190 protein-coding genes, 1 tRNA gene, 2 pseudogenes and 1 riboswitch (1 of these 194 cut by a window edge) are annotated in these 230686 nt (G+C 54.2%); of the genes and pseudogenes, 137 read left to right on the top strand and 56 right to left on the bottom strand.

Features of this window, described 5'->3' with window-relative positions; translation table 11 throughout:
• From WMW72_RS10395 to WMW72_RS10380, 4 genes are all read right to left on the bottom strand, one after another.
• Nucleotides 1-1049, bottom strand: partial view of an IlvD/Edd family dehydratase gene (locus WMW72_RS10395; protein ID WP_341415378.1) — the 5' portion only. The gene continues 646 nt to the left of window position 1, outside the view; 1049 of the gene's 1695 nt are visible here — the first part of the coding sequence; the start codon lies at nt 1047-1049; its stop codon lies off the left edge, out of view.
• A gap of 114 nt (nt 1050-1163) precedes the next feature.
• Nucleotides 1164-2426: a nickel pincer cofactor-dependent isomerase, group 22 gene (locus WMW72_RS10390; protein ID WP_479724850.1), complete on the bottom strand. Its 1263-nt coding sequence runs from the start codon at nt 2424-2426 to the stop codon at nt 1164-1166.
• A 3-nt stretch (nt 2427-2429) separates the two neighbouring features.
• Nucleotides 2430-3485, bottom strand: coding sequence for a zinc-dependent alcohol dehydrogenase (locus WMW72_RS10385; protein WP_341415376.1), 1056 nt, complete (start codon nt 3483-3485; stop codon nt 2430-2432).
• A gap of 51 nt (nt 3486-3536) precedes the next feature.
• Complete coding sequence (locus tag WMW72_RS10380) at nt 3537-4721, bottom strand: ROK family protein (protein ID WP_341415375.1); 1185 nt, start codon at nt 4719-4721, stop codon at nt 3537-3539.
• 388 nt (nt 4722-5109) lie between these two features.
• Here WMW72_RS10380 and WMW72_RS10375 point away from each other — a divergent pair, with 388 nt between their 5' ends.
• The 15 genes from WMW72_RS10375 to WMW72_RS10305 all read left to right on the top strand — a co-directional run bounded on the left by WMW72_RS10375 (nt 5110) and on the right by WMW72_RS10305 (nt 20449).
• Nucleotides 5110-5919: an HpcH/HpaI aldolase family protein gene (locus WMW72_RS10375; protein ID WP_341415374.1), complete on the top strand. Its 810-nt coding sequence runs from the start codon at nt 5110-5112 to the stop codon at nt 5917-5919.
• 23 nt (nt 5920-5942) lie between these two features.
• Nucleotides 5943-6902, top strand: coding sequence for a phosphoglycerate dehydrogenase (locus WMW72_RS10370; RefSeq protein WP_341415373.1), 960 nt, complete (start codon nt 5943-5945; stop codon nt 6900-6902).
• Between the two features lie 44 nt (nt 6903-6946).
• Nucleotides 6947-8383 carry an NAD-dependent succinate-semialdehyde dehydrogenase gene (locus WMW72_RS10365; protein WP_341415372.1) on the top strand — a complete coding sequence of 479 codons (1437 nt, stop codon included), beginning with the start codon at nt 6947-6949 and terminating at the stop codon, nt 8381-8383.
• Between the two features lie 40 nt (nt 8384-8423).
• On the top strand, nt 8424-9560 hold the full coding sequence (locus tag WMW72_RS10360) for a Gfo/Idh/MocA family protein (RefSeq protein ID WP_341415371.1): 1137 nt from the start codon (nt 8424-8426) through the stop codon (nt 9558-9560).
• A gap of 40 nt (nt 9561-9600) precedes the next feature.
• Complete coding sequence (locus tag WMW72_RS10355; RefSeq protein ID WP_341415370.1) at nt 9601-10338, top strand: ThuA domain-containing protein; 738 nt, start codon at nt 9601-9603, stop codon at nt 10336-10338.
• A gap of 17 nt (nt 10339-10355) precedes the next feature.
• Entirely contained in the window at nt 10356-11732 is a 1377-nt protein-coding gene (locus WMW72_RS10350; RefSeq protein ID WP_341415368.1) for an ABC transporter substrate-binding protein, read from the top strand.
• A gap of 235 nt (nt 11733-11967) precedes the next feature.
• Entirely contained in the window at nt 11968-12771 is an 804-nt protein-coding gene (locus WMW72_RS10345; RefSeq protein WP_341415367.1) for a carbohydrate ABC transporter permease, read from the top strand.
• A 14-nt stretch (nt 12772-12785) separates the two neighbouring features.
• Entirely contained in the window at nt 12786-13664 is an 879-nt protein-coding gene (locus WMW72_RS10340) for a carbohydrate ABC transporter permease (RefSeq protein WP_341415366.1), read from the top strand.
• Nucleotides 13665-13718: 54 nt separating this feature from the next.
• On the top strand, nt 13719-14492 hold the full coding sequence (locus tag WMW72_RS10335) for a sugar phosphate isomerase/epimerase family protein (RefSeq protein WP_341415365.1): 774 nt from the start codon (nt 13719-13721) through the stop codon (nt 14490-14492).
• Between the two features lie 19 nt (nt 14493-14511).
• Nucleotides 14512-14886 carry a VOC family protein gene (locus WMW72_RS10330; protein WP_341415364.1) on the top strand — a complete coding sequence of 125 codons (375 nt, stop codon included), beginning with the start codon at nt 14512-14514 and terminating at the stop codon, nt 14884-14886.
• Between the two features lie 40 nt (nt 14887-14926).
• Nucleotides 14927-16036 carry a Gfo/Idh/MocA family protein gene (locus tag WMW72_RS10325; protein ID WP_341415363.1) on the top strand — a complete coding sequence of 370 codons (1110 nt, stop codon included), beginning with the start codon at nt 14927-14929 and terminating at the stop codon, nt 16034-16036.
• Between the two features lie 243 nt (nt 16037-16279).
• Nucleotides 16280-17689: an MDR family MFS transporter gene (locus tag WMW72_RS10320; protein WP_341415362.1), complete on the top strand. Its 1410-nt coding sequence runs from the start codon at nt 16280-16282 to the stop codon at nt 17687-17689.
• A 63-nt stretch (nt 17690-17752) separates the two neighbouring features.
• Nucleotides 17753-18913 (top strand): FAD-dependent oxidoreductase, encoded by a 1161-nt coding sequence (locus WMW72_RS10315; RefSeq protein ID WP_341415361.1) that lies wholly within the window; start codon nt 17753-17755, stop codon nt 18911-18913.
• A gap of 81 nt (nt 18914-18994) precedes the next feature.
• Nucleotides 18995-19714 (top strand): MBL fold metallo-hydrolase, encoded by a 720-nt coding sequence (locus tag WMW72_RS10310; protein WP_341415360.1) that lies wholly within the window; start codon nt 18995-18997, stop codon nt 19712-19714.
• 54 nt (nt 19715-19768) lie between these two features.
• Nucleotides 19769-20449 carry a TetR/AcrR family transcriptional regulator gene (locus WMW72_RS10305; RefSeq protein WP_341415359.1) on the top strand — a complete coding sequence of 227 codons (681 nt, stop codon included), beginning with the start codon at nt 19769-19771 and terminating at the stop codon, nt 20447-20449.
• Between the two features lie 26 nt (nt 20450-20475).
• Here WMW72_RS10305 and WMW72_RS10300 read toward each other — a convergent pair whose 3' ends face one another.
• The 5 genes from WMW72_RS10300 to WMW72_RS10280 all read right to left on the bottom strand — a co-directional run bounded on the left by WMW72_RS10300 (nt 20476) and on the right by WMW72_RS10280 (nt 27070).
• Nucleotides 20476-21951 (bottom strand): multicopper oxidase family protein, encoded by a 1476-nt coding sequence (locus WMW72_RS10300; protein WP_341415358.1) that lies wholly within the window; start codon nt 21949-21951, stop codon nt 20476-20478.
• Complete coding sequence (locus WMW72_RS10295) at nt 21944-23416, bottom strand: DHA2 family efflux MFS transporter permease subunit (protein WP_341415357.1); 1473 nt, start codon at nt 23414-23416, stop codon at nt 21944-21946. Before WMW72_RS10295 ends, WMW72_RS10300 begins: the two co-directional genes overlap by 8 nt.
• Nucleotides 23417-23479: 63 nt before the next feature.
• Nucleotides 23480-24445, bottom strand: a complete 966-nt coding sequence (locus WMW72_RS10290) for an SDR family NAD(P)-dependent oxidoreductase (RefSeq protein ID WP_341415356.1) — start codon at nt 24443-24445, stop codon at nt 23480-23482.
• A gap of 218 nt (nt 24446-24663) precedes the next feature.
• Complete coding sequence (locus tag WMW72_RS10285) at nt 24664-26415, bottom strand: glycosyl hydrolase family 95 catalytic domain-containing protein (protein ID WP_341415355.1); 1752 nt, start codon at nt 26413-26415, stop codon at nt 24664-24666.
• Nucleotides 26387-27070, bottom strand: coding sequence for a hypothetical protein (locus WMW72_RS10280; protein WP_341415354.1), 684 nt, complete (start codon nt 27068-27070; stop codon nt 26387-26389). The genes WMW72_RS10285 and WMW72_RS10280 overlap by 29 nt, the downstream gene beginning before the upstream one ends.
• 199 nt (nt 27071-27269) lie before the next feature.
• Here WMW72_RS10280 and WMW72_RS10275 point away from each other — a divergent pair, with 199 nt between their 5' ends.
• The 19 genes from WMW72_RS10275 to WMW72_RS10185 all read left to right on the top strand — a co-directional run bounded on the left by WMW72_RS10275 (nt 27270) and on the right by WMW72_RS10185 (nt 56132).
• The gene (locus WMW72_RS10275) at nt 27270-28130 is read left to right on the top strand and encodes a helix-turn-helix domain-containing protein (RefSeq protein WP_341415353.1); all 861 of its coding nucleotides are present in this window, start codon (nt 27270-27272) and stop codon (nt 28128-28130) included.
• 50 nt (nt 28131-28180) lie between these two features.
• Nucleotides 28181-29032 (top strand): AraC family transcriptional regulator, encoded by an 852-nt coding sequence (locus WMW72_RS10270; RefSeq protein ID WP_341415352.1) that lies wholly within the window; start codon nt 28181-28183, stop codon nt 29030-29032.
• A 115-nt stretch (nt 29033-29147) separates the two neighbouring features.
• The gene (gene mgrA, locus WMW72_RS10265; protein WP_341415351.1) at nt 29148-30137 is read left to right on the top strand and encodes an L-glyceraldehyde 3-phosphate reductase; all 990 of its coding nucleotides are present in this window, start codon (nt 29148-29150) and stop codon (nt 30135-30137) included.
• Between the two features lie 172 nt (nt 30138-30309).
• Complete coding sequence (locus WMW72_RS10260; protein WP_341415350.1) at nt 30310-32139, top strand: sensor histidine kinase; 1830 nt, start codon at nt 30310-30312, stop codon at nt 32137-32139.
• Complete coding sequence (locus WMW72_RS10255; protein WP_341415349.1) at nt 32132-33649, top strand: response regulator; 1518 nt, start codon at nt 32132-32134, stop codon at nt 33647-33649. Before WMW72_RS10260 ends, WMW72_RS10255 begins: the two co-directional genes overlap by 8 nt.
• Nucleotides 33650-33796: 147 nt before the next feature.
• Nucleotides 33797-35275 (top strand): ABC transporter substrate-binding protein, encoded by a 1479-nt coding sequence (locus WMW72_RS10250; protein WP_341415348.1) that lies wholly within the window; start codon nt 33797-33799, stop codon nt 35273-35275.
• A 73-nt stretch (nt 35276-35348) separates the two neighbouring features.
• Complete coding sequence (locus WMW72_RS10245) at nt 35349-36287, top strand: ABC transporter permease (protein ID WP_341415347.1); 939 nt, start codon at nt 35349-35351, stop codon at nt 36285-36287.
• A 27-nt stretch (nt 36288-36314) separates the two neighbouring features.
• Nucleotides 36315-37232 carry a carbohydrate ABC transporter permease gene (locus WMW72_RS10240; RefSeq protein ID WP_341415346.1) on the top strand — a complete coding sequence of 306 codons (918 nt, stop codon included), beginning with the start codon at nt 36315-36317 and terminating at the stop codon, nt 37230-37232.
• 45 nt (nt 37233-37277) lie between these two features.
• Nucleotides 37278-38597, top strand: a complete 1320-nt coding sequence (locus tag WMW72_RS10235; protein ID WP_341415345.1) for a glycoside hydrolase family 125 protein — start codon at nt 37278-37280, stop codon at nt 38595-38597.
• A complete protein-coding gene (locus WMW72_RS10230; RefSeq protein ID WP_341415344.1) occupies nt 38594-41725 on the top strand; it encodes a beta-galactosidase in 3132 nt (1043 codons plus the stop codon). The genes WMW72_RS10235 and WMW72_RS10230 overlap by 4 nt, the downstream gene beginning before the upstream one ends.
• A gap of 4 nt (nt 41726-41729) precedes the next feature.
• Entirely contained in the window at nt 41730-44459 is a 2730-nt protein-coding gene (locus WMW72_RS10225) for an alpha-mannosidase (RefSeq protein WP_341415343.1), read from the top strand.
• A 466-nt stretch (nt 44460-44925) separates the two neighbouring features.
• Entirely contained in the window at nt 44926-45594 is a 669-nt protein-coding gene (locus WMW72_RS10220) for a Crp/Fnr family transcriptional regulator (protein ID WP_341415341.1), read from the top strand.
• Nucleotides 45595-45597: 3 nt separating this feature from the next.
• A complete protein-coding gene (locus tag WMW72_RS10215; protein ID WP_341415340.1) occupies nt 45598-46323 on the top strand; it encodes a nucleoside phosphorylase in 726 nt (241 codons plus the stop codon).
• 5 nt (nt 46324-46328) lie between these two features.
• Nucleotides 46329-47039 (top strand): nicotinamide riboside transporter PnuC, encoded by a 711-nt coding sequence (pnuC, locus tag WMW72_RS10210; protein ID WP_341415339.1) that lies wholly within the window; start codon nt 46329-46331, stop codon nt 47037-47039.
• A gap of 399 nt (nt 47040-47438) precedes the next feature.
• Complete coding sequence (locus tag WMW72_RS10205) at nt 47439-49796, top strand: AraC family transcriptional regulator (RefSeq protein ID WP_341415338.1); 2358 nt, start codon at nt 47439-47441, stop codon at nt 49794-49796.
• A 138-nt stretch (nt 49797-49934) separates the two neighbouring features.
• Nucleotides 49935-50924 (top strand): ABC transporter permease, encoded by a 990-nt coding sequence (locus WMW72_RS10200; RefSeq protein WP_341415337.1) that lies wholly within the window; start codon nt 49935-49937, stop codon nt 50922-50924.
• A 15-nt stretch (nt 50925-50939) separates the two neighbouring features.
• Nucleotides 50940-51827: a carbohydrate ABC transporter permease gene (locus tag WMW72_RS10195; protein WP_341415336.1), complete on the top strand. Its 888-nt coding sequence runs from the start codon at nt 50940-50942 to the stop codon at nt 51825-51827.
• A 78-nt stretch (nt 51828-51905) separates the two neighbouring features.
• Nucleotides 51906-53453 (top strand): ABC transporter substrate-binding protein, encoded by a 1548-nt coding sequence (locus WMW72_RS10190; protein ID WP_341415335.1) that lies wholly within the window; start codon nt 51906-51908, stop codon nt 53451-53453.
• A 27-nt stretch (nt 53454-53480) separates the two neighbouring features.
• Nucleotides 53481-56132 carry a glycoside hydrolase family 38 N-terminal domain-containing protein gene (locus WMW72_RS10185; RefSeq protein ID WP_341415334.1) on the top strand — a complete coding sequence of 884 codons (2652 nt, stop codon included), beginning with the start codon at nt 53481-53483 and terminating at the stop codon, nt 56130-56132.
• A gap of 56 nt (nt 56133-56188) precedes the next feature.
• On the opposite strand, the gene WMW72_RS10180 is transcribed toward WMW72_RS10185, so the two are convergent.
• Entirely contained in the window at nt 56189-57097 is a 909-nt protein-coding gene (locus WMW72_RS10180) for an AraC family transcriptional regulator (protein ID WP_341415333.1), read from the bottom strand.
• Nucleotides 57098-57280: 183 nt separating this feature from the next.
• Here WMW72_RS10180 and WMW72_RS10175 point away from each other — a divergent pair, with 183 nt between their 5' ends.
• From WMW72_RS10175 to WMW72_RS10165, 3 genes are all read left to right on the top strand, one after another.
• Complete coding sequence (locus tag WMW72_RS10175; protein ID WP_341415332.1) at nt 57281-59023, top strand: class I mannose-6-phosphate isomerase; 1743 nt, start codon at nt 57281-57283, stop codon at nt 59021-59023.
• A gap of 33 nt (nt 59024-59056) precedes the next feature.
• On the top strand, nt 59057-60004 hold the full coding sequence (locus WMW72_RS10170) for an ROK family protein (RefSeq protein WP_341415331.1): 948 nt from the start codon (nt 59057-59059) through the stop codon (nt 60002-60004).
• Nucleotides 60005-60427: 423 nt separating this feature from the next.
• Nucleotides 60428-60622: a hypothetical protein gene (locus tag WMW72_RS10165; RefSeq protein ID WP_341415330.1), complete on the top strand. Its 195-nt coding sequence runs from the start codon at nt 60428-60430 to the stop codon at nt 60620-60622.
• 81 nt (nt 60623-60703) lie between these two features.
• On the opposite strand, the gene WMW72_RS10160 is transcribed toward WMW72_RS10165, so the two are convergent.
• Nucleotides 60704-61198, bottom strand: coding sequence for a GAF domain-containing protein (locus tag WMW72_RS10160; RefSeq protein ID WP_341415329.1), 495 nt, complete (start codon nt 61196-61198; stop codon nt 60704-60706).
• 389 nt (nt 61199-61587) lie between these two features.
• On the opposite strand from WMW72_RS10160, the gene WMW72_RS10155 reads away from it, so the two are divergent.
• From WMW72_RS10155 to WMW72_RS10140, 4 genes are all read left to right on the top strand, one after another.
• On the top strand, nt 61588-64872 hold the full coding sequence (locus WMW72_RS10155) for a discoidin domain-containing protein (protein WP_341415328.1): 3285 nt from the start codon (nt 61588-61590) through the stop codon (nt 64870-64872).
• 202 nt (nt 64873-65074) lie between these two features.
• Nucleotides 65075-66184 carry a GntR family transcriptional regulator gene (locus WMW72_RS10150; protein ID WP_341415327.1) on the top strand — a complete coding sequence of 370 codons (1110 nt, stop codon included), beginning with the start codon at nt 65075-65077 and terminating at the stop codon, nt 66182-66184.
• 387 nt (nt 66185-66571) lie between these two features.
• Nucleotides 66572-69856 (top strand): discoidin domain-containing protein, encoded by a 3285-nt coding sequence (locus WMW72_RS10145; RefSeq protein ID WP_341415326.1) that lies wholly within the window; start codon nt 66572-66574, stop codon nt 69854-69856.
• Nucleotides 69857-70653: 797 nt separating this feature from the next.
• Nucleotides 70654-75981, top strand: coding sequence for a discoidin domain-containing protein (locus WMW72_RS10140; protein ID WP_341415325.1), 5328 nt, complete (start codon nt 70654-70656; stop codon nt 75979-75981).
• Nucleotides 75982-76142: 161 nt separating this feature from the next.
• Here WMW72_RS10140 and WMW72_RS10135 read toward each other — a convergent pair whose 3' ends face one another.
• The 5 genes from WMW72_RS10135 to WMW72_RS10115 form a co-directional block, all read right to left on the bottom strand.
• Nucleotides 76143-77192, bottom strand: coding sequence for a sensor histidine kinase (locus WMW72_RS10135; protein ID WP_341415324.1), 1050 nt, complete (start codon nt 77190-77192; stop codon nt 76143-76145).
• Nucleotides 77189-77893: a response regulator transcription factor gene (locus tag WMW72_RS10130; protein ID WP_341415323.1), complete on the bottom strand. Its 705-nt coding sequence runs from the start codon at nt 77891-77893 to the stop codon at nt 77189-77191. The genes WMW72_RS10135 and WMW72_RS10130 overlap by 4 nt, the downstream gene beginning before the upstream one ends.
• Nucleotides 77894-77908: 15 nt before the next feature.
• The gene (locus WMW72_RS10125) at nt 77909-78364 is read right to left on the bottom strand and encodes a DoxX family membrane protein (protein ID WP_341415322.1); all 456 of its coding nucleotides are present in this window, start codon (nt 78362-78364) and stop codon (nt 77909-77911) included.
• Nucleotides 78365-78438: 74 nt separating this feature from the next.
• On the bottom strand, nt 78439-78528 hold the full coding sequence (locus WMW72_RS10120) for a DM13 domain-containing protein (protein ID WP_341415472.1): 90 nt from the start codon (nt 78526-78528) through the stop codon (nt 78439-78441).
• Nucleotides 78510-78917 carry a DM13 domain-containing protein gene (locus tag WMW72_RS10115; RefSeq protein WP_341415321.1) on the bottom strand — a complete coding sequence of 136 codons (408 nt, stop codon included), beginning with the start codon at nt 78915-78917 and terminating at the stop codon, nt 78510-78512. Before WMW72_RS10115 ends, WMW72_RS10120 begins: the two co-directional genes overlap by 19 nt.
• 277 nt (nt 78918-79194) lie before the next feature.
• Here WMW72_RS10115 and WMW72_RS10110 point away from each other — a divergent pair, with 277 nt between their 5' ends.
• Together WMW72_RS10110 and WMW72_RS10105 are read left to right on the top strand one after the other, a co-directional pair.
• Complete coding sequence (locus WMW72_RS10110; RefSeq protein WP_341415471.1) at nt 79195-79917, top strand: 4'-phosphopantetheinyl transferase family protein; 723 nt, start codon at nt 79195-79197, stop codon at nt 79915-79917.
• 337 nt (nt 79918-80254) lie between these two features.
• Entirely contained in the window at nt 80255-80671 is a 417-nt protein-coding gene (locus tag WMW72_RS10105; protein WP_341415320.1) for a VOC family protein, read from the top strand.
• Between the two features lie 205 nt (nt 80672-80876).
• On the opposite strand, the gene WMW72_RS10100 is transcribed toward WMW72_RS10105, so the two are convergent.
• Complete coding sequence (locus WMW72_RS10100; RefSeq protein WP_341415319.1) at nt 80877-81854, bottom strand: aldo/keto reductase; 978 nt, start codon at nt 81852-81854, stop codon at nt 80877-80879.
• 146 nt (nt 81855-82000) lie between these two features.
• The gene (locus WMW72_RS10095) at nt 82001-83635 is read right to left on the bottom strand and encodes a glycoside hydrolase family 13 protein (RefSeq protein ID WP_341415470.1); all 1635 of its coding nucleotides are present in this window, start codon (nt 83633-83635) and stop codon (nt 82001-82003) included.
• A gap of 183 nt (nt 83636-83818) precedes the next feature.
• Between WMW72_RS10095 and WMW72_RS10090 the strand changes: the two genes are divergently transcribed.
• From WMW72_RS10090 to WMW72_RS10055, 8 genes are all read left to right on the top strand, one after another.
• Nucleotides 83819-84826, top strand: coding sequence for a LacI family DNA-binding transcriptional regulator (locus WMW72_RS10090; protein ID WP_341415318.1), 1008 nt, complete (start codon nt 83819-83821; stop codon nt 84824-84826).
• Nucleotides 84827-84946: 120 nt separating this feature from the next.
• Complete coding sequence (locus WMW72_RS10085; RefSeq protein ID WP_341415317.1) at nt 84947-86719, top strand: sensor histidine kinase; 1773 nt, start codon at nt 84947-84949, stop codon at nt 86717-86719.
• Nucleotides 86697-88262 (top strand): response regulator transcription factor, encoded by a 1566-nt coding sequence (locus WMW72_RS10080; protein ID WP_341415316.1) that lies wholly within the window; start codon nt 86697-86699, stop codon nt 88260-88262. The genes WMW72_RS10085 and WMW72_RS10080 overlap by 23 nt, the downstream gene beginning before the upstream one ends.
• Nucleotides 88263-88375: 113 nt before the next feature.
• Nucleotides 88376-89668, top strand: a complete 1293-nt coding sequence (locus tag WMW72_RS10075) for an ABC transporter substrate-binding protein (protein ID WP_341415315.1) — start codon at nt 88376-88378, stop codon at nt 89666-89668.
• Between the two features lie 107 nt (nt 89669-89775).
• Entirely contained in the window at nt 89776-90651 is an 876-nt protein-coding gene (locus tag WMW72_RS10070; RefSeq protein ID WP_341415314.1) for a carbohydrate ABC transporter permease, read from the top strand.
• Entirely contained in the window at nt 90648-91481 is an 834-nt protein-coding gene (locus WMW72_RS10065) for a carbohydrate ABC transporter permease (protein ID WP_423227532.1), read from the top strand. Before WMW72_RS10070 ends, WMW72_RS10065 begins: the two co-directional genes overlap by 4 nt.
• A 21-nt stretch (nt 91482-91502) precedes the next feature.
• Entirely contained in the window at nt 91503-93293 is a 1791-nt protein-coding gene (locus WMW72_RS10060) for a metallophosphoesterase family protein (protein ID WP_341415313.1), read from the top strand.
• An 11-nt stretch (nt 93294-93304) separates the two neighbouring features.
• Nucleotides 93305-94042 (top strand): MgtC/SapB family protein, encoded by a 738-nt coding sequence (locus tag WMW72_RS10055; protein WP_341415312.1) that lies wholly within the window; start codon nt 93305-93307, stop codon nt 94040-94042.
• 294 nt (nt 94043-94336) lie between these two features.
• On the opposite strand, the gene WMW72_RS10050 is transcribed toward WMW72_RS10055, so the two are convergent.
• Nucleotides 94337-94447 (bottom strand): YjcZ family sporulation protein, encoded by a 111-nt coding sequence (locus WMW72_RS10050; RefSeq protein ID WP_341415311.1) that lies wholly within the window; start codon nt 94445-94447, stop codon nt 94337-94339.
• 389 nt (nt 94448-94836) lie between these two features.
• Here WMW72_RS10050 and WMW72_RS10045 point away from each other — a divergent pair, with 389 nt between their 5' ends.
• Entirely contained in the window at nt 94837-95379 is a 543-nt protein-coding gene (locus WMW72_RS10045; protein ID WP_341415310.1) for a CotH kinase family protein, read from the top strand.
• A gap of 31 nt (nt 95380-95410) precedes the next feature.
• Here WMW72_RS10045 and WMW72_RS10040 read toward each other — a convergent pair whose 3' ends face one another.
• Complete coding sequence (locus WMW72_RS10040) at nt 95411-96301, bottom strand: AraC family transcriptional regulator (RefSeq protein WP_341415309.1); 891 nt, start codon at nt 96299-96301, stop codon at nt 95411-95413.
• Nucleotides 96302-96457: 156 nt separating this feature from the next.
• Between WMW72_RS10040 and WMW72_RS10035 the strand changes: the two genes are divergently transcribed.
• Nucleotides 96458-98338 carry an ADP-ribosylglycohydrolase family protein gene (locus WMW72_RS10035; protein ID WP_341415308.1) on the top strand — a complete coding sequence of 627 codons (1881 nt, stop codon included), beginning with the start codon at nt 96458-96460 and terminating at the stop codon, nt 98336-98338.
• Nucleotides 98339-98593: 255 nt separating this feature from the next.
• A complete protein-coding gene (locus tag WMW72_RS10030) occupies nt 98594-99412 on the top strand; it encodes a squalene/phytoene synthase family protein (RefSeq protein ID WP_341415307.1) in 819 nt (272 codons plus the stop codon).
• Nucleotides 99413-99718: 306 nt separating this feature from the next.
• Here WMW72_RS10030 and WMW72_RS10025 read toward each other — a convergent pair whose 3' ends face one another.
• From WMW72_RS10025 to WMW72_RS10015, 3 genes are all read right to left on the bottom strand, one after another.
• Nucleotides 99719-101287, bottom strand: a complete 1569-nt coding sequence (locus WMW72_RS10025) for an extracellular solute-binding protein (RefSeq protein ID WP_341415306.1) — start codon at nt 101285-101287, stop codon at nt 99719-99721.
• An 82-nt stretch (nt 101288-101369) separates the two neighbouring features.
• On the bottom strand, nt 101370-102236 hold the full coding sequence (locus tag WMW72_RS10020; protein ID WP_341415305.1) for a carbohydrate ABC transporter permease: 867 nt from the start codon (nt 102234-102236) through the stop codon (nt 101370-101372).
• A 12-nt stretch (nt 102237-102248) separates the two neighbouring features.
• Nucleotides 102249-103205: an ABC transporter permease gene (locus WMW72_RS10015; RefSeq protein ID WP_341415304.1), complete on the bottom strand. Its 957-nt coding sequence runs from the start codon at nt 103203-103205 to the stop codon at nt 102249-102251.
• 241 nt (nt 103206-103446) lie between these two features.
• On the opposite strand from WMW72_RS10015, the gene WMW72_RS10010 reads away from it, so the two are divergent.
• Nucleotides 103447-105189 (top strand): sensor histidine kinase, encoded by a 1743-nt coding sequence (locus WMW72_RS10010; protein WP_341415303.1) that lies wholly within the window; start codon nt 103447-103449, stop codon nt 105187-105189.
• Between the two features lie 48 nt (nt 105190-105237).
• Nucleotides 105238-106854: a response regulator gene (locus WMW72_RS10005; protein ID WP_341415302.1), complete on the top strand. Its 1617-nt coding sequence runs from the start codon at nt 105238-105240 to the stop codon at nt 106852-106854.
• Nucleotides 106855-106955: 101 nt separating this feature from the next.
• On the opposite strand, the gene WMW72_RS10000 is transcribed toward WMW72_RS10005, so the two are convergent.
• The 3 genes from WMW72_RS10000 to WMW72_RS09990 are packed head-to-tail and all read right to left on the bottom strand — an operon-like array spanning nt 106956 to nt 111710.
• A complete protein-coding gene (locus WMW72_RS10000; RefSeq protein WP_341415301.1) occupies nt 106956-108785 on the bottom strand; it encodes an ABC transporter substrate-binding protein in 1830 nt (609 codons plus the stop codon).
• A gap of 59 nt (nt 108786-108844) precedes the next feature.
• Nucleotides 108845-110317 carry an ABC transporter permease gene (locus WMW72_RS09995; protein WP_341415300.1) on the bottom strand — a complete coding sequence of 491 codons (1473 nt, stop codon included), beginning with the start codon at nt 110315-110317 and terminating at the stop codon, nt 108845-108847.
• Nucleotides 110318-110333: 16 nt separating this feature from the next.
• Nucleotides 110334-111710 (bottom strand): ABC transporter permease, encoded by a 1377-nt coding sequence (locus WMW72_RS09990; protein ID WP_341415299.1) that lies wholly within the window; start codon nt 111708-111710, stop codon nt 110334-110336.
• Nucleotides 111711-111911: 201 nt separating this feature from the next.
• Here WMW72_RS09990 and WMW72_RS09985 point away from each other — a divergent pair, with 201 nt between their 5' ends.
• Nucleotides 111912-113648, top strand: a complete 1737-nt coding sequence (locus WMW72_RS09985) for an ABC transporter ATP-binding protein (RefSeq protein ID WP_341415298.1) — start codon at nt 111912-111914, stop codon at nt 113646-113648.
• A gap of 213 nt (nt 113649-113861) precedes the next feature.
• Here WMW72_RS09985 and WMW72_RS09980 read toward each other — a convergent pair whose 3' ends face one another.
• Complete coding sequence (locus WMW72_RS09980) at nt 113862-115085, bottom strand: helix-turn-helix transcriptional regulator (protein ID WP_341415297.1); 1224 nt, start codon at nt 115083-115085, stop codon at nt 113862-113864.
• Nucleotides 115086-115212: 127 nt separating this feature from the next.
• Between WMW72_RS09980 and WMW72_RS09975 the strand changes: the two genes are divergently transcribed.
• The 3 genes from WMW72_RS09975 to WMW72_RS09965 all read left to right on the top strand — a co-directional run bounded on the left by WMW72_RS09975 (nt 115213) and on the right by WMW72_RS09965 (nt 117488).
• A complete protein-coding gene (locus tag WMW72_RS09975; RefSeq protein ID WP_341415296.1) occupies nt 115213-115401 on the top strand; it encodes a hypothetical protein in 189 nt (62 codons plus the stop codon).
• A gap of 95 nt (nt 115402-115496) precedes the next feature.
• Nucleotides 115497-116357 carry a class I SAM-dependent methyltransferase gene (locus tag WMW72_RS09970; RefSeq protein WP_341415295.1) on the top strand — a complete coding sequence of 287 codons (861 nt, stop codon included), beginning with the start codon at nt 115497-115499 and terminating at the stop codon, nt 116355-116357.
• Between the two features lie 48 nt (nt 116358-116405).
• Nucleotides 116406-117488 (top strand): saccharopine dehydrogenase family protein, encoded by a 1083-nt coding sequence (locus WMW72_RS09965; protein ID WP_341415294.1) that lies wholly within the window; start codon nt 116406-116408, stop codon nt 117486-117488.
• 66 nt (nt 117489-117554) lie between these two features.
• Here WMW72_RS09965 and WMW72_RS09960 read toward each other — a convergent pair.
• A tRNA-Lys gene (locus tag WMW72_RS09960) sits at nt 117555-117626 on the bottom strand.
• Between the two features lie 219 nt (nt 117627-117845).
• On the opposite strand from WMW72_RS09960, the gene WMW72_RS09955 reads away from it, so the two are divergent.
• The 5 genes from WMW72_RS09955 to rbsK all read left to right on the top strand — a co-directional run bounded on the left by WMW72_RS09955 (nt 117846) and on the right by rbsK (nt 121589).
• Nucleotides 117846-118562, top strand: coding sequence for a FadR/GntR family transcriptional regulator (locus tag WMW72_RS09955; protein ID WP_341415293.1), 717 nt, complete (start codon nt 117846-117848; stop codon nt 118560-118562).
• A 151-nt stretch (nt 118563-118713) separates the two neighbouring features.
• Nucleotides 118714-120087: an acyclic terpene utilization AtuA family protein gene (locus WMW72_RS09950; RefSeq protein ID WP_341415292.1), complete on the top strand. Its 1374-nt coding sequence runs from the start codon at nt 118714-118716 to the stop codon at nt 120085-120087.
• Nucleotides 120084-120401: a DUF4387 domain-containing protein gene (locus WMW72_RS09945; protein WP_341415291.1), complete on the top strand. Its 318-nt coding sequence runs from the start codon at nt 120084-120086 to the stop codon at nt 120399-120401. The genes WMW72_RS09950 and WMW72_RS09945 overlap by 4 nt, the downstream gene beginning before the upstream one ends.
• A 13-nt stretch (nt 120402-120414) precedes the next feature.
• Entirely contained in the window at nt 120415-120708 is a 294-nt protein-coding gene (locus WMW72_RS09940; protein ID WP_341415290.1) for a hypothetical protein, read from the top strand.
• A complete protein-coding gene (rbsK, locus tag WMW72_RS09935; RefSeq protein ID WP_341415288.1) occupies nt 120693-121589 on the top strand; it encodes a ribokinase in 897 nt (298 codons plus the stop codon). Before WMW72_RS09940 ends, rbsK begins: the two co-directional genes overlap by 16 nt.
• A gap of 16 nt (nt 121590-121605) precedes the next feature.
• Here the strand turns inward: rbsK and WMW72_RS09930 are convergent, their stop codons facing one another.
• The gene (locus WMW72_RS09930; protein WP_341415287.1) at nt 121606-122103 is read right to left on the bottom strand and encodes a CBO0543 family protein; all 498 of its coding nucleotides are present in this window, start codon (nt 122101-122103) and stop codon (nt 121606-121608) included.
• A gap of 153 nt (nt 122104-122256) precedes the next feature.
• Here WMW72_RS09930 and WMW72_RS09925 point away from each other — a divergent pair, with 153 nt between their 5' ends.
• The 7 genes and pseudogenes from WMW72_RS09925 (at nt 122257) to WMW72_RS09895 (ending at nt 125691) form a co-directional block, all read left to right on the top strand.
• Nucleotides 122257-122376 (top strand): YjcZ family sporulation protein, encoded by a 120-nt coding sequence (locus WMW72_RS09925; protein ID WP_341415286.1) that lies wholly within the window; start codon nt 122257-122259, stop codon nt 122374-122376.
• Between the two features lie 159 nt (nt 122377-122535).
• Nucleotides 122536-122805, top strand: a complete 270-nt coding sequence (gene rpsN, locus WMW72_RS09920; RefSeq protein WP_341415285.1) for a 30S ribosomal protein S14 — start codon at nt 122536-122538, stop codon at nt 122803-122805.
• A 45-nt stretch (nt 122806-122850) separates the two neighbouring features.
• Nucleotides 122851-123201 (top strand): DUF3024 domain-containing protein, encoded by a 351-nt coding sequence (locus WMW72_RS09915; protein ID WP_341415284.1) that lies wholly within the window; start codon nt 122851-122853, stop codon nt 123199-123201.
• A gap of 117 nt (nt 123202-123318) precedes the next feature.
• Entirely contained in the window at nt 123319-124167 is an 849-nt protein-coding gene (locus WMW72_RS09910; RefSeq protein ID WP_341415283.1) for an AAA family ATPase, read from the top strand.
• Between the two features lie 219 nt (nt 124168-124386).
• Entirely contained in the window at nt 124387-124524 is a 138-nt protein-coding gene (locus WMW72_RS09905) for a GTP-binding protein (protein WP_341415473.1), read from the top strand.
• Nucleotides 124497-125159 (top strand): annotated as a pseudogene (locus WMW72_RS09900) (CobW family GTP-binding protein); the annotation flags it as partial. The gene WMW72_RS09905 and the pseudogene WMW72_RS09900, both read left to right, overlap by 28 nt.
• 46 nt (nt 125160-125205) lie before the next feature.
• Nucleotides 125206-125691, top strand: coding sequence for a hypothetical protein (locus WMW72_RS09895; RefSeq protein WP_341415282.1), 486 nt, complete (start codon nt 125206-125208; stop codon nt 125689-125691).
• A 79-nt stretch (nt 125692-125770) separates the two neighbouring features.
• Here WMW72_RS09895 and WMW72_RS09890 read toward each other — a convergent pair whose 3' ends face one another.
• The gene (locus WMW72_RS09890; RefSeq protein ID WP_341415281.1) at nt 125771-126154 is read right to left on the bottom strand and encodes a DoxX family protein; all 384 of its coding nucleotides are present in this window, start codon (nt 126152-126154) and stop codon (nt 125771-125773) included.
• Between the two features lie 217 nt (nt 126155-126371).
• Here WMW72_RS09890 and WMW72_RS09885 point away from each other — a divergent pair, with 217 nt between their 5' ends.
• The 7 genes from WMW72_RS09885 (at nt 126372) to WMW72_RS09855 (ending at nt 133914) form a co-directional block, all read left to right on the top strand.
• A complete protein-coding gene (locus tag WMW72_RS09885) occupies nt 126372-127448 on the top strand; it encodes an NAD(P)-dependent alcohol dehydrogenase (RefSeq protein WP_341415280.1) in 1077 nt (358 codons plus the stop codon).
• A 132-nt stretch (nt 127449-127580) separates the two neighbouring features.
• Nucleotides 127581-128267 (top strand): queuosine precursor transporter, encoded by a 687-nt coding sequence (locus WMW72_RS09880; protein WP_341415279.1) that lies wholly within the window; start codon nt 127581-127583, stop codon nt 128265-128267.
• A gap of 174 nt (nt 128268-128441) precedes the next feature.
• Entirely contained in the window at nt 128442-128933 is a 492-nt protein-coding gene (locus tag WMW72_RS09875; RefSeq protein ID WP_341415278.1) for a GNAT family N-acetyltransferase, read from the top strand.
• Nucleotides 128934-129241: 308 nt separating this feature from the next.
• A complete protein-coding gene (locus WMW72_RS09870; protein ID WP_341415277.1) occupies nt 129242-132001 on the top strand; it encodes a cadherin-like beta sandwich domain-containing protein in 2760 nt (919 codons plus the stop codon).
• 341 nt (nt 132002-132342) lie between these two features.
• A complete protein-coding gene (locus WMW72_RS09865) occupies nt 132343-133554 on the top strand; it encodes a GTP-binding protein (RefSeq protein ID WP_341415276.1) in 1212 nt (403 codons plus the stop codon).
• Between the two features lie 44 nt (nt 133555-133598).
• The gene (gene rpmG, locus WMW72_RS09860) at nt 133599-133748 is read left to right on the top strand and encodes a 50S ribosomal protein L33 (protein ID WP_341415275.1); all 150 of its coding nucleotides are present in this window, start codon (nt 133599-133601) and stop codon (nt 133746-133748) included.
• Nucleotides 133735-133914, top strand: coding sequence for a hypothetical protein (locus WMW72_RS09855; RefSeq protein WP_341415274.1), 180 nt, complete (start codon nt 133735-133737; stop codon nt 133912-133914). The genes rpmG and WMW72_RS09855 overlap by 14 nt, the downstream gene beginning before the upstream one ends.
• 86 nt (nt 133915-134000) lie before the next feature.
• Here the strand turns inward: WMW72_RS09855 and WMW72_RS09850 are convergent, their stop codons facing one another.
• Nucleotides 134001-135173, bottom strand: coding sequence for a cation:proton antiporter (locus WMW72_RS09850; protein WP_341415467.1), 1173 nt, complete (start codon nt 135171-135173; stop codon nt 134001-134003).
• 334 nt (nt 135174-135507) lie between these two features.
• Between WMW72_RS09850 and cysK the strand changes: the two genes are divergently transcribed.
• Nucleotides 135508-136443 carry a cysteine synthase A gene (gene cysK / locus WMW72_RS09845; RefSeq protein WP_341415273.1) on the top strand — a complete coding sequence of 312 codons (936 nt, stop codon included), beginning with the start codon at nt 135508-135510 and terminating at the stop codon, nt 136441-136443.
• A 189-nt stretch (nt 136444-136632) separates the two neighbouring features.
• Here cysK and WMW72_RS09840 read toward each other — a convergent pair whose 3' ends face one another.
• A complete protein-coding gene (locus tag WMW72_RS09840; protein ID WP_341415272.1) occupies nt 136633-137766 on the bottom strand; it encodes a glycoside hydrolase family 88 protein in 1134 nt (377 codons plus the stop codon).
• A 115-nt stretch (nt 137767-137881) separates the two neighbouring features.
• On the opposite strand from WMW72_RS09840, the gene WMW72_RS09835 reads away from it, so the two are divergent.
• Nucleotides 137882-138757, top strand: a complete 876-nt coding sequence (locus tag WMW72_RS09835) for an AraC family transcriptional regulator (RefSeq protein WP_341415271.1) — start codon at nt 137882-137884, stop codon at nt 138755-138757.
• 56 nt (nt 138758-138813) lie between these two features.
• Here WMW72_RS09835 and WMW72_RS09830 read toward each other — a convergent pair whose 3' ends face one another.
• Nucleotides 138814-139728, bottom strand: coding sequence for a LysR substrate-binding domain-containing protein (locus WMW72_RS09830; RefSeq protein WP_341415270.1), 915 nt, complete (start codon nt 139726-139728; stop codon nt 138814-138816).
• A 189-nt stretch (nt 139729-139917) separates the two neighbouring features.
• On the opposite strand from WMW72_RS09830, the gene WMW72_RS09825 reads away from it, so the two are divergent.
• The 9 genes from WMW72_RS09825 (at nt 139918) to WMW72_RS09785 (ending at nt 149832) form a co-directional block, all read left to right on the top strand.
• Entirely contained in the window at nt 139918-141021 is a 1104-nt protein-coding gene (locus tag WMW72_RS09825) for an extracellular solute-binding protein (protein ID WP_341415269.1), read from the top strand.
• Between the two features lie 12 nt (nt 141022-141033).
• Nucleotides 141034-142743: an ABC transporter permease gene (locus tag WMW72_RS09820; protein ID WP_341415268.1), complete on the top strand. Its 1710-nt coding sequence runs from the start codon at nt 141034-141036 to the stop codon at nt 142741-142743.
• Nucleotides 142744-142824: 81 nt separating this feature from the next.
• Entirely contained in the window at nt 142825-143904 is a 1080-nt protein-coding gene (locus WMW72_RS09815) for an ABC transporter ATP-binding protein (protein WP_341415466.1), read from the top strand.
• The gene (locus WMW72_RS09810; RefSeq protein ID WP_341415267.1) at nt 143897-144529 is read left to right on the top strand and encodes a metallophosphoesterase family protein; all 633 of its coding nucleotides are present in this window, start codon (nt 143897-143899) and stop codon (nt 144527-144529) included. The genes WMW72_RS09815 and WMW72_RS09810 overlap by 8 nt, the downstream gene beginning before the upstream one ends.
• Before the next feature lie 168 nt (nt 144530-144697).
• Nucleotides 144698-145450 (top strand): WecB/TagA/CpsF family glycosyltransferase, encoded by a 753-nt coding sequence (locus WMW72_RS09805; RefSeq protein WP_341415266.1) that lies wholly within the window; start codon nt 144698-144700, stop codon nt 145448-145450.
• Between the two features lie 55 nt (nt 145451-145505).
• Nucleotides 145506-146489, top strand: a complete 984-nt coding sequence (locus WMW72_RS09800; RefSeq protein WP_341415265.1) for a hypothetical protein — start codon at nt 145506-145508, stop codon at nt 146487-146489.
• A 142-nt stretch (nt 146490-146631) separates the two neighbouring features.
• Nucleotides 146632-147312: an HAD family hydrolase gene (locus tag WMW72_RS09795; RefSeq protein WP_341415264.1), complete on the top strand. Its 681-nt coding sequence runs from the start codon at nt 146632-146634 to the stop codon at nt 147310-147312.
• A 149-nt stretch (nt 147313-147461) separates the two neighbouring features.
• Nucleotides 147462-148679: an acyltransferase family protein gene (locus tag WMW72_RS09790; RefSeq protein WP_341415263.1), complete on the top strand. Its 1218-nt coding sequence runs from the start codon at nt 147462-147464 to the stop codon at nt 148677-148679.
• 152 nt (nt 148680-148831) lie between these two features.
• Nucleotides 148832-148974: riboswitch (cyclic di-AMP (ydaO/yuaA leader) on the top strand.
• Nucleotides 148975-149832 carry a C40 family peptidase gene (locus WMW72_RS09785; protein ID WP_341415262.1) on the top strand — a complete coding sequence of 286 codons (858 nt, stop codon included), beginning with the start codon at nt 148975-148977 and terminating at the stop codon, nt 149830-149832.
• Nucleotides 149833-149998: 166 nt separating this feature from the next.
• Here the strand turns inward: WMW72_RS09785 and WMW72_RS09780 are convergent, their stop codons facing one another.
• Nucleotides 149999-150895 (bottom strand): helix-turn-helix domain-containing protein, encoded by an 897-nt coding sequence (locus tag WMW72_RS09780; protein WP_341415261.1) that lies wholly within the window; start codon nt 150893-150895, stop codon nt 149999-150001.
• Between the two features lie 160 nt (nt 150896-151055).
• Between WMW72_RS09780 and WMW72_RS09775 the strand changes: the two genes are divergently transcribed.
• Nucleotides 151056-152108: a glycoside hydrolase family 88/105 protein gene (locus WMW72_RS09775; protein WP_341415260.1), complete on the top strand. Its 1053-nt coding sequence runs from the start codon at nt 151056-151058 to the stop codon at nt 152106-152108.
• Between the two features lie 18 nt (nt 152109-152126).
• Here WMW72_RS09775 and WMW72_RS09770 read toward each other — a convergent pair whose 3' ends face one another.
• Nucleotides 152127-153050, bottom strand: a complete 924-nt coding sequence (locus tag WMW72_RS09770) for a LysR family transcriptional regulator (RefSeq protein ID WP_341415259.1) — start codon at nt 153048-153050, stop codon at nt 152127-152129.
• 177 nt (nt 153051-153227) lie between these two features.
• On the opposite strand from WMW72_RS09770, the gene WMW72_RS09765 reads away from it, so the two are divergent.
• Entirely contained in the window at nt 153228-153980 is a 753-nt protein-coding gene (locus WMW72_RS09765) for an SDR family NAD(P)-dependent oxidoreductase (RefSeq protein WP_341415258.1), read from the top strand.
• Between the two features lie 156 nt (nt 153981-154136).
• On the opposite strand, the gene WMW72_RS09760 is transcribed toward WMW72_RS09765, so the two are convergent.
• Genes WMW72_RS09760 through WMW72_RS09735 form a run of 6 tightly spaced genes read right to left on the bottom strand, consistent with a single transcriptional unit; the run spans nt 154137 to nt 160236 of the window.
• Nucleotides 154137-155525 (bottom strand): extracellular solute-binding protein, encoded by a 1389-nt coding sequence (locus WMW72_RS09760; protein WP_341415257.1) that lies wholly within the window; start codon nt 155523-155525, stop codon nt 154137-154139.
• 32 nt (nt 155526-155557) lie between these two features.
• Complete coding sequence (locus tag WMW72_RS09755) at nt 155558-156391, bottom strand: carbohydrate ABC transporter permease (RefSeq protein ID WP_341415256.1); 834 nt, start codon at nt 156389-156391, stop codon at nt 155558-155560.
• Entirely contained in the window at nt 156388-157353 is a 966-nt protein-coding gene (locus WMW72_RS09750; protein WP_341415255.1) for a carbohydrate ABC transporter permease, read from the bottom strand. Before WMW72_RS09750 ends, WMW72_RS09755 begins: the two co-directional genes overlap by 4 nt.
• A gap of 9 nt (nt 157354-157362) precedes the next feature.
• Nucleotides 157363-158868: a bifunctional metallophosphatase/5'-nucleotidase gene (locus WMW72_RS09745; RefSeq protein WP_341415254.1), complete on the bottom strand. Its 1506-nt coding sequence runs from the start codon at nt 158866-158868 to the stop codon at nt 157363-157365.
• Between the two features lie 14 nt (nt 158869-158882).
• On the bottom strand, nt 158883-159431 hold the full coding sequence (thpR, locus tag WMW72_RS09740; RefSeq protein WP_341415253.1) for an RNA 2',3'-cyclic phosphodiesterase: 549 nt from the start codon (nt 159429-159431) through the stop codon (nt 158883-158885).
• Between the two features lie 22 nt (nt 159432-159453).
• Nucleotides 159454-160236: an HAD family hydrolase gene (locus tag WMW72_RS09735; protein ID WP_341415252.1), complete on the bottom strand. Its 783-nt coding sequence runs from the start codon at nt 160234-160236 to the stop codon at nt 159454-159456.
• An 894-nt stretch (nt 160237-161130) separates the two neighbouring features.
• Between WMW72_RS09735 and WMW72_RS09730 the strand changes: the two genes are divergently transcribed.
• A complete protein-coding gene (locus WMW72_RS09730) occupies nt 161131-162480 on the top strand; it encodes a lytic polysaccharide monooxygenase (RefSeq protein ID WP_341415251.1) in 1350 nt (449 codons plus the stop codon).
• Nucleotides 162481-162609: 129 nt separating this feature from the next.
• On the opposite strand, the gene WMW72_RS09725 is transcribed toward WMW72_RS09730, so the two are convergent.
• From WMW72_RS09725 to WMW72_RS09715, 3 genes are all read right to left on the bottom strand, one after another.
• Nucleotides 162610-163137 carry a type 1 glutamine amidotransferase domain-containing protein gene (locus tag WMW72_RS09725; RefSeq protein WP_341415250.1) on the bottom strand — a complete coding sequence of 176 codons (528 nt, stop codon included), beginning with the start codon at nt 163135-163137 and terminating at the stop codon, nt 162610-162612.
• Nucleotides 163138-163221: 84 nt separating this feature from the next.
• Complete coding sequence (locus WMW72_RS09720) at nt 163222-165147, bottom strand: GAF domain-containing protein (protein WP_341415249.1); 1926 nt, start codon at nt 165145-165147, stop codon at nt 163222-163224.
• Nucleotides 165148-165179: 32 nt separating this feature from the next.
• Nucleotides 165180-166754: a DUF342 domain-containing protein gene (locus WMW72_RS09715; RefSeq protein WP_341415248.1), complete on the bottom strand. Its 1575-nt coding sequence runs from the start codon at nt 166752-166754 to the stop codon at nt 165180-165182.
• A 331-nt stretch (nt 166755-167085) separates the two neighbouring features.
• Here WMW72_RS09715 and WMW72_RS09710 point away from each other — a divergent pair, with 331 nt between their 5' ends.
• The 8 genes from WMW72_RS09710 to WMW72_RS09675 all read left to right on the top strand — a co-directional run bounded on the left by WMW72_RS09710 (nt 167086) and on the right by WMW72_RS09675 (nt 175537).
• Complete coding sequence (locus WMW72_RS09710; RefSeq protein WP_341415247.1) at nt 167086-167301, top strand: hypothetical protein; 216 nt, start codon at nt 167086-167088, stop codon at nt 167299-167301.
• A gap of 203 nt (nt 167302-167504) precedes the next feature.
• Nucleotides 167505-169214, top strand: coding sequence for a methyl-accepting chemotaxis protein (locus tag WMW72_RS09705; RefSeq protein WP_341415246.1), 1710 nt, complete (start codon nt 167505-167507; stop codon nt 169212-169214).
• 248 nt (nt 169215-169462) lie between these two features.
• Entirely contained in the window at nt 169463-170506 is a 1044-nt protein-coding gene (locus WMW72_RS09700; RefSeq protein ID WP_341415245.1) for a BMP family ABC transporter substrate-binding protein, read from the top strand.
• Between the two features lie 92 nt (nt 170507-170598).
• A complete protein-coding gene (locus WMW72_RS09695; RefSeq protein WP_341415244.1) occupies nt 170599-172128 on the top strand; it encodes an ABC transporter ATP-binding protein in 1530 nt (509 codons plus the stop codon).
• Nucleotides 172121-173188: an ABC transporter permease gene (locus tag WMW72_RS09690; protein WP_341415243.1), complete on the top strand. Its 1068-nt coding sequence runs from the start codon at nt 172121-172123 to the stop codon at nt 173186-173188. The genes WMW72_RS09695 and WMW72_RS09690 overlap by 8 nt, the downstream gene beginning before the upstream one ends.
• On the top strand, nt 173172-174095 hold the full coding sequence (locus WMW72_RS09685) for an ABC transporter permease (protein ID WP_341415242.1): 924 nt from the start codon (nt 173172-173174) through the stop codon (nt 174093-174095). The genes WMW72_RS09690 and WMW72_RS09685 overlap by 17 nt, the downstream gene beginning before the upstream one ends.
• 16 nt (nt 174096-174111) lie before the next feature.
• Nucleotides 174112-174795: a sulfite oxidase-like oxidoreductase gene (locus WMW72_RS09680; protein ID WP_341415241.1), complete on the top strand. Its 684-nt coding sequence runs from the start codon at nt 174112-174114 to the stop codon at nt 174793-174795.
• A gap of 1 nt (nt 174796) precedes the next feature.
• On the top strand, nt 174797-175537 hold the full coding sequence (locus WMW72_RS09675) for a nucleoside phosphorylase (protein ID WP_341415240.1): 741 nt from the start codon (nt 174797-174799) through the stop codon (nt 175535-175537).
• Between the two features lie 383 nt (nt 175538-175920).
• Here WMW72_RS09675 and WMW72_RS09670 read toward each other — a convergent pair whose 3' ends face one another.
• The 5 genes from WMW72_RS09670 to WMW72_RS09650 form a co-directional block, all read right to left on the bottom strand.
• A complete protein-coding gene (locus tag WMW72_RS09670; RefSeq protein WP_341415239.1) occupies nt 175921-176643 on the bottom strand; it encodes a dihydrofolate reductase family protein in 723 nt (240 codons plus the stop codon).
• A 600-nt stretch (nt 176644-177243) separates the two neighbouring features.
• The gene (locus WMW72_RS09665) at nt 177244-178362 is read right to left on the bottom strand and encodes a YeeE/YedE family protein (protein WP_341415238.1); all 1119 of its coding nucleotides are present in this window, start codon (nt 178360-178362) and stop codon (nt 177244-177246) included.
• Nucleotides 178363-178386: 24 nt separating this feature from the next.
• The gene (locus WMW72_RS09660) at nt 178387-178647 is read right to left on the bottom strand and encodes a sulfurtransferase TusA family protein (RefSeq protein WP_341415237.1); all 261 of its coding nucleotides are present in this window, start codon (nt 178645-178647) and stop codon (nt 178387-178389) included.
• 37 nt (nt 178648-178684) lie between these two features.
• Nucleotides 178685-179077: a rhodanese-like domain-containing protein gene (locus WMW72_RS09655; RefSeq protein ID WP_341415235.1), complete on the bottom strand. Its 393-nt coding sequence runs from the start codon at nt 179075-179077 to the stop codon at nt 178685-178687.
• Nucleotides 179078-179112: 35 nt separating this feature from the next.
• A complete protein-coding gene (locus WMW72_RS09650) occupies nt 179113-180087 on the bottom strand; it encodes a sulfurtransferase (RefSeq protein WP_341415234.1) in 975 nt (324 codons plus the stop codon).
• Between the two features lie 136 nt (nt 180088-180223).
• Between WMW72_RS09650 and WMW72_RS09645 the strand changes: the two genes are divergently transcribed.
• The 3 genes and pseudogenes from WMW72_RS09645 to WMW72_RS09635 all read left to right on the top strand — a co-directional run.
• Entirely contained in the window at nt 180224-181297 is a 1074-nt protein-coding gene (locus WMW72_RS09645) for a YVTN family beta-propeller repeat protein (RefSeq protein WP_341415233.1), read from the top strand.
• A gap of 101 nt (nt 181298-181398) precedes the next feature.
• Nucleotides 181399-181947 (top strand): redoxin domain-containing protein, encoded by a 549-nt coding sequence (locus tag WMW72_RS09640; protein ID WP_341415232.1) that lies wholly within the window; start codon nt 181399-181401, stop codon nt 181945-181947.
• Nucleotides 181948-182013: 66 nt separating this feature from the next.
• A pseudogene (locus WMW72_RS09635) lies at nt 182014-182196 on the top strand (transposase); the annotation flags it as partial.
• Nucleotides 182197-182306: 110 nt separating this feature from the next.
• Here the strand turns inward: WMW72_RS09635 and WMW72_RS35550 are convergent.
• A complete protein-coding gene (locus WMW72_RS35550; protein ID WP_423227535.1) occupies nt 182307-182447 on the bottom strand; it encodes a DUF1684 domain-containing protein in 141 nt (46 codons plus the stop codon).
• A 209-nt stretch (nt 182448-182656) separates the two neighbouring features.
• On the opposite strand from WMW72_RS35550, the gene WMW72_RS09630 reads away from it, so the two are divergent.
• From WMW72_RS09630 to WMW72_RS09590, 9 genes are all read left to right on the top strand, one after another.
• Nucleotides 182657-183322, top strand: coding sequence for a stalk domain-containing protein (locus tag WMW72_RS09630; RefSeq protein ID WP_341415231.1), 666 nt, complete (start codon nt 182657-182659; stop codon nt 183320-183322).
• Between the two features lie 455 nt (nt 183323-183777).
• A complete protein-coding gene (locus WMW72_RS35545; protein WP_423227531.1) occupies nt 183778-184071 on the top strand; it encodes an MFS transporter in 294 nt (97 codons plus the stop codon).
• Nucleotides 184029-184307, top strand: coding sequence for a hypothetical protein (locus tag WMW72_RS09620; RefSeq protein ID WP_341415229.1), 279 nt, complete (start codon nt 184029-184031; stop codon nt 184305-184307). Before WMW72_RS35545 ends, WMW72_RS09620 begins: the two co-directional genes overlap by 43 nt.
• 498 nt (nt 184308-184805) lie before the next feature.
• On the top strand, nt 184806-185534 hold the full coding sequence (locus tag WMW72_RS09615; RefSeq protein WP_341415228.1) for an amino acid ABC transporter ATP-binding protein: 729 nt from the start codon (nt 184806-184808) through the stop codon (nt 185532-185534).
• 44 nt (nt 185535-185578) lie between these two features.
• Nucleotides 185579-186433, top strand: coding sequence for a transporter substrate-binding domain-containing protein (locus tag WMW72_RS09610; protein WP_341415227.1), 855 nt, complete (start codon nt 185579-185581; stop codon nt 186431-186433).
• A gap of 20 nt (nt 186434-186453) precedes the next feature.
• Complete coding sequence (locus tag WMW72_RS09605) at nt 186454-187107, top strand: amino acid ABC transporter permease (protein WP_341415226.1); 654 nt, start codon at nt 186454-186456, stop codon at nt 187105-187107.
• Nucleotides 187108-187125: 18 nt separating this feature from the next.
• On the top strand, nt 187126-187776 hold the full coding sequence (locus WMW72_RS09600; protein ID WP_341415225.1) for an amino acid ABC transporter permease: 651 nt from the start codon (nt 187126-187128) through the stop codon (nt 187774-187776).
• Between the two features lie 104 nt (nt 187777-187880).
• The gene (locus WMW72_RS09595) at nt 187881-189170 is read left to right on the top strand and encodes an ATP-binding protein (protein ID WP_341415224.1); all 1290 of its coding nucleotides are present in this window, start codon (nt 187881-187883) and stop codon (nt 189168-189170) included.
• Nucleotides 189148-190098, top strand: coding sequence for a response regulator (locus WMW72_RS09590; protein ID WP_341415223.1), 951 nt, complete (start codon nt 189148-189150; stop codon nt 190096-190098). The genes WMW72_RS09595 and WMW72_RS09590 overlap by 23 nt, the downstream gene beginning before the upstream one ends.
• 193 nt (nt 190099-190291) lie before the next feature.
• Here the strand turns inward: WMW72_RS09590 and WMW72_RS09585 are convergent, their stop codons facing one another.
• Together WMW72_RS09585 and WMW72_RS09580 are read right to left on the bottom strand one after the other, a co-directional pair.
• A complete protein-coding gene (locus WMW72_RS09585; protein WP_341415222.1) occupies nt 190292-190921 on the bottom strand; it encodes a LysE family transporter in 630 nt (209 codons plus the stop codon).
• A gap of 33 nt (nt 190922-190954) precedes the next feature.
• Entirely contained in the window at nt 190955-192049 is a 1095-nt protein-coding gene (locus tag WMW72_RS09580; RefSeq protein WP_341415221.1) for a nitric oxide synthase oxygenase, read from the bottom strand.
• Nucleotides 192050-192246: 197 nt separating this feature from the next.
• On the opposite strand from WMW72_RS09580, the gene WMW72_RS09575 reads away from it, so the two are divergent.
• The 6 genes from WMW72_RS09575 to WMW72_RS09550 all read left to right on the top strand — a co-directional run bounded on the left by WMW72_RS09575 (nt 192247) and on the right by WMW72_RS09550 (nt 199882).
• A complete protein-coding gene (locus WMW72_RS09575; protein WP_341415220.1) occupies nt 192247-193608 on the top strand; it encodes a PDZ domain-containing protein in 1362 nt (453 codons plus the stop codon).
• A 132-nt stretch (nt 193609-193740) separates the two neighbouring features.
• Complete coding sequence (locus WMW72_RS09570; protein ID WP_341415219.1) at nt 193741-195267, top strand: spore germination protein; 1527 nt, start codon at nt 193741-193743, stop codon at nt 195265-195267.
• A 12-nt stretch (nt 195268-195279) separates the two neighbouring features.
• Complete coding sequence (locus WMW72_RS09565) at nt 195280-196482, top strand: Ger(x)C family spore germination protein (protein ID WP_341415218.1); 1203 nt, start codon at nt 195280-195282, stop codon at nt 196480-196482.
• 11 nt (nt 196483-196493) lie between these two features.
• Nucleotides 196494-196727 (top strand): hypothetical protein, encoded by a 234-nt coding sequence (locus WMW72_RS09560; RefSeq protein ID WP_341415217.1) that lies wholly within the window; start codon nt 196494-196496, stop codon nt 196725-196727.
• A gap of 14 nt (nt 196728-196741) precedes the next feature.
• The gene (locus WMW72_RS09555; RefSeq protein ID WP_341415216.1) at nt 196742-197839 is read left to right on the top strand and encodes a GerAB/ArcD/ProY family transporter; all 1098 of its coding nucleotides are present in this window, start codon (nt 196742-196744) and stop codon (nt 197837-197839) included.
• Between the two features lie 129 nt (nt 197840-197968).
• On the top strand, nt 197969-199882 hold the full coding sequence (locus tag WMW72_RS09550; RefSeq protein ID WP_341415215.1) for an ATP-binding protein: 1914 nt from the start codon (nt 197969-197971) through the stop codon (nt 199880-199882).
• A 185-nt stretch (nt 199883-200067) separates the two neighbouring features.
• On the opposite strand, the gene WMW72_RS09545 is transcribed toward WMW72_RS09550, so the two are convergent.
• The gene (locus WMW72_RS09545) at nt 200068-200310 is read right to left on the bottom strand and encodes an NHLP leader peptide family RiPP precursor (protein ID WP_341415214.1); all 243 of its coding nucleotides are present in this window, start codon (nt 200308-200310) and stop codon (nt 200068-200070) included.
• A gap of 71 nt (nt 200311-200381) precedes the next feature.
• Entirely contained in the window at nt 200382-201317 is a 936-nt protein-coding gene (locus WMW72_RS09540) for a hypothetical protein (RefSeq protein ID WP_341415213.1), read from the bottom strand.
• A gap of 198 nt (nt 201318-201515) precedes the next feature.
• Between WMW72_RS09540 and WMW72_RS09535 the strand changes: the two genes are divergently transcribed.
• The 5 genes from WMW72_RS09535 to WMW72_RS09515 all read left to right on the top strand — a co-directional run bounded on the left by WMW72_RS09535 (nt 201516) and on the right by WMW72_RS09515 (nt 205916).
• Entirely contained in the window at nt 201516-202481 is a 966-nt protein-coding gene (locus WMW72_RS09535; protein WP_341415212.1) for a carbohydrate kinase family protein, read from the top strand.
• A 163-nt stretch (nt 202482-202644) separates the two neighbouring features.
• Nucleotides 202645-203121, top strand: a complete 477-nt coding sequence (locus WMW72_RS09530) for a DUF4362 domain-containing protein (protein WP_341415211.1) — start codon at nt 202645-202647, stop codon at nt 203119-203121.
• Between the two features lie 98 nt (nt 203122-203219).
• On the top strand, nt 203220-204764 hold the full coding sequence (locus WMW72_RS09525) for an FAD-dependent oxidoreductase (protein ID WP_341415210.1): 1545 nt from the start codon (nt 203220-203222) through the stop codon (nt 204762-204764).
• A gap of 239 nt (nt 204765-205003) precedes the next feature.
• A complete protein-coding gene (locus WMW72_RS09520) occupies nt 205004-205135 on the top strand; it encodes a hypothetical protein (RefSeq protein ID WP_341415209.1) in 132 nt (43 codons plus the stop codon).
• 112 nt (nt 205136-205247) lie between these two features.
• Nucleotides 205248-205916 carry a hypothetical protein gene (locus WMW72_RS09515; RefSeq protein ID WP_341415208.1) on the top strand — a complete coding sequence of 223 codons (669 nt, stop codon included), beginning with the start codon at nt 205248-205250 and terminating at the stop codon, nt 205914-205916.
• Nucleotides 205917-206006: 90 nt separating this feature from the next.
• Here WMW72_RS09515 and WMW72_RS09510 read toward each other — a convergent pair whose 3' ends face one another.
• A complete protein-coding gene (locus WMW72_RS09510) occupies nt 206007-206894 on the bottom strand; it encodes a LysR substrate-binding domain-containing protein (protein WP_341415207.1) in 888 nt (295 codons plus the stop codon).
• A 146-nt stretch (nt 206895-207040) separates the two neighbouring features.
• Between WMW72_RS09510 and WMW72_RS09505 the strand changes: the two genes are divergently transcribed.
• The 13 genes from WMW72_RS09505 to WMW72_RS09445 all read left to right on the top strand — a co-directional run bounded on the left by WMW72_RS09505 (nt 207041) and on the right by WMW72_RS09445 (nt 229996).
• Nucleotides 207041-208141, top strand: a complete 1101-nt coding sequence (locus WMW72_RS09505) for a branched-chain amino acid aminotransferase (protein WP_341415206.1) — start codon at nt 207041-207043, stop codon at nt 208139-208141.
• 174 nt (nt 208142-208315) lie between these two features.
• On the top strand, nt 208316-208927 hold the full coding sequence (locus WMW72_RS09500) for a biliverdin-producing heme oxygenase (RefSeq protein ID WP_341415205.1): 612 nt from the start codon (nt 208316-208318) through the stop codon (nt 208925-208927).
• Between the two features lie 311 nt (nt 208928-209238).
• The gene (gene tkt / locus WMW72_RS09495; protein WP_341415204.1) at nt 209239-211263 is read left to right on the top strand and encodes a transketolase; all 2025 of its coding nucleotides are present in this window, start codon (nt 209239-209241) and stop codon (nt 211261-211263) included.
• 60 nt (nt 211264-211323) lie between these two features.
• Nucleotides 211324-211980 (top strand): fructose-6-phosphate aldolase, encoded by a 657-nt coding sequence (fsa, locus tag WMW72_RS09490; RefSeq protein ID WP_341415203.1) that lies wholly within the window; start codon nt 211324-211326, stop codon nt 211978-211980.
• Nucleotides 211981-212671: 691 nt separating this feature from the next.
• A complete protein-coding gene (locus tag WMW72_RS09485) occupies nt 212672-216928 on the top strand; it encodes a PA14 domain-containing protein (protein WP_341415202.1) in 4257 nt (1418 codons plus the stop codon).
• A 196-nt stretch (nt 216929-217124) separates the two neighbouring features.
• Nucleotides 217125-218153, top strand: coding sequence for an ABC transporter substrate-binding protein (locus WMW72_RS09480; protein ID WP_341415201.1), 1029 nt, complete (start codon nt 217125-217127; stop codon nt 218151-218153).
• 107 nt (nt 218154-218260) lie between these two features.
• A complete protein-coding gene (locus WMW72_RS09475; RefSeq protein WP_341415200.1) occupies nt 218261-219793 on the top strand; it encodes a sugar ABC transporter ATP-binding protein in 1533 nt (510 codons plus the stop codon).
• The gene (locus WMW72_RS09470; RefSeq protein ID WP_341415199.1) at nt 219765-220805 is read left to right on the top strand and encodes an ABC transporter permease; all 1041 of its coding nucleotides are present in this window, start codon (nt 219765-219767) and stop codon (nt 220803-220805) included. The genes WMW72_RS09475 and WMW72_RS09470 overlap by 29 nt, the downstream gene beginning before the upstream one ends.
• On the top strand, nt 220789-221814 hold the full coding sequence (yjfF, locus tag WMW72_RS09465; RefSeq protein WP_341415198.1) for a galactofuranose ABC transporter, permease protein YjfF: 1026 nt from the start codon (nt 220789-220791) through the stop codon (nt 221812-221814). Before WMW72_RS09470 ends, yjfF begins: the two co-directional genes overlap by 17 nt.
• Before the next feature lie 43 nt (nt 221815-221857).
• A complete protein-coding gene (locus WMW72_RS09460) occupies nt 221858-223651 on the top strand; it encodes a cache domain-containing sensor histidine kinase (RefSeq protein WP_341415197.1) in 1794 nt (597 codons plus the stop codon).
• Between the two features lie 6 nt (nt 223652-223657).
• Nucleotides 223658-224872: a response regulator transcription factor gene (locus WMW72_RS09455; protein WP_341415196.1), complete on the top strand. Its 1215-nt coding sequence runs from the start codon at nt 223658-223660 to the stop codon at nt 224870-224872.
• Complete coding sequence (locus tag WMW72_RS09450) at nt 224862-226748, top strand: substrate-binding domain-containing protein (RefSeq protein ID WP_341415195.1); 1887 nt, start codon at nt 224862-224864, stop codon at nt 226746-226748. The genes WMW72_RS09455 and WMW72_RS09450 overlap by 11 nt, the downstream gene beginning before the upstream one ends.
• Nucleotides 226749-226969: 221 nt before the next feature.
• The gene (locus WMW72_RS09445) at nt 226970-229996 is read left to right on the top strand and encodes a family 43 glycosylhydrolase (protein ID WP_341415194.1); all 3027 of its coding nucleotides are present in this window, start codon (nt 226970-226972) and stop codon (nt 229994-229996) included.
• 66 nt (nt 229997-230062) lie between these two features.
• Here WMW72_RS09445 and WMW72_RS09440 read toward each other — a convergent pair.
• On the bottom strand, nt 230063-230686 hold a 624-nt coding region (locus WMW72_RS09440), incomplete at its 5' end, for an electron transfer flavoprotein subunit alpha/FixB family protein (RefSeq protein ID WP_341415193.1).

Here is a 230686-nt window from a genome sequence, read left to right as displayed (position 1 = left end):
GTAATATCCTTCAACCACTCGCCAATCGGTTGACCGGTGATCGTCATTTCATTTAGATGTAGGAGGGGGGAGAGCTCCTTAAGAACAGCGGGAGCTCCCCCGGCCCGGAACAGATCTTCCATTTGATATTTTCCCGCAGGTCTCAAGTTGGCGAGGAATGGCGTTGTTCGGCTTAATTCATCAAATAAGCGGAGCGGCAGCTCGATTCCCATGCGCCCGGCTATGGCGATGAGATGGATGACAGCGTTGGAGGAACCACCGACAGCCATAAGAAGCCTGATAGCGTTCTCAAAGCTGCCCAGAGTGAGTATGTTTGACGGCTTAAGATCCCGGTTAACGGCCTCAACAATCTGCTTGCCTGTCTCCTGCGCAGCGGCTAACCTCTGGTTATGTGTGGCAGGTATTGCTGCTGCACCTGGAAGCATCAGGCCTAAAGCTTCTGAGCAGACAGCCATTGTACTTGCGCTGCCCATAACCATGCAATGTCCAGCAGTCGGGGCTAAAGCTGCATTGATTTTAACAAGCTCTTCCTCACTAACTTTGCCGCCACGATATTCCTGCCAAAAAAATCGGCAATCGGAGCAGGCGCCTAAGGTACGACCTTCGTATTCACCGTTGGCCATGGGGCCGCCTGTAAACATGATGGCCGGTATGTCAGCGCTTACAGCACCCATCAGCTGGGCAGGGGTTACTTTATCACAACCGCCTAAGAGAACCACTCCATCAATCGGCTGCGCACGAATCATCTCTTCCGTATCCATAGCGGCCAGGTTACGGTAAAGCATGGTAGTAGGGCTCGTATTGATTTCACCCAGTGAAATGGTGGGGAACTCCAAGGGCACACCACCCGCCATAATCACACCCCGTTTAATCGCTTCGATCAAAGGGCCGAGATGGGAGTGACAACGATTAATTTCGCTAGATGTATTACAAATACCAATAACAGGTTTATCGAAATCTGTTTCGCTATAGCCTAGATGACGATTAAAGGCTCTGCGCAAAAATTGGCTGAATCCCCGGTCCCCATAGGATGTGTAGGACTTGCTCATGATTAGTAGCCTCCATTCAAATGTCAATTTCATAGTCATGCATGAACAGGTTAAGGGAGCCAGGTGATGCCAAACCCACTGTGGAATCATCGTTATTCATCATGATGTTCTTCTTCAAGAACGCGTTATTTTTGAAACGATACAACCTGCAGCATCGAAAGTTAAGCTGCGGGTACCCATGAATTCGAAAGGTACTTTTTGTCGCTTCATCGTCTCCAGAACGGAAGCGGATACAAACATCTTCTCCAGATGCAACGTGTTCGGGATCTGCACCAGTCTCACTTGTGAGGGCTCATGTTTGGGTCCCAAACTGCGCAGTGCAGCTTGTACGGCTTCTTGATCGTTGTCAAAAGTCATCGGCAGCATAGCTCGCTGCAGAAAGGTGCTTGTGATCGTGCTAGTGTACGTAGCGGTCGAATTGATTTTCTGTGTTAGCGCTTTCGTAGTGAAATCGGCCAGCCCGATACCTTGGGCATTGCCGCCGGAGCTATCTGCAAGATCAAGCACGATCAGCCGCTCGACCTTGGGTGCAGCAGGCTCCGGCATACCGGCAATTCTCCACCGGCCGATGATATTCGGATCCATGCCGGAGCCGCTGAATGTTTTTCCCATCTGTTCAACAATTAGCAGATCGATATCGTCAACAGGAAGCCGGGGCATCATCGTCTTAGAGCGGTGCAGCAGCCTGGACTCCTTACTGTGCCATTCGTTCGGTTCAACACCTACGATATCGGCGGTCTCGTCATATCCGTTTTCGAGTATGGCTATGCCTAATGCAACAGGTGCATGCTCCAGCGCATACTTGGAAACCGCCTCGATATTTATAGCCATATCTTGAACCCCCGCGCCGTGGATAAAAGAGGCGCCGATGATTTTACCGAGACCGATTGCGATCATTTTGCTCAGCCCGCTTTCTACGCTTCCACGGAAGGCTGTGTGGGGCTTAATCCGGTTGACCACGATGATCCCGTCGGCAGAACAGGCATGTTGATCCATATAAACCGGAATCGGCGATGGTCCAGGTGTATACCCGAGCAGCTTCACGTCCATCGAAGAGCGAATGGGTGCTCCCACGGCTTGTTCGGTAATGCCCAGATGGCGCAGCACGTCGACTTGCCCTTCCGCCGTAGCTCCTCCGTGACTTCCCATCGCCGGAACGACAAAAGGGTGTATGGAAAGATTGCGAAGTGCGGATGCGATAGCTCGCATGATGACCGGAAAGTTTGTGATGCCCCGGCTTCCCGCTGTAATCGCTACGGTGGCGTTTTCCGGCAAACTGCGGATGCCAGGCGAATGGGTCACGATTCGCCTGACTGTATGCTCAATTTCACTTATCCGCTCAGAAGGAAACGACAACCGAACCTCAAATAAATCCACCGCTTACTCCCCGCTTATCGATGGGGGTCTGACGATCGCTTTGATAATATGCGGATCTCGAGTTTCAATTTGAAGCAACGGGATCTCGAAATCCTTGAGCTCGTATTCGTGGGTAATGATTTCACGCACAGGAATTTTTTGCTGCTCGACCATATGGATGGCCTGTTTCCATACGTTTGGACTTGAAACGGAGCCGTAAACCTCCAAATCTTTGCGGACGATCATATTGGCGTCAATCTCGGCTCTTCGTTCAAAAATGCCCACGAGACAAACTCTTGCTCCCGGTGCGGTAACTTCAAACAAGCTTTCAAAGGCGGATGCACTGCCAGACGCTTCGATGATCACGTTAAAAAGCTCGCCGCCGGTCACTTCCAGCGCTTTGGCCGTCAAATTGTCAGTGGATAAATTGATCGTATGGTCGGCACCCAGTCTTTTGCCGACGTCGAGACGGTTTTGCCGTAAATCGACCAAGGTTACGGAGCATGCGCCGAAGGCTTTTGCTACAGCGGCAGTAAGCAGTCCGATCGGTCCGGCACCAACCACAAGCACATGATCGGCGGGGGTCACTCTTACCTTCTCAATACTGCGGTAAGCTACAGCTGTCGGCTCAATTAAGCATGCTTCCTCGAAAGACAAGCTCGAAGAGAATGGATGAAGTGCGTAGCTTGGCACGACGATGTATTCCGCAGCAGCGCCGTTACGGCCAAACACCCCGTTTTCAACGCGCTTCGGACATATATTATAATTGCCTTTGCGGCAGTTTACGCATTTGCCGCAAGGCATGGTCACTTCACCGACTACCCGCTGGCCGACGGTAAATTCGCTGACGTTCTCCCCGACAGCTTCAACTTCTCCCGACCACTCATGGCCCGGTATAATGGGGAAGGTCACACGATGATTTTGTAAGCCTTGGTATAAATGAAGGTCCGTTCCGCAAACGCCTATACAGCGGACGCGCACCAGCACTTCATAGGGGCTGTATGCCGGCTTTTCGGTGGGGCGTACATGCATGACGCGTTCTTTATCGACCATGACGGCCAGCATTTCATTCGTTGACATGTTTCATTCATCCTTTCACCCCCGAGAGCCTACAGAGATCTGTGCAAGGTTCTACAGTTTTTGCTCGTAGGAATAAAACCAATAGTGGATGACTTCACAGGCTGCACCAATAGAGGCGGCAAGCTCGCCGAAACGGCTCGGAACAATGTCTATGCGGGTTGAAGCATAGAAGTAGCATCGTTCCGACAATGTACGGCGAATTGGATTAAGTATCCATTTATCAGCTTTGGCCATGTCGCCCCGGATGATAATGACTTCCGGATTAAATGTATTGACGACGTTGGCGAGTCCGATTCCCAGATATTCGCCTGTTTCCGTCAAGGCTGTAATCGCTGCATTATCGCCAGCATTGGCAAGCGCAATAATTTCATCCACCTTAGGCGGAGTTTCGATATTTTTGTTTTTCTTAAAATTGCGTATAAGCGCTTGAGGCGAGGAGTACATTTCCCAGCAGCCCCGGTTGCCGCAGTTGCAGCGCGGGCCTTCCATATTGATGGTCATATGTCCCATCTCTCCGGCAAACCCGTCTTGTCCCCGAAATACTTTCCCGTCTATCACAATGCCAACACCAATACCTCGATTGGTGACGCTGAGTAAAATTTGATGATTTCTTCCTTTGCCGGCCCCGAAGGTCGATTCCCCGATTACCGAAGTATTGCAATCGTTATCGACAAAAGTTTGAATCCCCGTGTAGCTTTCCACCAGATGCTTTAACGGCAGGTTTTGCAAGCCTGCGTTAGGCGCAATGACGAGTGTGCCTGTCTCGTGATTGACGATGCCGACGACCCCGATGCCAATACCGATGATGCCAAGAGCGGACTGCGGAACGGCAGTTCGAGCTTCATCGATCGCTTTGAACAATTGATCGACGATTTCTTTTTCGTTATCAGAGATGAGATACGATTTCTTCCAGTGCACGCTGGCATTCAGGTTGACCACGATGACCGTCATGAAACCGACATTCAACTCGATACCAATCACATAACCGGCATCCCCGTTAAAATTTAGAAGGGTAGGCCTGCGGCCGCGTTTCGATTTGACTTCACCGATTTCAACGACATACCTTTTGGCAATAAGCTCTTCGACCATGGAAGAAACCGTTGCTTTATTGAGTTTCGACATTTTGGATATTTCAATTCTGGAAATCGGTCCTTTTTCACGGATCAGGTTCATGACAAGCATGAGATTAATTTGCTTGATGAGGTCCGCATCTCCAGTCATTTCGCGTTTTAGCATGGGATCCCCCTATAGATATGTTAAGTATGATTAAGTTTATTATATAAACTATAGGGCAATAAGTTATTGTTTCTAGTTTAACTAATAAACAAATATAAAACAAATCTGATGAACAAACTGATGGGCAATCAGTTGATTCATTGTCATTATAACCCAATAAATTAGGATTGAAAAGTACATATGTACCAAAAATAAAATTTTTAAATTATTTAAGTAGCTGTATTGACTTGGCAATATTCGTTTGATAATCTGTGTTCGTGGGATTATTTAATTTAACTCTTAAACTAAATAAACTCAAATCTGATTTTGCACTTTTAAGGGCGCACCATAAAAGTAAGCGCTTCCTAGAGTTAGGTGGCTGCTTATCAAAGACAGGAGCGAAAGGACGATGAGGGAAAACACAGTTAAACGGCGGCTGCGCGAAGGGAAACCGAGCGTAGGATCATGGCTGTCCATTCCGAGCCCGTACACCTCGGAGGTGATGGCCCAAGCCGGATACGATTGGCTGGTCATTGACATGGAGCATAATCCCATTTCCATTGAAACAGCAGGACTCATGGTATCTTCAATGTTTAATACGAATACGGTACCGCTTGTACGGGTTCCTTGGAACACAGGGGAAAATATTAAAAGGGTACTGGATATGGGCGCATGGGGCATCGTTGTCCCGATGGTCAATACCAAGGAAGATGCGGAGCTCGCTGTACGCGAAGCCAAGTATTATCCGCTCGGCTGCCGCAGTGTCGGCGGGCGAAGGCATGCGGTTGGGTTCGAAACGGATACCTCAACTTATTTTGAGCAAGGCAACGAACAGATCGCAGTGATTGTTCAAATTGAGCATATCGAGGCCATACGCAATATTGATGACATACTGAGTGTGCCTGGAATTGATGCTTGTTTTATCGGACCCAATGATTTGATGTCCTCCATGGGATTAATGCCGGGGCTGGAGAGCAACGATCCGGCGGTTGTAGCCGCCATAGAGAAAGTGAAACAATCCGCCCATCGTAACGGTGTTCCTACCGGCATTCATGTTGCTGGTCCAGAGGCAGCCAACAAGCGCATGGCCGAAGGCTTCCAATTTATTGCGATTGCCAGTGAACTTGCAGGCATGCTCAGCAAAGCTTTGGCCGATATATCCCAATTGGATGCTTCGGCGCTCGAGAGTAAGGGTGCTATAAAGGAAGTACGGTACTAACGAATGCGAAAGGAGCCCTTTTCATGAGCAACAAAGTGCTTGTCACTCCAGATATGTTTCATCCGGACGCCGTGACTTTGTTAAAGGAGTCAGGATTTGAAGTCGTCTTTACAAAGCCGACCCGCCAGGTAACTGAAGACGAGGTACGACAAAACATCATGGACGCTGTGGCCTATGTGGTCGGCTCCAACCCGTTAACAGCTACCACGATAAGCGAGGGGAAAGGGCTGAAGCTTATCGCCCGCTTCGGGGTCGGTTATGATGCGATCGACTGGCGGTATGCGATGCAAAATGGAATTACGGTTACGGTTACGGCTGGAGCGAATGAACAATCTGTTGCGGATATGGCGCTGGCGCTTATGCTCAGCATATCGAGACAAATTCCTTATTTTGACCGGTCCATCCGGGATGGCCAATGGACGCCGCAAATCATGACTCATGAGATGTGGTCGAAAACCGTTGGTATCATGGGGACCGGGCGAATTGGCAAAGCCGTCGCCAAGCGGGTAGCCGGATTCGATGCAACCATTCTGGCCTATGATGCCTATCCGGATTATTCTTGGGCGGAGCGGGCAAATGTTACTTATGTAAGCAAGGAGCAGTTACTTGCGGAGTCGGATTATATATCGCTTCATTTGCCATTGAATAAGGAAACGGATCGGATCGTCGACGCTTCATTTTTGGAGCAAATGAAACCGACCGCCTTCCTGATTAACACGGCTAGAGGGCAATTGGTCGACGAATCTGCACTCTATGAGGCGTTAGCACGGAAATCCATCGGCGGGGCAGGCTTGGACGTGTACAACAAAGAGCCGTTGTCCAAGGATTCCCCGTTGTACTTGCTGGATAATTGTGTACTTACCCACCATGTTTCATCGCATACGAAGGAAGCGATGCGCCGTATGAGTCTGCAGTGTGCAGAAGAAATTATCCGGATGGGCAAAGGCGAGCCTCCCCAGCATTCGATTCCGGAGAAGCTGTAATTCGTTTATTCATCTAACTTTTTATTCCGAAAGGACTGATTAAGATGAGAGGACTGCTTTATATCAACGGAAAGTGGGAGGAGCCAAGTCGGGGAGCTTATTTTCCTACATACAATCCCGCAACGGGCGAACAAGTCGGGGAGGCTGCGGACGGTTCTCGTGAAGATGTACAGCGCGCGGTCGAAGCGGCATCCCAGGCGTTTCCGGTATGGTCACATATGACAGCGTTGGAACGGGCGGACCTGATGATGGACTGCTACCACCGTATTAACGAGGAGTTCGAGCAGCTGGCGGAAATTTTAACCGTGGAGCAGGGCAAGCCACTGCAGGAAGCAAGAAACGAGCTTGTGTACGCGAACAGCTTCTTCCGCTGGTTTGCCGAGGAGGCGCGCCGGATTTATGGAGATACGGTACCTGCCAACAGCCAGGACAAACGATTACTTGTCATCCGGCAGCCGGTCGGCGTGGTCGGGGCGATCTCTACTTGGAATTTCCCGCAGGCTATGGTAACCCGGAAAATTGCACCGGCGCTGGCGGCAGGCTGCACGATCGTCGTTAAGCCAGCCAAGCATACTCCGCTGAATGCTGTTGCGTTATTCAACATATTCGAGAAGGTTGGATTTCCCCCAGGTGTATTGAACCTGATTACGACATCTACGTCCAGCGAGGTGGGGGATGAATTTTTAACGAATCCGGCTATCCGTAAAATCACCTTTACCGGCTCCACGGAAGTAGGCAAATATTTGATCAAGCGCTCAGCGGATCAGGTAAAAAAAGTATCTATGGAGCTGGGCGGCCATGCACCGTTTATCGTATTCGCTGACGCGGATCTGGAAGACGCGGTTAATGGGGTGATCGGCAGCAAATTCCGCAATGCCGGACAAACCTGCATTTGCGCCAACAGAGTGTATGTCGAGCGTTCCGTCAAGGAAACGTTTGAAGCCCTGTTAGTTGAAAAGGTGAACCAGTTGAAACTGGGCGATGGGTTGGATCCAGGTACATCGATCGGCCCTCTGATTGATGAAGGAGCAGTTGAAAAATCCAAGGAACATGTGGCCGATGCGGTGTCCAAGGGGGCCAAGGTGTTGACCGGCGGCAAGAGAGCAGAGCGGAAGGGACAATTTTTCGAGCCTACTATACTTAGCGACGTTAACGAGAATATGTTAATCTGCCAAGAGGAAACCTTCGGTCCTGTTGCCCCCCTTATGGTTTTCGACTCGGAGGAGGAAGTCATAGCGCGTGCGAACAACGTTCCTTATGGCTTGGCATCGTATTTCTATACGAAGGATTTAAGCCGTGCATTCCGCGTGTCTGAGAAGCTGCAGTACGGCATCGTGGGATTGAACGATCCGTTCCCGTCCGTAGCGCAGGCTCCGTTCGGCGGTGTGAAAGAGTCTGGAATCGGACGCGAAGGGGGTAAGGAAGGGATTGCCGATTTCCTCGAAACGAAATATATTTCAATGAAAATTTATAGCGAATGAGGGGAAAGCCGTGACGCTCAGGCAGGAAGTTCGAATAGGTATGATCGGTTATAACTTTATGGGAAAAGCCCACAGCAACGCCTACAGGCAGCTTCCGTTTTTTTTCGAAAAATCTGCAGTACCTGTGCTGAAGGCCATAGCGGGACGCAACGAGGAAGAGGTCCAGAAAGCGTCCCGGAGAATGGGCTGGGCTTCGTATGAAACCGATTGGCGCAAGCTCGTTGAACGGGATGATATCGATGTCGTCGATATTGCAACGCCCAACCATACGCACGTGGAAATGGCGATCGCCGCTTTGGAAGCAGGGAAGCATGTCATTTGTGAAAAACCGCTTGCCCTTACTTTGGAAGAAGCCAAACGAATGAAGGCTGCCGCCGATCGCTCCGGCAAAGTAAACATGCTGATGCATAATTATCGCTTTGCTCCTGCGGTGCAGTTCGCCAAACAGTTGATCTGTGAAGGGAAATTGGGGAAAATCCGTCATATCCGCGCCGTTTATTTGAACCAAAGCATGATGGACCCGAATCGGCCGTTTAGATGGCGGCTCAGCAAGCAAATTGCCGGTTATGGTGCACTTGGTGATATCGGCAGTCATATGATCGATTTGGCGTCATTTCTTGTAGGGGATTTTAAAAAAGTTTCGGGGATGATGGAAACCTTCGTCAAAAGCCGTCCTGATGCAGGTCCGGATGGACAGCCCAATTATGAAAGAATGATCGAAGTCGACGTAGATGATACATCCGCCTTTTTAGCCAAATTTGAAAACGGCGCCGTAGGGGTGTTTGAAGCAACACGTTATGCGGGCGGCAACAAAAACGGAAATCGCTTTGAAATCAACGGGGAAAAGGGTTCGATCCGCTGGGATTTTGAGCATATGAACGAATTGCAGGTTTATTTTACAGATGAAGACGAAGCGCTAAGAGGATTTCGAACGATCAATTGCACCGAAATGAAGCATCCTTATGCAGGCAACTATTGGCCGCCGGGACATCTTCTCGGCTACGAGCACACGTTTATCAGCTTGATGTACGAATTGATCAATGGAGTTGCAAACGGTTTAAATCCGCAGCCAAATTTTGCGGACGGCGTGTATAATCAAGCAGTTATGGAAGCGGTTTCTGAATCCTCCGAGCTTGGCCGGTGGGTCAACCTATCCGATTTGCTTGACCCGCAATGATGTTCTACATTTATTTCAGTTAGAAAGGAATGACCTGGATTTGAACAACAAGATCAAAGTGACGGTCTGGAATGAGTTTGTACACGAACGGACGATGGAAGAGGTCAAGAACGTATACCCGCAAGGCATTCACACGGTTATAGCGAGCCATTTGAACAAGGTTGGAATGGAAGCGGTTACGGCTACGCTTGACCAGCCCGAGCACGGCTTGACGGAGCAAACCTTAGACAACACAGACGTTTTGATCTGGTGGGGGCATATGCACCATCATGAAGTGGATGATGAGATCGTGGAAAAAGTACGCAGGAAGGTGCTCGCCGGTATGGGATTAATCGTCCTTCATTCCGGACACAACTCCAAAATTTTTAAAAAGCTGCTAGGCTCGGACTGCAGACTGAAATGGCGCGAATCCGGTGATATGGAACGGCTATGGGTCGTGAAGCCCGGACATCCTATCGCGGAGGGCATCGGGGATTATATTGAATTGGAGCACGAAGAAATGTACGGCGAAATCTTCGATATTCCCGATCCGGACGAATTGGTTTTTGTCAGCTGGTTTTCAAGCGGTGAAGTATTCCGCAGCGGATGTACGTTTACCCGGGGGAAAGGTAAAATCTTTTATTTCAGACCCGGTCATGAAACTTACCCTACATTCTACAACGAAAAAGTGCTAAGAGTTATTCAAAACGGGGTAAAGTGGGCTAAGCCGCTTGACATATCTCCTATCGTATTTGGGCATGCAGGAGCTGTAGGGCAGGGTGGCACCTATAACTTATAAAATATGGAGGGATCATTTTGAAAACGCTTAAAAAATCATCGTTTAAGGCGTTGGTCGTATCTCAAGTGCTTGCTCTTGCTTTAGTTGGCTGCAGCTCATCCGCACCGGCAAACACAACAAAGCCGGATACGGCGGCGCCTAAAGCGGAGGAGCCTAAAAAACAAGTGAAATTAACATGGCTTGTCCGTAGCGAACCTTCTGTTGAGCCTTGGTACAACATGATGGTAAAGGGATTTGAAGAAAAAAATCCGCATATCAAAATTGAACTCCAGGTGATTCCCCAATCCGAAATCGATCAGCGGCTGACGACCATGATTGCTGGAAAAAACATTCCCGACGTGTGGTCTCCCAACTGGTCCAACTCCGGATACCCCACCTACAAAAGCATGGACGCCTTGCTGGATTTAACCCCGTACATCACGAAAGACCGCGCTATTTATAAAGGGATTTCCGACGATTTATTCAACATCTACAAGCATGATGGCAAATATTACGGACTGCCGATGTCCAATACGTCGACGTTCCTGTTCTACAACAAAGAATTGTTTGATGAAGCCAAGCTTCCGTATCCGAGTTTGGATTGGAACGATAAGGCATGGGATTGGAATGCGATGGTCGAATCGGCCAAAAAGCTGACGAAAAATGTTGGCGATCCCGCCAAGCAAGTGTTTGGCTTATGGAACGCCCAATCAGCCAACAAGACGGCATGGATGTTCGGCGGCGATTTCTTTACAAAAGAAGCGTATGATTCGGGAGTGATGGGGGAGCCGCAAGCTTCCAAAAACCCCAAAAATATTGCTGCTATTCAGGCGAACTACGATCTGATCAACAAGGATAAAGTTTCTCCTAATCCGGCTCAGCTGAGCGCTGCATCCCAGCTCGGAGATCCGTTTATGACCGGTCGTGTCGCGATGGTCATCCAAGGGGGCTGGGGATTCAGAACGTACAAGGACGCCAAGTTTAAATGGGGAGCCGCCGCAGTACCTTACGCGCCGGGAGGCGGCAAGCAGGTTACGCTGTATGTAGACCCGTGGACCATCGGCAAAACGTCGAAACACCCGGATGAATCTTGGGAATTTATTAAATATCTAACCGATCCGGCTCACGGGGCGAAGGAATATGTGAAAGCTGGCATGTCTTACCCGGCCAACCAGGAACTGGCCCAGGATTGGTATCAGGCGACCACTTCTGTAGCATCCATAAGCATGGACGAAATCAAGAAGGTGTACGAAGGCTCGATCCCGTTCGGCCGACCTTCCGACAACAGCAAAATTGTCAAATTCTCCACGATTTTGACCACGAGCAACCAAACGATCGACGCCATCTATAATGGCAAGATACCCGTTGAAGAAGGATTGAAAACGGTCGATCAAAACTTAAGCAGTCTAAAATAACCGGTGAGCGGCAAAAAGATGACTAAAGCTGCGCTTGGACGCTTTTTGCCGCCTTCCTGTAGTTTTCTCATAAGGAAGATGAGGTGATCTTACATTGATAACAGAGCAGGTATCTGAGCGCAAGGTTATTTCAGTAGCTCGAAAAGTAAGAAGTGAGCGGAGCAGGGAAGAACGGGCCTTTTGGTTGTTCCTGTCCCCTTGGGTTGTTGGATTCATTTGTTTTGTCGGTGGTCCGATGGTTGCATCCCTGTTCATCAGCTTTACTTCCTATAACGTCATCGAATCTGCTCAATGGATCGGATTTGGGAATTATATCAACTTGTTTCAAGATAATTTGTTTTATCAATCGTTGAAGGTTACCGCTTATTATGTACTGCTGGCAGTACCCTTCACGATTGTCGTCAGCCTGCTGCTGGCGGTGCTGTTAAATTTTAAAGTAAAAGGGCAGCCCTTTTTCCGGACGATCTTTTATGCGCCGACGATCGTTTCAGGAGTTTCCATTGCGTTTCTTTGGTCGTGGCTGCTAAATCCGGACTTTGGCGTCGTGAACTCAATTATTTTCCAAGTGTTCGGCGTCAAAGGGCCAGGGTGGTTTACAAGCGCAGATTGGGTGGTCCCATCCTTTGTTTTGATGCGTTTTACGGCACTTGGCAGTACGGTCGTCATTTTTTTGGCGAGCCTGCAGACTTTGCCGGATGAGCTGTACGAGTCGGCATCGATAGATGGAGCAGGGAGGCTGACCCGGTTTTTCAAAATCACCGTACCGCTTATATCTCCGGTTATTTTATTCAACAGCATTGTTACGCTGATTCATTCTTTTCAAGTTTTTACCGAGGCATACGTGATCACCAAAGGCGGTCCGGAGTGGGGTTCCTTCTTCTATATTTTATATTTGTTCGATACGGCGTTTGGGCAATTCCGGATGGGTTATGCATCAGCCCAAGCTTGGATTTTGTTCATCATTATCTTTATCTTAACGATGCTGTCCCTATGGATTTCCAGTAAAGTCGTTCATTACGAGAACGATAGCAAGCAATAGGAGGTGAATTGGATTTGAACAATGGCATCGGCAAATCACGAAACAAAAGAATATATCGAGTAGGCGAGTTGAGCCCTCTGGAGAAGGCGATCGCCTATGTATTTTTGATCGGATTTTTATGCTTGTTTGCTTTTCCGTTAGTTTGGATGGTTTCAACGTCCCTGAAGACGCTAGGAGATATTCATCAAATTCCGCAAACATGGATTCCTTGGCAGCCTCAATGGGGGAACTTTGTGCAAGTATTCCGTGACGCTCCCTTTGATGTATTTTTATGGAATACTTGCTGGTACACGTTGGTGACTGTCTTTACTACCGTTTCTATCTCTTCCTTGGTGGCGTTTGCTTTCGCTCGGTTGCGGGCCAGAGGTAAAACCGGATTGTTTGCAGTCGTGCTGAGTACAATGATGATTCCCCATGAGGTTGTCATGATCCCGCAATATTTGATTTTCAACAAACTGGGTCTGCTTGATTCTTATTTGCCGCTCATTATCCCGACTATTGCGGGCAGTGCGTTTCTGATCTTTTTGCTTCGACAGTTTTATATGGGCATTTCGCGGGAGCTTGACGAGGCTGTAAAAATCGACGGTGGCGGCTATTTCATTTTGTATTTCCGGATTATTCTGCCGTTGTCTCTACCCGCAATGGTTACAGCAGGCATTTTGGAGTTCATGTACCGTTGGAAAGATTTGATGGGGCCGCTGATCTATTTGAACACACGAGATAAATATCCGCTGTCGCTTGGTTTAGCGAACTTTACGGCCGCATTCGGACAGACGCCTTGGCATTTGCTGATGGCTGCGTCATTGATAGCGGTGTTACCACCCTTATTGCTGTTCTTCTTCATGCAAAAGTATTTTATCCGGGGCATCGTCATTTCCGGATCCAAAGGTTAACTCCTAAGATAACCCGTCCAAGTCGAAACGAGCCCAAGAAGGGGGAATACAGGTATGCGAAGCAAATTTGCTGTACAGCTGTACACGTTAAGAGATGAAATCGAGAAGGATTTCCCAGGAGTTTTAAAACAACTTAAGCAGATGGGATGGGCCGGTGTACAAATGCGGGTTCCTTCCCAATACAAGGCGGAGGAAGCGGCACAGATTGCGAAGGAAATCGGGATCGTGACAGCAGGCATGCATGTTCCGATCGAACGGTTTGAGCATGATTTAGAACATATAGTTAAGGAAGCCGGACTTTTTCAAACCAAAGATGTGATTTGTCCGTATCTTACTGAAGACTGGAGAAACGAAGACGGATACCGGAAAGTGAAAAGGATTTTGACGGATGCTGCGAATAAGCTGGCTCCTCTTGGCTTGCGGGTCAGCTATCATAACCACGATTTTGAATTCGCAACTAAGCTGGACGGCCGTAGTGCGCTGGAATATATGCTGGATCCGACGGATGGCAATCCGATCTTGGCTGAGATTGATGTATATTGGGTGAAAAAAGCCGGCAAGGATCCACTCGCATTCATTCAGCCCTACACCGGACGCATGCCCATCATTCATTTGAAGGATATGACGAATGACGAAAGAAAAACGTTTGCCCCCGTAGGAACAGGCACCATTGCTTTTGAACCGATTCTGGATTGGTGCATGAAATCAGGAGTAGAGTGGCTGGTCGTAGAGCAGGATGTTTGTCTTGGCGATCCAATGGACAGCATCAGAACCAGTCTGCACAATCTGAACAAGATGGCCGAACGATACGAAGCGGGTGCCGTCTAAGTGAAAGGAAGATCCCCCCATGTACGCTGGCATTCATCACGTTTCTGTCGCAGTCACCGATTTGGAAAAAGCGACGCAGTTTTATGGCGTAATGCTTGGTTTTAAGGAGACGGTCAGGCCCCCTTTCCCATCGAAAGGGGCCTGGTACGACGTGGGGCCTACACAGCTTCATCTCATTGTCAATCAAGCGAGAACATTAAGAGGAACAACCGTCATTGATGACAAGGATGGTCACTTCGCCCTCCGTGTGGATCGGATGCAGGATGTTTTGGATATGCTCCATGAAGCTTCGATTCCATATATGGATAGGCCGAATAATCTTACGGAGTGGCATCAGGTTTACGTCACGGACCCGGACGGCAATGTCATTGAGTTTAACGTTTCTAGAGCCTGACTGTGAAATTTACATAAAATAGATGGGCGGTGCCTGTTCAATGAGAAAAATGAAAGTAGGCTTGATCGGCTGCGGGGTTATAAGTGAAACTTATTTAAAGTTTTGTACAGAATCATTAGATATTCTAGAAATTGCCGCTTGTGCGGATCTTGTTCCTGAGCTTGCCAAGCAGCACGCAGAGCAGTTCCAAATTCCTAAGGTGTGTACGGTAGAGGAAATGCTCTCTGATCCTGAGATTGAAATGATACTAAATTTGACCGTACCGAAAGCCCATGCGGAGCTGAACCTGAGAGCTCTTGAAGCGGGAAAACATGTGTACACGGAAAAACCTTTCGCTTTATCTCAGGAGGATGCAGACAAAGTGCTCGCCGTTGCGGAGTCAAAAGGGCTTCGTGTCGGCTGCGCGCCGGATACGTTTTTGGGAGGAGGCATCCAGTCCTGCATTAAGCTGATTGATGACGGCTGGATTGGCACTCCATTCGGCGGCAGCGGGCTGATCTTAACGGGCAACGCCTCGGACCGAACACACCGCTCGCCTGAAAATTTTCTGTCCTTAGGAGGAGACCCGCTGTTCGACGTAGGCGTTTATTATATTACCGCTTTTGTCGCCATGCTGGGTCCTGTCCGCAAAGTAAGCGGCACTGCAGGCCAGCTCAGAACGGAATTAAAGCTGCTGAATCCCAAGTCCCCGCGATATGGGGATACCGTTGCCGTTGGAGCGCCCATGAACACATCGGCGGTACTCGATTTTGAATGCGGTGTGATCGCTACATTGACTGCGGCTAAGGAAGGGTTCGGTTATACACCGCGCATGGAGATTTACGGGACGGACGGCATCTTGTATGTACCTGACCCTAATGGCTTCGGGGGTCCTATCCAAGTGAAGCAGCGCAGTGGGGAAATCGTAACCTTCCCATTATCCCATGGCATCACAGAGCAGAGCCGGGGCATCGGCTTAGCCGATATGGCCTACGCTATTCAATCCGGCAGAGCTCATCGGGCGAGTGGCAGCTTGGCCACGCATGTACTCAACGTCATGTTTGGGATTTTCGAATCTTCCCATACGGAGCAGCATGTTCCGATCAAGATGAAGTGCGATCGTCCGGTTCCGTTACCGCTTGGTTTAAGATTCAACCAGCTTGATGAATAATGCTCCTGAGCCCCCATTATTCAGGCAATCCAAGAAACAGCTGACCTGGTTTTATAGCAGCAAACCAATATGTGAAAAGCGGTTGGGCAGGAATAACACCTTGCTCAGCCGCTTTTTTAGTACAAGCTTCATAGGTTTTCTTTAAACGAACATTGTTCTTTACGAACAGTGTTCGTTGTGGTATAACTAAGTTGTCACAGGAAATGAATATCAAGACTTACTTGGATAAGGAGAGTGAAAGGATTGAGCGATAACGCAAGGCCCCTATCATCGGAGTTTTCGATCAGACAGATCCTTCCGACATTGTTGGCCATTGCCAGCGGTATGTTTCTGGTCATATTGGACAGCACAGTCATGAATGTTGCAGTTCCCAAGCTTGTCGAGCATTTCGGTACCACACTTGGTACCATTCAGTGGGTCATTACCGCTTACACACTCGCCCTTGCTGCAGTTATTCCATTGGCTGGATGGTTTTCTGACCGATTCGGGGCGAAAAAAGTATTCTTATCTAGCATCGTGTTGTTTGTGATTAGTTCTATATTATGTACGCTTGCCCAAACTCCTGAGCAGCTAATTATTTATCGGATCATTCAGGGATTGGGCGGAGGAATGGTTGCTCCGATCGGGATCGCGACAACCTTCCGAATAGCTCCGCCAGACAAGCGGGGATCGATCATGGGGATATTAGGCATTCCGATGCTTCTGGCTCCCATCCTGGGTCCCATTTTATCCGGTTCATTGATTGAATATGTCAACTGGCATTGGATCTTCATTATTAACCTGCCAGTCGGTATGCTTGCATTCTTCATGGCGTTCAAATTTCTTCCTTCAACAAGCCCGGGCAAGGAGATGAAGTTGGATGTGAAAGGAGCGCTCCTGGCCCCTGTAGCATTTGCCTCCCTTGTATTCAGTATTCATCAGGGGGGAGAAAAAGGCTGGTCGGATGGACTGGCCCTGGGTACGCTAGTGATTGGCGTCGTAACGCTCCTTCTATTTATCGTCATTGAACTCAGGCAAAAGCAGCCGCTGCTGGAGCTGCGTGTCTTCCGCTCGCTTCCGTTTTTTCACGGAGCGATTCTTGCCTGGCTGAATCAGATTGCCTTGTTCGGAAGCTTGCTTCTCTTCCCGTTGTATCTCCAGCAGGTCAAAGGACTGTCTCCATTTGAAGCGGGCCTGTACGTCATTCCTCAAGCCATTATGTCTACTATAGGGATTAATATTGGCGGCAAATTATTTGACAAGCATGGCGCTCGTCCGGTAGTCATCGCGGGAATCAGTTCATTGTTGGTAGGCTTGCTCGCCCTGACACAGATTTCAGCCCAGACCGGATCCGTGTATCTGTTGATCAGTTTTGGTTTTGTCGGTCTTGGCCAAGGCTTGACATTGATGCAAATCAACTCTCATATCCTGAAGCTGGCACCGCGGGAGCTGGTCAGCCGGGTGACGCCGATCACGACTTCGGCCCAGCAGATTATGTCCTCCTTTGGCATCACGATCACAACAGCGTTCTTGTCTCGGCAGCTTAAGCAACTGTCTACCGATGCGTCTGCAGACCTGGGCCTCGCATTCGGGCATACGTTTTGGATCACAGCCGGAGTAGCCGGACTGGCCTTGCTGGTAAGTTTGTTCATCCAAAAAGAAAAGAAGAGTTGAGTTCCACATGCTTCTGTACGTTATAGGGGAAATAAAACTAATCCACTTTGGGAGTGATAATAAATGAACCATTCATCGAAACGAATTGCTATTATCGGCGCTGGACCCGGAGGGCTTACGCTTGCTCGCGTGCTGCAAACGGCTGGCTACAACCCCGTTGTGTATGAAGGCGAAGCTTCCCGTTATGAGCGCCAGCAGGGAGGGACGCTCGATCTTGAAACAGATTCCGGTCAAAAAGCGCTGCAAGCAGCCGGTCTGCTTGAAGCTTTTCACCAAGTATGCCGGTTTGAAGGACAGAGCGGCAAAATTGTGGACAAAAGCGGTAAGGTCTATCATGAAGACACGGCGGATGAAGTCCCTGATGCCGATCATTATTCGCGGCCCGAGATTGACCGCACCGTCCTCCGCGACTTATTGCTCGATTCACTGCGGCCCGATACTATTCAATGGGGATACAAATGCTCAGAAGCGATCCCTGTCGGCGATCGTCAATTTGAACTTCATTTCGACAATGGAAAGATGGATGTCGTGGATCTGGTTGTGGCGGCAGACGGGGCATTCTCCCGCATTCGGCCGCTCGTGAGCGAGGCAAAGGCCGAATATTCTGGCGTCAGTATGATCGAACTAAACATTTTGGACGCGGCGAATCGATCTCCAGAGCTTGCTGCTTTCAACGGCCCGGGTTCGGTATATGCACTGGATGATCGTAAAGGAATCATGGCGCAGATGAATGGAGACGGCCGGATTCGTGTGTATTTGGGCTTTCAAGCAGAACGCGATTTTTTGGAGAGCGTGGATATCCCCTACGACGATCTGGAGAAAGCAAAGCCTAAACTGTTAGCGTTGTTTGCAGACTGGTCGGATGAGCTGCAAAATTACATTACTTCTGCAAATGGAGTCATCACGCCAAGGCGAATTTATATGCTGCCTGTCCCGCATACATGGGAGAGCAGGTCCGGCGTTACCTTGATCGGAGACGCCGCGCATCTCATGTCGCCGTTTGCCGGAGCCGGTGCGAACTTGGCGATGCTGGACGGCGCTGAGCTTGCGCTATCCATTATTAATAATGAAGATCTAGATACGGCTGTGCGGCAGTATGAGCTGAAGATGTTCGAATACGCCGGAGCCACTGCAGCAGAAACCAAGGCGAATATGGAGCTCTTTTTTTCCGACAACGCCGCGGCTAAGCTGGGTGAGCTGATGAGATCCTATGCAGAGCAATAATCGTTTATCCACTTTATACGAGTAGGAGGGAAGCTGGCAGTATGTCCTGTGGAATAGAGACGGTGCTGCCAGCGAAAACAAATGACCGTGAAAACAAAATTGACGCCGCTCGACTTGAGTCTTTCTGTGCCAGGGATGCCCGGTGGAGGGGTATGGACGATCACGCCAACGTTGATCTCATCAGGAGATACCCATTACCTGGTTGACACGGGAATGCCGGGGATGATGGAGGATTTGACCGCACAGTTGTCGTCTGCGGGCGTATCACTGGAGATGTTGAGTGGCGTTATGATCACCCATCAAGATATCGATCATATCGGCAATCTGCCACAGATACTAGAGATAAATCCGCGAGTAGAAGTATTTGCACACCCTGACGATGCGCCTTATATAGTAGGAAAGCTTCCGCTTCTCAAGCCTCTGCCCAAGATTCTTGAAGCGTTTGGGGCTAACTTTTCAAGAAACGGGATTCGCATCGATCATTTGGTTGCTGACGGTGAAGAATTACAGGTCGGTGGAGGTTTCATCGTTATCCATACGCCGGGACATACTCCCGGTCACATCAGTCTCTATCATCCAGACAGCAAGACGCTGATCGCCGGCGATGCGATGGTCGTTCGGGGCGGGCAGCTGCACGGACCGAATGAAGCTCAAACGCCTGATTTGCCGGAAGCCTACCGTTCACTGGCGAAATTGTCTGCATATGATATCCGGAAGATCATTTGTTATCATGGAGGCGTATTGGATACGGATGCCAACTCATGGATTTCCAGGCTCGCTTCGCGTGAAGAGGAAGACTAACATGCTTGTTGCATGTGATTTTACTAATAAGAGCAAACATGGTATAAGAAAATTATGAACACTACCCATCGAACCATTGTCAGCCGCCGTGCTCGGCCCGCGAAGGAGCCGCTCAGTCAGGAAGTCATTGTCAAACAAGCGTTTCTTTTGTTGAGAGAGGAAGGAATCTCAGGTCTTACCATGCGTAAGGTGGCCAAAACTCTGGACACGGGGGCGTCCTCCCTTTATGTGTATGTGAAGGATTTGCAGGAATTAAGCTCCTACGTGCTGGACTATGCCTTGGCCAGCGTCAAACTACCCGATTCAGATAGCGAAGAATGGAAGAACAACCTGTTTGCAGCACTCATATCGTACCAGCAAGTGCTTTATAAGGACCCTGGTGTAGCCGAGCTTGCCTTGACAACGATGCCTCTGGGCCCCCATTCACTGGCTTTATCGGAGTATTTACTAAAACAGCTAGCGGCTAGTGGCATGCAGGCCGCATCAGCAGCCTGGGGGCTGGATTTGCTATTGATGCATGTTACTTCCTCGGCTTTTGAACATGTTTCGTGGGCCAAAAATGAGAAACGATCGTTTACATTGATGAAAGAAGCTTACTTATCTGCTGACGCTTCGCAGTTCCCGTTCATTCATTCGCATAAAAACGAATTGTTTTCCGGCGATGCTTCGAATAACGAGCGTTTTCTTTGGGGCATGGAGGTTATTTTGCAGGGCATATTAAAGCAGGATCAATGAACAGCAATACATCTGTTTTACTCCCTCTACAAATCAGGAAGGTTGCCGGACTTGGTCCCTACCCGGAATGGCGTCGAGATGCCCTCATAGTTCATCATCATAGTCATCCCCAAGGACGCATGCCCGAGGTTGTGGCAATGCGCCATCCATAAGCCCGGGTTATCGGCCTTCAACTGCACCTCATAGGATTCGCCATTCTTCAATAGAAGTGTGTCCAGATAGATGGGACTGCCCTTCAAGGGAAGACCGTTCCGGCTCATGACTCGGAAGGTATGACCATGAATATGAAACGGGTGATCACCGCCGCCCTCGTGAACAAGGGTGATGCTCACCAACTCTCCTTCCTTCACGCTCATGGGAGGAATCTCATGGAACGCGTGGCCGTTGATCGTCTTCACGAAGAGGGATTGGCCGAGCTTGAGGACGAAATTTCGATCTGGCTTGAGCGTGGGGAGCGGATCGCCCTCCTGTGGGGTGCCGTATTCGGCGAATGAGAACATCGTTCGGGCGTCTGCCCGTTCCGGCATGCTGCCACTGCCGAGCGTCATCGATAGTCCTTCGAACGATTGGTTTCTTACGATGACTTTGCCGGACTCGGGAAGCCGAATAAGCAGATCGTAGCGCCCACCGGCTCCTACCGGAACGGTTACATCCTTCAAGAGACCAGGTTCGTGCAAATCCCGGCCGTCCATGGCGATAATCTGGAAGGGTGCCCCGTCTACGGAGAAGTTCATCGTTTCGTTGTCTCCGTTGGTTAGTCTGAGCCTTACCTGTTCGCCTGCCTGAGCCGGTACATCAAGTCCCTTGGAGCTGCCGTTCAGAAGGAGGCTGGAGTCTAGCCGCTGATAAAGAGCGTTGACCTCCTTGGCGGGTGATAACGTAGCGGCCGATTCCCTGGGCTCGACGATAATTGACCCGAGAAGTCCCTTCTTCGCCTGAACCGAGCTCATCTGATGGGAATGGTACCAGTAAGTGCCTGGAGCCGATGCGATAAAGGTATATGTAAATTGTTCTCCCGGATGTACGGCGTCCTGGGTCACCCCCGCAACGCCATCCTGCGAGCAAGGAACGTTAATCCCATGCCAGTGAAGCGTAATGCCTTCCTTGATGTCCTTGTTGTGGAGCGTAACGACCACCCGGTCGCCTTCGATGACCCGGAGCTCCGGCCCTGGAGCAGAGCCGTTGAAGGTCCAGGCTTCGACCGTCTGCCCGTTATCCAACTGCAGAGTTGTTCGTGCAGCCGTCATATCAAAGCTGCGGGTAGGTCCGCCTGTCTCCTTGGCCGTGATGGCCTCGCAGGAAACACCTGTCGGCGAATGATCGTGTAGGTCGGTATGGGAGACAGAGCCCAAGCCATGCTCATGGTGGGCCATATTAATCTCCACCGGCTTCTGAAGCCGCATTTGCCAGAAATAAACGCTCGCCGCTCCAACAATCAGGATCAGCAGCGGCACCAAAATTCCGTAAAAGATCGGATGCTTAGAGCTTTTCTTCTTAATCAAGACCGTTCACCCGCTTTTTTGTTAGTAATGGATTGATTCCTAACAAACTGGATAGGGAAGTGCGGACAACGGCGAGGACAAGGATTGCGCCTATGACAGCTAATACGCCCGCTCCGATAAATACCCAAGCAAACCCTCCGGTCAGCGCACCGGGCTCAGCCACGCCATGGCTCAGCAGATCCCGGGTTCTGCTTGACGATACGGTCGCCAGTACAGCAAGCCCGATAGCTCCTCCGATTTGCTGGCTCGTGTTGATCAAGCCGCTGGCGACCCCCGCCTCGCTATCCGCCACTCCATGGACGGCCCATTCCGTCCCAGCGACAAAAGCTCCTCCCATCCCGATTCCGATGACGATGCTGGGTCCCAGCAGGTGAATGGCAAAGGAAGCATCGCTCGGGGCAAAAGACAGCCATACCGTGCCTGAGGCAAACACAAGTAAAGATGCTGCAAGAGTCCGCTGCGTGCCAAGCTTCTTGAGCAATGCAGGCATAACTCCCGCGATGGCGACAAGCGCTCCGGCGAGTGGAAGCTGAGTAAGCCCTGCTTTCAGGGCATCATAGTGAAGCACCTGCTGCATATAAACCGACAAGGCGAAGAAAAGTCCCGTGGTCGCTCCACCGATGAGGAACATGGCCAAATTGCCGCCGAGCACCGACTTCTTGCGAAATAGGTTTAATGGCATCAAGGGGCTCTTGGCGAACTTCTCGATGTAGACGAACGCGGTAAGCAGCACGATGGCTGCGCCGCCAAGCGATACTGTCCAGGGGGAAGTCCCGCCTGCTTGTTCCGCTAGAGAAAGGGCCGCTACTAAGCTTACAATGCCGCCGGTAACGGTGACGGCTCCCGGCATATCCAGACTTGTGCGCTTACCTGGCGTATCTCTGGCGATGAGCCATGGAGCTGCCGTGATGACCCCTACACCCACAGGTACATTGACGAAGAACACGGACGGCCAGCCGTAGGCAGAGGTCAAGACTCCTCCGAGCAGCACGCCTGCGACACTGCCGATACCGGCAACCGCCCCCAAGACGCCGAGCGCCTTCGCCCGGTCTTGTGGAACTGTAAATAGCTTGGTGACGAGTGCGAGTGCGGCCGGAGCAAGCAGCGCGGCTGAGGCGCCCTGAATGACCCTCGAGGTCAATAGCCATGCTCCCGACGCAGCGAGTCCTGCCGCGACCGAGGCGACCGCGAATCCGGTGACGCCGGCGATAAATAACCTTCGATGCCCATATCGGTCGCCAAGTCTTCCGCCGAGCAGCAACAAGCCTCCGAACGGCAGGACATAAGCGGTGATGACCCAGCTCAGCGTATTCGTATCCAGATGAAGCTCCGCGCCCAGGGTCGGCAGCGCAATATTGACGATGGAAGCATCCAGGACGACGAGAAATTGAGCAAGCGCCAGGACGATGAGCGCCCACCAGCGGTATGAAACGGCCCTGGCTGCTGCCGATCTGGGTTTAGCCATAGAACTCATTGAACAAGTCACTCCTTCATAGTTTGTTATTGATTAATAAATTACTGAAGCTCGTTAAGATTGAGCACTTTTCTTCTGCAGCGCACGAATCGTAGCCGTAAATCCCTCTTCGAACCTCGTCGCCTTGGCCGGTCCGATCAAGCGCTCATATTTCTCTCCACTCAAGACTAGCGGCTCTTCGGTCAAATAAAGCATTTCCACGACTTCCTTCATGACCGGTACGGACATGCCGAGCAGAGACAACCCTACTTTGCCTAGCGGCAAGACCGGTTTGGCGCTTCCGCTTGCTTGCCGGGCTAGCCGAACGATCTCTTTACCTGAGATTAACCCTGCACCTGGAATATTCCAGTTCTGCCCATAAGCTTCATCCCTGCCCGCCAGCTCTGCAATCATGAACGCCGCGTCCGGCAAGTAAATAAATTCCCGGGGAACATGCATGTTGCCAATGAAAAACGCCATTTTACCAGCGACTATCGACTCGAGCGTAGAGCCGAGATAAGAAGCCTCATTGGCCGTAGGGCCGTAATAATCAGGCAAACGGGTGATCAAAACCTTGGCCCGGCTCCATTTCGCATCGAACAGCATCTTCTCGTAGGCGAGCCTGGTCTTGCCCTTCTTCGTGTGAGGCTGCTTCGGATGCTCTTCGGTTGCCCGTTCCATTTGTCTTCTTCCATAGGGGTAGATGCCATCGATGACGACGACTTTGAGACTTAGCCGATCCGCTGCTTCCATCACCGCTTCACCCAGTGGAATCAGCTTAGTTACCATCTCGTGATACAGTACGTTCGCACAATGGAAGATAACGTCTACGCCATCCGCAGCGGCTACGATGCTATCGGGTTGGAACGCGTCACCTACAGCGATCGCCAGATGCTCAGGGTTACCCAGCCTGTTCCTAAGCAGCTCAAGCTTCTGCTGAGACCGCCCGAAGGCAACCGTCCGTATCCCTCGCTTAACCAGCTCCTCCGTAATGGCGGCGCCAGTGCCTCCCGTTGCTCCCAGTACCAATGCTTTTTTCAAGAGAATCACCTCATATTATTATTTGTTATTGATCAATCACTAACTTGAAATCAATATATCATGTTGTTATTGATTGGTCAATCACTAATTTGGAAAGAATGATTCTTTCCTTAAATACCTCAAAGCCAAGAAGCCGCAACCGGTGACTTCTTGGCGTTACTGGCTCTAAGCATGGTTAAGCCATCGGAGGGGCTGTGAACACCTGTACAGCCTGGGAGTCATGGAACGGTGCTAGTTTGATTTTTCACCAGGGTGATCCTCTCCCCAGGTGTCGTCTGGATTTGCCACATGTGGCCTATAGCCACTTGGGTTTCTCCCGTAGAAGAGGTGCATAGGGCCCCATCCGCCCAGGGCATGTAGAAGGACAAAGTCGAACCGGCTTCACTGATGATTTCGATCCACGTGGCCTCGCCATTCGCGAAGGCTGCACTTACGAGAAAGCCCCCGACAGCCCGAAGCGTGTGGAACTTTGCAGCCTGAGTCTCCGGCCAGTTAGGGAAGAAGCGCAGATGTCCGTTATTGCTCTGCAGCAGACATTCATTGATGACAGCAGGCAGAGCGAAATTCTCGAACCAGATGCCCATCCGTGACATAAAGTCGAAATTATCCGTATCTGCGTAACGGCCTCCGCTCATCAGAACCCGGTCGGTACAAGTGCCGTTCGGGAGCAGGCAGTACCGGATCTGACGCTTGAAGCGTTCCAGATCCAGCACACCGAGGCGGGCGCCGGCCATGTGATAGAACACCAGCTCATTGCCGCCTTCGTTCCGGTGATTCAGGTACGAATTCACTGCCGTCCGGTAATCTTCTTCCGGCGAGTGCAGCCCGTGGTCTTCGCCCGGAAAAACGGTGGTCACCGAAATCGGCACATTGTAGACGACCTCCGGGCTTTCGCCCTCTACGGAGACGAAGACGCTCCCAAGCTTCGACTCTGCGGTAGGGTAGTCTGGGAAGTGATTCAAGATGTTCTCCGCTTCCAGCAGCAGGTCTTGCTCAGCCTCTTCCATGCCCAGCACCACGCATGCTTCCGAAAAGGCGTGGAGCAGAAAGCGGGTCAGCGTCAGATCGATCAGGCAGTCGCTATTCTTCGCGAACCCGGGCGTGATCTCATAAAGCTCTGGCACAACAGTAGGAAAGATGTGATGCTTGTCGTCACCCCAGCGTGCCCCTTGCGCCTCGGGGCGCTTCATATAATCGACCATGAACAGAGCGGCCTCCTTGATCGGCTGGAAGGCCCGGTTCTGCAGAAAATCTTGATCCATGGAGTAAAGATAATGCCACCAGAGGCTTTGCACCGTCCAGGGCGTTTCGCAGATTTCCCAGCCCCAGTGCGGCACCGGGTACGGCATCATGGTCATATCCACCGGGTAGGCGGAGTGGGGGAAATAGGCGCCGCGGAGACCATAATATTCCTTGGCCCAAGAGCGGCTGACGGGAAGCACATGATCGACCATATCGACGTAAGGCAGATGCTTGTCCAGATGATTGCTGGAGAAGGCCAGCCAGAACGGCTGCTGGGTATTGTAGTTCATGTGGTAATCGCCATGCCAGTCGGCCCCGATGGTCCGATAGCTCCAGTTGGCGAAGAGACCCGGGCAAGTGACGCCTTCCTTCACCGCACAATTAAAGAAATACAGATTGTGGTACCAAATCCGCTCCAGAAATTGATCCTCCAGCACAACAGCGGATCGGCTCCAATAGTCAGACCACCAATCGGCCGTTTCTGCCTTAGCGGCCCCGTATCCGTCAAGCTCGGGCGGTACCAGCCGTCCCAATCTCGCTTGAATGTCACTGCTTGGCCCCTCCCACAGCTCGGCGCAGGCCAGTATGCCGGCCTCCGTCGGGAGCAGATCACACTCTACAGGGCCGGATGTCCTTACCGCCAGTCGAAAGGCCTTGTCCTTCTCATGGTGCGTGTACGGGACAGTAGGATGCTCTACATCAGGCAGAATCTGTATGAATGACAGCACACCTGCTGCGTCCTTTGTGACTTCGGCCTGGGGAAATTCCGGAGGTGTCTCGGGATCGGGAATTAATTTGGATGTTGGTGAACAGCGGAACGGCTGCGCCGCTTACCGCGTCCGTGGTTTTCATCCAAATCCGGTCATGCTTCCCCTCTACAAATAGCTCGAAGACTACCGGTCGATCCTCGAACAGGAAGTCCACCGTGCATCTCCCGTCTTCGATATGCACGGTATGTCCCAGCACTTCCGCCATCCGGCGGTCATACCGGAGCAGCAGCGTGCCGCAGGGCATGGGCTTGGGATAGGCTTTGCTGTAATTTTCGCCAGCCATCTTGCAATAGGCTTGATACCATGGATGGTCCGTGAGCGGTGTCAGATCATCGGGGAGGACCGACAGTCGTTCAAACACCTCCTGGAAAGTCATGATCTCATCTCGGTGGTTCTCGGCGATACGAATATCCCAGACATTATTGTGGCCCAGATGCAGAAGCACCGCATCCGGTCGCGTCGTGACGACAACCCCCAGGCCCCCGTTTCCCAGCAGAGCGCCTTCGAAAAAATCCGGCGCCGGCCCGTCAAACTGAATCGGATGTTGTCCCGCTTGTTCGTACCCCCTATTGTTCATAGCTAAATGGTTGGCTTGCTTATCCCGCATTGGCATTGGATTAGCTCCTCTTTTCCCAAAACTAGTTGCTGCTGCCAATGTAACAAAAGGAGGAGGCCTTTGTATTTATCTGGTCGTCCATGAGTTGCACGATCGTCGGATAAGTTCTTCCGATGTACATCTATTGCTTTGCGAACCTTCAAGCCAAGGAGTTACAATAAGGGAAAATAGAGCGGATACGGGAGGGAGCCCGCCAATGGACTTTGCTTCTTTGCATCCCTATGTATATCTCGCGACCCGGTATCCTTTTTACAAAGGACAGTCCAGCGCACCGAGGATCTGCTACACCAGCTCCATTTACTTGATGAGTGAAGGATATGGAATACTGACGACCCGCGAGCGGAGAGAGAGATTGGGCCCAGGCTCGCTGGTGTACATCCCGGCTGGACAGCCTCATGAATGGCTGGCTGATCCCGAGGAGCCGATGGTGCAGGTCTGTTGTTATTTCGACTGGCATTATGTGGAGCGGAAACCGGCATTTGATACGGCATGTCCCGTATGCTATCCGCCCCAGCCGCTCTTAGAGGAGCTGGTGGGGCCGTCTTTTCCATATCCCCTTCCTGAGATATGGAGGGTGGAATCGCTGCGCGTCTGGGAGGACCTGTTTCTGAACTTTTACAAGACGGCGAGCTTCACCCATGAGCAGACCTTCCTGCGCAGTCTAATGACTCAACGAAACTTCCAAACGTTTATCGATTATTTTCTGAACAGTCTGCTGAAGGACCGGCAGATTCCGGACCGGCGAATCAACCGGCTGCTGGAGATGATAGAGCAGGATCTGCTGCATGACGCACCCAAGCCGCTGGAGGTTTACTACAAGAGCTTGAAGATGAGCCGCGGGCATTTCTTCGAGCTGTTTCGCAAATCCACCGGCTGCTCGCCCGTTCAATACATGCATCGGTTTCGCATCGGGCGGGCGAAGGAGGATCTGCTGCACACCACTCTAACGATTACGGAAATCGCGGCCAAGTATCACTTTAGCTCCGTCCATTACTTCTCGCGGCTGTTCCATCAGGTAACAGGCGAGTCCCCGGCTCGTTACCGGTCGCGTTCATAAGAGCAACTGCCAGTGAAGGACCATCTTATGCTGAAAGAGGCTGAACAGTCATGGCTATCCATCACTATAACCCGGAACGACCTTTCCGGAGTGCGCCCGACCTGCATCTTCACTACTGGGGACGCGAGCAATGCGTACCCGGTCATGCATTCGGGCCCGGTGTACGGGACCATTATAAAATCCACTTTATCCATGCGGGCACCGGAGCGGTCGAGGTGGCCGGGTGCCGCCATGTCCTCACCGCCGGACAAGCCTTCCTGGTGTATCCCCATATGGTTACCTACTATGCCGCCGATCAGACCCATCCTTGGTCGTATTCCTGGATCGGCTTTAGCGGGGAGCAGGTGGAGTCGATTTTATCCAAGACCTCATTGTCGCCCGACTGTCCGGTATTCCCGATGGACGGCCAGCTCATGCCGAGTTTATATACACGGCTGACCTCAGCGGTGGATGCGGACGCGGACGGTCTGGGTCTCGCCTTAAAGGCTATCCTGTATGAGTTTTTCTCTCTGCTGCTCCAGACCGTTCCAGCCGCGCCGGACCTGCTGCCTATGCCGCGGCAGAAAAGCGTGTACGTCGAGCAATGCCTGCATTTCCTGCATTCGCATTACTGCGAAAACATGACGATGGAGATGATGTCCGACGCCCTCAAGCTCGACCGCAAATATATGTCTGCGCTGTTCAAGCAAGCCGTCGGACTGCCGCCTCAGCAGTACCTGCTGAACTACCGGATCGCTAAAGCCTGCCAGCTGCTGGCAGAGACGCCCTGCACCATTGCGGAAATCTCGCGTTCCGTCGGCTACCAAGACCCGCTGCTGTTCTCACGCATGTTCAAGAAGGTGAAGGGCTGCTCGCCGCGAGGATACAGGCTGCAGCATCGCGAATCAGACATTGTGCTATAAATTCCTTCCTTGCTGACATACGTTTGGACGTTTCTTTTCGCTACAATGAAGAACGTAAAGGAAATCATGCAGCGCGTCAGCCGTTACGCTTCCGCTAACTTAAGGAGGAACCTACATGTACAACGCCAGCTCCACCCGATACGACAATATGACATATAATCGGACAGGCCGCAGCGGCCTGCGTCTGCCGGCCATCTCGCTCGGTCTGTGGCATAACTTTGGCGGCATCGACACATTAGAGAACGGCAGAGCGATGGTCCGTAGAGCCTTCGATCTGGGCATTACCCACTTCGACCTGGCCAATAACTACGGGCCGCCTGCCGGCTCTGCCGAAGAGACTTTCGGCCAAATCCTGCGCAAGGATTTCGCCCCTTATCGGGACGAGCTTATAATTTCCACCAAAGCCGGCTATTATATGTGGCCGGGCCCATACGGGGAATGGGGCTCCAAGAAAAACCTCGTAGCCAGCCTGGATCAAAGCCTGAAACGGATGGGCCTGGACTACGTGGATATTTACTACCACCACCGCCCGGACCCTAACACGCCGCTGGAAGAAACCATGTCCGCGCTGGATCTCATTGTCCGCCAAGGCAAGGCGCTGTATGTCGGTATCTCCAATTACAAGGCCGAGGATACCCGCAAGGCGTCCCAGATCCTGCGTCAGCTCGGAACTCCGTGCCTGATTCATCAGCCGAACTACTCTATGCTGTCCCGCTGGATCGAAGACGGCTTGCAGGATGTCCTCGACGAAGAAGGCATCGGCAGCATCGTGTTTTCCCCGCTGCAGAAAGGCATCTTGACCGACCGTTACCTGAACGGTATCGCAGCCGATTCCCGCGCTGCCGGACCGAGCGTCTTCCTCTCCGAGAAGGAGATCACGGAGGACGTTATCGGCAAGGTGCGCAAGCTGAACGAGCTGGCTGCCGAGCGCGGCCAGAAAATGTCGCAGCTGGCCCTCTCCTGGGTGCTTCGCGGCGGCCGAGTGACCTCGGCTCTGATCGGCGCCAGCAAGGTGGGCCAGATCGAGGATGCGGTCGCTTCCTTGAATGCGCCGGAGCTTAGCGCCGAGGAGCTGGAGCGGATCGAAGCGATTTTGCGCGGATAAGCAAGAATACGAAAGAAGAGACGGTCAAGGGAGCGTCGCAGCAGCGCCAAGCTGCTCAGGCTCCCCTTGACCGTCTTTCTGTATGTGCGCGTGATGAAAGAGCTGTACTTTTCAAAGGCCGCACCGGTCATGCTATAATGAAATCCGATCAAGAGCGGGAGAGGGTGGTGGAATGAGGTTTGTCTCTATGTATGTAACCTACTTCAGAAAAAACTTATTCATGCGCCTGCTGCTCCTGTTCTCGCTGATCACGGTGATCACGATCATTTCCTTTTCCTACTTCATGTATCACACGATGTCGCAAGCGGCGATCAATCGTGAGCTGGATATTCAGAAGAAAGCCATGACGAACGTGAATAACTACTTGGGAGAGAAATACGAATCGGCGCAAGCCATTCTATTCGGGCTATACCGGGATAGTTCACTTGCCGCGGGAGTCTCCTTTATGCTGCAGAACCCTTTCCAGGAATATATCCAGCATAGTCTCGAACAGTTCAAGAACAGTCCGGGCGGAACTGGAACGTGGCATGACGGCTTGCAGTATTTTCGTAATCGGCTGGAGGACGATGCGGATATACAGAGTTTGATGCTGTACAGCGTGGATCAGCAGTTTTTGTATGTGCTGGGGCGCGAGCGGCAATTGCAGCTGATCCCGGCCCAGGCGACCTATTCCTACGTTCCTGAGGCGATGGCGCTGGATAGCAAGAGTGTAACCTTGCCCAACGTCTGGCTTCGCACGGCAGCCAATCAGTGGAACAATCGTCTGTATTCCATCCGCTCGCCGATCAACGATAAGCAGACGTTGAAAAACATTGGGCAGCAGGTCGTTTTCTTCAGCTCGGACGGCATCTGGAAGGTATTGGCCAATGAGAAGGAGGAGCTAAAAGGGACGATGCTCGTCATTGCTCCCGATGGCGGAGTTATCTTCGACTCCTCCGATCAATACTACGGCAAGCCTTTTCCTTATATGGAGCAATTGGGCTCGCTCTATGAGAACAGCGATTTCAATCAGTCGGCCTATGTCACCAAGCTGACCCAAAGCAAGGGAGATTTCATCGTGCTCGGCATCATCCCGAAGGAGGAGCTGGCAGCCGCGTCGCGGCGAATCGGGACGACGATTTTTACGATCAGCGGGGTCTGTATCCTGCTGCTGATCCTGCTTCCGTCTCTGGTTGTCCTGAACGTAAACAAGCGGACCCAGCAGATTATCCGGTTCACCCGGAAGGTCAAGCAGGGCGATCTGAGCGCGCGGATCCGGGATGTGCGCGAGGACGAGCTGGGCCAAATTTCCCGCAGCTTTAACGAGATGATCGATGAATTGAACCAATATATCGACCGCGTGTACAAGGCCGATATCAAGCAGAAGCATACGGAGCTGTCGGCTTTGCAGGCTCGCGTCAACCCGCATTTTCTGTACAATACGCTGGAAGTGATCCGCATGCGGGCGGTCTCTCAAGGCGCGCATGACGTGGGCGAGATGATCTACAGCTTATCGGCGTTATTCCGCAGCTTTGTCCAGCAGAAGAAACAGTATACGTTGAAGGACGAGCTGGAGGCTTGCCGCTTGTATCTGGAGCTATTCCAGATCCGCTATAAGGATAAATTTACGTATTCCATCGACTGGGACCGCAGGCTGGGCATCTATCGCATCATGAAAATGTCGCTTCAGCCGGTGATCGAGAATTATATCGTGCATGGGCTGCGCGCCGAAAGCCACGACAACAGACTGGAGATCCGAGTGAAACAAACGGACGATTTCCTGCATGTCCAGGTGGAGGACAACGGGAACGGCATGAGCGCCGAGCGGTTGAGCCAAATGAAGAAGTTCCTGCAAACGGAGGAAAAAGAAGGTGAATCCTTCGGTCTGCGCAGCATCAATCAGCGTCTTAAGCTGCTCTACGGCAGCAGGTACGGACTAGACATGCGCAGCGAGCCTGGGCAAGGCACAACGGTGGACATCTGGCTGCCGCTGGATGACGGAAAGGGAGGATACGATGTTTAAGGTTTTTCTGGCCGATGACGAGCCCTTCATCATCGAAGGCTTGTACGATATTATCGATTGGGCGGAGGCGGGGCTGGAGCTGGTAGGACATGCGAGCAACGGGCAGAGGGCACTGGACGCTTTGAAGCACATGCCGGTGGACATCCTGCTAACGGATATCTCGATGCCGGTGATGAACGGTCTCGACTTGATTCGCGGAGCCAGAAGCGTTCACCCTGGATTGCTGGCCATCGTGCTTAGCGGCTTCGATGACTTTGACTATCTCAAAGAGGGCATGGGGCTCGGCATCGAAAACTATTTGCTCAAGCCCGTCAATATCCAGGAGCTGAAGGCGACACTGAAGGCAGCGGTCGAGAAGCTGAACTCCGTTCAAGAAACATTGTCCCTGCAGGCTTACAGCCAGCAAATTCTCAAGGATAATACCCTGCACCGTTGGCTCACGAACCAGATCGCGCCCCTGGAGTTCTCCGAGCGCGCCGAGCTTCTCGGCCTGAGTCTCGACAGCCCCTATATGGCGGTCTCGGTCATTCGGACAGAGGAGGCTGCCGAAGTGATGGACGTTATAGCGGCCAAGGCGGAGTCCAGGGACGGGATGACCGCGTTCTACGATCTGGATGGAGATATCGTGCTGCTGGCCGGGCTGGACGATGCCGACCGAGGGAGGCAGGAGCTGACGGCTTGGCTCCGGGAGCTTCAGGCCGGGCTGCCGAACCGTTCGCTCCGCATCGCGATAGGGAGCGTGGAGGAGTTGGGCGAGCAGGCGGGACAGAGCTATACCACAGCCAAGAAGGCACAGGAATACTTCTGGATTTACCCGGAGCTTTCCATGATCGATGCCCGAGAGCTGGCGGCTCGCCAAGGAAATCCGCAGGCGGATTTCTCCTTAATCGATTGGCCGGCCTATGCCAAGCTGATCGTCGCCAAGGATCAGGCCAAGCTTTGCGAGCAGATTCAATGCGACTTCAAGCGGCTGCAGGCGCTCCCGGGCATCACGCCGCAGGACTTTCAGGACATTGCCTTTGAGATGGTGATTCATTTCAAATTAGAGCTGAAAGCGATCCGCCATACGGAGGAGACGGCTGTTTACAATCAAGCGCTGCAGCAGGTTCGAGCTGCTGTCACGCTGGAGGAGCTGGAGAAGGAGATCCTGGAGATCGCGGAGACGACCGTTGGCTTTTTAATTTCAGATGTGCGAAGTCCGATTGTACAGCAGGTATTGAAATACATCCATCAATCGTATGCGGAAGAGCTGTCTCTTAAGATGCTGGGAGCCCACTACAGTATTCATCCGGTGTATCTGGGACAGCTGTTTACCAAAGAAACGAACGAGTCCTTTACCGAATATATCAACCGCTACAGGATCGAGAAAGCGAAGGAGCTGCTCAAGACGACGCAGGCCAAGGTCCACACGATCGCCAAGGACGTAGGCTATTGGGAAGTGGGTTATTTCTATAAACAATTCAAGAAGTACGTGGGGATCTCGCCTACGGATTATCGAGGACTGCTCTAGGGAAAACTGGAGTGCAGTCCTTTTTTCTTTGATTTGTACATGGATCATTTAATTTATCGTCTATTTGCAAATGCTTTCATGAGTTACTGTAAATGTAGCCCTTCGGGGATTTACAAAAACAAAGCTTTCATCAAGGGAGGATATGTAATGAGCAAGATCAAGAAACGTCTGACGGTAACGCTTGGACTTACCCTTGCCGCTTCGATGGCACTTAGTGCATGTGGCGGCAAAGACGCTGCGGGCAATCCAGCGGCAGGAAAGGCCAACAAGCCGGCTGAGTTAATCTGGTACACGATTGGAACTCCTCAAAAAGATGTCGACCGCGTCATGGAGGAAGTCAGCAAATACACAGCCGAGAAAATCGGCGTAACCGTAAAAATGAACATGGTCGACTGGGGCGACTACTCGCAGAAAATGCAAGTCATGACCGCTTCGGGCACGCCTATGGACATTGTATTTACGTCTTCGTGGGCCTTCGACTATGTGCAGAACGCGCGTAAAGGCGCTTTCAAGCCGATCGACGACCTGCTTCAGTCAAGTGGGCAAGGCATCGTCAAAGCGTTGGACCCGGCCTTCCTGAGCGGCTCCAAGGTGGACGGGCATAACTATGGCGTTCCGGCCAACAAGGAGCTTCCTGCCCAAGAAGTATGGCGGTTCAATAAAAAACTTGTCGACAAATACAACCTGAGCCTGGATCAAGTAGGTACGCTACAAAGCCTGGAGCCGCTGCTCAAAACGATCAAGGAAAAAGAACCGAACGTATACCCGTTTGCCGTAGACAAAAATTTCATGCCGTATGTGCCTTATGACTACGTGATCGAGAAAATGCCGATGGCCGTGAAGATCGACAACCCTGACTATAAGATCGTCAACGTCCTCGACACTCCCGAGATGAAACAAGCTCTGAAGACGGTAAACAGCTACTACAAAGCAGGCTACATTCCGACGGAAGCGGCTACGCTTAACTCGCTCAACGATGTTCAGGTCACGAGCAGATGGTTCACGGACAAAGCTACGAACCAGCCGTTTGCAGACAATCTGTGGTCGGCCAGCTACGGTTACCCGGTCGTCTCGAAGCCGGCGAGCCCTGCCCTTATCTACAACTGGTCGGTGATGGGGTCCATGCAGGCCATCTCCGCCAACTCCAAATATCCGGAGAAAGCGATGGAATTCCTAAACCTGCTCAATACCGATCCGGTGCTTCGCAACATGGTGGACTCCGGTATCGAAGGCGTTCACTACAAAAAAATCGGCGACGACAAGATGGAAAATTTGCCGGAATCCAAAAACTATGACATGCCGACCTTCTCGCTTGGCAACGTGATGCTGACGTACAAAGACACCAAAGACCCCGACAATAAGTGGGAAGAATTCAAGAAGTTCAACGGTTCCGGCGTTCCCGCTCCGCTGCTCGGCTTCAACTTCGATCCTTCCAAGGTGACGACGGAAATTGCAGCGGTACAGAACGTGAAGGAAGAGTTCTGGGCGGTCTTGATGACGGGGACCGTAGATCCGGACAAATTCATTCCGATGGCCAACGAGAAATTCAAGGCAGCCGGATTGGATAAAATCATGGCCGAGGCACAAGCGCAGATTGACGCTTGGAGAGCCGCGAACAAGAAATAAGACAGGAGCTGGATTAGGCGAATGTACCGCATTCGCCTGATCCGTTTCCTACTTGATCCTAAGGAGTGATTCGATGACGAGACTAGGAGCATTCCTCAAAGACGTGAAGCAAAACCGAGTGCTGCTGCTCATGGTCATGCCCGCTACGCTTTGGTTCCTGTTCTTCTCCTACCTGCCGATGGCCGGTATGGTGATTGCTTTTAAGCAGTACCGGTACAGCCGGGACGGCTTCTGGGCGAGCATTGTGCAAAGCAAATGGGTGGGGCTGCAAAACTTCAAGTTCCTCTTCAGCACCAATGACGCTTATATCATTACGCGGAATACGCTGCTGTACAACATTGTCTTTATTATCGCAGGTCTGATCCTCTCGGTGGGACTCGCCATCGTACTGTCCGAAATCGCTAATAAAAAACTGGCCAAGGCCTATCAAACAGGCATGTTCCTCCCTTATTTCCTGTCCTGGGTCATTGTGGGCTACTTCGTATTCAGCTTTCTGAGCTTCGACAAAGGGATGCTCAATCATATTCTCGCCGGCTTCGGCATTGATCCGATTCAGTGGTACAACGACAAAACGTATTGGCCGCTCATCCTGGTTATCGTCTTTCTATGGAAGTCTGTTGGCTATAACAGTGTCATCTATCTGGCGGCGATTATGGGGATTGACAGGTCGCTGTATGAAGCGGCGATGATTGACGGGGCGAATAAATGGCAGCAGATGAAGAATATTACGGTTCCCATGCTGAAGCCGCTGATGACGATTCTGACCTTGCTCGCGATCGGGCGTATTTTCTATGCGGATTTCGGGTTGTTCCTGCAAGTGCCTAGAGACTCCGGAACCCTGTATTCGGTTACGAATGTCATCGATACCTATGTGTATCGCGGTCTCAAAACAACAGGTGAAATCGGCATGAGCACGGCAGCGGGTCTGTATCAGTCAGTTGTAGGCTTCGTGCTGGTACTTACTTCGAACTATATTGTGAGAAAGTTTGACAAGGATAATGCGCTGTTCTAATAACCGCTCGGAAAGGGGGACGTCGTGATGATCACCAAACCGGTGAAAAATCGGGATTTTCATCAATTGCCGCCTGTGTTGAATGTATTGTTTAACTTGATCGCGGGGATTTTTGCACTCGCCTGCGTGTTTCCTTTTGTTTTTGTAACGATTATTTCATTGACCGATGAGAAAACACTGAGCCGCAACGGCTACCGCCTCATCCCGGAGAGCTGGAGCCTGGAGGCCTACAGATACATCTTTAAAGCGGGAGACCAACTGCTCGTTTCGTATGGCGTAACCATCTTGGTGACGGTGGTGGGAACGCTCGTCAGCTTGCTTTTAACGGCGACGTTCGCCTATGCCATCTCGCGGAAAAGCTTTAAATACCGCAATTTTTTTGGATTTTTCGCCTTTTTCACCATGCTGTTTAATGGGGGGCTCGTTCCCACTTATATTGTAGTAACGCAGCTTATGGGACTGAAGGATTCGATATGGGCCTTGATCCTGCCGCTGGCGGGGAATGCCTTCTATATCATGATCATGCGGACGTTCTTCAGCACCTCCGTTCCCGATGCAATCATCGAATCCGGTAAAATCGACGGCGCCGGCGAGCTAGGGATTTTCATCCGGTTGGTGCTGCCGCTGTCGCTGCCGGGACTCGCTACCATCGGGCTATTCAGCACACTGGGGTACTGGAATGATTGGTTCAATGCGCTGCTGTACATCGATACGCCAAATCTCGTGCCTTTGCAATCGATGCTGATGCGGATTGAGAACAGTATGCAGTTTCTGCTGCAGAATACCAGCAACCCGTCCATCGGCATAGGCTTGCTGCAATCGCTGCCGCAGGATACGGCGCGGATGGCGATGGTTGTGCTCGCTACGGGACCTATTGTGTTTGCATACCCGTTTTTCCAACGTTACTTTATTCAAGGCTTGACTGTCGGTGCAGTGAAGGAATAATGCTGCGGCACTGTGCGAGGTCAACATCACTGGGGAGGACTTATCGTGGAACAATTCAGACTGCCTAAAATTCCAATGCCGAAGCTGGAGCTGCCGCAGGCCATTCAGGAGGTGCTTACGGAAGCCGAGGAGAAGCTGGCGCATCGTCCCAAGCTGTTGCAATTATTCAAAAACTGCTTCCCCAACACGCTGGAGACGACAACCAAGCTGATGGACGACGGCACGACCTTCGTCATCACCGGAGATATACCAGCCTCCTGGCTGCGCGACTCGGTCGAGCAGGTGATCCACTACGTGCCGTTCGCGAAGAACGACTCGGAGCTTCAACGTATCATCGGCGGATTAATCAAGCGCCATATTCAGTATATTCATATCGATCCTTATGCGAATGCTTTTAACGAATCGGCCAACGACTGGCATTGGAATAAAGCAGATCAAACCGAGATGTCGCCTTGGGTCTGGGAGCGCAAGTTCGAGATCGATTCGCTGTGCTTCTCCGTACGGCTGGCGTATGCGTATTGGAAGGAGACCGAGCTGACGGATATTTTCGATGCCGGGTTTAAGGCCGCGATGGTCAAGATCTACGAGCTGTTCAAGACGGAGCAGCGTCACCTGGAGCAGTCGCCATACCGATTCACCCGCAATAACGGCATTCCGACCGATTCGCTGCGCAATAACGGGCTGGGGATGCCGGTGAATTATACGGGCATGGTCTGGTCGGGCTTCCGCTCCAGCGACGATGCTTGCGATTTCCACTATAATATTCCGGGCAATATGTTCGCGGTGGTCGCCCTGCGCCAAATGCAGGAATTCGCAGAATGGGTATTCCGGGATACGGATTTCCTGCAGGACTTGAAGGCGCTGGAGGCGGATATCGATCACGGCATTCAATTGTATGGCATCTACCGCCATCCGGAATTCGGACCGATCTATGCCTACGAGACGGACGGCTATGGCAACTACTGTCTGATGGACGATGCAGGAACGCCGGGACTCATGTCTATTCCGTATCTGGGTTATGTCTCCGCAGACGATCCGATCTACCAGAACACCCGGCGTTTTGCGCTCAGCAAGGAGAATCCGTTCTACTTCGAGGGGAAAGTAGCCAAAGGCATCGGAAGTCCCCATACGCCGGCTAAGTACATCTGGCATATGGCCTTGTCGATGCAGGGAATCACGGCCCAGACGGCCGAGGAGAAGCTGGAGATGATCGCGATGCTCGAAGCGACGGACGCGGATACCGGCTTCATGCATGAAGGCTTCCATGCCGACGATCCGACGGTCTTTACGCGCAAATGGTTCGCTTGGTCGAACAGCCTGTTCTCCCAGCTCGTGTATCAAGCGATGAAGGAAGGCTTGCTATGAGCCGTCCTGTCGTTATTTTCTATGAACCTGGCTTCCCGGAGACGGGCTCATCGCTCGAAGCTCTGGCGGCGGCGCTGGCGGCTAAGGGCGCGAGCGTCGTAGGCGCGGACGCGCTGGGCGACGAGCTGCGGAACGCGGATGGAGGCTGCTTCGTCAATCTGCACGCTCCGTATTTCCCGAAGTCCGCGTGGCCGGACATCCTCGGCTACCTGAGAGGCGGCGGCGGCCTGCTCAGCGTGGGCGGCGGCGCCTTTAAGCGGCCGGTTCGCCGGGAAGGAGACGGCTGGCATGCCGAAGCGGAGCAGACGGGATACCACCAGCAATTGTTGATTCATGAGATGCTTCGGGTGGATTCGGCCCCGATCCGCAGCTACGCGGCATCGGAGACGATCCCGCTGCTGCAGGGTCAGGAAGCGATGTTCGCCGTGGCAGATACCTGGAACATGGTGCCGCATACGACGCGCGACATTGACCACCCGCATCAGATGGGCTCGGCCGGTACAATGAGTACACGGATATACCCGCTGCTGACAGGCATCGGCCAAGCAGACCGCGAGGTCGCAGCGCCGGTGGTGCTGTGGGAGAATGTTCGCGGCGAGTTCATCGGCTCACGCTGGATATTCGTCAATGTGCCGCTCAGCGCTTCGTTCTGGAGCGCGGGCGGGGCGGAAGCTCTGCTGGCGTGGGCGGCATATTGCGCCCAAGGCGTGACGGAGCTGTGGATCAAGCCGAACTATGCGAGTTACGAGCGAGGGGAGCGCGCCGTACTGACGCTGCAGGCGCAAGGTCTGGCGCGCGGCGCAGCGGCGGCTGCGAGAAGCTGGAGCTTCGAGCTGACGGTAGATCGCGAAGACGGTAAGCAGACCGGCTGGAGCCATCGTCTGACGGCCGAGGCTGCTGCCGAGTTTCAGATTATCCGCCTGCCGGTGCCGCTTGACATCCATCCGGGCTTATACCGGGTGAATGTCCGGGCCGTGTCCGAGGACGGAGAGGTTCGCTTGCTGCGCCAAGGCTTCTGGGGCCACGACTCTGAGCTGCTCGCTCAAGGCACGCCAATCTCCGCTGGCCGGGATTACTTCGTTAAGGATGGGCGGCCGCTGCCTGTTGTCGGCATGACCTATATGACATCCGATGTCGCCCGCAAGTTCTTGTTTCTGCCGAATGCGGATGTCTGGGACCGCGACATGGCCCAGATGGCCAAGGCGGGCATCAACTGGATTCGCACCGGCATCTGGACCGCGTACCGCAACGTCATGCAGGTGGACGGCCACGCTTCCGAAGAGGTGCTGCGCGCGATCGATGCCTTCCTGTTGACGGCTAAGAAGCATGATCTGCAGGTGACGTTCACGTTCTTCTCGTTCACGCCCGAGACCTGGGAGGGGACTAACCCGTACCTGGACCCGCAAAGCGTGGAGGCGCAGAAGCGGTTTATCCGCTCTATTGTATCGCGTCACCGCGAGTCGAAGCATGTGGACTGGGACTTGATCAATGAGCCGTCGATGTTCGACCCGGCGCAGATCTTCTCTGATGGGCCGCGTTCGTGCCGTGACAAGTACGAGCAGGCCGCGTTCATCGCCTGGCTTCAGGAGCGGCATGGCCGCATCGAGCTGCTGCAGGAGCGGTGGAATATGACCGCGGAGCAGCTGCCTTCCTTTGAAGCGGCGGTTATTCCCGAGGCCGCGGAGATCAACTTCGACGTGCAGGATATGCACCGGGCGAAGAAGGGCACCCGCTGGCTCGACTACTGCCTGTTCTCGATGGAGATGCATAACCGCTGGGCGAGGGAGCTATACAAGACGATCAAGGACTTGAGCCCAAATCAACTGGTCGTCGTCGGCCAGGACGAAGCGCTCGGCGCGCAGCGGCCATCGCCATGGTTCTATGAGGAAGCGGTCGACTATACGACCGTGCATTCGTGGTGGCTGAACGACCAGCTCGTCTGGGACGGGATTTTCGCCAAGACGCTTCATAAGCCTAATGTGATCCAGGAGACCGGGATCATGTACGTCGAGACGCCGGACGGCCGCGCCAAGCGCTCGGAGCATGAGCTGCACAGCCTGCTGGAGCGCAAGTATGCGTATGCCTTTGCGACCGGGGGCGCCGGAGCGATTCACTGGATCTGGAATACGAACTTCTATATGGACAATGCGAATGAATCGCATATCGGGGCTCTTCGGGCAGACGGAACGGAGAAGCCGGAGGCATTGGTATCGTATGAGTTCGGGCGGTTTATGGCGGAGATCCGGGATCTGTTCGCGGGTCGGAAGCTGGAGGAGATCGCGGCGGTCTTCCCGTATTCGAATGACTTCTCCAACCGGAAGCTGGCGTTCGAGGCCACAACGCAGCTCACGCGCGTGCTCGCGTACCAGCTGAATATGCCGTTCCGCTCGGCTTCCGAATACCATCTGGACGCGCTGGAAGAACAGCCGGCCAAGCTGATCCTACTGCCGAGCGCGCATAATCTGGAGGAGCAGGCGTGGAGCAAGCTGCTCGACATCGTGCAGCGCACGGGCTCGACGCTGCTCGTCACAGGTCCTATCGGACTGGATGCTTACTGGAAGCCGGCAGCTCGCTTGCAGGAGGCGCTGGGCGAACCCGAGCTTCTCAATGTACGCCGGGAAGAAAGGCTGCTGCTGCCTGGAGGGGCGGAGCTGCCGGTTTCGTACGGCAAGCGCCGCATCGCCGAAGCCGTGAAGGAGGTACGCTCCGGCCTGTCCGCCGTTGCCTCTGCGGGCCGCGGAAGCGACGCGGTTGTCGACATCCCGCTCGGCAAGGGCCGGCTCATCTGGAGCCCGCTGCCGGTGGAGCTGAACGAGCGGACAGACACGACGGCTGACCTGTATCGTTACGCCATCGAGGCGGCAGGCTGCGACAGCGGCATGCAGTGGAAGCGAGGCGGCGATCTCGCCGGTGTATACGGCCGGAAGCTGTCCTTTAAGGAAGGGTTCCTATACGTCTTCGTCTCCGAATTCGCATGGGACGTTGAGATCGAAGTGCAGGATACGGACAACGAAGCCAACTATACGTTTACGCTTGAGAAGGAGCGTTCGGTGCTCTTTGCGGCGGACGCCACAGGTAAGATTCTCTCGGTATACAGACCGGATGAAGTCCAAGTAGTAAGGAGCTAAAGTGATGAGCAAACCAAGAACAGCCCATATTATTTCCCATACGCACTGGGACCGTGAGTGGTACCTGCCGTATGAGAAGCATCATGTCCGCCTCGTTCAGCTGATGGATGCGCTGCTGGACAAGCTGGATCAGGACCCGCAGTACCGCAGCTTTTATTTGGACGGCCAGACGATTATTTTGGAGGACTATCTGCAGGTCAGACCGGAGCGGAGAGGGAAGCTGGAGAAATATATCCAGGATGGCCGTATTCTGATCGGTCCTTGGTATATCCTGCAGGATGCGTTCCTGACCAGCGGCGAAGCCAACGTACGCAATATGCAGATCGGGCACCAGGATGCGCGAGCATTCGGGTCCGTCGCCAAGGTCGGGTATTTCCCTGATACGTTCGGTCTCGTAGGACAGACTCCGCAGCTGATGCAGCAATCCGGGATTACCAATGCTATCTTCGGCCGGGGAGTAAAGCCGACAGGCTTCAACAATACCGTATCGGACGGCGATTATGAATCCTCGTTCTCCGAGCTGATGTGGGAAGGACCGGACGGGTCCCGGGTACTCGGCATCCTGTTCGCCAACTGGTACTCGAACGGCAATGAAATACCGGCCGATCGGGAAGCGGCGAAGACTTACTGGGAGAAGAAGCTGGCGGATGCGGAGAAATACGCGTCCACAGGCGAGCTGCTGTTCATGAACGGCTGCGACCACCAGCCGATCCAGCTGGATCTGCCGGAAGCGATCCGAACAGCAAGCGAATTGTACCCGGATACGGTTTTTGTTCATTCGAATTTCATCGATTATCTGCAGTCCGTGCAGCGATCCTTGAAGCATGAGCTCTCGACGGTCAAAGGCGAGCTTCGCAGCCAGCGTACCGACGGCTGGTCGACGCTTGTGAACACGGCTTCGGCGCGTGTGTACCTGAAGCAGATGAATCAGCTCGGGCAGGCGATGCTGGAGAAGGTTGCGGAGCCACTGGCTGCGATGGCTCATGTGGCGGGAGCGAATAGCAAGTACCCGCATCATCTGTTCACATACGCCTGGAAAACCTTGATGCAGAACCATCCGCATGACAGCATCTGCGGCTGCAGCGTGGACGAGGTGCACCGGGAGATGGTCACCCGCTTCGACAAAAGCCGGCACGTCGCCGAGGCGATCGTGGAAGAAAGCACCCGCGCGCTCGCCGAGCTGGTTGATACGTCAAGCTTCGCCGGATCAGGCAATGACGCGAAGCCGGTCGTCGTATTCAACACATCCGGCTGGGAACGCTCGGGTGTCGTCACGATCGAAGTGGACGCGCTGCGCTTGTATTTCCGCGATGGCTATAAGCTGGAGGAAGCAAGCCGCCTTGCTCAGGAGGCGAAGGTTACCGGACGTGCGCTGGTGGACGAGCACGGAACGATCATTCCGTATATGCTGGAGGATCTGGGCTTGCAGTTCGGCTACGACCTGCCGGACGATAAGTTCCGCCAGCCGTACATGTGCCGCCGGGTTAAGCTGACGTTCGAAGCGGAGAGCGTCCCGGCCTTGGGCTTCAAGACGTATGCGTGGGTGGAGCGCGACGCGGCTGATGCCGAGGGCACGCTGCTCGCAGGAGACCGTATTCTGGAGAACGCAGCCCTTAGAGTCGAAGTGGCGGATAACGGTTCGTTCACGCTGATCGACAAGCGCAGCGGTCGCACGTACTGCGATCTGGGCATCTACGAGAATACCGGAGATATCGGCAATGAATATATGTACCGTCAGCCGGATGGCGAGGCGGCTCTGACGACCCGCGAGCTGACCCCACGCATCCGTGTGCTTCAGGATACGCCTTATCAGGCTGCTCTGGAAATCGTGCATGACTGGGTGATTCCGGCTTCGGCCGACGACAAGCTGGATCAGGAGCAGCGTGAGCTCGTCTACTATCCGTACCGCCAAGCTCAGCGTTCGGCGAACATGGTGCCGATGCAGATTCGCACGGTGATAAGCCTGAGCCGCAGCGGCGAAGGCGTCGAGCTTGAGTCTACTTTTAACAACCAGGCCAAGGATCACCGGCTGCGGATGCTGTTCCCGACCGATGTGAACACGCAGGTTCACAACGTCGACTCGATGTTCGAAATTCCGCAGCGGGACAACAAGCCGGCTGCGGAGTGGGAGAACCCGAGCAACACGCAGCACCAGCAGGCCTTTGTGGATGTAGGGGATGCCGAAGCCGGGCTTGTCGTAGCGAATCTTGGGCTGAACGAATACGAGGTACTGCAGGACGGACGCAACACGATCGCCGTGACCTTACTCCGTGCAGTCGGCGAGCTGGGCGACTGGGGCTTGTTCCCGACGCCGGAAGCGCAGTGCCTCGGGACGCACACCGCTCGCATGAAAGTCATTCCTTACCGTGAGGCAAGCAGCCAATCGGGCGCTTATGTGGAGGCGTACCAATTCCAGGTTCCATGGACCTTGTGCCAGACAGGTGTACACACGGGAAGTCTCGCTCCAGCCTACTCGCCTATCCGGTGGGAGGGAGGCGACCTGGCCTTCTCTTCCCTGAAGCTGAACGAGGGCACAGGCGATCTGATGCTGCGCTGGTACAACATGAGAACGGAAGCAGCCGAGCTGAAGCTGGCTTCCAGCCTGCCGTTCTCCTATATCTACAAGAGCACAATTCTGGAGGATCACGGTAAGCTGCTGCATGCCGACACCGCAGACTCCTTGTCGCTGCGCGTAGGCCCGTGCGAGATCGTGACGGTCGGGTTACGGTTTTAGGCGAGACGCGAAAGCTTAGTAAGAAGCGTTGCGGCCGTCATTCCTTGAGGAGGGCTGTCCTCAACGTAAGGGGATCTTCTCGGATAATAAAATAAATGCGTTGAATGAAAGAAGGAGCTAGGCAGCTTATATGTCTAGCTTCTTTCTTTTTGGCCTCTTCTTTGGTCGCTATTTGTATGATACTATTCGATTTCCATAAGAGGATGCTCCAACCGCTGATTGCACAATTCCAGTCAGCGGTTTTTATTTTTTCGCAGCCAAGAGGACGGTAGTATGAGCGAAAAAAGTTCAGGGCAAGCTTGGTTAGTGAGCAGGAGATTAAGGAATAATGGAATCGCATTTTTTGGGTTTGAAAAATGTCGCAATTCCTATTAAAAATAAGGCAGAAATACATTCAGATGAAGTCTTTTGTCGTAGCTTTTAGGACATTAGAAATGAGAAAATATAAGCCAAGGAGATAAGAAAAATGCTTACAAGCATCGATGCAATCGCTTCCAGTATTCCTAAGATGCATACGATTTTAAAAGATTGTCCCTTTGAAGTTATACGGGAAATGAAGATTCAAACGTTTAAGAAGAACAAGTTTTATTTACCACAAGGGGAGATGCATGCCTTTGTCTACATTATCGTAAGCGGGAACGTCAAGGTTTATGTCATGAATCAAAGCGCCAAACAGGTAACGTTGGATGTGTATTCTTGCGGTAATTTGATTGGTGAACAAGAAGCTATGATTCGTAAACCATTTAGCGCATCCATATTGGGTATAAGTGAGGTCACTTTGTTAAAGATACCTGATAAGGCATTTTTATATTGGCTCTCCAAGGATGCAAATTTCAATCAGATCGTGATTTCTTCTTTATGCGAACAAATGTATAAGCTTACCAATCGGACGATCAAATACAGCCTGGATAGTGTGCGATCCCAGATCATTTCATCGCTTATAGAGGAGAGTTACGTACAGAAATCAATGATCATCCAGAAGAAAGCCATTTTAGATTCAGTCTCCTCCACCAACCGAAGCGTCTATCGTGTCTTGAATCAGCTGGAAGTGGAGGGGAGTATCGTCATAAGTGGAGATGAGATCAAGATTGTGGATCGTGAGAAACTATGGATGGACCCTGAAAGGAAGAGATAGGTTATGGCAGAGAAACAAGCGCATATTCAATTAGACAGCTCCATACAAGTACAAAAAGCCATTCTGGTTGGCGATCCGGCCCGAGTAGATAAAGTCGGCGCGATGATGGATCATGTGCAACCGCTGGCATACAACAGAGAATTTAAATCAATTAAAGGCAGTTATCGAGGCGAAGAGCTATTAGTCATTTCTACAGGAATAGGGGCCCCGTCTGCTGCCATCGCCATGGAGGAGCTGCACCATATAGGCATCACCACGGTCATCCGGGTAGGGAGCTGCGGGTCGATGCAAAAGAATATTCCGTTAGGGGCGTTAATCATTGCCACGGGTACCGTTCGGGATGATGGTCTTGGCAGTAAATATGTTCCTTCCATCTATCCGGCGATTCCAGATCCAGATTTGCTGCAACGGGCCAAGAAGCATTATCCTGAAGGCTATTTCGGGATTACTCGAGCCCATGATGGTTTCTATATGGATAACAACGAAGCCGTTGAACAAGAATGGTCTCAGTATGGAGTGCTGGGTGGAGATATGGAGACCAGCATTATCTTTGTATTAGGCACATTGCGTAAAATGAAAACACTCTCCATTCTAAATAATGTTGTCTTATACCGTGCCGATCTGTCTGCCGGGGTTAATCACCTGGTTTCAGGTGAGAACACCGTGTCAAAAGGGGAGCGAGCCTCTATTCAATTGGCACTAACCATTTTAAGTGAGCAGGAGGCTTGAGTCATATGGAAAACACGCAACAACAATCATGGCTGTACAACCAATTCTTTAGCGGCTGGAAAAGATTCGAAGTCACTTATGCGATCATATTGATCCTATTACAGGTTGTCGCCTATGTGATCGCCCCGGATTCCATTATCGGTATGGTTAGTGGAGTGGCCGGTGTCATTTGTCTGGTATTCGGGATGAAAGGGAAGAAATTAACGTTTGCGTTCGGATTGGTCCAATGTGTGGCGATGACGATTATTGCTTGGCAAAGCCACGCGTATGGCGCATTTGTGATGAATATATTTTATGTCATTTCCCAGCCGATTGGATGGTTTTTATGGGGGAATGATGAAGCGGTAAATACGATTAGTCCCAAAATGAAACGTCTCATCTTCCTCGCTGCCTTTGTTGCCTGGGCTGTAGGGTGGTTTGTACTCGCAAGAAGTGGCGGTCAATTGCCTTATTTCGATAGTATTAACCTCGTCATTTCGTTTATTGCACAGGTATTGTATATTTGTAAGTACAAAGAAAACTGGTCGTTATGGATTATTGTCAATATCGCAAATTTAGCCTACTGGGCGATTCTAACGTATCAAGTAGCTACGGGTCATAGCGATGTTGGTACAGTGGGCGGATGTTTATCCCAAGTAGCACTTCAAGTGGCATTGCTGTTCAACAGTATTTATGCCAACAAAGTCTGGAAGACCTATGAGCAAAATTTACAGTAACAACATCAGGGCCGCATCAGGCAGTCTCTCTGCATTAGGGAGGCTGCCTTTTACCGTATTAAGGGAACCGTATCGTTGATGCGGTCTTACAAAATTATGATACAATCATGAAAATATAAGAATTAAATTGACACAGATAGTACAATCATTTATCTTTCTCTTAGGGTGAATAGAAAGCATGGAACGTGCCTGAAAGTATCCATTTGAACAGATAACCTAAAATTACTCCTTTAAAATCACTAAAAACATAAATGTAAGCACTTCCAATAAGGGTCATCTAGGCTTGGAATAAGTTATCATTGGACGGAAGCCTAGTGCGGTCTAATGAATTCAAATCATCTGAGTTTAGTACAGGAATGTCAGCAGGTTTCATCCACATTGACTAAGGAGTAAGTACGAATGGACATGATCCCGTTCTTCAAACCTAATAAGTACTTCACTCGTATTTTTATTTGGATCACGTGTATCACCATGATCATCATCTCTTCTTTTTCAGCGCTGATTTATTTTCATGTAGAGAATAAAGTGTTGAATCGAGAGTATGAAAATAGCCAGAAGGTCTTATTGCAGATGAAATATAATATCGACTATCTGGATACGATGATTCGTAATCTGACTCTCTCCACTTACAGTAATAACGATGTCAAGGCGCTCATGTATTTAAACGAAAAAGAAACGTTCGAACATTTGAAAGTGCTCAACAATTTAAACAGTACGCTTGTAGCTAACAATCCATTTATACAATCCATCTATATTTATAATAACCATAAGCATGTGTACTACTCGACATCGGATGGGATCTTTCACAATGATCGGCAGTTGGAACAAACCCTCAAAACCTATAGTAACATACCTTTGTTAAAAGCTATTGTTCGAAATACGGAGGACAACCCGACCTCCACCGACAAGAAAGACAACACCGTACTGAGTTATGTCATGTATGAGAATGTGGACAGTCAACATCATATGGATGGCGCTGTTATTCTCAATATCAAGCTAGACTGGCTGCTAAACAATATCAAAGCCATCAACCAGATGAATGATAGTGTACACAGTCAACTATATGTGCTGGACGGTAACGGCCAGCTTATTGAGGCTGATCCGACCCAGTCGGTGACAGGTACATCGTTTGGCGCATCGTTGAAGGAAGCTTATGAGCAATCGGTTATGAATCAACAAGCAGCCCCCCAAGAAACGCCAGGCTTCTTTACTAAGTCCATCAACCACGAGAAGTACCTGATCTCTTATATTCATATGGGAAATACCGGTTGGACACTGCTGGAGGCCAAGCCCTATGACGAAGTCTATTCCAGCTTGAAGCAGCTTTTAAATACGATCCTGTTCATTACCCTGATCATCCTGATCGTAGCTTTGTTGTTGTCAATGTCTGTTTCAAGAGGTATTTATAAGCCTGTAAAAAGACTTGTTGAAGTGACAGCGTCCATGGATGATGAAGGGGATCGCAGCTTGTTGCCTCGGACTAAGGATGAGTTCTCCTATCTAACCGAGGTTTACCAGAAGTCCAAAGAGCGGATTCATCTAGAAAAAAAGAAGAATCACGGCATCATGAAGCTTTATTTTTTGAGAAAGCTGTTGTTTAACAGCTATAGCTTGAATGCAAATGAATTTGATGATTTACTCCGGGAATTAAACGTTTCTCTGGTGAAAGAGAAGCCATTTCTCCTATGTATTCTGCGCATCGACGATTATAAGCGTTTTTTGAATAGTAAGAGTATGGTCGAGAGGGAATTGCTGCGATTTGCTATCTTGAATATTACGACAGAGTGCATGTCCCAATCCTTTGTCGTGCAAATGGTAGATATGAAGGATGATTCCTTCACCATGCTGCTGAATGTAGAGGACAAGGAGGATGATCAGGAGAAATTAGAACAAGCTCTGCAGGAAGCGCAAAGCTGCATCCAGAGATTTTATAGGCTGTCGGTTTCAACTGCAGTAAGTAATAGGATCGCAAGCTATACCGAAATTACGGCTGAATATAACAAAACCGTAGCTCATTGTGACTACAGATATGTGTACGGGAAAGGCGCCGTGATCACGCAAGCACTGATTGCTGAGCACACGGGAGGCCGTGTGGACATTGAGCAGGTGCTGGAGCTCGAGAGGAAATTTTTTGATGCGGTAAGAAAAAGCGATGTCGGCAAAGCATTGGAAAGATTGGAAACCCTGTTTTCAAACCTAAAAAAGCTGCCATACACTGACGTGATGTATGTCAATATGCATGTGGTGCATCATTTCAAGAAGGTTATCTATGAGATGAATCAGACGAGGGAGGAACCCCTAAGTATACATGTTAACCTGATTTACAGGGAGCTTTATGAGGCTGAGACGCTCGAAGAATTCAAAGAGCATCTGGTGGGCATCTTACAGGCTATCGGCCATGAGGGCAAAGAAGCAGTGGGTAAAGGGAATATCGTTGCTGCGGATACGATCAGAGAGATTGTTGAAACGAATTATTCCGATACCTCGCTGGGCGCTTCGAGTCTGTCCTCTATGCTGAAGTTATCGGCGTATAAGCTGGGGAAAATTTCAAAAGAGCATTTCGGGATGACCATCCCCGAATACATCAATCAAGTCCGGTTAAATAAAGCTGTGGAATGGATGGAAAATTCTAAGCTAAGCATTCAGGAAATTATTCGTAAGGTAGGGATCGAGAACGAAAGCTATTTCTATAAGCTGTTCAAAGCCAAATTTGGGACAACACCCAGAGAGTATATGGCCCAGAGAGGTCATTTATAAGCCCCCAAAAGCCGTCGACACCAGTCGATGGTCTTTTTTTGCTAAAGTACAGTGGATGATTGAGCGAATTTCGTTTTTGTACAGTACTTTTTGGGTGCTTCAAAAATGAGCAGTATACGAGAAGGCGAAGGATTGAGTATGATTCGTTGCAAACAGATACACCTGTTCAAGGGTGATGGTAAGGAAGGAATGAGGATGTTGAGATTCATAAGCCCATTACGTAATGAATGGAACCACTTTTTGAAATCCAGGAGCTTGTTTCTAATCAGTTTGCCTGCGATCCTGTTTGTGATTGTCTTTTGCTATTTACCGATGTTTGGTCTTGTCATCGCCTTTAAGGATATCAACTATGCCAAAGGGATCTGGGGCAGTGATTGGGTAGGCTTCAAAAATTTCGAGTTTTTCTTTAGCTCCCAAGATGCCCTACGGATTACACGCAACACTCTTCTATTGAACGCTTGGTTTATCGCGATAGGGATTGTTGCCTCCGTCATCGTGGGAGTGCTCATGGCTGAACTCGGCAGAGGGATGGTCAAGCTCTTTCAAACCGTTTTGTTTTTCCCTTATTTCTTATCCTGGGTTGTCGTTGGCTTCGTCAGTTATATCTTGCTCAACCCGACCTATGGTGTGATCAATAAAGCTATGGAGATTTTCAATTTGTCCGGTGTTGATTGGTACAGCAAGCCGGAATATTGGCCGCTTATCTTAACCTTAACTTATTTGTGGAAAAATGTGGGGTATACGGCGATTATCTTTTTCACCGGACTCATGTCGATCGATGCTAGTTATTATGAGGCCGCCTCCATCGATGGCGCCTCCAGATTCCAGCAAGTCATGAAAATTTCGATTCCCCTGATTGTTCCGTTGATTATGCTGCTGGTTATTTTGAATATTGGCCGTATTTTTTACTCGGATTTCGGCCTGTTCTATTTCATCCCTCGCAACGCGGGTGCCTTGTATGAAACAACGGATGTGATCGATACTTATGTATTTAGATCCTTGCGTGTGGTCGGAGATTTGGGCATGGCGTCAGCCGCCGGACTTTATCAATCCGTTGTCGGTTTAGTCCTGGTCGTGGCCACCAATCTGATTGTGATGAAAATCGATAAAGATAGCGCATTATTTTAAAGGAGGTCGCAGGCTTTGCAAGCATCTATGGAAAATAAGAGTACCAATAACCTCTTTATCGTCATCCTGTTCTCGGTGATGTCGGCCATTATCATTATTCCGCTGCTGTATGTCGTAGCCGTTTCCTTGTCCTACGATGGGGACATCGCCAAGTATGGCTATCAATTGATTCCCGAGCGAATCACGTTCCTGGCGTATACGTATATTTTCCAGACGCCAACAGCACTGCTGCACTCTTATATGATTACTATCATTGTGACGGCAGTGGGAACTGTGCTTAGTCTGATTCTCACCTCATCACTCGCTTATGTGATGACGCGTAAGGACTATAGATATGCGAGAATCACCACATTTTTCGTATTCTTCACCCTGTTGTTTAATGCAGGTCTGGTGCCTTCCTACATGGTCGTTACCAAGCTGCTGCACATTCAAGATACGATCTGGGCCATGATTCTCCCGTATGGGGTAAGCGCTTGGTTCACCATGCTGATGAGAGGCTTTATGCAGAGCTTGCCTTTTGAAATTATTGAGTCCGCCAAAATCGACGGTTCTTCGGAACTGAGCACATTCGTGCGGATTATTCTGCCCCTTTCCAAGCCAGCACTAGCGACGGTAGGATTGTTCTACGCTCTGGCCTATTGGAACGACTGGTGGCTGGCCCTGTTATATATTAACAGTGAAGACTTGATACCGCTTCAATATTACTTGCAGCGAATTATGTCCAATATCGAATTTTTAACCACAAGTGTTCAAGCAGGGATCAGCATCGATCTCAGTCAGATTCCTGCGGAATCTTCCCGGATGGCCATTGCCATTCTAGCTGCAGGGCCTATGCTATTCGCATTCCCTTTCTTCCAGAAGTATTTAGTCAAAGGCTTGACGGTAGGAGCCGTTAAGGGATGAAGGCGAGCTGAATCAGATTATCGTTCCGAGTATCGGATGATAATAGATGGAACAACAGGCTAAAAGGAGGGTTTTACTATGAAAAGAAAATGGAAAATGACGACACTTGCATTGGCAAGTATGCTGTCCCTAAGCACTATGCTAAGCGGGTGTAGCGAGAAGCCAAATCCGTCACCAGCAGGAGCCGGTGGCGGTACGCCTGAAAGCAGCAACGCAGCAACGGATAACGGCAAGAAGCTCGACCCCTATGTCATCACCTGGTATCTTCCGCAAAATGTATTCCCTGATGCGAGTGCAGTTGCTGCAGAGATGAGCAAGATTACAAAGGAAAAAATCAACGCCACCTTAGATATCCGCTATATAGATTGGGGGACCTACGATCAAAAGATGCAAACGCTGCTTGCTACAGGCGAGAAAGCAGATTTGATTTTCACCTCCAACTGGACGAATGACTATGTGCAAAATGTAAATAAAGGCGCGTTTCTGGATATTACGGAGCTATTGCCTAAATATGGCCCGGATATCATGAAGCAAGTACCGCCGAATGCATGGGATGCAGCGAAAATTAAAGGCAAGCTGTATGCGATCATCAACACGCAGGTTCTTGCGAGAACGCCAGGTGTGCTGCTGAACAAAACGTACGTAGAAAAACACGGCTTTAAAGCGGATCAGTTTAAGAAGCTGGAAGATCTGACGCCGTTCTTTGAGAAAATTGCTCAGAACGAAAAGGATAAATATGCATTTAGCTTGAAAAGCGATACCGATGTGCTGGGTAACTATGGATCGGCGCTTGGGCTGGAATACTTCTCCCAGAAGAATCCGGGTGTAGTCCGGATCGACGACAGTTCCACCAAAGTCGTTAACGTCTATGAAACGCCTGAATATGTGAATTTCCTCAAGCTGATGCATGAATGGAACGCTAAGGGGATTATCCGCAAAGATGCCGGAACCTTGAAGGATGTCAATGCGGATGAGAATGCGGGTAAATATATTTCTTCCACCTTCACGGTTATCAATCCGGATAGTGCAGCGAATGTGGCTCAGAAATTCGGCGGTGGAGATGCGGCCAATGTCCTTCCGGTTGAATTTTCCAAGCCTTATATGAGCACGGGGTCGATCATTGCAACGATGACGGCCGTCTCCCGTACGTCCAAGGATCCGGCAAGAGCCATCATGTTCTATAACTTGCTGTATTCCGACCCGCAATTGTTTAATCTGATGAGCTACGGGATTGAAGGCAAGCATTACACTAAAGTAAGTGATGATTTAATCAAGAAAATAGATAATGCCGGCTATTGGGCGGATTCGGGCTGGGAGTACGGCAACATGTTTAACTCTTACCGCACAAGCCCGACACAACCGAAGTGGTACCCGGCAGGGCCTGACAAGAACGCAGCGGCTATTCCTTCCAAATTGCTCGGATTCTCTTTCGATCCTACGAATGTGAAGAGCGAATTGGCTCAGATCGCCTCTGTCGTCGAAGAGTTCAACGCAGGTCTGATTACGGGCTCCACGGATCCGGATGTATACCTGCCCAAGATGAATGACAAGCTGAAAAAAGCAGGCCTGGATAAATTGCTGGCCGAAATGCAAAAGCAGATCGATGCCTGGAAAACAAGTAAATAACGAATAAACCATAATAGGTGGATGGGTATGTCTAAAATTAAAGAAGTTCTTGTGCTTCATCACAGTCATTTGGATGTCGGTTATACGCATGCACAGCCGATCTTGCTCGAATTGCAAAAGAATTATATCGATCAAGCTTTGGGTCTGTGTGAACAGACGGAAGACTGGTCAGAACCAAATAAATTCCGTTGGACTTGTGAAGCAACGCTTCCCGTTCTGCAATGGCTGGAGACAGCTACATCAAGACAGGTTGAGCGATTCAGACACTATGTACACAACGGGCAGTTGGGGATTGCGGCGAATCTCTTACATGCCACGCCTCTGTGCACGCCAGAGCAGATCGCCAAGATGCTGTATCCGCTACAACGGTTGCGGAAGGAATTCGGCATTGAGGTCAAAACGGCGATTAATCATGATGTGAACGGTCAGCCTTGGCCATATAGCCAGTTATTACTGGATGCCGGTGTGGAATTTTATATGATGGGCATTAATATTCATTTTGGCGGATTTCCTTTGACGCGGCCAAACGCATTTTATTGGCAAACGCCTGATCGAAGGAAGCTGCTCACGTTCAATGGCGAGCATTATTCGCTGTTCAGCCAAATCTGCCATGTAAACGCTAAGGATACGAACTTGATGGCTGAAGGACTGGCCAAGTACTTGCAGAAAATTGAATCCGACCCGGACTATCCATTTGACTTCATCTATTTGACTGCGACGAATTTGCCATTGTACGATAACAACCCGCCGGATCAAGATTTGGCTGAGCTCATCAAGCGATGGAATGAGGAGCAACGGGAACCGTCCATATCGTTCGTAACACCGGAGCAGCTGTACGCCAAAGTTAAACCTTATGAATCGCAATTGCAAGTCCACTCGGGGGACTGGACGGACTACTGGAATTTCGGTTCTGGCAGTGCAGCCAAAGAAACCAAAATGAATCGCAGGACCAAGCAAGGCATGAAGGCTGTCGAGCTCTTGGAAGCGTTTAAACGCGAGGAAGCCCCGTCCTATGTTCAAGTCAAAAAGCAGGCTTGGGAGCAAATTCTTTTATACGATGAGCATACGTGGGGGACGTTCAATTCCATATCTGAGCCGGATCATCTCAATGTTGACATTCAGTGGATGCATAAAGCCCATTACGCTTATTTGGCCAATAGCCTAACAGGCTACTTATTGGGAGTCCAATTGGAGAAGCTGGCCGAAAATCCTCTGCAATCCGAAGAGCCTGAGGGAATTATGCTTGTGAATCCGTCTTCCGTTCCGGTGACTTATGACATTCGGATTCCTTCAAGCTTTAAGGCAGAAGGGAGACATCTTAGCGCAGACAGAATGCGTCAAGTGCTGATGAACAATGAAGCCAATCATGCAGGAACGAGTTATGGGAAGATCGAGCTGCCCGCGTTCAGCTGGCGGAAAATTCCGTTCCGCTCTCTGCAAGAAGCTGAATGTTCATCGCTGCTATCCACCCATTCAGGTGTCATTGGGCGGGTGGAAGAGGGGCTGTGGTCTCGGGATATTTCCATCGAGAAGGGGAGGATTGAAACCCCGTTCCATACATGCAGCTTTGACGCTCTAACAGGGCGTATCACGAGTCTGTACGATAAAAGGCAGGAATGGGAAGTACTCGACTTATCCAGCCCTTGGACATTATTTCAATACGTCCAGGAAACCATAGATTCTGTCCACCATGCCAATCATCGCAGCACGCTTTTCCCAAGGGATGTAGAGAAGGGCAATAACGGGATTAGTGTATGGAATCATGACTGGAAAGCGAAGAGACATACGTATACGCAACTGAAGTCATGCCAGGTCGAACGAAGCGCACATAGTGCTACTTTGATCCTTCAGTTTGAAGCGCCTGGTGTGGATGATCTGGAGCAACGATTTACTTTCTTTGATTATTCGGCTGATATCGAAATGAAGGTTTCCTACAAGAAGCAAGACATCACAACACCTGAAGGCACTTATTTTGCGCTTCCCATCAACATCGGATCATGGCGCTGCCAGTATGATACAGCCGGGCAATTCGTTGAATTGGATGCGCAGCAGTTGCCGGGGGTCTGCAGAGACTATATAACGGTAGATAAGAGTGTTTCCGTCTACGACGGGTCTCATGGAGTTAGTTTAATTTGTCCAGATGCGCCGCTTGTCCAAGTGGGCAACTTTAACTTCGGCAAGGAGCAGAAGAGCATCGACAAGCAGGCGAATCCGCTTCTGCTGGCATGGCCCATGAATAATTACTGGGATACAAACTTTCGGGCGCGCCAGCCGGGGGCCGTGTCATTCACCTACGTATTGTCTACCTTCCAATCCTTCCATCCGGCTGCGGTCATGGAATCTGCTGTCCGGGCCGTATCTCCGGTCTTGATCACTCCGGCTATAGCATGCAAGGAAGAGGAGAGCGGCCAATTTATCGAGGTGAGCGGAGAAGGCATTCAGGTATTCGACGTGAAGCCGTCCGAGGAAGGGACCGGTATCGTAGTGCGTCTTAGCAATTGCACGGATCAACCGGTGAATGCCCAGGTTCGCTTTCCAAATCGCAAGATCCAAGAAGCCTTTACAACCAATGTGCTGGAGGAAATGGCAGCCCAGGTCACGAGTATTCACGATCATACGATCGAGCTGCAAGTCGAAGCGAAACAAATGGTACATTTCCTTGTGAACGTTAAAAGCTAATTCCATACAAGCAGAAGGCAGCCGTCCATAGGGACCGGCTGCCTTCTTGTCGTCAATTAACAAGGTCTTCCTGGAATCAGATTTTCGGAGAACTGAGACTTGCGGAACATCGCAGGTGGAACGCCGATTTTTTGGGTAAATACGCGTGTGAAATAATGAACGGAGTCAAATCCCGCAGCCTTGGCTATTTCTTTGACGGCCATGTCGCTGTTCACCAACATGTCTACGGATTTTTGGACTCTTTTTTCTTGAATATAATGAATGAAGCTTTGGCCGAGGTGGCTTACGAATAACCTAGACAAATGCCTCTCCGAGATATGCAGATACTGGGCAACATGCTGCAGGCTGAGTGAGGACGAAAGATTATCGTCGATGTACAATTTCGCTCTGTGGATCAATCGATTCGCATTCGTGTCCTGATTGTGAGTATCGTTAGAGGCTACGGTTCGGTCGGTAAACATGTACAAGAAGGAGAGCAGCAGCGAGTGGCATAAATGACGGTACATGTCGCCGGTTGCCGAGGCTCCTTGTTCGATCAGTCCCAGCATCGCGTTCCAGATATGGGCGGAAGGGGAGGCTTCGGCGTGGTAAATGACCGCTCTCGCATGTTCGGCCAACTCCTTGAATGGAGTGATGAGATCAGCCGAAGATTTCGCTTCATTGACTTCAAACGCGACAAAGGATAAAGCAAGTCCGGTATCGCTTTGGATCTGGTGCCAGATTCCGGGACGGGAAATAAATAGAGTGCCTGCAGATAAAGGATACGTGATGTCCTGTTCGGTATAGCTTCCTTCTCCTTGCATCACGTAACAAACTTCAAAGAAAGAATGCCGGTGCACCGGATTATCGAAATGCTCAGGCATGATGCCCCAGTAATGAACAAGAAAGGAAACCGCCTCTCCGGATAAGTCAATCGCATGTTGATTCAAAATCGCGTTTGCTTGTTTGTATACGTGATGCTCCATCGGACGGGCCTCCCCTGTAATCTCTTACTATAGAAAGTTTAACATAGATGATGTCCGAATCGTACAAAAAAGGGACGCTTCTATTCAAATACATGAGCTGAGTGAAAGACTAAAATGAATGGTAAGAACCGTGTAAAAGGCACGCGTTGGAATATAGTCAACCTTGATGGAGGGGAATTGATCATGGCAGCATTGTACAATAAAAAACCGGCTATTGAAATCAAGGGCAGGGAAGATGAAATTTGGAGCGGCTACGGACCTATCGCTCAAGAACTGCTTCGATCGACGAACGAAGGACAAAAATTCATCCTGACCATCGAGTGCTATCCTACAGTTCGTGTGGAGGAGATCGTGGAGGGGCTGCGGCTGCGGTTGAACCCGGCGAAGGTTGTTTATGCCGAACTTGCCGCTAAGAATCAGGGGCAGATTGAAGACATGATTGAACGATATGTAACGGATGATCGGGTTTTCGGTTATATGGCTCCGTTTGCAATTGGCGACTTCTACGACCAAGCGAAGCTCGTGCAGCTGCAGAACGAGATTGAAGCGGTCACCGAAGGGCTCATCCTTGTGATCGGAACCGGAGCAACACTGGTCGCAACCGGGGATGTGCTGATCTATGCTGACATGGCACGCTGGGAAATCCAACAGAGATACCGGAGCCGTGAGTTCGGCAATTGGCTCGCAGATAACCATGCTGAAGATATTTTGCGAAAATACAAACGGGGATTTTTTATTGAATGGCGCGCTGCGGACCGATTGAAGCGGGATGTGCTGCCACAGGCGGATTATTATTTGGACACGAATGCTCAAGACGACCCCAAGCTGCTGAGCAAAGACGCATTATTTGAAGGATTTAAGCAAGCGGTCCGCCGTCCCTTTCGATTGGTTCCGTATTTCGACCCCGGCGTCTGGGGAGGACAGTGGCTGGAAGAAAAGATCGGTTTGGACAAACGCGAGCATCCCTACGCGTGGGGATTCGATGGCGTTCCGGAAGAAAATAGCGTGTATCTGCAGTACGGAGCAACACATGTTGAAGTCCCCTCCATCAATCTGGTCTTTTTTGAGCCGAAAGCCTTGCTTGGGGAGAAGGTGTATGCCAGATTCGGAGCAGAGTTCCCCATTCGCTTCGATTTTCTGGATACGATCGGGGGTCAGCCTTTAAGCCTGCAAGTCCATCCGCTTACGGATTATATCCGCAAAAACTTCGGCATGTTCTATACGCAGGATGAAAGTTATTACATGCTGGATGCAGTTCCGGGCGCTACCGTCTATTTGGGAGTGAAAGAGGGGATTGACCCGAACGCGATGCTGGCCGATCTGGAGCGTGCCCAGGCAGGAGACGTCTCCTTTCCGGCTGAACAGTACATCAATGTTTTTCCAGCGAAAAAGCATGATCATTTCATGATCCCTGCAGGAACGGTTCACTGCTCGGGAACGGGCGGCATGGTGCTTGAAATCAGCGCGACCCCTTATATTTTTACGTTTAAGCTGTGGGATTGGGACAGGCTGGGCTTGGATGGCAAGCCGCGCCCGGTGCATCTGGAGCATGGCCGCCAAAATATTCAGTGGGATCGAAGCACATCCTGGGTGGAATCTAATCTGGTGAATCCGATCCTCAAGATCGGGGAAGGAGAAGGCTGGACCGAGGAAAAAACGGGGCTGCACGAGCTTGAGTTTATTGAAACGCGAAGACATTGGTTTTCGGAGGTGGTTCCGCACCATACAGAGGGAGGCGTTCAAATGCTCAATTTAATTGAGGGAGAGGAAGCGGTCGTGGAAAGTCCCTCCAATGCCTTTGAGCCGTTTATCGTCCGCTACGCGGAGACGTTTATCGTGCCTGCTGCTGTTGGAGAATACACGATTCGGCCAACCGAAGGCAACCAAGGAGAACGCTATGGGACGATTAAAGCCTACGTCAGATAACAGGCTGAGGGGGAAAGGTGGGCGGAAGCTTCTATGAACATTGCGATCGACTTTGGAGGGACCAATATCAAGATCGGATTGGTTCAGGAGGGGACGGTCATGGCGAGAACGAGCATCCCGGCCTTCTCCCAAGGCGGGTTGACGGGGCGTCTTCCTGACGTCCTAGCATCCATACACGAATTGCTTGCCCAGAACCGTTATTCGTTATCCGAATGTACCGGAGTCGGTATCGCAACGCCGGGCATTGTGGATGCCGCAGGCCGGACGATTTTATCGATCAATGCTAAATATGCGGATGCGGTCGGGTTCCCTTTCGAGAAGTGGTTGGAAGAAGCGCTCTCCCTGCCGTGTATTCTTGAAAATGACGCCAGAGCGGCGCTCATTGGGGAGACTACCTATGGCGTGGCTAGTGGCGAAACGGATGCCGTCCTGATGACTTTCGGAACCGGCATCGGTACGGCAGCCCTCATCAACGGTCAAATCCTGCGGGGGCGCCATCATCAAGCCGGAATTCTGGGAGGTCATTTGGCCACAGATATTCATGGGCAGGCTTGCAATTGCGGAAACCATGGATGCTTGGAAGCCCAGGCCGGTCATTGGGCACTGAACAACTTGGCAAGAAGGCATCCTGGTTTCGAGCATAGCCGGCTTGCCCGCGCTGATGCGTTGAACTATATGGAGATTCTAGAAGCTGCGAAGTCCTCGGATGCGGTGGCCGACGAGCTTTTGAAAGTGTTGATTTCACATTGGGCAGCCGGCATTGTGAATCTCGTTCATGCCTATGACCCTGATATCGTCATCCTGAGCGGGGGGCTTATGAAATCCAAGCAAAACATCGTACCGCTGCTTCAGGAGTACGTTCATCGTCACGCTTGGACGCCATGGGGGCAGGTACGGTTTGCCGTAGCGGAGGATCCGGACACCTCGGTGCTGCTGGGCGTTTCAAGGCTGCTGATCATGGAGCAGGCCAAGTCGGGTTGATGGGACTGGAAATCATGCCTTTGCGCACGACCTGCCGGGCTGCAACGCCGCGTCATACAGAGACAGACAAAGGAGTGTCGAAGCAGCATCAAGCTGCTCCGGCGCTCCTTGGTTCTTTTCTATCCAAGCAGTGTAAATAAATAGGGGAACATGCGTTCTATGACAAGCATCTGTCGCTTCCATTCTGTATTATTTGGATATAAACGGAAAATGAGGTGCATGAACTCATGTGTTCGAATGAAAATAAACAGACTCTATTAGATATCTGCATCATACTGGAACAATTAGGCATACAGATTTCGATGGAAGAGCTCTATTCCATTTTGTCTGAGAAAGAATAAACGCAAAGAATCAATCGCTATTTTCCCTAGCTTCTCGCCTAAAATGGGCCGAAGTATACGGAGCAAAGGCTGAAGGAGCACGATGAGGAACACTGACTCCTCGGGACGCATGCTCTTACAGGCTGTTTTCCATCATTTCACATCTGGCAGCCTGAGCTGGATAGGCGGCGCCATCGTAGGTGCGGCCTTGCTGCCCATGGCCTTTACGTTCCGGCTGCAGCAGAGAACGGCATCTGTTGTCAACGAACCGCAACAAAAAGCTGTTTCGTCTGATTAAACGAAAATAAAGCAGCCTGCCATCGAGGCAGGCTGCTTGTGCTGCGACAAGCCGAGCATTTCCTGTGAGCTGAAGACCAGGCTAACGCCAACTGGAAGCATGTTTCATGAGTACCTGGCAATACTGCTCCAAGTACGTCTGGTCCACCGCATCGAAGCTGGCTTCGATCGGGCTGTCAATGTCCAGTACTCCGACGATCGTTCCGTCTTGAACTAGAGGGATCACGAGCTCCGAACGGGAAGCGGCGTCACATGCGATGTGACCGGGAAATTGATGGACGTCATCCACACGGAGCGTGCGTGCCTGCTGAACAGCACTCCCACATACGCCTTTCCCGACGGGAATCCGGGTGCAGGCAGGCAAGCCTTGAAAGGGACCAAGCACGAGTTCATCTTGTGCATCTAACAGATAAAAGCCGACCCAATTGATGTTGTTCAGAAATTGGCCCAGCAGGGCAGCCGCATTGGCCAGATTGGCGATACGGGAAGGCTCGTCATGTATCAATGCCTCCAATTGACTTAGCAGCAAGGTATACTGGGCCTCCTGACTGCCTTCGTAAGCTTGAGTTTGAAACATATCGTTCGTTCGACCTCCTCTAATCCCTATCCATATAGTATCAAAAAGAGCGTGACTAAGGAAATCTGAAAGACAATAATTGAAAAATCACTAGTAAATTCCGACATATAAATAAAACCAACACGTATTCTGAAGTTTACCGCTTTCAAAACAATGCCTAATATTTTATGTTTATCTTACCAGTGATGAGCTGGCCCTTGGATTCTGAAAGGTAAGGAGATGATTAGAAGAAATAATGCAAACGCTTACGAAATGAAATCATGAACATTTGCTACGGCAAGAAGTAAATCCACAGAAGAAAGGAGAGTGGCTGCAGGAGGCAGGCTCTGTATCTGTAGTTGGAATGACAGCACGTCCATATCCAATTCGAATGACAAGGAGGCATACCCTTGAAACCGTATAAGAAGATGTTCTCGTCCGTTTCCGCGGTCACCATTGCCTTAAGTTTACTCAATCCCGGGGTTTCTCAGGCAGCAACACCCATTACCGAAGCGAACTCAACGATTTTTGGTCCTAATGTCTATGTGTTCGACCCCTCCATGTCCCCCTCTGACATTCAAAATATTACGGGAACTGTATTCAACAGACAGGAAAGAAATGAGTTCGGCCCTGAGCGGGACGCTTTTCTCTTCAAACCGGGGACTTATGACGTCAACTTCAAAGTAGGCTTCAATACGCATGTCGCCGGACTCGGGCAAAACCCCGGAGATGTCAATATTAACGGCGGCTTGAACATCGATGCCAAGTGGGATAACGGCAACGCCACCCGAAACTTCTGGCGCGCGGTTGAGAATCTGACGATCTCCCCGTCCAGCGGTAAAACGCAAATTGCCGTCTCCCAAGCGGCGCCACTCCGGCGTCTGCACATTAAGGGCGAGCTGCAGTTGTTCGACTTTGACTCTAACTGGAATGCGGGCTGGGCCAGCGGAGGGTTTCTGGCGGATTCCATCGTGGATAACGCCGTTGTTCCAGCGTCTCAGCAGCAATGGTTCTCGAGAAACAGTCAGTGGTCCAACTGGACCAACGGCGTGTGGAACATGGTGTTTGTCGGCGTAACGAACCCGCCGGCCGGCCAATTCCCGGATCAGCCGTACACGGTCGTCGAGAAGACGCCAGTCCTGCGGGAGAAGCCTTATCTCTACATAAACGATGCAGGGCAATATCAGGTTTTCGTTCCGTCTCTGCAGCAGAATACGAAGGGCGTAAGCTGGGCTAACGGATCGACGCCCGGTCAATCCATAAGCATCGATCAGTTCTACATTGCAAAACCGGATACGGCAACGGCGGCAAGCATCAATGCTGCACTGGGCGCAGGCAAGCATTTACTGTTTACGCCGGGTATTTATCGCTTGAATGATACAATTCGTATCAATAACCCGGATACGGTCGTGCTCGGCATCGGGCTTCCGACGTTAATCCCGGATACGGGCAAACCAGTCATGACGGTAGCCGATGTGGATGGCGTGAAGATTGCGGGCATCGTCTATGACGCCGGCCCGGTCAGCTCCAGCGTGCTGCTGGAAGTAGGACCGACGGGCAGCACCGCAGGCCACAAGGCCAATCCGACGTCGCTTCATGATTTGTTCTTCCGGACCGGGGGCTACATCGCCGGGAAAAATGAAGTCGCGATCCAGATCAACAGCAATGATGTGGTCGGCGATCACTTCTGGGTCTGGCGTGCGGATCACGGTACGGGCGCAGCCTGGACGAACAATGTCTCGAAAAACGGACTTGTCGTCAACGGAAATGATGTCACGCTGTATGGCTTGTTTAATGAGCATCATAATGAGTATCAAACGTTGTGGAACGGCAATGGCGGCCGGGTCTACTTCTATCAGTCTGAAATTCCTTACGATGTACCGAATCAGGCAGCCTGGATGAGCCAGGATGGTAAGGTGAACGGATATGCTTCCTACAAGGTAGCAGACTCGGTAACCAGCCATGAAGCATGGGGACTGGGCGTCTACTCCTACTTCCGGGATGCAGCGGTGAAGCTGGAGAGCGCCATTGAGGTACCTAAGGTGGAGGGCGTAAAAATCCATCATGCCACGACGATCTGGCTTAACGGTGTGGCGGGCAGTGAGATCACGCATGTCATCAACAGCACGGGCGGAAGAGTGTACGGGACTTCTCCAAGCGGGGCGATGAGGCAAACGGTCACCGAATTCGTCGGTACGGATGTCGGTGACACCGAGCCGCCTAGCGTTCCGACGAATGTGAAAGCAACAGCGGCGTCGGGCAGCCAAATCGACCTGAGCTGGACCGCTTCGACGGACAATGTGGCCGTGACCGGCTACGATATTTACCGCGATGGCAAGCTCATCGGCTCTGCAGCTTCGGCTTCGTACAGCGACAGAGGCTTGAATGCAGCCACCACCTATAGCTACACGATCAAAGCCAAGGATGCTGCTGGCAATGTGTCAGCTGACAGCGCCGTGGTGAGCGCTACTACGAAGGAAGTTCCTCTTGACCGCACGGGCTGGACAGCTACCTCGACGCCATCCAGCGGAGACGGTCCGGGGAATCTGCTGGACAACAATATGGGCAGCCGCTGGAGTACGGGGGCACCGATGGTTCCGGGTCAATTCTTCACGGTCGATATGAAGGCTTCCCGCACGTTCAACAAAGTGGTGATGGATTCCACTGGCAGCAACAACGATTATGCACGCGGCTATGAAGTGTATGTGTCTAACGATGGCACGGAATGGGGGACTGCGGTTGCTAGCGGAGCCGGTACAGGTCCGGTCGTAACGGCAAGCTTCGCTCCACAAAATGCCCGTTACATCAAAGTCGTTCAGACGGGCAGCGCTTCGAGCTGGTGGTCGATCCGCGAGTTCTTCGTCTATAACACGACGGTACCTTCCGGTGCCAAGCTGGAAGGTCCGGCTTCCGTAGCCGGTGGTCAGCCGTTCGATGTGACCTTGGGACTGCAAGGGATCACGGGCAACATCTATGCGCAAGATATTACGCTGACGTATGATGACAGCAAGCTGGAATTTGTAGCTGCAGACGCGGTCAAGGAAGGCCTGATTATCGTAGATAAAAAGGCAGAGGCCGGTAAAGTGCGTCTGATTACGGCCAATGTAGGCGGCACAGGCATCAATGCCAGCCTGATCAACCTGCACTGGAAGGCGAAAGCTGTTCAGGAAACTTCCAATGCCTCCATCGCACTGTCCAAGCTGATCCTGGCTGACAGCAAAGGGGTAGAGTCTGAAATAAACGGCGGTTCGTATACGGTTCAAATCAAGGCGACCGTAGATGTATCGGCCTTGAATACGCTGATCCAGCAGGCGCAAGCCAAGCATGATGCAGCAGTAGAAGGCTCGCAGGCCGGCCAGTACCCATCTGGCTCCAAGGCTAAGCTGCAAGCGGCCATCGACAAGGCCAAAGCGGTTGCTGCAAATCCACAAGTGACACAGCAGCAAGTTGAACAGGCGGTTAACGAGCTGGGTGCAGCGGTTGAAACGTTCGTGAATTCCGTGATCACTCGTTCGCCTGGAGATACCAACGGCGACGGCAAGTACTCGATCGGCGACCTGGCGATCGTAGCCGCAGCCTTCGGCAAAACGTCGCAAGATCCGGATTGGGATTCTTACAAGCTTGCCGATGTCAACAACGACGGCAAGGTTGATCTGCTCGACTTGGCGATTGTCGCTCAACAAATCTTGCAGTAATGCAGGCAGATAGACTCAGGCACAATTGTGTCTAGGTGGATACAAAATGTATCGATTCGAGAGTGAAACAGGCGGTCATGGCTCTGAGCTTCAGGGCTATGGCCGTCTTTGCTTGTTCAGACTTGGCGGGGTCCATATATTGACACAGATGATACAATTGTTTATAGTCGAACTATTCAGATTTGGAAAAGAAAGGGCGCCTATGTCAACCTATCCCTATCTCAAGATCAAGGAAGATATCAAGAAACGGATTTTGGAAGGCGAGTGGCTAGGCGATACGCGCTTGCCCTCGAGCCGTGATTTTGCCGACAGCTATAGATCTAGTGTGAACACGGTGGAGAAGGCGATCAAGGAGCTGTGCGCGGAGGGATTGCTCAAGCGCGACAGCCGCCGGGGAACCTTTATCGAGACCGGCGTCTTGTCCCTCAAGGGCATGAACCGTTCGGGACTGGTCGCAGCATCGGTAATCGGCATTGACAATCCGCTGTGGGCGACCGCTCTTCGCGGCATCCAGGACGTGCTGAACGTTCACGGCTATCATCTGCTCAGCTACAGCGACGACCGCAGCCTGGACAAGCTGGAGGCGCTGGTCAAGAGCGCCGTGGCGAAACGGATGGACGGTGTCATCCTGAGTCCGATCTTCGACTGGAGCCATGGTGAGCGCAACCAGCAGCTGTACGATCTGCTGCGGAACAACGGGATCAAGGTTGTGTTCCTGGACCGGCACTTTTACAACAGCGACATTCCCTTCGTGACGAGCGACAACGTGGCGGGCGCGTATAAATTGACGAAAATGCTGATTGACAAGGGGCACCGGCGTATTCTGTTTATCCGCAATTCCGATCTCAGCACACTGAACGAGCGCCTGCTTGGGATGAGGCAGGCGTTCTTAGATTCGGGGCTGCCCTTCGACCCCGAGCTGGATGTGCTTATTCCCTCCGAGTTCGAAAACTTCTCCGACGAGTTCGACAGCTTCAGCGACCGGCTGGCAGAGGTCATCCGTAAGCTGCCCTGCACGGCGATCTTCACGGCCAACGACCAGATTGCCGAAGCGGCGATTACGGTACTGGACCGGCTCAATTTGCGCATTCCGGACGATCTGTCGCTTGTGACCTACGATGCGCGGAACTTGAATCTCAAGTACAAGCTGGACGTGACGGGCGTGAACCAGCCTTTTTACGATATGGGGCGTACGGCGGCGCTGCAGCTCATGAATCTGCTGGATTCGAAGGAGCACTTGTACGTATTGGGACAAATCTGCCAGGCGGAAATTAATTATGGGACCTCCATCGGCAAAGCCAGGGAGCTCTAAGCTAAGCTAAATAACTATGAAGCCGAAAATCAGCCGATCAGGCTGATTTTTTTGATGAAAAATCACTATAAATTTCGGACATATAAATAAAACCAACACGTTTTCTAAAGTTTACCGCTTTCAAAACAGTGCCTAATATTCTATGGTTATCTTACCAGTGACGGGCTGGCCCTTGGATTCTGAAAGGTAAGGAGATGATTGATAAGAAATATTGCAAACGCTTACCTAATGAAATCGTGAACATCCGCTACCGCAAGAAGTAAATCCACAGAAGGAAGGAGAGTGGCTGAAGGAGGCTGGATGGAAACAGCAATAGGCTTTGTATCTGTATCTGTAGTCGGAAGACAGCTTGTTCATATCCAATTCGAATGACAAGGAGGCACACCCTTGAAGCCGTATAAGAAGATGCTCTCGTCCGTTTCCGCGGCCGCGATTGCCTTGAGTTTACTCAATCCCGGGCCTTCCCAGGCAGCAACACCCATTACCGAAGCGAACTCAACGATTTTTGGTCCTAATGTTTATGTGTTCGATCCCTCCATGGCCCCCTCCGACATCCAGAACATCACCACTTCCGTCTTTAACCGCCAGGAAAGAAATGAATTTGGTCCCCAGCGGGATGCTTTTCTTTTTAAACCCGGGGCTTACAACGTCAACTTCAGAGTAGGCTTCAATACGCATGTCGCCGGACTCGGGCAAAATCCCGGAGATGTCAATATAAACGGCGGCTTGAATATTGATGCCAAGTGGGATAACGGTAACGCCACCCGAAACTTCTGGCGAGCCGTCGAGAATCTGACGATATCCCCGTCCAGCGGCAAAACGCAGATTGCCGTTTCTCAGGCCGCACCACTCCGACGTCTGCACATTAAGGGAGAGCTGCAGTTGTTCGACCTCACCTCGAGTGGGAATGCGGGCTGGGCGAGTGGAGGGTTTTTGGCGGATTCCATCGTGGATAAGGCTGTTGCTTCAGGGTCTCAGCAGCAATGGTTCTCGCGCAACACCCAGTGGTCGAACTGGGCGAACGGCTCGTGGAACATGGTGTTTGTCGGCGTAACGAATCCGCCGGCTGGCGGATTCCAGGATCAGGGATACACGGTCGTCGAGAAGACTCCGCTTCTGCGGGAGAAGCCTTATCTCTACATAAACGATGCAGGGCAATATCAGGTTTTCGTCCCGTCCCTGCAGCAGGATACGAAGGGCGTCAGCTGGGCTAACGGATCGACCCCCGGCCAGTCGCTGAGCATCGATCAGTTCTACATCGCAAAACCGGATACGGCAACGGCGGCAAGCATCAATGCTGCACTGGGCGCAGGCAAGCATTTGCTGTTTACGCCGGGTATTTATCGCCTAAATGATACAATACGTATCACTAATCCAGACACTGTCGTGCTCGGCATCGGGCTTCCGACGCTGATTCCGGATACAGGCAAGCCAGTCATGACGGTAGCCGATGTGGACGGCGTGAAGATTGCGGGTATCGTCTATGACGCCGGACCTGTAAGCTCCAGCGTACTGCTGGAAGTAGGACCGACGGGCAGCACCGCAGGCCACAAGGCCAATCCGACGTCACTTCATGATGTGTTCTTCCGGACTGGGGGCTACATCGCCGGGAAAAATGAAGTCGCGATTCAGATCAACAGCAATGACGTGATCGGCGATCACTTCTGGGTCTGGCGTGCGGATCACGGTACGGGCGCGGCCTGGACGAACAATGTATCGAAAAACGGACTTGTCGTCAACGGAAACGATGTCACGCTGTATGGTTTGTTTAATGAGCATCATAACGAGTATCAGACGCTGTGGAACGGCAATGGCGGCCGCCTCTACTTCTATCAGTCTGAAATTCCATACGATGTACCGAACCAGGCAGCCTGGATGAGCCAGGACGGTAAGGTGAACGGTTATGCTTCCTACAAGGTAGCAGACTCGGTAACCAGCCATGAAGCATGGGGGCTGGGCGTCTACTCCTACTTCCGGGATGCCGTGGTGAAGCTGGAGAGCGCCATTGAGGTGCCTAAGGTGGCGGGCGTTAAAATCCATCATGCCACGACAATCTGGCTTAACGGTAGAGTGGGCAGTGAGATCACGCATGTCATCAATAGCACGGGCGGAAAAGTGACCGGAACTTCTCCAAGCACGGCGTTTAGACAAACGGTCAACGAATTCGTAGGTACCGATGTCGGTGACACCGAGCCGCCTACCATTCCGACGAATGTAAAAGCAACAGCGGCGTCGGGCAGCCAAATTAACCTGAGCTGGACCGCTTCGACGGACAATGTGGCTGTGACCGGCTACGATATTTACCGCGATGGCGTGCTCGTCGGCTCTGCAGCCTCGACTTCGTACAGCGACAGAGGCTTGAAAGCGGTCACCACCTATAGCTACACGGTTAAAGCCAAGGATGCCACCGGCAATGTGTCAGCTGACAGCGCCGCGGTAAGCGCTACGACGAAGGAAGCTCCTCTTGACCGCACGGGCTGGACAGCTACCTCGACGCCATCCAGCGGAGACGCTCCAAGGAATCTGCTGGACGATAATATAGCCACCCGCTGGAGTGCGGGGGCACCGATGGTTCCGGGTCAATTCTTCACCGTCGATATGAAGGCTTCCCGCACGTTCAACAATTTGGTGATGGATTCCACCGGCAGCAACAGCGATTATGCACGCGGCTATGAAGTGTATGTGTCTAACGATGGCACGGAATGGGGGACTGCGGTTGCCAGCGGAGCCGGTACAGGTCCGGTCGTAACGGCAAGCTTCGCTCCGCAAAATGCCCGTTACATCAAAGTCGTTCAGACGGGCAGCGCTTCGAGCTGGTGGTCGATCCACGAGTTCTACGTCTATAACACGACGGTACCTTCCGGTGCCAAGCTGGAAGGTCCGGCTTCCGTAGCCGGTGGTCAGCCGTTCGATGTGACCTTGGGACTGCAGGGGATCACGGGCAATATCTATGCGCAAGATATCACGCTGACGTATGATGACAGCAAGCTGGAATTTGTAGCTGCAGACGCGGTCAAGGAAGGCCTGATTATCGTAGATAAAAAGGCGGAGGCCGGTAAAGTGCGTCTGATTACGGCCAATGTAGGCGGCGCAGGCATCAATGCCAGCCTGATTAAGCTGCACTGGAAAGCGAAAGCCGTTCAGGAAGCTTCGAGTGCCTCCATCGCGCTGTCCAAGCTGATCCTGGCTGACGGCAAAGGGGTAGAGTCCGAATTAAACGGCGGTTCGTATACGGTTCAAATCAAGGCTACCGTAGACCTGACAGCGCTGAGTACGCTGATCCAGCAGGCGCAAGCCAAGCATGATGCAGCAGTAGAAGGCTCGCAGGCCGGCCAGTACCCATCTGGCTCCAAGGCTAAGCTGCAAGCGGCCATCGACAAGGCCAAAGCGGTAGCTGCGAATCCGCAAGTGACGCAGCAGCAAGTGGCGCAGGCGGTTACAGAGCTGGGTGCAGCGGTTGAAACGTTCGTGAACTCCGTGATCACCCGCTCGCCTGGAGATACCAATGGCGACGGCAAATACTCGATCGGCGACCTGGCGATCGTAGCCGCAGCCTTCGGCAAAACGTCGCAAGATCCGGATTGGGATTCTTACAAGCTTGCGGATGTCAACAACGATGGCAAGGTTGATCTGCTCGACTTGGCGATTGTCGCTCAACAAATCTTGCAGTAATGCAGGCAGATAGACTCAGGCACAATTGTGTCTAAATAGATACAAATTGTATCATTTCGAGAGTTAATAGGCGGTCATGGCTCTGAGCTTCAGGGCTATGGCCGTCTTTGCTTGTTCAGACTTGGCGGGGTCCATATTTGGACACTGTCTCAAGATCAAGGAAAATATCAAGAAACGGATTTTGGAGGGCGAGTGGCTAGGCGATAGGCGCTTGCCCTCGAGCCGTGATTTTGCCGACAGCTACAGGGTTAGCGTGAACACGTGGGAAAGCGATCAAGGAGCTTTGCGCGGAGGAGTTGCTCAAGCGCGACAGCCGCCGGGGCATCTTTATTGAGACCGGCGTCCTGTTCTATCAGCAAAGCGAGGGCGCTTTAAGTCAAGCTAAATAGCTATGAAACCGAAAATCAGCCGATTAAGGCTGATTTTTTGAACTATTGTATCAACTGTATTATATATAACTAAACTAAGTGAATATCGTTGACACAGATAATATTTGATATTATGATGATGATATGATAAATGATACATGATTATGTTGTTTGTATCATTTCATGGATACATATTTGACTAAGGGGGATGAGCCCGCATGCATGCTGGATGCATCAGCACTTAGATGTAAGCGCTATCTTTATTTCGGGTATACCGGGAAGGGCGACTATCCGACTACCGATGAACAGGGGGGAGTAGGGATGCAGGGATGAGACAAGGAAGAGGCTGGAGTTTCGCCCTTTCCTAACTTTTCGTTTGGAAGCGGATTCAGAAATGATATATTCATATTGCAGAAGGAAGGTGACGGAATGAAAACATTTAAGGGCATCAAACGCGTGTCGTCCTTGGCGCTGGCACTCTGCTTGGCTGGAGGGGGAAGCGTGCAGGCGGCTCCCGGCGCACCGGTCTCCGTCAGGCCAGAGGATGAGTGGACCAAGCTGCAAAATGTCATCTCGAAATATTACGGCGAATGGAATGATACGAAGTACGAAGGGCTTTTTGTCACCACGATGCCCAAGACGGCGCTGCTCGGTAACGGCGATATAGGTGTGACCTCCGGCGGGGACGGAAGCTCCAAAACCTTCTACATCTCCAAGGGGGACTTCTGGGCGTATAATGGTTCCCCTATGCCGATTGGGGGACTGACGATTCAGAAAAAAGCCCAGGTGTCTCAGCATCAGGACCCGCAAAAGACCTCGCTCGCTTACCGGAAGCCGGCGACCTCGAGCGCCGATCATTCGGGCTTCTCGGCCTCCCGCGCCGTGAACGGCGAGTGGGCGTCCGGCTACGAGGGCTGGGTATCGCCGGTCGGCAATCCGCAGTGGCTGGCTGTCGATCTAGGCGAGGCCCAGACCTTCAACCGCTTCGTCGTGCGCCATGACGCTGCGGCCCGCCCGAATGAGGTCCCCAATGTGACCCGAAGCTTCAAGCTGCAGACGAGCGCGGACGGCAACGCCTGGACGGATGCGTATACAGTCACGGGCAACCGCGAGACGATCACGGACATCATCCTGCCGGCGCCAGTCACGGCCCGCTATGTGCGCCTGTACGTCATGCAGGGAACTCAGGAGACGAACGACGATTCCAGGCAATATCCGCGGGCGCGCATCGGCCAGTTCGAGCTGTACCTGAACCCGGATCTGGCGCCGCAGCCGCCGGTGACTCCGGCTCCGGGACAATCGCCGGCATCGCTGACGCTGAACCGGCCGGTGACCGCGAGCGGGTCCCACTACACGCTGACGCCGGATCGGGCCGTGAACGGTGCTTGGAGCGCCAACTCCGGCTATGAAGGCTGGACGAGTGGCTATCATGGAGACGGCCAGCCGGGACCGTGGTGGCTAGAGGTCGATCTGGGCCAGACGAAGGCGTTCAACCGCTTCGTCGTGCGTCATGACGGCGCAGCGCGTCCCGGGGAGACGGAGAACAATACGAAGGATTTCCAGCTGCAAGCGAGAAATACGACCGATTCCGTCTGGGAGAACGTCTATACCGTGACGGGCAACAGCGCCTCGACGACGGACGTCAAGCTGGAGCCCGGGGCGGCGGCGCGCTACGTGCGGCTGCATATCACGGCGGGCACGCAGGGCAATACGCAGAATTCCGTAGAGAATCCACGGGCGCGCATCGGTCAGTTCGAGCTGTTCGACGAGGCTGCGCCGGGAGACAACGGCGGCGGACCGGTCGGCGAGGCGGTCAAGCTGTACGATCTCGGACACAGCTCGGAGATCTCCCGCTATGTCGTCCGCTTAACACGCGGACAGGATGTGCTTGTGGAGGCCAGCGAGGACGGGTCCGCCTGGCAGACGGTCGGCCATACGACGGGTAACACAAGTACCGTGGTGGATGTGACGACGGATTCCTTTACGGCACGCTACGTTCGTGTGACGGCGGGCGGCGAGCCGGTGATTGCACAGGCTTCGTTGTTTGGCGTGCCCGGTCTGGTCAAGTCGAAGCCGGAAGGGAAGCTGCATGAAATCCAGGACATCCTGCAGGCGGAAATCCGCACCGAGACGGACCTGGGCCAGCTGCCGCTCGAGATGCGGACTTGGACCTCGGCGGTGAACAATGTAATCGTCACCGAGCTGACCTCGCGCAGCGATGCCCCCGTGCAGCTGCAGGCTCAGGTATGGGCCAAGGCCGGCAATGCGCAGTTTCCGGTGACGGCATCTCGCGAGTCGAACAGCGCCGTGGTGACCCGCCAGACGACGATCGACAGCCGGGATACGAATGACGTGAACGCGCATATCTCCAAGGCGGCGCTGGCTGCCAAGATCATCGGGGCAAATGGCGTAGAGCTCGCGATCGACGGAGAGAAGGGCACCGGCAATCTGGACTTTGCGCTCGCGCCGGGCCAGACGGTCTACGTGGTCACGGGCGTCGGGGGCGGCGGACGCACCTACGATTACCGGGGCACGCTGCTTCAGAGCGCGGAGCCGCAGGTAGAGGCCTTGCGCCTGCTGGACAGTATAAACACGCCGGATGCCGTTCAAGCCTTGCACGGCAAGCATCTGGACTGGTGGAAGCAGTTCTGGCTGGATTCCTATGTGCTGATGGATACGAGCGATCCGAGGCTGGATACATTGACGAAGTATTACTATGCGGCCCAGTACGTTCTCGGCTCCAGCATACGCGAGGGCAAGGTCGCCCCGGGTCTGTACAGCCTGTGGCACACGACGGACGGCTCCCAATGGAGCTCCGATTACCACCTGAACTATAACTTTATCGCGACGTTCTACGGCGTGAACTCCAGCAACCGCACCTGGATGGGCAAGCCGGCCACCGACGCGATTCTGGACTACAAGGAGAACGGCTTGAAGAACGCAGCCTCCACGGAGCATCTCCTGCATATCGGCGAAGGCGCTCATGGGGCGAAGGTACGCGAATTCGTGGAGGCGAAGATCGCCAAGGGCGACTTCGATCCGATCCACGGCATTCCGGACGCGCTGCTTTACCCGGTCAGCATCGGCCCATGGGGCATGAAGCTGGAGCGGAGCTACAGCTACTACGGTCAATTGCTGGATGCGATCTTCAGCTCCTATCCGTTGATCGAATACTACAACTTTACGCAGGACAAGGCGTTTTTGCCGGTCATGTACGATTATCTGAAAAAAAGCATCGCCCTGTACGAGCCTTGGCTGGAGCAGGAGGACGGCAAGTTCGTGCTCTACAGCGCCTATAATGAGGGCTCCTGGGGCACCAATGCGGCCGTCGATCTGGCCTTGCTCAAAAACGCGCTGGCGAGCGCCATCCAGGCCAGCGAAGAGCTGAATGTCGACCCTGACAAGCGGGAGCAGTGGAAGCATATTCTGGAGCATCTCGCTCCGCAGCCGACCGCCCAGTACAAGGGAAGAACGATCTTCTCGCTGGCGGAGAAGCACTGGAACCAGGACAAGTGGGAGGATCTGTCCAGGCCGATCCCGTGGGACGGTAACATCCTGCCCATGGAAAGCGTCATCCCTGGCGAGCAGCTTGGCTATTACTCGTCCGCCCGGGATTTGCAGGTGGCGAAGGACACGATCGACGTATTCGTCGAGGAAGGAATCGGCGGCGGCAAGAACGGGGCGTGGAGCCAGTACAACAACTTCCCGAAAATTTTCGCCAATGCGGTCAATGTCCGGTATCCGGCCGAATCCATCGTCACGAACTTTGCCAAAACGATCGAAGAGCAGATGCAGAAAAACTTGACGATCAAGGACGACTCGGACTTCCACGGCGCGGAGAAGAGCGGCGCCACCGAGGCTATCAACAACATGATGCTGCTGAGCGATCAGGGGATCATGAAGGTATTCCCGAATTGGCTGGAGAACCGGGATGCTTCCTTCGCCCGGCTGCGCGAGAAGGGTGCGTTCGTCGTCAGCTCGGCGTACAGCGGGGCTGAGCGGAAGGTACAGCATGTCGAGATTGTCAGCGAAGCGGGCAAGACGGCTTCCATCGCTTCCCCATGGGCGGAAGGGCTGCATGTGGTCGATGCGAACGGCAAGGCCGTTCCGGCTCGCAAGGGAACGGCGCCTCATCATGAGGCCGAGATCGTCTACACGTTCGACACCGTGGCCGGTATGACGTATCGTCTTCTGCCGGGCGAAGGACCGGACGAGCCGCCTGTCGACACAGAAGCGCCGGCATGGCCCGCGGATAGCACGGTGACGGCTTCGCAGGTTGGAAGCGGCAGCCTGACCTTGAGCTGGACGGATGCGAAGGATGCGAACGCGGTGACGGCCTACCGGGTGTACCGGGGCGACGCTTTGCTCGCTACGGTGCCTGCCGGTGTGAACCGCTACGAGGTGACCGGGCTGTCGTCCGGCACGGCGTATACCTTCAAGATCGAAGCCGGCGATGCGGCCGGCAACTGGAGCACGGCTGGCCCGTCCGTGACGGTGACGACTTCTTCGTCCGGCAGCGGTGGCGAAAGCGACGGCAGCGGAAGCGGACCGGCTGCCCCTGCGGCGCCGGAGAAGCCTGCGCCGGGTCCGGCTCGTCCTGCCGGCACGATCGTCGCTGCCGAGCCGAAGCTTGACGCAGCCACCGGACTGGCGGCAGTCACGATCGGCGGCGAGGCCTGGAAGCAAGCGGCCCAGGCGTCCAAGCGGATCAAGATCGAAGTGCCGGTCCAGCGGGAAGCGGCCGGGTACACGGTCATTCTGCCGGCGGAGGCACTGGCTTCCGGTGAGCCTGCGAGAGACATCGAGCTGGTCACGGGAGCTGGAACGATTCGTGTCAGCTCCCAGATGTGGAGCACGGCAGAAGCAGCCGGCAAGCGGGAGATCGCCCTGTCGCTGCGCAGCCTGAGCGCCGGGAGTCTGGATCAGGCCGCCCGAACGGCTGTGGGCGGACGGCCGGTTCTGGAGCTGACGGCTCTGATCGACGGCAACGCCGTCGCGTGGAGCAATCCGGACCACCCTGTCACTGTGTCCGTACCGTACACGCCGGCTTCCGGAGAACGGGCAAGCCTGGAGCATCTCGCCGTGCGGCTGCTCGGCAAGGCGGGCGAGCTGACGCCTGTGCCGACAGGTAGCTACGATCCAGCCACCGGAACGGTTTTCTGGCAGACGACACAGCTGGGCACCTACGCGGTCGTCCATGTCCATCCGGCCTTCGGCGACCTAGACAGCTACGACTGGGCTAAGCATGCGGTAGAGGTAATGGCGGCCAAGGGCGTCGTCACCGGCACGGCAGACGGCAGCTATGCGCCTGCAGAGCCGGTCAAGCGGGCAGACTTCCTACTGCTGCTGATGCGTGCGCTGGGGCTGAATGCCAAGACCGAAGGGGATAGCGCCTTCTCCGACGTCGGCGCCGACGCTTATTATGCCGAAGCGGTGGCGGCGGCACGCCGGCTGGGCATCGTCTCCGGGACGGATCAAGGCGGCTTCCTGCCGGAGCAGCCGGTCACCCGTCAGGAGATGATGACGATGATGCACCGAGCGCTGACGGCAGCCCAGAAGACGCTGGCCGCAGGCACGGAGGCCGATCTGGCCGGCTACGCGGATGAGTCGAGCTTGTCGTCCTACGCCCGGCCGAGCGTGGCGGCCCTCGTCAAGAGCGGCCTCGTGGAAGGAGACGGCCAGCAGCTGAGTCCGCTCGCAAGCGCGACTAGAGCGGAGGCGGCTGTCCTGATCTACCGCGTGTACAATCACCGGTAAACCTTTATAACGAACGATACCCGGTCCGTTTCGCCCAAGCGACGGATCGGGCCGAACATAGCGGTCACGCCCTGAGGCATCCTGAGGCCCGGGGCGTGACCCTTATTATGTTTGCAAGGACGAGGAGAAGCGGGGAGGAGGGTGACATCTTTCTGGATAGATTATGGATAGTTTAGCTCCAGGCGGCGAGGAATCTGAACAGTAAAGGTGGTTCCGACCGAATACGTGGAAGAAACCGTGAGTTTGCCTTGAATAAACTCCGTCAGTTCCTTGGCAATGGCAAGCCCAAGACCGGAGCCGCCGTACTGAGGATTGCGTGATTTTTCTACCCGATAGAACCGTTCGAAGATTCGGTCTATTTCACGCTGGGGGATTCCGAATCCCTCGTCGATTACGTCTATATACATATAAACTTCATCGCATCGGACATGAAGCTTGAGGCCGGTCCCCGGATTAGAAAACTTGATCGCATTGCCCAGCAAATTATATAAAATACGCTGCATGCAAACCTTATCGGTATAAAGCGATTCGCATGCTTTGCAGATTTGAACGTCGACCGGCCGGTTTTCCCGCAGAATCTGGGCCTCGAAGCTTTGCAGCGTATCGACCAGAAGCTGATCCATCCAGACCATCTCCGGCTTTAAGACGATTTCCTTCTGATCGATGGCCGCAACCGCCAGCAGTTCATTGGCCAAGGAAGCTACGCGCTCTGTTTGCTGCCCGATGCACGACAAATAATTATGAACATCGGCAGGGTCGGTCACCAATTGATCCAGTAAGGCTTCTGAGTATGAACGAATGGAGGCAATAGGCGTTTTAATATCATGGGACAGATTCGCAATCAGCTCGTTGCGGCGGCGTTCTTCCTCCTGCAGCGCGCTGATCTTACTTTGGATCTCCAGGCCCATCTCATGCAGGGACTCGGCAAGCTCATGCAGCTCCAGCACCCGGCTTTCGGTGAGCGGCTGGTCGTACCGGCCCCCGGCAATTTCCCGGCTCTGGTCGTTCAACCGGGAGATGACCCGCGTCATGGGGAAGATGAAGAAGGAATTGATCAGTAAAGACAATGCGCTGGATGAGACGGTAATCATCATAGCCATGGTCAGTCTGTCATAATCGAGGAACATCTGTTTATAGGCCGCATAGAGGAGGAGAGTCACGATCCCTAGACTAATCAGATAGGAGAGCAGGACGACTGTGCGCAGCTTCATGATGGCGTCTCTCCTTCCCTCTTGAACTGATAGCCAAGTCCCCACACGGTTTTTATAAACATCTGCTCCTGTCCGGCCCGCAGCCCTAGCTTCTCGCGTAGATGATGGATATGCACGTTGACGGTATTTGCATCCTCGTAGTATTCATAGCCCCATACCTGCTTGAGTAATTCAGACTTGGAGATGACGCGATGCTTCTCCTGGACGAGGAACCACAGCAGATCGAATTCTTTGTTCGTCAATTCCAGCGGCTCGTCGCGAAGCTTGGCCACTCGTTCCTCACGGTTGAGATACAATTCACCTTCCTTGAGGAAAGCGACAGGGCGAGGATTCGCTTTTTTCGCTCTTTTGATAATATTTTTGATCCGAAAGACCAGCTCGCGAGGACTAAATGGCTTGGTCATATAATCATCGGCCCCGAGAGCCAGGCCGTACAGGGTATCCTTCTCCTGATTCAGGGCGGTCAGATACAAGAAGGGAATGTCGAATCCTTGACTGCGGAGTGACTCTATGAACTCATAGCCGTTTTTCTTAGGCATCATCACATCGATGATCATGAAGTCGAGCGGCACGCTGTTAACAATTTTCTCCGCTTCTTCCCCATTGCTGGCCGTGTATACGGTATAACCTTCATTCTGCAAATACAACTGACAAATATCTACGATCGGCTGCTCATCGTCAATAATCAATATGGAGAGCAAGTAACCTCACATCCTTCAAGTAACAGCTTCCCGGCGTTTCAGCCATTTTGGGAAAAGCCGGCGCTCCAGGCTGACATAGGAAGTAAGCCTCATAGCTGCTAGGAGCAGCGTGGCCACCAGAATATCCGTCGGATACGTAAAGATCATATCGGCTAGGATATAGTTGGCATTCACGAATACGGACATCATTAAGGCAGGCAGGATGAATAAGCCCACGATCAAGCCGAGCCCTATCAGCATCTCACCCCAAGGGATCACCGCGTCAAAGACCGGCGCCAGCGGACTCACCACCTGGGCGAAGAAAGTCTTGTACCAGGCCGGCGTATCCCGGTTGGTCGCGATGACCGGGATCAGGCTTTCTACGCCAAAGCCACCCGACCATTTATCATACCCCGATTTCAGCCACATCCATCCAGATAAAATCCGGGCCGCACTAAACGCATAGCCGGCCCATCGTGCAAATCCTCTCATTATTATAAAGCCCCCTTCATCAAAAGGGTACCATGCTCATACTCACTAACAGAGCGGTACCCTTTGTGCTGAGTTTACATGATGTCGGCAGCGCCGAAGGTGACGTGGGCTTTATCGCAATAAATGATGACGGAATCGTAGTCGCTTAGGTTAGCGCCGGCCAGGTCGAAGGTTTGCTCGGACTTGTCCAGATCGATTTACCCAGTTTTTTGCCCGTCTGCACGTCCTTACCCTTAGTTAAATAAATGTGCAGATCAGGGCCTTTGGCGGTTTTGAAGTTAGTCAGCATGACCTTGCCGTCCTTGATTTCTACATTGCCCTCGGACTTCTCATTGCCGCTGCCGGTCAGCACGCCAACCTTGGCCATCATCCCGGCTGTTCCTTGTTTCATCTCTTGTTCAGCTTTCGCAGTTGGCATTACCGCGGTTTCCGTTTTGGGTGCTTCAGCTTGAGTGGGAGGCTTGCTCCCGGTAGCGGCAGTACCAGCGGCACCGCATCCTGCCAAAGCCGTTGATAGAACCAGAATTCCTGCTGCAGTGGTAAGAAGTTTCATGCTTGGCCATCTCCTCTTTATTCGTGTTTGTGGTTGTCGCTTGCTTACATTTGCATTGTAAAATACGGCTTCGCACATTCACATTAAACATCCGTTATCTATTTCTTAACCAATTATTAATTTTGTGAGGGAAGTGTGAAAAATCACAATAATGGCAGTAAATGTAACAAAACCGATAGCATTCAGCAGATGGAGATGGTAGAATTATCTTAATAATTTACCTAATTTTTAGTAAGTTTTAAGTTGATTATTCTATGATTCCGAGGTATGTCTATTGATGGAGCTATATGCGTTACATGTGGGCGAGCTGTTCTCCGCCGGAGACCTGCCTGAACTTCTGGACTGGGTCGGCCCCGAGAAGCGGCATGAGCTGCTCCGTTTTATGAAAAGGGAAGATATGCTTCGCGGCTTGTTCGGGGAATTAATGGTCCGATGGCAGGCCTGCAGCCGGTTGAAGCTTGCAAACAGCGAGCTGCGATTCAAGAGAACCGCTTACGGTAAGCCTTACTTAACCAACTCTGATGAGTTTCACTTTAATATTTCCCATGCCGGCAAGTGGGTGGTCTGTGCGCTGGATACGGAGCCGATTGGCATCGATGTGGAGCAGATTGCGCCGATCGATTTCAGAGTGGCCCGCAGCTTCTTTTCCAAGCAGGAATATCTGGATTTGCTGGATAAGAGAGAGGAGGAGCAGCTGGCCTACTTCTATGATCTGTGGACGCTGAAAGAAAGCTTCGTGAAAGCGGAAGGGCATGGCTTGCATATTCCGCTCAATCTGTTTACGTTCCGTGTGAATGAAGCCGGGATTTATTTCCAAGCAGAAGGGTTCCACACGGGCTTCCAATGCTTCAGACAATACGAGATCGATGAGGCCTACAAGTGCTCGGTCACGGCCGCCCATGCCGGTTTTCCGGCAAGCGTGCAGCTGGTGTCCTGGACGGATCTGGTAGGGTCGCTCGGAAGCATGCTGGGGGAGCGTCAGTCCCGGCAAGAATGCTGACCGGATATGAATTTCAAGCTATGGATCAAGCTGTCTTGCGGTACGTGCCCGCAGGGCTTTTTGACGTGAGGCCATGCTTTAAAACGCTTTCATTTTAAAAGGACACCTTTACAAAGCTTTGCTAATTTAACAATAAACACGCGTTCACCATATGGAAGCCGCAAGCCGGGGGGGATAGAATTCATGAAAAAATGAGATGGAGGAGAGTCTGCTAGCGTTTACGCATATACAGCCGGATGATTAAGCGGTAAAGTAGAACAGGGAAGGATCATCTTCCATCTTCATGCCAGTCAGGCAAGAGGGTTTCCATGCAGCCAAATCAGAGGAGGACTTGAACATGATTAAAGGGATCGGGCACAGCGCGTATACGGTAAAGGATATGGACAAGTCATTGCATTTTTACTGTGATATTCTGGGCTTTAAGAAAATATTCGAGCTGAGAAAGCCGGATACCAATGAGCCTTGGATCCAGTACCTGAAGGTGTGCGAAGGGCAGTTTATCGAGCTGTTCTACGGCGGCGAGAAGCAGGTGGAGGTGGATGGCAAGACGGTAGGCTACGCTCATCTGTGTCTCGAGGTCTATGACATTCATGAAATCGCTAACCACCTCAAGAGCCAAGGCGTGACCCTCGATGTTGAGCCCAAGCAGGGACTTGATTTCAACTACCAATGCTGGGCCAAAGACCCGGACGGCAACCGTATCGAATTTATGCAGCTGCACCCGGATTGCCCGCAATTAAAGAATTACGAGTAAGCTGAAATCTTTACGATAAAGTGAAAGCCCTTACGTAATCTGCATAGAATCATCGCGAGCGGAGGGCGGCTTCCCCGATATGTGGGCGTCTACCGATGAATGGAACACGGAGTAATCCAATGACTCCTTGTTCCATTAAAATAGCAAATGTAAAAACCGGCCCTGTCCATCCAACGGACAGGGCCGGTTCTCGTAAAGCCTTTCTTTACGGCATCGGAACGCCGCGCGAGCTGACGTACAGCGCGTACCATTCCTCGCGCGTCATCAGCGAAGCCTGGCGCTCGGCGTCCGCGCAAGCACGGATGCGTCCAGGGTTGGCGGTGCCGATCACCGGCTGGATGAGCGCCGGATGTCTCATCAGCCAGCCCAGCACGATCGCTTCCGGCGTCGTTTCCTTGGCTGCAGCCAGCTCCTGGACGAGCTTGGCCGTAGCCAGCACGTTCTCAGGCGCATCCTCCGGCGTTTGACCGGAGAACAGGCCCTTGGCCAGCGGTCCCCACGACTGAATCTGGATATGCTCAGTCTGGCAGAACTCCATCAGGCCTTCGCCGAAGTGCACGGACGTGCCGGCCTTCTGGTTTACGTGCACCGTCTGATCGACCCAGTCCAGCTTGGCCAGACTCATCTCGAGCTGGTTGACGATGAACGGCTCAGGGCTTGCCTGCTGCAGGAAGCGGATCTGCGACACGTTCATGTTGGACACGCCGAACCGGCGGACCTTGCCGGATTCGCGCAGCGTCTGGATCGCCTCGGCGACGACCTCAGGCTCCATCAGCGGATCGGGACGGTGCAGCAGCAGGATGTCGAGGGTATCGATGCCCAGTCGCTGCAGGCTGCCGTCGACGGACGCCAGGATATGCTCCTTGGAGAAGTCGAAGCGGCCAGGCCCGCTGCCGTCAGCGAAGCGGATGCCGCACTTGGACTGGATTACGATCTTCTCGCGCAGCCCCGGATTACGCTTCAGCACTTCGCCGAAGACGGACTCGGCTTTACCGATCCGGTAAATATCGGCATGGTCGAACATGGAGATGCCGATCGAGAGGGCGGCTTCGACCGCTTCCTCGGCTTTTTTCACATCGGCTTCGGTATACGGGTCACGGTTCCATTCCCCGCCGAGCCCCATACATCCGAGCACCAGACGGCTGGTTGAGATGTCCCAATGGGACAGTGGCTGTTGTTTCATTTCATGTCCTCCCTGCGATACGAAATCTTCCTTCTCTATCATAAGCGAAGGGGACAGCGCTTGAAAGAGCTGAAATGTTTTTCAGTTAGTTACGTGGAGGTAAGCAACCTACCCGGCTGCATCGAGCCCACCTGTTTCCGGCGAGCCTAGAAGCGGTAAATCCGTGCTTCATGCGGACGGAGCGCGAGCTGTGCAATACGGTCGTCCCTATGCACATCGTCATAATTGGCAATCACCAGCTCCTGCTTGCCGTCCTCGAAGCCGTCCGGCAGGGTGAAGGCCGTGTCGTGATCCGCGTGATTCAGAATAACCAGCCAGCGTTCTCCTTCCCAGGTGCGCGTATATACATACAGATGCGGGTCGCCTGCGGACAGATCCAGGTAGTCGCCGTACACCATCACCTTATTGGCCTTGCGGAGCGCGATGAGCTGCTGATAATAGCGGTAGATGGAATTCGGCTGCTCCAGATCGCGCTTGACATTGATCTCCTTGTAATTCGGATTGACCTTGATCCACGGCGTTCCCGTCGAAAAGCCAGCGTTAGGGGAATCATCCCATTGCATCGGCGTGCGGGAATTGTCCCGGCTCAGCGGCAGCAGGCTCTCGAAGACGGCCTCTGGATCCCGGCCCTTGCCGACCTCCTCGCGGTAACGGTTCTTCATCGCGATATCGTCGTAGTCGTCGATCGACGGGAAGCGGACGCCGGTCATCCCGATTTCTTCGCCCTGATAAATATACGGCATCCCCGGCAGCGTATGTACCATCGTCGCCAGCAGCTTGGCCGATGGCACACGGTACTTGCCGTCACTGCCGTAGCGCGTGACTTGACGGGTATGGTCGTGATTGTTCAAGAATTGCGAATTCCAGCCCTTGCCCTGCAGCCCCTCGTACCAGCGGGTTTGAATCTCCTTGAACCGCAGCATGTCCCAGCTCGGCATCTCATCGGCTACTTCGAAGTGGAACAGCGTATGTAGCTCCTGACGGTCCTCCCCGACGTACTTCAGGCCTTCCTCCGGGGAAACGAATGCCGCTTCGCCAACCGTCAGGATATCGAAATGACGCAGTACCTGCTCGTTCATTTCCCGGAGATATTCGTGCAGGCCCGGATTATTGGTCAAGTACCGGATATCCTGCGGATCGGACGCGTCAGGATAACCCTCAGGCTTCGCCAGCAGCGCAATCGCGTCCAGGCGGAAGCCGTCGATTCCTTTCTCCAGCCAGTATCGCATCATCGCATAGATCGCCTCGCGCACTTCGGGATTCGCCCAGTTGAGATCCGGCTGCTCCACGGCAAAGGAATGGAAGTAGTACTGTCCGGTCTGCTCATCCCAGGTCCAGGTGGAGGGGGAGAAGTACGAGCGCCAGTTATTCGGCTCCCGGCCGTCCTTCGGGTCCTTCCAGATGTACCAGTCCCGCTTGGCATGATCCCGTGAGGAGCGGGACTCCAGGAACCAGGGATGCTGATCCGAGGTATGATTGACGACGAGGTCCATGATCAGCTTCATGCCCCGCTGGTGAATCTCCGACAGCAGCGTCTCCCAGATCTCCATCGATCCGGCCTTCGGCATCAGGCTATAGTAATCTGAGATATCGTAGCCGTTGTCCTTGTCCGGCGACGTATAGGCCGGGTTGAGCCAGATCACATCGACCCCGAGATCGCGGATATAATCCAGCTTGCCAAGCAGTCCCTGCAGATCGCCGCAGCCGTCTCCGTTCGTATCCATGAAGCTGCGCCAGTACACCTGGTACACGACGGCTTCCTTCCACCAAGTTTGCACCATCATAAACAGCACTCCGTTTCTTGAAAGTGTGAAAAGCTTTTCAGAGGATTTCGATTCCTATTATTGCTTATCCGGCATGCCTTTGCCAAGAGGAATTTGTTTTTTCTTTCACTTTAGTCCGTTGTCCCTTATAATTTTTTCAGGAAACCGGTTACCGGTGATGTACAAGAGAGGAAGTCGACGTTGAACCCCACGATTCACGATGTAGCGAAGAAAGCCATGGTCTCGATCTCGACCGTCTCCCGGGTGGTCAACCATCCGCAGTCCGTCGCCCCGGAGAAGCGAGAGAAGGTGCTGCGGGTCATCCGGGAGCTGGGCTATGAGCCCAATCCGTTCGCTTCCGGACTGCGAGACAGGCGGACCCGGACGATTGCGGCGATTATTCCCGATATTACCAACCCGTTCTATGCCGAGCTGTTCCGGGGGATCGAGGATGTGGCCCGGGCGCAGAAAAATAATGTGATGATCTGTAATACCGATCAGGATGAATCCCGATTTCTTGAATACATGAGCTATTTCCAGAAGAAACGGATCGACGGGCTGATTTTCGTCAGCTCCCCAGTGACAGAGACGTACCGGGAAGCCTTCGAGGATTTGCGCGTGCCAGTCGTACTCGCGGCTACAGACAGCGAAGCGGGCGGCTGGCCGTCCGTCACGGTCGATAACTACCGGGCCGGGTATGATGCAGCGATGTTCCTGATCAAGAACGGCCACGAGGCTATCGGCATGATCAGCGGCCCCCTGGAGGACCCGATCGCCGGAAGCCCCCGGTACGAGGGCTTTCAGGCTGCGCTGCTGGAAGCGGGTCTGACGCTCACGCAGGACCGGGTCGCGCTGGGCGCCTACGACTTCGACAGCGGCTATGAGGCGATGCGCAGCCTGTTCGGGAGAAGCCCCGACCTGACCGCCGTCTTCGCGGCGAGCGATGCGATGGCGGTCGGTGCGTCGGCCTTCCTGCTGCGGCGGGGCATCGACGTGCCCCGGCAGGTTTCGGTGCTCGGCTTCGATAACCTTCAGCTGGCCCGCATGGTCACCCCGGCGCTCACGACTGTCGCCCAGCCTGTGTACCGGATGGGGCATGAAGCGGCCGCTATGCTCTTCCGCACGCTGGATCATCCGCTCATGCCCCAGGAAAGCCTCGTGCTGCCGCATGAGCTCATCGTGAGAGATACGGTCGGCAAGCGGAACTAGCCGTACGGGCGCCGCCAGGCTGTTAGGGCTTGGCGTGCCGTCCGGGAGCGTGATGATTTGTTGCGGACTTATATGAAAAGCTTTTCAAGTATAGAGTCAAACTCCAAGGAGAGTAACCAGATGTGGATCAAACAAAGTCTGTTTGCCAAATTACTGATCGGGATGCTGCTCGCATCCGTCATCCCGTTCTCACTGTCCAATATCGTCTCCTATCACAGCACCTCCCAGGGGATGGAGCAGAAGACGATCGAATTGAATCAGAAGACGATGAGCCTCGGGATGGATCAGGTCAAGCGGTATTTGCAGGAGCTGACGCTAGATTCGGTCGGCTATTACCAGGACAACGAGCTGATGAGCAATCTGCGCAAGACGGAGGTATCGCCGCTGCTGGTGGTGCAAATCCGCGAGCAGCTGAACAAATTGTACGGAAGCCGCTCTGAGATGCGCGCGGTACGCTATATCAATGGCAAGATTAATCAGGCGTTTACCCTCCAGGACAATGTCGAGCTCGGGGCCAAGCTTTCGTTCTCCGATATTGCCGTCCCTGCCGTGAAGTCGCAGTGGGATGAGACCAAGGAGTTCGAGGTCACTCAGATCGGCAAGGAGAAGGTGCTGGCGATGCACCGGATGCTTATCGACTATCCGGCCCCGACCGTACTCGGGGTAACGTCGCTCTATGTGGGACTGGATAAGCTGGCTTCGCTGATGAGGCCGCTGTCCGAGCCGGAGAAGGGCGAGGTCATTTTTTTATATATCCGCGATGAGAACCGTCTGCTGTATACGTCCGGCCTGGAGCAGTCGGTCGTCGATCTGGATCAGCAGGGCTTTACGTCCGCGTCCGGCTCTCTCTCCGGCGAGTTTAACGGTCGGCAGGGCATCTTTATCTACCAGAAGGAGCAGTACAAGGAGCTGCCGCTGCTGATGGTGAAGTTCGTGCCGCGCGAGACGATCAACGAATCCGCGAACCAGATGCTCAATCGCGTCCTGGTCATCCAACTGCTGGCAATTGCCTTCGTCATCGTGCTGGCGGCCACGCTGTCGTTCATTACGATTGCGCCGATTAAGCGTCTGCTGCGCATGATCGGGCAGGTGGAGACAGGCAACTACAAGATGGAGCCGGTTCCCAGGCATACCGACGAGCTCGGGGTGCTGGAGCAGCGCTTCCAGACGATGATCCGCAATCTGGATGAGCTGGTCATCAAGGAATACCGGAGCCGGCTGGAAATCTCGACGGCCCGGCTGAAGATGCTGCAGGCGCAGATCAATCCGCACTTTCTCTACAATACGCTGCAGTCGATCGGCACGCTCGCCCTGCGCAACGGCGTCGTCGAGATCAGTGACCGGTTAACGGAGCTCGGGTCCATTCTGCGATACAGCATGGATCTGAAGACCGAGAATGTGCCTCTGCACCGGGAAATCCGACATGTCGAGGATTACCTGTCCCTGCAGAAGGGCAGATTCAAGCATAAATTATCCTACTCGATCTCTTGCCCGCCTCAGGCGATGGACCTGCTGGTGCCGAAGATGATCCTGCAGCCGCTGGTGGAGAACAGCATCGTTCACGGCATCGAGAAGGGCAAAGGTACAGGCACCCTTCATATCGGCATCGAGCTGGTGGAACAGAAGCTGACGATCCGCGTGATCGACAACGGGAAGGGTGTGGAGCCGGAGGCGATCCTGCAGATGAGGGCGGAATATGCGAGCGCCCAGCCTTATCGCAAGGATGAGGGAATCGGGCTGATGAACGTGCTGTACCGTCTGCGGCTGTATTATGGCAGCGGGTTCGAGTGGGAGCTGGAGAGCACTCCCTATGCATCGACAGTCATATCGCTTGGCATCTCTACAGAACATACGGCAGGAGGCGATCCCGGTGAAAGTGCTGATCGTGGATGACGAGGAGCATGTGCGCGAAGGCATCATGCTGACGGTGGATTGGAAGCAATACGGCGTGGAGGAGGTGCTGTTCGGCGAGGACGGACGCGAGGCGCTGGAGCTGATCGAGCGCCATAATCCGGCCGTTCTGTTCTGCGACATGAATATGCCGGGCATGGACGGGACGGAGCTGCTAGGCCGTCTCCGGCAGCAGCAGAGGAAGACCCAAGTGATCGTGGTGAGCGGCTATGACCACTTCTCGTATACGCATGCCGCCCTGCTGGCCAAGGGCGTGGATTACCTGCTCAAGCCCTTCCGCAAGACAGAGCTGGAGCAGGCGCTGGAGCGGGCAATCGCCGCATGGAATGAACAGTGGAGCCATCTGGAGAAGGAAATCGAAACCGGGGACAAGCTGCGCAGAGCTAATGCGCTGGTGGACGAGCAGAGGCTGACGGGCTATTTTAAGGGCGACACGGCGTTCACCGAGGATATTCGCCGCGTCTTCTCCCGCAGGGGGCTGCCGGACAAGTATCTGAAAGCCGCTCTGCTGCTGCCGGTCAACCGTTCGGAGCTGCTCTACGAAAGGTTTCGTGGAGATATCGAGCTGTTGATGTTCTCGCTCAACAATATTGCCCATGAAATCGTAAGCCGTTACGGCGCCCACTACTTCTGCCGGCTGGACGATGACCAGTGGCTGCTGCTGACGAGTCCCGAGGATCTCAACACGGACAGTGGACGCCACCGTTCCTTTGTGGAGAAGATAGCAGCCTCCTGGCAGCGGACGCTCGGGCTGCGGGTCTTGATCGGCACGGATGAAGGGACGTCCGCTGTAGAGCAGCTGCCTGAGGCGATTGCGCAGGCGCGAACCGCACTGCTCCGGTTTGACCTGCTTCGGGAGGAGGACGGGAGTGACGCGGCCACTGCGGATCTGCCCCATCTGAGCGATCAGAGGCTATTGCTGGAGACCGCTGTGAACCGGAAGGATAAGGGGCTTGCTGCCAGTGCTATCGGCTCCTTTACTCGGAGCGTCAGGGATCGGGGAACGCTCAGACTGAAGGATCTGCAGGCCTTCACCCATGAAGCGAATCTGCTGTTGGAGAAGCTGGGTCGGCCCAGCGCCGGGGAGATGAAGGCGATGAACACGATGATGCCACTGTGGCTCGCCAGCTTCGAGGCATGGGAGCGGCAGCTGTTGGACCTGCTGTCCTCGTTGATCGACGGCAGCGGGGAGGAGGGAAGCATCCGCAGCATTGAGGCGATCCGAGATTATATCGTCGGACATTATCAGGAGGATGTGACCCTCTCCTCACTTGCGGCCCGCTTCAACTTCAATCCGTGGTATATTTCCAGAAAATTCAAGGAAATCTATAAGGTCACCGTCATCACCTATCTGACCGAGCTGCGCATGGACAAGGCCAGAATGCTGCTTGCGAATACGGGGATGACCGTGTCGGAGATGGCCAATACGCTTGGATACGCGGATGAAAATTATTTCAGCAAGGTATTCAAGAAGCATACCGGCCTATCCCCGCTTCAATACCGCAAGGAGCACCGGAATATGTAGCTCACGGCGCCGTCCCGATTTTACCCTTTTAGGTTAAAATATTCTCTTACGATAGTTCCGGATGATCGGTAGACTGAAGCATGTACAGCGATCACAATGTTGGGGGAATGAACATGAAGGGGTACAGAAAACCAATCAGGCAATCCATGCTGCTGTCCATCTCTGCCGCTATGCTGGCCGTCTTGGCCGCAGGCTGCGCAGGAGGCAATGAGCCGGGCGCGAGTCAGGGTGCGGGAGGCACCGCCGGCGGTGACAAAACCACGATTAAAATTCTGCAGAATAAAATCGAAATCACGGATAAGGTCAAAGCCATGGTGGCCGATTATATGGCCCAGAATCCGAATGTCAACGTCGAGGTTCAAGTCGTTAAGGACTACAATACGCTGATCAAAACCCGCTTCGCCGCCGGAGATGCGCCGGATATTTTCACGACGGCGGGCTATAGCGCGATGGCGTCTTGGTCGGAGAATCTTCTGGATCTGTCCAATGAGCCGTGGATGCAGAAGGTTTCTCCAATGACGGTCGAGGGCATGACCTTCAACGGGCAAAAGCTGGGCTTCCCGATGGCCTTCGAGGGCTTCGGCGTCATCTACAACAAGGATCTGTTCGCCAAGGCGGGGGTCGACAAGCTGCCGACCACGTTCAGCGAGCTGCAGCAGACGGCTGAGAAGCTGAAGGCGGCGGGCATCCAGCCTTATAAGGAAGCTTATCAGGAGACGTTCCCGCTCTATCATCTGCTGAATCTGGCGTTCGCGTATGAGAAGGATCCGGCGGCATCCCTCGCCAAGCTGGAGAAGGGCGAAATGAAGCTCAAGGATCTTCCTCATATCAACGAAGTCTTCAATGTTCTGGACCTGGCCATGAAGTACGGAAGCGGGCAGGAATCGATCGGCGTCAGCTATGACAGTCAGGTCTCCGACTTCGCGAGCGGCAAGGTGGCGATGATTCATAACGGCGTCTGGGCAATCGATCCGATCCAGAAGGTGAATCCGAAGGTCAACCTGGGGATGTTCGCGCTTCCGCTGAGCGACAATGCGGCCGAAACGAAAATGCCAATCTCGGTACCGGGATACTACGTCATCAACAAAAATTCCAAGAATATTGAAGAAAGCAAGAAGTTCCTGACCTGGCTGCATACGAACGGCCAAAAGTATCTGGTCGATTCCTTCAAGTTCATTCCGGCCTTCACGGATCTGAAAACAACCCCGGAGCTCGGGCCGCTCGCTACCGACATGGCGCCGTATGCCGAAAGCGGCAAGGGCATTCCTTGGACGCAGAATGCTTGGCCGGTCGGCTATAAGGAAGATTCTCCGAAACGGCTCCAGGCTTACATCGGCGGTCAAACGAACCGGGACCAGGCGATTGCCGAGCTTCAGAAGGATTGGGATAACCGCGTGAAAAAATAGCATCCGTCAGGGCGAGCAGGTTTTCGGCGATTGTAGGGCCGGTCACCTGCTCGCATACTTGGCATGCCTGTAAACAAGCTTAAGCGAGAAGAAAAAGGAGGGCGGGCATGAGGACCACGACCAGACAATTCCTCACTTATACCGCGTTTGTAGCCCCTGCGGTTATTTTTTTTGTCCTGATTATCCTGGTGCCGCTCATCCGGGCGGTTGTGTATTCCTTCCAGGACTGGAACGGGATCAGCAGTCATATCGGCTGGGCGGGACTGAATAATTACAAGCGGCTTTTGCAGGACCAGGATTTTTTCAAATCCTTTTATTTTACCTTTAAGTATGTCATCGTCACGACGCTATTGTTTAACGTAGCGGGCTTTCTGCTCGCGCTGGCGCTCAATACGGCGCTGAAGACCCGCAATGTGCTCCGGACGAGCTTTTTCCTGCCGCATGTGATCGGATCGGTCATCATCGGCTTCATCTGGCAGTTCATCATCGTCCAGCTGTTCGGGGAGATCGGCAAGGCGACGGGCTGGGGGCTGTTCACGAAGAACTGGCTCAGTCTCCAGGACCATGCCTTCTGGTCCCTGGTGATCGTAGCCGTCTGGCACTCCGCGGGGTATTTCATGGTCATTTATCTGGCTGCACTGCAAGGCGTGCCCAAGGATATGCTGGAAGCCGCAGAAATCGACGGCGCGGGCCGCTGGGGCCGGCTCTGGCATGTGACGCTGCCGCTGATCCGTCCGGCGATGACCGTCTGCCTGTTCCTGGCGATCTCGAGCAGCTTCAAGGCGTTCGATCTCAACTACTCTCTGACCCGCGGCGGCCCGTTCGGCAGCACGGAATCACTGGCGCTGCAGATTTACTCCGATGCGTTCGTTAAGAATCTGTTTACGTACGGAGCGGCCAAGGCCGTGATCTTCTTCCTCGTTCTGGCCGGTATTACGCTCGTGCAGGTGGGCGTTATGAAACGCAAGGAGGTGGAGATGTGAACAATCCGTCTTACGGTTTGAGCAAATTAGGATTGGAGCTTATTATGATCGTACTGGGGCTGTTGTTTCTATTCCCCCTATACATTACCGTGATCAACGGCTTCAAGACCTACAACGAAATTATGGGTTCCGCCTGGGCTTTGCCCGAGACCTTCAGCTTCGCCAACTATATCACCGTATGGAATCAGATCAACATTCCCGGGGTATTCATGAACTCGCTGATCATCACGGTGGCTTCCGTCGTGTTCATCCTGCTGATCAGTTCCGCGGCTGCCTATCAGCTCGTCAGAAGGCCGGGCATTGTCAGCAACGTCATCTTTCTGGGCATCTTGTCGTCACTGGTCATTCCGTTTCAGACACTGATGATCCCGCTCGTGAAGATCGCCAAGGAGCTGGGGCTGATCGACTCGCTGTACGGACTTATTTTCATCTATTGCGGCTTCGGCGTCCCGCTCGCACTGTTTCTGTATCACGGCTTTATCAAGGCGATCCCTCGCGAACTGGAGGAGGCCGCGCATATTGACGGCTCCGGCGTGTTCGGCGTGTTCTTCCGCATCCTGCTTCCGCTGATGAAGCCCATTACGTCGACGATCGCTATTCTGCATACCTTGTGGATCTGGAATGACTTCCTGCTGCCGCTGATCATGCTGACCTCGGCCAAGAACAAGACGATTCCGCTCGCATCCTCGATTTATTTCGGGGAGTACAACAATGAATACGGCCTCGCAATGGCGGCGCTGACGTTCGCGATTATTCCGATGGTGATCTTCTTCCTGCTGATGCAGAAGTATATTATCCAAGGGATTACGGCTGGCGCGGTCAAGGGTTAATAGAAAAGGAGTGCGTTCTGGATGAGAATCGTTATACTGGGAGACTTTCATTTGAAGCCGGAGGATTACGGGCTGACGCAAGCGGCTATGGAGGATATAGCGGCCTCTAGGCCTGATCTGATCATTCCACTTGGCGACTTCGGCAGTCAGGGTAAGATCGGCCGGATTGAAGGGCTGGAGGAGGCGGAACGCTTCCTGAGATACCCGGCCGTCCCCCTGCGGCCGATCCTGGGCAATCATGATCTGGAGTGCGAATCGGGGAACGGAGAGCAGCCGAAGGGCACCATCGAGACCCGGTTCCTGGACATGTTCGGCCTTGATAAGCCCTACGGAGTGCTGGAGTACGAGCAGGTACGGTTTTTCTTCGCCTCGACGGAGCCGCAAAGCCCGGATTCCTGCTATGATGTGCAGGAGGTGTTCGCAACCGATGAGCAGTTCGACTGGCTGAAGTCGAAGCTCCAGGAGCGTCCGGGCGTACCGGTCATCTTCTTCACGCATGCTCCTCCGGTCGGAAGCGGTCTGCGCACCGTACCTCGCGTGCATGTACGTTCGACCAATGCCTATCTGGATGAGAATCATGATCCGTACCGCTGGTATGAGCTGTTTAAGCACACCCCGGAGATCGTCATGTGGTTCTCGGCGCATTATCACTTGAGCCATATTCATCCGGATTCCCATACGTACCGGTTCGGTACGCACTTCTTTATTACGGGCGTCCATGGGGCCGGATTTACCCGCGACGGGATGAGACAATCGCGGATTCTGGATATCGGGGAGCAGGGCATACGTGTCCGGACTTTGGACCACATCAAGCGTGAGGTCACGGAGGAGGGCAGCTGGAGCCATGACGGCCCTCCGCCAGCCTTGATCGGGAAGACCGAGGTCGCGCTGTCCCGCAAGTATGCGCTGTCCGTAGGCGAAGCGCCGGCGATGGCAAGGGGCCTTGTTCCCCTGTCGGCAGACCGCTGCCTCGTATCCACGGAGGACGGCTTCACTTGGGAGGCTGAGCCCCGAGTCGAGGCCGTCTTCGGCACCGTCCATATCGGGCCTGCGCTGGCGGGACTCGCCGTAACGGGAGAGCGGATCTGGATGGCCTGGGGGAATCACGTCGGCTGCAGCAGCGCCCGGGACCCTTGGCGGTTTGTCCGGGATGCGAACGGACCTTGGCCGACGGTCTCCTCCGGGCTGACGGAGGAAGTGAGCGCGATCGCCGTGCATCCGGAGGATGGGGTATGGGCCGCTGTCGGCGCGGCCTTGTGGAAGATTCGTGCGGCAGACGAGTCGGGTAAGCTGTCGGCCGAACAGGTCGCGGACCTGCCCGAGCCGAGTCTGGCGCTGATCGCCGATGGGCGCAGCTTATGGTCTTTGTCTGGGACAGGCATTTTGTATGTGTATAGCGAGCAGGAGCGGGCATTTGCCGCTGGAAGAACGGGAATCCTCACCTGGGACGCCTGGAGAGGATATGCGGCAGGGCTGACGCGGGAGAACGGGCAGCTCAAGCTGATCTCGCTGGATGGGCAGCGGGAGTTCAAGCTGCTGCTGCCGGATTTGGCGTCTGGTACGGACGCCGCGGGTCTCCAGGTCGTATGCCTCGGCGGCCACCAGGCGCTCGTCCTGGCGGATGGACAGGTATTCTTCATTGTCGCCAAGGAGCATAGTGTAACCCGGCTGGAGATTGCCGAAGGGCAGGCCGTCTCGATATCGAGAAGTTACCCGGCCCGGGGGGAAGAAGTATGCGGTTCGTTCTACGTTGGACTGAACGCCGCCAATCGGGATTCCCGTCCCAAGCTGGAATTGTGGGAAAAGGAATGAGCGGATAGGCCATGACTGCACACATCTGGTATATCACGCATTGGGAACTGTTTGTCCGCCTGATGCTGTCCGCGCTGCTGGGCGGTCTGATTGGGATGGAACGGGAGTGGAATAATCATGCGGCCGGCCTGCGCACCCATATCCTGGTCTGCCTCGGGTCGACGACGATTATGCTGCTCTCCGTGTACGGATTCTCCGAATTTGTGAATGAGCCCAATGTACGAACGGACCCCGCCCGTCTGGCGGCGCAGGTGATCAGCGGCATCGGATTTCTCGGCGCAGGCGCAATTATGCGGAACGGGAATATGATCAAGGGACTGACGACGGCCGCATCGGTGTGGGTCGTCGCCGCCATTGGATTATGCGTGGGAGCAGGCTTCATCACGGGAGCGCTATTGTGTACGTTATTCGTCCTCATCAGTCTGTATGTATTGAACAAGCTGGAGAAGCTGCATCTCAAGGGACGCCGGAACCGGGAGCTGGAGATCGAACTGGTCGACCAGGCCGGATCGCTGACGAAGATCACAGCCGCCTTCCATGGACACGGCATTCAGATTCTCAATATGAAAATGACCTCCAGTCCGTCCGAGACGCCGTACGGTACCGGCATGTCAGTGATGGTGATACAGCTTACCCTGCAGGTGAAGCATGAGGATAAATATGTGGCCGCGATGGATGAGATAGCCTCCTGGACCCATGTGCTGTCGGTTCAGGCCGGCAGTATCCGTTCTGCTGCTTCGGCCGGATGACCGGGTCTCCAGTCCGAAGAGCAACAGACGTCTCTATGAATGGCTCCGTACACTAAGCTTCTTTAACCCCCGGCCCATTCCTCTGAGTAGGAGCTGCCGGACTATGATGAATGCCTTGAGGCTGTATGGGAAGCGTTGATGAGCGGATTGGCAAGAACATGATCTTGCGCCCGGTAGGGGCAGCAAACGACCTATTCACCCCAGGCAATGGAGAAAGCCTGACTCCATCCATGATTGAACCGTACGGGGGGGCGCCCCGTACGTCATGTTGGGTCAGGCTTTATTTGCCGCTTGTTAGATAAATGTTCTTGTGATGATTACGAGCAGGATAAACAGGACCAGAACGATAGCAGTTGTCGTCCCAAAACCTGCACAACTAGCACCAACGCCACCTACATAACCCATGTTGTCAGCCTCCTTTCAGGTCAGCTTCTGTATGTTATGACCATGGGGGTCCGGAGGATTGGGCTTCGGTAAATCTCTGTAGCGGCTGAGACGGACGCGGACAAGCGCCGAATCAGCTTCGTGAAGTTTGCAAATTCCCGCTGTTATTGCGGCTTCGCATGGTTTCAGGCACCTCTCTCAAGCGGCTTCAGCAGGTGGATCCGCCTAGGCATAAGTTCCGCTAGCGCCTGTATTCAATTCCCCTATTCCATGACGGGAGCCCTGACTTTCAAGGCGCCTGCTGAACTCCTCTCATCAAACATGCAGCGGCTGCCCGGACGTTCATTCCTGTGTGAGTTAGAAGTGCAACGGAAGAAATAGGCACGGTAGGCAAGTCCTTCCGCCGCCCATTGAAGCGGATAGCGCTGTTTGTTAGAAAAGTACAGACTTTGAAAAACTCCGCTAGGCTGGCCTACTTAAAGTCTCATCTGGACATCCCCCAATATTTGCGTTGGCTCGCCGGGGCCGTTTGCACCGGCAATTACGATGGATTCGATCAGAACTATGCGTTATATCGAACCTCGGGAAGCATCAAATACCATATCAGTCCATGGGATTATGAGGGAACCTGGGGGCGGGATTGTTACGGGGAAATTGTGAGTAGCCGTAGCTTGCGTATTGAGGGTTACAACGGGCTGACGGAAAGGCTGCTGTCGTGTCCTTCCATCCGAAGGAAATACAGGAAAGTACTCCAGGGCGTCCTTCAGAAGCATTTTACAAGGGAAGCCCTGGAACCAAAGATCCGCACGTTATACGCACAACTACTGCCCGAGCTGATGGGAGATGGAACCCGCAGGCATTCCGCGTATGACATGATGTCTGACCTTCACGTGTTTCTCCGCTACATCGGGGAACGGAGAGCTTTTATTGAAGAAGAACTATCGAAGCTGTAGGGATTGAAGAGAGAAGGAGGCCGCTTCATCCCTAGGCATCCGATTGTTCCCTGTACTGCTGCGGGGATACGCCTTCCAGACGCTTGAACATCCGGCTGAAGTAGAACGGGTCGTCGTAGCCGGTCTCCTCAGCGATGTCTTTCACGCTCTGGGAGGTGGAACGGAGCAAATATTTGGCCCGTTGCACCCGGAGCTGGTGAATGTATTGGTTGATGGGGGTGCCGGCATATTTCTTGAACACCTGGCACAAGTATTCGTATTTCCGGTCCATCGCCTGCTCCAGTCCCTCGCGGGAAAGCTTGGCGTCATATCCGTTGTTCAGATGATTGACCAACTGCCGGAATGTGATATACGACACGGGGAACCGGGTATCCAGATGGCTGCTCCGGAGGAAGTCATCCGCGATCTGGTGAAGCATCTGCGCCAGCAGCAAGGTGGCTTCGAAGCGGAAGTACCCGGTCGGTTCCTTCATCTTCTCGACCAGCTGCTGGAACAGGCTGAGCAGCTTATACCGGTGCTGCGTCAGATAGCGGCGGGGGATGATGACGGGGTCCTCATGGCGGATATCCACGGTGCGCAGCTCTGTACGCTCCGCATGGACAATCGTAAGCTCGGGGGCCCGGTGCAGGGCGAATTCCTCCATGCCGGGCTCACAGGAGAATTGGGCCCAGAAGAACTTGCCTCTGCCTTCGGGCCCGTCCCAGCCTCCGTGCTGCTCCCAAGGCTTCAGCAGAATGGAGTCGCCGACGGACAGCGTCAGCGGGCTTCCCTCGACAAGGAGATGGACGGAGCCTTCGGCGACGATAATCAGCTCGTAATACGGATTATGATGCCGCTTGTGGAAGGAGGCACTGGCTGATGTGTCGAACAGGTCCGCCCACCGGACATCCAGAACGGACAAGCGTGACATGGAATAATACATGGAGTGAAAGCCCCCTTAAGGCTCGGTAGAAACCGATATATTTAGCCGGAAAATCTTAGCCTTGTTCATGGTCTTGTCTCAGGCTCGCTCTCTATAATCGAAGCATGGTGTAAACGTAACCATTATATCACGGAATGGGAAGATGGAGGCTGCGAGATGACTGTAAGCATATTGAATGAACAGGACTATTACCGGATCGTATATGGAGGCTGGCTCGGTAAAAATATCGGGGGAACGCTGGGCTATGCCGCCGAGGGGAAGAAGGAACTGCTGAATCTAACGTATTACCCGGAGCTGCCAGACGGACCGCTGGAAAATGACGACCTTGATCTGCAGCTCGTCTGGCTGCACGCGCTCGAGCAGTACGGACCCGGCCTGACGGCACGTGAACTGGGACAGGAATGGCTGGAGCATATTTTTTTCCCGTTCGATGAGTACGGCTATGCGCTGACGAATCTTCGCCGAGGTCTGGTGCCGCCGGTAGCCGGTGCCTTCAACAACCCGTTCACCAACTGCATGGGCTCGCCGATCCGCTCAGAAATCTGGGCGATGGCCGCTCCCGGCTTCCCGGGGCAAGCCGCATACTATGCGTATCAGGACGCTATCGTCGATCACGCCGGAGGCGAGGGTGTGTATGGCGAGATGTTCTTCGCCGCGATCGAGAGCGCGATCTTCTATGAGCAGGACCGGGATCGGCTGATTGCGATCGGATTGCAGTATATTCCGGAGGATAGCCGCACGGCGCTGGCGCTCCGGGACCTGCTCCGCTGGCATCGGGACGGTCATAGCTGGACAGAGGCGCGTTCGCTCATCCTGGAGCATCATGGTCGGGATAATTTCACCGATGCCCCGCAAAATATCGCCTTCACGATCCTAGGCTGGCTGTATGGGGAAGACTTCGAGGATGCGATCCTGAAGGCGGTCAACTGCGGTTACGATACCGACTGCACGGCAGCGACGCTAGGAGCTATACTAGGGATGCTGCTGGGACCCGAAGGGCTGCCTGAGCGCTGGGTGAAGCCGGTGGGAGATCGCGTCGTCGTCAGCCCGCCGATCAAGGGCTTTCCGGCACCGACGAGCCTGGATGAGCTGACGCGCCGCACGATTCGCGCAGGTAAGCAGGTGCTCGCTTATGCCGATGCAGGCATTGTGGTGCACCCCGAGCTGGCGACTTCATGGTCCGCGAACCATATCGGATCCGGCGCGTCTGCCGGGATCCGAGAGCTTTGGACCCAGCAAGCTACGGCCAATCGATACCTGCTGCCCGCCGGAACACGCAGGGAGGTGGACCTGGAGCTAAGCATCGACTATGGGAACGAAGGCCCGGCTATCGCTCCTGCGCAGACGAAGAGCCTCGAGATCGTGCTCACCAACCGCTCTCGCGTCGCGCTGACCGGAAAGCTCATGCTATCGGTGCCGGGCGGTTGGAGTGTCCAGGATGCGGCCGACGTCCAGCTGCAGCCGGGAGAGTCGATAGAGTGGACTGCACAACTGACAGCTTCGTCCGATATCGCTCCCTATCAGGAGCTGGCGGTCTGCTGGACACGCAGTCATGACGGATCGGTCTGGGCCGGCCAGAAGATTCCATTCACCCTCGTTGGCGCAGCGCGCTGGACGATATGGGGACCGCACAGCGGCGAAGCCGGCTTGGAAGCCGTAATGGCTGGCAACCGGATCGGCTGGGAGCAGCTGCCGGATGCTTCGGCTGACGGCGTGTACCGGGCTCGGACCCGATTGGTTAATCCGCAGGAGCGCCAATTGCGTCTGATCGCGGCAACGTCTAATCCCGTCAAGCTGAAGCTGAACGGGCAGACGGTGATCGACTGCCCGCATGCCACAGAGTTTATGCCCGCCTACCACCGCGCACACCCTGAGCAGCTGGTCGAGCTTACTCTGGCCGCAGGCAGCCATGAGATCGAGATCGAGACCTTGACGGCCGGGCAGCCCCCGGAGGTATACGTACTTCCGGTGTCGATCCGGGAAACAACCGTGCCTGGACCTTATTATTACTATACGGACATGACCTTTGGCGTATAGAGAAATCCAAGAACAGCGGGTCATCCTCTGCACCAACACGCTTCCTGACCGAGGCGTGTTTTTTGCTATGATGACAGAAACAGGGAATTAGGCAGCAGGTGCAGAGGAAGCCTCAGCAGGATGAAAAAACGCTGAATATAATTAGATTTGCATTGTCAAGCTATTCGTAGGAAAATAGACATAAGAGAAACCACAGTCAGAGCTTTTTGCAGCACAACGCTGGCTCTGAACGACATCATGACATAAATGGAGTGAATGATTATCAAAGCTATGAACGAAGCGCTCAAGATGTTGAAGCAAACGAGCCGAACCTTCTACATCCCCATCTCCCGCCTCAAGCCGGGGTTGAAGGAGGCTGTAACCGCTGCCTATCTGTGCATGCGGGCGATTGACGAGATCGAGGATCGTCCTGAGCTTGACGATCCGACCAAGATCAAGCTGCTGTACGCGATCCGCGACGTTATCCAGAGCGAGGCCGATCGCCCTGAGCTTCGGGTGAAGGAGCTGCTGGCGCCATACCAGGGAGTGCTGCCTGAGGTGACGCTGCAGCTGTACAAATGGATGGAGCTGTGTCCGGCCGGGACCAGCGAACCGGTATACCGTTATACCGCGCTGATGTCCGGGGAGATGGCCGACTGGGTGGGCAAGCAGTGGCGCATTGAAACGGAGCAGGATTTGGATCATTATACTTACAGCGTAGCGGGCATGGTAGGCGAGATGCTGTCCGAGCTGTGGGAGTGGGATGATCCAGAGGTTAAGACCGATCGCGTGAAGGCGGTTGCTTTCGGCCGGGGGCTGCAGGCGGTCAACATCCTGCGCAATCGCAAGGAAGACCGGGAGCGCGGCGTCGACTTCTACCCGCAGGGCTGGGGGCAGGAGGAGATGCTCAGCTACACGTACCACAACCTGAAGCTAGCCGACGAATATGCGGCAGAGCTGAAGCCGGGTCCGGCTCTGCAGTTCTGCAAGCTGCCGCTTGCGTTGGCGCATGCCACGGTCAAGCTGATCAAGGCTGGCGGCAGCAAGCTGAGCCGTGCCGACGTGCTGAGCATTGTAAGCCGCGCGACGGGGTAAGCTGGAAGTCCAGCCCGGTACTGGCTGGGGTTCATCTTGCAGAACTTTGGCTCGTCATACCAAGGCCTCTACAAAGCAAAGAACACGTTCCCGAGGACGTGTTCTTTGCTTTGTCTGGCTATGATCCTTTGTATATGACTATCTGATTCCGTTTAAGGGATGTCTTCCCAATTGAGCGGAATCTTGGTCATGAGGGTTCACCCCTTGCGTTAACTCCCGTTTGCTCCCGGATTTCAGGACCCGGTTCTCCACGGAATCGGCTTCCCTTCAACCGGCGCGAGGCCGAGGCAGCTGAACCTGTTGTCGCTATTGAATGACGCCTGCTTTTTTCAAGTCGTTCAGCATCGCTTCACGCACCTGATTGCCTTTGTACTTCTCGTTATGGGTTTTGACGTAGTCATTCCAGCCGGCATCGTCGGTGGAAACAGAACCGTAGATGAATTTGGCGAGCATTTCCTCGCGGTATTTCTTGATATCGTTCATCAGATCCGGCCGTTCCTTGGCTCCGATGCTGTATACAGGGTTTGCTTTGCCGACGCTTGCGATCATTTGCTGGATCACGTCCAGTTCCTTGGCATCCTTGTATTTGAGCTTGAGAACGTCGGGATCGCTGAATAGGGTAGAGATGCCTCCATTCAGGTTGTAGACAGACAGGTAATCATTTTGCTTGCCGTCGATGATTTCCGAGACTTTGCCGTTCGTTTTCTTATGGTTGACGCCTTCCTCGCCGAACAGCATCAACTCCTGGCCGATGCCGCCATAAGTCCAGTTGACCAACTCCATGATCCGCTTCACCTTCTCGGGATCCTGAGCTGCCTTCAGCGTAATGCCGATCGCGTTCGTGACGCCCGACTTCGGCACGGGAGACACTTTGCCAGCCGGACCCGTCAGGGCAGGGACGTAGACCAGCTCCGCCTTTGGATTCAGCTTCTTCATATTCGCTTCGATGTTGCGCGGGTAATCGCCGGTATACATGAAGATGCCCGCTTGGCCCTGCTCAATTTTTTGGGTTTTGCGGTTGCCGTCATTGGTCGCGATATCCGGATCGAGCACGCCGTCCTTCATCAGCTTGTTCATGTATTGCAGGTACGATCTCAGCTGGGGTGAAGTAAAGCCGCCCTGGATCGTCTTGTCGCCGTCGGCGATAAATTCATTCGGGTTGATGTTGCCAGTGAACGGACCCATCAGTCCCCAGTAATCCTGGCAGGTCATGCAGCCTGACGCGGTAAAGCCGTACGTATCCTTCTTTCCGTTGCGATCCGGGTCTTCGTTGGCGAATGCGGCAGCTACCCGGGCAAAGTCCTCGACGGTCTCCGGCACCTTCAGATTCAGCGTATCCAGCCAGTCCTTGCGGATGAAATAGCCTAGAATCGACGGTGACGGACGCACCGGAATTGCGTAATACTTCCCATTGTCATCGGTCATCGAGTTCAGCATATCGGGAGTGACCCACTTCATGTTGGACGGCATATTCTTATCGTTCAGCAGATCATTCAGCGGGATAATGTATCCTTGAGAGCTGGCCGTCCGGTAATCCGCCATATTGAAGAAATAGATGACGTCCGGCAAGTCATTGGCGGACACTCGCGTCCCGAGCTTGGCCCGCCAGTCGTCGGATTTCCCTGCTGTGACTGTATATTTCAGATCGATGTTCAGGTCCTTCTTCACTTGCTGCAGCACCACATTCTTCTCCGGCGCCGGATATTCCACCGTGGACGGAAACCAACGGTCGATCTCGACCGTCAGCGGCTTCGCGGTATCCGGGCTTGCGCCGGGAGCAGTTGTCTGCCCGGACTGTCCACCGCTGCCGGAACATCCTGCCAGAAGCGCGACCGTTACACTCATTGCGATCCATATCGAACTTGATTTTCTCATAGCTTACGTTCCCCCGCTCATTCTGATTGTCATCATGCGCTTGCCTTCGGGCTAATTTCCTGATACAGACGTTTATTCCATTCTAACCCTTGATGGATCCAAGCAGCACCCCCTTGGTAAAATGCTTTTGCAGGAACGGGTACACCAGCAGAATCGGCAGGATCGAGACGACAACTGCCGCCATCTTCACCGCCTCGCTCGGGACATAATCCTCGATGCTGCCCAGAATTTCAGACGCATCGGGCACCATCAGCATCTTCTGAAGAACCGGCTGGAGCGGATGCTTCGTCGTGTCGCGGACGTACAGCACCGCTTCGAAGAACGAATTCCAGTGGCCGACGGCGTAGAACAACCCGATGGTGGCCATGACCGGACGGGATAGGGGAAGAATGACCTTCCACAGCGTCTGCAGCTCGGAAGCGCCATCGATCAAGGCAGCCTCCTCCAGTCCGTCCGGCAAATTCTCAAAGAACCCCTTCATGACGAACATATTGAAGACCGACAGGGTGCCCGACAAAATCAGCACACTGTACGTATTCAGCAGCCCGAGCCATTTCATCAGCAGGTATTGCGGGATCAGCCCCCCGCTGAAAAACATCGTAAACAGCAGCAGCAGCAGAATCGTCTGACGTCCGGGAAGCGACTTCTTGGCAAGCCCGAAAGCCAGCATCGTCGTGAGCACGAGTCCGAGCGCCGTTGAGGTGACTGTAATGAACACGGAGTTCAGGAAGGCACGCGGAATTTCCGATTCGGTGAGAAGCTGCCGGTAGGCCTCGAACGTAATTTGTCTCGGGATGAGGATGAAGCCGCCGTGGCGGATCACTTCCACATAAGGCGTTACCGATACGGCAACCACATAGAGAAATGGAAACACGGCCAGCAGCCCGCATGCGGATAAGAAGAAATAATTCAATCCATAAAACAGCTTTTCGCCCTTTGTAGCTCTCAAGCAGCAGCCCTCCTACCAGATTTGCGAATCGAATTTTTTGGCGACACGGTTGGCAATGACGACCAGAATTAAGCCGACGACGGACTTGAACAACCCGACTGCGGTCGCCAGGCCGACCCTGTTCTCGATAATGCCCGCCCGGTACACCCATGTATCGATAATATCTACCGAATCGTACACGAGCGGATTGTACATCGCGAAAATTTGCGTGAATCCGGCATCCAGCACATTGCCAAGCCGCAGCGTCAGCATCAGAATGAAGATATTGCGGATGCCGGGAAGCGTAATATGCCACATCTGGCGCGCCTTGTTCGCCCCGTCCATGACGGCCGCTTCATAGAGCTGCGGATCGATCGCCGAGATAGCTGCCAGATAAATGATCGCGCCCCAGCCGAGGTCCTTCCAGATGTCAGACAAGACCAGAATCCAGCGGAACCAGTCGTTCGAGGTGAGGAAGGGAACCGGATCGAAGCCCCAATCCTTCAGTGTGTGGTTGACGAGCCCCGAGCTTGTGGAGAGGAACGCCAGCACCATGCCATAGATAATGATCCACGATAAAAAGTGGGGCATATACGTGAGCGTCTGTACGCTGCGCTTGAACCAGCGCGTGCGGACCTCGTTCAGCAGAATGGCCATCACGATGTCGGGCGCCATGCCGAAGCCGATCTTCATCAGACTGATCATCAGCGTATTGCGCATCAGATGCCAGAAATCCGGACCGTTGAAAAACGTCAGGAACCACTTGAACCCGACCCATTCGCTGCCGGTAATACCCTTGAAGCCGTTATAATCCTGAAAGGCGACGACAATGCCGTACATCGGTCCGTAGCGGAACAGCAAGACGTACAGCAGGCCCGGTGCGATCAATAAATACCGGTAACGATGCTTGAGCAAGATAGCGAGCAGGCCCCGGTGTCTGCCGGCCTTGCTTTTCGCCGCTGTTGGCAGCGAGGAGACATTTCCATCCATCCGATTACTCCTTTTGGTGTTTGAGTTTAGTTGTCCGTAGGTCCAGTGTAGAGGATGGAAGGGCATCGTAGCCTTTGTGTTTTTGCTGAAAACCTTTCTATTTTTGCGATGGTTTCAGGGCAGTCCGGCAGGTTCGGCATGTTCCAAAACATGCAAAGGAACGCCCAAAAAATACGTAACCGCTAGAGCTGGTTACAGGGTATAATGGATCGACTTCATTTGCAGGAGGTGACCAGGAGAGATGCATCTGTTCAAACGGCCGAATCTCGGCGTCCAAATCTTCCTGCTTGCCTTTCTCTCGATCGCCAGCCTGATCCTGCTGCTGGGTTACGGCTCGCAGCAATATGTGTTCCGCCAGTTTACGATGGAGCAGACGCGCTATGTGTCCCATCTGCTGGAGCGTACCGATCTGCTGCTCAACCAGTTCATGAAGGATCTGCAGGCGAATATGCTGGTCTTGTCCAAGGACGAACGGCTGCTGTCGGATCGGACGGACGAAGCGGTCAAGCTGCTGGAGAACTACCGGCTGTTCTGGAATTACGATGTGAAAAATATATATATCGTCACCCCGGACGGGCGGATGACCGGCACCTCGGGTTATCTATGGGAAATCAAGGGCGCTGAGCATGTCAAAGCCTTTCTGGACAATGACCGGACAAGTCCGTCGCCCTCGTATTGGACCGAGCCTTACATGTCCCCGGTCTCCGATTATACGATTTCCTATATTGTGCGGCTGACCGGCCCCAAGGGGGAAAATCGCGGTATCCTGGTGGCGGATCTCGATATTCAGGGCATATTGGCCGCTTACGGGGATTGGACCTATACGTCACGGGAGGATCTGCTAATTCTCAGTGCCAAGAATCGTCCGCTCACGACGAATAACCCTTATGTCGCTTATGACGTGTTCCGCAAGGAATACGACCTTATCGGACTTCCTCCGGACCTGATTGAACAGACCACGGCGGAAGCCCATAAAGTTCTGGATACGGAGGGCAACCCACTCTACGTAACCCGGATGACCAGCAACAAATGGGGCTGGCAGGTGATGGCGGTGCTGAAGGAAGAGAAGCTGCACCAGTCGGTCCGCTGGATCCGGACCTATGCGTTCGTCATCGGCCTGCTGGGCATCCCGTTGTCGCTCATTATTTCCTTTTATTTGTCACGTTCCATCACCCGGCCGCTGAAGCTGTTGACGCGCAAGATGGACAAAGTAAGCGCAGGCGACTTTCAAACGACGGTAGAGAGCAGCTTCCATGATGAATTCGGCCTTCTGGTTAGTACGTTCAACAAGATGGTTGTGCGCATCAAGCAATTGATGGAGGACCTGATCCGCTCGGAGAAGGCCAAGAAGCATTACGAGCTGAAGGTGCTGCAATCGCAGATCCAGCCGCATTTTCTGTACAATACGTTGAATTCGATCAGTTATTTGTCCAGACAAGGCCAGACGGACGAGGTCGATCAGATGATTACGAGCCTGGTGGCGCTGCTGCAGTTTCATCTGGACAAGATCGAGGAGCTGGTTCCGTTATCCCAGGAGATCGAAGGCGTCAGGCATTACGGGTATCTGATGTCGGTCCGCTTCCCGGATATGTTTGTGCTGGAGGTGGATATCGAGGAGGAGGCGCTGCAGGTGCTCGTTCCGAAGTTTTCGGTCCAGCCGCTCGTGGAGAACAGCATCTTCCATGGCATTCTGCCGGGTCTGTCGCTGGGTTCGATTGTCATCACCGGCGAGGAAACGGAGGATGCGGTGCTTATCCGCGTTGCCGATGACGGAGTCGGCATAAGCGTGGAGAAGCTGTCGACCTTGCTGGAGGACGAACGGGGGAGAGGCGCGTCCGGCTATTATCATATGGGTGTGCGGAGCATTCACGACCGATTGGCGCTGTACTACGGCCCGGGCTACGGATTGACCGTTCTTAGCGAGCCGGGTGGAGGAACTGTCGTCGAGATGCGCGTGCCTAAGGGGCAGGGAACTTTTACGTGAATGCGCTACCAACAGTCCTGAACGGCCAACTTGAAAGGAGTGGATCGGATGCTAATATTCCCGAACACGCAGTCCAATCTGAAGGTGATGCTTGTCGATGACGAATATATGGTGCTGGATACCTTGATCTCCAAGGTCCGATGGTCCTTGCTCGGGATGGAGGTGGTCGCTACGGCAGCCAACGGCCAGCAGGCGCTGGAGAAATGCGCGATGCATAAGCCCGACCTCATCCTTACCGACTTGACGATGCCGGTGATGGACGGGCTGGAGCTGATCGCCACGCTCAGGCGGGACTTCACTGACGTGCGCTTCGCCGTGCTAACCGCGCACAAGGAGTTCGACTACGCCCAGCGTGCCGTCGAGCTGAAGGCGCTGAGCTATCTGCTCAAAACACCGATGAACACCGAGGACATCGAGCATACGCTCAGGGCCTGCGCCGAGACGATCCGCTCGGAGCGCAGCCTGCACAGCCGGGCCCGGTACGCGGAGCAGATGATGGCTCAGCATGCGTGGGAGATCCGCCGCCGCGCGCTCGGTGATTTGCTGCGCGGCATGCATATCGGGGACCGGCAGCTTGGCGAGCTATTTCCCTGGATAGGCTCGGCAGGTGCCCGACCGGTCGTCCTCGGCATCTACGTGACGGTGCTGCATCGTCATGAATTCTACGCCCGCTATCCCGAAGCGGATCATGCCTTGCTCGATTATACGATGCTGCAGGTCGCCTACGAGATCGTGCAGGAGCTGGCGGAGGGAACCGTGCTTCCATACCGGCCGGGAGAAGCGATGCTGGTGCTGGGCCTCTCTGCCTATGAGGGCCAAGCGCAGAGCGAGGGGATCGTGCAGCAGCTTCACCAACGGCTGACCCGCTGGCTGCACAAGTATTTCGGCGTGTCGGTCATATTCGGCATCGGCTCTGCCGCTTCTGGCATCTCCTCGCTGCGCAGGACGCTTCAGGAGGCCATGCTGGCCGCTGAAGCGGCCTTCTACGAGCAGGGGCCGATCCACCGCCATCTCGACTTCCGGATCAAGGTGTGGGACCGCATAGACCCGCAGGGGTGGGCCGTGCTGGAGAGTAAGGCACGCGCGGCCTGGAGCTCGCCGGACATCGACGAGCGGCTGGGCGGCTTGCGCGACTTCGCTGCGTCGGTCAAGGCGCACCGGCCTCATCCGGGCACGCTGAAGCAGAGAACGGCCCTGTGGCTCGAGGAAGCGGGGGCCGTTTCCCTGAGCCGCAATGACTGGATCGCGCTGGCCGACAATTCCGCTATGGAGCCATGGCTGGAGACGCTGGAGGCGCTGCTCGTACGGCTGCCGCGCCACGCATCGGGAGGGCGGGAAGGGCTTCACCCGGATATTCAGAAGGCGGTCGAGTTCATTCTGAAGCATCTCGGAGAGAACCTGACCCTGACGCGGGTAGCGGAGCATATACATATGAACCCAAGCTACTTGAGCCATCTGTTCAAGGAGGAGACCGGGGACAACTTTCTCGACTTCGTCACGTTCCAGCGCATCGGGAAGGCCAAGGAATATCTGGCCTCGGCCAAATACAAAAACTATGAGCTGGCTGAGAAAATCGGCTTCGTCAGCTACCCGCATTTCTGTACGGTGTTTAAAAAAATGACCGGCCTGACGCCGAGCGAATATAAAAAAAGCCTGCATGCGTAAGGCATGCAGGCTTGGAGACGAGAGCAGGAGCTGAACCCGAAGGTTAACAGCTCCTGCTTTGCGTCATCAGGTTCGGCAGATGCCGATGAATAAGGCTGTGCTTAGGACTTCGTAGCCCGGAACTTATCCAGGAATTCCTTCGCTTTGGCCTTATCCGCCTTCAGCTCGTTACCGGTTTTCACCAGCGGGCTGACCGTGGAGACGGCTTTGATCTTGTTGTTCTTGTAGAACTGCAGGAACTCGTCCTGGTTGATCGAGTAGAGCACGGCTTTTCTCAGATCGTCGCTCTTGGCTACATCGCGGTTCTTGGTATTGAACAGCAGGTAGGAGACGGCGTTGCTTTCCGTCGTTTGCAGCTTCAGCTTAGCGTCGCTCTTGACGATGTCGAATTTCGTTTCAGGTACTCCGTAGAACAAGTGAATCTCGCCGCTGCGCAGTGCGGACAGGGCACTGTCCGTATCCTTGATGAAGCGGACCTTGACGGTATCGATCTTAGGCTCGTGCTTCGTTCCTTTCAGGTAAGCCGGGTTTTTGAGGAATACACCCTCGTAATCGTTCTTGTAAGACAGGATGTAAGGGCCGCTGGTGTACAGCGTGTTATTGTACTTGGCGCCTTCTGTGACCGTGTTCTGATCGCCGTAAGGAATATCTTTCTTCATATCGAAGGACGCAACATCATACGTGTTGATGGCTTCGACCTGCTTCTTGGACACGATCCCAGCCGATTGGTGAGCCAGGTAGTTCAGCACCTGAGGGAAAGGCTTCGTTGTCGATACCTTGACGATCTGGTAGCTGCCTTCTTTGTTGTTGGCCTGCTTCTTGTCGGCGGTCAGCTGCTTGATTTTGCTGTCCAGTCCTTTTTCCAGCGTTTCACGGATCGATTTGCCGGTACCGGACTGCTTGACTTGATCCAGCGAGCCCAGATCTGTCACGACTTCGGCGGACTTGATGTGCTCATGCAGGGTATAGGTCCGGTGGTTAGGCACCGAGTTCTTGTTCTTCGCCCGGTCGAGGGAGAAGATCACATCGTCCGCGCCTACGCGCTCTCCGGTATCGACGGCCTTCTTGTTGTCAATCTTGGCAAAGTTGATGTCGTCGCGCAGCAGGAAGTAATAGTCCGAGTTGCCTTCAGCGATCGCATTGTTGAGCGACAGGGAGCCTTCGGACGTAATCTGGTCGTCGTCGGTCAAGTTAACCAAACGTACATACAGGTTTGTGTTCAGTTGGTTGATCGAGCCGTCATTGCCCTTGATCGGGTCCAGGGAAGTCAGCGTGGACGCGGTTTGCGTCAGAATCAGCGGATCGGTGCTGCGTTTCGCTGTATTGACGAAATCGATCGGCTCCCAAGGCAGAGCGCGGGATTTGGACAGCCTCACGCTGTCGGCATTCAGCACGTCTTTGTTCAGCGCCTGGCTCTTCAGCGAGATGAACAGCGGAGCGATATAGGCTTTGTCAAAGACGAGGCGCTGCTCGAGCTGCTTGTAGGTGTCCTTGAATTTGTCAGGAGTTTCGCCTGCAGCCTGGTCGATCAGCTTGTCGATCTCGCCATCAGCCAGAATGCTGTAGTCGCCGCCGGTTTTGAACAATGAGCGGACGGCGTAGTCGGGATTGCCTGTAACCGTCGTCCAGCTCGACAGTGCGACGTCGAAGTTGCCGGCATCCTGCTGAGCCTTGAAGCTGCCGTAGTCCGGCTGCAGGTTTAGCTTGACGTTGAAGCCATTCTTGGTGAGCTGGTCGCGTACGATGTTCAGGTCGGATTCGCCGGAGCTCATGCCGAGCAGCTCGATATCGACCGGGGTTTGCGGAGCGGACGAAGCTTCTTTGTCAGGCTTGGCTTTGCCGCCTTCAGTCTCGGATTTGGTTTGTACGGAGCAGCCGCTTGCGACCAGAGCGGTCGTTAGCAGCAGCGCCAGGAATGAACGTTTTTTCATAAAATATATGGCCTCCTAAAGGTAAGTACTTTCTTGATTAGTACATCATTGCCGGACAGTTACCGCAGCTTCGGATCGAGCGCATCCCGCAGGCCGTCGCCCAGGAAATTAAAGGCCAGCACAAGCAGAATGATCGCTAAGCCCGGATAAACCGCCAGATAAGAATTGGATTCGAGGTACGTGCTGCCGAGCTTCAGAATATTGCCCCACTCGGGAATATGCGGCTCGACGCCGAGCCCTAGAAAGCTCAAGCTGCTGGTGGAGATCACGGCGCCGCCGATCGTCAGACTGGCGTGAACGATCATGGGTGCCAGGCAGTTCAGCACGACATGCTTGAACAGGATGGTCGTGTTCCCCACGCCCAGCGCACGGGCCGCCTCCACGTATTCCAGATTGGACACCTGCATGACACTGGCTCTCATCGTCCGTGCATAGGACGGGATGGCGCCGATGCTAAGCGCCAGAATCAGGTTCACCGTATTGGCTCCGAAGGCGGCGATAATGGCGATAGCGAGCAGAATGCCGGGCACCGAGTACAGAATATCCAGCAGACGCATGATGATATTGTCTGTGCGCTTGCCGTAATAGCCGGATAGCGCCCCCAGAATTCCGCCGACGATGACGGGAATCGCTGTCGATATTCCGCCTACGATCAGGGAGATCCGCGCTCCGAATACGATGCGGGAGAACACGCAGCGGCCGAAGTTATCGGTTCCGAACGGATACGCGAGACTCGGAGGCTGCAGAATCGCCCCGTAATTATTTTCCACAGCCAAGCTGTAGTCAAAGGTTAGGAAGCTGCAGACGGAAATCGAAAATAGAAAGACGATAAAAAATAGTCCGGTCATCGCCGTGGAATGGCGGGACAGCTTGTCCCACACATTCGCCCATCCCGATCTGGACGAATGGCCTCCGCTGAACAGCTTGAGCAGCAGGTTGGTGCCGAGCACCAGGGCGAACAGATTCCCCGTGACCGAGGTCAGCAGCAGCAGCCCGGCTACGATGGACATCCAGGGGGAAATGCGGCTCTCCTGGCCGAACTTGGCTACCAGCACAAGCGCGACGAGATGGAACAGGGACACGATGATCAGCGCCAGCATAGCGGGAATAAAATAATCCGCGACGTAGGGCTTGAACAGATTGAGCGCCGAGACGGCGATCACGAACAGCCCGGTCAGCAGCGTATACACCGCCAGCGTGTACTCGGATTTCTTGTACTTCCGGATCAGGTGGAAGGCAGCCGCGGCGGCAAACACATTGCCCACCGCCAGCGAGAGCAGCTGAACGTAGCCGAGTGCCCGGGTCGCTGTCCGGATGTCCCCGTGCCGGACCAGGTCCCTGCGGATGAGCAGGATCACGGCGGATTGCAGCAGCGTGAAGGCGGCGTAAGCTCCGAAGATAGCCCATCGGCCGGTGCTTGGGGCCGCGCCGGCGACATCGTAGACGCTGGCCAGCAAGACGAGTGTCAAGGCTATGGAAGCGATCCAGGCGAATATGGCCTGTCTGTATTCAGATGAAAATTTGTAGTTCAATGGATGAGCACCTGCTTTAGTATTGCTTCATTTTGGTCCGGATCCTCGGATCGAGGAAGGTATACAGAATATCGATCAGAACGTTGACGATCGATATCGTGATCGCCGTATACACGACGCCGCCCAGAATACTCGGAATATCGGGAATAAATTGCTTGTCGACCACATAGCTGCCGATCCCGCTGATGTTGAATACCTTCTCCGTTACGGCAGCTCCGCCGAGCATGCCCCCGAACTGAAGACCGATGACGGTGATGATCGGAATCATGGCGTTGCGGATGGCGTGCCGGATCAAGGCTTGGCGGTAACTCAGTCCTTTGGCTTTGGCTGTCAGCATGTAATCCTCGTGAATAACCTCGAGTGTAGCGGAACGGGTCATCCTGGCTACGGCAGCCGTCAGGCCCGTACCCAGTACGACGACCGGCATGATCAGCGATAGCGCATTCTCCGGACTATAGGTGGCCGGCAGCCAGTGCAGCTTGATCGAGAAGTTCAGGATGAAGACCAGACCTTGCCAGAAGTTCGGGATCGACAGGCCGACCAGCGCAATGAACATAAAGCTGTAGTCCCACAGCGAATCCCGTCTGGCCGCAGAGATGATGCCGACCGGCAGTGCGATGACCAGGGCGAGTAAGAGAGAAAGCAGCGTCAGGGTCAGTGTGATCGGAAACTTGCGCGCGATCGTTGCGGCGACCTCTTCATTGCCCGAGAAGGACTTGCCCAGATCGAAGGTCAGGATCCCGCGGATATTATCCCATAGCTGGATCAGATACGGCTGATCCAGTCCATACAGCTTGTTGAAGCTGGCGATCTGTTCGGCTGTAGCGACCTCGCCGAGAATATTGGCGGCTGGGTCCATCGGAGACAGATGCAGAATCGTGAATACGAGAACGGAAACCCCGAGAATGACAAACAAGCTCATCATCAGCCGTTCAAACATGTATTTCAGATAAGGTTTCCTGTACAGAAACATCAAGGCATACATCAGGACGCCCGGAAGGATAGATATGGAAAAAATTAACCTTTGTTCAATTAAAGATTGAAAAGTGCCTGAATAAGTTAATTTTATTCTTCCGCTAATCAGGAGCTTTCTATCTGCTTCTTCGTGAACCAGCTTCTCAAACTGCTCGCTCGTCCATTTGTCGATCTCACGCTCCATGGCCTGCGGAGAAGTCTGTTTCCCGAAGAACAGCTGCTTCTGCCGAAACTGCTCTTCCATCTCCGTTCTAATCGTGTTCTTGCGGCCTGAATCGAGTAATTCCTGAGCTGTTTCCGCCCAGACGGCCCGGTAAGGGTCCGTTTGTCTCCGCCATAGGTACACGAGCAGTGTCACCAGATTGACGGGTGCCCCCAGAATAAGCAATGCATACTTGTACAATGGGCTCAGCAGCATCTCCGAGTAGGAGCGGCCAAGCTGGTCGGAGAGCCGGGAGCCCGGGACATCGTTTGTGCCCGCTATTGCTGGCTTTCCAATAAAAGATCCCCTCTTTCTAGTAATTGAATTATTCCGATCGATATAGTATATTTTATTCAGCCTTGTTTTAAGTGTCAAGGTTGGATATGAAATTTTTTTTCAGATAGGTAGGTTTTAACGATGGACCCTTTATTGCAAGTCAATCATTTATCGGTATCCTTCCAGACCGGAGATAGGGAATTCGATGCGGTGAAAGGGGTCAGCTTCGAGGTCCGCAAGGGCGAGACCTTCGGCATCGTCGGCGAATCGGGCAGCGGCAAGAGCGTGACTGCCCGATCGATCATGCGGCTGCTTCCTTCACCGCCTTCCCATATGAAGGCGGGAGAGATTGTATTTCAGGGGCGTAATTTGGCCGATTATACAGAAAAAGAAATGGAAGGCATCCGGGGCCGCGAGATGAGCATGATTTTCCAGGACCCGATGACCTCGCTCAATCCGACGATCCGCATCGGCAAGCAAATCACCGAGAGTCTGATCCGGCATCAAAAGCTGTCTGCACCGGAGGCCCGGGCGGCTGCCATCGATATGCTGAAGCTGGTCGGCATCCGTAATAGTGAGGACAGATATGAGCAATATCCCCATGAGCTGTCCGGAGGGATGCGCCAGCGCGTGATGATCGCTATCGCGCTCGCCTGCCAGCCTGCGCTGCTGATTGCCGATGAGCCTACGACGGCGCTTGATGTCACCATCCAGGCGCAAATTCTCGATCTGATGAAAAGCATGCAGGAGCGCTTCGGCACCTCAATTATATTGATCACACATGATCTGGGCGTAGTGGCCGGTATGTGCGACCGCGTTGCGGTAATGAAGGAAGGGGAGATTGTCGAGACGGGCACCGTCGAGGAAATCTTTGAGAATCCGAAGCATCCGTATACGATAAGACTGCTCAATGCCCTGCCCCGTCTGCATGAGAAAAAGAAAACCAAGCCGAAGCCGCTGATCCAGGACTCCAAATATCCCGGCCGGCCGCTGCTGGAGGTCCGATCGCTCCGCAAGCATTTCGATCTGGGCAAGGGGCGGGTGCTGAAGGCTGTAGATAATATCAGCTTCCATATTAATCATGGTGAGACTTTCGGCGTGGTAGGCGAATCCGGCAGCGGGAAATCGACGGCCGGGCGCTCGATTCTGCGTCTCCATGAGCCGAGCGGAGGCGAAGTGCTGTTCCAGGGCGTAGCGGTGAACCGCTTGTCTCCATCCGAGATGAAGATGATGCGGCGCCATATGCAGATGGTGTTCCAGGACCCGTATGCTTCGCTGAACCCCCGGCTGAAGATACTCGACATCATCGGGGAAGCGCTAGATCTGCACAAGCTGACCTCCGGCAAGCAGGAGCGCAAGCGGCGCGTAGAGGAGCTGCTCGATCTGGTGGGGCTTGATCCTGCGCATGCGCTTCGCTACCCCCACGAATTCTCGGGCGGGCAGCGCCAGCGCATTGGTATAGCCCGGGCGCTGGCCGTTGATCCGCGCTTCATCGTCTGTGACGAACCGCTATCGGCTCTCGACGTATCGATCCAGGCGCAGATCGTCAAGCTGATGGAGGAACTCCAGCAGAGGCTTGGACTGACCTATCTGTTTATTGCGCATGATCTGTCTATGGTCAAGCATATCAGCGACCGGATCGCCGTCATGTATATGGGGAAAATCGTCGAGCTCGCCGAGAGTGAGGAGCTGTACGCAAATCCGCAGCACCCTTATACGAAATCGCTGCTGGCTGCGATTCCTGTCCCTGATCCTAAAGTAGAGGCGGCGAAAAAGCGTCTTCCTAAGGAAGAGCGCTCCGAAGCGAATACGTACGGGGTGGAGCATTCCAGTCTGGAGGAAGTATCGCCCGGACATTGGGTTGCGGTGCCGGTGTAGGGGGCTGGAGCGCATATTTATTCCGTTGTGGGCGCTGGTTCGCTGGCACCTTGAGACGAACGTTAACTTGTCCTTATCCATTCGCTCTTCCGCTTAAATGAACCGGGGGACATGCAACAAGCCAAAGCCTGCGATGTGTGTATCGCGGTCTTTGGCTTGTTGGTGTGTTCTCTTACGGCCCCCGGCCTCTCAAGCGCTGTCGGGCGCCTGTACTTAGCAGAGCGGCAGCCTGGAGTCTGTCGCGCCTCGGCCTGCCTCTTCCTCCTGACCGTAGGGCAGGCTGTAGCGCGACAGCAGCGGCCAGACGAGCTCGCGGCGGCTGGCCGTGCCTGTCTTGATAAAGATCGATTTCATATGATCCTGCACGGTATAAGCGGAGATATGCAGCGCTTCGGCCAGCTCCTTGGTAGAAAAGCCCTGCAGCAGCTTGCCCAGAATCTGCTTCTCGCGCGGAGACAAGCCATAAGCCTCCGCCAGCAGCGGTAAAATCTCGCCCGGCTTAGCCTGCTCGACCCAGATGCCGAGCTGCTGCACCTGACCGGAGCCGCCGCTGAGCACACTGGCGCGAATGGATAGAAATTGCCCGTGCGGGGTGCGGATGCACACCCGGGGCGGTGCCGGTGCCACTGCCGTCTCGCTGGGTACGGAGGCAGCCATAGCGGGGGAGGAGGGACTCGTACCGGGAGGCGCCTCAAGCCTCCCTATCCCGTCAGATTGCGGCAGCAGGCCAGATCTGGCACGGGAGGCGACTGCGCGGATCGGGCGGGGCAGCGTGGGAGATGAGATACGCTCCCAGTGCCGCAATTGGCCCAGCCAATAGTCGCCCGCCTCGTTGGACAGCAGCGTGTTGAGGCTGCCCGACAGCACCAACAGACCCGTGTCCATCGTCATCTTCTCCGGCTCCTCGGCCGACAAAGTGAGGCACTGCTTGCGTAGTCCCTGGGCCATGACTGGGACAAGCGAGCAGACGTATTGTCGCTCTTCCTCCCGAAACAATCCGTCCTCCAGCCGGCGAAACAGCGTCAAAAATCCCCAGCAGACTCCGTCGCTGACCAGTGCAGCCCGCAGCTCGTCGCCGAAGCCCTCCGGGCGCAGAATATCCCGGTAACGCAGGCTCCGCTCAGGCAAGCCCTGTGTCGCCCCGCTGAGCGTGGCGGTATGCTCTGGGCTAGCCGCCAATCTGGCATATTTATTGTAGTCTTCCTCTAGGTACTCATTCTCGAACAGCCTGTCGTGCATGGCTTCCACACGGTCCTCGGTCACCGCTCCCGTAGACAGCAGCGTGGCCGGGTCCACCACCGTGCAGCAGGCTGCCTCGATGGGTAGCGCCTGCCGCAGCTGACGGATCAGGGCCGTCCGGTACTCGCGAGACGAAGCGGATCTGGCTCCTGCTGCCTCGATATCGCGTCTCACAATCTCATAGGTAGAAGCGCCCATGATGTCTCCAGCTCCTCTCCGTACTCTATCAAATCTGTACCCTTAGCCCGGAATCCCAATTATGTGGGATTGTTCTTCCCATCCCTATGCTTATAATTGAGAATGATTCTTAACACAAGTGTACTGGATGGATAAGGAGATGGGAAGTCCGCGATGTATTCAACGATTCGAAGGTCTCTATGGATACGTCCGAAGCTATAAGCCGACGGTTCTGCTCGTCACGCATGATGAACAGGATGCTCGGGCGCTGGGTGCTTACCTGCTGCTGCTGGAGGGGAGTCCAGTAAGACAAGCCAGATCTTTTACGGCGACCTGATCGTGAGTGGATAAGGGACATTCTGGCAATGTCGCTGGTACCTGCAAAGAAAAGGTTTGAGTTGTAATACGAGATCAATGGGAGGAGAGAGAACGATGGACGACCGGAATCATCAGATTGGAGACAAGCCCAGGAAGCAGACTGAAGAGCTCAATGTCGGTAGGAATGAGGGTAGGGATGCCAGTAGGAAGGCTGACAGAAATGTCGATAGGGATAGCGATAAGGGCAAAGAAACCGGCAGTCCGAGCCGAATGAGCTGGAACGGACCTCACGCCGATGGCTACGAGCACAGCATTTCCCGTAAAATTCCCGGCTATGAACAATTATATGAACAGATGGACCGGCTGCTTGCGGCTATTCTGGAGGAGCAGGGTGAGACTTCTCCACCCAGGCTGCTGGTGGTCGGGGCCGGAGGCGGGCAGGAGCTAGTCACGCTAGGCACCCGTCATCCGGAGTGGCGCTTGACGGGAATCGACCCGTCAGCCCCGATGCGGGAGATGGCACAGCGCAGAATCGCAGTCCATGGATTGGCTGGACGCATATCGCTGCTGCCGGGAACCGTGGATCATCTGCCTGCGAGTGATCCGTATGATGCAGTCACTTGCATGCTGGTCCTTCATTTTGTGCAGGGAAATCAAGAGAAGCTGGCTCTGCTGAAGAGCATATCGGAGAAGCTGAAGCCGGGAATGCCGCTGTTTCTGGCGTCCATTAACGGTGTGGCGGACAGTCCGCCGTTTGCGCTCCAGATGAAGGCATGGAAACGACATATGCTGGATAATGGCATACCGCTGGAGGATTGGGAGCGGTTCGAGGCTTCCATCGGAGTGGAAACGGACCCCGTCGATTCGGTCGAGCTGGAAGAGCTGTTACTAGAGGCAGGGTTTGAGCAGTTGTCCCGGTTTTTCGGATCGTTCCTGATCGAGGGTTATTTTGCGCTGAAGCGGGTAGAACCCTGAGTTTTGAAGACGGATAGCGAGGCAGGATACAGAGGGGATTGAAGCGATATGAAGGAACAGATTGTCGTAGTGGGAGGTTACGGGCATGTCGGCCAGACGGTGTGCCGGGAGCTGGCGGCCCTCTTTCCAGGGCAGGTCTATGCGGCGGGCCGCAGCCTGGAACGCGCTGAGCAGTTTAGCCGTGAGACTGGCGGAGTGGTCAAGCCGATGCGGCTGGACATTCACGGGACGCCTGAGCCGTCTGCGCTGGCAGACATCAGGCTGCTGGTCATGTGCGTGGACCAGACAGACACGGTTTTCGTACGTGCATGCTTAAGCCAAGGTATCGACTATCTCGATATTACGGCGGATGACCGGTTTTTGTCCCGGGCGGAAGGTCTGCATAGGGATGCGGAGCAGGGCGGGGCTACGGCGGTGCTGAGCATCGGTCTGGCTCCTGGGCTGACGAATCTGCTGGCCGCTTATGCATCCAGGCTGCTGGACCGGACGGATACAATAGATATTTCCATTATGCTGGGACTCGGTGATCAGCATGGCAAGGCCGCGCTCGAATGGACGGTCGATAATCTGAGCACGACATATGCCGTGGTCGAACACGGCAGCAACCGTCGGGTGTCCAGTTTCACAGACGGACGTAGGACGGATTTCGGAGCGAGTCTCGGCCGACGGACCGCTTACCGGTTTAATTTTGCCGATCAGCATGCGCTGGCACGGACGCTGGGGGCGCCATCCGTGGCGACCCGGCTGTGCTTTGATTCAGCGGCCATAACCGGGCTTGTCGCCGGGATGCGGGCGTCGGGTGTATCCCGTCTGCTGCGTCTGCGGCCAGTCCGGGACGCAGCGGTCCGGCTGCTCGGCCATGTGAAGCTGGGCTCCGCCGGGTTTGCCTTGAAGATCGACACAGCAGGAGAAAAGGACGGCCGCCGGCTAACGGTGGAATGCTTCCTGCAAGGAGAACGCGAAGCCGAGCTGACGGGCCGGGTGGCAGTCGTCATCGCTGAAGCGATATACCGTTCCCGGCAGCGTCACGGGATCTACCATGTAGAGCAATTGTTTCAATGGAACCCGGTTGTGTCAGCCCTGGGTCAGGCGGTCACCTGGTCTTACCGGGTGAACGACGGGCCCGAGTAGGCAGGATGTGAGGAGAAAAAGCAAAAAGCATCCGTGATATCACGGATACTTTTTGCTGGTTTTAGATAGGCCCGGTGGGGGTCGAACCCACAACCTACCGGTTAAGAGCCGGTTGCTCTGCCATTGAGCTACGGACCTGCATATTAAGTTTTTATTAACTTGTCTCGTTCGACCTCATTTAATTTATCACATCTTTCGTCATAAAGCAACATCTTTTTTAAATATATTTTTCACCCGCTAAGAAGCAAATCGACAGGCAATTATCTTGACACTGGCGGCAGGATGTCAGTAAGATGTAGATATCAAATTGGATGATCCAATTATCCAGTTAATCTTTCAGGTTGGAAGGTAACCGGTATGACTATCAAGAAGATCAAGTATCACCGAGTGTACGAGGACGTTATCGAGCAGATTGAGAAGCTTATTCTCGATGGGCAGCTGGCTCCCGGTGATGTGCTGCCTACGGAGCGCGAGCTGGCGCAGGGCTTCGGGATCAGCCGCGGCACGTTGCGCGAGGCGTTCCGCATTCTGGAACGGGAGGGGTTAATCGAAACCCGGCCGGGCGGAGGCCGCTTTCTTAGCCGTACCTTGGAGAAGGCTGAAGACCGGAAGCAAATTCTGGAGAATATCGAGAGGGCGACCATTATCGAGCTGCTGGAGGCCCGCGAGCTGTTTGAGACCGGCATTGTGGAGCTTGCTGCGGTAAGGGCCACCGAAGAGGACATAGCAGATATTGACGCAGCCCTGCAGCGCTGGGGGATGGTGGATAGCGAATCCGATGACGACCCCGTCAACCCGGATCAGGCCTTTCATCTCTCGATCGCCAAGGCGACACATAACGTCGTGCTGGTGAATCTGATCGATCTGCATATGGATCTGCTCCGAAAGACGCGGCAGAAAACGGATGAGATTCCGGGGCGCAAGAAGGAAATCTACGAAGAGCATCTGCGCATTGTGGACGCTATCAAGGCTCGTGACCCGGTCCAGGCGAAGGAAGCTATAATCTTTCATCTGCATCAGGTGAGGGGCCATGTGCTGCGGAACACCGCGGTCTTATCAGAAACGGGTGAATAAAGGACCCGGACGATGTAAGGTAGAGGGTTGTTTTCGGAATGGATGTTAGGCATCCATTTCTTTTTAAGTAAATTGGGTGATCCAATTATCCAAATGTTTAAAATCCACATATTTTACCCAAATATATGACGCGACCTAACAGGAGGTACTTATGACCCATCGAGAATTCAAAATCTTGGCCCCATGCGGCATGCTTGGCTATGGTTTCCCCAAAGCTTCGTTCATGAACGGGATGGCCTGCGGACCGGATGCGATCGTTGTTGATGCAGGCTCCACGGATGCGGGACCCCACAAGCTGGGGGCCGGCACGGCGATTGTCAGCAGACAGGCTTGCAAGAAGGATCTTGAGATCATGATCACGGAAGGCACCCGGGCGGGGATTCCCGTTATTATCGGGTCGGCCGGCGGGAGCGGGGCCAAGGTTCATGTGGAGTGGACCCGCGAGATCGTCCGAGAGATTCTGCAGGAGCACGGGATCAGCGGCATGAAAGTGGCGACCATCTGGGCGGACATCCCTCATGAGACGGTAGCTGAGAAATGGAACGGGGGACTCTGTCAGCCGCTCGGACTGTCCGTGAAGCCGCTGACGGATGAGCGGCTTCAGGCTACGACAGGCATTGTTGCCCAGATGGGTCATGAGCCGATCGTCGCGGCTCTGCAGCAGGAGGCGGACATCATCATCTGCGGCCGTGCGTACGATCCGTCCCCCTTCGCCGCCGCTCCCATCCACCGCGGCTTCGACAGCGCGCTATCCTATCATCTGGGCAAGATTCTGGAATGCGCGGCCTTGTCAGCTGAGCCGGGCACGACGAAAGACTGCATGCTGGGCATTGTCAGAGAAGACTCCTTCCTCGTAAAGCCGCTGAATCGTGCGCGTATCTGCACGGCTGTATCTGTAGCTGCCCATACCTTCTATGAGAAGGATCACCCGTATATCCTGCATGGGCCCGGTCTGGTGCTCGATCTCGAGCATTGCCTCTTCACGGAGCTAGGCGACGGCAGCGTCGAGGTACGCGGCAGCCGGATCAGCGCTGCACCTGTGTATCGGATCAAGCTGGAGGGTGCGATGAAGGTCGCTTACCGCACCTTGGTCGTGGCCGGAGTCCGCGATCCACTGCTGATCGCCCGCATCGAAGAGGTGGAGGAGCAGGTGAAGCAGCAGGTAAGTGAATACTACAGCGAGGTTTCGCAAGACGACTACCGGATCAACTTTCTGAATTACGGCTTGAACGGAGTCATGGGCGAGCTGGAGCCGGAGACGAAGGTGGGGCATGAGCTAGGCGTTGTGTTCGAGGTCGTCGCTGTTACGCAGGAGCTGGCGAATATGGTGTGCAGCTCAGTGAGATCTACTTTCCTGCATTATGGCTACGAGGGCCGCAAGTCTACGGCCGGGAATTTGGCATTTCCGTTTGCGCCGAGCGATATTCCCTTCGGTCCGGTCTATGAGTTCTCCGTCTACCACTTGATGGACGTTGCGGACGGCCTGGAGATGTTCTCCACCGAATATGAGGAGGTGAAGGCATGAAGCTGTACGAAGCGGCTGCCGTGCTGCGCAGCAAGAATAGCGGTCCGTTTGAAATTACGGTCGACGTCTTGTTCCCCGAAGAACGAAGAAATCTCTACTACCGGATCAAGGAGAGCGGAATGATCAATAAAGAGCTGGTGTCTAGGCTCTACCGGATTTCTCCGGATCAGATTACCCACCTTGTTTTTTTCGATCAGGCGCTGGGCTTCAAGATTACGTTCGCCCGTCAAGTGTCCTCGGGAACCTGCTTGGACCGGGATGTGTACGGTGCCCAGCAGCATGCCCCGTTGATGAATCTGGAGATCGAGCTGTGAATTGAACCAGGCCGTGAAGGTAGTACGTCAGCAGACGGCTGGCGTTTGGCAGCCTAAAAGCTTCCCACATGCATGCGGCTGGGAATACAGGGTTGCAAGCAATGCGGCTAAGCTATACGATTACGTTAACGCCCGTCGCTGGAAGGGCACAGGGTTCCGTCAGGGGCACGCTCCCGAGGGCTCGTATGGACGAGAAAGGCCAGCCGGAGCTTTCCCGGGATTTGAACGGGTTGGATGCTTCGTGGCTTACAGCCGCATGTGGACGAACGAAGAAGATGGAGGCATGAAGGAATGGCAATTATCGTAATCGGCAGTGCAAATATGGATATGGTGATGCAGACAAGCCGGATTCCGGACCGGGGGGAGACGATGAGAGGGAGCGGATTTTTCCTTTCTCCCGGAGGCAAGGGGGCCAATCAGGCGGTAGCTAGTGCCCGGATGGGAGCCGAAACGTGGTTTCTGGGGAAGGTCGGGGACGATCTGTTCGGCGGGTCGCTGGCCGAGAAGCTGGAGAGCTCTGGCGTCCGCACCGACTACCTCGGCCGCGAGACCGGCGTATCGACGGGAGTAGCCGCGATTACGGTGATGGACGGCAATAACAGCATCATTCTCGACGGAGGGGCCAATGACCGGGTGACGCCGGATTATGTGAGGGGCTTCGAGCGCGAGCTGCTCTCGGCTTCCGCGGTGATGCTGCAGCTTGAAATTCCGATGGAAACGGTCAATGAGACCGTTGCCTTATTGAAAGGCAAGGTGCCCATCTTCCTCAACCCCGCACCGGCGGCTCCGCTGGATGACGCGCTGCTGCAGGGCATCGACTACTTCACGCCCAACGAAATCGAATGCCGGCTGTATACAGGTGTTGAGATTCGTAGTACGGAGGATGCGCTGGTCGCGCTGGAGCGGCTGCGGGAGAAGGGGATCAAGTACCCGCTCATCACTCTGGGGGATAAGGGCATCGTCTATTATAACGGCACGGACAGCCAGTACAAGCCGGCCCGCAAGGTCCAGGCAGTGGATACAACGGCCGCAGGGGATACGTTCTCCGGTACGCTAGCCGCGATGATCACAACAGGACGCAGCATGGACGAGGCGGTGGAGCTCGCACAGCGAGCATCGGCGATTGCCGTTACGCGGCATGGGGCACAGGAATCGATTCCCACGCTGGAAGAGGTTATGCAGGCATAGCAGGGGCAAGGAAGCATTAGGTCTGCGCTTCGTACCAGAGGGTCAGGCCGATGGTAATAAATACGGACAGGAGATAGGCCGCGAGCGGTTTTTTATGATGGAGAATCAGCATCGGAAACATCATCAGGTCGAATAGCACGGAGTGCCAGAATGACCATCCATGGCTGTATTCGATCTTGCCGAGGTATTGCAGCAGCCACTCCGAACAGGAATAGATGGCGACCCAATACAGCACATGCAGCACCGTTCTCCATCTCCCCCGCCGGGGCAGGGTCGACAAAAATATCAAGACATTGAGCGGCATCGTCAACACGGCATACAGGATGACCGTCATCTTCTGATTGCAGACAAGATCCGGATGAAACAGCCAGAGGTTGCGGTCATGGGTAATAAATTCGTACAGCATGCCTCCTGCGGTGATGTACAGCATCGTAGGCTGATACTGCTTCCAATGCTTCCAGTCGCCCCATTTCCAGGTGGCGAATATGCTGAGAACCGCCAAAAATAGATGCATAGCCTGCTCTCCTCGGTGTGAACTTGTTCCCTATTGTTCCAAATACAGGGGAAAATCATGCTTAGGTCTTCACCAAAAAAATAGGGCAAACGCACAGGCGAAGCCGCCCTCAGACTCATAGACTAACGTATACTCACGAAGGAGGTTTTCACTATGGGTTTGGTTGGCGGAGCAGGAGTTGGCGCAAGTTGTGCAGGCGGGTTTACATCGACAGGTGCGATTCTGGTCTTGTTTATCCTTCTTGTGATTATCACTCAGGCGTTCTGGTACTAGTCTTAACCGTTTGAAACCATCGGGGGCTGCCGATCCAGGCGGCCCTTTTTGCTGCGTCCGTTCGGAAGGCCGGACATTCTCTAAAAAGGACGGAGGCTTTTCAAACAGCCATCGATCTGTTATATTAAATAGTAAATATTACTAAAAAAGGTGATGGCATTGGCAAAGAAATCCAAAGTACATAAAGAAAAACTCAGACAAGCCTTGGTGGCCCGGTATGCCGAGCGCAGAAAGCAGTTGAAGGAGCAAGGCGATTACGAGGCGCTAAACAAGCTGCCGCGCGACTCTTCCAGGGCACGGCTGCATAACCGCTGCCAGGTGACAGGCCGTCCGAGAGGCTACCTGCGCAAATTCCACGTATCCCGGATTGTGTTCCGCGAGTTGGCTCATCAGGGACAGATTCCCGGCGTCACCAAATCCAGCTGGTAATGGCGGACGTATGTCCGCGAGACCTTATCGGAGGTGAGCATAGGGATGGATCCGTTTACGATTCGCAGAGTCCGCCAGATTCTGGATGGTTATATTCAATTGAAGGTTCCAGTCTATGTCAGGGACGCGGTGCGTCTGACCTATGAGATGCAGAACGACCTGGTCATCTTGAGCGAGCACCGCCCTTCCAAGACCCGGAGAGGCTGGAGAGGCACAGAAATTGTTCAATTTCGGCTTGAGGGCCAGCAATGGACGGTCTATGTCAGGAAAGACGGCGAAGCGTGGTCGCTGGTAGACAGCATTCCTCCGGCAGGGGATTTCGAGAAGCAGCTGGAGCAAGTCGAGCTGGACCGGGAAGGGCTGATCTGGAATCTGGACCTGCCCGGCGAGCGCTAGTCCGCCGTCCAGGTATGCCGGCCAGAAGCTCGGCCGCAAGAAGATGTATGCCTGGCAGCCGATGCCGGGATTTTCTTGCGGCCGCTTGCATTTTATTGAAGGAGCTAAACCGACAACATGAGTAAAAATAAAAATAACGGCAGCCGTTTTCTGCCCAAATCCAAAGGTATCGACACCGCTACGGTATATGCCCCCGAGGAATGCGCCCTCAAAGTGAAGCGGATCGTGCTGCAGCCGGATAACCGGCAAATGATCGAAGAGTTTGTCACGATCCTCGGGATGAAGGATAGGTTCGCGGAGCATGATGTGCCTGTTCCGAACAAGATCGTGATGTTCGGACCTCCCGGCACCGGCAAGACGCTAACTGCCTTCTATATGGCGCAGCGGCTGGAGCTTCCGCTGATCATCGTCCGTCTGGATGCGGTTATCAACAGCTTCCTCGGCGAGACGGCGAGCAATGTCCGCAAGCTGTTCGACTATGCGAAGGCATCGCCCTGCGTACTGTTCCTAGACGAGTTCGACGCTATCGCCCGGACACGCGAGAATAATGACGAGGTCAAGGAGATGTCCAGGGTCGTGAACACGCTGCTGCAATGTCTCGATGAGTTCGAGGGCGGCAGCGTTCTGATGGCCGCAACCAATCTCGAGGATCAGTTAGATCATGCGGTATGGCGTAGATTCGATACGAGAATGACCTACCGGATGCCAGGTGAAGCGGAAATTATGGCATACATCCGGCTGATGCTGGATGGTTTCGAACACGACGCAGGCATAGCCGGACGTGCCGCAGAACTGCTCAGAGGTGTAAGCTTCGCGGATATGGAGCAGATCTTCCTCAAGGCTAAGCGTAAAGCGATCATCGGGAGCGCTCCGTTGACGTACCGGACGCTGGAGGACGCATACCGGGAGTATCAGCCGCGGAAGCAAGCAGCCGCTCTGGATGAGAAGGTTTTGGCAGGGACCTGATACGGTTCTGATTGCCCGAAAGTGGGAAGAAAGCTCAGACCCAGTCGCACCTCCTTGCACGTAAGCAGGACAGGATAGATGGTTGACATCCGGTTCGTTAAGGATGTATGCTTGTTTTAAATAGTAATAATTACTATTAATTATTACTGGAAACTGCCTATCTCGGTAAGAGGAAGAAGCGAAATCAGGAAGCTCAAGAGAAAGAGGTGCCACAAGCCGATGACGGAGGTACGAATCGTGGAAGAGAACGATATGGCGAGGATTCCGGTGACTGTATTGAGCGGTTACCTGGGTGTGGGGAAAACGACGGTCTTGAACCATGTGCTCCACAGGTCGAGTTCTGCGATGTGCTGGTGATCAACAAATGCGATATGGTCAGTGAGACAGAGCTCGACAGGCTGGAGCAGGCGCTTCGAGGACTCTAACCGAAGGCCAAGGTCATCAGGACGAGCTATGGGCAGATCGATCCCAGGGAGATTCTGAACACGCATCTGTTCAACTTCGAGGAAGCTAGCCAATCCGCCGGATGGATACAGGAGCTGCACAAGGAGCATCATACACCGGAAACGGAAGAGTACGGCATTTCCTCCTTCGTCTATACCCGCAAGCGCCCCTTCCATCCCGAGCGGCTGCTGCAATGGCTGAACCGCTGGCCAGAGAGGGTCGTCCGGTCCAAAGGCATTCTCTGGGTGGCGACCCGCAACCAGTCGGCTCTTTCCTTCAGCCAAGCGGGCGTATCCCGCCAGCTGTCTCCGGCCGGGCTCTGGGTGGCCGCGTTGTCTGAGGAGGAGCGTTACGCATACTTCGGAAACGAGTATCCGAAGTCGCCGGATTGGGATGACGAGTGGGGAGACCGGGTGAATAAGCTTGTATTTATCGGCGTTGAGATGGATCGGAATGAAGTGGAACGCACCCTGGATGAGGCACTGCTGACGCCGGAGGAAATGAACAGCAACTGGCGGTCGTTCCCCGACTCGCTGCCGAAGCTGTAAAGCTCTGTGATCAGGGATCGGGCATGCAGGTAGAGGAGGAGTTTGCATGGGTATGGGCAAAATTCATAGCGTAGATGAGCCGGAGCAGGTCATTAGCATACATACGCCAGAGCAGTGGCGGCGCAGAGAGCGGGAACTGGTCGCATGGGTGCAGCGTCCCAAGCACCGACGCCGCAGCAAGCAGACGGCTATGCTCGGCAATATGCATATCGATGCGGAATTACTTGACGCGCTTGCCCGGCTCAAGCGGCTGGGGATCGAGACAGAATTTTCCTGCGCAGGCGTCAGCCCGCTGGATGAGCCGGAGGACCATTCGCTGTACGCGTATGTGACGCTCATCGCCTCGGAGCGGGCGGACCGTTTCGTTGCCTCGGCGATGGCGCATATGCGTCATCGGCTGCTGGTCACTTGGGAGCCTGGGCGGAGCCGCTACGATCTGTCCTCCTTTTATATCGGACACAACCGGTCCTTCTGCCTGCTGCTGCAGCGCTCCGCCGAATGGTTTCCGGCTTCGGAGGAAACCGGAGGTTAATCGCACAAAGAAGCGCGACCTTTCCATCAGCCGGATGGAAGAGTCGCGCTTCTTTGTGCCCGGCCCCGGGTACGGGGCTTTACCGGGAAGGCAGCTTGCGGCTCGGCGGTCGCAGCGCCCAGGATGCCATGACCAGGGCAAGAAACACGAGCGGCTGGGCGATGACGTCCGCGCTGTGCCCGGAGAAGGCATGGGCCGCTGCGGCGCCCGCCAGATCGAAGAAAAAGCCGGCATAAGCCCATTCCTTGAGCCTTGGGAAACGGGGGATCACAACAGCGATCACTCCCAGCAGCTTGCCGATGCCCAGAATGACGGCCAGGTACGGCGGAAAGCCAAGCTGAACCAGCGTGTCGACCTGCTGCTGGCTCTGCGTGGTAAACAGAAAGCCGCCGATGACAAAGCTGGCTGGCCCCATAATGGTCGTCACCCAATAGGCGATGGACCGGATGCGGTTATTGTTCATAGTCGGTTCTCCTTGTCCTGAGGACATTTGATGGATAAACCCATCTTACCCTATTCCTTGGACGGAGATTTCTTACGAATTGCGGAACTTGAGAAGGTATGTCTCAAGTCAGGAAAAGTAGAAATTATTGCTTATGACGTCACCGTGGAAGTGTTAGAATAGAGGGGCAAGCAGCCGTAGCCCAGCGGCACCCTATACCAAGGAAGGAATGACATAGATGAAAGATCCGGCAATTCCTGCAACGATGAAGGCAGCAGTCATGACGAAGGTAAAAGAAATCGTAATCGAGGAGCGGGAAGTTCCCCGGCCCCAGGACGATGAGGTGCTGGTCAAGGTCATGGCGGTCGGCGTCTGCGGATCGGATGTCCATTATTACGAGCACGGCAAGATCGGCTCGTATGTGGTCGAGAAGCCGATTATTCTCGGGCATGAGTGCGCGGGGCAGGTGGTGGCGGCGGGAGCGAAGGCAACGAAGTTCAAGGCGGGCGACCGGGTAGCGATGGAGCCTGGAGTTACCTGCGGACGCTGCAGCTTTTGTAAGGAAGGACGCTACAATTTATGTCCGGACGTCGTGTTTTTTGCCACGCCGCCTGTTGATGGGGCATTCGCCCAATATATCAAGCTGCGCGAGGATTTCCTTTTCCCGATTCCCGATCATTTGTCGTATGAAGAGGCCTCACTTGTGGAACCGTTCTCAGTCGGTATCCATGCGGCCAAACGGACCGGTCTGCAGCCAGGCTCCAGCGTTGCGATCATGGGGATGGGACCCGTCGGCTTGATGGCGGTTGTGGCGGCCAAGGCGTTCGGCGCTACCCGGATATACGTTAGTGATCTGGAGCCGGTTCGTCTGGAGGCGGCGCTGAAGCTGGGCGCGACCCATGCGATCCATGCACGCGAGCAGGATCCGGTGGCTACGATCCTGGAGCTGACGGACGGTCAGGGTGTGGATACGGCCTGGGAAACGGCAGGAAGCCCTAGAGCGCTGCAATCCGCGCTGCTGTCCTTGCGGCGCGGAGGCAAGCTAGGATTGGTCGGTCTGCCGGCCCAAGCGGAAACGCCGCTGGATGTGCATGTGCTGATCGACCGCGAGATCGAGGTATATGGCGTGTTCCGCTACGCCAATACGTATCCGAGCGGCATCGAGTTCCTGGCCTCCGGGATCGCCGATGTGAGCCCGCTGTTCACAGACCGGTACACGCTGGAGCAAACGCAGGAGGCACTTGAGCGGGCAATGACCAACAAGGCGGGAAGCCTCAAGGTGATCGTGTACCCGAATGGCAATCATTTCTCTTGAAATCGCTGGATATCCCGGTATAATGGTTAAAGTCTGCCTGCAGCCTCCGCTGTAGACAGCCAGCATAGCCCGGCAAACCGGGCCGCGGTTCGAAAACTCCCGCGTCAACAAAACTAGGAGGATTAGAAAGTTATGTTTCATTTGTTATGGGGCGCGTTGTTCGTCCTGGTTCATTTTGGCTGCTTTTTGTTGTGCTACCGGTTTTTTGGCAAGAATGGGCTGTATGCCTGGGTTGGGATTGCAACCATCCTGGCCAATATCCAGGTGACCAAGACGATCGAGATGGTCGGGATTGTGATGACACTCGGCAATACGATGTACGCTTCGATCTATCTGACCAGTGACCTGCTCAATGAAAAGTACGGCGAGAAGGAAGCCCGCAAGGCGGTATGGTTCGGCTTCTTCGTCATGCTGGTGACGATGGTCACGATGAAGATGACGCTGATGTTTACGCCACAGGAGACGGATTTTGCGCAATCCTCGCTGGAGACGATCTTCGGACTTCTGCCCCGGCTGGCGCTGGGTAGTTTGACGGCCTTTTTCGTCAGCCAGTTTCTGGATGTCAAAATCTACTCGTATCTCAAGCGGATATTTCCGAAGCCTAATCAGCTGTGGCTGCGCAATAACGGCAGCACGGCGGTCAGCCAGATGGTCGACACGCTGATTTTCTGCTCCATTGCTTTTATCGGGGAGTATACCCTTGATGTGTGGCTGCAAATTCTGGTTACGACTTATGTGATTAAGTTCGTCGTATCGATGGCCTCAACGCCATTTCTGTATATCGCCCGAGGCTTCAAGTTCAAGGAAGAAGCCGCTTAATAGGTATGTAAATAGCCGCCGGATAAAGTCCGGCGGTTATTGGCGTTCCAGCGTTTGACGCAGGATAGCCTGGGGGATAATTGAATATAAAAAAACTGTCTCTGGCTCTGGACAACCTTCTCTATTAAGATAAGGGAGCGAAATAGGGTCTATAGGACACAAAGGGGTGAGGCCATGACGGTAAGCTTAACAGTCATGAATGAAACGGATTTTCAACAATTCCTCGACATAGCGGCCGTGAATTTTGCGGACGAGAAAGTCAAGAACGGCAGCTGGAAGCCGGAGGCGGCTTTGAGCGAATCTTACGCGGGGTTTAACCGGCTGCTTCCGGACCGGGAGAAGACCGCAGGGCATTATTTGTACAACATCATGCAAGAGGAACGGAATATCGGGTTTCTCTGGTATGAGATCAAGCAGGAGGGCGAGAGCCGGTATGCCTTCTTATTTGAAATTCTGGTCGTGCCCGAAGCAAGAGGACAAGGGTACGGGACCGAGGCGCTGCGGCTGATGATCCGGGAGATCCGGGAACGCGGGATCGAAGACATCGAGCTGCATGTGTTCGGCCATAACCAGGGCGCCGTCAAGCTGTATCAGAGAATCGGCTTCGAAATCACCGATTACAATATGAGGCTGAGTGTGCCGAAGACGGCACAAGCAGGCAAGTAAGCTCGACTTAAGTCTGGTTTGGAAATAACAGGGGAAAGGTCCTTCCTGCATGGGATGCGGAAGGGCTTTTTTTGGCGTTGGTCCGTGCTGATGTTCCCAGCTCTATACCGTTTCAAAGTGCCTTGTCAATCCTATCAAAGTCGCAAGTTTCACAAGTAGGAGATTCAGTTCTATGCTATACTTGGTATATTCTCGAGCCATGCTTGGGACGTTTTTTGATCTTTTAACCGTCATGATAACTTGGTTTACTTGGGTTTGGCCTCTATGCTTCGTGTGCCATCGCCTGAAATCATAAGGAGAGTGAGTTTGTGCGAAATATCAGAGTGTGGCTTGCAGGCCTCGCAGCGGTTCTGCTTGTCTTATGCTTCTCTTGGGAGACGCGGGCGTCAGGTCCTGACTCCGAGGCCGATCTTCAATCTATTTATGCGGGGGCGGGTGTCTTATCCCCGGCATTCGATCCGTCCATCACGGAATATTCGCAACGGATAGACAGCGGGCTTCCAGGTTATTTCACGGCCGCCATCGGCCACAACCCTGCTGCTGCCATCGAATATTCCATGAACAGAGGAGAGTGGAAGCCTATCCCTCACAACACGTCCACAGGTTATTTGGAGACCTACCGGGGAGAGAACGCGTTCCGGCTCAAGGTGACGGCTCCGGATGGGGTCACGGTTAAGCTGTACACCGTGCATGTGTATTTTCCTGAGATGACCGATGCGGATCTGATTGATCTGCAGACGGACAAGGCCGTGCTGAGTCCGGTCTTCTCCCGGGACTATACGGGCTATACGGCGAGCGTCCCTTATGCGACCGGCGCGATCTCGCTAACGGCTACGCTGAGCGATCCCGCCGCTTCTCTTGAGATTGAAGGAGTCCCCGTCGTTAATCGAATTCCACACGGGCCGATTCCTCTGGCCGTAGGTAGCAATACCCTTCAGATAAAGACCGGCTCCAGCGACGGGCTGACAAACCGTATCTACACCGTCACGGTAACCAGGGTGGCTCCGAGCGCCGACGCCAAGCTGAGTGCGCTGGAGGTGCCCGCATATTCGCTAAGCCCGCTATTTACACCCAACCAGCCGACTTACGACTTGCCCGATGTCGGATTTGCCATAAGCGAACTGATCGTCAAGCCGAAGGCCTCCGATTCGGCGGCTACGACAAAAGTCAGAGTGAACGGCGGAAGCTACACGGCGGTTGAAAACGGGGTATCTAGCGCTCCGCTAGCGCTAGACGTCGGCCCTAATACCCTAGAAGTCCAAGTGACTGCCGAGGATGGAACGACTAAGCGTACATACGAGATACATGTAAAGCGGCAGAGCGATAATGCCTGGCTGAGCGACCTTGTCATTCAGCCGGGTGTGCTGAATGAGCCGTTCGCGAGCGACCGGTTCACCTATACGATGTCAGATGTAGGCTATGAGGTAGATACGGTGGCGATTACGCCTAAACTAGAGGATACTACCAGAGCTTATGTTCAAGTGAGGGTTAACGGAGGCAGTTACAGGCCGGTGACAAGCGGCTACCCCATGAGCTTTCAGCTGACCGTCGGCAGCAACATCATCGAAGCTGAAGTATGGGCAGAGGACACAAGCATCAAGAAAAACTATACGGTCGAAGTAACCCGACAGAATAAAAATGCGATGCTGAGCGGTCTGAAAGTGAGTCCGGGAATGCTGAACGAGCCGTTTGCAAGCGACCGGTTTGAATACACGATGGCGGATGTGGGCTACGCAGTAGGCTCCTTGGTGGTTAAGCCTACACTGTCGGATGCGTTACATGCTTCTGTGCGGTTGCGTGTGAACGGCGGGGAATATACGCCGGGGCAAAGCGGAGAGGAAACAGCACTCCCTCTGGCCGTCGGAGAGAATTGGATCGATATTGAAGTAAGTGCACAGGACACATCCTACAGAAAGCTGTATCAAATCAAGCTGCACCGTCAAAGCAACGAGGCGTCGCTGAGCGGTCTGGAGGTCAAGCCCGGGACGTTGAATGAACCGTTTGCGAGTGAACGGCTTGCTTACACGATGGCGGATGTTCCTTACTCTACATCAAGTCTGACGCTCTTGCCTGCGCTGGCTGATCCGGCCGGTGCTTCGGTCGATGTGCAGATTAACGGAAGCGGGTTTGTTAGTTTGAAGGATGCACCTTCTTCGGTTGTGCCGCTGAGCGTGGGGATCAACCGGATCGACCTGCGCGTGCAGGCACAGGATCCGAGCTTTACCAAGCTTTACTCGGTGACTGTGGCTAGAAAGAAGAACAGCGATGCAAGTTTGGCGGGATTAGCGGTGTCTGCAGGAAGTCTGGATTTCTCGTCCCACACGGCGGACTATACCTTAACCGTCAGCAAGGCCACGTACTCGCTCAAGGTAAGACCGACACTGGAGGCCGGTAATATAGCGGCTACGGTCCAGGTTAGAATCAACAACGGCAGCTACGCAGCCGTGCAGAGCGGTCTGGATAGTCCGGAGCTGGTGCTGAATGCCGGGGAACCGAATGTGATCCAGGTGCTGGTAACCGCCCAGGACGGAACGACCCGGATGTATACGATTCTGGTCATTCAATCCGGAACGCCGGTGCTGAATGGGATCGCACTGGAAGGAAACCGGCTCAAGCTCACGTTCTCCGAACCGCTGCTGCGCTCCGTCACAGATACGAGCTACTATAGCATCTATCATGTGACCCGCCAGGCGGCCATGACGGTGACGGAAGTTGTGTATACAGCCGGGTCGGCTGAAGTGAACCTGACTTTGAGCGGACTGCTGCAGCCGGCGGATGAATTGGAAATCAAGATCGGTGCAGGAGCTGTGACCAGCTACATCGGAGAGACCAATGCGGAGATTATCCGTACGGTCTATTACGGAACTCCGCTGGAGCAATTGTATAGAAGGCTGAAGGACCTGGACACGGATCGTACCGGAATTCGGATTAACCACGTGCTGGCTTATCTGAAGTCGCCTTTCGGTCAGACGGATTTGAACGGGGACGGCGTATTTAACCGGGAAGATGTTGCCCTGATGCTAGAATTTCTTGGGACAACCTTAACCTTAGATCCCACGTCCCCGTAGAGGAAAAATTGCACTTATAGGCTAGCTATTCCTTACACATGCAGCCGTTCCAAGATCCGAGTTTTCTAGCTCGGGCTTGGGACGGCTGTTTTTTGTAGTTCGCCTGCTTGCGGCCACGGTTCACGGCTAAGCAGCTGAGGCGGACTATTCAAGTTGACAATTGGATTGTTTACTTGTACAATGTCCATATTAGTAATAATTACTTTTAATAAAGTATTACATCTGATTCTCAGCTTGCAGGTCATTTTCCCGCCAAATGAATACAGGCTTCGACAGAAGCTTCGTTAAGAAGCTTTTCTTTTGTTTTATAATAGTAATAATTACAATTGGAGTGAAGGGGTATGACAACGAAAAAAATTCCGGTGACCGTGCTGAGCGGTTATCTGGGCGCAGGCAAGACGACAATACTCAATCATGTGCTGAACAACCGCCAGGGCTTGAAGGTAGCGGTCATCGTCAATGATTTGAGCGAGGTGAATATCGACGCCGGACTGATTCGCGACGGTGGAGGCTTGTCCCGCACGAACGAAACCCTAGTCGAGATGTCTAACGGCTGTATCTGCTGTACGCTGCGGGAGGACCTTCTACGGGAGGTGGAGAGGCTGGCGAAGACCGACCGATTTGACTATATTCTGATCGAATCCACCGGAGTGGGTGAGCCGGTCCCCGTCGCTCAGACTTTCACGTATATCAATGAAGAAAACGGGATCGATCTATCCCAATTCTGCCGGCTGGATACGATGGTTACGGTGGTGGATGCGTACCGGTTCTGGCATGATTTCTCCTCTGGGGAGACGCTGCTGGAGCGTGAGCAGGCCGTAGGCGACGACGATACGAGAGACGTCGTTGACCTGCTGATCGACCAGATCGAATTCTGCGATGTGCTAGTCCTAAACAAATGCGATCGCGTCGGCGAAGAGGAGCTGGGCGAGCTGGAAGCCGTGCTGCGCAAGCTGCAGCCTCGGGCCCGGGTGATTCGTGCCGAGCATGGGAGAGTTCAGCCATCAGATATCCTGAATACAGGGTTGTTCGATTTCGATGAGGCGAGCACCTCTGCCGGCTGGATCCGGGAGATGGAGAGCGCCGGGCATACGCCGGAAACGGAAGAGTATGGCATCGCCTCCTTCGTCTACGAGCGGGTCAAGCCCTTCCACCCGCAGCGTCTGATGGGCTGGATGGAGCAGTGGCCGGCCGAGATCGTCCGTGCCAAGGGCATGGTCTGGCTGGCGAGCCGCAGCGATATGGGGCAGAGCCTGAGCCAGGCGGGGCCATCCATTCAATTCGGCTCTGCCGGATATTGGGTAGCGGCGCTGCCGGAAGCCGAGCGCGCGAGCACGCTGCAGGAAGACCCGGAGCTGGCCAAGGCCTGGCATCCAGTGCATGGAGATCGGATCAACAAGATCGTGCTGATCGGCATCGATATGGACCGCGAGGCGATACATGCTGAGCTGGACGCCTGTCTGCTGACGGATGAGGAGATGACGCAGGACTGGTCACGCCTCCCGGATCCGTTCCCACAGGCAACGGCCGAGCTGACGGAAGCCTTGCGCTGATCTTGTTTACGATAGAAAGCTGTACCGGAGGAGGTGAACGAGAGATGAGGGTAGTCGTCACATTGGCGTGCACGGAGTCGGGAGATCGTAATTACACGACAAGCAAGAACAAGAGAACGCATCCGGGGCGCATGGAGCTGAAGAAGTATTGTCCTCGCCTGAAGAAAGTAACCTTGCACCGTGAAACCAGATAGTCTAGTCGTGCCATATCCGAGAAAAGCTCAGCCAGCCTCCTTCGACAGAGGCCAGGCTGAGCTTTTTTCACTGGAGGAAAGCGTGTGGCGGACTGCCGACACGCATCCCCCGCGGGAGGCGGCGGCTTCTGCGCTTTGGCCTTCTGCCGACGCCTCCCGCGGATAAGTGATTACTTCGGGATCACTTAGCGCCAGACCCATCATAGAGTTACCGGGACAGAAACTTCAGGCGGATGCAGCCCAGGTACTCGTTCAAGAATGATGCTGCTGTGCAGGGGAGTTAAGCTTCTGGCTATCGCCTGCTTTGCCGAAGAAGAGCTTCATCAGCGGAGGCGTGACCAGTGTTGTGACCAGGACGACAACGACGAGCGCTGCAAACAGCTCCTTGTCCAACAGACCCGCTTCCAATCCGAGGGCTGCGAGGATCAGGGCTACCTCTCCACGGGAGACCATCGCAGCACCGATGCCGAGCGAGCTACGCCAGGCGAATCCAGCGAATTTGGCTCCCAGAGCTGCGCCGACGAGCTTGGTTAAGATAGCGATCACGCTCAGCAGGATGATCAGCCACAATTGATCGAGAATACCGGCAAACTCCGCTGTCACGCCGATCGAGGTAAAAAATACGGGAACAAAGAGCGAATAGCCAATCGTTTCCACTTTGTGGGTTACTGCTTCTCTCTGATTCGTCAGACTAATCGCGACACCTGCGATGTAAGCCCCGATAATAGAAGCTACACCCGCATACTCCGCAGCATATGCATAGACAAAGCACAGGATCAGCGCGGCTGTGATGACGGTTTCCGTCACTCGCAGACGGGAGAAGCTTCTCATTACCCACGGTACGACTTTCCAGGCAACAAGCAGGGCGACTGCAAAGAATAGGACCTTCTTCAGCACGACCATGCCTAGATCGACCTCGCCCCCGGCAAAGCTCATCACGAAAGCCAAAGCAATAATGACCACCACATCATCAATAACGGCGGCCCCGAGGATCGTCGTTCCCTCCCGCGACCGAAGCTTCCCAATCTCCTTCAGCGCTTGAACCGAAATACTGACGCTGGTCGCCGACAGCAGAAGCCCCAGGAAGATGGACTGCAGCAGGGGCAGATTCAGGAGATTTCCCGTTAGCCAGCCGATAGAGAACGGAACGATGATACCCATCAGCCCGACATAAGTAGAGGCTTTGCCCGTCCGCTTGAACTCTTCCGTATCCGTCTCCAGCCCTGCGATGAACATAAGCAGGATGACGCCAAGCTCGCTGAAGGTTTTGAACATCTCAGTGGGTGAGATCCATCCGAGCACAGAAGGACCGAGTACAATCCCGACTAGCAGCTTACCGAGCACGGAAGGTTGGCCCAGCCTCGCGCTGAGGTCCCCGGCCAGTTTGGAGGCTAGCAAGATAATAGCCAGTTGTAAAAGAAACATCATGAATAACTCCACCTTTCTTCACTAATCCTATAGAATGATCCATTTGACGCGGCGACATGCGCAAAAAAGAGCCTGCTCGACAGGCGCTTGCTAAAAAAGACATAGCAAGACCTTGTTGACAGACTCCACCGGGACATGCGGTTATGAAATTTGATATAAAGCTAATACGGGGTAGAACGGAAAACGTTTCATACCTTCTGCTATTGTACGGATTTTCTCGAAAAAGTCAATCCGGCTAAAAGTCGGCGCTCAAATTGAGAAACAAATCTGGCTATGGTACTATTAAAATACCGACTTTACTGGTTGGAATTTATAAACCGGAGTGTTGAAAATGCCCAAGATTGCAAAAAATTTGACAGAGCTGATCGGCCATACACCGCTTGTGGAGCTTGCCAACTATACGAAGAAACAACAAGTGGATATAGAACTTATTGCCAAGCTGGAATATTTCAATCCGGCAGGCAGCGTGAAAGACAGAATCGGCTTTGCGATGATTAAAGATGCCGAAGAACGGGGACTCATCAACAAGCAGACGGTCATTATTGAGCCGACAAGCGGCAATACGGGGGTAGGGCTGGCCTTTGCCGCTGCCGCCCTGGGCTATAAGCTGATCATCACCCTTCCAGAAAACTTCACGGTGGAGCGCAGGAAGCTAATGCTTGCACTCGGTGCTGAACTGGTACTGACTCCGGCGGCGGAAGGGATGGCCGGGGCGATCCAGAAGGCGGAAGAGCTGGCGGAAGCTACGCCGAATTCGTATATCCCGCAGCAATTCAAAAATCCCGCGAATCCGGATATCCACAAAAAAACGACGGCCGAAGAGATTTGGACAGATACGGATGGAGAGGTGGACATCTTCATTGCCGGCGTAGGTACAGGCGGGACGATATCCGGAGTGGGCGAAGTGCTCAAAGCCAAGAAGCCGTCCGTAACCGTCATAGCCGTGGAACCTTACAGTTCCCCTGTCCTGGCGGGAGGCAAGCGGGGCGTTCACAAGATTCAAGGTATCGGGGCCGGGTTTGTGCCCGACAACTTCAATCGCTCTGTTGTCGATGAGATCATTCCGATCAAAAATGAAGAAGCGATCGAAACGGCCCGCGAGCTGGGCCGGCTCGAAGGGCTGCTTGTCGGCATCTCCTCCGGTGCAGCCGTAGCCGCGGCGCTGCAAGTCGGGCGGAGGAAGGAGAACCAGGGCAAGAAAATCGTGGTTCTGCTACCGGATACGGGAGAAAGGTACTTGTCCACGGAGCTCTTTCCCGAGCTGTAAGCGAGCCGGATCCGAAGGGGAGCTGGGACAAACGCAGCGGCAGGAGCCGGACGGATGGCTTGAGCCGAGTTCCGTTACAGGAAGCTGGCTCGAGCTTGAGCGCGCACATGGTCCTGCGATTGTGTATGCCCTGCATAAACGAAGAAGACCGTCAGGACAGCCTGAGGGTCTTCTTCGTTCATGCTGCTATTACCGGTTGCGCTCGTACCAGTAGCCGGGAATACCGCGCTCCAAGCGAATCAGCGCCTCCAGATAGTAGTAGTCGCCCCAGATCGTATAATCATCCGGCGACGCTCCTCCGCGGACGGAGTAGGAGCCGTGATTCAGGAAGCCCTCGGCGTCCCCTTCTCCACGGGTGAAATAATGCTTGTACAGAGCGCTGACCGCATCCGCTGCGGCCTGCCGGAATACAGCCTGGTCCGGATCGCTGTCGGGAAGCAGATCGGCAATCTCCAGCAAGCCAGCTGCCGCGATGGCGGAAGCGGAGCTGTCGCGCTTGGATTCGGGGTTCTGCGGAACATCGAAATCCCAGTACACAACGCCGTCCTCCGGCAGACGGTCCAAGAAGTAGCGGGCCAGTCGCTTGGCGGTATCCAGCAGCTCAGGCTGCTGCAGGTAGCGGTAGGACAGCGCGAAGCCATAGATCCCCCAGGCTTGGCCGCGGGTCCAGGTCGAGCCGTCGCGGAAGCCTTGAGCTGTGCCGCCCCGCAGAGAATCGCCTGTCTCCTGATCGAAGTAGAACGTATGATACGATGAATCGTCGCCGCGCACGAGGAATCGGCGGCTCTTATGCGCATGAATCTCGGCCAGCTCGCGGTAGCGGTTATCGCCGGTCGTTTCCGCCGCCCAGTACAACAGAGGGAGGTTCATCAGGCAGTCGATGATGATCCGGCCGCCGTTATTAGGGTCATCCTTGGCGCCCCACGCTTGCAGAATTTGAGATTTCTCACGCCAGCGCTCCAGCAGCACGTCGGCAGCTTTAATCGTAAGCGCTTTCGCCGATTCGTCGCCTTCAATGATCCATTGCGCCTTGCTCGACAGTGAATACAAGAAGCCGATATCATGATGGTCGAGATTGATTTTATTCTCCAGCCGGTGGTTGAAGTTTTCTACGGTGCGGGCCGCAGCCTCGCGGAATACGTCTTTATTGCTATATTCGTAAGCCAGCCAGAGAATCCCTGACCAGAAGCCATCGGTCCAGTCTGTATTGTCATTGAGCACATAAGTTGTACCGCCGTCGCTTACATGGGGAAACCGTTCCCCGAATTTGCCGATATTCGCCTCTGCAATTCGCAATGCTTCCTCAATCGCCTGTTTCCACATCTTGATTCCTCCCGGGCTTCATTCAATTGGTTGTTTGCTCCTTTATTATAGACGGGTACGGATGGGGCAGGGTTGTGCTAAAATATAGCTATATTGCTTTATTGGAGTGAAAAGGATGAGCTATATTGACCCGATGGATCTCGGGCCTACCGCCTTCCGCGTAGCCCACCGGGCGAAGACGACGGAGTGGCCCTGGATGATGCTGCATGCCCATCATGGCATAGAGCTGCTTTATGTATACGAGGGTGAGGGTGAGGTAACCGTCGAGGGACGAAGCTTCCCGATCAGGCCGGGGATGCTGATGTGCTTTCAGCCGTATCAGCTGCATAAGATCGATGTGCCCGGAGTGCCGGGCGGGGAATATGTCCGTTCGATCCTAACCTTCGATCCCCGGGTGGCCGAGCCTCTGCTGAGTCCGTTTCCCCGGCTGCATGCCTGGTTTCTGCACTTATGGAAGGGGGCGCTCCCTGAGCAGGTGTTCGATCTGGGGACGGATACCCGATTTTCGGCTATACTGGACGACTATTGTCAAGCCATGCAGTCTCCGGAGGCCAATGAGCAGGAAGAACAGGCGCTGCTGTTGACCGTGCTGCTGCGCCATCTGCATCTGCATGTCGTTCCCGAGGGGCGAGTGCCGGAGCTGACAGCAATCACCTCGGTTCATATCGAGAAGATGATGGACTGGCTGGAGGCCCATTATAAGCAGCCTTTCCGGCTGGACCGGATGTCGGAAGATCTGCATCTGTCGACGTACTATGTATCTCACTTGTTCCGCAAATATACGGGGATCAGTCTCAGCGATTATCTGACGGAGAGGCGGCTGCGCGAAGCCTGCGATCAGCTTCTCACGACGAGTAAAAGCATTCAGGAAATTGCGAGGGATGTCGGGGGCTTCAGCTCGTCCCACTTCTGCCAGCTGTTCAAGAAGCGCAAGGGCGTTAGCCCGCATGTATATCGAAGGACGCTGAGCCGCGGTTTCGACCTGATGTGAGCATGCGGACTCGGGTACTGCGGCTAGGCCTGACCTTAGCTCGCTTCCTGAGCAACTCAACCTCCTGACAGGGGTGCAGGGGAACGGAACGCTTCCTCCAGCTTTCGCCAGAATAGGCGCTGGGCCGGGCTGACCAGCTTTTTCTTGTGCATCACGGCGTAGATATACCGCTTGGGCAGCCAATACGGGATCGGCCGGACAACAAGACGGCCAGCCTGCTCTTCCTCCTTCACCGATGATTCCGACACCATGCCGAAGCCGAGTCCGTGGAATACGGCGGCCTTCAGCGCTTCGGAGCCGGATACCTCCATGGCGATATCCAGCGTAATCTCCTGCTGGACCGCCCATTCCTCCACAAGCTTCCTGCTGATCGATCCATCCTCATGGGAGACGCAAGGATAAGCGGCCAGCTTGGCCGGCGTCAGCTCGTCGGTTAGAGCAAGCGGATGCCCCGCGGGAAGGATGATGACCAGATCATCCTTGATCAAGCGTTCGCAGATCAGGTCTGGGTCCTCCATATGGGTATGGGAGATGATCCCGATATCCAGCTCAAAGCTTTTGAGCTGCTCCAGAATATAACTCGCCGGTCTGACGTCCAGAAACAGGCGCAGCTGCGGATATGACTGCTTCCACTCCTGGAGAAGCTGCGGGATCATATAGGTAGCCGGCGTGTGCGTACTGCCGATGGACAATCTGCCGGATTTCATCCCCTTATGCTCATCCATCTGGCTGGCGATTTCCGCCGACAGGATATTCATTTGCAAGGCATAGTGGTACAACGCTTTACCCGCCTCCGTTAGCCGGATGACATGATAGGATTTCGTTTGAAACAAGGATACCCCCAGCTCGTCCTGCAGCTTATTCAAATGAAAGGTAACGGTAGGCTGCGTAATTTGCAGCTTCTCCGCCACCAGGTACAGCTTCTGCAAATCCACGGCGAGGACAAACACTTTCAGTTGCTGTAAATTCACCGCTAAAGCCCCTTTCTCCGCATGGGTTGTTCATATGTAGTACCCAAACATTCATATTATCTATTTTATCATAAATATCATTGATGTTATTTAACTTTATATTAACGCTCAGCAAATCTTCTGATGAACTTGTCCGCTTACACTTGAGGTGAAGGGTCCGGATGGAAACCCAAACTCAAGGAGGTTGTTATGAACAGGAATTGGATGCGTATGGCTCTCGGCATGAGCTTGTCGATGGGCTTGCTATTGGCAGGCTGTGGAACCGGAGGTTCGTCCCAAGGAGGAAGCTCGCAGGCATCGTCCGCAGGAAACGGGGGAGCAGAAGCAAGTACGGCCAAAGCCGAGCCCAAGCCGGCTGAGGACACAGGCAAGACGATTTATTTGTACGGCAATGACTTCGTCGATCTCGTCGCACCCAAGTTTACGAGCGAGACGGGCTTCAAGATGGAAGCTGTCCATTACGGCGGGGGAGAAGCGCTGGCGAAGATCGAGGCGGAGCAGGGCAATCCGCAATGGGATGTATTGATGATGGACGGGCATGGCTCGGTGCGCAGTCTGGCCGACCGGGACTTTCTGATGAAGGACTGGAAGCCTGCGAACTTGACCAAGCTTGGTGAATATGGAGCTTCGCTCGTGCCCAAGGATTACGCCTACTTTCCGATAGGTATTCATGCGTCGGCTGTTATTGCTTACAATACGAAGAAGGTGGACCCATCTAAGGCTCCGAAAACCTGGGAGGAATTCTTTGCCTATGCGGGACCAGTGGGACACGCAGATCCGGCCGTAGCTGCACCTGCGTATCCGCTAGTCTCTGCCTTGTTCCACAAGTGGGGCGTGGACGAAGCGAAGAAGAAGTACCAGCAGCGGTTCAAGGACGGCATGCAGGTCTATCCGAAGAACGGACCTGTCGGCAAGGCGCTGGTCAGCGGAGAGATCCATGTGGCCGCACTGCAGGAGCATAATGCCTATGACCTGAAGCTGTCGGGCGAGCCGATCGAGGTGATCTGGCCGGAGGAGGGTGCTCCCGGCAGTCTCCGTGTCGTGGCGATCAGCAAGAAAACGAAAAATCCCGCTGCCGCCCAGGCCTTCGTCGAGTTTATGATGAAGCCGGAAACACAAGCGATGCTTACTTCGCTGCCATCATCGGAGAGCTTCTTTACTCCACTCGCTCAGGGTGTCGAGATGCGCAAGGAGCGCAGACAGGATGGCCGGTTCCTGCTTCCCCCGGCGGAGTGGGCCGCCCAGCAGGAGGCGCCGATCAAGACCTGGTTCGCGGATCAGCATGTTAAATAAGAGGAACTTTACATGATCACATCGGAAGCTCGCTGGGGAGGGGGGGTTACCCTTCTCCTTTTTATCTTGATTTTTTTGCCGCTGTTGGCGGTACTGGTTAATGTAGCGCTGCCCGGCGTATTCTTCGGGCGGATCGAGCTGCAGGGACTCGGTCTGCTGGGCGATATTTTCGTACGCCCCCTATGGCGCCAGTCCCTGTGGAACTCCGTCTCGCTGGCACTGGGCGTGGCTACGCTAGGCACCATATTCGGCGGCGCTCTGGCGATGATCCGGGCCCAGTGGGATTTTGCCATTGGGCGGCTGCTTGACGCGGCTGCCTGGGTGCTGCTGATCGTGCCTTCCTTCATGCTGGCCCAGGGCTGGGTACTGTTCGCCAGCCGGGACGGCCTGATGAGCCAGTGGCTCGGCTGGGAATGGCTGACCGCCGCCGTCTTCCAGCCGTCGGGTCTAGTGATGATTATGGCGCTCAGCAAATTCCCGCTCGCTTATCTGGCTATTGTGGCAGCGACGGAATGGAATGTCCGCCAGTTCGGCCAAGCCGCGCAGCTCTGCGGAGCGAGTCCCTTCACGGTATGGAGGACAGTGCAGCTGCCGCTGTCCGCGCCTTCCTTCCTGGCGGGCTGGACACTCGTCTTCATGGATACCGTCGGTGATTTCGGCCTGCCTGCGGCTCTATCTACCGTGTACAAATTCCCGACCTTGACCTATTCGATCTATTCGGCGATCTATCAGTCGCCTGTACGGTTCGATATGGCCGGGGTACTGGCGTTCTACCTGGTGCTGATCCTGACGGTGGCGATGGGCTTGCTGATGCTGGCAATGCGCCGCTCACGTTTTGACTTCCTGAATGCCCGGGCGGTGAGAAAGGTGAAAAGCAAACCGCGTCACGCCTGGCTGCTCAATATCGTCATCGGGCTATTCCTGCTGATTTGCCTCGGCATTCCCATCGGCACGAGTGTCCTCGTCTCCTTGATGAAGCAGGCGGGAGAAGGCTTATCCGTGGCCAATCTGACGCTGAGCCATTATGCCGCGCTGTTCGGGCAAAGCGGTGGAGATCACCGGCTGCTGGGCTATAAGGAAGGGCTGCTGCATTCGCTCGCGATTGCCCTGATTGCCGCAGTCCTCAGCATGATTATCGGCTTCATCGTGGCGTATGTGCTGTCATTCACTGAATCCCGCTTCAAGTCGGCGCTTCAGTTGTTTTCCATCGTCTCGCTGGCTGTGCGGGGCGTGGTGCTCGGTATCGGCTATATCTTCATCTGGAATCAGAAATGGCTGGAGCCCTTGGGCCTGCATCTGTACGGTTCGCCATCGCTGCTGGTGCTCGCCGCCGTCGCCGGTGCCATTCCGTATGCGGTGCGGGTACAGCTCGGTTCCTTCTCGTCACTGTCCGCTTCTATGCTGAAGGCGGCGGCGATTCAAGGAGCCGGGGTATTCGACCGGATGAGAGAAATTGTACTGCCGCTCGTCCGCCAGTCGCTGCTGCTCGCGACATTGACGGCTCTGGGTACCAGCGTCTTCGACCTGGCGCTCGCCTCCATGCTGCAGCCCCCGAATTTTGTGCTGATGCCTCTCGTAATCGACCGGGCTTTTGAATTTGGCCGCTACGGGTATGCAACAGCCGCTACGGTGGTCAGTGGGGGCATGGTCGTCGTGCTGATCCTAGCTCTGCAGGCGCTGGTCGGGTGGATCTTCCGCCGGATCGACGGCAGACGCAGCTAGCTTGGCTGCACAGGGCTTTTTCATATCAAAATAAAGACTAAAGCATAGAGATCATTCAGGGAGGTTGTCATCTTGAGTTTTGTGTTGCGGCTGAAGGATATTTCCAAGGCCTTCGGAAATCAGCAGGTGCTCCACCCGATTTCCTTCGACCTGAAGGAAGGCGAGCGGATATGTATTCTCGGCCCGTCAGGCTGCGGCAAATCCACGCTGCTGCAGATCGTCGCGGGGCTGCTGCGGGCCGATGGGGGAGAGGTAGAGATGGCCGGGCGGACGGTAGAGAACGGCGGGCAGTACGTTCCGCCAGAGAAGCGGCCCATCAATATGGTTTTTCAGGATTACGCGCTTTGGCCTCATATGACGGTCCGGGAAAATATCGAATACGGGATGAAACGCCGGAAGACCGCTCCCGGGGAGCGAAAGGAACGTCTGGGCAAGCTGCAGGCGCTGCTCCAGTTGGACGGCCTGCTCGACCGGCTGCCGACTCAATTGTCAGGCGGGCAGCAGCAGCGTGTGGGCATCGCCAGAGCGCTTGCCACAGAGCCGCAGGTGCTGCTGATGGATGAGCCCTTGTCCAATCTGGATGTCAAGCTAAGAACGGATATGCGCAATGAGCTTGCTCATCTTCTGGGCACTTTGTCCATCGCGACGCTCTATGTTACGCATGATACGATGGAGGCCTTTACGCTGGCGGATCGCATTCTGGTGCTTCGGGATGGCAAGATCGACCAGCTCGCACCTCCCCAGGAGCTGTTCGAGCGTCCGGCTACACCTTGGGTGGCCCGGCTGATGGGTTATCACAACCGGCTGGAGGGCAGCCTGATCAGCGGGCAGACAAGTCTGGCGCTGCTGGGGGATACCAGGATCGCCGGGCAATGGATGACGCCCGGGGCGGTCGGACAGACGGCGGTGCTTATGCTGCATCCCGAATCCATTCGGATTCGCGAGCGGACCGCGGATGGAGAAGCCAATCAGCTAGAGGTTACAGTTCGGCAGTCGATTTACGAGGGAGAACGCTGGAGGCTGATCACCGAGACGGCGGACAAGCAAGTGCTGCATGCGTTCGGTGAGAGGAGGGTGGAGCCGGGGGCTTTATTGAGCCTGTATCTTCCTCCAGAGCGGACGATGATCTATGGAGGAAGCACCGGCGCATCGGATGAATAGGGTGCTGGCCGTGACAGACATCCATGGATACGGCCATCTGCTGGAAAAGCTGCTGGAGCATGCGGGCTATGACGCGGGCTGCGACCGTTTGTTTTTACTTGGGGATTATGTCAATAAGGGACCGGACTCACTGGGCACGCTCAAGCTGGTCCGCAAGCTGACGGAAGAAGGAGCGGTCGCGCTCCAGGGCAACAATGAGCGCAAATGGCTGCGTTCTCTTCCTCCGGATGTACAGTCGTGTGCCGAATGGGAAGACGGGGACGGCGAGTTTCTGAGCAAGCTTCCGCTATGGGCGGAGCATGACGGATTTTTGTTCGTTCATGCGGGTGTGCGTCCAGGAGTCCCGATGGACCGGCAGACGCCGGAGGACTTGACGGAGATTCGGGAAGAGTTTCACGGAAGTCCGCCTGAATCGGGGAGGATCGTCATTTTCGGCCACACCTCAACCTTCCGGTTCGGTCTCAGTCCGGAGCGCGTCTGGCTCGGCAATGGCAAGCTTGGCATCGATACCGGAGCCGGGCACGGCTATTATGTGAGTCTCCTCGACCTGACGCATGGGATCCAATGGTACATCTCTGTAAAAGCCCCTCACTCGATCGGAACGGCTAGGCTTGGCCGTGCATAGGCTTGAACAAGGACGAACCGGCTAAAGCTGTGTTCGTCTTTGGGCTGCTGCCCGAACGTGCCTGCAAGTCTGTCTATGAATAGGCTCAGGGCTTTCGTATAGATACAACAGTAGGAATATGGTAATATCTTCGTAATCATGAATTTTTCTGTCGAAAGGTGATTATTGATGACCGAATCCGTCTCTATCCTGGGCATTCCCTTCTCCAAGCTGACGCTAGATCAGACGACGCATCGTCTGGCGGGGCATATCGCTGGACCATCGTCCGGGCTATTCCACCTGATTACAGCTAACCCGGAGATTACGATCGCCAGCCAGTCCGATGAACTGCTGCGGCAAATCGTAAGCGAGGCCGATCTGATTACACCGGACGGGATCGGGATCGTGTTGGCCTCCCGCAGACAAGGCGAACCGGTGCCGGAGCGTGTGACGGGGTACGATCTGCTTCTCCGTCTGCTGGACCAGGGGAACCGGCTCGGCTGGAGCTTCTACTTCCTCGGAACAGATGAAGAGACGAACGCCAGAGCGGCGGGCAGGATTGCGGAGCTGTACCCGAAGGTCAGCATCGCGGGAAGGCATCATGGTTTCTTCGGCGCGGAGGAGGAGAGCGGTATCCTCGCGGAGATCCGGCAAGTCCAGCCGGACATTCTGATCGTAGCGATGGGTGCGCCGTATTCGGATAAATGGATCTACAAGCACAAAGCGGAGCTCGCTTCCGTCCGGGTAGTCTTTGGCGTCGGCGGAAGTCTGGATGTGATCGCCGGCAAGGTTAAGCCGACCCCGGCCATCTGGAAGCGTCTTAACCTGGAATGGCTGCACCGGCTGCTCACCGTTCCTGCGGCCAAAGGGCAAAAATCCCGCTGGCGCCGCCAGTCGGCGCTGCCGAAGTTTGTGTACCGGGCCATCCTGAGACGGGGATGAACGGAAGAGAATGGAATCTGTCTAGGTTGACCATGTCGGAGGAGGTCTTCATTGCATGCTCTCAACGTTAAAATGGCTGGTGATCGCAGCAGCGGTCGTTCACTTTATATCCGTATCGAACGATTCTTCTCAATCGGAGGTTACGTCTATGTCACAGACACAAGAAAGCAAGCAGACGGAGCTGCTGGAATGGACAGACGAACAGAGGGAGCGCGTGAATTTCGGCAAGTACGAGCTGCCTCCAACCTTGCGTAAGCTGAATGATGTGCAGCAGGAGCTAGGCGGTACGGAACAGCTGTATGACGCTCTTCATTTTTACCTCGTGGAGGGAGATTCGAGATATTTCAATACACCCAGCGATGTCGTGGTGTTTGGCACAACCGGCATGGACGGGATTCATTATGGATTCCTGACAGACTACGGGACGGTAGCGGACCTGGAAGAAGCACCGGTCGTCTGCGTATCTCCGATGGACTTTGACCGGCCTGTCTGGCTGGTGGCGCGTAACCTGAGAGAATTTCTACGGTTAAACCTGACGGACGCTGATCTGACCATCAATCATTTCCAGGATGAGCCGTCTTATCTGGAAGCCAAGCGGCAATTCGCAGAGGAGGCGGCCGCCTCGCCTTACCAGCCGTCTGAGGAAGAGCTGCGCAGCAGGCAGGAAGCGGTGAGCCTGCTCTTGAAACGAATCGAGCTGCCTGAGATCGTTCATCCGTTCGGTTATCTGGAGACGGTTCGGGAAGAGCGGCTTGCGAGGATTACGGTTCAGACTCAGGATGGACTGGGCGTAACGGAGCCTTTGGAGGCTGGTCACGAATCTGCTGTTCTGCCGATCCGTAAGGATAAGACGCTGGAGCCGGACGCACTCAAGCGTTATCTGGCAGAGGCCTCTAGAGCATCCAAGCTGGCTTTATTCCGGGATATTCAGATGCATATGGTGTTGTCTGAAGAGCGGGAAGTGCGGACGATGGTTGTCGCCGAGTTGCGAAGGCTGGGACTGGCTGAAGAAGCGGGGCGCATAGAAGCCGAGGGTTGAAGCGCTGCTCCTTGCTTCTGTACTGCTAGGGGCTTTACCCTGAGTGCCATTGTGCTATAATCTTCGAGGACAGCAGACATCCCTCTGGTGGATTGCATTAGACGAGGGCGCAGAGGATTCCCTTGGGCGAGGAGAGATCACGATGAACAACTATTCAGTCATTCTGTTTGACCTGGACGGCACGTTAACGGATTCCAAGCTTGGCATTACGAGGTGTGTCCAGTACGCACTGGACAAGCTGGGCCGGCCGGAGCGGGATTTGGACAAGCTGGAGCCTTTTATCGGGCCCCCGCTTCAGGAAACTTTTTCCTCCATCTATGGGTTTTCCGAGGAAGAAGTTAGCCAGGCCATCGGCTATTATCGGGAGAGATTCAAGTCCGTCGGCATGTTTGAGAATGAGGTGTACCCACAGATTCGTGAGCTGCTGGCGGAGCTCAAGGAGCAGAACAAGCGGCTCATCGTCGCTACCTCCAAGCCTACGCCATTCGCCGAACAAATCCTGCGTTACTTCGAATTGGACCCGTATTTCGAGCTGATCGCAGGCAGCAATCTGGATGGCACACGAGCCTCCAAGACCGAAGTCATTGCCTATGTGCTAGGGCAGCTGAGCGGGGTAGACAAGCAGGATGTAGTGATGGTCGGAGACCGCAAGCATGACATCATCGGGGCCAACAACACAGGTATTCACTCGATCGCCGTTATGTACGGGTACGGGTCTCTGGAGGAACTGCAGCCGGTTGAACCCACCTATATGGTTCACAGTACGGCAGAGCTGAGAGAAGTCCTCAGTGGCAAAGGTGAAGCCTTGGGATCAGGGCGATAACGGTTGTAACTTCAATTAATATGAGTCTTACGGACCCAAGCGACTGAATTCAAGCTGCTTGGGTTTGATTTTTTTCTGACAATTATTGCTATAGACCTATTCGTTGTGATACAATTCGTATCAAAAGATGAAGCTGGAGGTGCGACTTTTTGAAACGCTATGAGGAATTAGACTCATTAAGAGGGTTAGCTGCAATGACTGTTTTTTTTGCTCATTGTTTAGGTATGTTTGTCTTGTACAATAATCCGTCTATCCGGGGGGATTTTGTTTCATATCTGTTGAAATTTACACCACTAAGTATTTTGATATCTGGACACGAAGCGGTGATCTTATTTTTTGTGCTTAGTGGGCTTGTTTTGTCATTTCCATTTGTCACCCCAGGCAAATCACCTTCTACGCCTGTTTTTATTACGAAACGTGTACTTCGATTATACGTGCCTTATGCCGTAGCTATTATCTTTGCCATCCTATTAAGACTGCTGATCCCAACCCATCGTATTGAGGGGTTCAGCAACTGGTTTGCAGCGCACTGGCAGAGTCCAATAAGTATTAAGTTATTAATCAATCATTTACTCTTCTTGCCTAGCTATACATTTGGCGGCGGGAGATATGATATCGCTGCCTTTGATTCTGTTATTTGGACTTTGATTCAAGAGTTGCGAGTTTCCATCATATTTCCGTTGATTATGCTCATCGTTCTCAAATTAAACTGGAAAACAAACGTGTTGATCGGCCTTGGACTCTCTCTCCTATCCCACATCATGGTTATTGTTAGCAAGATAGATACTCTGCCTAAACTGCTCAATTCTTTACTCCCTTATCTGAACACGATAGAGTGGATACCCATGTTTATAATCGGAGCCTTGATAGGTAAACATTTTAAACTCATTCTTGATTTCTTTGAAAACTTGACTTCGACGAAAAAAATAATGATTTCAGTAGGTGGTATTTTATTATATACGTATCCACATTGGTTTTTTAAAGAAGTGGAATGGATACACCTGGATGTGATTAATGATTGGGTAACCCTATTGGGGGCGGGGATATTAATTTGCTTGGCACTGACGGCAAAATCCTTTTCAACCTTTCTAAGGTTAAAGCCAATCCACCACTTAGGCAAAATATCATACAGTTTTTACCTGTATCACATGATTGTATTAGTCGGTTTGTTTTTCTTGTTTCATGAAAAAATGCCGATATGGCTCATATGGGTCGGTACTTTAGTCATTTCGTGGATCATTTCAACCTTGTCTTATCGTTATATTGAAACGTTAAGCATCCATTGGGGAAAAAGGTTGTCGATGTTCCTTTTTAGAGATGGCACGAAGACGAATTTAGAATTGAATAATCGTAAGATATCCTCATAAGCCGTGTACCGATGAGGTTTAGTTGAACTTTTGCAGGAGCTTGCCTATAATAGGACTAGCATGAATAAGCCTTTTGAGCAACCGGGAAAGCATGGGTAATCCATGAGGTGGCACAGCGGATTATTTGCAGGTGTCTGCCTTGCTTGAATGCGACAATACAATGGCCGAATCCAATTCAGCAGAAGAATTGGTACGGGGGATGATTTACCTAGGGGTGAATGTCCGCGCAAGCGGACTAGGGAGCAACCTCTTCCGAATCCGTCAACTAACCTCGAAGGCTACAGGAGGAATACGTTTGAATCGTTTTTGCAAAACGCTTGTTTTTTCATGCGCATTGACAGCTGTCGGCATCGTATCGGGCTTTGGGGCCGATTCAGCCCAAGCCGCTTCTTCGGAAGTCAAGGTGCAGGTGAACGACAGTCTGGTTTCGTTTCCCGATGCGCAGCCCTTTATTGACACCGCCAATACGTTGCAGATTCCCATGCGTCTGCTGGTCGAAAATTTGGGGTACAAGCTGGATTGGAGCAAGGATGCCGATGTCATCAAAGTCACGCTGACCAGTGATCAGCAATCGATCAAGCTGCAGACCGGCAGCAAGCAAGCGGTCGTGAACGGGAAAACGGTGGATATGGATGCGCCGCCCCAGTTCAGCGAAGGCAGAGTCTATCTTCCGTTGAGATTCGTATCCGAGACCTTCGGATACCGTGTCCAGTGGGACCCTAGCAACCGCATCGCGATCATTAACCAGGACGGCCAGTATCATGCACCAGCCTGGTACAAGCCGAAGCCGGTACCGTCTGTCGTACAAACCGCGTATCAGTACCTGGGAACCCCCTACATGTATGGCGGAGAATCGACCAACGGCTTTGACTGCTCGGGGTTTGTGAACTATGTTTTTGAAAAGCAAGGCGTCTCGCTGCCTAGAACGTCCGTCGATATGTACGACAACCTGGGGCAAAGCGTAACGAATCTGCAGGAAGGCGATCTGGTCTTCTTTGCCGAGAAAAATAAAACCTCGCATGTGGGGATTTATTTGGGGAATGGCCAATTTATCTCATCCGCCTCGTCCGTCGGCGTGTCCGTCGCGAGCCTGACCAGCGGCTATTGGGGCAAGCGGTATGTAGGGGCCAAGCGAGTGTCCACCGTCTCTTAAGCCGAAGCAAGCATACGTTTCTGATCGTTTCATGGTTTTCATTCTAAATATAACCATTACGCCCGAATCCGGCTCAAGCAGCCGCAGGGCAACGGGAACCCGCCGTCAGGCGGGTTTCTTTTTACTTATCCAGCGAAGATGCAGGCTCATGACGGGACAGCCGGTATCATCCGGCGCTGCATGATCCATGCACGGCACGATATTGGCTCGGTGTGAGCCCCGCAACCCGCTTGAACGTATGGCAGAAATGCGAAATATCGTTGAAGCCGGATGCTGCCGCCACCTCGATAATAGGCAGCGCGGTCGTCTGCAGCAGCTCCTTGGCTTTGCTTAGGCGGTAGGTCACGACGAATTCGTTGATCGTCGCTCCCGTATGACGCTTGAACAGCAGGAAGAGATAGGAGCGGGACAGGTTGAAATACCTGCACAGCCGCTCGGCTGTGAGCGGCTCCTGGTAGTGCTCCATCAGAAAGCTAAGGATACGCTCGATCAACTGCTTATGGGCCTCAGCATCCGCACTGGTCTGGAGTGGCTCCGCTCGGTTGCGGTTCAGCTCGGCGAACAGCCGCAGCACCAGGCTTTTGACGGCCAGCGGATACCCCGCCTCGCGACGGGCCAGCTCCTGCTCCAGTTGGCTTAACGTCTCCTGAACCGCCAGCAGCTGCTGGGCACCTAAGCGGGAGTACAGCGAGTCCTGTCCGGGCTCGGGGAGCCAAGGCCGCATCCACGCACTCAGTGCTTCGTCGGAAGCTTGCAGCTCGTGCATGTAGCTGTCTTCGACCGCCAGCACGAAGCGGTGGAACGGAAGGTCTGGATCGGGGCGCGAAATATGCAGCGCCTTGGGCCGGACTACGATCAGAGCGCCGGGGCTTAGGTCGTACACCCGGTCGCCGGCTATATAGCTGCCGCTTCCTCGAACGCACACATAGAGCTCGAAGCCGCTATGTGAGTGGAACTGTCTCTGATCCAGCACGCCTGTGCGGAAGGAGCAGTTGACGGGAAAGGCGGACAGGAAACGGTTGGTCCATTCATCCACCCAGGCTGACGGGGGTTCAAGCTCCATATCGGTAACGCCTCCTGCCTCCGAGGTTCGGGCTTCGCCCATGTAGAGAAAGTATAGCAGATTGTAGACGATTCCCCAATGGGTTTGGCGGAAAGACCAAGATTTCGGGAGCGCTTCCATGTATAGTAACCGTACAACGGAATACAAGGAGGATGACTTCATGGTCAAGCTGGAACTAGCCGAGGCGCTGAAGCAGACGGCAGATCGCATCTATGCGTATATGCTGGACGATCACACGGGCAATTGGGGACTGGATATCGGGCATTGGGACTGGGTGCCCGGTGTTGGAGTCATTGCGATTCTGTCTTATTATGAGAAGCTGGAGCAGCCGGAGGTGCTGGATAGACTGGTCCGCTGGACGGCGGACAATCTGCATCAAGCCGAGCGCCAGAAGGTGATCAATTCGATGGCTCCGTTCGCGATCTTTCCCGAGCTGTACCGGCGGACGCAGGACTCTGTCCTGCTGGAAACGGCCAGGCGGATCGCCGACTGGATGCTGCATGAGGCCCCTCGGACGAGGGAGGGCGCTTGGGAGCATACCGTGACGGAGAACGCGAGCTTTCCGGAACAGGTCTGGGCCGATACCGTATTCATGGCGGTGCTGTTCATGGCCCGGATGGGGCGTCTGACAGGGGACATGGCTTATATCTCGGAAGCGCTGCGCCAGTTGGAGCTGCATCTGGAGCTGCTTCAGGAAGAGGCCAGCGGCGTACTGTTCCACGGCTGGAATTGTATCGCGCAGAACCATATGTCCGCGGCGCGATGGACGCGGGCCAATGCCTGGATCGCGGTCGGGACGCCGATGATTCTGGAGGAGCTGGCCGGTACAGCCACGATTCCTGAGGCAATTACCACGAGGTATGTGCGGCTGATGCAGGGGCTCATCGGGTACCAGCGGGCCGACGGCCTGTGGCCGACCGTCCTGGACCGGGAAGATTTCTACCCGGAAACGTCTGGCAGCGCGGGTATCGCCTGCGGCATCCGCAAGGCGGTCAGACTGAATCTGCTGGACCCTGCAAACCTAGAGGCAGCAGACCGCGCGCTGGAGGGCGTTCTCAAGACCGTGCTGCCGACAGGAGAGGTGACCGGTGTATCTGGGGGTACGCCGGTCATGCCGAGCATCGAGGCATATAATGCGATTCCGCAGTATCCGACACTGTACGGGCAAGGTCTCGTCCTGATGCTGCTAGCCGAGGCCATAGAGGTCAAATAGGGGTATGACGAAGGACCGTCAGGGCGATTTTCCCTGACGGTTATTTTGATCTGCAGACCCCGTGCTCTTCACGATCTTCACAAACTCTTCGACCTGTGTCGTTTCATTGCTGCGGAGCCAACAGACCGCGAGATTCATAGCAAACTTCGGCTTGACTAATGGAATGTAAGTGATGTCCTGTTCAAAGAGCTTGTTCATGCAGCCAAGAACGAAGGCGATGCCGATCCCGGCCGCCGCAAGCCCGATGACAGCCTGGTCATTGGCTGCCTCCTGCACGATCGTCGGGCTAAATCCCGCCTGACGGCAGGATAGCACGAAAAGATCGTAGAGAAACGGAGAGTCGGTTCTACTGATGATCACGAAGGGCTCTTCCGCCAGGTCGGACAAGTGAAGCTCCGTATGCATGGACAAACGATGCTGTTTAGGCAGGGCGATGACAATGGATTCCGTGGAGAACGTATGCCAGTTCGTGCTTCTCTCGCTATGCTTGTCATCCATGTTAAGGGTGAAGCCCAAATCGATTTCCCCTTGGTTCAATTTCTGCTCGATCTGCTGGGAGGAGCATTCCTGCAGTACGATTTCTACATCGGGAAATCGTTGGCGGTATTGGCGGATGACGCTCGGCAGGATGCTATACAACAGAATGCCGAAATAACCGATGGTCAACCTGCCTCGATGACCATCCTTGGCTCGTACCGCTTCCTGCACGCCTCGCTGCAAATGTTTGAAGGCTAACTGTACCTCCTCCAGCAGAGCAAGACCGGCCTGCGTCAATTCAACTTTGCGAGTGGTCCGCTTGAACAAATGAACCCCAAGCTCCGCTTCCAATTGCCCGATCTGATGGCTGATGGTTTGTTGGGAGACATGAAGATTCTCGGCGGCACGGCCGAAATGAAGCTGTTTGGCTACCTCGACGAAATAGGTTAGCTGCTGAAGTTCCATGCTGCGCTCTCCTCGGCTGTAGGATATCGGATTCCTGGCTTATCCCTATTTATTATACAAGTATTAGTTGTTAATTCACAATTGAATGCTTCTTTTTCGGGTTAATGGGATCGAATATACTGAACTTGCCATGGAAGCGAAGCCATGCAGCTATTCACTACGTATGAGGTGATGAGGATGAGAAAACTAGAAAATAAGGTAGCGATCATTACAGGTGGAGCGTCAGGTGTCGGAAATGGAATTGCCAAGGCTTTTGTCAAAGAAGGCGCGAAAGTTGTCATCGTGGATTACAATGAAGCGACAGGCCGTCAAGCCCTTGAAGAATTGCAGAGCATCCAGCCCAAATCCCTATTCATTCATGCGGATTTGGCAGATTTCAGTAAACATGCGGCTATAATCAGACAAACGGCAGATACGTTCGGTCAGGTCGATATCCTTGTCAATAACGCTCAGGCCTCGAGAGTCAAACCTTTTCACGAAACCACGCAGGCAGACTTGGAATTGCCATTTAACACGGGCTTTTTTCCAACATTCTACCTTATGCAGCATGCTTTGCCCTATCTCAAAGAAACCAAAGGGCATGTGATTAACTTTGCATCCGGGGCAGGCATTAACGGGGACTTAAATCAGGCAGCTTATGCAGCTGCGAAGGAAGCTGTCCGAGGTCTGTCGCGTGTGGTGGCCAATGAATGGGGTCCTTATGGAATCAAGGTCAATGTGATTTGTCCGTTTGCCAATTCGCCGGGCGTTCAGCAGTGGGCCGAACATATGCCGGATCATTTCCAAGAAACCTTGTCTAAAATCCCAATGCGCCGGGTAGGCGATGTCGAAATGGATATAGGTAGGGCGGTTGTATTCTTCGCCAGCCAGGATTCCGATTATATTACGGGGCAAACGCTGATGGTCGATGGGGGAGGCTGCCGATTGTAGCAAGGGAACGCCCCCTCTGAGCACCGTGCAGACCAAGCGATTAGGCTGGCGAGCCCAGCCAACGAAAACAACGGCAGTCATGGATTAATGTCCTAGACTGCCGCTTGATGTTGAACGATTGTTTCCTCATACGTTCATTACTGCTCGAACCACAGACTATTTCACCTTGGTGACGGCCGTTTTCAGCTGCTGATTGATATCTCCGCCGCCGATCATGTCCGCTTCCCACATCTCACCTACCGCTTGCGCCAGCTTGTTCGACAGTGGAATAACCTTGTTAAAGCTCAGCTTACCGGTCGCCAGTACAGCATGGACCCCGATGGCCCGATAATAAGCAGGATCGCTGCTCGGCTTAGACGCCAGAAATTGTTTGTACGCCGGCTCGTCCAGCATGGCCTGGCTGATGGGCAGATTGCCCGTCGAGATGAGCCAATCGGTATTTTGCTTCGCATCGGTCAGGAAAGCAATCAGCAGCCAGGCGGCGACCCGTTGTTCTTCCGTGGCATTGGAGAAGATGACATAATCCTCTCCCTTGGAGAAGCTCACGGGTTGGGTAGGGTCCTTCTGCGGCACGGGCGCAACGCCCACCTCAAAGCCCTGCTGCCCGGCAGCCGGCTTGGGCACCGCAAACTGGACGCCTGCGGAGGCTCCGATAAACATATACGTTTCCTTCTTCATAAATGCGTTGCTGCTATACTTCTTGCCCCCTGTAGCCGGCAGCAAGGCTGGCATCGTAAAATACCCCTTGTCCATATTTTGCTTGTAAAAGGCTAATGCCGATCGGCTTGCGTCGTTATCGATATCGATCGTTCCGTCCGCCTTGATGTAAGGGCTGCCCCATTGCTGGGAGAGCAGCTTGAAGGGCGCGTCGCCATAAGCATTGTCAAAGCTGAAGCCGGGCTGGCCCGTCTCCTCCTTGATGCTCTTAGCGTAGTTTACGACTTCATCCCATGTTTTTGGAGCCTGCCAGCCTTTACTGTCGAAGTACGTTTTGTTGTAAATGAGTACATCCGACGACTTCTTGTTGGTTGGGAACCCATACATCGTTCCACTCGGTCCATAGCTCTTCACTTCATCCATGTAAGATGAAAACGGATTGTTGCTGCTGTTTGCGAGTCCGATGTCCTTATGCTGATAATACGGCATCAGGTCCACGATGGCCTGGCTGCTGATATACTCGGGAAAGGTAGTGGCGTCAATATTGGACAAAGTGGGCGTCGACTTGGACACGATATTTTGGGTCAGCTTGGTTGTCAGTTCACCGACTGCCCCCTGGTTGGAGAAATCCACCTTGATGTTCGGATATTGGGCCTGGAAAGCGTCAACCATCTTCTGAAGCGCGGGCAGATTCGCTGCACCGGTTCCCGTCCAGAATGAAATCTCCACTTTCTTCTTATCATTCAGTACGCTTTGAACGGCCGCCTCCAGCGCTTTGGGAGTTACCGAGGCGGTTGCACCGCTGCTCTCGGATGTTTGATTGCCACTGCAAGCTGCGAGCAAGAACAAGGAAAGGGCAACGGGGACGGACACTACTGTTTTTCTCATGATGGATCTCTCCCTTATCAACATTTTGTGAATCATCCTTTGATGCCGCCATGGATCATCCCTGTAAAAATCTGTTTGCGCAGCAGCAGGAACATGATCACCAAGGGCAGCGTTACCATGGTTGCAGCAGACATCTGCAATTCGTACGCGACGGTCCCGACGCTGCTGGTATAGGCATTCTGTAGACCGTTGGAGACCAGCCTCAGGCTATCCTTGGTTGTGACCAGATTAGGCCACGCGTAGGACTGCCAGATGAGAATCATGGAAAAGATCAGCGTCGACGTCACGGCAGAACGGGACAGCGGCAACATGACTCTACTCAAAAAGCCGAAATTACTTAATCCATCCACCTTGGCCGCCTGATACAGCTCATCCGGAACCTGCAAGAAGTTTTGCCGCAGCAAATAAATATTGAACGGATTGACCCAATACGGCACGATAAGCGCCTGCCACGTATTCATCCAGCCCCAATGCGCGATCGTCTGAAAGTTGGTGATGATCAGCATCTCCTGCGGAATCATCATGGTTGCAAGCACAATGAAAAACAGCGCATTTTTCCCTCGGAAGCGGAGCCGGGCAAAGGCGAAAGCCGCTAAGATGGAAATGACCGCATTGACGGCCACCACCGCGACTCCGACCAGCAGGTTGTTCAGCAAATAAGTGAGCAGAGGCGCTTGAACAACGGCATCCATGTAGTTATGAAAGCGCCATTCCGACGGAATCAGCGTAGGAGGAACCTGCTCGACCTCAGCCGACGATTTCAGAGAAGTGATGATCATCCAATAGAAGGGTACCAGCACCAGCAAGGACGAAGCGGTTAGGACCAGATTGATTAGAGCCTGACGGAGTCTCGATGTCGTCCTCACTGATAGAACACCCTTTTCTTCGTCCATTTTAATTGCAAATATACGACGACCATGACCATGAGCACGAGGATGACCGCTGCCGCGCTCGCGCTGCTTACCGCCCCTGGCCTCAAGTAATTGCCGAGCGCGTCCATGATATAACCGACCAGCGTGATCATCATCTTGGAGTTGTCTCCCGGAGGTCCGTACGAGGAGCCAAACAAAGCGATGACGCTCGCGTACGCCCGGAAAGCGAAAATGACGGAAGTGACGAATACGAAGATCGTCGTAGGTGACAACAGAGGCAGCGTGATTTTGCGAACAATGGTCCACTTGGATGCACCGTCCAGATTTGCAGCCTCGTAATAGGAACGGTCAATGTTCTGCAGCCCAACCAGAAAGAGAAGGATATGCAGAGACAGCCCATCCCATAGGCTATAGGTAAAGAGAACGAACAGGCACCGCATGTAGGCTTCATTGTATAATTGCGGCGAGCCGAGAATGCCTTCACCGCTGATCCAGGAGACGGGATCCATCCCGAACCACCCGAGAACGACGTTCATCAATCCGTAATGGGTGTTGAAAATATAGGCGAAAACCATCCCCGCGGCGATCACGTTCGTAACCTGGGGAAGATAGAAGATCGTCAGGTACAAGCCTTTCAGCCGCTTGATCGAATGGAGGCCAAGCGCCAGTAACAGAGAAACGAGCATCGAGCAGGGAACGCACACGAAGGCGATAAACAGCGTGTTGACTAGCGCTCTGCCGAAGATCGGATCTTGGATAACGTCCCCATAATTCGTGAGGCTCCATCCCGCGTAGTCACCCGTCAGAAACCGGTAGTCGAGCTTGAACGAAGTGACGAGCGTATTGACGACGGGATAAACGGTGAAGACTCCCAATAACAGAAACACCGGAAGAAGGTAGAGATACGCCGAATGGTCATATCGCACTTTCGCTGGATTCCACTTGCGTTTCATCATGGTGCAGGGTTATCTCCTTTTATTTTTGACTTGGATCGTTCCCGGAAGCTCGTTGGCAAGTCCTCCGCATAGCTTAATGGTCTGAATCACGCTGTCGCGCAGAAACTGGCCGGTATGCTTTCGGTCGATTCCTGCTGAGAAATCATATCCCAGCTTGCTGGAAGCGAGAAATTCATCGACAGCTATTTCGTAGTATTGATCGGGCTCTAGGGGCTCTCCGTTATCCAGCACGATTGATTCGATCCGGCTTCCGTACGGCTTGCCGTAGTCGGCCGTAACTTGCAGCCCGTGAGCCGCAATGGGCGAGGCCCTTTCGACGCTTAAGGTACTGATCCCGTTTTCCACGTTGCGGATCAGGTCCGCTCCCTTCAGCTTCATCGTGATAATCTCGTCGTTGAAGTAGAATAGCTTGCGGAGCTGGTATACCGTCAATGCTCCCGGCAGGAGACCCGGACCCAGACGGCCCGAATACATGAGGGTAATCCGACAGCTTGTCGCTTCGCACATCACATGGGTCGAGAGTTTCGTCAGCGGCGTGCCCTCCAGATCAACCTCGGCCGTAATCGGAGATTTATGAATGATCTCTTCCTCTATCCGCCCGATCACGGCGTCAAGCGTGTGCATCGTTCGCTGCTTGTAATCGTCCAGCTTGCCCTGCATGCTGGGGTCCGGAGGAACTTGGGAGACGATGCTGCTGGCATCAACAAAGCCAGGCGTTACCTTCAGCATCCGATTGTCCGACGTGAGTTCGATCGTCAGCGTGGCGAATCCCCGGCCATGGCTTCCCCCTTGAACGACGGGCACCTGATGGAGCTCCGCGCTAATAAACTGGTGCCAATGCGCGGTGAATACGCCTGCCAGCTCCGGGACCTGTCGGCACAGCTCCATCGCTTCTTCCCCGACAAGGGCAGTACGGTCGGCTGAATATTTCAGGCCGAAGTGCGTCAGAGCCACGATCACATCCGGTTTACCGCGCGGATCTGCGCCACTGTTCAGGTAATCGACCCATGTCCTCGCTGCAACGGCGCCATCCGTAATTTCCAGGAAACGATCATCCGGCGAGAGGCCGGGATGACCGCTCAGATCCTCCATCGTGGACAAGCCGATAAACGCAATGTTCGCCCCGGCTGCCGCCAGGATGACGTAAGGCTGAAAGCCGTCGGCTATACGGCCGCTTCGCCGATCGCGTACATTCGCCGCTACAAAGGTAAACTCCCCCTTCTGCGACCAATCCCTCATTGTATCTAGCCCGTAATCGAACTCATGGTTTCCTACCGCGGAAACCTTCGCTCCCAGCTGCTTCATCAATTCTGTAACTGGCTCGCCCGACAGTTCTTCCGACACGGGATCCCCTCTATAATTATCTCCGCCGAACACGACGATCGTATCGGGTGTCCCCGATCTCCATTCCTCTACCAGCGTGCAAAGCTTAGCGCTGCCCAGCGCATAGCCGGTCTCGAAGAGCTCCGCGTGGAAGTCATTAATCCCGATAATCAAGATGGTTTTGGTGCTCAAGGCGCTATCTCTCCTCACGTCAGTTTGAATGCTCTTACTTTACGAAAGCGAGGACCATCCGGAGAATGATCAACCGCATATAGATGAAAGCTCGATACTTCAAAAGGCAACGGCGCGACAGGGCAGGTAGAGAATTCGTCCGAGATGCCGGGACGGCCATAGTATGCCAGTGAGATGTGAGGATTGAACGGATAGAGCTCGATCCGGTCGCCTGCATCCGTCAGCATGCGGTCAATCTTATCCTTCAAGGCTAGCAAACAAGGCTCCTCTCTGACATTCACCCACACCACGTTCCAGTCGGCATTCTCGAATATTCCCAGCTCCTGGAGGGTTAACCGGAACCTCTCGCCACGGATCCGCTCCAAGCGTTGGACGATCGATTCATCATCCGACGCTTCTCCGATGTAGCGCAGGGTCAGATGATAATTGTCGGCCGGTTCGTAATGGGCCGACGGGTCGAGCAGACGCAGCATTCGTTGAACGCGTTCTAGCTCATGAATGACTTCAGGCGGAAAATCTAATCCGACAAACAGCTCCATCGTGCAACATTCCAATCGATTCATTTTATTGAAAGTAAGAAGAAAATCAGATGATGCCGTAAAACTCCAGCGCCTGCCGGATCCCATCCTCGTCCGCTCTTCCGGTTACATGCTCGGCCACCTGCTTCAGCTCGTCCAAAGCGTTGCCCATCGCGATGCCATGACCCACGGATACTAGCATGTCCTGATCGTTAAAGCCGTCCCCGAACGCAAACGAATGTTCTTTCGGAATGTCGAGTTCCCCTAGAAACCAGCGGACAGCCTGGGATTTTCCCGCTTCCTTGGAGATCAGATTGACCATGTATTCGTGAGACCAGTTCGTCCAATAATCGTCCAGATGCTCCTTGACGTGTTCCGCTTCCTCCTTGGTGATATACAGATGAGCCTGATACAACGGATAGCTGCTCTCAAATCGCTCCATCACCGGCGGCGGCGTGCAAAGGAAATCGTTCCAGACAACGGAGACCCGCTCGTTGACGTGATCCACCATCTCACCATGGGCCGAGTATCCGCCGTAGGCGAAGCCATGGGCCCGCATTTTCTCCAAGATGAAGTGAATAGAAGGAAGCGTGATGAAACGCTCGAACACTTTTTGACCCTTGCGAAAAATAAGCTGACCGTTGAGGAAGACCATCATATCGCACGGAACTGCCACTTGCTGTTGAATAAACGACATCGAATCCGGCCCTCTGCCCGTCGAGATCACCAGGGTGTGGCCATGAGCACGCAGCTTATTCAAGGCGTATTGTGTGCTCTTGGGTACACTTTTGGTTGTGTGGCTGTAGAGAGTATCATCGAAATCGAAGAAGAAGATCTGCTTGCTCTGCAAATGGATAGCTCCTTTCATTAATGAAATTTAATTAATAATACTTATATACCTTTTTTTAACAATATAGATAAGGCCATGCCGGCATGTTTTGTATCCTGCCCGCTTCACATCATGAGGAAGGAGCAGAAACAAATTACACCATCATACAACGCTCGCATGCGAGAATAAACAGAATTTCGTAAATTTTAAGTTAATTTCATGTAAAGATATTTTCCCGGCGTTAAGCATTGCACAGGACCCTAGAGCAGCTTGCTCTGCAAGTGGAAAATCAAGACAAAACCATGTCGACATGTTTTGTTTCCTGCCTCGCTTCCTGAGAAGTGGCGGATACACCATCATATATGGCATCCATGCGAGTTTAAACAGAATTTCGTCAATTTTATGTTAAACCAATGTAAAAAAATCGCCCCTTTGTTAAGATTCACACAAGGATCCATTCAATTGTCCTATAGCTTGCGTAGAGGAGCGGGGATAGGTCCGCGGTCTATCGTTATTCACCGTTGGTCTTATTTAGCTTGACAATTCCCGGTGTTTTTCGATCTTGTTGGAGAAATCCCTACCGTAGGATGTAAGATTTATTTGTCAATTTTTTGAATTTAGTCTTGAGCAATTTTCATAAACCATGTATGATAAAGGAGTTAATTCTAAAATTTAGGAAATATAAATGATTTTTAGAAATCGTTGCGCTTGGAAGCGAAGTTGTCCGGGTATAGACTCCTTGGGAGTTTATATACATGATCCGAAGGCAGGGAAAGGAGGCAGATCGGGCTGTGGAGGACTGCAGCAAGGCAATTTCGTGAATCGGGAAAAGGAGGAGATGCTCGCTTCGTCGTCGTGAAGCCAGTCGTGACCGAGGTCTTTATTTATTTCATTCCATGAGGAGGTAATGATAAGATGAATGTTTTTTTACCCGTACGCATGACACGCGGGAGGCTGCTTGCAGCCGGAGGTATGATACTGCTGATGGTCCTGTGCATGCTGCTCGTTGCAGGTAAGGCCTGGGGGCATGGCTACGTCGACTCCCCAGGGAGCCGGGCGATTCTATGTAAGCAAGGGCAGAATACGGATTGCGGCGCTATCATCTACGAGCCGCAAAGTCTGGAAGCACCCAAGGGCTTCCCGGCAGCAGGACCGGCTGACGGCAAGATTGCAAGCGCAGCAGGGGCTTTCCCTAAGCTCGATGAGCAGTCCGCCAGCCGCTGGAGCAAAGTGAATATTTCGGCGGGGACCAACACCTTCACTTGGAAGCTGACCGCGAACCATTCGACGGCAAGCTGGAAGTATTATATCACGAACCAAAACTGGAACCCGAACGCTCCGCTGAGCCGGGCTTCCTTCGATCTGACGCCGTTCTGCTCCGTCCCGTTTAACGGAGTGAAGCCGCCTACGACCTATTCCGATACATGCCAGGTTCCAGCCAGAACCGGATATCAGGTCATTCTGGCGGTCTGGGAAGTCGCAGATACCGCTAATGCGTTCTATAATGTCATTGATGTAAACTTTGGCGGCGGCAGCGGCCCGGATCAAACGCCTCCTACCGCTCCATCCGGTTTGGCGGCGTCCAATATCACCTCAACAACAGCCACGCTGTCCTGGGGCGCTTCCACCGATAACGTCGGGGTGACGGGCTACCGGATTTTTAACGGCTCGACGCTGTTTGCTACCGTATCCGGCTCGACCTTGACGTACCAGGTAAGTGGTCTGGCAGCGAGCACTTCCTACACATTCCGTGTCTATGCTGTGGATGCCGCTGGCAATACGTCGCCAGCTAGCAATGTGGTAACGTTCACGACATCCGGCTCGACGCCAGACACGACACCACCTACGGCTCCAACTGGGCTGCATGTGATGGGAACGCCGACTTCCTCGTCCGTTTCCCTGATGTGGAGCGCTTCGACGGATAACGTCGGCGTAGCTGGCTACCGCGTATACCGCGGCTCCACGCTCGTCACGACGGTGTCCGGCTCCACGCTGGACTATGTAGTAACGGGTCTGACGGCCAATACGACGTACACGTTCACGGTTCGTGCCTTCGATGCCGCAGGCAACGTATCCGGCGACAGCAATGCGGTCTCGGCAACAACGGCAGCCGCATCCTCCGCACAGCCTTGGGCAGCAGGCACCTCGTATGCGGTAGGAGCGCTTGTCTCCTACAATGGCGACACGTATGAATGCCGCCAGGCCCACACCGCTATTGCAGGCTGGGAGCCTTCCAACGTGCCGGCTCTGTGGCTGAAGAAGTAAAGAATGGAAATAAAGAATGGCAAGAAGGCCAAGGGCAGGAAATTTGCCCTTGGCCTTTTTTTATTTCTCTTCCTCGGACCGGAGTATTCCGTGTGATGCGTTCCTGCCCGTGGACAGGACGCATAGCGATTAGCGCTGTCCGACGGGTGTACCGAGCTTGTTCAGGGTCTCCCGGATGAAGGCGGGCTCATCGGAAGGCATGCGCGATGTAATAAGGTTCCCATCGACTACGACCTCCTGGTCGATGAAGGTCGCTCCGGCGTTGGTCAAGTCATCCTGTAGCGCCGGAAAGCTGGTGACAGTCCTGCCTTGGACGATGCCTGCGCTGATCAAGATCTGCGGTCCGTGACAGATGGCCGAGATCGGCTTGTCCTGCTTGTTCAGGTGCTGTACGAACTGCTGGATCCCGTTGTTCAGCCGGAGCCCCTCTGGAGAGGAACCTCCGGGGATGACGGCCGCGTCGAACTGGTCGGCTTGAACTTCATCGATAGAGGCATCTGTCCGGTAGGTAGCCTGCTTTTGCTTGCCCGTCAGCTCTTCACCCTTCTTCAGCCCGATGATCACGGCTTCATGACCGGCCGCCTTGATCGCTTCATATGGCTTCTGCATCTCCGAATCCTCGAATTGGGCGGCTAGCAGGAACGCGACTTTTTTCATTAGAATCCACTCCTTCGGTTTCTAGAGTATGGGAATACGGGTTAACCATACTTTACCTTACCCCAAGGAGGCGGATCGTAATCCCTAACAGTGAGGATAGGGATAGGCCAGGAACTCGTCCAACCTGTGCTTGGCGGGTATCTCAGTCCAAGAGCCGTCGAGTACTGGTGCATAGGTGATGGCGAACAGATGCCCGTCGAAGGCATACAACTCCGGCATTCTGCCGCCTCTTGCGAAGTTGTCTTCGCCAGCCTGCTGGCCCAGCATAGAGAGCTCGTGCTCCACCGGGCTGGTCTGGGCAAAAGGCGACTGGCGATAGGGCTTGTAGAACACGTAATAATCCAGTTGATACGAGCTCCATTCCACTATTCGCTGCTCCAACGCCTCCAGGAGCGCAGCCTGATCATCTCGCTTGAGCCGCTTTTGTGCGGCTTGCACGGTCAGCATCTGATGCAGGATAGGCGAGATGTTTTTGGCTACGGTATCGAGCAGCAGCGTCTCCTCCTCGAGCAGGCTGCCTTCGGTTTCCAGTACGATCAGAAACCCCAACGGGTAAGGGTCTTCCCGGCGGATACGCTCGCTCGAGACGGCCAGCGGAGCGATCACACAGCAGTTGGCGGAGCCGGCATCGAGCCAATCGGTTGTATGCAGGGGCAAGATACGCTCCGCTCCCCGGCTCGTGTAGTCGCACAGGAGCTGCCGGTCGAGTAGGGAGGGATGGAGCTCATCCAGCCGCATGACGAGACGTCCCTTTGCTTCGCCGGGAGCGGAGCTGCCGATGGGCGGGGTATCGGGCCTACAAGAGAGGCCGATCTGCTCCGCTACGAGGTAGGCGTCTCCTTGGCGCAGGCAGATGAGCGCCTGGCGTACGCCAAAGGCAAGGCGCAGTGTCTTGACCGTGAAATAGCAGAGCTCCTCGGGCGTGCCTGACTCATTGACATTGCTGACAAGCCGGTTCAGATTCTGCAGCAGTCTGAGCTTCTTCTCAGCGCTGGTGCGCTGCCGGTTGGCCTCGGCGAATAAGTTGGCGTTGGAGAGTGCGATCAGGCTGGAGTTCGCCAGCGACTCGATCAGCTCGAAGGTGGCGTCGTCATAGCTTCGCTCGTCGTTAACGGGCTTGCTCAGCGTCACGATGCCCATGATCTGTTGCTGGAGGATCAGGATAATATATTCCGCATCCAGCTCCCGCAGCTGCTCCGGGTTGACGAATAGCGCATCCAGTCTGTCGCGGTCGCGCTCCATATGCAAGACGATCGGTCCGGCGTATTCGGCTGTCCTCAGCTCGAGGGCACCGTGATATTGCGTATAGGCCAGTACATTGCGGAAGCCTGTGATCTGAAGCCGGCCGCTCAGCGGATCGACGATGCCGAAGGCCGTCACCTGACTCGAGGTGACCTCGCTGAATACATCGGTGGCTATGGCGTACAGACGGGACAGGGACATCTCGGAGAGCAGCACCTTGGTGCTCTGATTGATGGCGAATAGGTTGAAGTTTTTTTGATCGAGCTTCGTGTTGGAAGCTTGCAGCTGAGCCAGATGGAAGCTATTTTCGAGGGAGTTGTTGATCAGCCGCATCAGCGTATTGGACATGACAAGATCGCTGCTGGAGAAGTTATCCGCAATATTGCCGTTCGAGACGATGAAGCCGTGCAGCTTGTCGCTGATCATCAGGGGCATCAGCCACTTGACCTGGAGGCGGGCGATATCCCCGGGTTCCAGGAAATGCTCGAACCCCCGGGTCATCGTATGCCCCCGGAACAGCGCGAGCTGCTTCATGCTTGCTGTATCGGCAATCGCATAATCGGCCGGGATATGAGGGTAGAGCCGCTTCTGCCTCAGCACGAATTTGTAGCCGTCATGAATAAAGAGCGCGGAGGCGTTCAGCGTCAAAATTTCATTGACGAATTCGAAGGAATACTGGGAAAGCTGCTCCGTATCGAAGCGCTGGGTAAAAAACTCGATTGCGTGCAGGAGTCCTTCAAACCGGTACGACATGCTCGGATGTTCCATGGGCGGGACGCCCTCCTTCTATAAGCTGTTCCTTATTCCTGAACGAATTTATTTTTATCCACGTAGAAAAAGCCCCCCGTACTACTTAGGATCGTCTTCTCGAGTTCCTTGATCTGCAGCATCGTTCTGGGATAGGCCTTCTGGAAGACGGCGACTTCCCCGTCGCCTCTGGCGCTCATATAGGCCATCAGCTTGACCCGCTGCTCCTCCAGCTCCAGCAAGGCGGAAGCGGTAGCCTCGTACTTCTCTTTGTATCCCGCGAATTCTTCCTGCTGGGTGTCGCTTAGCAGATCGAGATAGCCCTCATACATAACGATCTCCCGGCGGCAATGCTCAAGCTCCTGCAGCAGCCGCTTGTATTCGGCCAGCACTTGGTCAAGCTGCCTGATGATATCACTCCGGTCGAAGCCTTCGACCTCGACCCTGGTCGGCCGCTCGAATTCATTGCCGATATAAGCGGTCGTGAGCTGAACCGTCGCATGGACATGCCCGCCGATCAGCTTGCCGCGTTTCTTGTCGAGCACGATATGTCTGGCCTTCAATTGACAGCCGATCGCATACAGCCCGATGTGGATACTCTCGCCGGCCTCGATACTGCAATCCTTGGCATGCTTGATATACACATGGCGCGCTGCCCGGAGAGAAGCACGTTCCTTGCCGAAGCAGCCGCCCTTAATGTAGATGTCGCCGGACTCCGAGAAGATTTGGCCGACAGCCCCAATCCCGCTTTCGCCCAGAATACTGATGTCCTTGGTCGCTTTCACCGAGTAGCCGTCAAGCACGGTGCCCATAATCTGGATAGCGCCATCATAATCCAGATTTCCCGTCTGGGGACCTACGTCCCCCTGGATGAGCAGCAGTTCCTCGACGGTAATTAGCTTCCCTACTTTATAGACCGATCCGATCACCTGCGAGCGGAGCACGAACCGGTCGTCTTCCCACTCTTCGGTAATGAACTGCTTGTCATACTGGAGCGGTTGATCCATGCCCTTGCTGGCAGGTAGAAGGTCTCCCTTCAGATTGCGGCCGTCCTTGCCGTCTGTCGGGGGGATCTTCTCGCCGAGCCATTCTCCGGGCTGCACCTCATCGATGAAGCTCAGCTCGTAGTAGTCGGCACTCCCATCCTGCCGAAGCGTTGGTCTGCGTTCGGACAAGCTATAATAACTCAGCACGGCGTCCCGGCCGGGCTCCGGCTCGATGCCCCGGGCAATCACGATACTGCGCTGGACGGGCGGATCACGCAGCGCATCGAAGAGGATGCCCTCCGTAATCTCATGCTGTTTGAGAGCTTCGGCTACTTCGTCGACAAGGCTCGTACGCCGCAGCTGCAGCTCGCTTTCCGTCATATTCAGCTTGAGCGTGGCTTCCATCCAGTCCCGGCTAACTGTAATTTCCAGCAAGGGCCTCAGCACGCCGATTTGAACGGGAGCTCCTGTTGCCTGCAGCAGGGCGTCCCGCAGCCCGGCAAAGCTCGTCATCTGCAACCGGGGATGCTGTTTGAGCAGTAGGTCAAACTCCTTGATCGGAAAGCCGGGAGCGACGGCAGTTATGTATACATGATCCCCTTTGCCCTGAAGGGAGAAGCTGTCATTGCGAAAGAACTCCATCTGCGTTCCTCCAATTCGTATATCATACTTATATTTTCCATCATAAGAGGGTATTTTGTCACACAAAAAAACCGTAAACACCCAAAATTTTTAAAAGAAAAGGAAATAGGCTAGGTCTGAATAGCCTATTCCGAGCGAAAGTGAGGTAAGTCCGTGGATACAAGAACTGTCGAAATCTCAGTATGCAGGGATGCAACACGGCAGCTTGGTGATACGCAGAAGGGCTGTTAGCGGGATTGACAATCTAATCTTCAAATGGTAAATTTATTGTAAATTGATTATTCCGATTGAAAAACTTGTATTTATTCTAAGCTTTGGGAGGGAACGTTTGATGAACAGTGTGAATGTCTTCTTCAATCATGACGTCGTACAGGTGAATCTGTTTGGAACCGATCAGAAGCTGATACCGTCCCTGCTATCCGCATTGAAAAATAACAAGATCACGTTGTCCTCGATGAAGGAGCCTCCAGTCCGGATCGACCTGTTCAGCGCAGAGGCTGTCCTGTATTCGACGGAAGGCGATAAATACTCGATTCCGATTTTCTAAACTTGCTCTTTGCAGTGCGTACCGGCCCATCTGACCGGTTGCCAAGCCCGTCCTATTGGAGCGGGCTTTTTACTGTTTCATCTTTTTATCAATTGAAATCGGTTTCAGCAGGATTCGACTTTGTAATAGGTATAAGGTCATAGTATAATGGTCGCACGCTTATGTTAAGGAAGCTAATACCCTTATGAAAGGTTGTGTAATTAATGAAGTGGAGAATAACGATTTTAACTAAAGTCGGCAGCGGTTATTTGCTTATTGCGCTCTGTCTGGCTGCTTCCGTCCTATGGATTAGCGGCAAGCTGGATGCGCTGGAGCGGGAGACGAGCTTTATTGCCGGACACGATATGGACGTTCATGATGTCGCGGGTCTTATTGAGAAAAATATCATCGATCTCGAAGCCGGACAGCGCGGATTCCTTATCTCCGGTCAGGAGAGCTACCTGACGCCGTATACGAAGGCCAAGGGGGACTGGGTGAGCAACTACGACAAGCTGTTCGGCCTGGTCGGGGATAATCCTGCGCAACAGGAGAAGCTGAGCAAGATCAAGGAGCAGATCGAGAGCTGGATCAAGATTGCTGGCGATCCGGTCATTGCTTATAAGAAGGGCAATGATAATGCGGCCATCGCTGCGTTTTTCAAGAACGATCCGGGCAATCCGATCATGCAGGGCATCCGCCAGGATATAGATGTGTTCCGCAGCACGGAACGCGAGCTGACACATACCCGCGTGGATGTGATGTTGAAAAACAATCAGCTGCTGCGTCTGGAGCTGTGGCTGCTGCTCGTCGGAGTCGCGCTCGTCTCGATCGTGATCGCCGTTGTCATCTCGGTGAGACTGTCCCGGAGTGTCAATTCGGTGACGCGGACAATCGCGGATATCGCTTCGTCGGAAGGCAATCTAAAGACTCGCATCCGGGTGAGCAGCAACGATGAGGTCAAGGATCTCGCTGAAGCGACCAACCGCCTGTTGTTCAGCTTGCAGAGCATGATGCTGGGGATCAGGAACGATACGGTCAAGCTGGCTGAATCGGCTGCGCTGCTCACGCAAGGCACGGAGGATACCGCTAGAGCCACGTCCGAAGTGGCGCAATCGATCCAGAGAGTGGCCGCCGGTTCCGAGAGCCAGGTATCGCAGACGCAGGAAATTTCTGCGATCATGCAGCAGACAACTGCCGGGCTGCAGCAGGTATCGGTGAATGCTGGCGAAGTGGCCCAATTGGCCGGGCAGACGGCCGAGCTGGCCGCAGCTGGCGAAGAGAAGATCAACCGCAGCGTGGACGAGAGTCTGGAAGTGGTGAAGGCGTTCCAGACGATCCGGCAGCAGGTCGAGGAGATGAGCCACAGCTCCGAAGAGATTCTCCAGGTCGCCGGTTACATAAGGGAAGTATCCAATCAGACGCAGCTGCTGGCGCTCAATGCCGCCATAGAGGCTTCGCGCGCAGGCGAGCATGGCCGGGGCTTTAACGTAGTCGCCACGGAAATCCGCAAGCTGGCCGATCAGACCGGCCATTCGACGGAGAACATCAACCGTATTCTGGGGGCGATGACCGGCGGCGTCCGGATGATCGCCAGCCTGGTGGAGGACGGGGCCAAGACGATGGATCACAGCATGTCGTCGCTGGATGAGGCCGGGACGTCCTTCCGCTCGATCACTGGACAGGTGCAGACACTGAACGGCTCCGTCAAGGAGGTATCGTCTGCGATCTCCGAGATGTCCGCAGGCGCCCAAAGCCTGGGCATGGCGGTACAGGAGATCAACCAGGTCATCGAGGATACGGCAGCTCTCACCGAGGAAGTATCCGCCATGACAGAGGAACAATCGGCATCTGTGCAGGATATGGCCAAGGCGGCGGAGCAGTTGAATGAGCTATCGGGCAAGCTGGAAGCGCTCGTCAGCAGATTCAAGCTGTAGGACATGAAACTCTGACACATCGATTTTACGCATGAAAAGGGGATTTCCGGAGCTTCGTTCTGCCGCTCTGACGAGGAAAAACTGGAGCTTACGGCAGACTTATGGTATTGTGGGAAAAGTGTGTTGTCTGAATTTGTCGAATGGGATAAAAATCCTTTTGACTATATCCGAGTTATTTGCTAGGATATATAGAAAGCACTAAAAATTTGGTATAGAAGCTGTATAGCTGGATAGGGGAGAAAGAGAAGATGAAAAAAGCCATATTGTCTATTTTTGCGGCTGCGTTGCTGGTAACGGGCTGCTCGTCGGCCAAGCCGTCTGAAACACCTGCGCCTGCGGCAGGGGGTCAAGCCGAGACGAAAGCGCCTGACGCTAAGCCAAGCAAGCGTGTCGTTCTGGTTACGCCGGAGAAGATCGGTTTGAATCCATTCTTCGCTCAACAGGACGAAGGCGTGAAGAAAGCCGGCAAGGAGTTCGGCGTCGAAGTGAAAACGGTAGAATCCGCCGATCACAGCGCGATCGAGCAAAATCTGCGCTCGGCTGTCGCCGACAACTACGATCTGATCATCACGAGCGGCTTCGAGTCTGAGGATGCGCTGAAGAAAGTAGCTACCGAGAATCCGAAGAAATCGTTCGCGATTATCGATACCGTCGTGGACCTGCCGAATGTACGCAGCGTCGTGTTCCGCGAGCATGAAGCGGCTTACCTGCTGGGTGCGGCTGCCGGTCTTGCCACCAAGAAGAATGTAGTCGGTATGGTAGCGGCTGTCGATATTCCGCTGCTTAAGAAATACACGGTCGGCTTCGAGGAAGGCCTGAAATCGACTAACCCGAATGCGAAGTTTATCGTGAACTATGTGGGCGGCTTCTCTGACCCTGCCAAGGCCAAGGAGCTGGCGCTGACCCAATTCGCTCAAGGCGCGGACTTCATCGCAGGCGCAGCAGCTGTCGGCGATCTGGGCGTGTTCGAAGCGGCCAAGGAGAAGGGCTTCTATACATCCGGCCAGGACATCGACCGTACGGTTACGGACCCTGAGCACATCGTGCTGTCCCAACTGAAGGGCAGCGATGCTGTAGCTTACCAGACGGTCAAAGACTTCGCATCCGGCACATTCAAGTTCGGTCCGGTCGATTATGGTTTGAAAGAAGACGGCGTGGGCGTCACGTTTGTCACCAAGGAAAGCAAATCTCCGCTTAGCCCGTTCATCGGCCAAGAGGTTGTTAATAAAGTGAAGGCGATCCGCGACGACATCGTAGCGGGCAAGGTCACTGTACGCGATCCACTGAAATAATCCGGTTTGCAACCGCATAGCGACAACGGAAACTGTTTACGGAGACGTAGACAGTTTCCGCATGTCCGGGGAGAGGAGCCTTGGGAGTCTTCATGCTGCTTCAGATGAGTCAAATCACGAAAACCTACGGAAAGACAACCGCCAATTCGGCTGTGGACTTCACGCTGCGGGAGGGCGAGATTCATGCGCTGGTCGGCGAGAACGGGGCCGGCAAAACGACGCTGATGCGGATGCTGTATGGCATGGAGCAGCCGACCTCGGGCTCTATCCGCTTGCGGGGACAGACGGTGACATTCGCTTCGCCGGTCGATGCGATAGCTGCGGGCATTGGGATGGTGCATCAGCACTTCATGCTGTTTCCTTCCTTCACGGTGGCGGAGAATATCGTCATCGGGCGGGAGCCCAAAGCAGGTCCTTCCTTCGACCGCAAGAAGGCGGTGCAGCAGGTCGAGCAGCTCTGTGCCGATTACCGGATGCCGATCAATCCGCTGATGAAGGTTGCGGACTGTCCGCTTGGCTTGCAGCAGCGGGTCGAGATCCTGAAGGTGCTGTACCAGGGCGCGGACATTATCATCCTGGACGAGCCGACCGGCGTGCTAACGCCGCTGGAGGCCCGGGATCTGCTGGTGACGATGAAGAGCTTGGCCGCCCTAGGCAAAAGCTTCATTATTATCACGCATAAGCTGCATGAGGTCATGGAGGTTGCCGATCGCGTCACCGTTCTGCGGGACGGGCGGATCAGGGGGACGCTGGACACTTCGGCGACGAACGCAGAGGAGCTGTCTCGGCTGATGGTCGGCCGCGAGCTGGCCGATTCGGTCAAGCAAGCCTCAGACCCCGGCGAGGTGGTGCTGGAGGTTAGGGACGCTACGCTTTACGGCGGCAAGGGAAGAACGTCCAAAGCGAAGGCCAGGGAAGAGAAGCCTGTGCTGAACGGGGTTAGCCTCCAAGTGCGGGCCGGCGAAGTCGTCGGCATCGCAGGCATATCCGGCAATGGACAGTCCGAGCTGATCCAGGCGATCGCCGGGCTGCAGCCGCTCGACGGAGGAGAGATACGGCTTCAGGGTACGAGTATCGCAGGACGATCCCCGCTGGCTGTCCGGGGACTGGGTCTTGCCCATATTCCCGAAGACCGGTACCAGTGGGGAGCGGCCAAGGACGGGACCGTGCTGGAGAACGGGATCATGGGGCATCACCGCTCCTCGGCCCGTTTCGGCCTCTTGGCAGGCCGGAAGCTTAGGACGATGGTCGCTGGCTGGATCAGCCAGTTTCAGATCAAGGCCGGCTCCCAGGAACAGAAAGCGAAGGTGCTGTCCGGGGGCAACCTGCAGAAGCTGATCGTGGCGCGGGAGCTGGAGGGCAGCGAGCCCTTCCTGATTGCCGCTGAGCCGACACGCGGCGTCGATATCGGCGCGATGGAGCTGATCCATGAGGAGCTGCTGCGCAAGCGCAGCGAGCGGGGGGCTATTTTATTGGTATCGTCGGAATTAACGGAAATCCTGAAGCTGTCCGACCGGATTGTGGTCATGTATGAGGGCCGGATCGCCGGGGAGCTCGCGGCGGAGGATGCAACGGAAGAAACGATCAGTCTGTTGATGGCGGGGGGCGAACTTCGTGTCTAACTGGAAACTATACGCATCCGCCTGGCTTCAGCCCTTGCTGGCCGTCTGCATCGGCCTGCTCGGCGGAGCGGTCGCCATCATGCTGATCGGCGGCTCAGTCGCTGATACGTATGTGCAGATGTGGAAGGGGGCCTTCGGCAATACCTACTACATCATGAATACGCTGACGCGTGCTACGCCATTGATCCTGGTCGGTCTCGGCGTGGCTGTAGCCTTCAGGGCCGGTTTTTTCAATATGGGCTCCGAGGGGCAGATGATTTTGGGGGCGCTGGCGACAGCACTAATCTCGCTGTATCTGCCTGCTCCGCCGATGGTCAAGCTGCTCGCCGCCATACTTGGAGGGATTGCAGCCGGAGGGATGTGGTCCGCACTGGCCGGCTGGCTGGATGCGCGCTTCCGCATGAATCTGATCATTACGACGCTGCTGCTTAATTATATCGCGGCCTTATTCGCCGGTTATCTGGTGGCTTATCCGCTCAAGGATACGAAGGGCTCCGCAGCACTGGCGCAGACAGCCATGCTGGACAATAGCCTTTGGCTGCCCAAGCTGTTTGCGGGTATGACCTTGCATGGAGGATTTATCATTGCGATCGTGCTCGCCGTGCTGCTGACTTTATTTATGCGTTACACGGTAGCGGGCTATGAGATTCGGATGCTTGGCTACAACCCGCTGTTCGCGGCTTATGGCGGCATCAACCGGGGCAAGCTGATGCTGGCCGGGATGTTTGCCAGCGGCGGCATCGCCGGTCTGGCCGGAGCCGTCGAGGTCCTCGGCACGCAGTATCGGTACGTCGATGGCATGATTACGAATCCAGGCTACGCCTGGTCCGGGATCATGGCTGCGCTGCTGGCCGGCGCTCATCCGCTCGGAACAGTGCTGGCGGCCGTGCTGCTGGCGGCGCTGCAGACGGGAGGCATGGGCGTGGAGCGCAATACGGACGTGCCCCTGGCGATCTCCGGCGTTATTCAGGCGCTGCTCATTCTGTTCGTCACAGCCAAGTTTACCTATACGTTCTGGAAACGCAGGAAAGGGGGGAAGAGCGATGGAGCATCTGTTTGATGTCACGTTGTTCAATGCCATGTTCAGAATGGTGGCCCCGATCCTGCTCGCCGCATTGGGCGGCGCGATCTGCTCTCGGGTCGGGCTGTTTAATGTCGGTCTGGAGGGCTTTGTTCTGGTCGGCGCATTCGCTGCCATCGCGGGCAATCATTTCACAGGCAATGTTCTGGTCGCGGTGCTGATCGCGGTCGTGGCGACACTGCTGTTTTCGCTGATTTTCGCCTTTATGAGCATTCAATTGCAGGCCAACGTCATCATCGTCGGGATCTCGTTCAACTTCCTGGCACTGGGCCTTACCGCGTTTTGCTTGCAGGCGATTTTCAAGGTGAAGGGTGCCTTCTACGATAAAAATATGGTCGGTCTGCCCAAATGGAATATTCCGGTCATTCAGGATATTCCGGTTGTCGGAGGGATCGTGTCCGGGCATTCGCCGCTCGTGTATCTCGCGTTTGTGCTCGTAGTGGTGCTCCATTATTTCCTATTCCGGTCCGTGACAGGCTTCCGCCTGCGCGCCGTAGGGGAGAATCCGGTAGCAGCGAAGAGCATCGGGATCAAGGTGAACCGGATGCAGTACCTGGCGGTACTGATCTGCGGAGCGCTCTGCGGACTGGCTGGCGCTCAGCTGTCGCTGGGCCAGGTGACGATGTTTACGGAAGGCATGACGGCAGGTCGCGGCTTTATCGCGCTGGTCGCGACGATGCTGGGACAGTCGCATCCGGTCGGCGTGATGGCGTCCAGCCTGCTGTTCGGCCTGATGGATGCACTCAGTATCCGGCTGCAGGGCTTCTCGCTGCCGACGCATTTCACCCAGATGCTGCCTTACGTGGTGACGCTGCTGGCCTTGCTTTTCTTCCGTACGAACAGCTATATGGACGATGCGCGCAAGGCTAACGGCAGTTCCAGGTAAGAAAGGAGAACAGGCGATGACAGAGGGAAAGAAGAAATTGACGAAGGCCGACCGCATCAAGCAGATGCGGGTACCGGTGGTCGATGGAGCTTTGGCGCACCGGGTACCCGCCGGCCAAGTGCTGACGGAGCGCTTCCCGATCCTGCATGAAGGAGAAGTTCCGGAGTACAATCTGGACGAGTGGACGCTGCGGGTGTTCGGAGCCGTGGGAGAGGAGCGAATCTTTCGCTTCAAGGAGCTGCAGGCACTCCCGCAGACGCAGGTACTGGTGGATATCCACTGCGTGACCCGCTGGTCCAAGCTGGACACAGCGTGGGAGGGTGTGCGGTTCCGCGACTTTCTGGAGCATATGAACATCAAGCCTGAGGGACGCTTTGTGATGCTGTATGCGGATCAGGATTACGAGACCAATATCGCGCTGGACGATCTGCTCGGCGACGATATTTTGCTGGCGATGAAATATGACGGCGAGCCGCTCAGTCCGAAGCACGGCTGGCCGCTGCGTCTGGTCATCCCGCACCGTTACTTCTGGAAAAGCGCCAAGTGGCTGCGGGGCATCGAATTTATGAAGGAAGACCGCGAGGGCTTCTGGGAGCGAAACGGCTTCCACAACGAGGCCGATCCGTTCCGTGAGGAACGCTTCTCGGGTGAGGCACTGCCGATTCCGGAAGACGAATGGGAGAAAAAGGAGTTCGATTAAGATGTTGTTGCCGATTCTACAAGTCCAAACGGAGGATCTGTCTCCATACGCGATCGTCTGCGGCGATCCGTTCCGTGCAGAGAAGATTGCCAGTAAACTGGACAACGTCAAGGAACTTGCGTTCAGCCGGGAATACCGCACATTCGTCGGGGAAGCCGGCGGGGTAAAGATTACGGTTACGAGCCACGGAGTAGGTTCTCCGGGCGCGGCCGTCTGCTTCGAAGAGCTGATCAAGGGCGGCGTCAAGACGCTGATCCGCGTCGGCACTGCCGGTTCCTATCATAGCGAGCTGCCTGCAGGCAGTCTGGTTGTCAGCACGGCCGCCGTGCGCGAGGAAGGACTGACCCGTCAGCTCGTGCCTCAAGCGTTCCCGGCCGTAGCAGATGCCGAGGTCGTGCGCGCCTTGTACGAAGCGGCATTGGCTTTGGACCCGAACGTGGGCCGCGGCATTACACTGACGATGGACGCTCTGTTCGCAGGCGTCGAGGAGTTCCCGCACCAGAAGTACAAGAAGGCGGGCGTGCTCGCCGTCGAGATGGAGATTGCGGCGCTGTATGTGATCGCCTCCCTGCGCGGCGCCCGTGCCGGAGCGATCGTCGCGCTGGACGGCTATGCCGATGCCGATCTGAAGGAAGTGTATGACCCGCATACGGATACAGTAGCCAAGGCGGTAGAGCGTGAGATTCAGGCGGCGATTCAAGCCGTCGTCCGTCTGGCCGCAGCCGATGCGTCCAAGGCTTAGGTTCGAGAGGCTTTGTAAGCTTTGGCTCCAGAGTGCAAGCTTTAACCTGCACAGATGAACCATGTAGTCAATTGAATAAATCAGGAGCAACAGGTCGCGATACGGCCTGTTGTTTTTTATAGTTTGGGAAATTATGTAACACTAAAAGTTGTAGATAAATACGTCGAAAAATAGAATTGCAGAAATACATTTTTGAGGATCGTAGTCGATTAAATGAGTGAAGTAAAGAAGTGTTATGGGGAGAATCCGGTAGCGGTGGGGGATGAAGCCAAGGCTTAAGCAGCGATGCAAGTAAGCAAAAAGGAGTGACATCGCCCTGTGGCGATGTTACTCCTTTTTGCTTTTGCTTGGGGGCGCTGAAGTCAACAGACTCACTAAGCGTTTTACTGCTTCAACCGGTAGCGCAGCCATAGCCCGCTATTTGCTAGTGGTTCTACTTTTTCTAAAATAAACTCGACTCCAGGCTGAAAAGGATTGTCGCCATAAGCAAATAGCGGAACAGATTGTTGCGTTCCTTCTACCAACGGAATGAGTATCAAGCTTAATTCATCCACTAATCCGGCACTTAAGAACGAACCATTGATATACCCACCGCCTTCGAGTAAAAATTCGGTTATGCTAAAATGCCGATTGATTTTATCAAGCGCCAATTTCAAATCTAACTGCTTGCTTTTCCCTGCAAATATATAGGAAACGCCGATGGTCCGAAGGTGTGCTAAGTAACGGTTGCTTACCTCTTCGCTTAACACCGTGATGATATGTTCTCCGCGGCGATCTTCATAATCATCCCCAATTGTTCCTTGTTCCCAGCCTAGCTTGCCAGATGGATCGATAGCAATAGCATAGGCATCGGCCTCAGTGTCCGCAATAAAATCCTCACGGGGAATATCGGTATCCGGATACTTAGACAAATCTACTTGTTTTCCGTATGTGACTTGTTCTTCAAAGGTGACACGACCACAAATCCATGCTTTATAATGATATTTCTGGTGAATGCTTTCATACTCTTCTCCAAAAAAGAGCGTAGTCGGCGTGTCAAAGTTTTTTCCATTTACTTTTCCATCCAATGAAGTTGCCATATGACATACCACTTTATAAGGTCTCATTTATTATATCCCCTTTTTTTGGAATATCCTGTCCTTGATTCACAAGTTCAGGGCAGCATTCGTCATACTGTTTGCCTGCAATGAATAGTGGAATTAAATTACCTTAACATTTCTCTCACTATTGTATCTTTTTTCAATGATGTTAGCCAGAAACGGCACGCTACATAAGGTTCCTTTGTAGCATTTGAATCTCATGTCGCAGAATCTGCCCAATGGTTGGACGTAGCGGGTGAGAACTGAATGGAACGTGAGCCATAATTAGAGCCGGTTTCCCTTTCATTGATCCCGTTCCTGAATTCATCGTAGCAGATTGTGCGTATGAATTAGAACCAGGAGAGAGCCCAGTGTTTTTCTGTCCAGCATGTAACGGAACCTTGGTGAGAAAGAAAGAGCCGGCGGAAGGGTAACCGTCGGCCAGTACGTTAAGTCACTGTTAGGTGATGTTGTTCTTTGGCAGAAATTGCCCGGGAAATGTCGAAGAGCAGGGGGAGTGGGCGGGGACAAAGTAAGCATGGAGAGAATGCCGCGGAAGTAAAAAACAAGAGCCCTCACGCCGTACATGCGGGAGGGCTTCTCGGTATTTCCTAAGCTGAATGGTCTTCAACCCGAGAAAGAATCATCCTTCTGAAACAGAAGCAGCGGCATCTTGAATACATAGGCGACGACGAGAAATACGCCGATCGCCATACCGGCCAGCACGAGGACGCTGCTGAGCGATAATCCGCCGACCCCAGTGATCAGGTTGGCGATGTTGCAGCCCGGAGCGATCCGGGAGGCGACGCCCATCAGCAATCCGCCGCCGATGGCGTAAGGCAGCCGCGACTTCCGGGGCAGCCTCAGCTTGAAGCTGCCGCTCAGCCAGGAGGCGGTGAAGGAGCCGACGACGAGGAAGATGACGAGCGTTTCCTCAGGCCCCAGTCCCACACGAGGGAAGTCGGCGAACAGCGCATTCAGATACGTATTGTTGAACACAAGATCGTCGCCGAAGATCTGGGCCAACGCGACCGCGCCGATACGCGTCTCCGGACCGGTGATGCCGACATTGGACATCAGCACGAACTGGATAGTAGCGATCAGGCCGACGAGCAGAGCCACGAGCCGGATATCCCAATGCGATTGACGCAGGGGGTTCTTTTCCCAATCGGTGAAGGTCGTCCGGATGCCGTCACGGAAGGAGGACCAGCCGAACCGGTATACCGAGATGGCGACGATCACGCCCACGATGAGCAGCGGCAGCAGCCATAGCGGCAGCGGCCACGAGTAGAGCGTATACCCGCTCTCCAGCACAGTCATCGGCTCCAGCGCTTTCCTGCCCCATGGATCGTACAGGAAGGCGAACAGCAGGTTGCCAGCGATGGCGAACACGAGCACGATCCAGAACTGCACATATCCCATCCCGCAGCGGTAAAGCGTACCTGAGCCGCACCCTCCGGCGATGGTCATACCTATCCCGAAGAGTAGACCTCCGAGCAGGTTGGCCCCGCCCAGCGGCACTGTCCATACCTCCGATACTTCGCGCAGTCCAAAGGTCAGTACGACGGCCCAGCCGATCAGGGAAGTAGCGATCAGCACAAGCACGCCGTTCAGAGCCCGCGTATCGCGGACACTGATCCAGTCACGGACAGAGGCTACGAAGCAGAAGTCCGCTTTTTGCAGTAGGAATCCGTAGAGAAAGCCGAATACGGCAGCGAGTAGAAATACATCCCAAGTATATGCCATGATCAGACCGTCCTTATGGAGTGCTTACGCTTTTTTGATGAAAATATGATAATTGCCGTTCTTCTTGGCCACACCGAGAAATTCTCCGTATTTATTCATCTTCACAGCGGCCGGAATTGTCTTGGTGGCGATGGAATGATCGGTTATTTCGACTACAATCTCCCCGGATTTGGCTTTCTTGAGACCAGCCAGTGCCAGGTTCAGGGTGTGCGGGCATACCTCGCCGATCGCGTCGACCACATGGTCGGGCTTCAATTCAAGTAATTGCTGTTCATTCAAGCTCATGGAGCTCACTCCTTCTCGTCAGGTTGTGATAGGATTGCTATTCTGCAGCCGGGGCCAAGGAAGTCCAGAGCCTCTCCGCAGCTTGGTCGTCAGAACCGCTGGCGACCTCCAGCTCTTGAGACTGCCAATCCAGCATGCCGCCCAGATGGTTGTGCACCCGCTGAATACCGTTCGCCTGGAAAAATTTTGCGACTTCCAGACTGCGACGGCCGCTGCGGCAGACAAAGACATATTCCCGTGCCGGATCGAACTTCTCCAGTAGATCTGCGATCTCGCTCATCGGAACAAGCGGGACGCCGGGAATATGAACTGCGTCATATTCCTCCTGCTCCCGGACGTCGATGACGACGGTCTCCCCGCCGGACGCCTCAAGCAGCTCCTGCAGCTCCAGAGAATTCAGATGGGACACGCCTTCGATAAGTTGACTCATCGTATAGGTCCTCCATTACGTAGAAGATGGTAACGTTACTTGACGATTTCCGTATCTCCGGCATTGCCCCACTCCGCCCAGGAGCCTTCATACGGAGCGATATCGGAATAGCCCAGCAATCTCAGCGTGAAGTAAGTATGTGCACCGCGGACATTGGTCTGGCAATAAGGGATGACGGTTTTATCCTTCACAACCCCGATCTTCTCGAAGGAAGCTTTCAACTCCTCATAGCTCTTGAACTTCGGCACGCCGTCAGCGGCATTCTGTTCGATGGATTCGCTCCATTCTTTGTTAACCGCGTTCTTCAGGTGGCCGCCATTCTGGTTGCCGCGCAGATCTTCTCCCGAGAATTCCTTGGAGGAGCGCACGTCGAGCAGTACGCAGCCTTGAAGGTCATTCTTCTGCAGCTGTTCCTTGGTTGTGATCAGCTTGTCGTTCGGAACCGCATTGAAATTGCCCTTGGCTGCCGCAGCGGCCGGAGCATCGGTGGATACGTCCTTGCCCGCTGCCTGCCAGGCCGCGTAGCCGCCGTTCAGCAGCTTGACTTTATCTTTGTGTCCATAATATTCCAGGGCGTAGAAGACACGGGTTGCTCCGTTGCTATTGCCTTCATCATAGAGCAGCACGGTGGTATCGGAGTTCAAGCCGAGACCTTGGAAGATTTCGGTGAATTTGTCCTTGCCGACGATCGTATTGTTCTTGGCATCCTTCAACTGGCCGGCGTTAAAGGCGATGGCTCCGGGAATATGTCCCTGCTCGTAGCCTTTGGCACGCAGGTCGAGGATTTTCACATTGGCATCCTTGGCGTGCTCCTCCGCCCATTTCACATCGGCGAGCAGTTGGGCGTTCGGATACGTTTGAGGAGCCTTGGCTTCAGGTTTCTTCTCGGCAACCGCGGGAGCGGCGGCAGGGCTTCCGGCATTCGTCGTCGTGGCGGCAGGTTTGGTGCCGCAAGCGGAAGCAAGCACGGCGAGAGCCAGCAGTGCAGCGACGGATAGTTTGGTTTTCACAGATGGTGGACCCCTTCCATATCTAAAATGTAGTCTTGCCAGTCAGCTAAATTCCCTAGTATAATAACATTAATTCCGATTGAATTACAATGATTATTTTGTAATTTTATGCAGAAATCATGGGGGGTTCCAATCATTGAATCATCTTAGACAAGGCCTGCTGGCCGCATCGCTGCTGCTCGTGCTGAGCGGATGCGCCATGGAGACCCGGCAGGAGGCGGAACAGCGGCTGCAGGGCAGAACCGGCGGAGCTCCGACCGGAGAGGCGGCAGCAGTAGCACAGCCGGACGCCGGCAAGCTGACGAGCGTGCAATTCTACGTACCCAGCGAGAAGGAGAATGCGATCTCCGTTCTCGATGTCGTCTCGGGCAAGCGGGTAGGCCGGATTCCGGTCTCTGAGGCGCCTTCTACGGTCATCTTCTCCAGTACGATGCGGGAAGCGTATGCCGCCAACATGAACAGCAGCACCATCTCCATCATCAATACGCAGACGCTGAAGGTCGTCAAGGAGGTTCCGGTCGGTCCGATGCCTCACGGCCTGGCTCTGTCGCCGGACAACAAGACGTTGTATGTGGCGGCAGTCGCCGGTCAATTCATCTATCTGGTCGATACGAAGGAAGGCAAAGAAGCAGGCACGATCGATCTCGGTACGGGTGCCAAGACCAATTACCTGGCGTTGTTCGGCAACCGGCTGTATGTTAGTGACCATGAGAATAGCAAGGTCTATGTGATCAATGTGAAAACACAGCAGGTAGAGCTGACCATCGATACAGGCAAAACGCCCCGGGCGGTCAAGCTAAGCGGGGACGGCAAGACACTCTATGTGCCGACGGCGGGAGCCGGCAAGCTGGAGCTGTACGATACGACCAGCGGCAAGCTGATCAGAGCGGTCGATGCGGTGCCGGGAGCGACGGATGTTGTCGTTGCAGAAGACGGCGCTACGGCCTGGGTGACGGGGATGGAGGGCAATGCCGTTGCCCTGGTCGATCTGACGGCGGGGAAGGTCGTCCAGACGCTATCCGGGCTGCCCGGCGCCAGACATATCGCCTTTAACCGCCAAGAGTCGAAGGTGTATGTCACGCTGAGCGGCTCCGACGAGACAGTCGTGATCGATACGGCGAAGCGTGAGGTTATTGACCGGATCAAGGTCGGCGGTACCCCGCATGGCATCCAGCTGAAGGCGCTGCCGGGCATCGGCGGAAGCTGCTGACGCATGGAGCTGGTGCGTATTCAGCGAATTGAACGGCAGACCCCGGTAGCGGGGGCCAGGACCAGAGGCTGGTTGCAAACAGCATCGACGGGGGTGAACGCATGACACGCAAACGGACGTGGAACTGGATCGTAGCGGGGCTGATTATTGTGCTGCTTGGCGTAACCGTGTACCGGAATTTGGCGGCCGGCCGGGAGCGGGCTGAGGCAATACCTGCCGATACGGCGCCGGAGCCGGGCTTTGCTTCCCCTCCGCTGCGGCTGCAAAGCCTGGAAGGAAAAGAAGTGTCCGTCGGCGGCCCTAGGGAGAAGCCGCTGGTGCTGAACTACTGGGCTTCCTGGTGCAAGCCCTGCGAGAAGGAACTGCCTGATCTGCAGGCGCTGTATGCCAAGTATGGCGATCGTCTCGATATTTATGGCGTCAATGCGACCTTCCAGGATGAGCCGGAGCTGGCGCGCCGGAAGGCGGCGGATCTTGGGCTGACCTTCCCGATCCTGCTCGATACGGACGGGACGGCTGTCAGCCGGTACAAAATCATCACGATTCCGACCAGTTTCCTGATCGGCAAGGACGGACGCATCGCTGAGATCGTGCATGTGATGGAGAGGGAAGAGCTGGAGAAGAAGTTTGTGGAGCTGTTGAAGCGGTAAATTGCCAGTGTGACTGGGCTTCTCACTTATTTTTATGACGGATTGTAATATGTAATATCAAGTGCGACAGAGGAAGGCTACGCTTTCTCGCTTCGGCGGATGATCGAGCCGGAGAGCGTGTTTAGGCAAATGAAGAATAACCGGGGGTTCCGACGTTTTCTTCTTCTCGGCTTGCCGAAGGTAAGCCTTGAGGTCGGCTGGCTATCGCTTGCCCATAACTTGCTCAGGAAGGCGGCAGCAGACCCATAATATGCAATGGCGGCGCAGGGATTGCCTCCCACGCGCCGTCATTTTTCAAGTACGCACCTTTTTTACTCAAGTGAGCTGTTCTCAAAGTGAGCACAATCCGAACAGGCAGCTTATTTTGCTTGCGGAGGCAGCGGGCAGTTATACGCAAGTGAAAATGCGCACGGTGGAAGATAGGCGTAATTGAAATCCAGTACGAACTCGCCTTCCGTCTTTAAGGGAAACTCAACTAAGCGAAGGGGGCCGTAACGAATCTTAAAAAGGAATATAATTTAACTGACGAAAAGATTAAAAACCTTACATCTGATAAGGTTAAAGAAACAGAATTAAGAGTATTTGGAGAAACGGGAGAACCAAGTTTCTAAATAAACAAATATAATAATTTTACAAATATCAACTAATGATAAAGGTGTATCCATTGTGATACACTTTTTCCATTACAGTCTTTGAAGGAGAGATACTAGTGAAAGAAAAAATAATCTTTTTATGTATTTCACTTAGTACAATAGCTGGGGTCGCCTATGCCGCTAACGAAATTGAAAGCATTAAAGCATTTGTAAATCACAATATTAAAATCACCGTTAACGGAAACCCTTTTTCCCCTAAAGATAGTGAGGGGATTGAACTGGCTCCAGTAATAATTAATGGTAATTCTTATCTACCTGCTAAAGCAATCGGAGAGGCGCTTGGCGCAACTGTTCAATGGAATGAACCGAGTAAAACAATAATTATTACGAATAATGTGATTGGAAATAAACCGACTGATAAAGAAGTTTCTGACAAGGTTAATGAAATTAAAAAGATTTTAAAAGTAGGTATGACTCAAGCTGAAGTTAAATCATTGCTAAAGGAAAGTTACAAAATAGTAGATGATAATGGAGACCTAGAAAACGGAAGCGACTCTTATTGGAAGTACAATTATTTTACTGCACCAGGGTATACACATGATGACTTACCTGACCATGTAATAGATGAAGAAGGACTTAAGGCTAGGAATATTGGCCTTAGTTTGTTTGTTGGATGGAAAAAAGAAAAAATACATTTGTTCACAATTTCTTATGTGAGAGGTAACGATTTATATTTATTTATTATGAACCCCGACGGAACCTATTCTGAAAGTAAAATATAACATCTATATATGTTCTATAACTAGCACAATTCCCGTTGTATTGTAAGCCATGGCATTTGCATACTATTGAGGAATAGGCCAGATCCGTGTAAAAACAGATCATTTTATGGTGATTAATACCATTAATGATCTGTTTTTTTATTTATTCACATATTCTACACTCGGTCGAGTCAACATGTACCCTAAGCGAATCGATATACATTCAGTCATCATTCACTTAAAAAGGCATCAATTACAGTAAAAGTCATTCTAACTGCTCCTTGCGTAGCTGCTTTCATGGTCCAGATGAAACTTCATTTTCAGTCCATTTAGCCCGTTCTTGCAGATCACCCGTCCGAATAAGTTATATCTTTCTTAATCGGCGAAAGTGATTTGAAATTCCTTCCAAGTGACTTTAGTTCAATCTATATAGTTATATCTTGCTCTTGTTGCCTGGTACGCTTATTAGCGGTATAATGGCTCCTTTTATGGGCAAGATCTTCGATAAGTATGGACCAAGAAGGCTTATTCTCCCTGGGCTGATTTTAATTGGTGTAATTTTGTTCCTCTTCTCAACGATTACGATTAATTCCTCAACCCTATTTATTGTTGCATTGCATTGCTTGCTCTTGATAGCTTTGTCCATGGTCATGATGCCAGGTCAGACCAATGGTATGAACCAGTTGCCGGCAGAGATTTATCCACACGGTACAGCTATTATGAGTAATTGCAGCAAGTGGCTGGGGCGATTGGCAGTGCGCTGGCGATGACGATGCTAGCCGCAGGTCAGTCAAGCTATTTGCGTGATAAGGGATTTGATATGAGTAATGGGCTTAATCTTGCACAACCTGATCCCGCCATATTAGAATATTTGCCGTCTTCCTTTGTTTTTGGCATCAAAGACGCTTTTATTTTTGACGGTTTCATGACGATCATTGCACTTTTCATATCCTTTTTTATGAAGCGTGTAAAACCAAGTGAACAAAAAATGGACAAAATCGACTGAAAGCTAACTTAGAAGCGGGGAAGGTCGATTCCATTCTGCTTGGAATCAAACATCGGTCCGTCCGCCTGGGGCGCTAAATTGATAACGGACGCCAGCCCTCTGACAAAAACATAGCACTGTAGCTCTAGAGTGCATTCGTTATCATTCTTTCGGTGTAGATGAAATACGAAGACAGAAAATCCTTGCTGAGATGATCGACGGACTGTAAGAAAGGCCGGCATTGGCCTGCATAGTCAAAGGAGGCGCTCTCATGGAATTTGAATACTGGGCAGATGGAGCTATGCTAAGAAAGACTGAAAAAGTTATGGAAAGCTAACAAGAACTATCTATACGAAGTTCATCCCGAGGGGGCACAAGCCTCCCTTTTTGGCATGCCTGTCGAAATACTCAGAATATTCTTTCGTCGTTTCCGGTAGAAACCTGTAGGCTGGCTTTTACAATGACTTCACAAAACCTTCAACAAAACGTCACGAACCTGTAACAAAGGAGGGGAACCGCTTGATCAGTTTTCATCAGGTGCAAAAGCATTACGGCAGCTTCCATGTGCTGAAGGACATCAATCTGCACATCCGAGCGGGAGAAGTGGTAGTCGTTATCGGTCCCTCGGGCTCCGGGAAAAGTACGCTCGTACGCTGCATCAATCAGCTGGAGACGATTACGAGCGGGGAACTGATCGTGGACGGGACCAAGGTCAGCGACCGCAACACGGATCTGAACAAACTGAGGCGTGAGATCGGCATGGTGTTCCAGCACTTCAATCTGTATCCCCATAAGACGGTACTTCAGAACATCACGCTGGCCCCCGTCAAGGTACTCGGCATCCCGGAGGCGCAGGCCAGGGAGACGGCGATGCATGATCTGCAGAAGGTCGGCATTGCCGACAAGGCAGGCAGCTATCCGGCGCAGCTGTCGGGCGGACAGCAGCAGCGGGTCGCGATCGCGAGAGGGCTGGCGATGAAGCCCAAGGTCATGCTGTTCGACGAGCCGACGTCAGCGCTTGACCCGGAGACGATCGGCGAGGTGCTCGACATCATGAAGGCGCTGGCGAAGGAAGGGATGACGATGGTCGTCGTCACCCATGAGATGGGATTTGCCAGGGAAGTGGCGGATCGGATCGTGTTCATGGATCAGGGGCGTATTCTGGAGGAGGCGCATCCGAAGGACTTTTATGCCGAGCCCCGCGAGGAGCGGGCGCGGTTGTTTCTCAGCCGTATCCTGAATCATTAAGCGGCAGATGCTTTCACAATTTCATAGAAAAGGGTGGATGAAGCATGAAGAAAACATGGAAGAGCCTGACAGGACTCGGTCTGGTCGTTATTCTTGGAGCTACGGCACTGACGGCATGTACGCGCACTGAGCCGGCGGCAACCGGTAAGCCGGGAGGGAGCACACCGGTCTCATCGGCGGCATCCGGTACGCTGGGCGAGATCAAGAAGCGTGATAAGTTCGTGGTCGGGGTCAAATATGACCTGAACCTGTTCGGTCTCAAAGACCCGGGCTCAGGCAAGGTCGAGGGCTTCGATATCGACATCGCCAAGGCGATTGCCAAGAAGGTGCTGGGTGACGAGAACAAAATCGAGCTGAAGGAGGTCACGTCCAAGACGCGGATTCCGATGCTCCGCAACGGCGAGATTGATGCGATCATCGCCACAATGACGATTACCGAGGACCGGAGGAAGGAAGTCGACTTCTCGGATATTTATTTCATGGCGGGGCAGTCGTTCCTGGTGAAGAAGGATAGCCCGATCCAATCAATCGCGGATATCAAGAAGGGAACCAAAGTCGTCACCGCCAAGGGCTCCACGTCGGCGGCGAATATCCGGGCCCAGGCGCCGGAATCCTCCGTGCTGGAGTTCGAGAACTACGCGGAGGCCTTCACGGCGCTGAAGGCGGGACAGGGCGATGCGCTGACGACGGACAATGCGCTGCTCTACGGCATGGCTAAGCAGGATCCGAACTTCCGCGTGACCGAGGGAACCTTCACTGAGGAGCCTTATGGGATTGCGATCAAGAAAGGCGACGAGGAGTTCGTCAAAACTGTCAACGATACGCTCAAGGAACTGAAGGCGAACGGTGAGTATGACAAGATCTATGAGAAGTGGATCGGCTCGAAACCTAAGAAGTAACGCAGAGGGGAGCTGGGCGCATGCTTGATCTTAACGTGCTGACCGGGCACTGGGGGATGTATGCGGAGGGGTTCGGCAACACGGTCAAGGCAAGCGTGCTGGCGCTGATCGGCAGCTTTGTGCTAGGCACCGTGCTCGCCGTGTTCTGTATCTCGCCTTACCGGGTGCTGAAGGTGCTGGGAACGGCTTATGTGGAATTTGTCCGCAACATCCCCCTGATTCTGGTTGTGTTCATGTTTTTCGTTGGTCTGCCGACACTTGGCATCCTGCTTGATCCGTTCACGGCGGGGACACTTGGACTGACCGTATATACAGCGGCCTTCATCGCAGAGACCGTCCGCGCAGGCATCCTGTCGGTGCCGGCCGGACAGATGGAGGCAGCCCGATCGTCGGGTCTGACTTATATTCAGGCGATGCTTCATGTTATTTTACCGCAGGCGATCAAGATCGTGATCCCTCCGATCGGCAACCAATTTATCAACTTGGTCAAAAATTCCTCGATTCTCGGCGTGATCGCCGGACTCGATCTGATGTACTTCGGGGATATCGTATCGACGCAGACCTTTATTACCTTTGACGTGTACATTTTCATCGGGTTGTTCTATCTCGTGTTGACGATCCCGCTCAGCCTGCTGGTCGGCTACATGGAGCGCCGCCTGGAAATTAACCGCTAACATGAAGGAGGGAGACCGATGGATTTTATAGGTGCCTATGCTCCCGACCATTTGAGATTTCTGCTGCAGGGATTCGGGATCACCCTGGAGGTGGCCTTCTACGCGATTGTGTTCAGCTTTATCGTCGGGGTCGTGTTGGGCGTGCTGCGGTTTGCGAAGATTCCGGTGGTCTCCTGGCTGGTCGTGCTGGTGGTGGAGACGGTCCGCAATCTGCCGTTGCTGCTGATCATTTTCTTCACTTACTTCGCGCTGCCGGAGATCGGCTTCAAACTGGAGAAGATGTTCGCGGCCATTCTGGCGCTCGTGATCTTCGAATCGGCGATGATCTCCGAGATCGTACGGAGCGGCCTGAAGTCGGTGGACAAAGGACAGGTGGAAGCGGCACGCTCGTCCGGGCTTACCTACATGCAAACGCTGTGGCATATTATCCTGCCCCAGGCCCTGCGCCGGATGGTGCCCCCGCTGGTCAGCCAGTTCATCTCGCTGCTGAAGGATACTTCGCTGGCTGTCGTGATCGCGCTGCCGGAGCTGATGAATCATGCCCAGATTATTAACGGTCGCAATGTGAATTACGTCATCCCGATATTTGTGGCGGTGGCACTGATGTATTTCGCGGTTAATTACGCGCTGTCCGTGCTGTCACGGCGGCTGGAAAAACGCACTTCCTAATTTTTCTGGAGCTCAAGGCCGCCATTTTCTAGTAGAATAGAAATGGAGGTCTTCCTTTTTCTAGGAAGGTCTCCTACCTAAATGAACGAGAAGAGAGGGCCTACGTGCGGGAACGACTGCTGATTTTGGGCATTATTATGGTGGCATCCGCTTTTTTCGGGGAAATGAAGGTGAATCCGTTCGGAGGCTCCTTCCGCTTCTCGCTAGGGATTGCGGCGTTTTTCTTCGGCTTGCTGTGGTTCCGCTCGGTGCCTGTCATCTCGACGGGGCTGCTGACAGGCATGTTCATTCTGTGCTTCCGCACAGGTCTCGATACGCTGTTGTATGGGATAGATCTGCAGGACAGCCTGCATGTTCATCTGCCTTCGGCGGGCTTTTACATCAGCTTCACGCTGCTGCTCTACCTCAGCCATGCGCGCAGTCATCTGGAGTTTCCGTTCCGGGTTGGTCTGATCGGGACGACGATTGATTTTGTGTCCAATCTGGTCGAGCTGCTGGTGCGGCAAGCGATGGGAGACCCGATCGAGCCTACATGGCAGAGCCTGTCGCTACTGCTGCTGTTCGGGTCGTTGCGCAGCCTGTTCGTCGTCGGCCTGTTCAATAATTTCTCCATCCGGCAGGTCCGCGCAGTCGGGGAATTCCGTCAGCAGGAGCTGGAGCGGCTGCGGATGATCAACACGAATTTGTACGAGGAAGCGTTCTATCTGCGCAAATCGATGGCCCATCTGGAGGAAATTACGCGGGAGAGCTACCGCCTCTACCGGCGGCTGGGGGAGGGCGAGCATCCGGATGCCCCCGTCGCGCTGCGTGTCGCGGAGCATGTGCATGAGGTGAAGAAGGATTCCCAGCGCATCCTGGCCGGCCTCTCCAAGCTGATGAACCAGGAGCAGCTAGCCGCCCGGATCTCGATTGCCGAGCTATGCCAGTTGGTGATGAACACCAATCGCAAGTACGCGGAGATGATCGGCAAGCGGATTGGGTTTTACCAGGCGTGCGATGTGGATCTGACGACGTCACAGATTTACGAGCTGTTGTCCGTATTGAATAATCTCGTTGCCAATGCCGTCGAGGCCAGCGGTCGGCAGGGGCAGGTCGGACTGGTGGTCAGGCTGGTGGGCCCCGATCTCGTATTTCGGGTAACGGACGATGGCCCGGGGATTCCGCCGGAAGAGCAGGAATGGGTTTTCCAATCCGGGTATACGACCAAATACGATGAGGAAGGAAATGCCTCGACAGGCATTGGCCTGACGCATGCCCGGAGTATTGTGGACGATCTACGGGGCAGCATCGGAATTATTCCCGGCGAACGCGGAACCTGCTTCGAGGTCAAGGTGCCGACCAATCAACTATTGAAGGGGGAGAGGGCTTCCGATGCTGCGAATCTTCCTGATTGAAGACGATGCTGTGGTGCGGCGTATGCTGGAGCGGATAATCAACGAGAGCGGGCTCGGCGAGGTTGCCGGCCAGGCTGAGGACGGCGAGCTGGTGTCAAGCGACCAGCTGTACGGTATCGACGTCGTGCTGATCGATCTGCTGATGCCGGGCATGGACGGCATCCAGACGATCCGAAAGCTGCAGACGGGCGGCTTCGCCGGACGCTTCATCATGATCTCCCAGGTAGAGAACAAGGAGATGATCGGGGAGGCTTACCAGCAGGGGATCGATACGTTCATCCATAAGCCGATCAACCGGCTGGAGGTGCTTTCGGTGCTGAAGCGGGTGGCCAACCACATCTCGCTGGCCGTCTCCCTGCACTCGATCCGCAAGTCGCTGCAGATGCTTGACGGCGCGGCTGCCGAGCAGCCGAACGGCGCAGTTGCCGGGGGGAGGGGCAGCAGCGAGCCGGGCGGCGCCCACAGCTACAGCTCGTATGAGCAGCAGACGCTGGAGCAGAAGGTGCGGCAGCTGATGCTGCAGCTCGGCATAGCCGGGGAAGCGGGGGCACCCGACCTGCTGCTGATCATGCAGTGGCTCGGCCAGGAGGAGCGCGGAGGTGAACTGCTGTATGAGCTTCAATTAAAAGAAATTTATGTCCAGACGGTGCAGAAGCAACTAAATAACCCGGCGGACATCCAGCGTGAGATCCGCGCAATGGAGCAGCGCATTCGCCGGATGGTGCTGCAGGCGTTCACGCATCTGTCGTCGCTGGGGTTGTCGGATTACGGCAATCCGACCTTTGAACATTTCGCCCCCCGGCTGTTCGACTTCCAGGAGGTGCGGGTGCGTATGCAGGAGCTGGAGCAGGATGAGAAGACCACCAAGTGCCGGATTAACGTGCGCAAGTTTTTATCCGTATTCCATATGGAGGTACACGCCCAGTAGGCCGGGGGTCGCCGTACCGGACAGCCCGTATGCCCGGGGTATGGGTTGGAACGTATCCAGTACGGCGTTCCGCAGCCTGTCGAGCCAAGCCGCAGCGGCCCGGACCTGGAAAAGTAACCGTGGATAAAGCTGAAGCCGCTTCCCGACTCTTAAGCGAGTTGAAAAGCGGCTTTTGGCTTGTGCCACGACTGCTCTAACCGAAGATCGCGCGGGCTGCCATCCATCCGAAGTACAGCGCGTAGGCGACGAGCGAGAGACCGGACAGCATCGAGATCAGGAAGACGGCTCTGGCCGACAGGCGTTTGCGGAATACGCTGGCCAGCAGTGCCATCACGACATCCCACAGCAGGATGCCGATGACGATCGCTCCGCTGTACAGGAGCATCGATGCCGTATCCAGGGAGGAGACGGTTTTGGCGAGCACAGAGCCGAAGATGCCGAGCCAGAACAGAATGGTCAGCGGACTGGACACGGACATGAAGAAGCCGGTTAGTGCAGAGCGCCGTATGCTGATCTTGCCCCGGCCGGAAGTCTCGACGGGCTTGCTCGCCCGGAGCAGCGTCTCGATACCCATGTAGAACAGCACGAGACTGCCGAATAGCCACAGGCTGGTCTGGACGAGCGGCGTCTCGATGAAGGTTACGACGCCCATATACACCAGCGCCATGTAGAGCACGTCCGCGAACAGCCCGCCGAGGCCGATAGCCCAAGCGTGCCAGAACCCGTTCCGCAGCCCTTGGTCGAGCTGGGCGGCATTGATTGGTCCGATGGGCGCGGACATGGAGATGCCGAGAAAGACGTAGGAAAAGAACGTACCGAGCATGGAAGGAAACCTCCTGAATGAAAGATCCGCCGCTTAAGGAAGGGCGGAGGGCTGGCGGAAATAATTCGGCTTGCGCACGGCATTGTCGTAATCCTTGTGATACATATGGGTCGTTGCGGGAGAGACCGGCGGAATCAGCCAGCCCCAGTCCCCGGTCACGGTGCGGCCCCGCTGCTTCTCGTTATGCTCGAACCGCTTGAACTGGTCGGAGGCCGTATGGTGATCGACCATGCTGATACCGTCCTCGTGATAGGAATGCAGGACGGCCAAATTCAGCTCGACGAGCGCCTTATCCTTCCACAGCGTGGCATGCGTCGAGGTGTCGAGCCCCATCCTCAGGGCAAGCCTCGGCAGCACGTTGTACCGGTCCGGGTCCGCCAGATTGCGGGCCGCAATCTCGGTGCCCATGTACCAGGCGTTGAACGGTGCCGCCGTATAGCGGATGCCGCCGATCTCGAGCAGCATGTCGCAGATGAAGGGCATCGCATACCAGCGGAGACGCAGCTCTTCGAACCACGCCAGCTCCGGATGCCGGATCGGCACCTCGATCACCGATTCACGAGGAAGCTCGAACCACCGGGGCTCCCGGTCCCCGATGCGGATGACGAGAGGGAGGATATCATAGGGGGTCCCGGTCCCTCTCCAGCCTAGCCGGAGGCAGGCCTCGGTCAAGTCCGCCGAGGCGGGGTCGCCGACAATGCCCTGATCGGTCCGGTAGCCGGCATAGCGGACTAGCTGCTGGTTCCATAGCCGGATCGGACCGTCACTGCCGGCGTCTGCCGGGCGGAAGATAGTGATGCACGGTCTAATCTTGCCTTGGTTGTAGCCGATCCGCAGATGCTCGAAGAGCAGTCCGGCCATATCCTCCTCGGTTTGGGCTTCTCTGGCATCGAATACCTTGAGCGAGTTCCATGGCAGGCGTCCGATGCAGCGGTTGCTGTTTCTCCACGCCATGCGCGCACCATGCGCCAGCTCCTCGTAGGTATGTGTATAGGAGCCCGACTCTTCAATATCCCGGCAAACTTCCCACAATCTTTCCTTGGTTTCGCTTACGGTTTTATTCAACTCTCCGTAGCAAGCCTTGATGAACGAAGCGGCTTCGTCCACCAAGTAATCCTGGCTTGGCATGGACACGTGCCTCCTTACCTGGCATAGTTTACCTTATTCTTACCATTATATGGAACGTTTGTCCCGGTTATGTCCGTTTCCGAGAGAGCGGCTTTTGTGCAGGTGCCGATGCCTAGGAGCGTTGGCTTGATCCGTGTACGGAGCGGATTTACAATAGGATAAGAACAGGAAGAACGGAGAAGGAGGCGCGTTGACGCTTGAAAAGCTTATCGAGCCGATGGTATATCAGCGGATATGTGCTGGCTGCAGGATTAGCCGTGCTGGGGGAGATCGTGTGGGTCGGCGATCCGATCCGGCAGGGAGACATGTATTGGATTGATCAGCTGCAGCGCCTGGTCTGGCTCACGGCACTCGTACCCCTGCTCTGGTGCGCAGGTGCGGTCAGTCGATTGCGCGGCAGCAGGGGGTATGCCCGGGTCCTGCCGGGGCTTGTCCTGCTTAGCAGCGCAGGTGCCGCATTCGTGCTGCTGGCAGACGCCAGCCGGTTGTTCGCTGTGATTCTGCTGGCCGGCCTAGCCTGCTTGCTGACGCTGACCGATCTGCTGCTCGCGGAGAAGAGGGCGGGGGCCGGGTGGCTCCGGCGCAGTCTGACGGTCATCGGCCTGATCGCTGCGGCATCAGCGGGTTTATTCTGGCCGACCCCGTATCAGGTTATCTCGCCTGGCTTTACGCTGAATATGAACCGCTATGCCCAAGTAGAAGGGGGCGAACCACGGGGGTCGATTGAGGGCGTTCTGGTGATCGAGCGTCCCGCCTTCCCGGTCGACTGGCTGTATGCAGCTCTGCTGCCGCATGTCCTTATCGAGAAGCGGGATACGCGCATCACCATTGGGGAGGCCCAGCAGCAGGCCAACCTGCAGCGGACCGATGCCAATAAGATCGGCAGCGCCGTCGCCTTCCGCAAGCTCGGCATCGGAAAGGGCGTCGTGCCCACCGGCGTACAGGTCGTCGGCGTACCGGCTAACAGCCCGGCAGCCGGCCTGCTGAAGCCTGGCGATCAGCTGGCCGCGGTTCAGGGGCAGCCAGTCACCTCATCCGCCGGGTTGGCGGCGCAGATGCAGACGATTCAGCCGGGAACGGAGGCGGTTGTGCAGCTGCTGCGCGGAGTGGAGCGGCTGGAGGTTAAGCTGAAGACCAAGGAGAGCGAGGACGCGCCCAAGCGTGCGGTATTCGGCATTCAGGTCGAGGAGCTTGTTCAGGCTGATCTGCCCAAGCAAGTAGATTACCGCTCATACCTGGTCTACCAGGGAGGCCCTTCCCATGGTGCAGTGCTAGCTCTTACTCTGATCAATCAGCTGACACCTGGAGGCGTCACCAACGGGAACCGTGTCGCCGGCACGGGCACGATCGGAGCCGACGGCGCCGTGGGCAAGATCGGCGGTATCGAGCAGAAGGCCTATGCCGTGGAGCAAGCGGGAGCCGACGTGTTCTTCGTTCCGGCCGGGCAGGAGGCGGATGCACGCAAGGGGGCTCCGGCCTTGAACATCGTGCCGGTGCGCACGCTGGACGAGATGCTGGACTGGCTTCATCATCACCCGGCCCATGCAGGGTCCACCTAACGAATAGAAGTCTGACGGAGCAGTCCGTCAGGCTTTTTTTGTGCAGAGGAAGACAGGAAGCCGGGCCGAGGCGTTTATCAATATGAATAATTTAGAAAAATATGCAGAAAATATCTGATAAATCATGCTCCTATGATCTGGAAGCAGGTGAATGTCGTGAAGGACAACCCATCAAGCGGCGAAGAGCAGCAGCTGTTTCTTCAGCTTGAAACGAATCTCAAGCAGATCCGGGCGGAGGTCGGGAACAGCGGAGACATCGTCATCCGCGAGCTGCAGCTTGGAGCCGGTCCAGACCGCTTCATTGCAGCCGCGATTATTTATGTGGAAGGAATTTCCCATATCGATCCTATGCTGCATACCCTGCTTACCGGCTCCGGTGGCGAGCAGCCGCACAGAACGGCTGGACAGCTGCTCGAACATTGCAAGAATCAGGTCATTCCCATAGGGTTCGTAGAAGAGATAGCTACCTTTGAGGAACTGTATGAGTTCTTTCTGTCCGGCGACAGTGTGGTTCTGCTGGACGGATGCGACCGTGGCCTCGCTGTAGGGACCCAGGATATCGTCGCTCGTACGGTCGAGGAGCCGAACGTCCAGTCTGTCGTCCGGGGCCCCCGGGAAGGGTTTACCGAGGTGCTTCGCTGGAATACGGCGATGCTGCGCAGGAAAATCAAGGACCGAAGTCTGTGGATCGAGACGATGACCGTCGGCCGCCTGACCCATACGGATGTGGCGGTTGCCTACATCCGGGATATCGTCAACGAGGAGGCGCTGGCAGAGGTCAAGCAGCGCTTGTCTAAGATTGATATCGATGCCGTGCTGGAGAGCAATTATATTGAGGAAGAAATCGAAGACAAGCAGCTTACGCCGTTTCCCACCATCTTCAACTCCGAGCGGCCGGATGTAATTGCGGCAGGCCTGCTGGAGGGCCGGATCGCGATCATGGTCGACGGGACGCCGTTCGCGCTGCTCGTTCCGGCGGTATTTACCCAATTTTTTCAATCGAGCGAGGATTATTATCAACGGGCCGATTTCTCCAGTTTGATTCGGATGCTTCGTTTTTTGGCTTTCGGCCTGGCACTATTCACACCATCCTTTTACATCGCCATCTCTACGTTCCACCAGGAGATGCTGCCCACTACGCTCTTGTACAACTTGGCAAGCCAGCGGGAGGGCGTGCCCTTCCCAGCCTTTGTCGAGGCCATCATCATGGAGGTCACCTTCGAAATTTTGAGGGAAGCCAGCGTGCGAATGCCCCGGACGGTCGGGCAGTCCATCTCAATTGTAGGTACCCTCGTCATCGGCCAGGCGGCGGTCGAAGCGGGGCTTGTCAGCGCAGCGATGGTCATTGTCGTGTCCATTACCGCGATTTCGAACTTTGTTCTGCCGTCCTTCAATCTGGGGATTACAGTTAGGATCATCCGTTTCTTTCTGATGATGCTGGCGGCTTCCTTCGGCCTGTTCGGAATCTTTATGGGAGTTATCGCGATCGTCATCCATATGTGCAGCTTATCTTCTATGGGTGTTCCTTACACGGCGCCGCTCGCTCCTTTCCATCTCTCGGACCAGAAGGATACCGTCCTGCGGCTGCGTTTCCCTAACCTAATTACAAGGCCTCGGATCTTTCGCCAGAAAAATCTCGTTCGCCAGAAACGCCGGTAAGGAGGAGTTCCTATGAAGCGAGCGATCGTCTGCGGGCTCTTACTGCTGATCATAACCGGCTTGCTGAGCGGCTGCTGGAGCCGTCGGGAACTGAATAATATCAGTATTGTGGTGGGCCTGGGGCTGGACAAAGCGGGAGATCAGTTCAAGCTGACTGTCCAAATCGTCAATCCAGGTCAAGTGGCGGTCAAGAAAAGCAGCATGAGCAACGCCAGTCCGGTCGTCACCTATGAAGAGACCGGTAAAACGGTTCCCGAAGCGTTGGCGCGCATGACGGTCAAGGCCCCGAGGCGGCTATACTTTGCCCATCTGCGCATGGTGATCATTGGAGAGGATGTGGCCAGGGAGGGCGTCGGCAGTCCGCTGGATTTCCTCTCGCGGAACATGGAGCTCCGCACGGACTTTTTTCTCGTCGTCGCCCGGCGGGTTAGCGCCTCGGAGGTGCTGAAGATGAACAGCGCGATGGATCCGATTCCGTCCAACAATATGTTTACCAAGCTGGAAACGTCGAGTAAATTATGGGCTGCAACAGGCAGCATTACCTTGAACCGGCTCATACAGGAGCTGGGTACCAAAGGAAAATCGCCGACCCTGACAGGCATCGAGATCCTCGGAAAGAGAAGTCAGGGAGATAAGCTCTCTAATGGACAATCCGTCGACCCGCTGGTGCTGCTGACTTATGTCGGTATGGCTGTATTCAAGGAAGACCGCATGGTCGGCTGGCTTGAGGAAAATGATATCAAAGCCCTGAATTATGTCCAAAACACGGTAACCCAAACGACAGGAACGATCTCTTGCCCCGGCGGGAGCGGGGAGATCACCATGCAGGCAATTCGTGCAGATTCGAGCATCGACGTCAGCATGGAGAAGGGGGTTCCCCTATTCGATATCTCGATCAAAATCGAGCAGGATATCGCGGATGTAGAGTGCGATATGGATTTGTCCAAGTCCTCCGCTGTCTCAGAGCTGAAAAAAATCAGCGATGCCAAGCTTAACGAGCTGGTGGAAGCATCCATCCGCAAAGTGCAGAAGCAGTTCAAAACGGATATCTACGGGTTCGGAGATGTTTTCCACCGCAAGTTTCCCAAGGCCTGGCATGGGATTAAGACATGGGATGACGAATTTATGAATGCCAAGTTCCAAGTGCGTAGCGATACGAACATCCGGCGTATGGGAACGACTATGCAATCGATCAAGCATGAGACCAGGGAATAGGGGGGATCTGGATGTGGCTGCTCTTTGGCGTTGCCGGGATGCTGGCGTGGGTGTTGGCGATAGAGGTTCCAGGACTATACCGGAAACGGAGATATGTCGAGCTCGGCTTCCTATCCCTGATTACTCTGTCGGTAACGGTCCTATGCGTGGCCGAGAGTCTGGAGGTGAAGCTGCCCAATCCGCTGCAATGGATTGAGCAGGCGATGGGTCCTTATCCCTCCGCTTTGTATGGCCTATTTCACTGAGAGGAATGCGATGTATGGAGAAACCGGTTGTCCTGAACGTCCGTGCGTTTGCCGTACTGGTCACCTTCTTTATGATCGGCACGTCCATCCTCATCACACCTTCGGCTCTTTCCTTTGACGCCAAGCAGGATGCGTGGCTCGCCTGCATCATCGGAGTGGGGATGAATGTGGCCGCCGTTTTCCTGTATGTCAGGCTTGGAGAGAGGTTTCCCCAGCAGACGCTTGTCCAGTACTGCGAAACGATACTGGGCAAGTGGATCGGCAAAGCCGTAGCTCTCGGCTTTGTATTGTTTTTCTTTTTACTGGCTTCCCTGATGGTTGGAGACCTGGGGTACTTTTTGACCTCTCAAATCATGCAGGAAACGCCCATGGAAGTGCTGCAGATGATGTTTGTTCTGGTTGTCGTTATGACGGTCAGATTGGGCCTGGCCGTGTATACGCGGGCAGCCGTTTTGTTTTTTCCCTGGACGCTGCTGCTTTTCACGATTCTGATCCTCCCGCTGATCCCCAAATTTCAATGGAATCTGCTGCTGCCATTTCTCGAATATGGCTGGTCTCCGGTTATGCGAGGCTCGTTCAGCTTCTGGGGCTTGCAGGAAATGATCGTCATGCTGATGTTTTATCCGTATGTGGCCCGGAAGCCGGGCCGCAAAAGCGCTTTTGTTACCGGTGTGGTGCTGGGAGGGGCGATTCTAGTCCTTACTACCTTGGGCAGCATTACCGTGCTGGGTACGACTCTAACGACTAATCAGTTATTTCCGGCCTATACGCTTGCGAAAAATATTAGTCTTGGGCACTTTTTTGAACGGGTGGAAGGGATTATGATTTCGATTTGGGTCATTTCCATCTTTTTTAAAATTGTTCTGACCTTTCACGCTTCGGTTCACGGACTCGTCCAGCTGCTGCGGTTCAAGGAGGAGAAGGTGCTTGTCCTGCCGCTCGGTCTGGGGATGATCGTCATGTCTCTGATGTGCTACCCGAATACGATCTTTATCAAGGATTACCTGGGGCGGAACTGGGCGCCGTTATCGCTCATCTTCGGGGTTGTGCTGCCCCTTCTTCTGCTTGTTGTCTCCAGTGTGACCCGGGGGCTTAGGAGGGGCAAGGGCTAGAATCCAGGGAAAGTGGAGGGATAAGTTATTTATGAATATGGGTAAATTTATAAATATCAACTAAATATTTGAAGGATATCGCTAGAATACTGTCGAATTGTTTGAACATCTCAACTGTAGGGGTGTTCTATGGGCAAACGGGGAGGAATTATTCTTATCTTCACGATCCTGGGGATTATGGCTGTCGGATTTATCCTCAATCAAATAAAGCTGCATGCCCATCCGGCCCATGCGATCAGCGTGTCCCAGTGGCAGTGGCATGAAGGAGGCAGAGCTTCTCTGGCATTGACGCTTCATGACGTCCGGTACTCCAGCTACTGGTCGGCGGGATCGGTTCAAAACCGGATTTCCCGCGACCCGGAGTCTTCGCCGTCCATCTGGGTGAAGGTACAGATTCCTACCTTTGAAGCGGTCCATCCGGTGCTGCTGGTGAATCATGTCTATGCACAAGATGTCGTCATGTATTTGTCGGATCAGCTGATCTACAGGTCGATGCGCGATCATTCCTTCGATACGAACAATCTGCTGCTCCCGATTACCCGAGAGGATATGGGGAAAGTTTTATACATATGGCTGGAATCGCCTAAGGCTCAGATCGGACTCAGCAAGCCGGTCTTGTTCGGCGAGTATAGTGAGCTGAGGGGATTGCTCGATGAAAATATAGAGAGCGTGATCATAGGCAGCTCCTTCGTGTTCGTTGCGATCACGATGCTCTGCTGCTCCATCTTCCTGCGACGCACGCAATCCGCTTCGACCTGGCTGCTGCTGACAGCCATCGTCGGCCTGGCCGGCATCCTGTTTATTACGTATTCTTCCTATACCCAATCGAAGTATGAGCAATACGGCTACTTACTGTCCTGCTTGTTCGACCTGTCCTTATTCACTATCCTGCCGGCGGTGACGTATTTCTTCGAGAAAGTAATTGGAAGCGGTTATCGGGGTTCCATACGGGCATGGCGCAATATACAGATGATCTATTCGGTGCTAGGGATTGTCGTTCTTCTCGTGGAGCGGTCGGATCCTTCCGCTTATTTCCAGCTGTATTACTTGATTTCTGTGACGTTGATGGGAGTGATGATCGTCGTCCAGTTTCTCTTACTGTCGGTGTCCACCCTTTTTTATGCCCGAAAAGGGAATCGCGACGCTCGTATCTTCGCTTTCGGCTCCCTGCTGCTGGCCTCGTCGGTCATTGGCGATATGGCGAATTTCTATATGACGAAGGGCAACTATGAACTGATGCTGTGGAAATGGGGAATCAGCTTCTTCGTGATTTCGCTGATTGTTATCATGGGCCGCCGGCTGGGCGATTATTATCAGCAGATCGTGAATTACTCCAAGGAAGTGGAGCTGTATAACAATCAACTGCAGCGCTCGGACAAGCTGGAGGTCATCGGCGAGCTGGCCGCCTCCATCGCGCATGAGGTCCGCAACCCGCTGCAGGTGACGAGGGGCTTTCTGCAGCTTCTGTCGCTGAAGGTAATAGAGCAGGAGAAGGAATTCATGCATCTGGCAATCTCCGAGCTGGACCGGGCCTCCGACATCATCACTGACTTCCTGACCTTTGCGAAGCCGCAGCTGGATAACTTCACAAGTCTGCATGTACAGAGCGAGCTGAAGCAGATCGAGGGGATCATCATTCCACTTGCCAGACTAAGCGGGGGAGAGGTCGAACTGCATATTCCAGGTGATCTTCATATCCAGGGCAACTCCTCCAAGTTCAAGCAAGCGATGATCAATCTGATCAAAAACGGCATCGAGGCGATGAAGCAGCCCGGCAAAATCGACATCTGGGCCTATGATAGGAACGGGGATGTGCGCATCCACATCCGGGATTCGGGTGAGGGGATGGATGCTTCCGAGCTGGCCCGGCTGGGTGAGCCGTATTTTTCCACCAAGACGAAGGGGACCGGGCTTGGTCTGATGGTGACATTCCGGATTATCGAGGTGATGCAGGGTACGATTGAGTTTTTGAGTGACAAAGGCAGCGGGACCGAAGTGATCCTTACGTTTCCCGCCTTAGAGGAAGAAAAAGGAGTGAATTGATGCTGCAAGAAGCAGAGGCAGGTCTGGCATGAATACGACGGGAATGCTGACGGCTTGCCTCCGAGGCACTGTTGCGGCTCACAGATAACCTGTCCGATAGGTGTGAGAGCATAGAGAAAGGAGGGGTGAAGTCAAAAAAGAAGGGCACCTTCGCACCCTTCTTTTTATCATCATTTTATTATCGCTTACCAACCTGCTCTAGGTTCATTATTACCGCCTACCAGCACGGTAGAAGGCTCTTTGGGGAGAACCAAATAAAACTGGGTGTCCGTTTCCGCCAAAACCTGAACGTTGAAGTCGGCCGGGATCTCGATGCCGAACGTTTCCTTCACTGCAGCTCTTGGGTTGGCCAACAGGCGGGCTTTAAAACCTTCGTCTTCCCACGTCAAGCGAATGATCTTGTTCTTCAACTCTTCTGGCGTCATCATTACGAGTCACCCCTGCTTCGGAATTTGGGTAATTATCCCAAATAAAATATAGCATACTATTTTACAAATATCTATCTATTTTGTAAATTTTTTGATAGATAATAGAATAATCCACCGGCAGTCAGGCTGTCTTGGGCTTCTCGGATACGTGTGGCATCCCGGTCCATACTATCGATCAGGAAGTCGTGGAAGGCCTGCAGGTCGGGCAGGCTCAGCGTCTCCGCAGCCTGCATCCGGTACTCCTGGGCCAGCCGGACATACCGATCCGCCAGATCACCGTCGTAGATCAGTTTGCGGATATTGTCGGCGGACAGAGAATGAATTGCCGCAAGGGATGGGGATGCCAATGCAAGGAGCGCATTGTAATTGCCCTCCAGCAAGTCCGCCTCCCAATCCGTCCAGTCGTCTGCGAGCTGCAGGGTGACCAGTACGCGATCGATGCTGGCATTCAGCTCGCCTTGCAGCTCCGGCCGGTTAGCCAGGAGCAGAGCGGCGGTTGCGGTCAGCTTGACAGGGGCAGCCTTATGCGCAAGCGCTAGGGGCTTGTCCTGCATGGCAAGGCTGTCCTTCTCCCGCACGAGTGCTTCCGCCCACTGGGCATCGAAGGTCCGGTATGCATGCCAGAGCGGGGAGTCAGCCGCCGGGAACAGCTCGCGGAAGATGCTCAGGAATTCGTAATGAAACAGATGTCCCAGCGGCAGCTTCTCCCGGCAGTCGGGAGTGGGGGAATCCATCAAATCGTCGATGATGAAATAATACAGCATCCCGAAAACGCTGCCCAGCGCCAGACGCCGGTTGATTCCGGTGTCCAGACCCGTCAGATTCTGCAGCCAGTAAGGGAGCAGGTAGCAAATATAATTTTTGCTGCTGGTTTCCTTGAGCACGGTGAATTGGTCCAGATAATGCTGCCCGCTTTGATGGTAGGGAGGGGGAAAACGGGCCACAATCTGCTCTGCCTGGGCAAACACGACGTTCATCTCTTCCCGGAATTTCTCGAACCATTCCATGGCTTCACGTCCTTGATGGGATTTATTTCTATTATATTCATGTTATGCTTTTTTTCATATACATTCCAATGCGTGCAAGAAGGAGCTTTTAGGTCGGGGGCTTGCGGATTGACGCAGAGTTCATGCAGACGATATACTTCTCCTTGAATAGGGATGGACCGGTTGGTAGCCCGGTGATACACAGAGGAGGTACGCATAATGGGTAGCGTTTACACGATAGGCGAGGCATTGATTGATTTCATCCCTGCGGACAAGGGGGTTCCGCTGAAGGCGGTGACGGGGTTTGAGAAGGCGGCCGGCGGTGCGCCGTTTAATGTGGCTTGTGCGGTAGCGAAGCTGGGCGGGCGCAGCGGCTTTATCGGCAAGCTGGGTACCGATGCCTTCGGCGATTTTCTGGTCGAGACGCTGGATGGCTTGGGGGTAGACGTAAGCCATGTGCTCCGTACTGGGGAGGCGGGAACGGGTCTGGCCTTCGTCAGCCTCAGCAGCGATGGCAACCGCGATTTCTCGTTCTACCGCAATCCGAGCGCGGATATGCTGCTGACGGAGCAGGAGGTGTCTGGGATTGCTTTTGAGGCGGGGGATATTTTGCATTTTTGCTCCGTTGATCTGATCGAAGCACCGGTCAAATACGCACATCGCGCCGCGATTCAATCTGTCAAGGATGCAGGCGGGCTGATCAGCTTCGATCCGAATGTGAGGCTGCCGCTGTGGACGAGCCCGGAGGCGTGCAGGCAGACGATTCTCGAATTTCTTCCTGGAGCCCATATCGTGAAGATCAGCGACGAGGAGTTGAGCTTTATTACCGGCCTTAAGGACGAGGAGGCTGCGATCGCTTCGTTATTCACAGGCGATGTGCGCCATGTGGTGTATACGAAGGGAGCGGCCGGAGCGGTGTGGTACAACGCAGACGGCAGCATTGCTGTTCCCGGCCATGCCGTTCGCGTGGCGGACACGACGGGTGCCGGAGACGCCTTCATCGGCGCACTGCTGTACCAGCTGCATGTCCGCGGGCTGAAGGCGGACGGCATCGGGACGGAAGACATCCGGCAGATGCTGGATTTCGCGAATGCCGCCGCCGCCCTCACCACGACCCGCAAGGGAGCTGTTGTGGCACTGCCGGGTCAAGACGAGGTTATCAGCCTGCTGGCCGGTCAGCGCTGAGTGCGTAAGAACCGGATGTATCCGCTTATCTTCAAGTGAAACAAGCCGTCTTCCGGGATGCAGGAGCGTTCAACCGTTCTTCATCCTGTCTGAAGACGGCTTGTTTGTGCTTGAAGACGGGACCGTACAGGAGATGACGTCCTGGGAAAGGAGTGCTTCATTCATGAACGCATGGCAAACGAAAAGAGCCGCATGGCTGTTACTAGCGGTGATAGCTGTCCTTGCAGGAGCGTTGACGCTGTGCCTGCTCCGTCTGTCCGCTCCGCCGGACAATGATATTCTGACGAGATTTAATGCGGCCGAGATCAACCGACTTAACCAAGTAGCGGACCGGTTCCAGCGGGGGCACGGAGACAACGTGATGCTGATTCAGACTACGATAGACAGCGGGCCGATTATTCATGACATCCAGTCTACCGGCGGCAAGATCACCTGGACGGTCGATACTACGAGAGACGCGTGGAGCGGAACGGCTGGCAAGACGACCTACACATGCCGCTCGTTCAGCCGGACCGAGACAAAGGAGCATTATACGTATGAGCTGAGTCGGTGTGAAGGTTACGGCGCGGAAGAGGTCATCCCGGTATTTGGCGTAGCGAAAGTCGGATTGTCGTCCATCCTGAGAGAAATGTTGAATTAATTCCTCCACAGCCTCCTTCTATACGGATTAGCTCCGGCCCAATATGGCAAGCCTGTATAGAGAGAATGTCTATTCATGCTTGCGAGGAGCGAAATACGGTGAAACTGAATCCTTTTTCAACGGAAAGTGTGTTACCCGAATATTCCAAGTCCTATTGGCTGGACTCGGCCCCTCCCCGTTCCTTCCCCCCGCTGAAGGAGGACCTGGAGGTCGATTATGCGATTGTGGGGGCAGGCATCACGGGGGTCACACTCGCCTACCTGCTTACGGCTGAGGGTCATCGCGTCGCACTATTGGACGCTCATGAGATTCTAAGCGGTACGACGGGACACACCACGGCCAAGGTGACGGTCCAGCATGATCTGATCTATCGCGAGCTGATCGACAACTTCGGTGTGGATCAGGCCGCGTTATATTACAAAGCCAATCGCGAAGCGCTGGAGTTTATGCGGCGCACGGCTGCCGAGCTTCCAGGCCGGTGCGACTGGCAGGAGGAAGACGCTTATCTCTACGCCCAGACGGTCAAAGGCGCAGGACAGCTCCAACAGGAGTACGAGGCATACCGCCAGCTCGGAATTCCCGTGGAGGAGCTTGACGATGTCCCGCTTCCCTTCCAGGCGCATAAGGCTCTCCGGCTAGCCGGTCAAGCGCAGTTTCATCCTATGGCTTATATGAATGGCCTAGTTGAACGCATCGTGGCTGCGGGCGGCTTCATCTTCGGGCATACCCAGATCGCGGAGCAGGTGGAGGAGGGCGAGCGGCCTGTTTTATCCACGATGGAGGGGAAGCGGATAACCTGTCGCCATGTCATTTCGAGCTCTCACTATCCGTTTTATGACGGTTTGGGGCTGTACTTCACACGGATTCATTCCGAGCGTTCGTATATCCTGGCGGTAAAGCCGTCCTCGGAGTATCCAGGCGGGATGTACCTCAGTGCGGACGAGCCCAAGCGCTCGCTGAGGGCTGTTACGATAGGCGGCGAGCCGTATGTGCTCATCGGCGGAGATACGCACAAAACGGGCCAGGGAGAGCAGATGGACGAGCATTACAGGCATCTCGAGCAATTCGCCAGGCAGACGCTGGGCGTGGAGTCCATCGCTTACCGCTGGTCCGCACAGGATTGGGTGACGCTGGACAAGCTTCCTTATGTCGGCCCGCTTACGTCGAGTCACAGCAATATTTGGGTAGCGACCGGGTTCCGAAAATGGGGCATGACCAACGGAACCGCAGCCGCGCTGCTGCTCCGGGATCAGCTGCTGGGCCGACCGAATCCTTATGGCGAGCTGGTCACGCCATCGCGCTTCAAGGCCGTCCCCGGGCTTCAAACCTTGATTACGGAAAATGCCGATGTAGCCAAGCATCTGATCAAGGGCAAACTGGAAGCTGGCAGCAGAGAGGCAGACCAGTTGGGCCTGGATGAAGGTGGCGTGGTGCAGGTGGATGGAAAACGCGCGGGCGCATACAAAGACCCTCAAGGGAATCTGTACGTGGTCGATACGACATGCACGCACCTGGGCTGCGAGGTCAATTGGAATAAGGGCGAGCGGTCTTGGGATTGCCCGTGCCACGGCTCGCGCTTCGATTACAAGGGCGAGGTGCTGGAGGGCCCGGCGTCCAAGCCGCTGAAAAGAATCGAAGTCTGAGTTGAAAGTTGAGGCACGGACGCCATCCAGTGACAGACATAAGCGGCGGCAGCAACAGAAGCAGCGAGCAGGGACAGCCCCGCCGCTGCTTTTTTTTGTGAGGATGGCCCATAAATGTTCCAGGTAAGGATTCAACCTCCACTCTACATGGTTTAAAAATAGATAAGTGCCTCTAGGTAAGGATTGCAGAAGACCGGTACAACCCGCTGACTTTACAGATCTTGCAGGATTTCCCGAGAATGAACGCGAATTGTTTTTATTACCAGCGTGGAACGTATCCGGTCGATCCTTCCGTGCTGGAGGAATGTGGCCAGCCGTCGCCGGGGGGCCACGGTGATTACGGCATCAGGTCAATTGGCGGCGTATGGTAATTTGTACGATGTAGTGTCCCTTATGAAATCAGGGAGATGAACGATGATAGGAACAACCGCATCGCCAAAGTTCATATGCAAATTAGACTGTAACCGACTAGGAGGAGAGACGATGGTCAAATATCCGGTGGTTCTGATGATCTGCACACTGCTGCTCGCTGGCTGCGGCAAGATAGAGCCGGGCGCACACTTGGCTGCGGGGGCTGCGGCAAGCGATAAGGTACCAGCCGAGGAGCCCGCGATTTCCGTTCAGGGGCCGATGTCGGTATCCCGTACCGAGCTGCCGAACGGGCACAAGCTCAGCGTTACACTTGTGAAAGGCCGTTATTTCGAGGATTGGACCAGTCCCGGACCATTCATGGGTAAGAACTGGGAGGGTGAGTTCCGTCTTCAATGGCTCAATGAATCCGGCAAGGAAGTGCATTCGCTTAGTCTAAATGCGCCGTTTCATACGGAGTCGATGACGTTCAACGAAGTATTCTCCATCCATACGGATGATTACAATGACGATGGAAATTTGGATTTCGTGATTGGACAATACGGCTCGAGCAATGGTAACGTCTATCGAATGTTTACCTTGAATCAGACTGAGAAGTGTATCCAGGAGCTGGGCCTTCAGTCTTCCCATGAACTGTTTATCAGCAGCAGCGAGGGCCGGTACTCGGTGCCGCTCGAGAAGACGGGGAAGGGTGCTTTCAAGATTAGCTATTACGATAATGCCAAAGGCTCTACGATTGACGAAACGTACCGGTGGGACCGGGACCGGTTTGTCAAGCAATAGGAGTAACGCCCCTGAGAGGGAGCGATATCAAGCGTGGTTGCCTCCCGATTCCGATAGCATGGCCGAGTCAGAGGATGGTTCCCAGATCTGCTACGTGAATCGGCTGGACTCGAACTGCGCGACCAGATGCTTGATAAAAGCCGTTGTGGACGCACCCGGATACAGATCCCTGCGATAGACGACGCCGATCTGCTTGCCCGGTATCGGATCGGTAATCGGCAGCGCCCGGACCCGGTCGTCCTGCAGCCTGAGCAGGTAGGAGGCGGGCATTACGGCGCCGCCGATTCCCCGTCTGGCGAGCTCAAGCAGCGAGTCCAGCGTAGACACCTCAGCCTGCGGCCGCAGGGAGAAGCCGGCTTCCATACAGGAAGCATCGATCATCTGCCGGACCAGAAATTTCGGCTGCATCAGAACGACCGGATATCTCTGCAGCTCGGTCAGCTTCACGGAGTCCGCGTGGAACAGCGGATGCCCGGAGGAGACGACGAGCTGCAGCGTCTCGTGCAGCAGCGGGATGCTGTCTAGCAGCTCGTCCTTCAGCGGGAGGAAGACGACACCGATATCGAGCCGGTTGGACAGCAGGCCTTCGCGCGTTTCCTCTGTCGCAAGCTCCGTGACCGACAGCTCGATGCCGGGATACGCTTCGTGGAAGCTGATCAGCGAGGAGGTCAGCAGGTGGTTGCCCGAGCAGCCGATGCGCAACCGCCCTCGCTGCAGACCGCGCAGCCCGTCGATGGCGAGCTGGGCCTGCTCCAGCTCATGGAAGGCTTTCACCGTATGCCGGTACAAAATTTCGCCCGCTTCGGAGATATGAATTTTCTTCCCCATTCGCAGAAATAAAGGCGCCCCGACCCGCTGCTCCAGCAGCGCGATCTGGTGGCTGAGGGTCGGCTGGCTGATGCCCAGCTTCTCCGCCGCTTTCGTAAAGTGAAGCTCCTGGCAGACGGCCAGGAAGTATTCCAGCAGCCTGTGTTCCATAGGCTTCGCCATCCTCTCCTAATAATAGATCGTATCTATGATCTTAATTGAAAATATGGAATTGATCAATGAGGAGACTTCCCTTACAGTAGAGAAAATCATTCATGCTCCACAGCCGGGGCGTGACCTGAAGGGTGGAGCTCTGCATGTTGTCAAATGTACGAATCGAACGGACGGAAAGCCCCAAGACGAAGCCTAATCCGGAGAAACTGGGATTCGGCCAATATTTTACGGACCATATGCTGCTCATGGATTATTCCGCCGAGCAGGGCTGGCATGATCCCCGCATCGTCCCTTATGCGCCGCTCACGCTGGACCCGGCCGCGATGGTGTTTCACTACGGGCAGGCGGTATTCGAGGGACTGAAGGCATACCGGACCGCGGAAGGCGGGGCCCAGTTGTTTCTGCCAGAGCGCAATGCCAAGCGGCTGAACCGCTCGCTGGAGCGGATGAGCATGCCCAAGCTGGAGCCAGGCGTATTGACAGAGGCGATCCAGGCGTTGGTTGGGGTCGATCAGGACTGGATTCCCGAGGCGGAAGGCACCTCGCTGTATATCCGTCCGTTCATCATCGCGACGGAGGCGATGCTCGGCGTCCGGGCGTCCTCCAGTTATTTGCTGGCCATCGTGATGTCGCCGGTCGGCGCTTACTTCGATGGCGGGCTGAAGCCTGTGGATATTCTGGTCGAGCCCCATGACGTGCGTGCCGTACGAGGCGGCACGGGCGCAGCCAAGACGGCGGCCAACTACGCAGGCGGACTCAAGGCGCAGGCGGCGGCCAAGGAGGCGGGCTGTGCCCAGGTGCTGTGGCTGGATGCGCTGGAGCGCAAGTACGTGGAGGAAGTCGGCAGCATGAACGTGTTCTTCCGCATCGACGGCCAGGTGTATACGCCGGTATTGAACGGTTCGATTCTGGAGGGCGTCACACGAGGTGCGGTTATTGAGCTGCTGGAAGACTGGGACGTGATGTTTACGGCGCGTCCGCTGTCAATTCAAGAGCTGGTTCAGGCGGCTGCAAACGGCACGCTGGAGGAAGCATTCGGAACGGGAACGGCTGCGGTCATCTCCCCGATCGGCGGGATCCGGTGGAACGGTCAGCTCTATCCGATTAACGGTGGCCAGGTCGGCGAGCTGTCCCAGAAGCTGTACGATACCATTACGGGAATCCAGCGCGGGATGGTGCGGGATGTATACGGATGGACGGTTCCGGCTGTAGCGGAGCAGGAGGAGCTGCGCGCCGGGGTATAAGCCATGGAAAGCGGTGAGGGGGATACAAATGTCCCATTCGCCGCTTTTTTTGCCGTCTGCTCGCGCCTTACAGCTTCCTTCCGCCAAGGTCGAATCGAAGAAAGTATAGATGCAGCAGAGTCCCAACATCTGGTAAGATGAAGGAGGAAGATTATTCTTGGGGAGGGACAAGAAATGACGGAAATTCTTAGCAAGCTGAAGGAACTAACGGCTCCTTATCATATCAAGCTGGAAGAAAACCCTTATGCGAAGGCCATTATGGATAACAGACTAACGATAGACGAATACCGGGCTTACTTGGAGAAATTCTACACCTTTCTCTCGCCGCTGGAGGCTATATTCGAGCAGAGGACGGAATGGAGCGAACGGGGCTTTGATTTCGAACCGCGCCGCAAGCTGGACCTGCTGGAGCAGGACCTGCAAGCGCTGGGCGCGTCTGAAGCGGAGCTGAGAGAACTGCCCCGCTGCACGAAGCTGCCGGAGCTGTCCACCTTCCCTCAGGTGCTGGGCAGCCTGTACGTCTGGGAAGGCTCGACGCTCGGCGGGCAAATCATCACGAAGAAGCTGCAATCGTACCTGCCGATCGAACCGGCGGCAGGCGGCAGCTACTTCTACAGCTATGGCCCGGATACGCGTACACGTTGGCAGGAATTCCGCGAGCTGCTGACGGCTGAGATCACGAGCGAAGAGGCTGTTGAAGAGGCGGTTGCTGCAGCCAGCGACACGTTCAGGCTGTTCGACCAGTGGCTGGCGGAGAAGCCGGAGAGCGTGACGAGCGAACCATAGCGGAAGCGGGACGTAGTGCATCCCGGGATGGTTAGGAGGATGCACCGGGTATGAATATGTAGCGTAAGAGAGCCAAGGAAGGGCGAATGCAGGCAGGAGCCCTTCCTTGGCTTTTTGTGCTCCTTGTCCGTCTTAGACAAGCTTCCCAGCCTGGCTGTGAGAGAGAAAACCTTGTACGGCTCCAGGTTTATCCTATACACACCATCTATATCTAATATTGAAACTATCAATTATATCAATGGGACCACTATCATTATAATAGAACTTAGCAAGGCAAGATATTGCCAATTGTTGAATGGAGGCTGAAACGATTGAATACTACGACATCTGCTGCTGTCGAAACTTTAAGCATTAACACAATCCGCACCCTGACGATCGATGCGGTCGAAAAGGCCAACATGGGCCATCCCGGCATGCCGATGGGGGCGGCTCCAATGGCATATTCGCTGTGGGCGCGCCATTTGAAGCATAACCCGGGCAACGCTCGCTGGGCGGACCGCGACCGCTTCGTGCTGTCGGCCGGCCATGGCTCCATGCTGCTTTACAGCCTGCTCTACCTGAGCGGCTATGGGCTGACGCTGGACGATATCAAGCAGTTCCGCCAATGGGGCAGCCTGACGCCGGGCCATCCGGAATTCGGCCACACGGTCGGTGTCGAGGCGACGACTGGACCGCTCGGCCAGGGCGTAGCGATGGCTGTCGGTATGGCAATGGCTGAGGCACATCAAGCAGCCGTTTACAACCGCGAAGGCTACACGGTTGTCGACCACCACACCTATGCAATCTGCGGCGACGGCGATCTGATGGAGGGCATCTCCTCCGAGGCGGCTTCGCTCGCGGGCCATCTGAAGCTCGGCAAGCTGGTCGTGCTGTACGATTCCAACGATATTTCGCTGGACGGCGAGCTTGGCATGTCGTTCTCCGAGCGAGTTCAGAACCGTTTCGAATCCTACGGCTGGCAATACCTGCGCGTGGATGATCAGCACGATGTGAACGGCATCGCCGAAGCGATCGCGCTGGCGAAGGCTGACACCGAGCGTCCGACGCTGATCGAGATCAAGACGACGATCGGCTACGGCAGCCCGAACAAGGCTGGCAAGGGCGGCCACGGCGGCACGCACGGCAGTCCGCTTGGCAAGGAAGAGGTCGCGCTGACCAAGCAGGCGCTGAACTGGCCGGCAGAGGACTTCTACGTGCCGGAGGAAGTGCTGGCGCATTTCGCGGAGCTGAGGGAGCAGGGTGCAGGGCGTGAGCAGGCGTGGCAGGAGCTGTTCGCCGGTTACCGTGCAGCGTATCCTGAGCTGGCTGAGCAATTCGAGCGCGCCCAGCAGGGCGAGCTGCCGGAGGGCTGGAATGCCGGTCTGAAGCGTTACGAGACAGACCATGCGCCGATCTCGACGCGCTCCGCTTCCGGTCAGGCGATCAATAGCTTGGCTGCAGCGAATCCTCTGCTGCTTGGGGGCTCGGCCGACCTCGCTAGCTCCAACATGACGATGATCAACGGCGAGCCGGCGTTTGACGCGACGAACTATGCGGGCCGCAACATCTGGTTCGGCGTACGCGAATTCGCGATGGGCGCAGCGCTTAACGGCATGCTGCTGCATGGCGGCGTGAAGGCCTTCGGCGGCACATTCCTCGTGTTCAGCGATTACCTGCGCGGAGCGATCCGCCTGTCGGCGCTGATGAAGCTGCCCGTGGTGTACGTGTTCACCCACGACAGCATCGCGGTCGGCGAGGACGGTCCTACCCATCAGCCGATCGAGCAGATTCCTTCGCTGCGCCTGATCCCAGATCTGACGCTATTCCGTCCGGCGGATGCCAACGAGACGGCCGCAGCTTGGGAATATGCGCTTCAGGCCAAGGAAGGTCCGTTCGTGCTCGCGCTGACCCGTCAGAATCTGCCGGTGCTGCCGGGTACGTCCGAGCTGGCTTACACCAATATCGGCCGAGGCGGCTACGTGCTGGATGCAGGCGGCAGCGAGACGCCGGACGTGCAGCTGATCGCGACAGGCTCCGAGGTATCTCTGGCGCTGGACGTGCAGAAGAAGCTGGCTGAAGAAAACATTCATGCCCGCGTCATCAGCGTACCGAGCCGGGAGCTGTTCGAGCAGCAGGATGAGGCTTACCGCCAATCCGTCGTGCTGCCACAGGTGAAGGCTAAGGTCGTCATCGAGATGGCATATCCGTCTGGCTGGGATGAAGTGCTGGATGGCAGCGGCTTCGTCATCGGCATCCGCAAGTTCGGCGCATCGGCCAAGGCGGATAAAGTGATTAGCGAGTATGGTTTTACTGCAGAGGCAGTTATTGAGAAGATCAAGGCCCGTTATTTCGCTTAAAGCCACCAAGACCAGGCAGGCTGCAAAACCCAATAAACCGGAAAAGGCAGGGGATTGAAGATGAAACTGTTTATCGATACGGCAAATGTGGAAGAAATCCGCAAGGCGCATGAATTGGGTGTCATCGCGGGGGTCACGACGAATCCGTCGCTGATCGCCAAGGAAGGACGCGACTTTTTCGAAACGGTCAAAGAAATCATCTCCATCGTCGGCAGCCTGCCGATCAGTGCCGAGGTTATCTCGCTGAAGGCAGACGAAATGATCGAGCAGGGCAAGAAGCTGTCCGAGCTCGGCGAGAGCGTCGTGATCAAGCTCCCGATGACCGCTGACGGGCTCAAGGCGACGAAGGTATTCAGCGAGCTGGGCATCAAGACGAACGTGACGCTGATCTTCAGCTCGACGCAGGCGCTGCTGGCGGCGCGCGCTGGAGCCACGTATGTGTCCCCGTTCATCGGACGTCTGGATGACATCAATCAGATCGGCCTGAACCTGATCAAGGAAATCGCCCAGATCTTCCAGATTCACAGCATCGAGTCCGAGATCATCTCAGCTAGCGTGCGCCACTCCGCTCACGTGATCGAAGCGGCGCTGCACGGCTCACATATCGCGACTGTGCCGTACAAGGTCATCGAGTCGATGATCAAGCACCCGCTCACAGACAGCGGCATCGAGCGTTTCCTGGCGGATTGGGAGTCGGCCAAGCAAGGCACGTTCTAAGCTAAAGCTAATGCTAATGCATCCATAAAAGAATCACCACAAGCTCTGCCGTATGCAGCTCCAAGCATGCGGCGGGGGGCGGCATCTGAAAAACGAGCCTAGCCGGGCATGTCCTGTCCTCGTGGGGACGAGACACTGTGCGGCTGTCCGTCTACATAGTTCTATGAACGCTGTACAAAGAGAGGCACTGCATACCGCAGACGGCTTTATGAGGAAGATAGACCGATAGAGGAACTTTCATGCGTAACCGGCCCGAGCTCATCCCCCAGGGGGAAGAGAATGGAACGGAAGCGCATCCGAGTTCCTCTTTTTTTATGGGCTGCTGGACCGACTGCGGTAAGTCCGATTATCGCAAAAAAGTACTTATTTATTTAAATACGGCAACGCCATAAAGATACATAATGTAACTGTACTTATTTTCGATCCTCTGCTCCATCGAGGGTATAGGTCATATGGAAGAGGAGGTAAAATAGAAAGCGTTATCATCTTGAGCGCCAATAATTCCTTTATAGGAAAGGAGAATGCAAGGCAATTAGCTGAACGATTGCTTGGGATTCTGTCGGAGTCCAGACATGAGCTGAAATCAATGGGCAGGTTTTGTTGCGCTGTATGAGGTCTTATTTGATACAATTTGTATCTATTTTAGGGGCGGTCCGTGTGGACCGAACCCCTGCTCCAAGGAGGCTGTAAGATGATCAGGTTTAAAAAAGCAATCAGCCAGTTTCTTGTTGCGGCGTGCACATTAACGCTTGTATCCACGGCGTTGCTGTCCGCCCCTGCGGTAAGAGCGGCCGAAGCTGTGACCGAGCCGCCTGTCGTTCACGGGCTTCAGGGCGAGTATTATACGAACTCGGGAGCGCCGAAGTTTGATTTTCAGACGTTAAAGGCAACGGTGCTGGACCCCAATCTGGACTTCAGCAGTCTGGAGCCGGCTTTACGTATGCTGACGGGGCAAACCGACCGGGTAAGTGTACGCTGGACAGGGTTTTTGCAGCCCGAATACACGGAGGACTATAATTTCTCCATCATCGGAGACAACGGATTCCGGCTGTGGGTCGATAATAAACTCGTGATCGATCACTGGGTCGATGATTGGGATAAGGAGCAATTCGGTGCTCCGATCTCATTGAAAGCCGGTCAGAAGTACCCGATAAAGGTGGAATATTTTCAGAATACCGGGGGCTCCAATATTCATCTGCGCTGGGCCAGTCCGAGCGTGGCTAAATCTGCAGTGCCCTCTCAAGCGTTATACCCGCCCGGCGATTATGTGTACAACGGTTCCATCGCCGAAGACGGTGCAAGCGCGGAAGTGAAGCTGGATGCCCCGGTGAAAGCTTTGCCGGAAGGCTTCAAGTCTCATATGAAGGTTAAGGTCATGGGCAATGATTGGCCGATTACAGGAGTTTCTTTGAAAGCGGGCGATAGCAGCGTCATGGTGCTGCAATTCGAATATCCGGTCTACACCAAGGATGCCTGGCTGGTCAACGCAGCTTATGACGGGGCGGGGGGTTTACAACGGTCGGACGGCACAACCGTCTCGAAGTTCGAGAAGCCGCTCAGCAACCGTTCCAAGTACCAGATTATGACGCCTTGGGCCAGTCAGCTCGATAAGGAGCAGGTGCTCCCTGAGTATCCCAGACCGCAGATGGTCCGCGATGCCTGGATGAATCTCAATGGCGAATGGGAATTCCAGAGCGCCAAGGCGGGAGAGGCCGTACCGGCCGGGAAGACGCTGAAGGAGCGCATTTTGGTTCCTTTTGCGGCGGAGTCGATTCTCTCCGGTATTCATCGCGTTGAGAACCTGATGTGGTACAAACGTACCTTTACCGTTCCCGATAGCTGGAACGGGCAGCGCGTCAAGCTTAACTTCGGCGCAGTCGACTATCTCGCTACAGTTTATGTCAACGGTAAGGAAGTCGGGAGCCATAAAGGCGGCTATACATCCTTCAGCTTTGACATTACCGATCAATTGAAGCCGGGCGCCAACGAATTGATCGTTCACGTACTCGACCGCACGGACGAGGGCGAGGATCAGGCTGTCGGCAAGCAGACCGTGAAGAAGCTCGGAGGCATCTGGTATACGTCCGTATCCGGTATCTGGCAGACGGTATGGCTGGAGCCAGTAGCTGCAGCTCATATTGAAAAGCTGGATATGACCCCTGATCTTCAGAATCAAACGCTGAAGCTCACGGTACCGGCCGCATCGGCCGCCCAGGGATATACGGTGGAAGCCGTAGCCTTGAAGAACGGCGAACCTGTCGGCACAGCTAGCGGTCCGGTAGGTAAGGAAATTGCGATTCCGGTCCCTAATCCGAGATTATGGTCGCCGGACGATCCGTTCCTCTACGATCTTCAGGTCCGCCTGAAACAAGGAGACCGCATTGTGGACCGGGTAGACAGCTACTTCGGGATGAGAGAGATCAAGCTGGGCATGGTGGACGGCGTGATGAGACCGCTGTTGAATGGCAGCTTCGTCTTCCAGATCGGTCCGCTGGATCAAGGCTTTTACCCGGACGGCATTTATACCGCTCCGACGGAGGATGCGCTTAAGTTCGACATCGAAGCCGTTAAGCGGCTCGGGATGAATATGATTCGCAAGCATATCAAGGTCGAGCCAGCCCGCTGGTATTATTGGGCGGATAAGCTCGGTATCCTGGTATGGCAGGATATGCCGAGCCTGGAGGACCGGCAAAACAAACGGGGCTCCGATATTTCCGAGGCGGCCAAGCAGCAGTGGCTGAAGGAATTCAAGGAAATGATAGATCAATTGCGAAGCGTGCCTTCCATTGTGGAATGGACGGTATTCAACGAAGGCTGGGGACAGTTCGACTGGGGCGGTCAGAAGACGAGAGATGCCGTGACCTATGTCCAAGGTCTGGACTCCACCCGGCTGATCAATAATGCCAGCGGCTGGCAGGATTCCGGCGTTGGCGATCTGGTCGATATGCATGCTTATCCGGCTCCAGGCTCGCCTACTCCGACCTCGACGCGCGCAGCCGTACTGGGAGAATACGGAGGGCTCGGACTTCACGTACCGGGACATGAGTGGAGCCCACTGGTGTTCTCTTATCAGGAAATGAAGAGCAAGAAGGAACTTACGGACAAATACATCCAGTACATCGACCGGCTGAAGGAGCTCAAGAACAGCCCAGGCTTGAGCGCAGCGGTCTATACGCAAATTACCGATGTGGAATATGAAATCAACGGCTTGCTTTCCTACGACCGCAAGGTGGAGAAGATGGATTTCGATCGCATCGCCAAGGCGCACCGGGAGCTCATCGGCACAACCTCCTCTGCGGACTTGGCAGCCGCCATCCAGACGGCGGAAGCCTTCGCAAGCCGCCTGGTTCCGGGAGAGAAGCCAGGGCAGTATTCGCTGGATGCGATCAGCAGCTTCCGGCGCGTCATTGCAGCTGCCCGAGAGGTGCTCGCAGATCCGGCTTCGACCTCAAGCCAGCACGATCAAGCGATCCGGAAGCTCGCTTCGGAGACGAGCAGCTTGTTCGTCAAGGTCCATGATCCGATCCCTAAGGGATCGGCGGTCGATTCTTTTGACGGCCCGGCTTTGAGTCCGGATTGGAGCATCTACAGGGAAAAGAAGGAAAATTGGAGCCTGACGGCCAATCCGGGTCATCTTACGCTGCAAACCTTGCCTGGAGATAGCTACGGAACCTTGAACAACATCCAGAATGTATTCCTGAAGCAGGCGCCCGAAGGAGACTTTGTCATTACCACCAAGGTGAATGCCCCTGTCAGGAAGAACTTCCAGCAGGCCGGTCTGTATATCTGGCAGGATGAGGACAACTATGTGAGGCTGGGTCACGCCTGGGATACAGATGGCTCCACAGGCAAGACGCTGGAGACAGCTTACGAGAAAAATGCCGTGTACAAGAAAGCTACCGGCATGGCCGCCCATCCGGGGTACGATACGTCGTTCCTGCAAATCCGCAAAACAGGCGACGTGTATACGACTTATTTCTGGAACGGCACAGCCTGGCAGCAGGCAGCTGACCCTGTAACCGTGCAGCTCAAAGCTGCCAAAGTCGGATTCTACGCATTCTCGGCAACAGACGGCACCTCGATGCCAGCTGTCTTCGACTACTTCTCAGTCGGAGCACTCCAGCAGGAAGCAACGGCCATCCTAACGGGACCTTCCACGGTATCGGGCGGACAATCGTTCGAGCTTACGCTGGGATTGGATAGCGTGGCCCAGGACGTGTATGCCCAGGATCTGACGCTGTCCTATGACCCCGAGCAATTCGAATTCGTAGCTGCGGATTCATTGCGGGAGGGCGTGTTGATTGTCGATAAAAAGGTAACATCCGGCAAGCTGCGCATTCTCACGGCGCACGTAGGCGGAGCGAAACCGAACGGCGACCTGCTGCGCTTGCAGTGGAAGGTGCGGTCTAGCGCGTCTGCGGCCGATTCGGCCATCGTCTTGTCCGATATCATCCTCGCGGACGGCAAGGGCGACGAGACAGCTCTAGAGGCGGTCTCCCATGCCATCCGGATTACGCAGACCGTGGATAAATCCGTGCTCCTCGCCCGGATAGCGGATGCACAGGCCAAGCATGATGCCGCCGTCGAAGGTCCGCAGGCCGGACAATATCCGGCTGGAGCCAAGGCTGCCCTGCAACGGGCAATCGATGCGGCCCGAGCTGTCGCTCTGGATGCCCAGGCGACACAGCCGCAGGTGGAGCAGGCTGCTTCCAGCCTGCAGGCAGCGCTGCAAGCTTTCCTGAGTTCGGTGAATACGAGAACGCCGGGCGACACCAACGGTGACGGCAAGGTCTCGATTGGCGATCTGGCTATGGTAGCCGCCGCCTATGGTAAAACCTCGGCGGATCCAGACTGGGAGAAGTATAAGCAGGCAGACTGGAATAACGACGGTAAAGTCGATCTTGAGGATCTGGCTATCGTCGCGCAGCAAATCTTGCAAGAAAGCTAGAGCTATCACAGACAGATCAAGATAGGTCTGCAGCGGCCAGGATACCATGAACGAGGCGTATCCTGGCCGTTTTTTCAGAGCAAGCCGGAGAAGAAAGGCAGAAAAATGCAAAAAATCCCTTTTGGATGTAAATACATTGAGCTGCCTCCACTCTACAATGAAGAAGTAGGTTATCCGTGACTAGGAGGGTTATTAAATGAAACCACAAAGAAAAGTACTGGGGTCAATCCTGTCTGCTGCCGTTATGCTTACGCTACTCGCGGGCTGCGGAGGCCAAACGCCTGCGCCGGCTGCCGCTCCGGCTGCGCCGGCGACAACGAAAGAAGCGCCAGCGCCAACCGACAACAAGAAGCTGGTCGTGGGCTTCTCGCAGATCGGCGCAGAGAGCGGCTGGCGCGGAGCCGAAACGGCTTCCATTCAGGAGACGGCCAAGAACGATCCAACGATCGAATTGAAGTTCTCCGACGCCCAGCAGAAGCAGGAGAATCAGATCAAAGCTATCCGTACCTTCATCGCGCAGAAGGTGGATGTCATCGCTATGGCCCCTGTCGTCGAGACAGGCTGGGAAGCGGTGCTGACGGAAGCGAAAAACGCCAAGATTCCGGTTATTCTCGTAGACCGCAATATCGACAAGAAAAACGAAGATCTGTACACAACCTTCATCGGCTCGGACTTCGTACTGGAAGGTCAGAATGCGGCCAAGGCGATGGTCGAGCATCTGGGCGGCAAAGGCAATATCGTCGAGCTGGAAGGAACAGTTGGCGCCAGTGCGGCCGTAGACCGGAAAAAAGGCTTCGACGATGAAATCAAAAAACACCCGGATATCAAAATCGTGAAATCCCAAAGCGGCGATTTCAACCGGGCCACAGGCAAGCAAGTTATGGAGGCGATCTTGAAGTCGCCGGAAGGTAAAAATATTCAAGGCGTCTATGCTCACAACGACGATATGGCTTTGGGCGCGATTCAAGCGATCGAAGAAGCAGGCAAGAAGCCGGGCTCGGATATCAAGATCGTATCCATCGACGGGATCAAAGAAGCCTTCGAAGCGATCAAAGCAGGTAAGCTGAACACCGTGGTCGAGTGCAATCCGCTGCTGGGGCCTCAGCTGTTCCAGGCGGCCAAGGATCTGAAGGCGGGCAAACAGCTGGATAAATGGATCAAATCCAATGAGGAAGTCTTCAGCGGACAAAAAGCGATCGACGCATTGCCTAACCGTAAATACTAATCGCACGGACCTGCGCCGTGCGCAGGCAGAGAAGAGAAGCGGGAAGCGAAATCAAGAGCCGGTTGCTGCTCTTGATTTCGTTATCCATCGAAGAAGGAGTGGGTTCCATGCAGCAGCCTTTGTTAGTTATGCAAGGAGTGAGCAAATCCTTTCCAGGCGTCAAAGCTTTAACGAATGTGGATATCCGGCTGCGAAGAGGTGAAATTCACGCTTTGATGGGCCAGAACGGAGCAGGCAAATCCACCTTGATTAAAGTTTTGACCGGTGTATACGAGATGGACAGCGGGCAGGTGGAATTGAACGGCCGGCCCGTGAGTATTCAATCCCCCAAGGATGCGCAGGCGCTCGGGATTAGCACGGTGTACCAGGAAGTGAATCTATGCCCCAATCTGTCCGTTGCGGAGAATCTGCTCATCGGGAGGCAGCCCAGACGGCCAAACCAGGCCATCGATTGGAGGTTATTGAACCATCGGGCGGAGGAATTGCTGGAGCGGCTCCATATCCAGCTGGACGTCACAAAGCCGCTGTCCGAGTTTTCTGTCGCGATTCAACAGATGGTTGCGATTGCAAGAGCGGTGGATATTTCGTCAGGCCTGCTTATTCTTGATGAGCCGACGTCCAGTCTGGATCAGCGGGAAGTACAGGAGCTCTTCCGGATTATGAGGAAGTTGCGGGACGAGGGGATGGCGATTGTGTTCGTCACCCATTTCATGGATCAGGTGTACGAGGTGTCGGACCGTATCACGGTGCTGCGCAACGGTGAGCTTGTCGGCGAATATTTGACCGCGGAGCTGCCACGCATCCAGCTGATTTCCAGCATGATCGGCCGTGAGTGGAAGGATGAGCCGCATACGGGCAAGTCTTCAGACCAGGGAGCCTCTGAGGTCTGGCTATCCGCCAGCGGATTGGGCCGGACGGGCGGGGTGGAGCCGTTCGACATGACGATCCGCAAGGGCGAGGTGCTCGGCCTGGCCGGGCTGCTCGGTTCGGGCCGGACGGAAATCGCCAAGCTGCTGTTTGGCATCGACAGGGCGGACCAGGGCGCCATCACGATCAATCATGAAGTCATGCGGTCTATGTTTCCTTCGAAAGCTATTGAGCATGGCATGGCCTTCTGTCCCGAAGAACGCAAGGTCGAGGGGATCGTCGGCGAATTATCGGTCCGGGAGAATATTGTGCTCGCTCTCCAGGCGAAGCGCGGCTTTCTCCGGTTCCTGCCGCTCCGCAAGCAGCAGGAAATCGCCGAGCATTACAAGAAGCTGCTGGGGATCAAGGCTTCCAGTATTGAGCAAAGGATGGATCAATTAAGCGGAGGCAATCAACAAAAGGCGATCTTGGCACGCTGGCTGGCTACCGAGCCCAAGCTTCTCATTCTCGACGAGCCTACCCGGGGGATTGACGTCGGCTCGAAAGCGGAAATCCGCAAGCTGATCATGTCTTTGGCCGCCCAGGGGATGACGATTGTCATGATCACGTCGGAATGGGAGGAGATGGTCGGCTGCTGCGACCGGATTATGGTGCTGCGCGATCGTCAGGTCATCGGGGAGCTGTCAGGAGACGATATCAGGGAACAGCGGATTATGGAGATCATTGCCGAGGGAGGGGAACGCGATGAACAGCTACAGCAGCAGGTGGGGTGAGCTAACCCGTTCCAAGCTCTTCTGGCCGTCGGTCGGTCTGCTTTTGCTGATGGTATTTAACTTTTTTTTTACGCCCGGCTTCTTTGAAATATCGATTCAAAACGGTCATTTGTACGGCAGCCTGATCGATATTCTCAACCGGGGAACGCCGCTCATCATCATTGCGCTGGGCATGACGCTCGTAATCGCCAAAGAGGGGATCGATATTTCCGTAGGTTCGATCCTGGCTATAGCGGCATCCTTGGCCGCCTATCTCATGCAGCAGCATGTTCCGTTTGGATTGGCGCTGCTGGCCGGCCTGGCTGCCGGCTTGCTATGCGGCTTATGGAACGGCTATCTTGTTGCAAGGCTGAAAATTCAGCCTATGATCGCTACGCTTATCCTGCTCACCGTCGGCCGGGGCATCGCCCAGCTCATCTCGGGCGGACAGATCATTACCATCTCCAATCCGGCATACCGCTTCGTAGGCGGCGGCTATGTGCTCGGCATCCCGTTCGCAGTGATTCTCGCCGCGGTTCTGTTCATCCTGCTGTACCTGCTGATGCGCCGCACGGCGCTGGGCTTGTTCCTGGAGTCGGTCGGCGCCAATCGGGTCTCGAGCGCATATGCCGGTATTCATTCGACGCGGATCATGACCCTCGTATATGTCATCAGCGGCTTCTGCGCCGCCCTGGCGGGCATCATTATCAGCTCGAACATCACGGGAGCAGACTCCAATAATGCGGGACTTTGGATCGAGTTGGACGCTATTCTTGCCGTCGTCATCGGCGGAACCTCGATGCGGGGCGGCCGCTTTTATCTGGGCGGTACGGTACTGGGCGCTTTGTTCATCCAGGCATTATCCACGACGATCTATACCCTGGGCGTTCCTCCGGAATCGGTTATGGTAGTGAAGGCCGTCGTCGTCATCGCGGTCAGTCTGATGCAATCCGATGCCTTCCGCAGCATGTTCCGGAATGGCTTGAGAAGCAGAACGAGGAAGAAGGTGTTGGCGCATGAAGCTGCCTCTTAAGATTAATTCGTCGAACATTACGATTCTCGCCACCATTGTCTTATTTATTTGTTTATTTGCGGTAGGGTCCATTTTCTTCACGGGCTTCTTTGCTCCGCAGGTATTTCTGAATTTATTTGTCGATAACGCCTATCTGATTATTGTGGCCACAGGCATGGCGTTCGTCATTATTACCGGGGGCATCGACTTGTCGGTTGCGGCGATGATCGCCCTAGTCAGCGTGCTATCAGCAGAGCTGCTGAAGGCTGGCGTACCTCCCGTTGCGGTCATTTTCGGTGTCCTCGTGCTGGGTATAATCTTCGGTTTTCTCCAGGGCTATGTCATCTGCAAGTTTCACATCCATCCATGGATTGTGACGCTCGGCGGGATGTTCCTGGCCCGGGGCGTCAGCTTCCTCATCAGCACAGAGAGCATAGTCATCGACAATCCGGTCTACCGGACGATTTCCAATGCCAAGATTCCGTTAATCGGGTCATCCACGATTTCCGTTAGCGTGATCATTGCCCTGGTTACCGTGGCTGCCGCGATTTACGTATCCCGATATACCGCATTCGGCCGCAATGTATACGCCATCGGGGGCAATGAACGATCCGCTTCGTTAATGGGGCTGCCTGTCATGACTACGAAAGTGGCCGTGTACACGCTTAGCGGCTTTACGTCTGCCCTAGGCGGGATCGTCTTTACCTTCTATATGCTCTCGGGTTATGGGCTGCATCTGATGGGCGGAGAGATGGATGCGATCGCCGCTTGTGTCATTGGGGGCATCCTGTTAACGGGAGGCTTCGGCTATCTCCTGGGCCCGATGCTTGGCGTGCTGAGTACCGGCGTCATCCAAACCATCATTATGTTCCAAGGCTCACTGAGCTCCTGGTGGACGAAAATTGTGATCGGGTTCCTGCTGTTCGCTTTCATTGTGCTGCAGCGCGTGATCGTGAGCCGCAAAGAGCGTCGTCCCGTCTCGCAGAAGCTCAAAAGAAATCGTACTCAGAAGACTGAAATTCCTGTATAATAAGGGAAATTTAGTGTTTTTCATCCGATATGGAGGGATGCCGGTGGGTCGTTACCGCCAGTACTGGAACGATCGAAGCATTCGGTTCAAGCTCAACTGCATCTTCCTCTTGATTATCCTGGTATCGATGCTGACTTTGAGTATCTGGGGCACCCGAACCTACAGTACGCATTCGGAAAATCAGGCAGACCAATATACCCTGCAGATGATCCATCAGGTGGAGAGTAATGTAGATTTTTACATTCGCCACCTGATGGATGTTTTGGATTATATCGGTAAAGATGCGGCGGTAGGCCGGCTGATGAATCTCGGTCATTACGATGCTTTGAACGCCCTGGCCAGGCAGCAGGCGGTGCAGACGCTGCGCAACTTTACGGAGAGAAATCCCGAAATTGCGGGCATGATGCTGGTCAACCGTTACGGAGCATTCGTCGCTCAGGATATGCACCGGATCACTAGAGATTCGCTGATCGAGGAGAGCTGGTACAAGGACGCCGTAAGCTCGCATGAGCCGACGCTGCTGATTAGCAACCCGATCGGGCGCAACGTGAACACGACCCAAACCTACAGCGCCAACGATGTGCTCTCGCTGGTCCATGCGGTGCGCGATCCGAGTACGGGGGAAGCTCTCGGGGTTATCCTGATGGATGTGCGCATGGACATGTTCAAGGCCATCTTCGATAACCTGAAGCTGGGTAAATCCGGGTTTATTTATATCCAGGACAATAAGGGGAATATGGTCTATGCGCCCAATAATGCCATCGTGTACCGAATCCGGAACGAATGGTTTCAGGACGGGACGCAGGGAAGCCTGACCAAGAGCATCAGGGGGCATGATTATCGCATCCTCTACAATGACTACTCGCTGCGAAACTGGCGGATTATCGGCGTTATTCCCAATGATGACTATCATCGCGTCGTCTCCGATATCCAGCTGTATACCGCGGTTGTGACGATCGTGATGCTGCTGCTTGCGACGCTCGCCTCCACGTATTTCACCGGGACGATCATCAGACCGGTGCGCAAGCTGATGCGGCTGATGAGCAACGTTCAGAATGGAGATCTGAACCGCAGATTTGTTAGCGTTTCCAAGGATGAGATCGGACAGCTGGGCAATAGCTTTAACCATATGCTCGAAGAGATCAAAAATCTGATTAATATGGTCTATGCGGAGCAGAAGAAGAAGCGCGAAGCCGAGCTGCAGGTTTTGCAGGCGCAGATTAAGCCTCATTTTCTATACAATACGCTCGATACGATCCAGTGGATGGCCCAGGACTACAAGGCCAACGATATCGTGCAAATGATCGGGGCTTTGACGAACTTGTTTCGGATCGGATTGAACAAGGGCTATGAGTGGATTCCGATCAAGGATGAAGTGAAGCATGCGGAGAGCTACCTCATCATTCAGATGTCCCGGTATATGGGCAAGATGAATTATATGCTGGACATTCCTGAGGACCTGCACCGCTATCATGTGTTGAAGCTGATTTTGCAGCCCTTGATTGAAAATGCGATCTATCACGGCATCAAGGCCCGGACGGGCAAAGGCATGATCCGCGTCAGCGCGATGCGGTACAAGGAGGGGATCTTGTTCCGCGTCGAGGATGACGGCGCCGGCATGCAGCCGGACAAGCTGGAAGAAATCAACCGTATTCTGCGCGGGGAAGAAAAGCGGGGTGAGGAGCACGGGTATGGGCTGTTCAATGTCAATGAACGAGTCCAGCTGACCTACGGCTCCTTGTATGGCATTCAAATCGAAAGCGAGCCCGGCAAGGGAACAGCCGTCTCGCTGTATCACCCGCTCGTGCAAATGACCAAAGACCAGTTAATGAGGTGAGGCCGGATGTGGAAGCTCATGATTGCCGATGACGAACCCCGTATCCGATACGGGCTGAGGAAGGTTCTGTCCTGGGAAGAGATGGGGATCGAGGTGGTAGCCGAGGCGGAGAACGGTCAGGAAGCGCTCGAGATTGCCGAGACCGTGAGGCCGGATCTGATGTTTATGGATATCAATATGCCGTTTGTGAGCGGCTTGGAGGTGATCGAGAGGCTCCGGGACATGCTGCCGGATTGTGTGGTCATCGTCATCTCCGGTCATGATGAATTTGCTTATGCGCAGCGGGCGGTAAGGCTGAATGTGTTCGATTATGTGCTCAAGCCCGTGCAGAAGGAGGAGCTGCAGGTCATCGTCCAGAAAGCGTTGCAAACGCTCCAGAAAGAGCAGCTTGAGCAAAAATACAATCACTGGATGAATCAGAAGTTCGAGGTCAGCTCTGCCGAGCTGCGCGAGCAATTTCTGAGGAATTGGGTGGCCGGAAATCTGGATGATCGCCAGCTCCAGGAAGAGCTGCAGTTCTTCGGCATGCGGTTTCCTGAACAGATCGGGCTGCTGCTGATCAAGCCTCTGTTGAAGGTGAAGGTCACCCCCGCCCATAAGATATGGGACCCGCAGCTTCTGGAGTTCGCCGTCAAAAACATCCTGATGGAGCTGTTGGCGCCCGTTCCTTCTTCCGCAGCGTTCGGCAATGGCAAAGGTCATCTATGTGTCGTAACGCCGATCGGCCGGGCAGCGGACTGGCATGCTTTTCTCCAGGATTTCGAGCGTACGCTGTCCTTCTATCTGGGCGTACAGGTGCTCACCGCCTATACGGTGGCGGGCTGCATCGCAGAGATTCCGGAGCGTTACACCGAGCTGGTCATGGATTTGAATGCCTCGGTGAGCCTGACCCCAATCGTGCTGATGACGAAGAAGTATCTCGAAACGTTCTACTACAAAGAAGATTTATCGCTGACGGAAGTTGCAGAACAGATGAATGTCAATGCCAACTATCTGAGCAAGCTGCTCAAAAAAGAAACAGGCCAAACCTTCGTGGATGCCGTCACGCAAATCCGGATCCAGAAGGCCACCCAGCTGCTGAACGATCCGATGAGCAAAATGTATGAGGTGGCCGAGCAGGTGGGCTACCAGTCCCAGCATTATTTCAGTCACATTTTCAAAAAAGTAACGGGTCTCTCGCCTTTGGAATACCGCAAGCGGGGAGAGCGTTATGACCGGTAGGTCAATCCGCAAGGCCGTCCTTCTCCTCGTTGCTGTCAGCGTGCTGACGCTAGTCAGCCTGATCGTGACCTCGTATTGGAATCAGCAGCAGGAGGATCAGCCCTACCTGATCGGGATCAGTCAGCCGAATCTCAATGAACCGAGGCAAGTGGTGATGAACAATGAGATACGGAAGGAAGCCGAGCGGCACTCCAACGTCAGGCTCATCTTCACCGATGCTGCAGAAAACAGTGAGAAACAAATTCACGATGTGCAGAAGCTGATGACCTATGGCGTCGACCTGCTGATTATTTCGTTGAACGATCCTGAGAAGCTAACGCCTGTGGTGACGGAGGCTTATAAGAGCATCCCTGTTATTGTGCTGGGTCGGGGCGTAACTGGCTACGATTATACGCTCTTTATCGGACCTGACAATGCATCCGTAGGACGCAAGTCGGGCCAGCTGGCCGAGCGAATACTTGGGGACAGCAGCGCCGAGATTATCGAGATTCAAGGCATCCGCGGGTCCAAGTCGGTCGAGGAGACGAGCCGGGGATTCGAGGAATACGTCAGTCGGAAGCCCAAGCTGTCCGTGGTGCGCACGGTGGTCGGAAATTGGCAGCGAGACCGGGCGGAGGACGAGATGGCGGTGCTTCTCCCGGCATATCCGAATGTCAGACTCGTATTCGCGCATAGCGATGCGATGGCGCTGGGCGCCTATCGCGCTCTTCAAACCTTCGGGATGCAGCATGTTGGCATTATCGGCATTGACGGTCTCGATACGGTCAACGGCGGCTTCGAGCTCGTGAGGAAAGGGATCTTGAATGGCAGTGTGACCAGTCCGACCGGTGGGAAAGAGTCGATTCAGTATGCGCTTGATATTTTGCAGCGGGTCAAAGGCATCCCGAAGAAGATCATTCTACGAAGCCATCTGATTACCGGGGAGCAGGCATCCGGGGAAGCGCAGGAGGGCAACATGCCGTCCCTGGCCGGCCGGCAAATCGGAGACGGAGGCCGTAAGATCAGGCTGGGGGTTGCGGTCGTCGGCTCAGAGAGCAGCTGGCGGAATGCCAATACGGAATCGATAAAGCAAGCCGTCGAGCAGGAGAAGCAGATTGAGCTTTTCATGCGGAATGCGGAAGGAAGCCAGCAAAAGCAAATCGAGATTATCCGGGGATTTATCGCCCAGCAAGTGGATGTGATCACCTTTACTCCGATTGTGGAGACCGGATGGGACGAGGTGCTGCAGGAAGCGAAGCAGGCGGGCATTCCTGTGCTTTTGTCTGATCGTAAGGTCAAGGTGGAAGACGATTCGTTGTGGACCACGTTCATCGGCTCCGACTTCATCGAAGAGGGCAGGCGTGCGGCACGGTGGCTGGTGGAGGATACGAAGGCTTCCGGCAAGCCTGTCCGCATTGTAGAATTGCAGGGCACGCCAGGCTCTGCGCCTGCGATCGAGAGAAAGCAGGGTTTCGAGGAAGTGATCGCGGAGCATCAGGCGATGCTGCTCGTAGACTCGAAAATCGGCGACTTCACCTATGATTCCGGTCAGGGACTGATGGAGAGTATACTGCGTCAGGGAATTCGACCGGATGCCGTATTCGCCCATAACGATGATATGGCCTTCGGGGCGATCAAAGCGATCGAGGCAGCAGGTCTGAGGCCCGGTAAGGATATCCGGGTGATTTCCGTAGATGCGACGAAGCTGGCCTTCCAGGCGATGATGGCCGGCAAGCTGAATGTCTCTGTGGAGTGCAACCCGCTGCTCGGTCCGCAGATTACGAAGGCGGTCAAGGACTTGGCCTCCGGCAAGGAACTGCCGGTTCATATTATCACCGAGGAAGGGATCTTCACCCAGGAGACGGCCCACCGAGAGCTTACGACCCGCAGATACTGAGCCCGTGTATGTATAGCTGGCACGATCTGTCGCTGCTCCGTTTCTTGCGAGGAAACGGAGTGGCGATTTTCTATCTGCCAAGTATAACCGAAAAGCACAAATTAACTTTTTATTTTATAAATACTTCAACCGGGGATTTTTTTATAGTAAGGGTAGGGTTGATATCAGCAAGAGAGGGGGAGTTTCCTAATATCGTAGCGCTTAACCAAAAGGGAGGAACCATGATGAACAGAGTATTCGGTCTAGTGATGGCCATCATTCTCTTTGCCGGCATAATGAATATGCCTTCAAGCGTTCATGCTGCAGATCCGACGATGGACGGACATGGATTGATGGGCGATTTCTTCAAGTGCTACAAGAATCCCGACAACCGGGAGGATATCCGTGTTTTTACTTTTGATGATTATCGGGGAGAACGAGCCATCGGTAACTTAAACGGCGACGCGTTTCACAGTATTTTCAAACAAATAACCGGAACTACGGATTATGTGACTGCCCGTTTTACAGGAACCCTCGTACCTAAGTATACGGAAGATTACACCTTCCATATGGAAGGCGATGACGGGTTCAGATTATGGATCAATGGCCAGTTGATCATCGACTTCTGGAAGCAAGCCTGGGAAGTCCCGCAAACCAGCGCGCCTATTTTGTTGGAAGCAGGGAAGCATTACGAGATCAAGGTTGAATATTTACAGGGCTGGGGCGGAAGCTGGCTCCGGATGGAATGGGAAAGCGCCAGCCAGCGTAGGGAAATCGTACCGGAATCGGCCCTCTTTTTGCCGCCTGATCGTACTATTACCAACAAAAAAGATGAGTTGACAACAGAAATTCAAAAAGTCGATTTCTTGACCGGACAATTTGCGGGGCAAGTAACAGAAACCGTGTTGAATGACTTGAAGGCTGCACAAACGAAAGCGGCGGACTTGCTTGCTGCGATTGATGGTCAGCCGGTCAGCGACGGTGAAAAGGCAGAGTTATTATTCCGGGCCATTGAGGCTGTATCCAGGGCCCGGTCCGATTTTATGAAAGCAGTGGGTGTCACGAGCTCCTCGGTATTCGATAAATTCAACAATCCGTTGTACCAGGGTCAAGACCCGTTTGTTACCTACAAGGACGGATTTTATTACTTCGTGTCTTCGAGTAACCTCGATTCCAACAATAAAGTGTATGTATCCAAATCCCGTACCTTGACAGACCAGGGCGAGAAGGTGCTGGTATTTGATTCGCAAGGCACACAAACCCGGATCTTCGCTCCGGAAATCTTCTTCTTTGACGGCAAATGGTATATTTATTATTGCGCCGACTTGAGGGATTACGGGTACAAGCATATGGCAACGGTTCTGGAATCGGTGACCGGCGACCCGCAGGGGGCTTATGTGGATAAAGGCGCCTTATATGCAGGTGAGCATGGCGAGATCAAGCAAGCCAATGACTTTACCGTATTCGAGCATCAAGGCAAGCTGTATGCCGTCTGGGGGACCTTGGGCGCGGGAGAGCCGATCGGTCCGGCCATCGCTCCGATGGATAATCCTTACACGATTTCCGTAGACCGCTCTTTCTTGCCGGGCTTCGGCGGGGAAGGCCCTCGTGTCCTGCAAAAGGACGGCAAAGTATTTATCACCATGTCCGAAGGCGATTATGCTTCCAACGATTACCGATTATCCTATTTCACGAATACAGACGGAGATTTCCTGAATCCGAATTCCTGGACGCATACGAAGGATGTGTTCGTGGCTACCGGGGATGTGTCCGGGCCTGCGCGAGCAGGTTTTGTAAAGTCGGCAGACGGCAAGGAAGATTGGATGATCTATCATTCACGGGTGTATAAAGATACCGGCCGGAACTGGTGGCGCCAGGTCAATATTAAGAAATTCGGCTGGAATTCCGATGGAACGCCCGATTTTGGCAAGCCTGTTGCTCCCTATGAATGGCAGCCGCTCCCTTCCGGCGATTCGGGACAGGGGGATATGTATCAGGCCGAAAGCGCGATTCTTTATGGGAACATCACAATAGACAACAGCCACACTAACTATCAGGGAACCGGCTATATCAACTTGCCCAAGCAACCGGGCGCTGAAGCTAGCTTCGTCGTCCATGCTCCGGAAGCCGGGGATTATATCGTTGGACTAAGGTATGCTTATGGCGTGCAGGAGGATGGGGAAACGACCAATCATCCGACATCTCAATTACCGGCAAGAGCCAAAGTCAATGTCTATGTGAATGGCATATATGGAAAGACCGTGGAGCCGGATAAAACGGCGATCAGTTGGAATGAATGGTTCACGGGTTCCGAACGGCTCAGGCTGCAAGCAGGTACAAATGTCATCAGTTACCGGGTCGATCACGGCAGCATCGGCAATGTGAATGTCGACTATATCACGATGTACAAGGCGGATGTGCCCAATCCCGAGGCCCGGCAGCTAAGGGCCGCGCTGAGCGGTATGTCCCAAGTTCCATCAGGAAATAAATTTCAAGTGAACTATGGATTATTCGATGTAGCCAGCAGTGTGTACGGTGCTCTTTATGCTCAGGATCTGACCCTAAGCTACGATGCGGAGAAGGTTCGTTTTGTTTCGGCAGATTCCTTGAAGACAGGTCTGCTCATCCTGCATGCCAAAGCCGATGCTCCTGGCCAAGTTCGCATTCTGCTTGCCAGCCAAGGAGCGGATCATGCGGTTGCTGCGGACGAGGCGCTGCTTCAATTAAACTGGCAAGCGATTCAAGAGACATCTGCGACCGTCATTACACTATCCCGGGCGCAGGTGGCCGGCTCCCGGGGCGAGGAAGCTTCTCTGGCTCCTGTCACGTACAACGTGCAGATTACCGGCACCTTGAACAAGGAAGCTCTGAATACGTTAATTGCCCAAGCCCAGGATGCTTGGCGGGCCGCGGTGGAAGGCAGCGCTCCAGGGCAATACCCGACTGGCTCCAAGGCCGTCTTGCTGGCCGCGATTCACGCAGCTCAAGCAGCAGCCGAAACGGCTGGAAGCCAAGCGGATCTTGATCAGGCCGCTAACGTGCTGAGTCAGGCACTGCAGGCATTCAGAGATTCGGTCCATGCTTCCATACCGGAGGATACAAATGGTGATGGAAGGGTGAGCGTTGGCGATTTGGCTGTAGTTGCCGCCCACTATGGTAAAAACTCGTCTAGCCCGGATTGGAATCTGATCCAAAAATTGGACGTCAACAAGGACGGAGTGATCGACATTCTCGATCTGGCGGCTGTGGCGAGGACAATTTTGCAATAAAGGACATGAAAGCAGCCAGTCGCCGGATATCAACCGGCGACTGGCTGCTTGTGATTCAGCGGGAAATTAGGCTAGAGCCTGCCGCAGCTCCTCTGTCAGCAGCGGGACGATCTCGAACAGATCGCCGACGATCCCGTAGTCGGCGACCTGAAAAATCGGCGCATCCGGGTCCTTGTTGATCGCGACGATGATGCGCGACTGGCTCATGCCGGCCAGATGCTGGATCGCCCCGCTGATGCCGCAGGCGATATACAACTCCGGCGTGACGACCTTGCCCGTCTGCCCGATCTGCAGCGCGTAGTCGCAGTAGCCCGCGTCGCACGCTCCGCGGGAGGCGCCGACGGCGGCATTCAGCACCCGGGCGAGCTCCTCCAGTGGGCGGAAGCCCTCCGCGCTCTTGACACCGCGTCCGCCGGAGACGACGATGCGGGCCTCGGTCAGATCGATCCGGCCGGCGGCTTTCCGAACGACCGACTTCACGACGGAGCGCAGTGAGCCATCGCTGGATGCGGCCGCTGTCGGAACGGGGACGATGGGGGCCGCAGCTCCGTCTACCGGCTCGGCGGCAGGGATATTGTTGGGCCTGAAGGTCACGATGAGCGGGCCTTGGAGAAACCGCTTCTGCTCGAAAGCCTTGCCCGCATACAGCGGGCGGGTGAACAGCAAGTCGTCAGCGCTACGCTCGACCGA

This window comes from Paenibacillus filicis (assembly GCF_038070315.1).
GTDB lineage: Bacteria > Bacillota > Bacilli > Paenibacillales > NBRC-103111 > Paenibacillus_G > Paenibacillus_G filicis.
Note: the sequence above shows the minus strand (reverse complement) of the source record. Positions and strands in the feature narration are given on the sequence as shown.

Excerpts from the sequence above, each read along its gene's own strand:
- WMW72_RS10385 (WP_341415376.1), bottom strand. The coding sequence starts at position 3,485 with ATGTCAACGAATGAAATGCTGGCCGTCATGGTCGATAAAGAACGCGTC.
- WMW72_RS10380 (WP_341415375.1), bottom strand. The coding sequence starts at position 4,721 with ATGCTAAAACGCGAAATGACTGGAGATGCGGACCTCATCAAGCAAATT.
- WMW72_RS10375 (WP_341415374.1), top strand. The coding sequence starts at position 5,110 with ATGAGGGAAAACACAGTTAAACGGCGGCTGCGCGAAGGGAAACCGAGC.
- WMW72_RS10370 (WP_341415373.1), top strand. The coding sequence starts at position 5,943 with ATGAGCAACAAAGTGCTTGTCACTCCAGATATGTTTCATCCGGACGCC.
- WMW72_RS10365 (WP_341415372.1), top strand. The coding sequence starts at position 6,947 with ATGAGAGGACTGCTTTATATCAACGGAAAGTGGGAGGAGCCAAGTCGG.
- WMW72_RS10360 (WP_341415371.1), top strand. The coding sequence starts at position 8,424 with ATGATCGGTTATAACTTTATGGGAAAAGCCCACAGCAACGCCTACAGG.
- WMW72_RS10345 (WP_341415367.1), top strand. The coding sequence starts at position 11,968 with ATGGTTGCATCCCTGTTCATCAGCTTTACTTCCTATAACGTCATCGAA.
- WMW72_RS10335 (WP_341415365.1), top strand. The coding sequence starts at position 13,719 with ATGCGAAGCAAATTTGCTGTACAGCTGTACACGTTAAGAGATGAAATC.
- WMW72_RS10330 (WP_341415364.1), top strand. The coding sequence starts at position 14,512 with ATGTACGCTGGCATTCATCACGTTTCTGTCGCAGTCACCGATTTGGAA.
- WMW72_RS10325 (WP_341415363.1), top strand. The coding sequence starts at position 14,927 with ATGAGAAAAATGAAAGTAGGCTTGATCGGCTGCGGGGTTATAAGTGAA.
- WMW72_RS10315 (WP_341415361.1), top strand. The coding sequence starts at position 17,753 with ATGAACCATTCATCGAAACGAATTGCTATTATCGGCGCTGGACCCGGA.
- WMW72_RS10310 (WP_341415360.1), top strand. The coding sequence starts at position 18,995 with ATGACCGTGAAAACAAAATTGACGCCGCTCGACTTGAGTCTTTCTGTG.
- WMW72_RS10305 (WP_341415359.1), top strand. The coding sequence starts at position 19,769 with ATGAACACTACCCATCGAACCATTGTCAGCCGCCGTGCTCGGCCCGCG.
- WMW72_RS10295 (WP_341415357.1), bottom strand. The coding sequence starts at position 23,416 with ATGGCTAAACCCAGATCGGCAGCAGCCAGGGCCGTTTCATACCGCTGG.
- WMW72_RS10280 (WP_341415354.1), bottom strand. The coding sequence starts at position 27,070 with ATGCCAATGCGGGATAAGCAAGCCAACCATTTAGCTATGAACAATAGG.
- WMW72_RS10275 (WP_341415353.1), top strand. The coding sequence starts at position 27,270 with ATGGACTTTGCTTCTTTGCATCCCTATGTATATCTCGCGACCCGGTAT.
- WMW72_RS10270 (WP_341415352.1), top strand. The coding sequence starts at position 28,181 with ATGGCTATCCATCACTATAACCCGGAACGACCTTTCCGGAGTGCGCCC.
- mgrA (WP_341415351.1), top strand. The coding sequence starts at position 29,148 with ATGTACAACGCCAGCTCCACCCGATACGACAATATGACATATAATCGG.
- WMW72_RS10260 (WP_341415350.1), top strand. The coding sequence starts at position 30,310 with ATGAGGTTTGTCTCTATGTATGTAACCTACTTCAGAAAAAACTTATTC.
- WMW72_RS10255 (WP_341415349.1), top strand. The coding sequence starts at position 32,132 with ATGTTTAAGGTTTTTCTGGCCGATGACGAGCCCTTCATCATCGAAGGC.
- WMW72_RS10250 (WP_341415348.1), top strand. The coding sequence starts at position 33,797 with ATGAGCAAGATCAAGAAACGTCTGACGGTAACGCTTGGACTTACCCTT.
- WMW72_RS10245 (WP_341415347.1), top strand. The coding sequence starts at position 35,349 with ATGACGAGACTAGGAGCATTCCTCAAAGACGTGAAGCAAAACCGAGTG.
- WMW72_RS10240 (WP_341415346.1), top strand. The coding sequence starts at position 36,315 with ATGATCACCAAACCGGTGAAAAATCGGGATTTTCATCAATTGCCGCCT.
- WMW72_RS10230 (WP_341415344.1), top strand. The coding sequence starts at position 38,594 with ATGAGCCGTCCTGTCGTTATTTTCTATGAACCTGGCTTCCCGGAGACG.
- WMW72_RS10225 (WP_341415343.1), top strand. The coding sequence starts at position 41,730 with ATGAGCAAACCAAGAACAGCCCATATTATTTCCCATACGCACTGGGAC.
- WMW72_RS10220 (WP_341415341.1), top strand. The coding sequence starts at position 44,926 with ATGCTTACAAGCATCGATGCAATCGCTTCCAGTATTCCTAAGATGCAT.
- WMW72_RS10215 (WP_341415340.1), top strand. The coding sequence starts at position 45,598 with ATGGCAGAGAAACAAGCGCATATTCAATTAGACAGCTCCATACAAGTA.
- pnuC (WP_341415339.1), top strand. The coding sequence starts at position 46,329 with ATGGAAAACACGCAACAACAATCATGGCTGTACAACCAATTCTTTAGC.
- WMW72_RS10205 (WP_341415338.1), top strand. The coding sequence starts at position 47,439 with ATGGACATGATCCCGTTCTTCAAACCTAATAAGTACTTCACTCGTATT.
- WMW72_RS10200 (WP_341415337.1), top strand. The coding sequence starts at position 49,935 with ATGATTCGTTGCAAACAGATACACCTGTTCAAGGGTGATGGTAAGGAA.
- WMW72_RS10190 (WP_341415335.1), top strand. The coding sequence starts at position 51,906 with ATGAAAAGAAAATGGAAAATGACGACACTTGCATTGGCAAGTATGCTG.
- WMW72_RS10185 (WP_341415334.1), top strand. The coding sequence starts at position 53,481 with ATGTCTAAAATTAAAGAAGTTCTTGTGCTTCATCACAGTCATTTGGAT.
- WMW72_RS10180 (WP_341415333.1), bottom strand. The coding sequence starts at position 57,097 with ATGGAGCATCACGTATACAAACAAGCAAACGCGATTTTGAATCAACAT.
- WMW72_RS10175 (WP_341415332.1), top strand. The coding sequence starts at position 57,281 with ATGGCAGCATTGTACAATAAAAAACCGGCTATTGAAATCAAGGGCAGG.
- WMW72_RS10170 (WP_341415331.1), top strand. The coding sequence starts at position 59,057 with ATGAACATTGCGATCGACTTTGGAGGGACCAATATCAAGATCGGATTG.
- WMW72_RS10165 (WP_341415330.1), top strand. The coding sequence starts at position 60,428 with ATGAGGAACACTGACTCCTCGGGACGCATGCTCTTACAGGCTGTTTTC.
- WMW72_RS10160 (WP_341415329.1), bottom strand. The coding sequence starts at position 61,198 with ATGTTTCAAACTCAAGCTTACGAAGGCAGTCAGGAGGCCCAGTATACC.
- WMW72_RS10150 (WP_341415327.1), top strand. The coding sequence starts at position 65,075 with ATGTCAACCTATCCCTATCTCAAGATCAAGGAAGATATCAAGAAACGG.
- WMW72_RS10140 (WP_341415325.1), top strand. The coding sequence starts at position 70,654 with ATGAAAACATTTAAGGGCATCAAACGCGTGTCGTCCTTGGCGCTGGCA.
- WMW72_RS10135 (WP_341415324.1), bottom strand. The coding sequence starts at position 77,192 with ATGAAGCTGCGCACAGTCGTCCTGCTCTCCTATCTGATTAGTCTAGGG.
- WMW72_RS10125 (WP_341415322.1), bottom strand. The coding sequence starts at position 78,364 with ATGAGAGGATTTGCACGATGGGCCGGCTATGCGTTTAGTGCGGCCCGG.
- WMW72_RS10115 (WP_341415321.1), bottom strand. The coding sequence starts at position 78,917 with ATGAAACTTCTTACCACTGCAGCAGGAATTCTGGTTCTATCAACGGCT.
- WMW72_RS10110 (WP_341415471.1), top strand. The coding sequence starts at position 79,195 with ATGGAGCTATATGCGTTACATGTGGGCGAGCTGTTCTCCGCCGGAGAC.
- WMW72_RS10105 (WP_341415320.1), top strand. The coding sequence starts at position 80,255 with ATGATTAAAGGGATCGGGCACAGCGCGTATACGGTAAAGGATATGGAC.
- WMW72_RS10100 (WP_341415319.1), bottom strand. The coding sequence starts at position 81,854 with ATGAAACAACAGCCACTGTCCCATTGGGACATCTCAACCAGCCGTCTG.
- WMW72_RS10095 (WP_341415470.1), bottom strand. The coding sequence starts at position 83,635 with ATGGTGCAAACTTGGTGGAAGGAAGCCGTCGTGTACCAGGTGTACTGG.
- WMW72_RS10085 (WP_341415317.1), top strand. The coding sequence starts at position 84,947 with ATGTGGATCAAACAAAGTCTGTTTGCCAAATTACTGATCGGGATGCTG.
- WMW72_RS10075 (WP_341415315.1), top strand. The coding sequence starts at position 88,376 with ATGAAGGGGTACAGAAAACCAATCAGGCAATCCATGCTGCTGTCCATC.
- WMW72_RS10070 (WP_341415314.1), top strand. The coding sequence starts at position 89,776 with ATGAGGACCACGACCAGACAATTCCTCACTTATACCGCGTTTGTAGCC.
- WMW72_RS10060 (WP_341415313.1), top strand. The coding sequence starts at position 91,503 with ATGAGAATCGTTATACTGGGAGACTTTCATTTGAAGCCGGAGGATTAC.
- WMW72_RS10055 (WP_341415312.1), top strand. The coding sequence starts at position 93,305 with ATGACTGCACACATCTGGTATATCACGCATTGGGAACTGTTTGTCCGC.
- WMW72_RS10050 (WP_341415311.1), bottom strand. The coding sequence starts at position 94,447 with ATGGGTTATGTAGGTGGCGTTGGTGCTAGTTGTGCAGGTTTTGGGACG.
- WMW72_RS10040 (WP_341415309.1), bottom strand. The coding sequence starts at position 96,301 with ATGTATTATTCCATGTCACGCTTGTCCGTTCTGGATGTCCGGTGGGCG.
- WMW72_RS10035 (WP_341415308.1), top strand. The coding sequence starts at position 96,458 with ATGACTGTAAGCATATTGAATGAACAGGACTATTACCGGATCGTATAT.
- WMW72_RS10030 (WP_341415307.1), top strand. The coding sequence starts at position 98,594 with ATGATTATCAAAGCTATGAACGAAGCGCTCAAGATGTTGAAGCAAACG.
- WMW72_RS10025 (WP_341415306.1), bottom strand. The coding sequence starts at position 101,287 with ATGAGAAAATCAAGTTCGATATGGATCGCAATGAGTGTAACGGTCGCG.
- WMW72_RS10015 (WP_341415304.1), bottom strand. The coding sequence starts at position 103,205 with ATGGATGGAAATGTCTCCTCGCTGCCAACAGCGGCGAAAAGCAAGGCC.
- WMW72_RS10010 (WP_341415303.1), top strand. The coding sequence starts at position 103,447 with ATGCATCTGTTCAAACGGCCGAATCTCGGCGTCCAAATCTTCCTGCTT.
- WMW72_RS10005 (WP_341415302.1), top strand. The coding sequence starts at position 105,238 with ATGCTAATATTCCCGAACACGCAGTCCAATCTGAAGGTGATGCTTGTC.
- WMW72_RS10000 (WP_341415301.1), bottom strand. The coding sequence starts at position 108,785 with ATGAAAAAACGTTCATTCCTGGCGCTGCTGCTAACGACCGCTCTGGTC.
- WMW72_RS09990 (WP_341415299.1), bottom strand. The coding sequence starts at position 111,710 with ATGCTGCTGAGCCCATTGTACAAGTATGCATTGCTTATTCTGGGGGCA.
- WMW72_RS09985 (WP_341415298.1), top strand. The coding sequence starts at position 111,912 with ATGGACCCTTTATTGCAAGTCAATCATTTATCGGTATCCTTCCAGACC.
- WMW72_RS09980 (WP_341415297.1), bottom strand. The coding sequence starts at position 115,085 with ATGGGCGCTTCTACCTATGAGATTGTGAGACGCGATATCGAGGCAGCA.
- WMW72_RS09975 (WP_341415296.1), top strand. The coding sequence starts at position 115,213 with ATGGATAAGGAGATGGGAAGTCCGCGATGTATTCAACGATTCGAAGGT.
- WMW72_RS09970 (WP_341415295.1), top strand. The coding sequence starts at position 115,497 with ATGGACGACCGGAATCATCAGATTGGAGACAAGCCCAGGAAGCAGACT.
- WMW72_RS09965 (WP_341415294.1), top strand. The coding sequence starts at position 116,406 with ATGAAGGAACAGATTGTCGTAGTGGGAGGTTACGGGCATGTCGGCCAG.
- WMW72_RS09955 (WP_341415293.1), top strand. The coding sequence starts at position 117,846 with ATGACTATCAAGAAGATCAAGTATCACCGAGTGTACGAGGACGTTATC.
- WMW72_RS09950 (WP_341415292.1), top strand. The coding sequence starts at position 118,714 with ATGACCCATCGAGAATTCAAAATCTTGGCCCCATGCGGCATGCTTGGC.
- WMW72_RS09945 (WP_341415291.1), top strand. The coding sequence starts at position 120,084 with ATGAAGCTGTACGAAGCGGCTGCCGTGCTGCGCAGCAAGAATAGCGGT.
- rbsK (WP_341415288.1), top strand. The coding sequence starts at position 120,693 with ATGGCAATTATCGTAATCGGCAGTGCAAATATGGATATGGTGATGCAG.
- WMW72_RS09930 (WP_341415287.1), bottom strand. The coding sequence starts at position 122,103 with ATGCATCTATTTTTGGCGGTTCTCAGCATATTCGCCACCTGGAAATGG.
- WMW72_RS09925 (WP_341415286.1), top strand. The coding sequence starts at position 122,257 with ATGGGTTTGGTTGGCGGAGCAGGAGTTGGCGCAAGTTGTGCAGGCGGG.
- WMW72_RS09915 (WP_341415284.1), top strand. The coding sequence starts at position 122,851 with ATGGATCCGTTTACGATTCGCAGAGTCCGCCAGATTCTGGATGGTTAT.
- WMW72_RS09910 (WP_341415283.1), top strand. The coding sequence starts at position 123,319 with ATGAGTAAAAATAAAAATAACGGCAGCCGTTTTCTGCCCAAATCCAAA.
- WMW72_RS09905 (WP_341415473.1), top strand. The coding sequence starts at position 124,387 with ATGACGGAGGTACGAATCGTGGAAGAGAACGATATGGCGAGGATTCCG.
- WMW72_RS09895 (WP_341415282.1), top strand. The coding sequence starts at position 125,206 with ATGGGTATGGGCAAAATTCATAGCGTAGATGAGCCGGAGCAGGTCATT.
- WMW72_RS09890 (WP_341415281.1), bottom strand. The coding sequence starts at position 126,154 with ATGAACAATAACCGCATCCGGTCCATCGCCTATTGGGTGACGACCATT.
- WMW72_RS09885 (WP_341415280.1), top strand. The coding sequence starts at position 126,372 with ATGAAAGATCCGGCAATTCCTGCAACGATGAAGGCAGCAGTCATGACG.
- WMW72_RS09880 (WP_341415279.1), top strand. The coding sequence starts at position 127,581 with ATGTTTCATTTGTTATGGGGCGCGTTGTTCGTCCTGGTTCATTTTGGC.
- WMW72_RS09875 (WP_341415278.1), top strand. The coding sequence starts at position 128,442 with ATGACGGTAAGCTTAACAGTCATGAATGAAACGGATTTTCAACAATTC.
- WMW72_RS09865 (WP_341415276.1), top strand. The coding sequence starts at position 132,343 with ATGACAACGAAAAAAATTCCGGTGACCGTGCTGAGCGGTTATCTGGGC.
- rpmG (WP_341415275.1), top strand. The coding sequence starts at position 133,599 with ATGAGGGTAGTCGTCACATTGGCGTGCACGGAGTCGGGAGATCGTAAT.
- WMW72_RS09850 (WP_341415467.1), bottom strand. The coding sequence starts at position 135,173 with ATGTTTCTTTTACAACTGGCTATTATCTTGCTAGCCTCCAAACTGGCC.
- cysK (WP_341415273.1), top strand. The coding sequence starts at position 135,508 with ATGCCCAAGATTGCAAAAAATTTGACAGAGCTGATCGGCCATACACCG.
- WMW72_RS09840 (WP_341415272.1), bottom strand. The coding sequence starts at position 137,766 with ATGTGGAAACAGGCGATTGAGGAAGCATTGCGAATTGCAGAGGCGAAT.
- WMW72_RS09835 (WP_341415271.1), top strand. The coding sequence starts at position 137,882 with ATGAGCTATATTGACCCGATGGATCTCGGGCCTACCGCCTTCCGCGTA.
- WMW72_RS09825 (WP_341415269.1), top strand. The coding sequence starts at position 139,918 with ATGAACAGGAATTGGATGCGTATGGCTCTCGGCATGAGCTTGTCGATG.
- WMW72_RS09820 (WP_341415268.1), top strand. The coding sequence starts at position 141,034 with ATGATCACATCGGAAGCTCGCTGGGGAGGGGGGGTTACCCTTCTCCTT.
- WMW72_RS09810 (WP_341415267.1), top strand. The coding sequence starts at position 143,897 with ATGAATAGGGTGCTGGCCGTGACAGACATCCATGGATACGGCCATCTG.
- WMW72_RS09805 (WP_341415266.1), top strand. The coding sequence starts at position 144,698 with ATGACCGAATCCGTCTCTATCCTGGGCATTCCCTTCTCCAAGCTGACG.
- WMW72_RS09800 (WP_341415265.1), top strand. The coding sequence starts at position 145,506 with ATGCTCTCAACGTTAAAATGGCTGGTGATCGCAGCAGCGGTCGTTCAC.
- WMW72_RS09795 (WP_341415264.1), top strand. The coding sequence starts at position 146,632 with ATGAACAACTATTCAGTCATTCTGTTTGACCTGGACGGCACGTTAACG.
- WMW72_RS09780 (WP_341415261.1), bottom strand. The coding sequence starts at position 150,895 with ATGGAGCTTGAACCCCCGTCAGCCTGGGTGGATGAATGGACCAACCGT.
- WMW72_RS09775 (WP_341415260.1), top strand. The coding sequence starts at position 151,056 with ATGGTCAAGCTGGAACTAGCCGAGGCGCTGAAGCAGACGGCAGATCGC.
- WMW72_RS09770 (WP_341415259.1), bottom strand. The coding sequence starts at position 153,050 with ATGGAACTTCAGCAGCTAACCTATTTCGTCGAGGTAGCCAAACAGCTT.
- WMW72_RS09765 (WP_341415258.1), top strand. The coding sequence starts at position 153,228 with ATGAGAAAACTAGAAAATAAGGTAGCGATCATTACAGGTGGAGCGTCA.
- WMW72_RS09760 (WP_341415257.1), bottom strand. The coding sequence starts at position 155,525 with ATGAGAAAAACAGTAGTGTCCGTCCCCGTTGCCCTTTCCTTGTTCTTG.
- WMW72_RS09750 (WP_341415255.1), bottom strand. The coding sequence starts at position 157,353 with ATGATGAAACGCAAGTGGAATCCAGCGAAAGTGCGATATGACCATTCG.
- thpR (WP_341415253.1), bottom strand. The coding sequence starts at position 159,431 with ATGAATCGATTGGAATGTTGCACGATGGAGCTGTTTGTCGGATTAGAT.
- WMW72_RS09730 (WP_341415251.1), top strand. The coding sequence starts at position 161,131 with ATGAATGTTTTTTTACCCGTACGCATGACACGCGGGAGGCTGCTTGCA.
- WMW72_RS09725 (WP_341415250.1), bottom strand. The coding sequence starts at position 163,137 with ATGAAAAAAGTCGCGTTCCTGCTAGCCGCCCAATTCGAGGATTCGGAG.
- WMW72_RS09720 (WP_341415249.1), bottom strand. The coding sequence starts at position 165,147 with ATGGAACATCCGAGCATGTCGTACCGGTTTGAAGGACTCCTGCACGCA.
- WMW72_RS09715 (WP_341415248.1), bottom strand. The coding sequence starts at position 166,754 with ATGGAGTTCTTTCGCAATGACAGCTTCTCCCTTCAGGGCAAAGGGGAT.
- WMW72_RS09710 (WP_341415247.1), top strand. The coding sequence starts at position 167,086 with ATGAACAGTGTGAATGTCTTCTTCAATCATGACGTCGTACAGGTGAAT.
- WMW72_RS09705 (WP_341415246.1), top strand. The coding sequence starts at position 167,505 with ATGAAGTGGAGAATAACGATTTTAACTAAAGTCGGCAGCGGTTATTTG.
- WMW72_RS09700 (WP_341415245.1), top strand. The coding sequence starts at position 169,463 with ATGAAAAAAGCCATATTGTCTATTTTTGCGGCTGCGTTGCTGGTAACG.
- WMW72_RS09695 (WP_341415244.1), top strand. The coding sequence starts at position 170,599 with ATGCTGCTTCAGATGAGTCAAATCACGAAAACCTACGGAAAGACAACC.
- WMW72_RS09685 (WP_341415242.1), top strand. The coding sequence starts at position 173,172 with ATGGAGCATCTGTTTGATGTCACGTTGTTCAATGCCATGTTCAGAATG.
- WMW72_RS09680 (WP_341415241.1), top strand. The coding sequence starts at position 174,112 with ATGACAGAGGGAAAGAAGAAATTGACGAAGGCCGACCGCATCAAGCAG.
- WMW72_RS09675 (WP_341415240.1), top strand. The coding sequence starts at position 174,797 with ATGTTGTTGCCGATTCTACAAGTCCAAACGGAGGATCTGTCTCCATAC.
- WMW72_RS09670 (WP_341415239.1), bottom strand. The coding sequence starts at position 176,643 with ATGAGACCTTATAAAGTGGTATGTCATATGGCAACTTCATTGGATGGA.
- WMW72_RS09665 (WP_341415238.1), bottom strand. The coding sequence starts at position 178,362 with ATGGCATATACTTGGGATGTATTTCTACTCGCTGCCGTATTCGGCTTT.
- WMW72_RS09660 (WP_341415237.1), bottom strand. The coding sequence starts at position 178,647 with ATGAGCTTGAATGAACAGCAATTACTTGAATTGAAGCCCGACCATGTG.
- WMW72_RS09655 (WP_341415235.1), bottom strand. The coding sequence starts at position 179,077 with ATGAGTCAACTTATCGAAGGCGTGTCCCATCTGAATTCTCTGGAGCTG.
- WMW72_RS09640 (WP_341415232.1), top strand. The coding sequence starts at position 181,399 with ATGACACGCAAACGGACGTGGAACTGGATCGTAGCGGGGCTGATTATT.
- WMW72_RS35545 (WP_423227531.1), top strand. The coding sequence starts at position 183,778 with ATGGCTCCTTTTATGGGCAAGATCTTCGATAAGTATGGACCAAGAAGG.
- WMW72_RS09610 (WP_341415227.1), top strand. The coding sequence starts at position 185,579 with ATGAAGAAAACATGGAAGAGCCTGACAGGACTCGGTCTGGTCGTTATT.
- WMW72_RS09605 (WP_341415226.1), top strand. The coding sequence starts at position 186,454 with ATGCTTGATCTTAACGTGCTGACCGGGCACTGGGGGATGTATGCGGAG.
- WMW72_RS09600 (WP_341415225.1), top strand. The coding sequence starts at position 187,126 with ATGGATTTTATAGGTGCCTATGCTCCCGACCATTTGAGATTTCTGCTG.
- WMW72_RS09590 (WP_341415223.1), top strand. The coding sequence starts at position 189,148 with ATGCTGCGAATCTTCCTGATTGAAGACGATGCTGTGGTGCGGCGTATG.
- WMW72_RS09585 (WP_341415222.1), bottom strand. The coding sequence starts at position 190,921 with ATGCTCGGTACGTTCTTTTCCTACGTCTTTCTCGGCATCTCCATGTCC.
- WMW72_RS09580 (WP_341415221.1), bottom strand. The coding sequence starts at position 192,049 with ATGCCAAGCCAGGATTACTTGGTGGACGAAGCCGCTTCGTTCATCAAG.
- WMW72_RS09570 (WP_341415219.1), top strand. The coding sequence starts at position 193,741 with ATGATCTGGAAGCAGGTGAATGTCGTGAAGGACAACCCATCAAGCGGC.
- WMW72_RS09565 (WP_341415218.1), top strand. The coding sequence starts at position 195,280 with ATGAAGCGAGCGATCGTCTGCGGGCTCTTACTGCTGATCATAACCGGC.
- WMW72_RS09560 (WP_341415217.1), top strand. The coding sequence starts at position 196,494 with ATGTGGCTGCTCTTTGGCGTTGCCGGGATGCTGGCGTGGGTGTTGGCG.
- WMW72_RS09555 (WP_341415216.1), top strand. The coding sequence starts at position 196,742 with ATGGAGAAACCGGTTGTCCTGAACGTCCGTGCGTTTGCCGTACTGGTC.
- WMW72_RS09550 (WP_341415215.1), top strand. The coding sequence starts at position 197,969 with ATGGGCAAACGGGGAGGAATTATTCTTATCTTCACGATCCTGGGGATT.
- WMW72_RS09545 (WP_341415214.1), bottom strand. The coding sequence starts at position 200,310 with ATGATGACGCCAGAAGAGTTGAAGAACAAGATCATTCGCTTGACGTGG.
- WMW72_RS09540 (WP_341415213.1), bottom strand. The coding sequence starts at position 201,317 with ATGGAATGGTTCGAGAAATTCCGGGAAGAGATGAACGTCGTGTTTGCC.
- WMW72_RS09535 (WP_341415212.1), top strand. The coding sequence starts at position 201,516 with ATGGGTAGCGTTTACACGATAGGCGAGGCATTGATTGATTTCATCCCT.
- WMW72_RS09530 (WP_341415211.1), top strand. The coding sequence starts at position 202,645 with ATGAACGCATGGCAAACGAAAAGAGCCGCATGGCTGTTACTAGCGGTG.
- WMW72_RS09520 (WP_341415209.1), top strand. The coding sequence starts at position 205,004 with ATGAACGCGAATTGTTTTTATTACCAGCGTGGAACGTATCCGGTCGAT.
- WMW72_RS09515 (WP_341415208.1), top strand. The coding sequence starts at position 205,248 with ATGGTCAAATATCCGGTGGTTCTGATGATCTGCACACTGCTGCTCGCT.
- WMW72_RS09510 (WP_341415207.1), bottom strand. The coding sequence starts at position 206,894 with ATGGAACACAGGCTGCTGGAATACTTCCTGGCCGTCTGCCAGGAGCTT.
- WMW72_RS09505 (WP_341415206.1), top strand. The coding sequence starts at position 207,041 with ATGTTGTCAAATGTACGAATCGAACGGACGGAAAGCCCCAAGACGAAG.
- WMW72_RS09500 (WP_341415205.1), top strand. The coding sequence starts at position 208,316 with ATGACGGAAATTCTTAGCAAGCTGAAGGAACTAACGGCTCCTTATCAT.
- fsa (WP_341415203.1), top strand. The coding sequence starts at position 211,324 with ATGAAACTGTTTATCGATACGGCAAATGTGGAAGAAATCCGCAAGGCG.
- WMW72_RS09485 (WP_341415202.1), top strand. The coding sequence starts at position 212,672 with ATGATCAGGTTTAAAAAAGCAATCAGCCAGTTTCTTGTTGCGGCGTGC.
- WMW72_RS09480 (WP_341415201.1), top strand. The coding sequence starts at position 217,125 with ATGAAACCACAAAGAAAAGTACTGGGGTCAATCCTGTCTGCTGCCGTT.
- WMW72_RS09475 (WP_341415200.1), top strand. The coding sequence starts at position 218,261 with ATGCAGCAGCCTTTGTTAGTTATGCAAGGAGTGAGCAAATCCTTTCCA.
- WMW72_RS09470 (WP_341415199.1), top strand. The coding sequence starts at position 219,765 with ATGAACAGCTACAGCAGCAGGTGGGGTGAGCTAACCCGTTCCAAGCTC.
- yjfF (WP_341415198.1), top strand. The coding sequence starts at position 220,789 with ATGAAGCTGCCTCTTAAGATTAATTCGTCGAACATTACGATTCTCGCC.
- WMW72_RS09455 (WP_341415196.1), top strand. The coding sequence starts at position 223,658 with ATGTGGAAGCTCATGATTGCCGATGACGAACCCCGTATCCGATACGGG.
- WMW72_RS09450 (WP_341415195.1), top strand. The coding sequence starts at position 224,862 with ATGACCGGTAGGTCAATCCGCAAGGCCGTCCTTCTCCTCGTTGCTGTC.
- WMW72_RS09445 (WP_341415194.1), top strand. The coding sequence starts at position 226,970 with ATGATGAACAGAGTATTCGGTCTAGTGATGGCCATCATTCTCTTTGCC.